The sequence below is a fragment of the Bradyrhizobium sp. WYCCWR 12699 genome (assembly GCF_032144035.1).
In the GTDB taxonomy this organism is placed as follows: Bacteria; Pseudomonadota; Alphaproteobacteria; order Rhizobiales; family Xanthobacteraceae; genus Bradyrhizobium.
Genome location: NZ_JAVTJN010000036.1, coordinates 998,467 through 1,180,364, shown reverse-complemented (window position 1 = coordinate 1,180,364; position 181,898 = coordinate 998,467). Strand labels below are relative to the sequence as shown.

General features: G+C 65.1%; 200 protein-coding genes, 2 pseudogenes and 1 riboswitch. Of the genes and pseudogenes, 109 read left to right on the top strand and 93 right to left on the bottom strand.

Annotation, left to right across the window (positions count from 1 at the left end; all coding sequences use genetic code 11):
- On the bottom strand, window positions 1-657 hold a 657-nt coding region (locus tag RPS27_RS30735), incomplete at its 3' end, for a flagellar biosynthetic protein FliO (RefSeq protein ID WP_313754900.1).
- Window positions 658-1,010: 353 nt separating this feature from the next.
- Here RPS27_RS30735 and flgB point away from each other — a divergent pair.
- From flgB to RPS27_RS30685, 10 genes and pseudogenes are all read left to right on the top strand, one after another.
- Window positions 1,011-1,415 (top strand): flagellar basal body rod protein FlgB, encoded by a 405-nt coding sequence (flgB, locus tag RPS27_RS30730; protein WP_194403226.1) that lies wholly within the window; start codon window positions 1,011-1,013, stop codon window positions 1,413-1,415.
- A gap of 41 nt (window positions 1,416-1,456) precedes the next feature.
- Window positions 1,457-1,882 (top strand): flagellar basal body rod protein FlgC, encoded by a 426-nt coding sequence (gene flgC, locus RPS27_RS30725; protein ID WP_194403225.1) that lies wholly within the window; start codon window positions 1,457-1,459, stop codon window positions 1,880-1,882.
- A 16-nt stretch (window positions 1,883-1,898) separates the two neighbouring features.
- Window positions 1,899-2,225, top strand: a complete 327-nt coding sequence (fliE, locus tag RPS27_RS30720; protein WP_313754899.1) for a flagellar hook-basal body complex protein FliE — start codon at window positions 1,899-1,901, stop codon at window positions 2,223-2,225.
- 114 nt (window positions 2,226-2,339) lie between these two features.
- Entirely contained in the window at window positions 2,340-2,603 is a 264-nt protein-coding gene (fliQ, locus tag RPS27_RS30715; protein WP_015684971.1) for a flagellar biosynthesis protein FliQ, read from the top strand.
- 17 nt (window positions 2,604-2,620) lie between these two features.
- Entirely contained in the window at window positions 2,621-3,391 is a 771-nt protein-coding gene (gene fliR / locus RPS27_RS30710) for a flagellar biosynthetic protein FliR (protein WP_194403223.1), read from the top strand.
- A gap of 10 nt (window positions 3,392-3,401) precedes the next feature.
- A complete protein-coding gene (flhB, locus tag RPS27_RS30705) occupies window positions 3,402-4,481 on the top strand; it encodes a flagellar biosynthesis protein FlhB (protein WP_211418883.1) in 1,080 nt (359 codons plus the stop codon).
- 154 nt (window positions 4,482-4,635) lie between these two features.
- Window positions 4,636-7,212, top strand: coding sequence for a cell cycle histidine kinase CckA (gene cckA / locus RPS27_RS30700; RefSeq protein ID WP_194403221.1), 2,577 nt, complete (start codon window positions 4,636-4,638; stop codon window positions 7,210-7,212).
- Between the two features lie 211 nt (window positions 7,213-7,423).
- A complete protein-coding gene (locus tag RPS27_RS30695) occupies window positions 7,424-8,446 on the top strand; it encodes a Tim44 domain-containing protein (protein ID WP_313754898.1) in 1,023 nt (340 codons plus the stop codon).
- Between the two features lie 145 nt (window positions 8,447-8,591).
- Window positions 8,592-9,271 (top strand): annotated as a pseudogene (locus RPS27_RS30690) (lectin).
- A 227-nt stretch (window positions 9,272-9,498) separates the two neighbouring features.
- Entirely contained in the window at window positions 9,499-10,206 is a 708-nt protein-coding gene (locus tag RPS27_RS30685; protein WP_313754897.1) for a glutathione S-transferase, read from the top strand.
- Window positions 10,207-10,492: 286 nt separating this feature from the next.
- On the opposite strand, the gene RPS27_RS30680 is transcribed toward RPS27_RS30685, so the two are convergent.
- Both RPS27_RS30680 and RPS27_RS30675 read right to left on the bottom strand, forming a co-directional pair.
- The gene (locus RPS27_RS30680) at window positions 10,493-11,167 is read right to left on the bottom strand and encodes an isoprenylcysteine carboxylmethyltransferase family protein (protein WP_313754896.1); all 675 of its coding nucleotides are present in this window, start codon (window positions 11,165-11,167) and stop codon (window positions 10,493-10,495) included.
- Window positions 11,168-11,186: 19 nt separating this feature from the next.
- Window positions 11,187-12,308: a LuxR C-terminal-related transcriptional regulator gene (locus RPS27_RS30675; protein WP_313754895.1), complete on the bottom strand. Its 1,122-nt coding sequence runs from the start codon at window positions 12,306-12,308 to the stop codon at window positions 11,187-11,189.
- A 38-nt stretch (window positions 12,309-12,346) separates the two neighbouring features.
- On the opposite strand from RPS27_RS30675, the gene RPS27_RS30670 reads away from it, so the two are divergent.
- Window positions 12,347-12,661: a hypothetical protein gene (locus RPS27_RS30670; RefSeq protein ID WP_313754894.1), complete on the top strand. Its 315-nt coding sequence runs from the start codon at window positions 12,347-12,349 to the stop codon at window positions 12,659-12,661.
- A 38-nt stretch (window positions 12,662-12,699) separates the two neighbouring features.
- On the opposite strand, the gene RPS27_RS30665 is transcribed toward RPS27_RS30670, so the two are convergent.
- Window positions 12,700-12,873 carry a hypothetical protein gene (locus RPS27_RS30665; protein ID WP_018321873.1) on the bottom strand — a complete coding sequence of 58 codons (174 nt, stop codon included), beginning with the start codon at window positions 12,871-12,873 and terminating at the stop codon, window positions 12,700-12,702.
- 294 nt (window positions 12,874-13,167) lie between these two features.
- Entirely contained in the window at window positions 13,168-13,641 is a 474-nt protein-coding gene (locus RPS27_RS30660; RefSeq protein ID WP_313754893.1) for a hypothetical protein, read from the bottom strand.
- Window positions 13,642-13,852: 211 nt separating this feature from the next.
- On the opposite strand from RPS27_RS30660, the gene RPS27_RS30655 reads away from it, so the two are divergent.
- Entirely contained in the window at window positions 13,853-15,508 is a 1,656-nt protein-coding gene (locus RPS27_RS30655) for a fumarate hydratase (RefSeq protein ID WP_194403214.1), read from the top strand.
- A 131-nt stretch (window positions 15,509-15,639) separates the two neighbouring features.
- Here RPS27_RS30655 and RPS27_RS30650 read toward each other — a convergent pair.
- From RPS27_RS30650 to RPS27_RS30625, 6 genes and pseudogenes are all read right to left on the bottom strand, one after another.
- Window positions 15,640-16,559, bottom strand: a pseudogene (locus RPS27_RS30650) (SH3 domain-containing protein).
- 19 nt (window positions 16,560-16,578) lie between these two features.
- Window positions 16,579-16,875, bottom strand: coding sequence for a hypothetical protein (locus RPS27_RS30645; protein ID WP_194403213.1), 297 nt, complete (start codon window positions 16,873-16,875; stop codon window positions 16,579-16,581).
- A gap of 105 nt (window positions 16,876-16,980) precedes the next feature.
- Window positions 16,981-17,535, bottom strand: coding sequence for an inner membrane-spanning protein YciB (locus tag RPS27_RS30640; RefSeq protein WP_194403212.1), 555 nt, complete (start codon window positions 17,533-17,535; stop codon window positions 16,981-16,983).
- A gap of 12 nt (window positions 17,536-17,547) precedes the next feature.
- A complete protein-coding gene (locus tag RPS27_RS30635; RefSeq protein WP_313754892.1) occupies window positions 17,548-18,123 on the bottom strand; it encodes a hypothetical protein in 576 nt (191 codons plus the stop codon).
- Window positions 18,124-18,198: 75 nt separating this feature from the next.
- The gene (locus tag RPS27_RS30630; RefSeq protein ID WP_194403210.1) at window positions 18,199-18,462 is read right to left on the bottom strand and encodes a hypothetical protein; all 264 of its coding nucleotides are present in this window, start codon (window positions 18,460-18,462) and stop codon (window positions 18,199-18,201) included.
- 71 nt (window positions 18,463-18,533) lie between these two features.
- A complete protein-coding gene (locus RPS27_RS30625; protein ID WP_313754891.1) occupies window positions 18,534-19,931 on the bottom strand; it encodes a carotenoid oxygenase family protein in 1,398 nt (465 codons plus the stop codon).
- Window positions 19,932-20,036: 105 nt separating this feature from the next.
- Here RPS27_RS30625 and RPS27_RS30620 point away from each other — a divergent pair, with 105 nt between their 5' ends.
- Both RPS27_RS30620 and RPS27_RS30615 read left to right on the top strand, forming a co-directional pair.
- Window positions 20,037-20,768, top strand: coding sequence for a WHG domain-containing protein (locus RPS27_RS30620; protein WP_313754890.1), 732 nt, complete (start codon window positions 20,037-20,039; stop codon window positions 20,766-20,768).
- A gap of 48 nt (window positions 20,769-20,816) precedes the next feature.
- Window positions 20,817-21,458 carry a DUF6321 domain-containing protein gene (locus RPS27_RS30615; RefSeq protein ID WP_313754889.1) on the top strand — a complete coding sequence of 214 codons (642 nt, stop codon included), beginning with the start codon at window positions 20,817-20,819 and terminating at the stop codon, window positions 21,456-21,458.
- On the opposite strand, the gene RPS27_RS30610 is transcribed toward RPS27_RS30615, so the two are convergent.
- Complete coding sequence (locus tag RPS27_RS30610; protein WP_313754913.1) at window positions 21,455-22,060, bottom strand: hypothetical protein; 606 nt, start codon at window positions 22,058-22,060, stop codon at window positions 21,455-21,457. The genes RPS27_RS30615 and RPS27_RS30610 overlap by 4 nt on opposite strands.
- A gap of 163 nt (window positions 22,061-22,223) precedes the next feature.
- Here RPS27_RS30610 and RPS27_RS30605 point away from each other — a divergent pair, with 163 nt between their 5' ends.
- Complete coding sequence (locus RPS27_RS30605; protein WP_211418897.1) at window positions 22,224-22,805, top strand: SET domain-containing protein; 582 nt, start codon at window positions 22,224-22,226, stop codon at window positions 22,803-22,805.
- 88 nt (window positions 22,806-22,893) lie between these two features.
- Here the strand turns inward: RPS27_RS30605 and RPS27_RS30600 are convergent, their stop codons facing one another.
- The 5 genes from RPS27_RS30600 to RPS27_RS30580 all read right to left on the bottom strand — a co-directional run bounded on the left by RPS27_RS30600 (window position 22,894) and on the right by RPS27_RS30580 (window position 25,609).
- On the bottom strand, window positions 22,894-23,292 hold the full coding sequence (locus tag RPS27_RS30600; RefSeq protein ID WP_194403205.1) for a hypothetical protein: 399 nt from the start codon (window positions 23,290-23,292) through the stop codon (window positions 22,894-22,896).
- 36 nt (window positions 23,293-23,328) lie between these two features.
- A complete protein-coding gene (locus RPS27_RS30595) occupies window positions 23,329-23,559 on the bottom strand; it encodes a hypothetical protein (RefSeq protein WP_194403204.1) in 231 nt (76 codons plus the stop codon).
- Window positions 23,560-23,698: 139 nt separating this feature from the next.
- Entirely contained in the window at window positions 23,699-24,778 is a 1,080-nt protein-coding gene (locus RPS27_RS30590; protein WP_313754888.1) for a YeeE/YedE family protein, read from the bottom strand.
- Between the two features lie 71 nt (window positions 24,779-24,849).
- A complete protein-coding gene (locus tag RPS27_RS30585; RefSeq protein WP_313754887.1) occupies window positions 24,850-25,200 on the bottom strand; it encodes a metalloregulator ArsR/SmtB family transcription factor in 351 nt (116 codons plus the stop codon).
- A gap of 37 nt (window positions 25,201-25,237) precedes the next feature.
- The gene (locus RPS27_RS30580) at window positions 25,238-25,609 is read right to left on the bottom strand and encodes a thioredoxin (RefSeq protein WP_194403202.1); all 372 of its coding nucleotides are present in this window, start codon (window positions 25,607-25,609) and stop codon (window positions 25,238-25,240) included.
- Between the two features lie 102 nt (window positions 25,610-25,711).
- Here RPS27_RS30580 and RPS27_RS30575 point away from each other — a divergent pair, with 102 nt between their 5' ends.
- Window positions 25,712-26,443 (top strand): cytochrome c biogenesis CcdA family protein, encoded by a 732-nt coding sequence (locus RPS27_RS30575; protein WP_313754886.1) that lies wholly within the window; start codon window positions 25,712-25,714, stop codon window positions 26,441-26,443.
- A gap of 2 nt (window positions 26,444-26,445) precedes the next feature.
- Here the strand turns inward: RPS27_RS30575 and RPS27_RS30570 are convergent, their stop codons facing one another.
- Window positions 26,446-27,144 (bottom strand): hypothetical protein, encoded by a 699-nt coding sequence (locus tag RPS27_RS30570; protein ID WP_246776311.1) that lies wholly within the window; start codon window positions 27,142-27,144, stop codon window positions 26,446-26,448.
- Window positions 27,145-27,200: 56 nt separating this feature from the next.
- Between RPS27_RS30570 and RPS27_RS30565 the strand changes: the two genes are divergently transcribed.
- The 14 genes from RPS27_RS30565 (at window position 27,201) to RPS27_RS30500 (ending at window position 38,504) form a co-directional block, all read left to right on the top strand.
- Window positions 27,201-27,821, top strand: coding sequence for a thioredoxin family protein (locus tag RPS27_RS30565; protein WP_313754885.1), 621 nt, complete (start codon window positions 27,201-27,203; stop codon window positions 27,819-27,821).
- 128 nt (window positions 27,822-27,949) lie between these two features.
- A complete protein-coding gene (gene soxX / locus RPS27_RS30560) occupies window positions 27,950-28,405 on the top strand; it encodes a sulfur oxidation c-type cytochrome SoxX (protein ID WP_313754884.1) in 456 nt (151 codons plus the stop codon).
- A gap of 18 nt (window positions 28,406-28,423) precedes the next feature.
- A complete protein-coding gene (soxY, locus tag RPS27_RS30555; RefSeq protein WP_285807028.1) occupies window positions 28,424-28,876 on the top strand; it encodes a thiosulfate oxidation carrier protein SoxY in 453 nt (150 codons plus the stop codon).
- 19 nt (window positions 28,877-28,895) lie between these two features.
- Window positions 28,896-29,222, top strand: a complete 327-nt coding sequence (soxZ, locus tag RPS27_RS30550) for a thiosulfate oxidation carrier complex protein SoxZ (protein WP_212068235.1) — start codon at window positions 28,896-28,898, stop codon at window positions 29,220-29,222.
- A 28-nt stretch (window positions 29,223-29,250) separates the two neighbouring features.
- The gene (soxA, locus tag RPS27_RS30545; protein ID WP_285807027.1) at window positions 29,251-30,072 is read left to right on the top strand and encodes a sulfur oxidation c-type cytochrome SoxA; all 822 of its coding nucleotides are present in this window, start codon (window positions 29,251-29,253) and stop codon (window positions 30,070-30,072) included.
- Between the two features lie 27 nt (window positions 30,073-30,099).
- Window positions 30,100-31,791, top strand: a complete 1,692-nt coding sequence (gene soxB / locus RPS27_RS30540; RefSeq protein ID WP_313754883.1) for a thiosulfohydrolase SoxB — start codon at window positions 30,100-30,102, stop codon at window positions 31,789-31,791.
- A gap of 6 nt (window positions 31,792-31,797) precedes the next feature.
- Window positions 31,798-33,069: a sulfite dehydrogenase gene (gene soxC / locus RPS27_RS30535; protein WP_313754882.1), complete on the top strand. Its 1,272-nt coding sequence runs from the start codon at window positions 31,798-31,800 to the stop codon at window positions 33,067-33,069.
- On the top strand, window positions 33,008-33,745 hold the full coding sequence (locus tag RPS27_RS30530) for a c-type cytochrome (protein WP_409517580.1): 738 nt from the start codon (window positions 33,008-33,010) through the stop codon (window positions 33,743-33,745). Before soxC ends, RPS27_RS30530 begins: the two co-directional genes overlap by 62 nt.
- Window positions 33,746-33,771: 26 nt before the next feature.
- On the top strand, window positions 33,772-34,206 hold the full coding sequence (locus tag RPS27_RS30525; protein WP_194408384.1) for a hypothetical protein: 435 nt from the start codon (window positions 33,772-33,774) through the stop codon (window positions 34,204-34,206).
- Window positions 34,207-34,221: 15 nt separating this feature from the next.
- Window positions 34,222-35,127: an alpha/beta hydrolase gene (locus RPS27_RS30520; protein ID WP_194403191.1), complete on the top strand. Its 906-nt coding sequence runs from the start codon at window positions 34,222-34,224 to the stop codon at window positions 35,125-35,127.
- Between the two features lie 10 nt (window positions 35,128-35,137).
- Complete coding sequence (locus RPS27_RS30515) at window positions 35,138-35,581, top strand: DsrE family protein (protein ID WP_313754880.1); 444 nt, start codon at window positions 35,138-35,140, stop codon at window positions 35,579-35,581.
- A 95-nt stretch (window positions 35,582-35,676) separates the two neighbouring features.
- Window positions 35,677-36,750: a YeeE/YedE family protein gene (locus RPS27_RS30510; protein ID WP_313754879.1), complete on the top strand. Its 1,074-nt coding sequence runs from the start codon at window positions 35,677-35,679 to the stop codon at window positions 36,748-36,750.
- A 66-nt stretch (window positions 36,751-36,816) separates the two neighbouring features.
- Complete coding sequence (locus RPS27_RS30505; RefSeq protein WP_313754878.1) at window positions 36,817-37,638, top strand: helix-turn-helix transcriptional regulator; 822 nt, start codon at window positions 36,817-36,819, stop codon at window positions 37,636-37,638.
- Window positions 37,639-37,703: 65 nt separating this feature from the next.
- Window positions 37,704-38,504 carry a helix-turn-helix transcriptional regulator gene (locus RPS27_RS30500; protein ID WP_313754877.1) on the top strand — a complete coding sequence of 267 codons (801 nt, stop codon included), beginning with the start codon at window positions 37,704-37,706 and terminating at the stop codon, window positions 38,502-38,504.
- On the opposite strand, the gene RPS27_RS30495 is transcribed toward RPS27_RS30500, so the two are convergent.
- Window positions 38,492-39,292 carry a thioesterase family protein gene (locus tag RPS27_RS30495; RefSeq protein ID WP_313754876.1) on the bottom strand — a complete coding sequence of 267 codons (801 nt, stop codon included), beginning with the start codon at window positions 39,290-39,292 and terminating at the stop codon, window positions 38,492-38,494. The genes RPS27_RS30500 and RPS27_RS30495 overlap by 13 nt on opposite strands.
- A 169-nt stretch (window positions 39,293-39,461) precedes the next feature.
- On the opposite strand from RPS27_RS30495, the gene RPS27_RS30490 reads away from it, so the two are divergent.
- Window positions 39,462-40,127, top strand: coding sequence for a DsbA family oxidoreductase (locus tag RPS27_RS30490; RefSeq protein ID WP_313754875.1), 666 nt, complete (start codon window positions 39,462-39,464; stop codon window positions 40,125-40,127).
- Between the two features lie 7 nt (window positions 40,128-40,134).
- Here the strand turns inward: RPS27_RS30490 and RPS27_RS30485 are convergent, their stop codons facing one another.
- From RPS27_RS30485 to RPS27_RS30465, 5 genes are all read right to left on the bottom strand, one after another.
- Entirely contained in the window at window positions 40,135-41,298 is a 1,164-nt protein-coding gene (locus RPS27_RS30485) for a GNAT family N-acetyltransferase (RefSeq protein WP_313754874.1), read from the bottom strand.
- 150 nt (window positions 41,299-41,448) lie between these two features.
- Entirely contained in the window at window positions 41,449-42,888 is a 1,440-nt protein-coding gene (gene ccoG, locus RPS27_RS30480; protein ID WP_211418917.1) for a cytochrome c oxidase accessory protein CcoG, read from the bottom strand.
- A 37-nt stretch (window positions 42,889-42,925) separates the two neighbouring features.
- Window positions 42,926-43,129 carry a DUF2892 domain-containing protein gene (locus RPS27_RS30475; protein WP_194403182.1) on the bottom strand — a complete coding sequence of 68 codons (204 nt, stop codon included), beginning with the start codon at window positions 43,127-43,129 and terminating at the stop codon, window positions 42,926-42,928.
- Window positions 43,130-43,142: 13 nt separating this feature from the next.
- Complete coding sequence (trxC, locus tag RPS27_RS30470) at window positions 43,143-43,586, bottom strand: thioredoxin TrxC (RefSeq protein ID WP_211418918.1); 444 nt, start codon at window positions 43,584-43,586, stop codon at window positions 43,143-43,145.
- Window positions 43,583-44,869, bottom strand: a complete 1,287-nt coding sequence (locus tag RPS27_RS30465) for an FAD/NAD(P)-binding oxidoreductase (protein WP_313754873.1) — start codon at window positions 44,867-44,869, stop codon at window positions 43,583-43,585. Before RPS27_RS30465 ends, trxC begins: the two co-directional genes overlap by 4 nt.
- Before the next feature lie 115 nt (window positions 44,870-44,984).
- Between RPS27_RS30465 and RPS27_RS30460 the strand changes: the two genes are divergently transcribed.
- From RPS27_RS30460 to RPS27_RS30445, 4 genes are all read left to right on the top strand, one after another.
- Entirely contained in the window at window positions 44,985-45,284 is a 300-nt protein-coding gene (locus RPS27_RS30460) for an ArsR/SmtB family transcription factor (protein ID WP_025037340.1), read from the top strand.
- Window positions 45,285-45,397: 113 nt separating this feature from the next.
- Window positions 45,398-46,408, top strand: coding sequence for an efflux RND transporter periplasmic adaptor subunit (locus RPS27_RS30455; protein ID WP_194408383.1), 1,011 nt, complete (start codon window positions 45,398-45,400; stop codon window positions 46,406-46,408).
- On the top strand, window positions 46,405-49,629 hold the full coding sequence (locus RPS27_RS30450; protein WP_194403179.1) for an efflux RND transporter permease subunit: 3,225 nt from the start codon (window positions 46,405-46,407) through the stop codon (window positions 49,627-49,629). The genes RPS27_RS30455 and RPS27_RS30450 overlap by 4 nt, the downstream gene beginning before the upstream one ends.
- Before the next feature lie 10 nt (window positions 49,630-49,639).
- Window positions 49,640-49,996 (top strand): carboxymuconolactone decarboxylase family protein, encoded by a 357-nt coding sequence (locus RPS27_RS30445; RefSeq protein WP_194403178.1) that lies wholly within the window; start codon window positions 49,640-49,642, stop codon window positions 49,994-49,996.
- A 76-nt stretch (window positions 49,997-50,072) separates the two neighbouring features.
- On the opposite strand, the gene RPS27_RS30440 is transcribed toward RPS27_RS30445, so the two are convergent.
- Together RPS27_RS30440 and RPS27_RS30435 are read right to left on the bottom strand one after the other, a co-directional pair.
- Window positions 50,073-50,405 carry a hypothetical protein gene (locus tag RPS27_RS30440; RefSeq protein ID WP_194403177.1) on the bottom strand — a complete coding sequence of 111 codons (333 nt, stop codon included), beginning with the start codon at window positions 50,403-50,405 and terminating at the stop codon, window positions 50,073-50,075.
- A 100-nt stretch (window positions 50,406-50,505) separates the two neighbouring features.
- A complete protein-coding gene (locus tag RPS27_RS30435; RefSeq protein ID WP_246776309.1) occupies window positions 50,506-50,892 on the bottom strand; it encodes a hypothetical protein in 387 nt (128 codons plus the stop codon).
- A gap of 186 nt (window positions 50,893-51,078) precedes the next feature.
- Here RPS27_RS30435 and RPS27_RS30430 point away from each other — a divergent pair, with 186 nt between their 5' ends.
- Complete coding sequence (locus RPS27_RS30430) at window positions 51,079-51,309, top strand: hypothetical protein (protein ID WP_194403176.1); 231 nt, start codon at window positions 51,079-51,081, stop codon at window positions 51,307-51,309.
- Between the two features lie 156 nt (window positions 51,310-51,465).
- Here the strand turns inward: RPS27_RS30430 and RPS27_RS30425 are convergent, their stop codons facing one another.
- Window positions 51,466-51,708 (bottom strand): PilZ domain-containing protein, encoded by a 243-nt coding sequence (locus tag RPS27_RS30425; RefSeq protein ID WP_194403175.1) that lies wholly within the window; start codon window positions 51,706-51,708, stop codon window positions 51,466-51,468.
- A 182-nt stretch (window positions 51,709-51,890) separates the two neighbouring features.
- On the opposite strand from RPS27_RS30425, the gene RPS27_RS30420 reads away from it, so the two are divergent.
- A complete protein-coding gene (locus tag RPS27_RS30420; protein ID WP_247552289.1) occupies window positions 51,891-52,184 on the top strand; it encodes an HdeA family protein in 294 nt (97 codons plus the stop codon).
- 95 nt (window positions 52,185-52,279) lie between these two features.
- Here RPS27_RS30420 and RPS27_RS30415 read toward each other — a convergent pair whose 3' ends face one another.
- A complete protein-coding gene (locus RPS27_RS30415; RefSeq protein ID WP_194403174.1) occupies window positions 52,280-52,744 on the bottom strand; it encodes a PaaI family thioesterase in 465 nt (154 codons plus the stop codon).
- 363 nt (window positions 52,745-53,107) lie between these two features.
- Between RPS27_RS30415 and RPS27_RS30410 the strand changes: the two genes are divergently transcribed.
- Both RPS27_RS30410 and RPS27_RS30405 read left to right on the top strand, forming a co-directional pair.
- On the top strand, window positions 53,108-53,401 hold the full coding sequence (locus tag RPS27_RS30410) for a hypothetical protein (protein ID WP_194403173.1): 294 nt from the start codon (window positions 53,108-53,110) through the stop codon (window positions 53,399-53,401).
- 107 nt (window positions 53,402-53,508) lie between these two features.
- A complete protein-coding gene (locus RPS27_RS30405; protein WP_194403172.1) occupies window positions 53,509-53,763 on the top strand; it encodes a hypothetical protein in 255 nt (84 codons plus the stop codon).
- A 24-nt stretch (window positions 53,764-53,787) separates the two neighbouring features.
- On the opposite strand, the gene RPS27_RS30400 is transcribed toward RPS27_RS30405, so the two are convergent.
- Both RPS27_RS30400 and RPS27_RS30395 read right to left on the bottom strand, forming a co-directional pair.
- The gene (locus tag RPS27_RS30400) at window positions 53,788-54,021 is read right to left on the bottom strand and encodes a DUF6894 family protein (RefSeq protein ID WP_194403171.1); all 234 of its coding nucleotides are present in this window, start codon (window positions 54,019-54,021) and stop codon (window positions 53,788-53,790) included.
- A 166-nt stretch (window positions 54,022-54,187) separates the two neighbouring features.
- On the bottom strand, window positions 54,188-54,388 hold the full coding sequence (locus RPS27_RS30395) for a hypothetical protein (RefSeq protein ID WP_194403170.1): 201 nt from the start codon (window positions 54,386-54,388) through the stop codon (window positions 54,188-54,190).
- Window positions 54,389-54,616: 228 nt separating this feature from the next.
- Here RPS27_RS30395 and RPS27_RS30390 point away from each other — a divergent pair, with 228 nt between their 5' ends.
- Complete coding sequence (locus RPS27_RS30390) at window positions 54,617-54,874, top strand: DUF2798 domain-containing protein (RefSeq protein WP_194408381.1); 258 nt, start codon at window positions 54,617-54,619, stop codon at window positions 54,872-54,874.
- 639 nt (window positions 54,875-55,513) lie between these two features.
- Here the strand turns inward: RPS27_RS30390 and RPS27_RS30385 are convergent.
- Together RPS27_RS30385 and RPS27_RS30380 are read right to left on the bottom strand one after the other, a co-directional pair.
- The gene (locus RPS27_RS30385; RefSeq protein ID WP_194403169.1) at window positions 55,514-55,681 is read right to left on the bottom strand and encodes a hypothetical protein; all 168 of its coding nucleotides are present in this window, start codon (window positions 55,679-55,681) and stop codon (window positions 55,514-55,516) included.
- Between the two features lie 153 nt (window positions 55,682-55,834).
- A complete protein-coding gene (locus RPS27_RS30380; RefSeq protein ID WP_194403168.1) occupies window positions 55,835-56,035 on the bottom strand; it encodes a hypothetical protein in 201 nt (66 codons plus the stop codon).
- Between the two features lie 775 nt (window positions 56,036-56,810).
- On the opposite strand from RPS27_RS30380, the gene recA reads away from it, so the two are divergent.
- Entirely contained in the window at window positions 56,811-57,899 is a 1,089-nt protein-coding gene (gene recA, locus RPS27_RS30375; RefSeq protein WP_126260835.1) for a recombinase RecA, read from the top strand.
- 316 nt (window positions 57,900-58,215) lie between these two features.
- Here recA and gcvP read toward each other — a convergent pair whose 3' ends face one another.
- The 3 genes from gcvP to gcvT are packed head-to-tail and all read right to left on the bottom strand — an operon-like array spanning window position 58,216 to window position 62,627.
- Window positions 58,216-61,083: an aminomethyl-transferring glycine dehydrogenase gene (gcvP, locus tag RPS27_RS30370; RefSeq protein ID WP_313754872.1), complete on the bottom strand. Its 2,868-nt coding sequence runs from the start codon at window positions 61,081-61,083 to the stop codon at window positions 58,216-58,218.
- A 17-nt stretch (window positions 61,084-61,100) separates the two neighbouring features.
- The gene (gcvH, locus tag RPS27_RS30365; protein WP_194403166.1) at window positions 61,101-61,469 is read right to left on the bottom strand and encodes a glycine cleavage system protein GcvH; all 369 of its coding nucleotides are present in this window, start codon (window positions 61,467-61,469) and stop codon (window positions 61,101-61,103) included.
- A gap of 9 nt (window positions 61,470-61,478) precedes the next feature.
- The gene (gene gcvT, locus RPS27_RS30360; protein ID WP_313754871.1) at window positions 61,479-62,627 is read right to left on the bottom strand and encodes a glycine cleavage system aminomethyltransferase GcvT; all 1,149 of its coding nucleotides are present in this window, start codon (window positions 62,625-62,627) and stop codon (window positions 61,479-61,481) included.
- A 163-nt stretch (window positions 62,628-62,790) separates the two neighbouring features.
- Window positions 62,791-62,881, bottom strand: a riboswitch (glycine riboswitch).
- Between the two features lie 234 nt (window positions 62,882-63,115).
- On the opposite strand from gcvT, the gene alaS reads away from it, so the two are divergent.
- Together alaS and RPS27_RS30350 are read left to right on the top strand one after the other, a co-directional pair.
- Window positions 63,116-65,794 (top strand): alanine--tRNA ligase, encoded by a 2,679-nt coding sequence (gene alaS, locus RPS27_RS30355; protein WP_313754870.1) that lies wholly within the window; start codon window positions 63,116-63,118, stop codon window positions 65,792-65,794.
- 4 nt (window positions 65,795-65,798) lie between these two features.
- Window positions 65,799-67,025: a cyclic nucleotide-gated ion channel gene (locus tag RPS27_RS30350; RefSeq protein ID WP_194403163.1), complete on the top strand. Its 1,227-nt coding sequence runs from the start codon at window positions 65,799-65,801 to the stop codon at window positions 67,023-67,025.
- Window positions 67,026-67,029: 4 nt separating this feature from the next.
- Here the strand turns inward: RPS27_RS30350 and RPS27_RS30345 are convergent, their stop codons facing one another.
- Window positions 67,030-67,524: a DUF3455 domain-containing protein gene (locus RPS27_RS30345; protein WP_212068211.1), complete on the bottom strand. Its 495-nt coding sequence runs from the start codon at window positions 67,522-67,524 to the stop codon at window positions 67,030-67,032.
- Window positions 67,525-67,621: 97 nt separating this feature from the next.
- Window positions 67,622-68,836 carry an NADP-dependent isocitrate dehydrogenase gene (locus RPS27_RS30340; RefSeq protein ID WP_194403161.1) on the bottom strand — a complete coding sequence of 405 codons (1,215 nt, stop codon included), beginning with the start codon at window positions 68,834-68,836 and terminating at the stop codon, window positions 67,622-67,624.
- A 338-nt stretch (window positions 68,837-69,174) separates the two neighbouring features.
- On the opposite strand from RPS27_RS30340, the gene RPS27_RS30335 reads away from it, so the two are divergent.
- Window positions 69,175-70,374: a TrmJ/YjtD family RNA methyltransferase gene (locus tag RPS27_RS30335; RefSeq protein ID WP_313754869.1), complete on the top strand. Its 1,200-nt coding sequence runs from the start codon at window positions 69,175-69,177 to the stop codon at window positions 70,372-70,374.
- Between the two features lie 241 nt (window positions 70,375-70,615).
- On the opposite strand, the gene RPS27_RS30330 is transcribed toward RPS27_RS30335, so the two are convergent.
- Genes RPS27_RS30330 through mddA form a run of 3 tightly spaced genes read right to left on the bottom strand, consistent with a single transcriptional unit; the run spans window position 70,616 to window position 73,111 of the window.
- Window positions 70,616-71,365, bottom strand: a complete 750-nt coding sequence (locus RPS27_RS30330; protein WP_194403159.1) for a hypothetical protein — start codon at window positions 71,363-71,365, stop codon at window positions 70,616-70,618.
- Window positions 71,366-71,399: 34 nt separating this feature from the next.
- Window positions 71,400-72,377, bottom strand: a complete 978-nt coding sequence (locus tag RPS27_RS30325) for an NADPH:quinone oxidoreductase family protein (RefSeq protein ID WP_194403158.1) — start codon at window positions 72,375-72,377, stop codon at window positions 71,400-71,402.
- Complete coding sequence (mddA, locus tag RPS27_RS30320) at window positions 72,374-73,111, bottom strand: methanethiol S-methyltransferase (protein WP_194403157.1); 738 nt, start codon at window positions 73,109-73,111, stop codon at window positions 72,374-72,376. Before mddA ends, RPS27_RS30325 begins: the two co-directional genes overlap by 4 nt.
- Before the next feature lie 147 nt (window positions 73,112-73,258).
- Between mddA and RPS27_RS30315 the strand changes: the two genes are divergently transcribed.
- Window positions 73,259-74,812, top strand: a complete 1,554-nt coding sequence (locus tag RPS27_RS30315; protein WP_194403156.1) for an alpha/beta fold hydrolase — start codon at window positions 73,259-73,261, stop codon at window positions 74,810-74,812.
- A 79-nt stretch (window positions 74,813-74,891) separates the two neighbouring features.
- On the opposite strand, the gene RPS27_RS30310 is transcribed toward RPS27_RS30315, so the two are convergent.
- Window positions 74,892-75,539 carry a TetR/AcrR family transcriptional regulator gene (locus RPS27_RS30310; RefSeq protein WP_313754868.1) on the bottom strand — a complete coding sequence of 216 codons (648 nt, stop codon included), beginning with the start codon at window positions 75,537-75,539 and terminating at the stop codon, window positions 74,892-74,894.
- Window positions 75,540-75,785: 246 nt separating this feature from the next.
- Here RPS27_RS30310 and RPS27_RS30305 point away from each other — a divergent pair, with 246 nt between their 5' ends.
- The 7 genes from RPS27_RS30305 (at window position 75,786) to cynS (ending at window position 82,316) form a co-directional block, all read left to right on the top strand.
- Entirely contained in the window at window positions 75,786-76,328 is a 543-nt protein-coding gene (locus tag RPS27_RS30305; protein WP_194403154.1) for an OsmC family protein, read from the top strand.
- A 36-nt stretch (window positions 76,329-76,364) separates the two neighbouring features.
- The gene (locus RPS27_RS30300) at window positions 76,365-77,477 is read left to right on the top strand and encodes an acyl-CoA dehydrogenase family protein (RefSeq protein ID WP_194403153.1); all 1,113 of its coding nucleotides are present in this window, start codon (window positions 76,365-76,367) and stop codon (window positions 77,475-77,477) included.
- Between the two features lie 50 nt (window positions 77,478-77,527).
- Window positions 77,528-78,406: a sulfurtransferase gene (locus RPS27_RS30295; RefSeq protein WP_194403152.1), complete on the top strand. Its 879-nt coding sequence runs from the start codon at window positions 77,528-77,530 to the stop codon at window positions 78,404-78,406.
- A 119-nt stretch (window positions 78,407-78,525) separates the two neighbouring features.
- Window positions 78,526-79,905, top strand: a complete 1,380-nt coding sequence (locus RPS27_RS30290) for a CmpA/NrtA family ABC transporter substrate-binding protein (RefSeq protein ID WP_194403151.1) — start codon at window positions 78,526-78,528, stop codon at window positions 79,903-79,905.
- Between the two features lie 148 nt (window positions 79,906-80,053).
- Entirely contained in the window at window positions 80,054-80,893 is an 840-nt protein-coding gene (ntrB, locus tag RPS27_RS30285) for a nitrate ABC transporter permease (protein WP_313754867.1), read from the top strand.
- Between the two features lie 2 nt (window positions 80,894-80,895).
- Window positions 80,896-81,819, top strand: coding sequence for an ABC transporter ATP-binding protein (locus RPS27_RS30280; protein WP_194403149.1), 924 nt, complete (start codon window positions 80,896-80,898; stop codon window positions 81,817-81,819).
- A 14-nt stretch (window positions 81,820-81,833) separates the two neighbouring features.
- Window positions 81,834-82,316 carry a cyanase gene (gene cynS, locus RPS27_RS30275; RefSeq protein WP_194403148.1) on the top strand — a complete coding sequence of 161 codons (483 nt, stop codon included), beginning with the start codon at window positions 81,834-81,836 and terminating at the stop codon, window positions 82,314-82,316.
- Here cynS and RPS27_RS30270 read toward each other — a convergent pair.
- On the bottom strand, window positions 82,303-83,130 hold the full coding sequence (locus tag RPS27_RS30270; protein ID WP_212068209.1) for an oxaloacetate decarboxylase: 828 nt from the start codon (window positions 83,128-83,130) through the stop codon (window positions 82,303-82,305). The genes cynS and RPS27_RS30270 overlap by 14 nt on opposite strands.
- A gap of 104 nt (window positions 83,131-83,234) precedes the next feature.
- Between RPS27_RS30270 and RPS27_RS30265 the strand changes: the two genes are divergently transcribed.
- The gene (locus RPS27_RS30265) at window positions 83,235-84,209 is read left to right on the top strand and encodes a LysR family transcriptional regulator (protein WP_194403146.1); all 975 of its coding nucleotides are present in this window, start codon (window positions 83,235-83,237) and stop codon (window positions 84,207-84,209) included.
- A gap of 5 nt (window positions 84,210-84,214) precedes the next feature.
- On the opposite strand, the gene RPS27_RS30260 is transcribed toward RPS27_RS30265, so the two are convergent.
- On the bottom strand, window positions 84,215-84,538 hold the full coding sequence (locus RPS27_RS30260) for a DUF1476 domain-containing protein (protein ID WP_194403145.1): 324 nt from the start codon (window positions 84,536-84,538) through the stop codon (window positions 84,215-84,217).
- Between the two features lie 321 nt (window positions 84,539-84,859).
- On the opposite strand from RPS27_RS30260, the gene purC reads away from it, so the two are divergent.
- Together purC and purS are read left to right on the top strand one after the other, a co-directional pair.
- Complete coding sequence (purC, locus tag RPS27_RS30255; protein ID WP_173015815.1) at window positions 84,860-85,627, top strand: phosphoribosylaminoimidazolesuccinocarboxamide synthase; 768 nt, start codon at window positions 84,860-84,862, stop codon at window positions 85,625-85,627.
- Window positions 85,628-85,640: 13 nt separating this feature from the next.
- Window positions 85,641-85,883 carry a phosphoribosylformylglycinamidine synthase subunit PurS gene (purS, locus tag RPS27_RS30250; RefSeq protein ID WP_007602264.1) on the top strand — a complete coding sequence of 81 codons (243 nt, stop codon included), beginning with the start codon at window positions 85,641-85,643 and terminating at the stop codon, window positions 85,881-85,883.
- Between the two features lie 10 nt (window positions 85,884-85,893).
- Here purS and RPS27_RS30245 read toward each other — a convergent pair whose 3' ends face one another.
- Window positions 85,894-86,910, bottom strand: a complete 1,017-nt coding sequence (locus RPS27_RS30245) for a magnesium and cobalt transport protein CorA (protein ID WP_194403144.1) — start codon at window positions 86,908-86,910, stop codon at window positions 85,894-85,896.
- Between the two features lie 167 nt (window positions 86,911-87,077).
- Here RPS27_RS30245 and purQ point away from each other — a divergent pair, with 167 nt between their 5' ends.
- Both purQ and RPS27_RS30235 read left to right on the top strand, forming a co-directional pair.
- Window positions 87,078-87,779, top strand: coding sequence for a phosphoribosylformylglycinamidine synthase subunit PurQ (purQ, locus tag RPS27_RS30240; protein WP_194403143.1), 702 nt, complete (start codon window positions 87,078-87,080; stop codon window positions 87,777-87,779).
- Window positions 87,776-88,747, top strand: a complete 972-nt coding sequence (locus tag RPS27_RS30235) for a tripartite tricarboxylate transporter substrate binding protein BugD (protein ID WP_194403142.1) — start codon at window positions 87,776-87,778, stop codon at window positions 88,745-88,747. Before purQ ends, RPS27_RS30235 begins: the two co-directional genes overlap by 4 nt.
- 3 nt (window positions 88,748-88,750) lie before the next feature.
- Here the strand turns inward: RPS27_RS30235 and RPS27_RS30230 are convergent, their stop codons facing one another.
- Window positions 88,751-89,713, bottom strand: coding sequence for a DMT family transporter (locus RPS27_RS30230; RefSeq protein WP_194403141.1), 963 nt, complete (start codon window positions 89,711-89,713; stop codon window positions 88,751-88,753).
- Window positions 89,714-89,789: 76 nt separating this feature from the next.
- The gene (locus RPS27_RS30225; protein WP_194403140.1) at window positions 89,790-90,269 is read right to left on the bottom strand and encodes a PaaI family thioesterase; all 480 of its coding nucleotides are present in this window, start codon (window positions 90,267-90,269) and stop codon (window positions 89,790-89,792) included.
- A gap of 185 nt (window positions 90,270-90,454) precedes the next feature.
- On the opposite strand from RPS27_RS30225, the gene purL reads away from it, so the two are divergent.
- Window positions 90,455-92,665 carry a phosphoribosylformylglycinamidine synthase subunit PurL gene (purL, locus tag RPS27_RS30220; RefSeq protein ID WP_194403139.1) on the top strand — a complete coding sequence of 737 codons (2,211 nt, stop codon included), beginning with the start codon at window positions 90,455-90,457 and terminating at the stop codon, window positions 92,663-92,665.
- A 159-nt stretch (window positions 92,666-92,824) separates the two neighbouring features.
- Here purL and RPS27_RS30215 read toward each other — a convergent pair whose 3' ends face one another.
- Window positions 92,825-94,003: an acyltransferase family protein gene (locus RPS27_RS30215; RefSeq protein WP_194408380.1), complete on the bottom strand. Its 1,179-nt coding sequence runs from the start codon at window positions 94,001-94,003 to the stop codon at window positions 92,825-92,827.
- Between the two features lie 175 nt (window positions 94,004-94,178).
- On the opposite strand from RPS27_RS30215, the gene RPS27_RS30210 reads away from it, so the two are divergent.
- A complete protein-coding gene (locus tag RPS27_RS30210) occupies window positions 94,179-94,352 on the top strand; it encodes a DUF1328 domain-containing protein (RefSeq protein ID WP_027548646.1) in 174 nt (57 codons plus the stop codon).
- A gap of 130 nt (window positions 94,353-94,482) precedes the next feature.
- Here the strand turns inward: RPS27_RS30210 and RPS27_RS30205 are convergent, their stop codons facing one another.
- Window positions 94,483-94,842, bottom strand: coding sequence for a DUF427 domain-containing protein (locus tag RPS27_RS30205; protein WP_194403138.1), 360 nt, complete (start codon window positions 94,840-94,842; stop codon window positions 94,483-94,485).
- Window positions 94,843-95,016: 174 nt separating this feature from the next.
- Here RPS27_RS30205 and RPS27_RS30200 point away from each other — a divergent pair, with 174 nt between their 5' ends.
- Both RPS27_RS30200 and RPS27_RS30195 read left to right on the top strand, forming a co-directional pair.
- Window positions 95,017-95,253: a BolA family protein gene (locus RPS27_RS30200; protein ID WP_018316584.1), complete on the top strand. Its 237-nt coding sequence runs from the start codon at window positions 95,017-95,019 to the stop codon at window positions 95,251-95,253.
- Window positions 95,254-95,296: 43 nt separating this feature from the next.
- Complete coding sequence (locus tag RPS27_RS30195) at window positions 95,297-96,478, top strand: low temperature requirement protein A (protein WP_313754912.1); 1,182 nt, start codon at window positions 95,297-95,299, stop codon at window positions 96,476-96,478.
- An 11-nt stretch (window positions 96,479-96,489) separates the two neighbouring features.
- Here the strand turns inward: RPS27_RS30195 and egtD are convergent, their stop codons facing one another.
- Both egtD and egtB read right to left on the bottom strand, forming a co-directional pair.
- A complete protein-coding gene (egtD, locus tag RPS27_RS30190) occupies window positions 96,490-97,461 on the bottom strand; it encodes an L-histidine N(alpha)-methyltransferase (protein WP_313754866.1) in 972 nt (323 codons plus the stop codon).
- Between the two features lie 50 nt (window positions 97,462-97,511).
- Window positions 97,512-98,807, bottom strand: a complete 1,296-nt coding sequence (egtB, locus tag RPS27_RS30185) for an ergothioneine biosynthesis protein EgtB (protein ID WP_313754865.1) — start codon at window positions 98,805-98,807, stop codon at window positions 97,512-97,514.
- 251 nt (window positions 98,808-99,058) lie between these two features.
- Between egtB and grxD the strand changes: the two genes are divergently transcribed.
- From grxD to RPS27_RS30165, 4 genes are read left to right on the top strand one after another with little or no spacing between them, the layout of a single operon-like run.
- Window positions 99,059-99,385, top strand: a complete 327-nt coding sequence (gene grxD, locus RPS27_RS30180) for a Grx4 family monothiol glutaredoxin (protein ID WP_181769420.1) — start codon at window positions 99,059-99,061, stop codon at window positions 99,383-99,385.
- Window positions 99,386-99,387: 2 nt separating this feature from the next.
- Entirely contained in the window at window positions 99,388-99,942 is a 555-nt protein-coding gene (locus RPS27_RS30175; RefSeq protein WP_313754864.1) for an O-acetyl-ADP-ribose deacetylase, read from the top strand.
- A gap of 43 nt (window positions 99,943-99,985) precedes the next feature.
- A complete protein-coding gene (locus RPS27_RS30170; protein WP_313754863.1) occupies window positions 99,986-101,272 on the top strand; it encodes a serine hydrolase domain-containing protein in 1,287 nt (428 codons plus the stop codon).
- A gap of 1 nt (window position 101,273) precedes the next feature.
- Window positions 101,274-102,536 (top strand): serine hydrolase domain-containing protein, encoded by a 1,263-nt coding sequence (locus RPS27_RS30165; RefSeq protein ID WP_313754862.1) that lies wholly within the window; start codon window positions 101,274-101,276, stop codon window positions 102,534-102,536.
- Between the two features lie 108 nt (window positions 102,537-102,644).
- Here RPS27_RS30165 and RPS27_RS30160 read toward each other — a convergent pair whose 3' ends face one another.
- The 6 genes from RPS27_RS30160 to murI all read right to left on the bottom strand — a co-directional run bounded on the left by RPS27_RS30160 (window position 102,645) and on the right by murI (window position 107,573).
- The gene (locus RPS27_RS30160; RefSeq protein WP_313754861.1) at window positions 102,645-103,712 is read right to left on the bottom strand and encodes a threonine aldolase family protein; all 1,068 of its coding nucleotides are present in this window, start codon (window positions 103,710-103,712) and stop codon (window positions 102,645-102,647) included.
- Between the two features lie 88 nt (window positions 103,713-103,800).
- Window positions 103,801-104,418, bottom strand: a complete 618-nt coding sequence (rpsD, locus tag RPS27_RS30155) for a 30S ribosomal protein S4 (RefSeq protein WP_027548656.1) — start codon at window positions 104,416-104,418, stop codon at window positions 103,801-103,803.
- 199 nt (window positions 104,419-104,617) lie between these two features.
- Window positions 104,618-105,385 (bottom strand): acyltransferase, encoded by a 768-nt coding sequence (locus RPS27_RS30150; RefSeq protein ID WP_313754860.1) that lies wholly within the window; start codon window positions 105,383-105,385, stop codon window positions 104,618-104,620.
- A gap of 105 nt (window positions 105,386-105,490) precedes the next feature.
- The gene (locus tag RPS27_RS30145) at window positions 105,491-105,859 is read right to left on the bottom strand and encodes a cupin domain-containing protein (protein WP_313754859.1); all 369 of its coding nucleotides are present in this window, start codon (window positions 105,857-105,859) and stop codon (window positions 105,491-105,493) included.
- An 81-nt stretch (window positions 105,860-105,940) separates the two neighbouring features.
- The gene (locus RPS27_RS30140; protein WP_259213782.1) at window positions 105,941-106,714 is read right to left on the bottom strand and encodes an HpcH/HpaI aldolase family protein; all 774 of its coding nucleotides are present in this window, start codon (window positions 106,712-106,714) and stop codon (window positions 105,941-105,943) included.
- Between the two features lie 61 nt (window positions 106,715-106,775).
- A complete protein-coding gene (murI, locus tag RPS27_RS30135) occupies window positions 106,776-107,573 on the bottom strand; it encodes a glutamate racemase (protein ID WP_211418963.1) in 798 nt (265 codons plus the stop codon).
- Window positions 107,574-107,779: 206 nt separating this feature from the next.
- Between murI and RPS27_RS30130 the strand changes: the two genes are divergently transcribed.
- The gene (locus tag RPS27_RS30130; protein ID WP_313754858.1) at window positions 107,780-108,421 is read left to right on the top strand and encodes a glutathione S-transferase; all 642 of its coding nucleotides are present in this window, start codon (window positions 107,780-107,782) and stop codon (window positions 108,419-108,421) included.
- 7 nt (window positions 108,422-108,428) lie between these two features.
- Here the strand turns inward: RPS27_RS30130 and RPS27_RS30125 are convergent, their stop codons facing one another.
- Window positions 108,429-109,235 (bottom strand): Crp/Fnr family transcriptional regulator, encoded by an 807-nt coding sequence (locus RPS27_RS30125; protein ID WP_211418965.1) that lies wholly within the window; start codon window positions 109,233-109,235, stop codon window positions 108,429-108,431.
- 242 nt (window positions 109,236-109,477) lie between these two features.
- Entirely contained in the window at window positions 109,478-110,557 is a 1,080-nt protein-coding gene (locus tag RPS27_RS30120) for a SecDF P1 head subdomain-containing protein (protein ID WP_313754857.1), read from the bottom strand.
- A gap of 249 nt (window positions 110,558-110,806) precedes the next feature.
- Between RPS27_RS30120 and RPS27_RS30115 the strand changes: the two genes are divergently transcribed.
- Window positions 110,807-112,714 carry an acyl-CoA synthetase gene (locus RPS27_RS30115; protein ID WP_313754856.1) on the top strand — a complete coding sequence of 636 codons (1,908 nt, stop codon included), beginning with the start codon at window positions 110,807-110,809 and terminating at the stop codon, window positions 112,712-112,714.
- A 106-nt stretch (window positions 112,715-112,820) separates the two neighbouring features.
- Here the strand turns inward: RPS27_RS30115 and RPS27_RS30110 are convergent, their stop codons facing one another.
- On the bottom strand, window positions 112,821-113,993 hold the full coding sequence (locus RPS27_RS30110) for a M20 aminoacylase family protein (protein ID WP_194403122.1): 1,173 nt from the start codon (window positions 113,991-113,993) through the stop codon (window positions 112,821-112,823).
- Between the two features lie 108 nt (window positions 113,994-114,101).
- The gene (gene purB / locus RPS27_RS30105; protein WP_194403121.1) at window positions 114,102-115,409 is read right to left on the bottom strand and encodes an adenylosuccinate lyase; all 1,308 of its coding nucleotides are present in this window, start codon (window positions 115,407-115,409) and stop codon (window positions 114,102-114,104) included.
- 559 nt (window positions 115,410-115,968) lie between these two features.
- Between purB and RPS27_RS30100 the strand changes: the two genes are divergently transcribed.
- A complete protein-coding gene (locus RPS27_RS30100; protein ID WP_194403120.1) occupies window positions 115,969-116,556 on the top strand; it encodes a TetR family transcriptional regulator in 588 nt (195 codons plus the stop codon).
- A gap of 32 nt (window positions 116,557-116,588) precedes the next feature.
- On the opposite strand, the gene RPS27_RS30095 is transcribed toward RPS27_RS30100, so the two are convergent.
- From RPS27_RS30095 to RPS27_RS30085, 3 genes are all read right to left on the bottom strand, one after another.
- Window positions 116,589-116,885: a hypothetical protein gene (locus RPS27_RS30095; protein WP_313754855.1), complete on the bottom strand. Its 297-nt coding sequence runs from the start codon at window positions 116,883-116,885 to the stop codon at window positions 116,589-116,591.
- A gap of 112 nt (window positions 116,886-116,997) precedes the next feature.
- On the bottom strand, window positions 116,998-117,648 hold the full coding sequence (locus RPS27_RS30090) for a response regulator transcription factor (protein ID WP_313754854.1): 651 nt from the start codon (window positions 117,646-117,648) through the stop codon (window positions 116,998-117,000).
- A 7-nt stretch (window positions 117,649-117,655) separates the two neighbouring features.
- Entirely contained in the window at window positions 117,656-119,026 is a 1,371-nt protein-coding gene (locus RPS27_RS30085; protein ID WP_313754853.1) for a sensor histidine kinase, read from the bottom strand.
- A 199-nt stretch (window positions 119,027-119,225) separates the two neighbouring features.
- On the opposite strand from RPS27_RS30085, the gene RPS27_RS30080 reads away from it, so the two are divergent.
- The 5 genes from RPS27_RS30080 (at window position 119,226) to RPS27_RS30060 (ending at window position 123,578) form a co-directional block, all read left to right on the top strand.
- A complete protein-coding gene (locus tag RPS27_RS30080; protein WP_313754852.1) occupies window positions 119,226-119,996 on the top strand; it encodes a MotA/TolQ/ExbB proton channel family protein in 771 nt (256 codons plus the stop codon).
- Window positions 119,993-120,679, top strand: a complete 687-nt coding sequence (locus tag RPS27_RS30075) for a hypothetical protein (RefSeq protein ID WP_259213697.1) — start codon at window positions 119,993-119,995, stop codon at window positions 120,677-120,679. The genes RPS27_RS30080 and RPS27_RS30075 overlap by 4 nt, the downstream gene beginning before the upstream one ends.
- Complete coding sequence (locus RPS27_RS30070; RefSeq protein ID WP_259213695.1) at window positions 120,672-121,277, top strand: hypothetical protein; 606 nt, start codon at window positions 120,672-120,674, stop codon at window positions 121,275-121,277. The genes RPS27_RS30075 and RPS27_RS30070 overlap by 8 nt, the downstream gene beginning before the upstream one ends.
- 114 nt (window positions 121,278-121,391) lie before the next feature.
- Window positions 121,392-122,132: a metallophosphoesterase family protein gene (locus tag RPS27_RS30065; RefSeq protein WP_313754851.1), complete on the top strand. Its 741-nt coding sequence runs from the start codon at window positions 121,392-121,394 to the stop codon at window positions 122,130-122,132.
- Between the two features lie 6 nt (window positions 122,133-122,138).
- Window positions 122,139-123,578, top strand: coding sequence for a bifunctional serine/threonine-protein kinase/universal stress protein (locus RPS27_RS30060; RefSeq protein WP_313754850.1), 1,440 nt, complete (start codon window positions 122,139-122,141; stop codon window positions 123,576-123,578).
- A gap of 21 nt (window positions 123,579-123,599) precedes the next feature.
- On the opposite strand, the gene RPS27_RS30055 is transcribed toward RPS27_RS30060, so the two are convergent.
- The 3 genes from RPS27_RS30055 to rpe all read right to left on the bottom strand — a co-directional run bounded on the left by RPS27_RS30055 (window position 123,600) and on the right by rpe (window position 125,012).
- A complete protein-coding gene (locus RPS27_RS30055; RefSeq protein WP_194403111.1) occupies window positions 123,600-123,791 on the bottom strand; it encodes a hypothetical protein in 192 nt (63 codons plus the stop codon).
- A 210-nt stretch (window positions 123,792-124,001) separates the two neighbouring features.
- Window positions 124,002-124,145, bottom strand: coding sequence for a hypothetical protein (locus RPS27_RS30050; protein WP_313754849.1), 144 nt, complete (start codon window positions 124,143-124,145; stop codon window positions 124,002-124,004).
- Window positions 124,146-124,310: 165 nt separating this feature from the next.
- A complete protein-coding gene (gene rpe, locus RPS27_RS30045; protein ID WP_211418980.1) occupies window positions 124,311-125,012 on the bottom strand; it encodes a ribulose-phosphate 3-epimerase in 702 nt (233 codons plus the stop codon).
- 254 nt (window positions 125,013-125,266) lie between these two features.
- On the opposite strand from rpe, the gene RPS27_RS30040 reads away from it, so the two are divergent.
- The gene (locus RPS27_RS30040; RefSeq protein WP_313754848.1) at window positions 125,267-126,064 is read left to right on the top strand and encodes an EF-hand domain-containing protein; all 798 of its coding nucleotides are present in this window, start codon (window positions 125,267-125,269) and stop codon (window positions 126,062-126,064) included.
- Window positions 126,065-126,078: 14 nt separating this feature from the next.
- Here RPS27_RS30040 and RPS27_RS30035 read toward each other — a convergent pair whose 3' ends face one another.
- Genes RPS27_RS30035 through RPS27_RS30025 form a run of 3 tightly spaced genes read right to left on the bottom strand, consistent with a single transcriptional unit; the run spans window position 126,079 to window position 130,202 of the window.
- A complete protein-coding gene (locus RPS27_RS30035; RefSeq protein ID WP_211418982.1) occupies window positions 126,079-126,291 on the bottom strand; it encodes a KTSC domain-containing protein in 213 nt (70 codons plus the stop codon).
- Between the two features lie 50 nt (window positions 126,292-126,341).
- Entirely contained in the window at window positions 126,342-127,337 is a 996-nt protein-coding gene (locus RPS27_RS30030) for a P1 family peptidase (RefSeq protein ID WP_211418983.1), read from the bottom strand.
- A gap of 57 nt (window positions 127,338-127,394) precedes the next feature.
- Window positions 127,395-130,202 (bottom strand): PAS domain S-box protein, encoded by a 2,808-nt coding sequence (locus RPS27_RS30025; RefSeq protein ID WP_313754847.1) that lies wholly within the window; start codon window positions 130,200-130,202, stop codon window positions 127,395-127,397.
- Between the two features lie 236 nt (window positions 130,203-130,438).
- Between RPS27_RS30025 and RPS27_RS30020 the strand changes: the two genes are divergently transcribed.
- On the top strand, window positions 130,439-130,825 hold the full coding sequence (locus RPS27_RS30020; RefSeq protein ID WP_313754846.1) for a response regulator: 387 nt from the start codon (window positions 130,439-130,441) through the stop codon (window positions 130,823-130,825).
- Between the two features lie 81 nt (window positions 130,826-130,906).
- On the opposite strand, the gene RPS27_RS30015 is transcribed toward RPS27_RS30020, so the two are convergent.
- The 5 genes from RPS27_RS30015 to RPS27_RS29995 all read right to left on the bottom strand — a co-directional run bounded on the left by RPS27_RS30015 (window position 130,907) and on the right by RPS27_RS29995 (window position 135,997).
- Complete coding sequence (locus RPS27_RS30015) at window positions 130,907-132,025, bottom strand: branched-chain amino acid ABC transporter substrate-binding protein (protein ID WP_194403102.1); 1,119 nt, start codon at window positions 132,023-132,025, stop codon at window positions 130,907-130,909.
- Window positions 132,026-132,186: 161 nt separating this feature from the next.
- Entirely contained in the window at window positions 132,187-132,930 is a 744-nt protein-coding gene (locus RPS27_RS30010) for an ABC transporter ATP-binding protein (protein WP_194403101.1), read from the bottom strand.
- A complete protein-coding gene (locus RPS27_RS30005; RefSeq protein WP_194403100.1) occupies window positions 132,927-133,760 on the bottom strand; it encodes an ABC transporter ATP-binding protein in 834 nt (277 codons plus the stop codon). Before RPS27_RS30005 ends, RPS27_RS30010 begins: the two co-directional genes overlap by 4 nt.
- Window positions 133,757-135,052: a high-affinity branched-chain amino acid ABC transporter permease LivM gene (gene livM / locus RPS27_RS30000; protein ID WP_313754845.1), complete on the bottom strand. Its 1,296-nt coding sequence runs from the start codon at window positions 135,050-135,052 to the stop codon at window positions 133,757-133,759. Before livM ends, RPS27_RS30005 begins: the two co-directional genes overlap by 4 nt.
- A 27-nt stretch (window positions 135,053-135,079) precedes the next feature.
- Entirely contained in the window at window positions 135,080-135,997 is a 918-nt protein-coding gene (locus RPS27_RS29995) for an ABC transporter permease subunit (protein ID WP_194403098.1), read from the bottom strand.
- A 289-nt stretch (window positions 135,998-136,286) separates the two neighbouring features.
- Here RPS27_RS29995 and RPS27_RS29990 point away from each other — a divergent pair, with 289 nt between their 5' ends.
- Window positions 136,287-136,460, top strand: coding sequence for a hypothetical protein (locus tag RPS27_RS29990; protein WP_181769418.1), 174 nt, complete (start codon window positions 136,287-136,289; stop codon window positions 136,458-136,460).
- 278 nt (window positions 136,461-136,738) lie between these two features.
- Window positions 136,739-137,287 carry a hypothetical protein gene (locus tag RPS27_RS29985; protein WP_313754844.1) on the top strand — a complete coding sequence of 183 codons (549 nt, stop codon included), beginning with the start codon at window positions 136,739-136,741 and terminating at the stop codon, window positions 137,285-137,287.
- Here the strand turns inward: RPS27_RS29985 and RPS27_RS29980 are convergent.
- From RPS27_RS29980 to RPS27_RS29970, 3 genes are read right to left on the bottom strand one after another with little or no spacing between them, the layout of a single operon-like run.
- Entirely contained in the window at window positions 137,249-137,641 is a 393-nt protein-coding gene (locus tag RPS27_RS29980; RefSeq protein WP_028179272.1) for a carboxymuconolactone decarboxylase family protein, read from the bottom strand. The two genes, RPS27_RS29985 and RPS27_RS29980, sit on opposite strands and share 39 nt — an antisense overlap.
- Window positions 137,642-137,670: 29 nt before the next feature.
- Window positions 137,671-138,453 carry a 3-oxoadipate enol-lactonase gene (gene pcaD, locus RPS27_RS29975; RefSeq protein ID WP_194403095.1) on the bottom strand — a complete coding sequence of 261 codons (783 nt, stop codon included), beginning with the start codon at window positions 138,451-138,453 and terminating at the stop codon, window positions 137,671-137,673.
- Window positions 138,454-138,481: 28 nt separating this feature from the next.
- The gene (locus RPS27_RS29970) at window positions 138,482-139,837 is read right to left on the bottom strand and encodes a 3-carboxy-cis,cis-muconate cycloisomerase (RefSeq protein ID WP_313754843.1); all 1,356 of its coding nucleotides are present in this window, start codon (window positions 139,835-139,837) and stop codon (window positions 138,482-138,484) included.
- A 172-nt stretch (window positions 139,838-140,009) separates the two neighbouring features.
- Here RPS27_RS29970 and RPS27_RS29965 point away from each other — a divergent pair, with 172 nt between their 5' ends.
- From RPS27_RS29965 to RPS27_RS29930, 8 genes are all read left to right on the top strand, one after another.
- The gene (locus tag RPS27_RS29965) at window positions 140,010-140,456 is read left to right on the top strand and encodes an SRPBCC family protein (RefSeq protein ID WP_194403093.1); all 447 of its coding nucleotides are present in this window, start codon (window positions 140,010-140,012) and stop codon (window positions 140,454-140,456) included.
- Window positions 140,457-140,590: 134 nt separating this feature from the next.
- Window positions 140,591-141,076, top strand: a complete 486-nt coding sequence (locus RPS27_RS29960; protein WP_014494194.1) for a (2Fe-2S)-binding protein — start codon at window positions 140,591-140,593, stop codon at window positions 141,074-141,076.
- Between the two features lie 27 nt (window positions 141,077-141,103).
- On the top strand, window positions 141,104-141,910 hold the full coding sequence (locus RPS27_RS29955) for an FAD binding domain-containing protein (RefSeq protein ID WP_194403092.1): 807 nt from the start codon (window positions 141,104-141,106) through the stop codon (window positions 141,908-141,910).
- Window positions 141,911-141,972: 62 nt separating this feature from the next.
- Window positions 141,973-142,911, top strand: coding sequence for an AAA family ATPase (locus RPS27_RS29950; RefSeq protein ID WP_211418991.1), 939 nt, complete (start codon window positions 141,973-141,975; stop codon window positions 142,909-142,911).
- A gap of 101 nt (window positions 142,912-143,012) precedes the next feature.
- On the top strand, window positions 143,013-144,215 hold the full coding sequence (locus RPS27_RS29945) for a VWA domain-containing protein (protein WP_313754842.1): 1,203 nt from the start codon (window positions 143,013-143,015) through the stop codon (window positions 144,213-144,215).
- Window positions 144,216-144,225: 10 nt separating this feature from the next.
- Window positions 144,226-144,549, top strand: a complete 324-nt coding sequence (locus RPS27_RS29940; RefSeq protein WP_097658284.1) for an XdhC family protein — start codon at window positions 144,226-144,228, stop codon at window positions 144,547-144,549.
- 2 nt (window positions 144,550-144,551) lie between these two features.
- Entirely contained in the window at window positions 144,552-145,253 is a 702-nt protein-coding gene (locus RPS27_RS29935; protein WP_259213612.1) for an XdhC family protein, read from the top strand.
- Window positions 145,250-146,854 (top strand): molybdopterin-binding/glycosyltransferase family 2 protein, encoded by a 1,605-nt coding sequence (locus tag RPS27_RS29930; RefSeq protein ID WP_313754841.1) that lies wholly within the window; start codon window positions 145,250-145,252, stop codon window positions 146,852-146,854. Before RPS27_RS29935 ends, RPS27_RS29930 begins: the two co-directional genes overlap by 4 nt.
- Window positions 146,855-146,954: 100 nt before the next feature.
- Here RPS27_RS29930 and RPS27_RS29925 read toward each other — a convergent pair whose 3' ends face one another.
- A complete protein-coding gene (locus tag RPS27_RS29925) occupies window positions 146,955-147,929 on the bottom strand; it encodes a hypothetical protein (RefSeq protein ID WP_313754840.1) in 975 nt (324 codons plus the stop codon).
- A gap of 12 nt (window positions 147,930-147,941) precedes the next feature.
- Window positions 147,942-148,085 (bottom strand): hypothetical protein, encoded by a 144-nt coding sequence (locus RPS27_RS29920; RefSeq protein WP_249157267.1) that lies wholly within the window; start codon window positions 148,083-148,085, stop codon window positions 147,942-147,944.
- Window positions 148,086-148,330: 245 nt separating this feature from the next.
- Between RPS27_RS29920 and RPS27_RS29915 the strand changes: the two genes are divergently transcribed.
- The 3 genes from RPS27_RS29915 to adhP all read left to right on the top strand — a co-directional run bounded on the left by RPS27_RS29915 (window position 148,331) and on the right by adhP (window position 150,444).
- Window positions 148,331-148,720 carry a DUF4189 domain-containing protein gene (locus RPS27_RS29915; RefSeq protein ID WP_259213606.1) on the top strand — a complete coding sequence of 130 codons (390 nt, stop codon included), beginning with the start codon at window positions 148,331-148,333 and terminating at the stop codon, window positions 148,718-148,720.
- A 150-nt stretch (window positions 148,721-148,870) separates the two neighbouring features.
- Window positions 148,871-149,281 carry a DUF2000 family protein gene (locus RPS27_RS29910; RefSeq protein WP_194408378.1) on the top strand — a complete coding sequence of 137 codons (411 nt, stop codon included), beginning with the start codon at window positions 148,871-148,873 and terminating at the stop codon, window positions 149,279-149,281.
- A 137-nt stretch (window positions 149,282-149,418) separates the two neighbouring features.
- Entirely contained in the window at window positions 149,419-150,444 is a 1,026-nt protein-coding gene (adhP, locus tag RPS27_RS29905) for an alcohol dehydrogenase AdhP (RefSeq protein ID WP_259213604.1), read from the top strand.
- A gap of 5 nt (window positions 150,445-150,449) precedes the next feature.
- On the opposite strand, the gene RPS27_RS29900 is transcribed toward adhP, so the two are convergent.
- From RPS27_RS29900 to RPS27_RS29890, 3 genes are read right to left on the bottom strand one after another with little or no spacing between them, the layout of a single operon-like run.
- Entirely contained in the window at window positions 150,450-150,863 is a 414-nt protein-coding gene (locus tag RPS27_RS29900; protein WP_259213597.1) for a GFA family protein, read from the bottom strand.
- A gap of 12 nt (window positions 150,864-150,875) precedes the next feature.
- On the bottom strand, window positions 150,876-151,340 hold the full coding sequence (locus tag RPS27_RS29895) for an SRPBCC domain-containing protein (RefSeq protein WP_259213595.1): 465 nt from the start codon (window positions 151,338-151,340) through the stop codon (window positions 150,876-150,878).
- Window positions 151,337-151,672 carry a helix-turn-helix transcriptional regulator gene (locus tag RPS27_RS29890; protein WP_254120966.1) on the bottom strand — a complete coding sequence of 112 codons (336 nt, stop codon included), beginning with the start codon at window positions 151,670-151,672 and terminating at the stop codon, window positions 151,337-151,339. The genes RPS27_RS29895 and RPS27_RS29890 overlap by 4 nt, the downstream gene beginning before the upstream one ends.
- A gap of 109 nt (window positions 151,673-151,781) precedes the next feature.
- Here RPS27_RS29890 and RPS27_RS29885 point away from each other — a divergent pair, with 109 nt between their 5' ends.
- The 7 genes from RPS27_RS29885 to RPS27_RS29855 all read left to right on the top strand — a co-directional run bounded on the left by RPS27_RS29885 (window position 151,782) and on the right by RPS27_RS29855 (window position 158,242).
- Window positions 151,782-152,477: a TetR/AcrR family transcriptional regulator gene (locus tag RPS27_RS29885; protein ID WP_313754839.1), complete on the top strand. Its 696-nt coding sequence runs from the start codon at window positions 151,782-151,784 to the stop codon at window positions 152,475-152,477.
- Window positions 152,474-153,262, top strand: a complete 789-nt coding sequence (locus RPS27_RS29880) for an HlyD family secretion protein (protein ID WP_211419001.1) — start codon at window positions 152,474-152,476, stop codon at window positions 153,260-153,262. The genes RPS27_RS29885 and RPS27_RS29880 overlap by 4 nt, the downstream gene beginning before the upstream one ends.
- Window positions 153,259-154,191: an ABC transporter ATP-binding protein gene (locus tag RPS27_RS29875; RefSeq protein ID WP_285806947.1), complete on the top strand. Its 933-nt coding sequence runs from the start codon at window positions 153,259-153,261 to the stop codon at window positions 154,189-154,191. Before RPS27_RS29880 ends, RPS27_RS29875 begins: the two co-directional genes overlap by 4 nt.
- On the top strand, window positions 154,188-155,351 hold the full coding sequence (locus RPS27_RS29870; protein ID WP_211419003.1) for an ABC transporter permease: 1,164 nt from the start codon (window positions 154,188-154,190) through the stop codon (window positions 155,349-155,351). The genes RPS27_RS29875 and RPS27_RS29870 overlap by 4 nt, the downstream gene beginning before the upstream one ends.
- Before the next feature lie 120 nt (window positions 155,352-155,471).
- Complete coding sequence (locus tag RPS27_RS29865; RefSeq protein ID WP_313754838.1) at window positions 155,472-156,779, top strand: adenylate/guanylate cyclase domain-containing protein; 1,308 nt, start codon at window positions 155,472-155,474, stop codon at window positions 156,777-156,779.
- Window positions 156,780-156,925: 146 nt separating this feature from the next.
- Window positions 156,926-157,135: a hypothetical protein gene (locus RPS27_RS29860; RefSeq protein WP_313754837.1), complete on the top strand. Its 210-nt coding sequence runs from the start codon at window positions 156,926-156,928 to the stop codon at window positions 157,133-157,135.
- Window positions 157,136-157,327: 192 nt separating this feature from the next.
- Window positions 157,328-158,242: a PhzF family phenazine biosynthesis protein gene (locus RPS27_RS29855; RefSeq protein ID WP_313754836.1), complete on the top strand. Its 915-nt coding sequence runs from the start codon at window positions 157,328-157,330 to the stop codon at window positions 158,240-158,242.
- Between the two features lie 51 nt (window positions 158,243-158,293).
- On the opposite strand, the gene RPS27_RS29850 is transcribed toward RPS27_RS29855, so the two are convergent.
- Window positions 158,294-158,755 (bottom strand): DUF488 domain-containing protein, encoded by a 462-nt coding sequence (locus RPS27_RS29850; protein ID WP_313754835.1) that lies wholly within the window; start codon window positions 158,753-158,755, stop codon window positions 158,294-158,296.
- Window positions 158,756-158,763: 8 nt separating this feature from the next.
- Entirely contained in the window at window positions 158,764-159,585 is an 822-nt protein-coding gene (locus RPS27_RS29845; protein ID WP_313754834.1) for a DUF72 domain-containing protein, read from the bottom strand.
- Between the two features lie 117 nt (window positions 159,586-159,702).
- On the opposite strand from RPS27_RS29845, the gene RPS27_RS29840 reads away from it, so the two are divergent.
- From RPS27_RS29840 to RPS27_RS29825, 4 genes are all read left to right on the top strand, one after another.
- Complete coding sequence (locus RPS27_RS29840; RefSeq protein WP_211419008.1) at window positions 159,703-160,083, top strand: hypothetical protein; 381 nt, start codon at window positions 159,703-159,705, stop codon at window positions 160,081-160,083.
- A gap of 70 nt (window positions 160,084-160,153) precedes the next feature.
- Window positions 160,154-160,357 carry a hypothetical protein gene (locus RPS27_RS29835; protein ID WP_128926573.1) on the top strand — a complete coding sequence of 68 codons (204 nt, stop codon included), beginning with the start codon at window positions 160,154-160,156 and terminating at the stop codon, window positions 160,355-160,357.
- 243 nt (window positions 160,358-160,600) lie between these two features.
- Window positions 160,601-161,734 (top strand): glycosyltransferase family 2 protein, encoded by a 1,134-nt coding sequence (locus tag RPS27_RS29830; RefSeq protein ID WP_313754833.1) that lies wholly within the window; start codon window positions 160,601-160,603, stop codon window positions 161,732-161,734.
- 6 nt (window positions 161,735-161,740) lie between these two features.
- A complete protein-coding gene (locus RPS27_RS29825) occupies window positions 161,741-163,240 on the top strand; it encodes a glycosyltransferase family 39 protein (protein ID WP_259213550.1) in 1,500 nt (499 codons plus the stop codon).
- Between the two features lie 5 nt (window positions 163,241-163,245).
- On the opposite strand, the gene RPS27_RS29820 is transcribed toward RPS27_RS29825, so the two are convergent.
- Both RPS27_RS29820 and RPS27_RS29815 read right to left on the bottom strand, forming a co-directional pair.
- The gene (locus RPS27_RS29820) at window positions 163,246-165,132 is read right to left on the bottom strand and encodes an adenylate/guanylate cyclase domain-containing protein (protein ID WP_313754832.1); all 1,887 of its coding nucleotides are present in this window, start codon (window positions 165,130-165,132) and stop codon (window positions 163,246-163,248) included.
- Between the two features lie 58 nt (window positions 165,133-165,190).
- Window positions 165,191-165,715 carry a FecR domain-containing protein gene (locus tag RPS27_RS29815; protein WP_313754831.1) on the bottom strand — a complete coding sequence of 175 codons (525 nt, stop codon included), beginning with the start codon at window positions 165,713-165,715 and terminating at the stop codon, window positions 165,191-165,193.
- A 609-nt stretch (window positions 165,716-166,324) separates the two neighbouring features.
- On the opposite strand from RPS27_RS29815, the gene RPS27_RS29810 reads away from it, so the two are divergent.
- Window positions 166,325-167,416 carry a DUF2778 domain-containing protein gene (locus RPS27_RS29810; protein WP_211419013.1) on the top strand — a complete coding sequence of 364 codons (1,092 nt, stop codon included), beginning with the start codon at window positions 166,325-166,327 and terminating at the stop codon, window positions 167,414-167,416.
- Window positions 167,417-167,487: 71 nt separating this feature from the next.
- Here RPS27_RS29810 and RPS27_RS29805 read toward each other — a convergent pair whose 3' ends face one another.
- On the bottom strand, window positions 167,488-168,309 hold the full coding sequence (locus RPS27_RS29805) for an SDR family NAD(P)-dependent oxidoreductase (protein WP_313754830.1): 822 nt from the start codon (window positions 168,307-168,309) through the stop codon (window positions 167,488-167,490).
- Between the two features lie 21 nt (window positions 168,310-168,330).
- The gene (locus RPS27_RS29800; protein WP_194403065.1) at window positions 168,331-169,164 is read right to left on the bottom strand and encodes a MurR/RpiR family transcriptional regulator; all 834 of its coding nucleotides are present in this window, start codon (window positions 169,162-169,164) and stop codon (window positions 168,331-168,333) included.
- A gap of 136 nt (window positions 169,165-169,300) precedes the next feature.
- Between RPS27_RS29800 and RPS27_RS29795 the strand changes: the two genes are divergently transcribed.
- The 7 genes from RPS27_RS29795 (at window position 169,301) to RPS27_RS29765 (ending at window position 176,184) form a co-directional block, all read left to right on the top strand.
- Entirely contained in the window at window positions 169,301-170,593 is a 1,293-nt protein-coding gene (locus RPS27_RS29795) for an ABC transporter substrate-binding protein (protein WP_313754829.1), read from the top strand.
- Window positions 170,594-170,679: 86 nt separating this feature from the next.
- A complete protein-coding gene (locus RPS27_RS29790; RefSeq protein ID WP_194403063.1) occupies window positions 170,680-171,600 on the top strand; it encodes a branched-chain amino acid ABC transporter permease in 921 nt (306 codons plus the stop codon).
- 5 nt (window positions 171,601-171,605) lie between these two features.
- On the top strand, window positions 171,606-172,649 hold the full coding sequence (locus tag RPS27_RS29785) for a branched-chain amino acid ABC transporter permease (RefSeq protein WP_194403062.1): 1,044 nt from the start codon (window positions 171,606-171,608) through the stop codon (window positions 172,647-172,649).
- Window positions 172,646-173,389: an ABC transporter ATP-binding protein gene (locus RPS27_RS29780; RefSeq protein ID WP_194403061.1), complete on the top strand. Its 744-nt coding sequence runs from the start codon at window positions 172,646-172,648 to the stop codon at window positions 173,387-173,389. The genes RPS27_RS29785 and RPS27_RS29780 overlap by 4 nt, the downstream gene beginning before the upstream one ends.
- Window positions 173,386-174,087, top strand: coding sequence for an ABC transporter ATP-binding protein (locus RPS27_RS29775; RefSeq protein ID WP_194403060.1), 702 nt, complete (start codon window positions 173,386-173,388; stop codon window positions 174,085-174,087). The genes RPS27_RS29780 and RPS27_RS29775 overlap by 4 nt, the downstream gene beginning before the upstream one ends.
- Window positions 174,088-174,735 carry an ATP-binding cassette domain-containing protein gene (locus tag RPS27_RS29770; protein ID WP_194403059.1) on the top strand — a complete coding sequence of 216 codons (648 nt, stop codon included), beginning with the start codon at window positions 174,088-174,090 and terminating at the stop codon, window positions 174,733-174,735. It abuts the gene before it with no gap.
- 12 nt (window positions 174,736-174,747) lie between these two features.
- Complete coding sequence (locus RPS27_RS29765) at window positions 174,748-176,184, top strand: NAD-dependent succinate-semialdehyde dehydrogenase (protein ID WP_194403058.1); 1,437 nt, start codon at window positions 174,748-174,750, stop codon at window positions 176,182-176,184.
- A gap of 6 nt (window positions 176,185-176,190) precedes the next feature.
- On the opposite strand, the gene RPS27_RS29760 is transcribed toward RPS27_RS29765, so the two are convergent.
- The 3 genes from RPS27_RS29760 to RPS27_RS29750 all read right to left on the bottom strand — a co-directional run bounded on the left by RPS27_RS29760 (window position 176,191) and on the right by RPS27_RS29750 (window position 178,901).
- Window positions 176,191-177,558, bottom strand: a complete 1,368-nt coding sequence (locus tag RPS27_RS29760; RefSeq protein ID WP_313754828.1) for a caspase family protein — start codon at window positions 177,556-177,558, stop codon at window positions 176,191-176,193.
- Window positions 177,559-177,668: 110 nt separating this feature from the next.
- Window positions 177,669-178,295 carry a glutathione binding-like protein gene (locus RPS27_RS29755; RefSeq protein ID WP_194403056.1) on the bottom strand — a complete coding sequence of 209 codons (627 nt, stop codon included), beginning with the start codon at window positions 178,293-178,295 and terminating at the stop codon, window positions 177,669-177,671.
- Between the two features lie 12 nt (window positions 178,296-178,307).
- Entirely contained in the window at window positions 178,308-178,901 is a 594-nt protein-coding gene (locus tag RPS27_RS29750) for an isochorismatase family protein (RefSeq protein ID WP_313754827.1), read from the bottom strand.
- Window positions 178,902-179,032: 131 nt separating this feature from the next.
- Here RPS27_RS29750 and RPS27_RS29745 point away from each other — a divergent pair, with 131 nt between their 5' ends.
- Window positions 179,033-179,866 (top strand): LysR family transcriptional regulator, encoded by an 834-nt coding sequence (locus RPS27_RS29745; protein ID WP_194403054.1) that lies wholly within the window; start codon window positions 179,033-179,035, stop codon window positions 179,864-179,866.
- A gap of 129 nt (window positions 179,867-179,995) precedes the next feature.
- The gene (lepB, locus tag RPS27_RS29740) at window positions 179,996-180,745 is read left to right on the top strand and encodes a signal peptidase I (RefSeq protein WP_194403053.1); all 750 of its coding nucleotides are present in this window, start codon (window positions 179,996-179,998) and stop codon (window positions 180,743-180,745) included.
- A gap of 76 nt (window positions 180,746-180,821) precedes the next feature.
- On the opposite strand, the gene RPS27_RS29735 is transcribed toward lepB, so the two are convergent.
- Both RPS27_RS29735 and RPS27_RS29730 read right to left on the bottom strand, forming a co-directional pair.
- Window positions 180,822-181,109 (bottom strand): GIY-YIG nuclease family protein, encoded by a 288-nt coding sequence (locus RPS27_RS29735; protein ID WP_212068203.1) that lies wholly within the window; start codon window positions 181,107-181,109, stop codon window positions 180,822-180,824.
- 149 nt (window positions 181,110-181,258) lie between these two features.
- Window positions 181,259-181,898: TCP-1/cpn60 chaperonin family protein (locus tag RPS27_RS29730; RefSeq protein ID WP_313754826.1), on the bottom strand; the 640-nt coding region annotated here is incomplete at its 5' end.

Sequence of the window (181,898 nt, the reverse complement as noted above, 5' to 3'; positions counted from 1 at the left end):
GGCGCGCTCGGCGCGCGGTGGCGGCATCTTGGCCGGCTCGCTCTGACGCGGCGGACGCGGCATCAGCGGCGGCTCGCTGCGCGGGACGCGCGGCGGCAGCGGCTCGGGGCGTGGTTCGCGCTCGGGACGGGGCGCGATCGGTTCGGGTGGAAAGCCGCCCATCGGCGGTTCGCTGCGGCGTTCGGCCGGCGCGGGAGCGGGCCGGCGCAGTTCGTCGGCGAAGGACGGGCGTGCGGGCCGCGGCGGCGGCTCCGGCATTTGCGGCTCGGGATGATCGAGCAGCTCGGGCCGCGGCGCTTCGTCGGCCCAGCCGCCGGCATCGGGCATCGGGGCAAGGCGCGGCGGCTCGGCGGCATTGGGACGCTGCGGCAGCTGATCGCGGCCATGCGCGGCGCGAACGATGTTGGGCTCGACGACGATGTCGGTGGGGCCGCCGATCATCAGGAGGTGCTCGACATTGTCACGCCGGACCAGCACCAGGCGGCGCCTTCCGTCGACCGCGGCGGCATCGATCACGGCAAGACGGGGCATCCTGCCGCGCTGGGTGTTGGCGCCGAGCCGGCTGGTGGCGAATCGGCGAACCAGCCAAGCAGCGACGCCGATCAACGCCAGGACGACGATGAACGCGACGATGAAGGTGATAGGGCTGCCTTGCATACTTGTCCCCGACAAATGGCGCTTCAGTCGTGCCCATGGTCGGATGCGCCAACCACCGGCCTACGATGCCCCAAACTGCGATTTCTTAACGTCCCACGGCAAGTTTTGCCGTCCCCAACTCTTAATAACCCATGAATCGCTCGATCCAAAACGACTTCTTGGCCCGTGCCGGCGCCGCCAAACGGTTGGGTTAATGCCACTTTTGGAGACGTAGAATCACGGGGGCGTAGATGACTGTCCCGCACGGGGACAGGTGTCGGGGATCCTCTTAACCAGCTGTTAACCATACACACGGCAAATTCTGCCTAGCTGCGGACCTCAGGGGTCCGTGAGAGGCGGAAGGAGCCGCGACGATGTCCATCAACGACCTCCCGGTACTGTCGGCGCTTCGCACCAAGATGCAGTGGCACCAGGAACGCCAGCGCGTCCTGTCCGAGAACGTCTCCAATTCCGATACGCCCAAATTCCGGCCGCGTGACCTGGTGGAGCCGAAACTCGACAAGTCCGGGGCCGTCACCGGCTCGATGGGACCCCTGGCGATGATGCGCACCAGCGGCTCTCACATGACCCCGTCGGGCGCTGCGTCCGGATTTGACCAGAACAAGAACGCGGGCTTCGAAACCCGCCCCGCGGGCAACGCCGTCAATCTCGAAGAGGAGATGATGAAGGCCGCCAGCAACCAGATGGACTACGCGGCAGCGACCTCGCTCTATTCGAAGAGCCTGCATCTGCTCAAGACCGCGATCGGCAAGGGCTAGCCGCATGATCGACGGAACAGAACGGCTAGGGGAGGCGCATCATGGCCAATGACAGCAGCGACTTTGCCCGCTCGATGGCGATCGCGACCTCCGGTCTGCGGGCGCAAGCCGGCCGCATGCGGGTGATCTCGGAAAACATCGCGAACGCGGATTCGACCGCGCAGACGTCAGGCGGCGATCCCTACCGGCGCAAGGTTCCGACCTTTTCCTCCGCGCTCGACCGCTCGCTCGACGCGCAGGTCGTCACCCTCGGCAAGATCAAGCCCGACCAGTCGAACTTCCGCGTCAAATACGAGCCGAACAATCCGGTCGCGGACGCCAGCGGCAACGTCAAATATCCCAACGTGAACTCGGTGGTCGAGATGACCGACATGCGCGATGCGCAGCGGTCCTACGAGGCCAACCTCAACATCATCAGTGCGACGCGCCGGATGATCCAGCGCACGCTCGACATCCTCAAGAGCTGAACAGGACAATTGAGCCATGGCATCACCGTCAGTCGCCGCCAATGCATATGCCAACCTCGCCCGCGTGCTGGACAACACCGGCGCCGGCGCCGGTGCCGGTGCCGGTAAGGGCACCGAGGCCGGCGGGCAGTCCTTTGCCTCGCTGCTGAAGGACGCCGTCGGCAGCGTCATGGAGTCCGGCCGCAAGTCCGATGCGCAGACGGTCGCGATGGCCTCCGGCAAGGCCAATGTGATGGACGTGGTGACCGCGGTCGCCGACACCGACGTCGCGGTGTCCACCCTGGTCTCGGTCCGCGACCGCATGATCGCGGCCTATGAAGACATCATGAAGATGCCGATCTGATTTGCACCGGTCATTCCGGGGCGGTGCGAAGCACCGAGCCCGGAACCTCGAGATTCCGGGCTCTCGCTTCGCGAGCCCCGGAATGACGGAAATACTTACAGTGAGAATTCCCAAATGACCGGACCCGAGACCCTCGACGTTGCGCGCGATGCGATCTGGACGATCGTGATCGTGTCCTCACCCCTGATGGTGGTGGGCCTCGTGGTCGGCGTCATCGTGTCGCTGTTCCAGGCGCTGACGCAGATCCAGGAACAGACGCTGATCTACGTGCCGAAGATCCTCGCCATCTTTGCCACGATGCTGCTGGCGCTGCCGTTCATGGCCGACGCGCTGCACTCCCACATGCTGCGGATCTCGTCGCGAATCATCGGCGGCTGAGGCAAGATGCGGCAATTATGCGCATCGACGTCTCGCTGCTGCCGGCGCTCGCCGCTTCCTTCATGCTCGTCTTCGCCCGGGTCGGCGCGATGGTGATGCTGTTGCCGGGGCTCGGCGAGACCAATATTCCGACCCGGATCAAGCTCTCGATCGCGCTGCTGCTGACGATGATCATCCTGCCGCTGCACCGCAACGCCTACCAGGTCGACATGGGCTCGCTGGCGCCGTTGCTGGTCCTGATGCTGCATGAGATCGCGATCGGCATCGTGCTGGGCGCGACCGCGCGCGTGACGCTGTCGGCGCTGCAGGTCGCGGGATCCGTGATCGCGCAGCAGATGGGGCTCGGTTTCGTCACCTCGGTCGATCCGACGCAGGGGCAGCAGGGCGTGCTGGTCGGCAACTTCCTGACCATGCTGGGCGTGACGCTGCTGTTCGCCACCGACAGCCATCATCTGGTGATCGCGGCGCTGAACGACAGCTATACGATCTTCTCGCCTGGCGAGACCGTGTCGAGCGGCGACGTCGCCGCGCTGGCAACGCGTGCCTTCGCCGCCGCGTTTCGCTTGGGCCTGCAACTCTCGGGGCCGTTCCTGGTGTTCGGCCTCGTCTTCAACATCGGCCTTGGCGTGCTGGCGCGGCTGATGCCGCAGATGCAGGTCTATTTCGTCGGCGTGCCGCTCTCGATCTTCGCGGGCTTTTTGGTGCTCGCCGTGGTGCTCACGGCGATGATGGGCACCTATCTGGATTACTTCATCGGTGTCATGCACCAGTTGATGCCGCTCAGGTAACGAGGGATCGATGGCGGAAGACAACGATCCAGAGAGTCAAACAGAAGACCCGACACAAAAGCGTCTGGACGATGCGCTCGAGCGCGGCGACGTTGCCAAGAGCCAGGAGATCAACACCTGGTTCATGATGGCGGGCGGCACGCTCGTGGTCTCGACCTTCTCGGGTTCGGTGGGCAGCGGGTTGCTGGCGCCGATGCGCAATCTGCTCGCCAATTCCTGGATGATCAAGACCGACGGCAAGGCGCTGCTGGCGCTGATGCAGCACATCGAATTCGCCATTCTCGCGGCGATCGGCGTGCCGCTGTTGATGCTGATGCTGGCGGCGGTCGCCGGCAACATGCTCCAGCACCGCCTGGTGTGGTCGACCGAATCCCTGACACCGAAGTTCAGCAAGATCTCGCCCGGCGCCGGCTTCAAGCGCATCTTCGGCAAGCAGGCGGCGGCCAATTTTCTCAAGGGCATCGGCAAGCTGGTGCTGCTCGGCGTGGTCATGACCATGATCCTGTGGCCGGAGCGGCATCGCATGGAGGCGATGGTCAGGCTCGATCCGGCCGCCATGCTCGGCGCCAGCACCAGCATGACCATTCATCTGCTCGGCGCTGTGGTCGCGGCGCTCGCGGTCGTCGCCATCGCCGATTATTTCTTCCAGTATCGCAGCTGGTTCCAGCGGCAGAAGATGTCGCTCCAGGAGATCAAGGAAGAGTTCAAGCAGTCCGAAGGCGATCCGCACATCAAGGGCAAGCTCAGGCAGTTGCGGCAGCAGCGCTCCAAGAAGCGCATGATGGCGGCGGTTCCCAAGGCCTCGGTGATCATCACCAACCCGACCCACTATTCGATCGCGCTGTCCTACGAGCGCGGCATGTCGGCGCCGATCTGCGTCGCCAAGGGCGTCGACAACCTCGCCTTCAAGATCCGGGAGATTGCGCGCGCGCACGACATCCCGATCGTGGAGAACGTGCCGCTGGCCCGCGCGCTCTACGCCACCGTCGAGATCGACCAGGAAATCCCGACCGAGCACTATCACGCGGTCGCCGAGGTGATCGGTTACGTCATGCGGCTGAAGCAGGGATTCCGTGCCGGACGCGGCTAAAACACCCGAAAAGGTCCGGAAATGGCTGTAATCTGGGAATCAGCTTACCTTTCGCTCCCGCTGCCCTTGCACCTCGGGGTCCGATTCAGGCAGGGAGGACCCCATGCGCCCCGTGGCGCGTTGATTCTCTGCCGACAGGCCGCGCCAGCTTGAGATGACCGCCGAGACCGACCACGACCTCACACGCGAGCCCGTTGCGGCGCACGAGCCGTCGCAGCGCTCGGGCAGCATTGCGCTGGTGCTGCTGGTGGCCGCCGGCCTCGTCGCCGTCGCCGTCGGGCTGATGACGCTCGGCCGCGCGCAGGCGCAGCCCTATATCCTCGGCATCCTCGCCGTGCTGGCGATGGTCGGCCTGTTCAACCTGTTCGCCTTCGCCGCCGGCATCATCCGCTTCGCCGACCGCAATCTCGATGATCCCGTGGTGGGGCGGATCGCCGATCATGGGTTCGACGGGTTGGCGGTCACCGATGCCCGTGGCCACGTGGTCTATTCCAATGCAGCCTATCTGACGCTGACCGGTGCCGCCGGGCCGCAGGACGTGCGCCCGGTGGAACGCGTCTTCATCGGCAATCCCGACGTTTCCGAAGCCGTATTCCGTTTGCTGAAAGCGGCCCGCGAAGGCAAGCGCCAGCAGGAGGAGGTGCGCATCTCCGGCCAGGACGGCAGCCAGGGCCGCTGGCTGCGCATGCGGGTGCGCCCGCTCGGCACCGGCAAGCGCGAGTCCAAATACGCGGTATGGTCGATCGCCGACATCACCCGCGATCGCGAGCGCCAGGAAGACGTGTTCCAGGAGCTGCAACACGCCATCGAATATCTCGATCATGCCCCGTGCGGCTTCTTCTCGGTCAATCCGGCCGGGGAGCTTGCTTATGTCAACGCGACGCTGGCGAACTGGCTCGACTACGACCTCGCCGAGATCGGCTCGGGCGGCCTGAAGCTGACCGACATCGTCTCCGGCGACGGCGCATCGCTGCTGACCTCGATCGTGGCCGTGCCGGGAGAGGTGAAGACGGAAGTCTTCGACATCGACCTGCGCATGCGCACCGGCAAGACCATGCCGGTGCGGCTCTATCACAAGCTCGCCTTCGGCGCCGACGGTGCGCCGGGCCCCTCGCGCACGCTGGTCATCAGCCGCGCCCGCGACGAGCGCAGCGATCCCGATCGTGCCGCCGAAGTGCGCTTCATGCGCTTCTTCGACCACACGCCGATGGCGATCGCGACCGTCGACCGCGGCGGCAACGTCGTGCGTGCCAATGCGCGCTACGCCAAGCTCGGCCAGGCGCTGGGGCTCGACAGCGCCTCTAAGTCGATCTTCCGCGCGGTCAATTCGCGCGACCGGCATCTCCTGATCGCCGCCATCAACCAGGCCGCCGAAGGCCAGGCCGACATCGCGCCGGTCGAGGTGGCGCTGGAAGGGACCAAGGAGCGCTGGGGCCAGTTCTTCGTCACGCCGGTCGATTCCGCCGAGAACGAGACGGAAGCCGCCATCGTGCACATGCTCGAGACCACCGAGCGGCGCGCGCTGGAGAACCAGATCAACCAGTCGCAGAAGATGGAGACGGTCGGCCAGCTCGCCGGCGGCATCGCCCACGACTTCAACAACGTGCTGTCCGCCATCATGATGGCGAACGACTTCCTGCTGAACGCACACAAACCGACCGACCCGTCGTTCCAGGACATCATGCAGATCAAGCAGAACGCGACGCGCGCCGCGACGCTGGTGCGGCAGCTGCTGGCGTTCTCGCGGCGGCAGACGCTGCGGCCGCAGGTGCTCGATCTCGGCGATGCGCTCTCCGATCTCACCATGCTGCTGCGCCGGCTGATCGGCGAGAAGGTCAAGCTCGACCTCGTCCACGGCCGCGATCTCTGGCCGGTGAAGGTCGACGTCTCCCAATTCGAGCAGGTGATCGTCAACCTCGCGGTGAACGCGCGCGACGCCATGCCCGACGGCGGCAAGCTGATCATCCGCACCGCCAACGTCACCACCGAGGACGCGGGCAAGCTCGCCTACAAGGGCATGCCGGCCGCGGATTATGTGCGGATCGAGGTCGCCGACACCGGCACCGGCATTCCCGCCGATATCCGCGACAAGATTTTCGAGCCGTTCTTCTCGACCAAGGAAGTGGGCAAAGGCACCGGCCTTGGCCTCTCGACGGTCTACGGCATCGTCAAGCAGACCGGCGGTTTCATCTACGTGGATTCCGAGCCGGGGCAGGGCACCTCGTTCCACATCTTCCTGCCGCGCCATCACGCCGAGCCGGAGGTGCAGGTCGAGCAGCCGGCCGTTGCCACCGCGACGAATGGCGCCGCGAAGGAAGCTGTGGCCGTCGAGGCCAAGCCGCGCACCGATCTCACGGGGCAGGGCACCATCCTGCTGGTCGAGGACGAAGAGGGCCTGCGCGCGCTGAACGCACGTGGCCTGCGCTCGCGCGGCTATACCGTGGTCGAGGCCGAGAACGGCGTCGAAGCCATGGAGATGCTGGAGGAGCAGAGCGGCGGGATCGATCTCGTCGTCTCCGACGTCGTCATGCCCGAGATGGACGGCCCGACGCTCCTGAAGGCGATGCGGGAAAAGAACCCCGACATCAAGTTCATCTTCGTCTCCGGCTATGCCGAGGACGCCTTCGAGAAGAGCCTGCCCGAGGGCCAGCAGTTCGACTTCCTGCCGAAACCGTTCACGCTCAGCCAGCTCGTGGCGGCGGTGAAGGAGACGATGACGAAGCAGGGGTGAGGTTTCGCGAGAAGCTCGCAATGAGGGGGGAAAGGGTGGAAATCTCCCCCCGAAACCGCCGGTAGCCGGTGACCACGGTTCCCCCGCCACCCGGCCAAGCCCCCGCCAAATATGGGCTTTTGCCACATCCCCGCGACTGAGGGCCGCAGCCGCAAGTTCCCAAACACACTTCACTTTTTGGGAAGTCTGCCCATCTTAGGGGCACGTCCCCATGCCGGGGATTTGGGAAACGCACATGAATTTCTCGCTACGCTCCCGCAATCTCTTCAAGACGCTCGCCGTCATGCTGGCGCTTGCGCTGCCGACAGCGCTCGTCATTTCGTCCGCCGACGCGCGCGTCGGCGGCGGCGGCTCGTCGGGCTCACGCGGCTCGCGCACCTTTTCGGCACCGCCCTCGACCTCCACGGCGCCGGGCTCGGCCTCGCAATTCAACCGCACCTACACCCAGCCGGGTGCAGGCATGAACTCGGCTGCGTCCGCGCCCGCGCGCGGCGGCCTGTTCGGCGGCCGCGCCGGCGGCTTCATGGGCGGCCTTGCGGCCGGCTTCCTGGGCGCCGGCCTGCTCGGCATGCTGTTCGGCGGCGGCCTGTTTGGCGGCCTCGGCGGCCTGTCCTCGATCCTCGGCCTGATCATCCAGATCGTGCTGGTGGTGCTGGTGGTGCGGTTGGCGATGTCCTGGTGGCAGCGCCGTCACACGCCGCAGGCGGCTTATGCCAATGCCGACGCAGGCGCAGCTTCCGGACCGCAGCCGAACCAGCGCAGCGGTCTCGGTGGCGGCCTTGGTGGTGGTCTCGGCGGCTTCGGCTTCGGCGCCAATGCCAACAACGCGCCGCTCGAGATCAAGCCGGACGATTACGAATCGTTCGAGCGCCTGCTCGGTGAGATCCAGACCGCCTGGTCGAACGAGGACGTGGCCAAGCTGCACACGCTCGCGACGCCGGAGATGGTCTCCTATTTCGAGCAGGACCTCGCCCAGAACCGCGCGCGCAACGTCGTCAACAAGGTGACCAACGTCAAGCTGCTGCAGGGCGACCTTGCCGAAGCCTGGCGCGAAGGCGAGACCGATTACGCCACGGTGGCGCTGCGCTTCGCGCTCACCGACAAGACGCTGGACCGCAACAGCGGCACGGTGGTCGCCGGCAGCGAACAGCCGGGCGAAGTCACCGAGGTCTGGACGTTCGCCCGCCGGCCCGGCAGCGGCTGGGAATTGTCGGCGATCCAGCAGACCAACTGATCGCAACGCGATCGAGACGAGAAGGGCGTCGTGCTTGCCGCACGGCGCCCTTTTTCTTTGGGCGCTTCACGCGGCATTGGAATAAGCGGATGCGACTTGGGTTGAAATTCAGACGGCCAACGACAAACACGATTGGGAGGACAAGATGATTCGTATCGAGAGATCCGTGACGATTTCAGGGCTCGCGCTGGTGCTGGCCTTGGCGGCGGCGCCAACTGCGCAGGCGCAATCGGCCGACATGACGTTCTTCGTGACCTCCAGCGGCCGGGCAAGGGCGCCGATCTCGGCGGCCTCGAGGGAGCCGACGCGCACTGTACGAGGCTCGCCCAGGCCTCCGGCGCAGCAGCCAAAACCTGGCGCGCTTATCTCTCGGCGCAGGCCGCCGACGGCAAGCCGGCCGTCAATGCCAAGGACCGCATCGGCAAGGGACCGTGGCAGAACGCGAAGGGCGCGGTGATCGCCAAGGACGTGGCCGAGCTGCACGGCCCCGCCAACAACCTCACCAAGCAGACCGCCCTCAGCGAGAAGGGCGAGGTCACTAACGGCCGCGGCGACACGCCGAACCGGCACGACATCCTGACGGGAACGCAGCCCGACGGCACCGCGTTCGCCGCCGGTGACGACAAGACCTGCAAGAACTGGACATCGAGCACGCAAGGTGCGGCGGTCGTCGGCCACGCCGATCGTCAAGGCTTGCGCGACGACGAACCGTCGAAATCCTGGAACAGCTCGCACCCCTCGCGCGGCCCCGACGGCGGCTGCTCGCAGGCCGATCTGAAGAGCACCGGCGGCGACGGGCTGCTGTATTGTTTCGCTGCGAATTGAAGGCTGGGCTCTCTCCACGCGTCATTGCGAGGAGCGAAGAGACGAAGCAATCCAGAATCTTGCCGCAGAGACACTCTGGATTGCTTCGTCTCTTCGCCAAGGCTTGGGCGGACAAGTCGCTGCGCTCGCAATGACGCGTGTTGAGAGAGGGTTCCGTCTCACCCTAACGGAACCCGAGGCCACATGTTACATTGGTCGAGTAGCATCCACGCTCACGGACCCCTCCCATGAAATACGAGCTCTATTACTGGCCCGAGATCCAGGGCCGCGGCGAATATGTGCGGCTGGCGCTGGAGGAGGCGGGTGCGGCTTACGTCGATGTCGCGCGGGGAGCGCGCGGCACGGCTGCGATGATGAAGATGATGGACGCGCAGAAGGGCACGCCGCCCTTTGCGCCGCCATTCCTGAAAGCGGGCAAGCTCGTCATCGGCCAGACCGCCAATATCCTGCTCTATCTCGGTAGCCGACACGGACTCGCACCGAAGACGGAGGCAGGAAAGCTCTGGGTGCATCAGCTCCAGCTCACCATCACCGACCTCGTGGTCGAGATTCACGACACCCATCATCCGCTCGGACCCTCGCTCTATTACGAGGACCAGAAGCCGCCGGCGAAGAAGCGCACGGCCGATTTCTGGGACGAGCGCGTGCCGAAATATCTCGGCTATTTCGAGCAGCTTCTCGCGGCCAATGGCGGCGCCTATGTCACCGGCCGGAGGCTGACCTATGTCGACCTCTCGCTGTTCCAGATCGTCGCGGGGCTGCGCTATGCCTTTCCCAAGCGCATGAAGGCGTTCGAGACAGACATTCCGGGCCTGCTCGGCCTGCACGATCGGATCGCCGCGCGGCCGAACATCAAGGCCTATCTCGCAAGCCCGCGCCGCATTCCCTTCAACGAGCAGGGCATCTTCCGCCGGTATCGCGAGCTGGATAATTAGCCGGTCCGGACGAAGACTGGCGGCAGCCTCCGTTCCGGACCGGCCGCTTCGGGCGCGATCAGTCGCCCGAACGCGTCGTGGCCGGGGAGCGTCCGTGAACGCTCCAGTCCGGATCGCTCGTCTGAATCATCGGGGACGGGAGAGAGGTCGTGCTCGTCGGGGCAGGGGGGCTTGCAGAACATCGTCGCGTCTCCGTCGCAAAGGTGCGGGTTCCCTTAGCGGGGCTCGCTGGCCGCGACGTCAGTCGATCGGAGGAGGGGGCACGATTTTCTGTGCAGTGGCGCCTTCACCAGACGCCCGGCACCAGGCGATAGCGCACCCGGGCCGCGTAGTCGGCATAGCCCGGCAGGCCGTCGCGCAGGATGCGTTCCTCGATGCCGATACGGACCGCGAACAAGGCGATGAAGAGCGGGACCATCGCGAGTCCCCACCACGAGCCCAGCAGCAGTGGCAACCCGGTGAAGAACAGCACCATGCCGCTATACATGGGATGACGCACATGGGCGTAGGGCCCGGTCGAGATCACGCGTTGTGCGCGCTCGGCTTGCAGCTTCACCACGGGGGCGGCGAACGAGTTCTCGCGAAAGACCCACAGCGTGAACAGCGTCGACAGCAGGAACAGCGCGACGCCGGCTGCCTGCAACGCGACCGGCATGTCGGACCCTTCAACGCGCCGGTCGATGCCGATCAGCACCAGCCAGGCCAGCATCGCAACAATGAGGGCGCCCATGAACACCTTGTCGGCGGCGGGCTGATCCTTTTGCAGAAGTGGTCGCAGACGCTCGGCGAGCAGCGCCGGATCGATCCGGTACAGCCACCAGCCGCAGAGCGGGCCGAGCAGGATGCATGCCGCGAGGAACGCCCAGGCTGCGGGCCAGCGCAAGGTCCCTGCGGATGCGAACAGCAGCGCGCCCATCGCGACGGTGGTGATCGTGTTCTGCAGCAGCAGTCTGGCGATCATGGTCGATCTCGTCCGGGTGTCAGACCTTGATCGGCGGTGTAAAGGCCGCGATGAGCCGAACCAGATCCGCCTGCCGTTTGGTTCCGGTCTTGACGAAGATCCGTGCAAGATGGGTCTTGATGGTCGTTTCGGCGATGCCCATGCTCCTGGCCACGTCCGGCACCCCGCCGATCTCGACGATGGACAGGAAGACCCGCAGTTCGGTCGGCGTCAGCTTGAACAGCTTGCGGATGAGGTCGGGCGCGACGATCGTATCGAGTGCTGCCTTGCTGACGAACAGCACGGCGCAGGCGTCGTAGCTGGCGCCGAATCTCTGCCGGCGGCCGGCGGTCAGCGGCAGGAGATGTCCGACATAATGCGAGCCGTCGCGGGCGGTCATATGCAGCGAGATGCTCGCGCTCGTTATCGCCCGGTCTCCGACCACCGTGCCCGCCAGCGCCTGCCGCAGCACGCGATCGGCATTCAGGTCGTTCGTCACCAGCCGGCCACGAACCGACCGAAGGATTTCGCCCTCGCCCAGGAAGTCGCGCGCGCTCGCATTGGCGTGCGTGATATGCCCCTCTGCATCGAGCAGCAGCACGGCGGTTCGCAGGGCGTCGAGGGTGCTGAGCGAATTCGTCTCCAGCTCATTCTGCTGCTGCAGCTTCTGCCTGACCAGCATGGCTCGCTGCACGTGCGGCGTGAGGTGGGAGATCACCTGGTACATCCTGCGGTCGACGGGACCGCCGGCCTTCATGATCGAGAGGCGGGATATTCCCTCGGCCGATTTGTCGAGCAGGATATTGGCGGCATCTTCGAGGCCCTGCGGCCGCGTCCATTCGTTGTAGAACATGGTGGTCCGGAATTCGTCGACGTCGATCCAGTCCCTGATGGTCTGGATCTGGCCGACCGGTGCGTGGAGCACGCCGCGCGACGGATCGAATGGCTCGTAGGTCTCGATGTAGGACTGAATATAGGCGGGGTCGACGCCGACGGCATGCGAGATCACGGCCTCGCCGGCAGCTCCGATCCGGACCAGCCCGCCGCTCTGGCCGCCCGCCAGGTCGACAATACTTGCAAGTGTCGTGGACCATCGCGAATCGTCAAGCGCGGCATCGTAGATGTCCGCCACTAGCGACAGCAGCTTTTCATTCAGTTCCATTGGCTTGTCCCACAGACGCTTGCCCACCAGACGTTGGGATGGACTCGATCGGCCTCGCAGATGAGCACGCCGAATGCGGAAACTTGATGAGCCGGATCACACTTGAAGGCGTGCGCCGATTCGAAAGGCGGCGGTTTGCGAGCCCATCGTGCGCCAAGGGGACATTGCCGCGGCGGGGAGTACCCCAGGGCCAGCGCAACTTTCGCGCGAACGCAAGCAGCCGCGCCGCCCTGGCGGCGAAGACCGTGTTCGGGCAGTTGCAGTGTTGCGATCATGCGCAGGTCCCGGGCTGGCCGCGCACGATATTGATCCCGCTATCCGGCAAAGATGCGGCTGGATGCGAACAGGTCTGATCGATCGGACCGGGCGAATCCGCCCGCGGGGGGATCGATCAGGCGAGCTGATCGATCCGCGTGCCCTGACCCGGCGGCAGCGGCGCGGGCGGCTGCGGCTTGTAGGTCGGGTCGGCGTCCTTGGTCTTGGTCTGGTCGTCCTGCTGCTTGGTCGTGTCGTAGCTCGGAACCACGATCGCGATCGGCGGCGGTGCTACGGTAGAAACCTTCATCCGCAAATCCTCACACATGGAAACAATTGAGCCTGCGCCGTGAGGAGCGAAAATTCCTTCAAGCCAATCGTTAAAATGCGAGGCAATTGGTGCGGGGAGGGCTGTGTCCCCGCGGTGCCAAGGCACACGAGGCGCCTCTCCCCGTCATTGCGAGGAGCTCTTGCGACGAAGCAATCCAGTGTCCCTCGGCGGAGAGATTTCTGGATTGCTTCGCTACGCTCGCAATGACGGAGTGTATGGCGAGCGGCGTCGCGATGCGTGTGCCGCCAGCATGCGGAACGAAGGGCCGTGCCCCTATTCGTCCTTGCCGCGCGTGATCGCGATCGACGCGTCTGTCTTGGTGCGCGTGCATTCCATGTTGAGGCGCCGGTAGCGCATGGTGACCTTGTCGCCGCGGAGCAGGCCCATCCGCTTCAGGCAGCGTGTCGCGCCCGTCGTGGTGTCGTCCTTGGTCACGGTGAAGACGATCGCGGCCATCGACCCCACCAGCGTATAGAACTCGGGCTTCGGCTTGCGATCGCCCTTGGCGTAGAGCTCGATCGAATATTTGTCGCCGCGACAGCCGACCGACAGCTCCTTGGCAGCCGGATGCGTGAGATAGACGACGTTGGCGGCCCGGAAATTCACCTTCAGGCGGTCGACCTGGTTCGCCAGTTCCTTGGCGCTGTCGTCGCAGCGATCGGCGCGCGCGGGCGAGGTGAGGGTCACAAGGCCGGTGATGGCGGCGGCGAGGAGGATCGCGCCGCGGACGTTCAAGTTCAATGTCATGATGAAAAGCCCCTTAGGGCGCGCATTCAAGCGTCGGCGGCCGCGAAGCGCAAGAGTGGGATCTGGGCTTTCCACGTGCTGCGCCAATGCTTTTCCGAGCCCTGGCGGCCCTGTCTCATGCACACCAGTCCCTTCCTTTTCCGTCCAAAATGGGCTTAGAACGCTTCTACGCGAGGGCCTGCGCGTGGCCCCAAACCCCCTGGATTCGCCCATGAACGCTCCCACCGCCTTCCCCGACCAGTCCAAGCCCGTCCCGCCCTACAAGCACACGCCGCTGTTTCCGCTGGGCAAGGACGAGACGCCCTACAAGAAGATCACGGCCGAGGGCGTCCGGGTCGAGAAGGTCCTGGGCAAGGACATGCTGGTGGTGTCGCGCGAGGCGCTGCGGGCGCTGTCTGAGGCGGCTTTCGGCGACATCAACCATTACCTGCGGCCCGGCCATCTGAAGCAGCTCCGCGCCATCCTGGAGGACGGCGAGGCGAGCCCCAACGACAAGTTCGTTGCGCTGGACTTCTTGAAGAACGCCAATATCGCGGCCGGCGGCGTGCTGCCGATGTGCCAGGACACCGGCACCGCGATCATCATGGGCAAGAAGGGGTGCAACGTCATCACCGACGGTGACGACGAGGCGGCGCTGTCGGAAGGCGCGCGCGATGCCTACCTCCGCCGCAATCTGCGCTACTCACAGGTCGCGCCGCTCTCGATGTATGAGGAGAAGAACACCGCCAACAACATGCCGGCGCAGTGCGAGATCTACGCCGAGGGCGATGATGCCTACAAGTTCATGTTCATGGCGAAGGGCGGCGGCTCCGCCAACAAGAGCTTCCTGTTCCAGGCCACGCCCTCGGTGCTGACCAAGGACCGGCTGCTCGCGTTCCTGAAGGAGAAGATCCTGACGCTGGGCACCGCGGCGTGCCCGCCCTATCACCTCGCGATCGTGATCGGCGGCACCTCGGCCGAGCTCTGCATGAAGACGGTGAAGCTGGCATCCGCCCGCTATCTCGATGCGCTGCCGACCCACGGCTCGCCCGACGGCAACGCCTTCCGCGACGTCGAGATGGAGCAGGAGATCCACAAGATGACGCAGTCGCTCGGCGTCGGTGCGCAGTTCGGCGGCAAGTATTTCTGCCACGACGTGCGCGTGATCCGCATGCCGCGCCATGGCGCATCACTTCCCATCGGGCTTGGCGTGTCCTGCTCGGCCGACCGCCAGGTGCTCGGCAAGATCACCAGGGACGGCGTCTATCTCGAAGAGCTCGAGCATAACCCAGCGCAATATCTGCCTGAGGTCGAGCAGTCGCTCGGCGGCGAGGTCGTCAAGATCGACCTCAACCAGCCGATGAAGGACATCCTGGCGACGTTCTCGAAGCACCCGATCAAGACGCGGGTCTCGATGACCGGCACCATGATCGTCGCGCGCGACAGCGCGCACGCCAAGCTGCGCGAGCGGCTGGAGAAGGGCGAGCCGCTGCCGGATTACTTCAAGAACCATCCGGTCTACTACGCCGGCCCCGCCAAGACGCCCGAGGGCTACGCCTCCGGCGCGTTCGGTCCGACCACCGCAGGCCGCATGGATTCCTTCGTCGACCAGTTCCAGGCCGCGGGCGGCTCGATGGTGATGGTCGCCAAGGGCAACCGCGCGCCCGCCGTGCGCGAGGCCTGCAAGAAATATGGCGGCTTCTATCTCGGCTCGATCGGCGGCGCCGCGGCGAACCTCGCCGAGCACTGCATCAAGAAGGTCGAGGTGCTCGAATATCCCGAGCTCGGCATGGAAGCGATCTGGCGCATCGAGGTCGTCGACTTCCCGGCGTTCATCATCATCGACGACAAGGGCAACGACTTCTTCAAGGAGTTGAATCTGGGTTGAGGTGACGTTCCCCGGACGCTGCGCAGCATGGAATGATGCGCTGCTGATCCGGGGTCCACATGGCGGCATGGGTCGGCTCTGCGACGCACCGCTTCGCGCTGCATCGCGTCCGGGACACGAGATTTACCCGCTCAGCTGCAAGTCGTGACCTGGTTGGAGCACAGCGCGCGCCACCAGCCGCGCACGCCGTCATAGCTCTCGACCAGGCCCCAGAAGCCGCTGCAAGCGAGCAGGCGCTTCGGCCCGCCGTCACCGTCGATCGGGCCGCCGAGCTCGCGCTGGGCCGGCATCCATTTGGCGTCGACGAAGGGCGCCTGAAACAGGCCGCCGGCGCGCGTGCCGCCATTGGCGTAGTTCGCGCCGACCTTGTTGGACGCGACCCAGCCGCGACCGGCATAGGGCTCGGTGCGCTGCGCGGATATCGCTTCTCGTCCTCGTAGTCCTTGCCCGGAGGCTTGGCACCTTCGATCAGGAACCAGCCGCTCTTGAAACCGATGATGCGGAATTCGGTGAGCCAGCCGCCATCGGGCGTGTTCTCGGCGCCACCGAGCTTCAGCATATAAGGCGGCGGCAACGTGCCGAGCACGCGCGCTTGCACCGATGGCTCGGCACGCACGTTGAGGCCGCTCGCATCCTTGTCGATGGACCAGGCGCCGAGACTGCAGGGCTCGGTGCCCTCGGGCAGTGTTGAGCGCTTTGCGGCGAGATCGGCATGCAGCTTGGCGAAATCGGTCTCGTCGTCGTCAGGGGCCGGCTCGGCGCGCGGCTTCAATTCGGCCGAGACCGCGCGCGTCGCATCTGGGGTCAGCGTGACGACGAGGGCCAGACGCGCGGCGAACACGCTGGCCGGTGTCTTCGGATCGTTCGATGTCGCGGGATAGACGGCGAGGTAACCGGTCGCACCTTCAGTACGATAGGCGTGGCCTGCGACGTAGCCCGCCGGCACCAGAGCGAGCGCGCTTGCGCGCCACGCCGGTTCGGTGTCGTCCGCACGCGCAGCTTGCGTCACGACGCACAGGATCGTTGCCGCGACGAAACGGAGCGCACGCATGGTCATTCAACGTGAGGCGTTAGGCGCGGGCGCCCGTGAACGGGAAGCTGCCCATCGGGCCGATCCCCATCTCGCCGTTGATGCTGTCGCCGGAGACGGTGCCGGTGAATTCGAGCGTGAGCGGCATGGGCTTGTCGATCGAGACCTTCCAGGAGACGTTGTCGCCAGAGACGGTGCCGTCGAAAATCTCGGTGGTATTACCTTCCGCACCCTGCGTGCCCGTGAGCGTGCCGCCCGCCGCCTTCAGGCTCAGCGTCGCCTGGCGCTCGCCCATCGGCGTCGTCATCGTCAGATTCCAGTTGCCGTCTACGGCCATTCCCGTCTCCCGAACAAATCCCGGCGGACCGCGACGATCCGCGGCCAGTCCCAAGCGAGCCTATAGCCCAACTCGCAGTTCCTGCCTAACCCTGGAATAGGGCATTTAGGCGCGGGCGGCAGCCCGCCGGCGGCTGGTGACGATGAGCCGGAGGACGACATATTGCACGGCAAAGGCGAGGATCTTGGCGCCGCCCGCGACCACCGTGAGGTAGAATGCCCACAGTTTCAGATCGCCGGTGGAGGCGACCACGATCATGCCGGCGCCGATCACGAACATCAGCACCGCCCAGGCATAGCCCGCAGCCGTCACATATTCCGGAACGGTTTCGACGACGAGCGGCGGCATGTAGCGCAGCATCCAGCCGCGCTTGAGCATGATCGCGCCGATCGCGAAATGCGCGATCGAGGGCTTTGCCATCATGAAGCGAGGATCGTTGGTCAGCAGCGTGATCGTGCCGAGGCCAACGACGAGCGCGAGGCTCGCATAGGTCATGTAATTGAGTTGTTGCCCCTTGATGCGGGCGTAGATCACCTGCGCGACCGCGCCGGCGACCGCCACCGAGGTTGCCAGGATGACGTTGTCGGTGACGAGATAGATGACCAGGAAGAGGATGGCGGAGAAGAGATCGGAGGCGAGGCGGGCGAATACGTCCTTCATCGTCAATCCTGTTCAGCGGGCGTTGGGCAATGCGCGGGCGGGCGTACCGTACTTGATCTGGCGATACTCGGGATACCACTTTGTGAAGTAGATCGCGCTGTTGCGGGCGGCGAAGGCGACGGCAAGGCTTGACCAGAGCGGCAGGCCAGGGACGTTGAGCAGCACCAGATTGGCGGCCGCCATCAACAGCGCGGCCGCCGTCCAGGCGCCGGTGATGACGTAATTGGCATAGAGAAAGCCGGGCATCGCCGCGGTCTCGGCCGGCACCGCTTCCAGCGCATATTGCAGCGTGAAGGGGCGGCGCATCAGCATCGAGCCGAGCGAGATGATGAAGATGCCGATATCAACCGACAGCTTGACGCCGAGCGTGCCGAGCTGCGGATCGAGCAGCGCGAGATAGAGCCCGATGGCGGCGAATACGACCGCCGACCCTGCGGCCAGGGTCTTCACCGAGCGGCCGCGTGCCACATCGATCGCGACGGTGGTGAGGCAGATCGCGGAGGCCGCGAACACGCTCACCGTGGCCGAGGTCACCAGCATCAGGAACGTGTAGGCGCCGTAGGGCGCGAGAATCAGGAAAATCGCCATGGCCACCTCGGTAAGGCCGATCTTTACGATGTAAAGATAAATAATTCAGGCGTGGAGCGGGGTCAAGCAAAATCTTTACAGTGTCAAAATGACGTAGGCGATGTGCAAAAGCTGAAGCGTTGCAATGGCTTGGTCGAATGCCTCGTCAGCCAATTCCGCCCAGGGCAGCCCCGACAAGAGAGGCAGCGCGCAGATGATCGCGAGGCCGAGGGCGAGCAGGATGCCGCCATTGAAAATGACCTGGCCGCTCCGCCGCAGATGGGCCACCTCGAGTGCGAGCGCGGCGCAGATCAGGGCGAGGACGGCGAGGAAGTCTGCGGTGATTGAGGGCATCTGCATACGACCTCTTCGTAACACGACTGTGCTGTGGCTCCGGGCGCGCCAAATGGCGCGCCGCGGCATGACGGGCGTTACTGCGCGCCCACCCAATTGCCGTGAAACCCGTCGGGCACGCGATGGCCGAGCTGCACCAGCGCGACGGGGCCCGCTTCGACATCGGTGGCGTTGAACACCGCGAGGTCGCTGCGGTTCTCGCGCGCGCGCCAGACCACCGCGAGCAGCCAGCCATCGCCCTCGCTCGCATCCTTCGAGCGCTCGACGAACACAGGCTCGGAGATGGTGTCGCCGGCGGGCAGCAGATAATGGCCGAGCCGCCTGCCGTTGTCGTCGACATGGACGACGCCGGCGAGGGCGCCGAACATCGGCAGTTTCGGATTGGCGCAGGCGTACCTGCCGTGACGATTCTTCAGCCCGGCGCGGCGGTCGTCGATGCGCGGGAATTCGCCGGTGAGATCGTCGAGATAGGTCTGCTGGAAGCGATCGGTATTGCCCGAGAGGTCGAAGGTCCAGCGGCAGTGTCGGGCGCGCGACTTCTCCGGATCGGTCGGCCGTCCGTCGGGATGCGGAAACAGCGGCGCTTCCTCGAACTGCATGACGTCGGCGACAATGCGGTTGTCGTCCTCCCACGCATTCATGACGTGGAAGACGTAGCAGGCTTCACCGCGGAACCAGACGATGTCCTTGGCCGTGCCGTTCCGCTTCATCACCCCGACATAGGCGCCCTTGTCCGGCTCCCAGGCGTAGGGCGGCCGTCCGCTCATGGCGCGCTCCATGCTGCCGGTGATCGGCAGGATCGGAAACAGCACATGGTTCGCGGTGACGATGAAGTCGTGCACCATGCTGGCATAGGGCGCCTCGAACCGTTCGAAGCGCGTCGCCTTGCCGGAGGCATCGATCGAGCCGTAGGAGAGGGCGGGCGTCAACGGACCCGCGGCGTTGTAGCCGAAGAACACGAGCTCGCCGGTGACGGGGTCGATCTTCGGATGCGCGGTGAAGCTGCCGGCGACACGGCCCTGATAATTGTGATAGCCGCGCGTCGCCAGCGTGCCCGGCTCGATCTCGGTCGGCAGATGCGCCTCTTCCAGCGCCAGCAGCTTGCCGGCATGGAAGACGATGTTGGTGTTGGCGACGCCGCCGTCGGTGAGATCCGCCGGGGCATCGGGCAGCTTGCGGCCGAAGCCGCCGAACAAAGCGCGGCCGGCATCGTGCTCGGCAAGCCATTTCGGCGTGCGGACCCAGCGGTTGCGGTAGCTGGCGCGGCCGTTCTCGAGGTGGAAGGCGTGCAGCATCCCGTCGCCGACGAACCAATGCGCGCCCGGCGAAGAGAACTGCGGATTGGGACCGTTGCGATAGAGCACCCCGTTCAGATCGCGCGGCAATTCGCCGATGACCGGCAAGAATGGTGCGTCCGCTTCGAACGGGATCGGCGCGATATTGTTGCGGCGCTCGGCGATGGCGTCGTGCTGCACGGCATATCCTCCCTATCTTTACAGCGTAAAGATCAGATAGCGCCACTTGCCATTCCGGTCAAGTGAAATCTTTACACTGTCAATATTGCGTCATATAGCTTGTAAATGACGAAGACCGACACCAAGAGCGAAACCGCGCGAAGCTCGCGTGCCCCCAAACGAACAACGTCGAGCGCGGCACCTCGCACCTCGCGTCGCACGGCGAGCGCGAAGGCCGAGACGCCTTATCATCACGGCGCCCTGCGCGATGCGCTGCTCCAGGCTGCCGAACGGGTGCTGGAACGCGACGGGCTCGCGGGCCTCACATTGCGTGCGGTGGCACGCGAGGCGGGCGTTTCACACGCCGCACCCACCCATCATTTCGGCGATCTCACTGGCCTGCTCAGCGAACTCGCGGCCGTCGGTTTCCGTCAGTTCAATGCCGCGATGGCCTCGTCCTCTGACGCTGCCAGCACGCCGCTCGAACGCGCCCTGGCGCGGCCGAAAGCCTATGTCGCCTATGCGCAGGCTCATCCCGGCATGTACGGCATCATGTTTCGCACCGAGCGGCTGGATTATTCCAGACCCTCGCTGCACGAGGCGGCTGAAGCCTCGTTTGCCGGCCTGGCGAATGCCATCGGCGCGATGCGGCAGGAGCAGATCAGCGAGGATGCGCTGACGCTGAACCAGGGCGCCGCGATCGCGCGCGCCTGGTCGATGGTGCACGGCTTCACCACGCTGCTGCTCGATGGGCGCCTCAAGGATATCCTGGAGCGGCTGCCCGAGGGAACGACGGCCGAACGCCTGCTCGAGGCGATGCTGACCGCGCCGATCGCCGCGAAGCCGCTCGGCTCCTGATCATCAGGTGCGAGCGCAACTCTTGCGGTGGTCAGGCGTTGACGCCACATGGCAAAATCAACGCGCGCTCCCTGGAAACGCTCAAATCCCCGCAAGCGGGCCGGCAAGGCCTCCAAGCATCTCAGTCCCGCGCAGAAATCAGCGGCGAAAGCCCGCGCCCGCCGCGCCGGCCGCCGCTATCCCAACCTCGTGGACAACATGCGCATGGCAGCAAAGAAAAAGAAGAAGTCCTCCAAGAAGAAGAGCTCGAAGAAAACGTCAAAGTCGAAGGCGTCAAAGGCAAAGTCGACGATATCCGCGAAGAAGACCCGCAAGCGCAACGCGAAGACGGCCAAGGCCCGGAAGCACCGCGCATCCGCGCGCGAAAAGGATCCGCGCGGCGGTCTGACCGCAGCGGGCCGCAAGGCGTTCGCCCGCAAGCAGGGCGCTCATTTGCGGCCGGGTGTCACCAAGCCAGAATCAGAGATGACGCCGCAGGAGATGCGACGCAAAGGCAGCTGGGCCGTTCGCTTCTATGGCCGCGCGAAACTGCCGCCGTTGGTCGATGGGAAGGGGCAGCCGACCCGGCACGCGCTGTCGGCCCATGCCTGGGGCGAGCCGGTTCCGAAGACGGTGGCGGCGGCACGGCGCATTGCCGCGAAGGGCGAGCGGCTGCTGGCGCGCTATCGGCGCGCCAAGGTGAGAGCCTAGCGCATCGTCGCAAGCTCGACCGCGCGGCCGCGCGTGCCGATGATCTTCACCTCGTCCTTGCCGCAAGTGAAGCTGCGGGCGAAATCGTCCGCGGCCTTGCGCGCCAGCTCGTTGGCGGTGGGATTGGCGATCGCATCGACATAGGCGACGTGGCAGACCGGGCCCGGCGGCAGCCGGGTCACGACCAGCATGGCCTTGGTGTTGGGCCGCCCCTGCTTGTCGGGATCCGTGTTGTCGGCGATGTGCCAGCGCTGGATGATCGCAAACGGCTTTGCGGCCATTGCGCGCCACTCGATCGTGGTCTCCGACGAATTGAACGGGGCGAACCAGACCTTGGCGGCAGGTTCCTCGGCCGCTTGCTTGCGATTGCGGCCGACCGAGACGATTTCGCGGAGATCGTCCTCGGCAATCAGCACCAGGAAGCCGTTCTTGCCCGGACAGAGGCGCGTCGTGCTGCCGTCGAGCTCGCTGGGCTTGCCGATCTGCCGGCAATCCTTCGGCGCGGTCGAGGTGTACGTGCTGCCCACCGATTGGGCGTCGGCGCTGCTCAGGCCGATGCAAATCATCAGGGCAGCGAGGCCAATGCGGGTGATGTGCTTCATCATGGGGTCTTGATGATACGGGAACTCCGTACCATCTGACGTCTTCATTGTGGGCAAGGTTCAAACAGGCCTGGGATATACCTGACAGCGGCGCGGAATCGTTCTAGAAGAGCGGCTTCGCCTGAGGCATCGTGCCTCGTTCGCGTCCTCATTTCTCTTGATCATGCCAGCCATCGCTTCCAGCAAATCCTATCGCGTCGGCCGTTCCAAAACCGGGCTCGGCCTCTTCGCCACCAAGCCAATCAAGAAGGGTACCCGGATCATCCGCTATTTCGGACCGATCCTGGATTCGCGGATTCCCGAGCAGGACGACATCGAGAACAAATACCTGTTCGAGCTCAACGGCCGCTGGACCATCGACGGCTCGGTGCGCAAGAATCTCGCCCGCTACATCAATCATTCCTGCCGGCCCAACGCCGAGTCCGACGTCAGGCCGCGCGAGCGCAAGGTGTTCATCCGCGCCATCAGGAACATCGAGCCGGGCGACGAGATCAACTACGATTACGGCACCGACTATTTCAAAGCCTATCTGAAGCCGATCGGCTGCAAATGCGAGTCCTGCGAGAAGAAGCGCAAGAAGCTGCGCGCCGAGGCACGGGCGGAAGCCGCCAAGGTGAAGGCGCGCAAGGCCAAGAAAGTGGTGGCCAAGAACGTGCTCGCGAAGGCTTCGAAGAGCAAGGCCGCCAAAAAGAAGAAGCTCAACGGTCATGCCGTTGTCAAGGCGAACGGTCGCGTGCGGGCGTAGCCTCTGCTCTCGTGCCCCGGACGCAGCGCCCCTTGGCGATGCGCCGCAACGCCGAAAGCGTTGCAGCGCGTCCAGGACACGAAAGGCCTCACGCCGCCGCTGCGCGCTCGCTCCTGCGCAATCCCACATATTGCAGCTCTGCGAACACGCCGGTCGCGATCGCCTGCGCGACGACCATGAGTTCGCCGGTGAGATTCGGCGACACCGCGCCTGAGAGCAGTAGCGCAATGCTGCCGACGGTCCAGGCCGCATTGCCGACCACGACCAGCAGTACCAGCGCCTTCGCCACCGAGGCGCGCGAGGCCAGCCAGCCGACCAGCGCGGCGTAGGCAATCAGGAACAGGCCGGTCTCGCGCAGCAGCGCTTCCGGCAGGTTGAATAGAGTTGCGAACGCGCTCGCGCCGAAGCTGAAGCCGAGCGCGGCGACGCCGCTGAAGATGCTATCTGCGAGCAGGGCGCGGCGCAGGAAGGTGGAAGCGTCGATCATCGTAGGTCTCCTTGCTTGGGGGGCTCGGGGTGAAACTCAGCGCCATCCGCGCCAGCGGGCGCGGAGCAGGCGGGCGAGGCGAAACGGACAGAGGCTCTTGCCGACGCCGTGCTCGAAGGCGATGACCTGTGCGACCACATAATCGCCGGTCGAATGCACCAGCGGCTCGGGCATGTTGAGGCTGCGCGCCAGCATGCGGGTCGCGAACGTCACGGCCCAGGGAACAAGGTGGTCTGCGACGGTCCGGTAGAGCAGCAGCGCGATCATGGTCATCTCCTGTTGCAACAGAAGATGCGCCGGCCCAGGGGCCAATTCGATTACCTCAGGGGTAAGGCAGATCGCTATTCAGGACAGTTTTGGGATTTTCAACGCGGTTTGCGATTCGCGAGGATCGCGGGCGTTTTGGCTACGTCGAGGCGCCGAACAGCCTGCGCAGCGCCGGCCACCACTCGCCGGTCATCGTGAACTCGAGCCCGAGCCGGGCTCCGCAGGCAATCGCCAGCAGGGTGATCGGTGCCGAGACGGCGAGCGTCGAGAACGCCGTCAATCCCTGGCCGATCGTGCACCCCATCGACATGACGCCCCCGATGCCCATCAGCAGCGCTCCGGTCATGTGACGCTTCAGTTCGCGCGCGTCGTCGCAGGCCTCCCAACGGAAGCCGCGCGCGAGCATCGCTGCGGCGAACGAGCCGGCCACGACGCCGGCGACGGAGCCGATGCCAAAATTCAGCCGCGCCCCGGAGAAGGTCGCGATGTAGAGGATGCTGTCGCCGAGCGGTGCGACGAAACTGAGCGACGAGACGCGGGCGGGATCGAATTCGTCATCGGCGAGCCATCCGGTCGCGAACCAGCCGAATGCGACCGCGCCGCCGACGGCAAGGCCGGAGGCCAGCAGCCGAGGCGATCGGACCAGCCTGCCGTCGGCAAGCGCCCAGAAGGCAAGCGCCGCGGCGATCGACACGACGAGGAGCGCGCGCAACCCACCTCCCGCACCCAGCAGCGAGGTCAGCGTCTGGTTATTGCCCTCGGAGAGCCGCAGCGACAACGGTTCGATCAGCGTCACGCGTAGCATGCCCGTGATCCCGCGCATGGTCGCGAGCGCCGAGAGGCCGAGCACGAGAAAGACCACGATGGCCCTGAGGTCTCCGCCGCCGACACGGACCAACGTGCCGAAGCCGCAGGTGCCGACCAGCGCCATGCCGATGCCGAACGTCAGCCCGCCCAGAATCGCACCGCCAAGTCCGATCGACGGCGTCAGGTAGATCGACCGCGACAGATCGACGATGCCGAACTCGGCGAGCGCCTGGGTCGCAAGCAGCGCCACGGCCGCAGCCAGCGCAAAGGATTTCAGCCGGCGCAGATCCGCTCCGAAGAACGCATCCTCGAGCATCGCCAGTGTGCAAAATCGTCCCGCGCGACCCGCGACACCGAGCATGGCGCCGGCCGCAAGCCCGCATGCGAACGCTATGGTCGAGGGGTTCAGCATTCCTCCCGGGGATGTTCATTCTTCCTTCCGGCAGTTTGTGCCGGAGGGTTGTGGAAATCCAGAGCGGACAATTACCTGCGCCGCCGGCGCACCGGCTCGCAGAATACGTCGTAGACGGCGGTCAGGATCTTGCGGACGTCCTCGCTGGCGAGGCTGTAGTAGATGGTCTTGCCGTCGCGGCGCGTGGTGACCAGACGGTCGAGCCTCAGCCGCGCGAGCTGCTGGGATACCGTCGATTGCCGCTCGCCGAGGAATTGCTCGAGCTCGGTCACGGACTTCTCGCCCTCGGCGAGGATGCAAAGCAGCAGCAAGCGGGATTCATGCGACACCGCCTTGAGCATGTCGCTGGCCTCGCGCGCCTTCTCGATCATCTGCTCGAGTTCGGCGGAGCCTTCAATCTCCTTCAGCTTCGGCAACGGCATCGCGTCAAGTTCCTCTCACCAAAATCCGCAAGACCAATCACGACCTCTCGGGTTCCGAACCCGCATTTGACAGGATTCGGTCCAAGAGGCCGAAGAAGAAGGCATCCCCCGGATAGCCGCGAATGCGTCCGATCTCGCGGCCCTCTTGTACCACGACGAAAGTCGGCGTGAAGGCACCCGGATCGATTCCGGCGAGATCGGCGGGAACGGGGCCGTTCAGGTTGACCCGGCGCAGCGGTGCGGTCCTGCCTTCCCAGGTCTTGCCGTAGATCGGCGCGATCTCGGCGTTGAAGCGCGCGCACCAGGCGCAACCGGCCCGTTCGAACATGACGAGCTCGGCGGCGCGCGAGGCGGTCGCCGGCAGCGCCAGTCCGAAGGCGAGGGCGAGCAAAACGATGATTCTTGTCATGCTGCGTGACCGGTCTTCTGGATTGCCTGACGGGCTTGCATTGCAAACGTGCCTGGCGCTTTATATCATTAAATTCGTATATGTGCTAGGGATGGGGCGGAAATGACCTTGGACGTCACGCTGGGTGCGGCCTTCGTCGCGGGCCTGTTGTCGTTTCTGTCGCCCTGCATCCTGCCGCTGGTCCCGCCCTTCCTGTGCTACATGGCCGGCGTCTCCGTCACGAATCTGTCCGGCGACAGGCCGGATCTGCGGCCCCGTATCCTGGTCTCCGCGCTGTCCTTCGTTGCAGGTTTCTCGCTGGTCTTCGTCGCGCTCGGCTCGACCGCCTCGATCGCGGGGCGCTTCGTCTCCGCGCATCTGTCGACGCTCGGCATCGTCGCGGGCGGGCTGATCATCGTCATGGGCCTGCATTTTCTCGGGCTGCTCAGGATTCCGCTGCTCTATCGCAGCGCGACCGTTCAGGTCGACAACCGTCCGGCCGGCGTAGCGGGGGCCTTCGTCATGGGCCTGGCATTTGCGTTCGGCTGGACGCCCTGCGCGGGCCCTATCCTCGCCGCGGTGCTGCTGATGGCGGGCTCGGAGGACACGACCGGGCGAGGGGCGCTGCTGCTGCTCGCTTATTCGGTCGGGACCGGCATTCCCTTCCTGATCGCAGCGGCCTTCACCGGCCGCTTCATCACAGCGCTGGGCCGTATGCGCCGGCATCTCGGCTTGATCGAGAAGACGATGGGCGTCTTCTTGGTCGCGACCGGCTTGATGTTCCTGACCGGGTTGATGCCTGCGGTCTCGGAATGGCTGCTCGAGCATTTCCCTGCTTTGACCAGCATCGGCTGAGGCTAGCCGTAGCGGAAGTCGAGCAACTGGGCGAAGGACTGCAACTCGATGAGGTAGCGATGCACAAGGGGGCCGTCGCCGGCCTTCGCGGCCTGGGCGATCTCGCCGCTGCTGGCGATGGCGCCATCGATCAGGCGGCGGAATTCGCCCTGAGCGGCGATCTCGCCATTTGCCTGTTCGTTGCAGCTTTGAAGCCGATCGCGGAACGCGCTTGCGGCCGCGACCGTCTCCTCGGCGTTCGCTGGCGCCGGCTGCTCGCCGAATCTGACGGCTGCGACCCGCAACCTCTCCATGGCGGGCGCGATCTCGAAGATGCAATCGCCGAGATCGTAGAGGCCAGCATCTTGCCTCAGCGCGTGAAGAGCCTGTCGAAGCCCCAGCAGCTCGCGGCCGGCGGCGACATTGTCGCCGCGGTCCAGCGCCCCCGTGATCGCCGTGAGTCGGTCGCGCCCCCGCGCGAGAAATCCCGCCAATTCGGCTGGCACGTCGGCGGGCAGGGAGCTGTCTTGCACGAACCGCCGCCACCGGGTGACTGCCTCGTCCGTCTCGATCTGCGCCAGCGCGACGTTGCCGGTGCGCGCATAGCTCGCGGCCGTGCGAAGATTGGCCATAACCGGCGCCATCGCCGATGCAAATTCGGCACGTCTGTCGGTCTCCGCGCCGAGCGCGAGCGTATTCGAGGCCAGCCACGCCAGCAGCACGATGGTGCAACGCAAGATCGGAACTCCTTGTCACATTCGTGTATTCGAATATCATAATGAAAATGAGCATTGCGCAAGATCTTCCGACGCACCAAGCCCCGCTATCGCTTCTGCCGACGCGGCGCGGCCTCCTTGCACTCGCTGTGGGCGCGGCCCTCGCCGGGCGCCGCGCTGCGGCCGCAGAGCCCACGGTCGGAGAAGACGGGCTCTATCACGAGCCCTGGTTCTTGCAGAGCTTCCTCGATCTGCGCGAGGACCTGGAGAGCGCGGCGGCGGGCGGCAAGCGCCTCGCCATCATGTGGGAGCTGCGCGGCTGCCCCTATTGCCGCGAGACGCATCTGGTGAACTTCGCCGATGCCGGCATCGCGAGCTATATCCGTGACAATTTCGAGGTGTTGCAGCTCAATTTGATCGGCTCGCGCAAGGTGACCGATTTCGACCGCGAGGAATTGGCGGAGAAGGACCTCGCCCGGAAATACGGCATCCGCTTCACGCCAACCTTCCAGTTCTTTCCGCCATCCGTCGATGGCCTCCAAGCGAAGGACGCGATGGCGCGCGAGGTGGCGCGGGCACCCGGCTATCTCAAGCCGCCGCACTTTCTAGCGATATTTCGCTTCGTGCGGGAGGGCGGCTATGAGCGCGGCTCGTTCCGGGATTTCCTGGCTGCGAACGGCTGAAGGGACGCGTCCAGCGAATTTCGCTTGACGCCGTCATTCACATGAACATATCTTGATAAGTGAATTTGATGGATCGTGAGTCCATCATGATCGGAAGCGGGCGTCACCCCGCGATAAGGGTAGGAAACATGCGGCGCTCGCTTGCGGCTGCGTTTGCACTTTGTCTGTCGGCTGGCGGCGTTGTCGCCCAGGAGCCCGTCAAGGAGCCGATCAAGCTCGACATCGTCGACGACGCCTTGCCGAAATCCCTGACCGGCGCGCCCGGCGATGCCGCCGCCGGCAAGAAGGTGTTCCTGACCCGCACGCTCGGCAATTGCCTGGCCTGCCACCAGGTCACCAGCCTGAAGTCCGAGGAATTCCACGGCGAGTTCGGTCCGTCGCTCGACGGCGTCGCCGGCCGCTACAGCGAGGCGCAACTCCGCCTCATCGTCGCAGACCCCAAGCGCATCTTCACCAACACGGTCATGCCGGCGTTCTTCAGGAACGACGGCCTCAGCCGGGTGCGACCGGAATTCGTCGGCAAGTCCATTTTGACGGCCGCGCAGGTCGAGGACGTCATCGCTTTTCTCAAGACGCTGAACTGACGGCGAGGAGGATCAGGAATGAAGGCGATCAATCGACGGCAGGCATTTGCGCTCGGGGGCGGCTTCGTCGTGCTGACGCTGATGCCGATGGCGGCCGATGCCGAAGTGACGAACGATGCGGCGAAGTGGATCGAGAAGTTCACCGGCGGCAAGCAGCCGGCCAAGGGCAAGATCTCGCTCGACCTGCCGGAGATCGCGGAGAACGGCAACACCGTTCCGCTGTCGATCAACATCGAGAGCCCGATGACCGCGGAGGCCTACGTCAAGGACGTCCTGATCATCGCGGACGGCAACCCGAATGCGGGCGTGGCGACGCTCTCGTTCACCCCCTTGTCTGGCAAGGCGGAAGCCTCGATCCGGATCCGGCTCGCGTCCACGCAGAACGTGGTGGCGATCGCGAAGATGAGCGACGGCTCGCTGTTCACCGAGCAGAAGACCGTCAAGGTCACCATCGGCGGCTGCGGCGGCTAAGGGCGTCAGGAGAAAACAGATGGCAGACAAACCGCGCATCAAGCTTCCCAAGGAAGCCGCCAAGGGCGAGGTCATCCAGATCAAGACCCTGGTCTCGCATGTCATGGAATCGGGCCAGCGCAAGGACGCGCAGGGCAAGGCCATTCCGCGCAAGATCATCAACAAGTTCGCGTGCGAGTTCAACGGCAAGCCGGTGTTCTCCTGCGCGCTGGAGCCGGCGATCTCGGCCAATCCTTACGTCCAGTTCGACGCCAGGATCGACGAGGCCGGCACGTTCAAGTTCTCCTGGACGGATGACGACGGCACGGTGATCACGGCCGAAGAGAAGATCGCGCTCAAGGCATGATGCGCATCGCGCATTGAGGGAGACTCGAATGGCGCCACGATATCTTGCTTTGGCCGCTGCGATCGTGGCCGCCGCATCGGTTGCGACGCTCGCCTACGCAGAGGAAACCGAGCGCAAGGGCATCGCGGCGCCGCCCGGCCACGTCTTCAAGACCATCATCTCCGGCTACGAGTTCCGCAGCAAGGAGACCCGCGCGCTGCAGGACGACGATCTCGAAAATCCGGGCTTCCTCGCCGTGGAACGCGCGGCGGATGCCTGGAAAAAGGCCGAGGGCAGCGAGGGCAAGTCCTGCATGAGCTGCCACGGCGAGGCCGAGACCAGCATGAAGGGCGTCGGCGCCGCCATGCCGAAATGGGACGACAAGTTGAAGAAGCCGGTCAATCTCGAGCAGCGCATCAACATCTGCCGGAGCGAGCAGATGAAGGCCGAGCCCTGGAAGTTCAAGTCCCGCGAGCTGACTGACATGACGACGTTCGTGCGCTATCAGTCGCACGGCATGAAGGTCTCGGTGAAGACCGACGGGCCGATGTCGCCCTGGTTCGAGCGCGGCAAGCAGATCTATTATACGCGCTACGGCCAGCTCGACCTCGCCTGCGAATCCTGCCACGAGCGCAACAACGGCAAGTTCATGCGCGCCGATTTCCTCAGCCAGGGCCAGACCAACGGCTTTCCGACCTACCGGCTGCGCGACCAGCGCCTGGTGCCGCTGCATGAGCGTTTCGAAGGCTGCATGTTCGACGTGCGCGCCGAGCCGTTCAAGCCGCTCTCGGACGAGTTTCTCGCGCTCGAGCTCTATGTGGCCTGGCGCGGCATCGGTCTGCCGGTCGAGACGCCGTCGGTGCGCAACTGAAACGATGAGCTTGTAGGAGCACTGCGCATGATCTCTCGCCGCGAGTTCATTCAGGTTGCCGCGGCAACGGCGGCCCTGTCGAGCGGCGTCGGCTCCGGCCTGACGCGTGCGGTCGCCCAGCAGCGCCTGACCGAAAAGGAATTGCTGGCCTTCGAGCCGCTCGGCAACGTCACGCTGGTGCATGTGACCGATATCCACGGTCAGCTGATGCCGCTGTATTTCCGCGAGCCCTCGACCAATCTCGGGGTGGGCGAGGCCAAGGGCCTTCCGCCGCACGTCACCGGCAAGGAGTTCTTGACGCGGTTCGGCATCGCGCCGGGCTCGTCGGCGGCCTACGCGCTGACCTCGGAGGATTTCGAGTCGCTCGCCAAGAGCTATGGCCGGATCGGCGGCCTCGATCGCGCCGCCACCGTGATCAAGGCAATCCGCGCCGAGCGCGGCGACAAGGTCGCGCTGCTCGACGGTGGCGACACCTGGCAGGGCTCGTGGTCGTCGCTGAAGACGCGCGGCCAGGACATGATCGACTGCATGGCGCTGCTGAAGCCCGACGCCATGACCGGACATTGGGAATTCACCTACGGCACCGAGCGGGTCAAGCAGGCGATCGAAGGCCTCGGCTTTCCGTTCCTCGGCCTCAACATCCGCGACACGGAGTGGAACGAGGCCGCGTTCGACGCCTCGACCATGATCGAGCGCGGCGGCGTCAAGATCGCGGTGCTCGGTCAGGCCTTCCCCTATACGCCGGTCGCCAATCCGCGCTGGATGATTCCGACCTGGTCGTTCGGCGTGCGTGAGGAGGACGTGCAGGCGCAGGTCGACAAGGCGCGCAAGGGCGGCGCGCAACTGGTCGTGCTGCTCTCCCACAACGGCTTCGACGTCGATCGCAAGCTCGCAAGCCGCGTCAAAGGCCTCGACGTCATCCTGACCGGACACACCCACGACGCATTGCCCGAAGCCGTCAAGGTCGGCAAGACGCTGCTGATCGCTTCGGGCTCGTCCGGCAAGTTCGTCTCGCGGCTCGATCTCGACGTCCGCGACGGCGAGATCAAGGCTTACAGGTACAAGCTCATTCCGCTGTTCTCCGACGTGATCGGCGCGGACGCCGAGATGGCCGCGAAGATCGCCGAGGTACGCAAGCCTTTCGCGTCCGATCTCGCCAAGGTGCTCGGCAAGACGGACTCGCTGCTGTACCGGCGCGGCAATTTCAACGGCACGTTCGACGATTTGATCTGTCAGGCACTGCTGCAGGAGCGCGACGCCGAGATCGCGCTCTCGCCCGGTTTCCGCTGGGGCACCAGCGTGCTGCCGGGGCAGGACATCACCTTCGAGGACGTCACCAACGCCACCGCGATTACCTATCCCGCCGTCTACCGCATGGGCATGACGGGCGCGCGACTGAAAGAGATCATCGAGGACGTCGCCGACAATCTCTTCAACATCGATCCCTACTACCAGCAGGGCGGCGACATGGTGCGCATCGGCGGGCTCGCTTACGCGATCGACGTCGCCAAGCCGCAGGGGCAGCGCATCTCGGACATGCAGATGGTCAAGACCGGCGCGCCGATCGATCCCGCCAGGGAATATCAGGTCGCGGGCTGGGCCAGCGTCAACGAAGGCACCGAAGGACCGCCGATCTGGGACGTCGTCGCGAACTATCTGGCGCGACAAAAGACCGTTCGGCTCGAACCCAACCGGGCCGTCAAAGTTACCGGAGCGTAAGAAGCGATGTCGAAGATGGACAATCCCCGGCAATCCCGACGCAGTTTCCTGGCCGCTGGCGCCGGCGTTGCGGCGTCCGTGCTCGCGAAGCCCGCCGCGGCCGGCGCCGGCAATCCCGCCAACCAGCCGCCCAACGTTCCCGAATGGACCAAATCGCTCGGCGAGGGCGTCGCTGTGCGCCCGTACGGCAAGCCGTCGAAATTCGAGAAGGACGTCGTGCGGCGCGACGTCGAATGGTTGACCGCCTCGCGCGAATCCTCAGTGAGCTTCACGCCGCTGCACGAGCTCGAGGGCATCATCACGCCGAACGGTCTCTGCTTCGAGCGGCATCACGGCGGCATTGCCGAGGTCGATCCCGCCGATCATCGCCTGATGATCCATGGCCTCGTCGAGCGTCCGCTCATCCTCACGCTGGAGGAGCTGAAGCGCTATCCGCGCGTCAACCGCATCCACTTCATGGAATGCGCGGCGAATTCGGGCATGGAATGGCGCGGCGCCCAGCTCAATGGCTGCCAGTTCACCCACGGCATGATCCACTGCGTGCAATATACCGGCGTCTCGCTGCGCACCCTCTTGGAGGAGGCCGGCGTCAAGACCAACGGCAAGTGGCTCTTGGTCGAGGGCGCCGATGCGGCCGCGATGGACCGCAGCCTGCCGATCGAGAAGGCGCTCGACGATTGCATCATCGCCTACAAGATGAACGGCGAGGCGCTCTATCCCGAGCAGGGCTATCCGATGCGGCTCGTGGTGCCGGGCTGGCAGGGCAATCTCTGGGTCAAGTGGCTGCGCCGCATCAAGGTCGGCGACCAGCCCTGGCACACCCGCGAGGAGACGTCGAAGTACACGGACCTCATGCCGAACGGCAAGGCACGCCGTTTCACCTGGTCAATGGATGCGAAATCCGTGATCACGAGTCCGAGCCCGCAGGCGCCGATCAGGCACGGCAAGGGCTTTACCGTCGTGTCAGGACTCGCCTGGAGCGGCAACGGCAAGGTCAAGCGCGTGGACGTTTCGCTCGACGGCGGCCGCAATTGGTGGCCGGCGCGCCTCGATGGTCCCGTTCTCGACAAGGCGCTGACGCGCTTCTACTATGAGTTCGACTGGAACGGCGAGCCGCTGCTGCTGCAATCGCGCGTGCAGGACGAGACCGGCTACGTGCAGCCGAGCAAGGCCGAGCTGCGCAAGATCCGCGGCGTCAACTCCATCTATCACAACAATGGCATCCAGACCTGGCATGTGCAGGCCAATGGTGAGGTCGAGAATGTCGAAGTCGCTTAAGCTCATTGCAGCCGCACTACTCGCCTCCACGCTGAGCGCGCCGGCGCTTGCGCAGCAGAAGGCGGATGCCAAGAGCGGTCCGCGCTACCACATAGGTCGCGCGCCGACCGCGGACGAGATCCGCGGCTGGGATATCGACGTGCGGCCGGACGGCCAGGGCCTGCCGGAAGGCAAGGGCACCGCCATGCAGGGCGAGAAGCTGTTCATGGACAATTGCGCGAGCTGCCACGGCGAATTCGGCGATGGCAACGGCCGCTGGCCGGTGCTGGCCGGCGGCAAGGGCTCGCTGACATCGGACAATCCGGTCAAGACCGTGGGCTCCTACTGGCCCTACGCCTCCACCGTGTTCGACTACGTCCGTCATGCCATGCCATACGGCAACACGGGCTCCCTGTCAGTCGATGAATATTATGCGCTGGTCGCCTACGTCCTGTATCTGAACGACGTCGTCACCGATCAGAACTTCGAGGTGAACAGGAAGACCCTCGCCACGATCAAGATGCCGAACGAGCAGGGCTTCGTGATGGACGACCGTGCCACCAGCGAGAAGTCGTTCTGGCAGAAGGATCCCTGCATGAAGGATTGCATCGCCCCGGTGAAGATCACCGGACGCGCTGCCGCCATCGACGTGACGCCGGAGGACGGCAAGGAAAAGAAGTCGCGGGGCGTGGAGTGAGACACGGCCGGGCGAGCCGCCGCACGCTGCTGCATGCGGTTCTCGCGGCCGGCCTGCTCGTCACGATCCATCCGGCCGTGGTCCAGGCGGCGGAGCCTCACAGGCTCGCGCTGCAGATCAGCGACGACGATCCGGTCAAGATGCGCGCCGTGCTCGATGTTGCCGCCAACGTCTCGCGGCATTATTCCGGGCAGGGCGAGGACGTCGAGATCGTGGTCATCGCCTTCAACGGCGGCCTCGACATGCTGCTCGACGACCGCTCGCCGGTGAGGGAGCGCCTGGTGAATTTCCTGAAATCGATGCCCAATGTGAGTTTCATTGCCTGCGGCAATACGCTGGAGACGCTGGCGGTGAAGGAGGGCAGGCGGCCCGCGCTGCTCGAAGGCATCGGCGTCACGCAGGTCGGGGTTGCCGCGCTGATAGATCTCGCCGAAAAGAACTGGACGATTGTCCGGCCGTAGGGGAGATAGCCGACGATGCGATGGTTGATGGGACTTGCTTTCGTGCTCGTGTTCGCTTGGCCCGCTTGTGCCGCCGAGCAGGAGCTCGAACTGTCGGTCGAGGGCCGCACGACGCTCGCAACACTGCGGACACCGGCGGCGATGACACCAGACACGCCGCTCGTCGTGATGACCCACGGCACGCTCGCGCACAAGGACATGGAGGTCATCCAGGGCGTTGCGAAGGCACTGGAGCAGCGCGGCATCGCCTCGCTCGCCCATACGCTGTCGCTGGGGCTCGATCGCCGCAAGGGCATGTACGATTGCGCCGTGCGGCATGATTATGTCGTTGAGGATGCGGTCGCCGAGATCGGCGCCTGGGTCTCGCGGGCGAGGGGCATGTCCCGGCTCGTCTTGGCGCTCGGTCATTCGCGCGGCGGCAACCAAGTCGCGCGGTATCTCGCAGCAAGCGAAACCCCGCCGGTGACGGGTGCGGTGCTGCTGGCGCCGGTGACCGCAAAAGCCGAGGCCGATGTGCGGGTTTCCTACGCCACGACCTATGGCAAGCCGCTCGAGCCGATTCTGGAGCTGGCAACGAAGGCGATTGCAGCCGGCCGCGGCGGGGAGTGGATGGACGTGCCCGGCTTCATCCATTGTCGCAATGCCGTGGTGACGGCACGGGCCTTTGCGTCATTTTACGCTGCCGATGCCGGCCAGGATACCGCCGCGCTCGTGGCGCGCACGAAGCCGCCGGTGCTGGTGCTTGCCGCGACCAAGGATAGCGTCGTGCCCGACGTCGCAGCCGCCTTCGGCTCGCTTGCTGGGTCGAGCGGCGGCAGGGTCCAGCTCGACACGATCGAAGATGCCGATCATTTCTTCCGCGACCTGTTCGCGGAAGACGTCGCCGACCGCATCGCCGAGTTCATCAAGCAGACACGATAGGAGGGGGACCATGCAGCGTCGATCCATGCTTCGCGCGAGCCTTGCCGGACTATTTAGTGCTTTCGCAGTGCGCCAGGCGTCCGCGGCGACGGAAACGCCCGCGCGGCAGCGCGTCGTCTATCATCTCGCCGATGCCGATCGCGTCGCCTTCGTTCTCGGCAATCTGCAGAACCATGTCGACGGCGTCGGCGGACCCGGCAAGGCCGACATCAGGCTGGTCGTGCACGGACCGGCGCTGCGGGCCTTCCACGCGCTCGCGGCCCAGGACCACACAATTGCGATGATGACGAAGCTGGTCGCTGCCGGCGTCGGCTTCGACGCCTGCGCCAACACGATGAAGGCCCAGGGCGTCAAGCTCGACGACCTCACGCCCGGCTTCGTCGTCGCCGAGAAGGGCGGCGTGGTGCGGCTCGCCGAGCTGCAACAGCAGGGATTTGCGTATTTGCGTCCCTGAACAGGCACACGGCTATGCGCCGGGATTGATCTCGCTCATACAGCACGGCCGCGCCGCGCGATAGATTGGCAAGTCCAGGGCATATTGAGGCGGCCGTGCTGACGACACTCATCGATTTCATGGGGGAAGACCGGCTGTCATGGCTGGGCGGCCTCCTGGTCGGCGGCCTCTTTGGATTCTTCGCCCAGCGCAGCCGCTTTTGCCTGCGCGCTGCCGCCGTCGAGTTCTCCCGCGGCGAGGGCGGGCCGCGCCTTGCGGTGTGGCTGTTGACCTTCGCCGCCGCGCTGGTGGGCACGCAAGGCCTGGTCGCGCTCGGCTGGCTCGACGTCTCCGAGGCGCGGCAGCTCGCGCAGCAAGGAAGTATCTCCGGTGCGCTGGCCGGTGGGGTGATGTTCGGCTGCGGCATGATCCTCGCTCGCGGCTGCGCCAGCCGGCTGCTCGTGCTCTCGGCCAACGGCAATCTCAGGGCGCTGCTGTCGGGCCTGGTGTTTGCTGTCACCGCTCAGGCCTCCTATCGCGGCTTGCTGTCGCCCGCGCGCGAGTGGGTCACCAATCTGTGGCTCGTCGACGGTGGGCCGTCGCGTGACATCATGGCGGTGTTCGGAGGCGGCACACAGGAGAAGCTCGCTTTTGGCACAGCGTGGCTGATCGCAGGACTCGCCTTTGCTTTTCGCAGCCATTTGCCGCGTCGGCTGCTTCTGGCCGCGCTCGCTGCAGGGGCGGCCGTCGTCGCCGGCTGGTTCTTCACCTACCAGCTGTCGCAGGCCTCCTTCGCGCCGGTGACACTGAAGAGCCTCACCTTCAGCGGACCGTCGGCCGAATTGCTGATGCTGGTCCTGAACAGCTCCCAGCTCCGGCTTGGCTTCGACCTCGGCATCATTCCGGGCGTGTTCCTCGGCTCGTTCGCCGCGGCGGCGCAGGCGGGTGAGCTGAAGCTGGAAGGATTTTCGGACGGGCTCGGCATGCGCCGTTATCTGCTCGGCGCGGTGCTGATGGGGTTCGGCGCGATGCTCGCCGGGGGCTGCGCGGTCGGCGCCGGCGTGACCGGCGCCTCGGTCTTCGCGCTCACCGCCTGGCTCGTGCTCGGCGGCATGTGGCTGGGAGCGGGCCTCACGGATTTGATCGTCGACCGCGGCGGCATGCCGCAAGCTCGACCGGCGACGGGCTAGGCAACGCGGAAACCATGACCTCTGAGGTAATGGAAGGGCCGAAACCTGCGTGATAGGTTTCCGGTCATGAACGCACATGCAGCCACGGCACGTACTGATCGAAGCCAACCGGTCCATATCGGCGACCATTTGCGCGAATGGCGGCAGCGCCGCCGCATGAGCCAGCTCGATCTTGCGGGCGAAGCCGAAATCTCGGCGCGTCACCTGAGCTTCGTCGAGACCGGCCGCGCCGCGCCCTCGCGGGACATGGTGCTCAGGCTCGCCGAACGTCTCGACGTGCCCTTGCGCGACCGCAACGTGCTGCTGGTCGCGGCCGGCTACGCGCCGGCCTTCCAGCAGCGCCCGCTGGAGGATCCCGCCTTGAAATCAGCCCGCCAGGCGATCGATCTCGTGCTCAAAGCCCATGAGCCCAACCCCGCGCTCGCGGTGGACCGGCACTGGAACCTGGTGTCGGCCAATCGCATGGTGGCGCCGCTGCTGGACGGCATTCCGCAGCATCTGCTCGGCCAGCCCTTCAACGTGCTGCGGCTCGCCTTCCATCCCGAGGCGTTGGCGCCGCGCACGGTCAATCTCGCGGAATGGTGCGGACATCTGTTGGAGCGGCTGCATCGGCAATGCGAGGCGACGGCCGATCCTGAATTGATCAAGCTCTATAACGACCTCAAGAGCTACCCGATTCCCGCGCGCGCAGGGCCGCTGTCGAGCGACAATGTCGCGATTCCCTTCAAGCTGCGCCATGGCGGGGAGATACTGAGTTTCTTCTCCACCACCATGGTGTTCGGCACGCCCGTCGACATCACCCTGTCGGAACTGGCGTTGGAGACATTCTTCCCGGCGGACGAGCGCACCGCCAAACGGTTGAAGCAGATGGCGGCCGGGCTGTCATAGCGGCGTTTACAGACAGCGGCGGCCCCCGCATAATCCTCGGGATGGATACACGCGCGTTCCGGCGAATGCGGCCGGCCAACCCCGTCGGCGATCTCCTGCGCGGCTGGCGCACGCGACGCAGCTTGAGCCAGGCGGAATTGGCGTTCGAGGCCGGCATCTCGATCAAGCATCTGAGCTATGTCGAGACCGGCAAGGCGGCAGCAAGCCGGGACATTCTGCTGCAGCTTGCATCCGCGCTCGATCTGTCGCTGCGCGACCGCAACGCGCTGCTCGAGGCCGGTGGCTTTGCCCGGCAATATGGCGAACGCGATCTCGCCGCGCCGGAGCTCGCCGACGCGCGGCGTGCCATCGATCTTCTGCTCCGGCGGCACGAGCCGTTTCCCGCAATCGTCACCGATCGGCGCTGGAACGTGAAGCAGGCCAATGGCGCTGCCTCACGCCTGATGACCATGTTGCTCGGCGCGGAGCGCATGCAGCGGCCGCTCAACCATATGCGCATGTTCCTCGCGCCGAACGAGCTCAAGCCGTTCGTCGAGAACTGGCCCGTAGTGGCCGCCGCGCTGCTGTCGCGTGCGCGCCACGAGGCGATGGCAGCGCCGCTCGACGAAGCCCTGCAATCGACCTGGCGTGAATTGATGCGGCTGCCGGAGCTTCCCGCATGTGGGGTCGAGGATCACGCCGTGCCGGGGCCGCTCTGCGAGGTGCGCCTCCGCAGGGACGATGTCGGCATCGGCCTGATTGGTGCGGTGCTGACGCTCGGCACGCCGCAGGATGTGACGCTGCAGGAGCTTCGCGTCGAGATGTTCATGCCGGCCGATGCCGCATCCGAAGCCGCCCTGGTCGCGCTTGCGGCTCAGGACGCCTGAGCTTGCGCGGCCTCGCGCCGCTCGAAGCTCATGGCCTGCATCACCTCCGCGAACGGACCCTTGCGGTCGCTCAATGTCGCCGTGGTGAGGCCCGCGCCGTTGGCGCCGACGCGCGTGGCCGCGCGGATCAGGATCCATTCGCCCTCCGGCGGACGGAAGAAGTAGAGGCTGATCTCGGGGTTGATGAAGGTCCAGTCGCGCATGTCGACGATCTGCGCAACGCCGCTGGAAAAGTCCGCGGCCTGCACCGCCTGCAGCAACGGCGTGTTCGGCTCGCCCTCGACCAGCGGCGCATCGAGCCGCATCCAGGCCGCCGCCGGGCCCGGCTTCTCCAGCGCGCCCTCGATCAGCCGCACCGAGACGTTCTGGAAATAGCGGCTCCATTTCTGCGCGAAGGCCGGCGGCGGGCTGCCTGCTTCGGGTGCCTCGTCGACGGCTGCGGGACCTGCGAAGGGATCGACGGGCGATTCTCCGCTCGGTGCCGTCAGCAGCGCCGTGCAACGGCCGATCTCGGTCTCGCCGTCCATCAGCCGCACCTGCAAGGTCTTTGCCTTGCGGCCGTCGCGCAGCAATTCGGCAATGGTGCCGAAGGCACGGAGGCCCGCCGGCCGCCACAGATCGAAGGTCAGGCGCCGCACCGCAAAGCCGGAGGCGGTGGCGAGGCGCTCGACCTCGCGAGCCATCAGCGCGGTGGTGGCGCTACCCTGCAACATCTCCGGCGACCATGGCCCGCCGGCATGCTCGGTGGCCCGGAATTGCTGGCCTTCCGGCCTGAAAATGGCGCTCATCGCGGTCTCCTTCGGCCTTGATCCTGGCCGCGAGTATCCCGGCGGGCCGGAGCCGTCACAATAACCGCAGAGGTGCAGTCGTGAGCCATGCAGGACGGGTGCCTTGCGCCGTCCCCGGTTCGGCTTATCTTCCGGCGAACCCGGTATCCGCCCGAAGGAGGCGCCTGACATGAGCACGCTGAAACCGCTCCAGATCGACGTCGTCTCCGACGTGGTGTGCCCCTGGTGCTATATCGGCAAGCACCGGATCGAGAGCGCGCTGGCGCTCGTTCCTGACGTTCCGGTCAAGCTCAGTTTCCGCCCCTTCTTCCTCAATCCCTGGGTGCCGCGCGAGGGCATCAGCCGCGAGGCCTACCTCACCCAGAAGTTCGGTTCGGTCGAGGCCTATAAGGGCATTGCGGGGCGCGTCGTTGCGGCTGCAAGCGAGGAGGGCCTCGTCTACAAGCCCGAGCTGGTCGCGCGCCAGCCCAACACCACCGACTGCCATCGCCTGATCCTGTGGGCGGAAGCGATCGGCAAGGCGCCCGAGATGAAGCAGCGCCTGATGGAGCTGTATTTCCGCGACGGCGGCGATCTCACCGACGTCAACGTGCTGGTGCAGGCGGCCGCAGATATCGGCCTCGATGCCGACGACGTGCGCAAGCGCCTTGCCACCGACGAGGACGTCGCACGCGTCTCGGCGGACGCGCAGGAGGCCGCCGAGAAGGGCATCTCCGGCGTGCCCACCTATGTCTTCGCGCAGAAATACGCCGTCTCCGGCGCGCAGGATGCGAACCTGCTCGCTCGCGCCATCCGTCAGGTCTCTGAGGAGATCAACACCGAGGCGGCGGAGTAGCGTTCGCTTATTTCCGGAGGCTGCGAACCAAGCGTCGCGCGGTCTCGTGCGCGGCGTTGAGCCCGACCAACGCGCCGTGAATGAGCGCGACGACCGGATCGTGCCGCCGCAGCGGGATCAGCACGTCGCCGATCGCGAAACGTTCCCGCCAGATCGGGTTGATCATGGGGTGGTCGGCGCTGGCGGTGGAATCCGCGCTGGCGATGGCGGGATCGGCGCAGAGGTGCCGCGTGAGCTCGAGCGTGAGCTGCACGCCCGGCGAATATTTTGCAAAGCGCTCGTCGATGCCGAGCTTGAAGAAGAAGGCGCGATCCTGATGGCGCAGCACGATGCCGGCGGCCACCGGTGTCGTCCCGGCGCGAAGCGTGACGATCTCGCACTGCGCGGTCTCCGCCAGGGCCGGTACGGCGCGGCGGATGAAGGTCGCATCACCGGCGTGCTGAACCAGCGCGGTGCCGCGCTTGCCTTTCCAGCCGCTGGCTTCAAGCTGCAGGAAGGTCTCGAGCGCGGGCCCGATCTCGTCCGGCCGGCCCGCGACGTCGAACGTGACGGGGCCGTGCTCGTCGAGTCGATGGCGCAGGCGACGCAGCTCCTTGAGCTTCTTGGCGCCGAGGGCCTCGCGCAATAGCGTTTCGTCATCCTGCGTCGCATCGAGGCTGGCGCGGAGATAGGAGGACAGGACGCGCGGCTTCAGGCCGTCGTGGTTCAAGACCTGCTTGAGCGCATTCATCGCAGCACCGTCGATCGCGACATCGTTCAGCACCAGCGCGTGTGCGCCGGACTCGCGGGCCTGCTGCAACAGCCGCGTGGCCGCATCGATCGGGGCGTCGCGGTCGATCAGCGGACTGCACAGCGTGCCGTAGGGATGCGCGCTCACCAGCGCGGGCAGGGGAATCTTCAAGGCTTGCCACAGCGAGATCACGGGCATCAGCCCGATCAGCCGCGTCGAAGCGCCGTCGAACGCGGGCAACGCCGAGGCCGAGGTGCGGCCGCGCGCGGATGCGCTGACGGCGAGCTCCCAGGCAGGCAGGTAATATCCGTTCGGCTCGATCGCCCGCTGCGCGAGAGCACGCCATTGTCCGGGGTCGATCGCATGGAGCGGGACGCGCGCGGCCATGGCATCCTTTGCGGATGCCGGATGGATCGCTGCCTGCTGCGCGATGTCGACCACGTCCCCTCGTCCCGTTCGCGCGGGCAAATGCCGCGTCACGGGGCCATGATTAGCGCAAAGATTGGAAAATACCGTTGGCGCGCCGTTTCAATTCGAACGGTAATGTTAACGTCTTATTGAGCATCCGGTGCCGGATGCTCGATTTGAACCTCACTTGTCGCCGGGCAGGAAGTGATCACGGGCGCTCGCTTGTCCACCGCTGGCCGTATCGGTGATCGTGACCTCGAGATCGCGCGAACTCTTCGGCAGATCGGCCGGCCCGACCTGCACCGACAGTCTGACCTCGCGGGTCTGGTCCTGCCCGACCTCGACGATCGGCTTGCCATCGGGAGCGGCTTCGATGCCGGCGACCCGAATGGTTGCACCGGGCAGTCCCGAAACGTCCAGCGTGAACGATCGCTGTGCGCCTTTGTTGAGAATACGCACGGTGTAATCGTTGCGCACGCCGCCGTCCGACAGTTGCACGAACAGCGGGTTGCGCTCGTGCAGCACGTTGACGTCCATGGTCGCGCGCGTGGCGAGGGTGTAGATCATGATCGTGCCGACGATGGCAATGGCGGCCGTATAGATCAGCGTGCGCGGGCGGATGATGCGATAGATCGGCGGCTTGCCCTCGCGCCGGCGCTGCATGTTGATGTCGGTGTCGTAGCCGATCAGGCCCTTGGGCCGTCCGATCTCCTGCATGACGTTGTCGCAGGCGTCGATGCAGAGGCCGCACTGGATGCAGCCGAGCTGGATGCCGTGGCGGATGTCGACGCCGGTCGGGCAGACGTTGATGCACTGGTGACAGTCGACGCAATCGCCGGCGAGATCGCCCTGGATGCGGGCGGCTTCCGCCTTCTTCACGGACATGCGGGGCTCGCCGCGGTCCCGGCGATAGGTGACGTTGAGTGCCCATTCGTCGGTCAGGGCCGCCTGGATGCGCGGCCACGGGCACATATAGATGCACATCTGCTCGCGGGCGTGGCCGGCAAAGACGTAGGTCGTTGCGGTCAGGATGCCGATCCAGAGATAGGCGATGAACGGAGCCTGGAAGGTCGCGAGCTCCTTCACCAGCGTCGGCGCATCGTCGAAATAGAGCACCCAGGCGCCGCCGGTCCACCAGGCGATCATGATCCAGAGAAAATGCTTCAGCGCGACCTTCCGGATGTGATCGAACGTCCAGTAGCGCTTGTCGCCCTGCATGCGCTCGCGGCGGTCGCCCTCGACCCAGCGCTCCACGGCGTAGAACAGGTCGGTCCACACCGTCTGCGGGCACAGATAGCCGCACCACAGCCGTCCCGCGACCGCGTTCATCAGAAACAGTGCCATCGCCGCGAGGATGAGCAGACCGGTGAAATAATAGACCTCTTGCGGCCACAGCTCGATGAAGAAGAAGTAGAAGCGGCGATGTGGCAAGTCGATCAGCACGGCCTGGTCGGGCAGACCGGGTCCGCGATTCCACCGCACGAACGGCAGGAGATAATAGATCCCGAGTGTGACGCAGAGGATCGCCCATTTGATGCGGCGGAACGGCCCATGGACCGACTGCGGATAGACCTTCCTGCGTTTTTCGTAGAGAGGCCCTTCAATGAAGGTGTCGTCGGTCATGGCAAATTCCCCCGCATCAATGGCTGGATTCGCGCGTTCAGGAGAACGCGCAGCCGCTGCTTAGGCCCAGCTTCCTGAATACGATCGCTGCCGGGCAGAAGCCGGTGATCGAGGCCTGCAACATGTTGAGCCCGGCAAAGGCCGTCAGCAGGTACCAATACGCGTTCACATAGGTGCCCAGTGCGAGACCGAGCAGGACAACGAACCCCGCAAAGGCGAGGACGGCTTTATCGACATTCATGGCAGGCTCCTTCTTAGGTCCGGGTCAGGTTGGCTTCGGTCCAGGTGACGATGCTGCGCGTATCCATCGCGCCGGATTGGCGGGCGATCTCGCGGCCGCCGCGCATCAAGAGCAGCGTCGGAATGCCGCTGATGTTGAGCCGCGACGACAAGGCGGGCGCGTTGTCCGAATTCAGCTTCAACAGCCGCACGCCGGGCTCGAGCTGTTGCGCCGCACGCTCGAACATCGGGGCCATGGCGCGGCAGGGTCCGCACCACGGCGCCCAGACGTCGATCAGCACGGGAATGTCGCTGCTGGCGACATGGCGGTCGAAGGCTTTCTCGTCCACCTCGATCGGATGGCCGGTGAACATCGGCTGATGACAGGCGCCGCAGCGCGCACCTTCCGGTGCGCGCTCGGCGGGCAGGCGGTTGATGCGCCCGCAATGTCCGCAGACGATCTGGCGTGTCGTGCTCATGTGCCGGTTCGGACCTCCTTGATCTTGGCGATGTTCAGCCTGTCGAGCAGGAAGCGCTCGTAGAACGGCTCACTCTCGCCGCGCCGCATCTTGCGCAGGAAGTATTTCTCGAAGGCGACCTTGGCGAAGTGTACCCATTCGCCTTTTGAGGACCAATTGACGTTGCGCGGCGGGATCTGCGGCTGCGCCAGGAAGGCGACGCCGGAATCGCCGAAATCGGCGAGGCAAATCGCGTTCCAGGTTGGCTGCGCCGTGGGCGCCTTGCCGCGGAGCAGGGCGCCGATGTTGATCGCGGTCGCCGTCACCATGGATTCGATCATGAAGCCGGTCTTGGGCACGCCCACCGGCACCGGCGTCGCGCCGACCGGCGCGATCGCCACGCAGACGCCGACTGCAAAGATATTGGGGAAGGTCGGGTTCTGCTGATGCTTGTCGACGATGACGAAGCCGCGCGGGTTGGTCAGCTTCTCGATGCCGCGAACCGCTTCGACGCCGCGAAAGGCGGGCAACATCATCGAATAGGCGAATGGCAGCTCATGGGCCTTGCGAGAGGTGCCGTTGTCGGACAACTCCTCGACCGTCATGAGGCCAGCGTCGATCTTGTCGACGCGGGCGTTGGTGATCCATTTGATGTGCTTCTCCCGCATCTCGCTTTCAAGCAGACCCTTGGTATCTCCGACGCCGTCGAGACCGAGATGGCCGATATAGGGCTCCGAGGTGACGAAGGTCATCGGCACCCGGTCGCGCAGCTTCTGCCGGCGCAGCTCCGTTTCCAGGATGAAAAGGAATTCGTAGGCCGGCCCGAAGCAGGAGGCGCCCTGAACGGCACCGATCACGACCGGACCGGGATTGGCCGCGAGCTTCTCGAAAGCTTCACGGGCGTGCGCGGCGTGATCGACATGACAGATCGATTGCGTATGACCCTGCGGCCCAAGACCGGGGATTTCGTCGAAGGCAAGTTCAGGACCGGTCGCGACGACCAGATAATCATAGTCGATCGACGTGCCGTCGCCGAGCTCGACACGGTTCTCCTCGGGGTGGACGCGCTTTGCCCCCTGCGTCAGCAGCCGCACGCCCTTGCGTTTCATGATGTCGGCGAGATCGATCTCGATCTCCTCGCGCTTGCGCCAGCCGACGGCTACCCACGGATTCGAGGGCACGAAATGATAGACCGCGCCTTGCGAGACGACGCTGAGGCGGTCGTCCTTTCGCAACTGGGGCAGCAATTCATAGGCCATCAGCGTTCCGCTCAGACCGGCTCCGACTACGACAACTTCCGCCATGGGTACCTCCGTTGGATCAGGCCGCATCACCGGTTCTGTGCCGGCTGTCGTGCAGCGCTTGACTATATATTCGTAATTACGTATATACGCAAGTATGAAAATAGATAGCGAAATCATGGAGCGGGCGGCGGATCAGGCGAGCGAGTTGCTCAAGGCACTCTCGAACCGCCACCGTCTTCTCATCATCTGCCAGTTGATCGACGGCGAGCGGTCGGTCGGCGAGCTGGCTGAGTTCCTCAGCCTGCGGGACTCTACGGTCTCTCAGCATCTTGCGCTCCTTCGCAAGGACGGCCTCGTTGCCGCCAGGCGTGATGCGCAGACGATCTTCTATTCGATCGCCAGCGAGCCGGCGCGCGAGATCCTGAAGACGCTTTATCAGGTGTTTTGCGCGCCGAAGTCCGCAAGGACAAAGTGAAGCCTAGGCAATGGCGGGCGGGTGCGCCTTGCGCGAGATCAACGCGCCTCCGCCCGATGTCGATGAAATGAGAGGACACCGCGGCGCGGTGCGATGAACCAATGAGGACACGGATGCGTCCCTTGCAATATCTGGCGCGCCTGGGGCTGTTGGCCGCGTGGGCGGCGATCGGGGTACCGCCGGCATCCCTTGCCGCCGCGGAGACGTTTGGCGTTGCGCAGCAGAAGGTCGCCGACGAGAAGGCGGTCTTCGCGACCGTCGAGAGCATCAGCGTGGTCCCGGCGCGTAGCCGCATCGGCGGCACCGTCGTTCAGCTCAAGGTGCGGGAAGGGGATCGCGTCGCCGCGGGTCAAATCATCGCAGCGATCGGGGACGAGAAGCTCGTCCTCCAGATGACATCGCTCGATGCGCAGATCGAGGCGCTGCAGGCCCAGGCCAAGCAGGCGCAGCTCGACTTCACCCGGACTGAAGGGCTGGTCGAGCGCGGCATCCTGCCGCGCGTCAAGCTCGACGAGCAGCGCACGGCGCTCAACGTCGCCGACAACGGCCTGCGCGCCAGGACCGCGGAGCGCGCCGTCATCAACGAGCAGCTCAACCAGGGACAAGTGCTGGCGCCGGCGGACGGACGCGTGTTGAAGCGACTGATCACCATGGGATCCGTCGTGCTTGCGGGCGATCCGATCGTCACGGTCGCCGAGCAGAACTTCAAGCTGCGGCTGCGCGTGCCGGAGCGCCACGCGCGCTTCCTCAAAGCCGGCGATAAGGTCCGCGTCGATGGTGCAGAGCTGGCAGGCGAAGCCTCTAAATGGGGTGTGGTCGACCTCGTCTATCCTCAGATCGAGGAGGGGCGGGTCATCGCGGACGCGACGGTCGAGGGGCTCGGCGAGTATTTCGTCGGCGATCGCTTGCGGGTCTGGATCGCCGGCGGCGTGCGGTCGGCCTTCGTCATTCCTTCCAGCTATGTGACGACCCGGTTCGGCGTCGACTACGTCCAGCTTCGGAAAGCGGATGGGACGATTGACGTGCCGGTGCAGCGCGGCCGCGAGATGCCGACCCCTTCGCTTCCTGACGGGCTCGAGATCCTGTCGGGCATCCGGGCCGGCGACGAATTGGTGCGGCCATGAATCTCGGTCTGTCAGGACGGTTGACCCGGTCGACCATCGCATCGCCGCTGACGCCGCTGTTCCTGCTCGGCGGGCTCGTCGTGGGGCTGATCGCCGTCGTCGTGATCCCGCGCGAGGAGGAGCCGCAGATCAGCGTTCCCATGGTGGACATCCGCGTCAATGCCGACGGCCTGCGCGCGCCCGACGCCGTGGAACTGGTGAGCAAGCCGCTGGAATCGATCGTCAAGGGTATCGACGGCGTCGAGCACGTCTACAGCCAGACCGAAGACGACCGCGTGATGGTCACCGCGCGCTTCCTGGTGGGCACCAAGTTCGAGGATGCTATCCTGCGGGTGCACGAGAAAATCCGCGCCAATCTCGACCGCGTTCCCGTCGGCATCCCCGAGCCGCTGATCGTGGGACGGGGCATCAATGACGTCGCGGTGTCGGTGTTGACGCTGTCGCCGAAGCCGGAGGCGGCCAGCCGCTGGACCGACAAGGACCTCTATGAGCTCGCCGACAAGCTGCGCGCGGAGCTGATGAAGGTCGACGACATCGGTCTCACCTACATTTCCGGCGGCGCGGCGCAACAGATTCGGGTCGAGCCCGATCTGGAGAAGCTGTCGTTGTTCGGCGTCACGCTGCAGCAGCTCGTGGCCAAGGTGAAGGACGCCAACCGCTCGTTCCTGGCCGGGCAGGTCCGCGATGCCGGCATCGTCCGAGGCGTTGCAGCGGGGCAGACGCTGTCAGGCGTTCCCGACATCGGATTGTTGCTGATCACGAGCCGCGACGGCCGGCCGGTCTATGTCAAGGACGTCGCCTCCGTCGTCGTCGGTCCGAGCACCATCGAGCATCGGGTCTGGACGGATTCGCGCGGGCCCGCCGGGCAGTGGACGCGCACGCCCGCCGTCAGCCTGGCGCTGGCGAAGCGGGCCGGCGCCAATGCTGTCGTCGTGTCCGAGAACATCGCCAAGCGCCTCGACGGATTGAAGTCGCGCCTGATCCCGGATGATATCCAGGTGACGGTGACGCGCGACTATGGTGAGACGGCCAACGAGAAGGCCAACGAGCTCTTGTTCCACCTCGGCCTCGCGACGGTTTCGATCGTCGTCCTGATCGCGGTCGCGATCGGTTGGCGCGAGGCGCTGGTGACCTTCGTCGTGATCCCCACGACGATTCTCCTCACGATGTTCGCGGCCAATTTGATGGGCTACACCATCAACCGCGTCAGCCTGTTCGCGCTGATCTTCTCCATCGGCATTCTGGTCGACGACGCCATCGTCGTGGTCGAGAACATCGCGCGGCACTGGGGCATGCGCGACGGCCGGCCGCGGCTGCAGGCGACCATCGAGGCGGTTGCGGAGGTCGGCAATCCCACCATCGTCGCAACGCTGACCGTGGTCGCCGCGCTGTTGCCGATGTTGTTCGTGTCGGGCCTGATGGGTCCCTATATGGCGCCGATCCCGGCCAATGCGTCGGCGGCGATGCTGTTCTCGTTCTTCGTCGCGATGGTGGTGGCGCCCTGGCTGATGCTGAAGCTCGCACCGAAGGGCGAGACGGCCTCCGCGCATGCGGAGCACGACGAAGGTCGGCTCGGCCGGCTTTACCGTCGCTTCGCCACGCCGATCGTGCGGAGCAAGCGGTCGGCCTGGATCTTCCTGCTCGGCGTCGGCATCGCGACCCTGCTGTCGATGACGCTGTTCGCGACCAAGTCGGTGACGGTCAAACTGCTGCCGTTCGACAACAAGTCCGAAATCGCCGTGGTCGTCGACCTGCCGGAAGGCGCGAGCCTGGAGGCGACCGAGCGCACGCTGTTCGGCGCGACCGAGATCGCGCGGCAACTGCCCGAGGTCACCTCGCTGCAATCCTATGCCGGCACGCCGGCTCCCTTCAATTTCAACGGCCTGGTACGTCACTATTATCTGCGGGAGAGGCCCGAACTCGGCGAAGTGCAGGTCAATCTGGCCGCGCGCGGCGAGCGCAAGCGCGCGAGCCACGAGATCGCGCTCGAGCTGCGCGAGAAGCTGAAGGCGCTTGATACGCCCGCGGGCACCAGCCTCAAGGTGGTCGAGGTGCCGCCGGGGCCGCCCGTGCTGTCGACGCTGCTCGCCGAGGTCTACGGTCCCGATGCGGCCACGCGCCGTGCGGTCACGGCCGAGCTCAAGAAGGTGTTCGCGGACGTGCCGTTCATCGTCGACATCGACGATTCCATCGGCGAGAAGCGGCCGCGGCTTCGGCTCTCGATCGACCAGGACCGGCTCGAATTCTTCGGCGTCGAGCAGCGCGACGTCTACGACACCATCCAGGCGCTGTTCGGCGGCATCTCGATCGGCTATTCGCATCGCGGCGAGGACCGCAATCCGATAGAGATCGCGGTGCATCTCGGAAAGCGCGATCTGGTCTGGGACGAGGCGCTGGCCTCGACACCGGTGCCGGCCAACACGTTGCCCGGCAGCAAGACGGTGGTCGAGCTTGGCCAGGTCGTGAAGGCGACTATGGAGGAGGGCTCGCCGACGATCTTCCGCCGCGACGGCCGCTTCGCCGACATGGTGATGGCCGAACTCGCCGGGCGCTTCGAGGCGCCGCTTTACGGCATGCTCGCGGTTGCCGATCGCGTCGAGACTCATGACTGGGGCCGGCTGCCGAAGCCCGCGATCAGCCTGCACGGCCAGCCCTCGGACGAGTCGCGGCCGACGCTGCTATGGGACGGCGAATGGGAGATCACCTGGGTGACCTTCCGCGACATGGGCGCCGCCTTCGGGGCAGCCATCCTCGGCATCTACGTGCTGGTCGTCGCCCAGTTCCGGAGCTTCCGTCTGCCACTCGTCATCCTGACGCCAATTCCGCTGACGTTGATCGGCATCCTGATCGGGCACTGGCTGCTGGGTGCGCCGTTCACCGCGACCTCGATGATTGGCTTCATCGCGCTTGCCGGCATCATCGTGCGCAACTCGATCCTGCTGGTCGACTTCATCCGGCACAGCAACGCAGACGGCAAGTCGCTGCGCGATGTGGTGCTGCAGGCGGGCGCTGTGCGTTTCAAGCCAATCCTGCTCACCGCGCTCGCCGCCATGATCGGGGCCGCAACCATCCTGCTCGATCCGATCTTTCAGGGGCTGGCGATCTCGCTCCTATTCGGGCTCGCCTCGTCGACGCTGCTCACCGTGCTGGTGATCCCCGCGATCTATATCGCCCTGCGCGCACCGCGCGAGGCGGCTCCGAGCGCATCCAAATCCAACTAACGAGGGTCCGATGGACAAGAACTACGTCGACATCACCAGGAACATCTCGGCCAATCTGAAGAAGCTTCGTAGCGACATTCCCGACACCATGAAGGGATTTTCCGCGCTCGCCCAGGCCGCCACGCGTGACGGCGCGCTGGACAAGAAGACCAAGGAGCTGATGGCGCTGGCGCTCGGCGTCGCCGCGCATTGCGACGGCTGCATCGGCTTCCACGCCGAGGCGCTCGTCAAGCTCGGCGCAACCCGCGAGGAGATCGAGGAGACGCTTGGCATGGCCGTCTACATGGGCGGCGGGCCGTCGCTGATGTACGCGGCCGATGCGATCGCGGCCTACGAGCAGTTTCAGCAGCAATCGTCCGCCGGCTGATCTTCGTCACCCGATGGCATGCGAACGGGACCGGGCGAGCTGTCTCGTCCGGTCCCGACTGTCATGCCGTCATCAATTACCAGCGGTCGCCGACACCGACGCCGACGCTGACGCCAGGCGCGCGGATGCCGACGCCGGCGCGCGGACCGTCATCCCAATCGCGATGATAGGTTCGGCGCTCGTAATAGCGTTCGCGCGGCATGTAGTTGTAGGAATCGCGCACGATCACGCGCGCGCCGCCACGCGTGCGATAGCAGCGGCCGGCGTCGTCGCAGACGAGCCGCACTTGCTGAACCAGATCCGGATTGGTGTACTCGCTGGTCGTGTAGATATCGGAAGCCTTCGCGCCCGAGGCGGCCGCCAGGGCACCCACGCCCGCCAGCAGCGCAATCGCAAATGTCTTCATCATGTCCTCCTCGAAACTGCCCTCGGCGGTAACAAGAAGGGGAGGCGGCTATCGTTCCCGGCCAAAATGCTGGTTTTTCCCGGAACTTTCTCTTTCAGCGCTCCTAGATCGGCTCGTAAGTCTCGGTCCCGCAGATGTCGTCGGCTTCGGCGCGCCGGCGGTCGACGACCTTTCCGCCATTGATCGTCACGATGTAGGTCTGGGCGCCAAGCGACGTGCCGGTCGCGGAGGTGAGCTGGGCGCGGACGCAGGCGGTCCAGCCCGGTCCTCGCACCTCGCGATGGGGCGGGGCGACGTGCACCTCGCGCGGATAGGAGGTGGTGAGGAAGACAACGTCGATCTGTTCGCGCACCACACGCTTGACGTCGGGGGGCGCTTCGGGCGCCGGTTGCTCGGTCTCCTTCATGCGCATGAACTCAGGCACCGGCGCGCGGCTGTCGGCAAAGCCGCAGGCGCCGAGCGCGAGCGCGCCGCGCCGCTTGAGCAACAATCCGTAACATCCGTGAAAGTCCCCTGCGGGCCAACAGATAGGCACGAATGCGGTCCGGCGAAGTCCTCGCCGATCAAGATTTGCTGAAGCCTCCACTAAGCCTTGAGATCAATCCTTGGAGCCCGCGGTATTTGCTATTCCGCGATTGCAGGCTAGCGTGCACCCCAGACGAAGGGGATTGCAGCAATGAGGACTTTGGTCATCGCGGCCGCCGCGCTGGCGCTGGCGCTGACGGCTGCCCCGGCGCAGGCACAGGGCCGGCGGCCGCCCCAGGACTCGGCCAAGCCCGGGGACAACAAGCCCAAGGTCGACGAGAAGGTCTACAAGGCTGCGCTCGAGCGCATTCCCGAGCCCAAGGACAAGTACGACCCATGGGGCGGCGCCCGCCCGAGCGAACCGGCCAAGAAGCCGAAATAGAGTAGCGGGTCTGATTCGGGCTTTTCGAATCATGTTCCGGCGGGATCGACGACGAGTACCCACAATCGCCTGCTTCGCGAGGCAGCGCTCTCGTCGTGTCGCGCAATCATCATCGTATTGTGGATGTGATGCGAACACTCGTTCACATCGCGCGCGCTATTGCACGAAGGCGAGGCCGACGCGCTTGTTACTGCGCCAAACTGTGCGACAATTCCGTACGAAGTCGTCGCGAGCGATCGAGAGCGTGAACGATTGCGGCAACGTGACGGGAGCGTCGAGGTCGATCGCCGCGCCGCCCGCCGACATGTTTCGCACCGTGCAAGCGATGCCGTTGTTTTCGAAGGTGATCGTTCCACCCTTGAAAACACGGTGACGCTGCGCTGTACGCCTCTCGATCATCCGAGTCGATCCATCATGATGATCAAGGAGTAGTGCATAGAAATTGCGTTGAACTAAATTCAATACTGGCGCTACTTACCTGGCGTTTCAGACTTCGTTTACGACGTTCGAGCGGAGAGGCTCTCCGCCGACTTTCCCGACAAGCCTTTCTTTTATGGCGTTACGCGCCGATGGAGATTCCGATGAAGACCACGCTTTCGCTTCTGTTCGCTGCAGCGTTCTCGCTGTCGTCGATGCCCGCCCACGCCGTCAAGTGGGACCTCTCGACCATGAGCTGCAAGCAGTTCCTCGAGAGCGGCGAAGACAACATCCAGGTGGTGCTGACCTGGATGGATGGCTGGTACAAGGGCGACGAGGACAACGCGATCATCGACACCGACGTGTTCATCGAGAACGCCAAGAAATTCGGTGCCTATTGCGGAAAGAACCCGACGGCCAGCATCGTCACCGCGGCCGACGAAGTGCTCGGCAAGTGATGTGACGCACGCGGGCCGAAGCGCGACTGCTTCGATGCGATCGTGATGGAGAGCCGCGGGTGCGCTTTGCGCTCACGCGGCTCTCGTTTTTTGGATCAGCCCGGCAACATCGCGAAGGCGCTGGACACCATCGCGACCGGCTTGTTGTCGGTCGCCGAGAGCAGCGTGACGCGGCCAAAGCTCATGGTGCGCCCGAGCCGCACCACGCGTGCGTCCGCCAGCACGTCCGAGGAGGACACCGCGCGCATGAAATGCGTGGTCTGGTCGACCGTGGTCATGGGGCGGTAGCCGCGATTGGCCGCGAGGTTCGCGATCACCATTGCGGTGTCGGCGAGCGCCATCAGGGCCTGGCCGCAGACCACGCCGCCGTTCCGGCACAACCGTTCCGAAAACGGCATGCGCAGGAGCGCGCCCGGTTGCCAGTCCGGGACATCCGCCGGCTGCGCGTGCTCGAGGCGCTCGATCGCGAGGTTGAGATCCTGGACCCAGGGCGCGAAAACCTCGCCGAGGATGCGTCTGGCGTCGGGGAGGCCGAATTCGGCGTCTGGCTGCCTTTGCATTGCTGTCGCACACTCCTGTATTGCCGGATGTTTCGCTCCCATTGTGCGCGCATCGGCGCGGCAAAGTCACCCGGTCGCGGCGGTCCCGCCGGCTTGAAAATGCCTGACTTGGCCCGGTATGATGCCTCGCTTGGGGTACGGGTGGATGATGTTGCGTCGGGGTGTCCTGGTTTTTTGTATGGTCGCGCTCGGCCTCGCGCTGAGTGGGTGCACCAGATGCGGCCCGATCTGGGACGATTGGCTGCATGGGCCCAAATCGTGCCGGTCGGATCGGCTCTAGCGGGGCTCCGAACGCGCCCGGGGGCGACACGGATGGCACGGCGCGGGCGATCCGTGCGTCATGGATTGATCAAGGAGTGGATGATGAAGCTTTTCCGTTTGGCCGCGGTGCTGGCCGTGCTGGCCGGCCCGGCCTACGCGCAAATGCCCCAGCTCAATTTGCTGCAGGACGCCCCGAGCAAGACCCCCGAAGAGAAGGCCGCGGAAGCCGAGCGCGACAAGGCCTATAAGGAAACGCTGAAGAAGATTCCGGACAACAAGGCGTCCAACGATCCCTGGGGCGGCATGCGCTCCGATCCGCCGAAACAGCCGGCGCCGAAGGCATCGGCTGCAACCAGCGCGCCGAAGAAGTCCAAGAGCGGCACGGCCGCCAACTGATTTTGGCCGCGTCGGGGACGGTCCGACGCCTTGCGAACGGGACTCCTCTTCAGCCGGCCCGCGCCCTACATTTGCCTCTGAGCGTAGCGCGTAGAGGAGGGCAGGATATGGCCGATCGTCCGCGGGATCTCGCCGAGCGGATGGCGCGCCGGCGCAAGGTGGCCGGCAAGCCCGGCCGAACAAGCGGCGACGGTTATCTGCGCGAGACCTTCACGCTGCCGCGCACCGCGGCGCGGGAACGGGCGCAGGCCTTCTTCGCCCGCTACCCCAAGGCCGGCTATATGAGCGCGGTCGAGACCTGGCGCGAACTGCCCGGCGGCGAGATCGAATTCACCATGCGGCGGCTGCCCAGCGCGGACTAGGCGGGCCTGCTCCGAGGGCTCATGCTATTCGAGGGTTTCGGCGACGATGCGGATCCGGAACACGGGCTCCTTGGCCTCGTCTAGGAGCTCCATGTGCCATTCGGAATTTTCCTGGAGCTTGCGGGCGATGCCGGCGGTCATGTCCGCGCAGACGCTGGTCATCTCTTTCCAGGCCGAATCGCGATCGGCGAATTCCGTCGCCTGGTCGGCGCAGCCGGAATAACGGCCATTCCGGATTCGAAAGAAATAGAGCGGCATGGGCAGCACCGGTCGCACGCGTGATGGCCTCGTCCCCACGGCCATGGGCGCGCGCAGTCCAATCCCAAACCGGCGTCAGATCAATTCCGGGCGGCTACGGATGATGCTGCAGCAGCGGGCCTGCCAGCCGTGGCGGGGCGCAAGGCGCCTCGCGATTGCCGACAATTCATCCGGCCGGTTCAGGCCGTTGTCCGGCCGATCGCTTCAGCTCCCGATCGATCCGCAACTGCACGCGGCGGATCGCGAGCAGATCAATTTTCGTCTCGGTCTTGCCGGTCTTGATCTGCTCGCCGATGCGGAACTGCCATTGCCAGATTCCGGGAATCGCCGTCTTGGCGACGGTGAACTCGATGCCCCTGTGATTCATGGCGACCTCCCACGATTCACCCTCATGACTGTTAACATGGTGGTCGTCATAATATTCCGGGCACAAGCAAAATCTGCAGATTGCCGGGCGAAGCCCGTGGTTCTCCGACCATGAACAGAGTTCCTGAACCGCAGGCTTAAGGTGTTCGCGCTGCAGTGGGTTCCGGTTCCCTGCCAGCGGCGGCATGTGCTTTGCTTGCTTGATGAGAGCAAGCATCATGGGCTCGACATGCTCGGCATTCCCCGGCGGTACAGTCATTTCGTCTTTGGAATCATCCAGTCCGGATTGACCTCGCTGATTGCAGCGTGGGTCGCCAGCTTTCCTGCCGGCGATGGCATGATCTTCTTTGAACATTGGATGGTGTCGTGGCTCATCGCCTGGGCCACCATGGTGCCGATCGTGCTGTTGGCTGCGCCCGCGATCCGCGCCTTCTCGCTGCGCCTGACGCGAGAGGAACGTGAGTCGGCGGCCGGCCGTCAGGCATGAAAAAGCCCCGCCTGGGGAGAGCCAAGCGGGGCAGAGAGTTGTTGGAGGCTGAGGTGCTGGGCTGCAACACCATAGCCGCATCATCCTAGCCGGCTCCGCTTACGGCAGCCTGACAGGCGGCAGCTTTCCGAGCCTGGCACAGGCCGCAGACTGGCCCCGCACCGGTCCCAATTTCGACATCCGTTCGCACAACTGCCGACACACAGGTCGGCAAGATTTCACACCGTTCGGCGCAGCCATGGGGGAAACGTGGCACGCCGGCAACGGGGTGGCATCATGGATAACGTAGAGCGGTCATTTGCCGCCGCGACCGCGGCTGGCTTCGTGGTGCTGGTGATCGGCCTCGTGCTGCTGGCGCTGCTGTAGGGGATCGTGCAGGCAGCGGCCGTACCCTGCGATGATCGCGGGCAACGGGCATGCCGCCAATCTCAAAACTGGAAAACAACCCCATGCACAGTAGGCCTCATGGGAAATTTGTTGTTCTTTCAATGGCTTATAGGTAGTGTTTAGATACCGTCATTGTGCGCGGCAGGCTGTATGAACTCGGCGCGTCATCCCGCCATGCGCACCCATGCCCGGCGGCTGAAGCTCCTCTGACAGCGCGTCGTCGTCGATTCCGAAGGCGAGTCTCGACAGGCTTCAGTGGACCTTGATTTCGTTCAGGGGAAGACGGAGCTCGCTGGCGCGCTCGTTGCGGTCCTTCTTGCGGAACTCGTTCTCCTTGCGCTCGAACTTCGTCATCTCCTCCTGCGCCGCCTGCAGCAGGGGTTTGCGCCTGGACGTTTCGCGGTGCTCGTTGTCCGTCATGACTGAGATCCCCAATAGTTGCGGTCTTGTCTTGGACAAGGCTGAGACCGCGAAAAGGTTCGGTGCCGCAGGATTGCGGAATTATGACGACGACAGGTCATAGGCCTTCGACGCACGTCAGCTTCGGTCGGGAGGAATGTCGTGGCCGCGCTGTTATTTCGGCGGTTGCAGCCCGGGGGATTTGACCCAGTCCTGCAGATGATTTGCCAACTCGGCCTGGCGCGCCTTCTTGAGCAGGGCATCCCGCTCTGGGCCGGGAGGCAGCCTGGCAGCGTCCTCCTTGACCTGCTTCACCCATGCGGAGAGCCGGTCTTGAAGGGTCAGTTGTTGCTTGAACCGTCGCCGCTTGAGCATGACCCGCCATTGTCCGTGCGAGGAAGGCGGGGAGCGCAATCGGCGTTCGCATCACCGTTAGCTGCCGCGGTCCCTCGCGGATGATGATGGATTAGGATCCAGAAACGGAACGGCGTCTGTTCAATTGTGCGCACAACGCGCAGGGGCGAGCCGGGATTGAAGCTCGAACTGTCGCCGCCGGGGCGCTTGGCGGGGGGTTAAATACGGACAGCACCCAAATCCGGTACTGGCCGAAATAGGCCACTCGCAAAATCAAATCAGGCCAGTGAAATTAATTCAGCCAACCGGTCCGGGGTTTGGCACGCCGTCATCGCTAAGCTGAGCCTGAACGTCTGGCCGCATAGTGGCGCGAAGAGCATCCCGATCTCGCGCTTGAAGATCGGCAGTTTCCATATGGTCGAGGGGAAGCGCTTGCAGGTGAATTCGTCCGCCGAACGTTACCAGCGGGAACTGGCATATCTGCTCACTATCCTTTGAATGAAAGAGGCCGCCCACTGAGGCGGCCTTACTTCTACGTGTTCCGCTTATAAATACACGCCAGCAGAACAAATTCGGACCTATTTATTTCGCGTCCGTTCTCGCCCGGAGAACTACGGATTTAGGACACGCCTAAAGTCAACTTAGGACACCCGGGGTCAAATACGGACAGTACCCCCAAATCCGCAAAGAACATATTGCGAACCTAGAACAAATGGGGTACGTTGCTTTTATCGCCGAGCCGCCCTCGCAACCGTTTGTCCCTCACGCGAATCCTCGCCATAAGGAGCACGACCCAATGTCCGCAACTGCCCTGCGTATCGTCGAAGGATCCTCCATGGACAAGAGTAAAGCTCTGGCCGCCGCGCTCTCTCAGATCGAGCGCCAGTTCGGTAAGGGCTCGGTGATGAAGCTGGGCAAGAACGATCGCTCCATGGACATCGAGGCGGTGTCTTCGGGGTCGCTCGGGCTGGACATCGCGCTGGGCATTGGCGGCCTGCCCAAGGGCCGCATCGTCGAGATCTACGGGCCGGAATCCTCAGGTAAAACCACCTTGGCGCTGCATACGGTGGCGGAAGCGCAGAAGAAGGGCGGCATCTGCGCCTTCATCGACGCCGAGCACGCGCTCGATCCGGTCTATGCCCGCAAGCTTGGCGTCAACATCGACGAGCTCTTGATCTCGCAGCCGGACACCGGCGAGCAGGCGCTGGAAATCTGCGACACGCTGGTGCGCTCCGGCGCGGTCGACGTGCTGGTGATCGATTCGGTCGCGGCGCTGGTGCCGAAGGCCGAGCTCGAGGGCGAGATGGGCGATGCGCTGCCGGGTCTGCAGGCGCGGCTGATGAGCCAGGCGCTGCGCAAGCTGACGGCCTCGATCAACAAGTCCAACACCATGGTGATCTTCATCAACCAGATCCGCATGAAGATCGGTGTGATGTACGGCTCGCCCGAAACCACCACCGGCGGCAATGCCCTGAAATTCTACGCCTCCGTCCGCCTCGACATTCGCCGCATCGGTGCGATCAAGGAGCGCGACGAGGTGGTCGGCAACACCACGCGCGTCAAAGTGGTCAAGAACAAGCTGGCACCGCCGTTCAAGCAGGTCGAGTTCGACATCATGTACGGCGAGGGCGTGTCCAAGATGGGCGAGATCCTCGATCTCGGCGTCAAGGCCGGCATCGTCGAAAAGTCCGGCGCCTGGTTCTCCTATGACAGCCAGCGCCTCGGCCAAGGCCGCGAGAATTCGAAAGCGTTCTTGAAGGCCAACCCCGACATCACCGCCAAGATCGAGACCGCGATCCGCCAGAACTCCGGCCTGATCGCCGAGCAGATCCTGGCCGGCACGCCCGAGCGCGATGCCGACGGCGAGGAGCCGACGGACGAGTAGTTTTCGAGTACAGAGTTATCGCGAGGAGCGGGCATTGAGGACGTTGAGTTGCCGACGTCTTCGGTGCCCGTTTCGTTATGATCAGCACAACTTTCTGGAGTTGCTGGAACGGCAAGCCGCAGCAATGAATGAACCAGATGACGAGAAAGAAGCCGGGCCGTCAGAGGACGAGCTCGGCGCAGAATGATGCTCAGAAACCGCCGTAGGGTTAGTCAAAGACGTAACCCACAACGTCCGTCTCCGCAGAAGTGAAGTGGTGGGCTACGCCGGCGGACAGCGCTTCGCGCCGCCGCCCGCTAACCCACCCTAAGAAGCCTCACTCCGCGGCTTGCGCGTAATCGCTCACCGGCGGGCAGGAGCACACGAGGTTGCGGTCGCCATAGACGTTGTCGACGCGCCCCACGGGGCTCCAGTATTTGTCGGTGCGCGAGGTGCCCGCGGGGAAGCAGCCTTCGCTGCGGGTGTAGGCGCGCGTCCAATCGTCATCCGCGATATCGTGCACGGTGTGCGGGGCGTTGCGCAGCGGCGAGGCCTCGATCTTGAAGCGGCCGGCCTCGACCTCGGCGATCTCCTTGCGGATCGCGATCATGGCGTCGCAGAAACGATCCAGCTCGGCCTTGGATTCCGACTCGGTCGGCTCGATCATCAGCGTGCCCGGCACCGGGAAGCTCATGGTCGGGGCGTGGAAGCCGTAGTCGATCAGGCGCTTGGCGATGTCGTCTACGGTGACGCCGGACGTAACCTTCAGCGGACGGGGATCGACGATGCACTCATGGGCGACGCGGCCCTTCTCGTTCTTGTAGAGCACCGGGAAGTGCGGATCGAGGCGCGCGGCGATGTAGTTGGCGTTGAGGATTGCGATCTCGGTGGCGCGCTTCAGGCCGTCGCCGCCCATCATCAGGATGTAGATGTAGGAGATGGTCAGGATCGACGCCGAGCCGAACGGCGCGGCCGAGACCGGACCGACCGGTGCATCGCCGTTCGTCGTGGGATGACCCGGCAGGAACGGCGCGAGATGCGCCTTCACACCGATCGGGCCCATGCCGGGACCGCCGCCGCCATGCGGGATGCAGAAGGTCTTGTGCAAATTGAGGTGGCTGACGTCAGCGCCGTAATCGCCGGGCCTGGAGAGGCCGACCTGCGCATTGAGGTTGGCACCGTCGAGATAGACCTGGCCGCCATGGCCGTGCACGATGTCGCAGATCTCGCGGATGTGCTCCTCGAACACGCCGTGGGTGGAGGGATAGGTGATCATGACCGCGGCGAGGTCGTTCGAATGCTTCTCGGCCTTGGCGCGGAGATCGTTGACGTCGACGTCGCCGTTCTTCTCGCAGGACACCACCACCACGTCCATGCCGACCATCGCGGCCGAAGCCGGATTGGTGCCGTGGGCGGAGGAGGGGATCAGGCAGATCTTGCGGTGGCTCTCGCCGCGCGCGGCATGGTAGCCGCGGATCGCGAGCAGCCCGGCATATTCGCCTTGCGCGCCGGAATTCGGCTGCAGCGAGATCGCGTCATAGCCGGTGATGTCGCACAGCCACTTTTCCAGCCGTGCGAACAGCGCGTGATAGCCGGCCGCCTGCTCGCGCGGGACGAACGGGTGCAGCGTCGCGAATTCCGGCCAGGTCAGGGGCATCATCTCGGTGGTTGCGTTCAGCTTCATCGTGCAGGATCCCAGCGGGATCATCGCACGGTCGAGCGCGAGGTCGCGATCTGAGAGCTTGCGCATGTAGCGCAGCATCTCGGTCTCCGAGCGATGCGCGTGGAACACCGGGTGGGTGAGGAAAGCCGTGGTGCGCTTCAGCGCCTCCGGCAGCGCCTCGCGCGTGGTCGCGTCGATCTCGGCGTAGGACAGCGTGCCGCCGAACGCGCGCCAGACCGCTTCGACGGTCGCGGGCGTCGTGGTCTCGTCGAGCGCAATGCGCAGGGCGGTGTCACCGACGCCGAGATTGAGCTTCTCAGCAGCCGCGCGCGCGACGATCTCGGCGCGCCTGGCGCCGGCATCGACGCTCAGCGTGTCGAAGAAGGCCTCCGACTGCGGCGCAAAGCCGAGCTTGCGCAGGCCGGCCGCGAGCACCGCGGCGCGGCGATGCAAATTGCGCGCGATCTGCGAGAGGCCCTCGGGGCCATGATAGACCGCATACATCGAGGCGATCACGGCGAGCAGCACCTGGGCGGTGCAGATGTTGGAGGTCGCCTTCTCGCGGCGGATGTGCTGCTCGCGGGTCTGCAGCGCGAGCCGATAGGCGGGTGCGCCGCGCGAATCCACGGAGAGGCCGACGATGCGGCCGGGCAGCGAGCGCTTGAGCGCATCGCGCACCGCCATATAGGCGGCGTGCGGTCCGCCATAGCCCATCGGCACGCCGAAACGCTGAGCGGAGCCGATCGCGATGTCGGCACCGAGCTCGCCCGGGGAGGCGAGCAGCGTCAGCGCGAGGAGATCGGCGGCGAGAATCGCGAGCGCGCCCTTGGCTTTCAACGCTGCTATCGCGGGCCTGAGGTCGCGCACGGCGCCGGAACAGCCCGGGTATTGCAGCAGCGCGCCGAGCACGTCGGCCTTGTCGAGATCGGTGAGGGGATCGCCGACGATCAGCTTCCAGCCGAGCGGCTCGGCGCGGGTGCGCATCACCGCCAGCGTCTGCGGATGCACGTCCTTGTCGACGAAGAAGGCTTGCGCCTTGACCTGCGAATGCCGCTCGGCGAGCGCCATGGCTTCGGCCGCCGCGGTGGCTTCATCGAGCAGCGAGGCGTTGGCGACGTCGAGCCCGGTGAGGTCGCAGATCATGGTCTGGAAGTTGAGCAGCGCTTCCAGCCGGCCCTGGCTGATCTCGGGCTGATAGGGCGTGTAGGCCGTGTACCAGGCCGGGTTCTCCAAAATGTTGCGCTGGATCACCGCGGGCAGGATCGTGCCGGAATAGCCTTGGCCGATCAGCGAGGTGAAGACCTGGTTCTGTCGCGCCAGCTCGGCCATGTGCGCGATCGCCTCGGTCTCGCTCAGCGGCTTGCCGAGATCGAGCGGCGCGGCCTGGCGGATCGAGGCCGGCAGCGTCTCCGCCATCAAGGCATCGACGCTCTTTGCGCTGACGGCCTCCAGCATGGCGGCCACATCGCGCGCCGAAGGGCCGATATGGCGGCGAACGAAACTGGCGGCGGTGTCGCCGTTGGTCTTGCGGTGCGCGGTCATCGCTTGCTCCATCGTCCCTAAGCCGTATGTGCCTTGTACGCAGCTTCATCCATGAGGCCGCCGAGCTCGTTCTTGTCGGCGATCTTGATCTTGAAGAACCAGGCCTTGCCTTGCGCATCCGAGTTCACCAGCGCCGGCTCGGCCGCGAGCTCGGCATTGGTCTCGAGCACCTCGCCGGTGACAGGCGCGTAGACGTCGGAGGCGGCCTTGACCGATTCCACCACGGCGGCGGCTTCCGCCTTCTTCAGCGTGCGGCCGACCTTGGGCAGCTCCACGAATACGACATCGCCGAGCTGCTGCTGGGCATAATCGGTGATGCCGACGGTCGCGACATCGCCGTCGATCGCCAGCCATTCGTGGTCGGAGGTGTACAGCGTCGTGGTCATTTCAAGTCCTCAGCGTTTGTAGGTGTTTTTCACGAAGGGCATGGCGGCGACGGTGAGCGGCAGCCGCTGGCCGCGCACCTCGGCAAAGAGTTTCGTATCGAGCGCGCTCATGGCCGTGGGCACGTAGCCCATCGCGACCGGCGCGTTCAGGGTCGGCCCAAAACCGCCCGAGGTGACCTTTCCGATCGGCTCGCCGGAGGCGGCGTCCGCAAACAGCAGCGCGCCTTCGCGCACCGGCGCGCGGCCCTCGGCACGCAGACCGACGCGGCGGCGGGATGCGCCGTTGTCGAAATGGGCGAGGATCTTCTCAGTGCCGGGAAAGCCACCGGCGCGCGCGCCGCCATTGCGGCGGCTCTTCTGCACCGACCATTCCAGCGCGGCCTCGACCGGCGTGGTCGCGGTGTCGATGTCGTGGCCGTAGAGGCAGAGGCCTGCTTCCAGCCGCAGGCTGTCGCGGGCACCAAGGCCGATCGGCATCACGTCGGGGTTTTCCAGCAGCGTCTTCGCGAGCCGCTCGGCATCGGCGGTCGGGACGGAAATCTCAAAGCCGTCCTCGCCGGTGTAGCCGGAGCGCGAGACGAAACACTTGATGCCGGCGACCTCGTGCGGGCCGGCATCCATGAACGTCATGGCGGGCGCCTCTGCACAGAATTTCGCCAGCGCCGCTTCCGCCTTCGGGCCCTGCAGCGCGATCAGCGCGCGGTCCTGGAGCGAATCGATGATGCAATCGTCCGAGAGATTCGCGCGCAGATGCGCCTCGTCCTCGGCCTTGCAGGCGGCGTTGACGACCAGGAACAGGTGGTCGCCGAAATTGGCGACCATGAGATCGTCGAGAATGCCGCCGTCCGGATTGGTGAACTGGGCGTAGCGCTGCCTGCCGGGCGCGATCGCCAGAATGTCCTGCGGCACCAGCCGCTCCAGCGCGCGGGCGGCGTCCTCCACCCTGCCGGATTTCGGCCGTAGCGCGAGCTGGCCCATATGGGAGACGTCGAACAGGCCGGCGGAGCTGCGGGTCTGGAGGTGCTCCTTGAGGACGCCCGCGGAGTATTGCACGGGCATGTCATAGCCCGCGAACGGCACCATCTTGCCGCCGAGCGACACATGCAGGTCGTAGAGGGGGGTACGTTTCAGGGAGTCTTTGTCGTCACGCGCCAGCATCACAGGGGCCCTCGGCGGTTCCCCGGGGACGATTCCCCGAGACAAACCAGTCGAAGCCCCATCTGTCGCTGTGCCTGAGAGTATTATCCCGTCGGCGGACGCTATTCGGGCCAACCTTCCTTAGAAGGTATTTGCCCGCCGGCGCCTCTTTCCAGATGTCGTCAAAGCCACGCGGTCCTTTTGCCTGAGAGTTTCCGGGGCGGTTGCTCCTTCGGCGCCGGCTGCCTAAAGCCGGTCTCTCCCGACGTGGCCGTACGATACAAATGGGTAAAGACCACAGGCTGGCCAAGCCTGTCAACGCGGCATCCGTGCCTTTCAACGGGATTGCAAGGGGGACTGAGCGCCTGCGGCAACCCTCTGATCTCTCTGCACAGTTTCTGGACAGCGAAGCTGGCCTTGTCTAAAAGCGCTTTGGCCCGCAGATATCAGCCCAAACGCGCGGTTTGGATGGCTGGGAAGCGGGTCCAAGCATACCCGATTGGATGAACATGAGCGGCGTCAACGAGATCAGGTCGACCTTTCTGAACTTCTTTGCCGAGAACGGCCACGAGATCGTGTCGTCCTCGCCCCTCGTGCCGCGCAACGATCCGACGTTGATGTTCACCAATGCCGGCATGGTGCAGTTCAAGAACGTCTTCACCGGCGTCGAGAAGCGGCCCTATCAGCGCGCCACCACGTCGCAGAAATGCGTGCGCGCCGGCGGCAAGCACAACGACCTCGACAATGTCGGCTACACCGCGCGCCATCTCACCTTCTTCGAGATGCTCGGCAACTTCTCGTTCGGCGACTATTTCAAGGAGCGCGCGATCGAGCTGGCCTGGAAGCTGATCACCAGGGATTTCGGGCTCAACAAGGACAAGCTGCTCGTCACCGTCTACCACACCGACGACGAGGCGCACGGGCTCTGGAAGAAGATCGCCGGCTTTTCCGACGATCGCATCATCCGCATTCCGACCTCGGACAATTTCTGGGCGATGGGCGACACCGGCCCGTGCGGCCCGTGCTCGGAGATCTTCATCGACCGCGGCGATCACATCTGGGGCGGGCCTCCCGGCTCGCCGGAAGAGGACGGCGACCGCTTCCTCGAATTCTGGAATCTCGTGTTCATGCAATACGAGCAGGTGACGAAGGAGGAGCGCGTCGACCTGCCGCGTCCCTCGATCGACACAGGCATGGGCCTCGAGCGCATGGCCTGCATCATGCAGGGCGTCGACAGCGTGTTCGAGACCGACCTGTTCCGTCATCTGATCGACGCGACCTCGTCCGCGCTCGGCAGCGGGCCGAACGAGCAGAACGTCGCCTCGTTCCGCGTCATCGCCGACCACTTGCGCTCCTCGGCCTTCCTGGTCGCGGACGGCGTGCTGCCCTCGAACGAGGGCCGCGGCTACGTGCTGCGCCGGATCATGCGCCGCGCGATGCGCCATGCGCAACTGCTCGGCGCCAAGGAACCGTTGATGCATCGCCTCGTCTGGGCGCTGGTGCGCGAGATGGGCCAGGCCTATCCGGATTTGATGCGCGCCGAAAATCTTATCGAGGAAACGCTGCGGCTGGAAGAGACCCGCTTCCGGAAGACGCTGGTCCGCGGCCTTGCCATCCTCGACGAGAAGAGCGCGTCGCTGAAGAAGGGCGACATGTTCGACGGCGACGTCGCCTTCACGCTGTACGACACCTATGGCTTCCCGCTGGATCTGACGCAGGACGCGCTGAAATCGCGCGGCATCGGCGTGGACCAGGCCGCGTTCACCGACGCGATGGAGCGGCAGAAGGCCAAGGCGCGCGAATCCTGGAAGGGCTCTGGCGAAGCTGCGTCCGAAGCGATCTGGTTCCCGCTGCGCGAGAAGCTGGGTGCGACCGAATTCCTGGGCTACGAGACCGAGAGCGCCGAGGGCGTGGTGTCCGCGCTGGTGAAAGATGGTGCGGAGGTCGCAAGCCTCAAGGCCGGCGAGACGGGCGCGATCGTGCTGAACCAGACGCCGTTCTATGCGGAATCCGGCGGCCAGGTCGGCGACACCGGCGTGCTCTCGGGCGAGGGCGGCATCAAGTTCCGCGTCACCGACACCCAGAAGAAGCTCGGCGATTTTTTCGTGCATGTCGGCACCGTCGAGAGCGGCGAGCTGAAAATCGGCACGGCGCTGCAGCTCGAAGTGGATCATTCGCGGCGCTCCTCGATCCGCGCGCATCACTCGGCGACGCATCTCATCCACGAGGCGCTGCGCCAGGTGCTCGGCGATCACATCGCCCAGCGCGGCTCGATGGTGGCGCCGGATCGCCTGCGCTTCGACTTCGTGCATCCGAAGCCGATCACGGCGGAGGAGCTCGCGCGCGTCGAGGACATCGCCAACGACGTGGTGCTGGAGAACGACGAGGTCACCACGCGCGTGATGGGCGTCGATGAAGCCCGCGAAGCCGGTGCCCGCGCCCTGTTCGGTGAGAAATACGGCGACGAGGTCCGCGTCGTCTCGATGGGCCGCACCGCGCGCGAGCGCGGCACCAACGCGCTCGGCTGGTCGGTCGAGCTCTGCGGCGGAACCCATGTCAAGCGCACCGGCGACATCGGCCTGATCACGCTGACGAGCGAGAGCGCGGTCGCCTCCGGCGTGCGCCGCATCGAGGCGCTGACCGGCAACTATGCGCGCCGGCACGCCAACGACACCATGGCGCTGGCGAAGACCGCGGCGAGCGAGCTGCGTACCTCGATCGACGATGTCCCGGCGCGCATCACCGCGCTGATGGAAGAGCGCAAGAAGCTCGAGCGCGAGCTCTCCGACGCCCGCAAGAAGCTGGCGATGGGCGGCGGCGCGTCGAGCGGCGATGGCGCCGCGGCCAGCGTGCGCGACGCCGGCGGCGTCAAGCTGATGGCGCGCGCGGTCGAGGGCATCGAGATGAAGGATCTCAAGAGCCTCGCCGACGAGGCGAAGAAGCAGATTGGCTCCGGCGTCGTCGCCATCGTCGGCGTCACCGAGGACGGCAAGGCCGGCGTCGTGGTCGGCGTCACCGCGGACCTGACCGCGCGCTTCAACGCCGTGAACCTGGTGCGCGTGGCCTCCGAGGCGCTCGGCGGCAAGGGCGGCGGCGGCCGGCCCGACATGGCGCAGGCCGGCGGCCCCGATGGAGCCAATGCGACCGACGCACTGGCGGCGATCGAAAAAGCGATGGGGGCTGCGTGAAGCCATGCGCCCCGGTCCGCGAGGGCGTGGGCTTCGCGATCCCGATGTGAGGGATCGCCTCTACGAATTGCTGGAGCACGACCCGCTGGCCTATTCGGCCGGGTCGCGCTTCATCCAGATCATCATCGGCGTCATCGTGCTCAACGTGGTCGCGATGATCCTCGCTTCGGTGCCGGAGCTGGACGCGCAGTTCGGCGCGCTGTTCGAAGCCATCACCATCATGTCCGTGATCGTGTTCGCGCTGGAATATCTGGCGCGGCTGTGGACCGTGGCGGGCCACACTCCCCGCAAGGCGTCCGCGCTGTCCGACCGGCTCGGCTATGCCCTGTCGGCGCTCGGCATCATCGACCTCATGGCATTCCTGCCTGCGGCCATCGTGCTCGCCACCGGCCGGCACGCGACGCTGGCAGCGCTCGGCGTGCTGCCGTTCTTCAAGCTGATACGGTACTCGCCGGCGATGCGCTCGCTGCTCGCCGCCGTGCATGCCGAACGGCGGGCGCTGATCGGCTGCATCGTCATCTTGATCGGCGCGGTCCTGACCTTCGCCTCGCTGCTCTACGCCATCGAGCGCGACGTGCAGCCGGACAAGCTCGGCACCATCCCGCAGGCGATGTGGTGGGCGATCGTGACGCTCGGCACCGTCGGCTATGGCGATGTGGTGCCGGTGACGCCGCTCGGCAAGCTCGTCTCCACCTTCGCCATCATCTCGGGCTTTGCGATGATCGCGCTGCCGGTCGCGATCATCTCGACCGCCTTTGCCGAGGAGGTGAAGCGGCGCGACTTCGTCGTCACCTGGGGCATGCTGGCGCGGGTGCCGCTGTTCTCGCATCTGTCGGCCGCCGAGATTGCCGACATCATGCGGCTGCTGCGCGCGCGCACGATCGAGCAGGGCGAGATCCTGGTGCGGCGGGGCGATGCAGCGTCCTCGATGTATTTCATCACGGCGGGCGAGGTCGAGATCGCGCTGCCGAGCCAGCATGTGCGGCTTGCCGACGGCACCTTCTTCGGTGAGATCGCGTTGCTGCACAAGACAAAACGCAGCGGCACGGTGACGGCGACGCGCAAGACGCGCCTGCTCGTGCTCGACGCCCAGGATTTTCACGCCTTGATCGCGCGCATGCCGACGCTCGCCGACCACGTCCACGAAACCGCCAAGGCGAGGCTCGCCGACACCGGCGACCTCGCGCTGGCGGAGCTGGCGCAGGCGGAGAAGGACGATACCGACCGCTGAGCGGTCAGCCCTTCTTCAGGAAAACATACTCGGCCGAGTAGGGCGCGCTTCTGAACTCGCCGGCCTTGTCGCAGACGCCGTCAAGCTTGCCGCCGTGCGTGTTGATGCGCTGGACCGTCGTGACCGGCGTCAGGGTGCCGCTGCCGCGGCGGGCGGTGACCTCCAGCTTCAGCCAGGGGATGTCGGCCGCCGTCGCGCCCGGCGCGTTGCCGGCGGCCTTGCCGACCACCGCACTGCCATCGGTGAGCTCCCAGTTCGGGCCGGCATAGTGTCGTCCGACCGTCTTGCCCTCGGACAGCAGCGTCGCGATCGGCTCGCGGAACGCCCAGCCGAGCTTGCCGTCGGCGCCAGCCTTGCACTCATAGACCTGCGCGCCCTCGGCGTGGACGCTGAGCACCATGCTCTCGCCCGGCGCGGCGATGGCGTCGGGAAGGGATTCTGCGGCCGCAGCAGATCCAGCGAGCAGCAACAGGCAGGGGACGGCAAGCTTGATCGACATGGTCGCATCTCCGCGCGGGGCCTCAAAAGAAACGGGCCGCGCTTGAAGGCGCGGCCCGCGATGATGTCTGGCCCAGTCGGGCGAAATTGCGGTCGGCTTACGCCGCCAGCTCCTTGGTGAGGTTCTCGGCGACCTTGTCGAGGAAGCCGGTGGTCGAGAGCCAGCGCTGGTCGGCGCCGACCAGCAGCGCGAGGTCCTTGGTCATGTAGCCGGCCTCGACGGTGTCGACGCAGACCTTCTCCAGCGTGTTGGCGAACTTGGCGAGCTCGGCATTGTTGTCGAGCTTGGCGCGGTGGGCGAGGCCTCTCGTCCAGGCGAAGATCGACGCGATCGAGTTGGTCGAGGTCTCCTTGCCCTTCTGGTGCTCGCGGTAGTGGCGGGTCACCGTGCCGTGGGCGGCTTCCGCCTCGACGGTCTTGCCGTCGGGGGTGAGCAGCACCGAGGTCATCAGGCCGAGCGAACCGTAGCCCTGCGCAACCGTATCGGACTGCACGTCGCCGTCGTAGTTCTTGCAGGCCCAGACATAGCCGCCGGACCATTTCAGCGCCGAGGCCACCATGTCGTCGATCAGGCGGTGCTCGTAGGTCAGACCCTTGGCGTCGAATTCCTTCTTGAACTCGCGGTCGAAGATGTCCTGGAAGATGTCCTTGAAGCGGCCGTCATAGACCTTCAGAATCGTGTTCTTGGTCGAGAGATAGACGGGGTAGTTGCGCAGCAGGCCGTAGTTGAAGGAGGCGCGGGCGAAGTCGATGATGGAGTCGTCGAGATTGTACATCTCCATGGCGACGCCGGCGCCGGGGGCCTTGAACACTTCCTTCTCGATCACGGTGCCGTCCTCGCCGACGAACTTCATCGAGAGGGTGCCCTTGCCCGGGAACTTGATGTCGGTGGCGCGGTACTGATCGCCATAGGCGTGGCGGCCGATGATGATCGGCTTGCTCCAGCCGGGAACCAGGCGCGGCACGTTCTTGCAGATGATCGGCTCGCGGAAGATGCAGCCGCCGAGGATGTTGCGGATGGTGCCGTTCGGCGACTTCCACATCTGCTTGAGGTTGAACTCCCTCACCCGCGCTTCATCGGGGGTGATGGTGGCGCACTTGACGCCGACGCCGACCTTCTTGATGGCCTCGGCCGCGTCGATCGTGACCTGATCGTTGGTGTGGTCGCGGTATTCCATGCCCAGGTCGAAATAGAGCAGCTCGACATCCAGGAACGGGTTGATCAGCTTGTCCTTGATGTACTGCCAGATGATCCGGGTCATCTCGTCGCCATCAAGTTCGACGACGGGATTGGATACCTTGATTTTTGCCATGATCGGGGAAGCCTCTTGGAACGGCGCTTTTGACGCGCCACGGGAATATCCGCCGCCTCTTAGCACCCAGACGCGGCGGGCGAAAGCCAAGGGATTATGCACTTTTAGCTCATCCAGCTTCCCCAGACGGGGGGCGGGGAGCCGCCCTGCCGCAGGGCCGAATCCGGGGGATCCCGCATCGATTCAAAAGTCGAATCCAACCCGTTATTTCCCTTGAGAATTTCGTCAGGACAGGCAAACGACAGACCGCGAGGGCAGGCCCCGATCCTGGGGCCGCCCTGAATCAATTCCTCAGGCGGCCTTGCCAAGGCCTTGAGACGAAGTGAAAGCGAAGCGAGATGTCGGGGACTGACAAGAGCAAAGCGGGCCTGTCCCTCGGCGGTCCCATCGTGATCCTGGTCGAGCCGCAGCTCGGTGAAAACATCGGCATGGCCGCACGGGCCATGGGCAATTTTGCGCTGTCCGCCCTTCGCATCGTCAACCCCCGGGACGGCTGGCCCAACATCGCTGCCCAGCGCGCCGCCGCCGGCGCCGACCACATTCTGGAAAAGGTCGAATTGTTTGGCACGGTGGAAGAGGCGGTCGCCGACCTCGACCTCCTGTTCGCCACCACCGCGCGCCCTCACGACCAGGCCAAGCCGGTGGTCGGGCCGGAGGCTGCGGCCAGCGAGATCGCCGGGCACGTCGCCGCAGGAGGCAAGGCCGGTATCCTGTTCGGCAGGGAGCGCTGGGGGCTGACCAATGAGGAGGTCGGGCTCTCCAACCGCATCATCACCTTCCCGGTCAATCCGGGCTTTGCCTCGCTCAACCTCGCCCAGGCCGTGCTGCTGGTCGGCTATGAATGGTTCAAGCGCGCGACCTCCGGCGAGCTGCCGCATACCATACCGGAGCGCTCCGAGCGCGCCTCGCAGCACCAGATGCAGGCCTTCTTCGACAACCTCGTGCGCGAGCTCGACAAGGTGGAATTTTTGCGGCCGGCCGAGAAGCGCGACACCATGCTGGTGAACCTGCGCAACATCTTCACGCGGATGGAGCCGACCAAGCAGGACATGCACACCCTCCACGGCGTGGTGATGGCGATTGCCGAGGGGCGCAAGGGACCGGCCAAGGGCGGCGTGCTCGACGGCGAGCAGGCGACGCGCCTGCGCGCCCTTCTGGCCGAACACGGGCAGGGCGGCGGCGTCTCAGACAGTGGCTCGACCGTGCGCGGGCTCGCCCGTCTGCTCCGGCGCAACCCGACCGACGCCGAGCGGCTGCTCTGGCAGGCGCTGACCCGCGACCGCCGCTTCGCCGGGCAGTTCAAGCGACAGACCCCGGTGGGGCGGCACATCCCGGACTTCGTCTCCTTCCCGCACCGGATCGCGATCGAGCTGGTCAACCCGGGCGAAGGCGAGGCGATCGCGGCCGACCGGGCGGGGCGGCGGAGCTGGCTGGAAGCGCGCGACTATCGGGTGCTGGACATTCGCGCCGCGGATGTGGAGCGGGATCTGGAGGCGGAGTTGGTGCGGCTTGCTGGGATGATGGAGCAGGCAACGTAGGTGCCGTCGCGGAAGGTCTCGCAGGGTCGGCAAAGCGACTTGTCCGCCGTAGCTCGAAGAGCGAAAGCGAAAATGTACCCATCCTCTCGATCAAGGGAGCTGAAACAGAAGTCGTGGGCACACCCCCGGGACCGCGCTTGTGGTTCGCAGGGCAGGTTGGCGTAGCGTAACCCGCCTCTTTGCGATCCGAACGGAAAGAGCCGTGCTGGATTATGCCTTCGGCTACACTACCCTCACGCATCTATCGCCCGAGCAGCACGTCGCGCTCCACTGCGATCCATGTTGTCCGCGCTACCGCCAGCAACCTGCCACCTTCATCATGCAGCGCCGCGTCCGCGGTCCGCTTGCGGCCGTCGCGGCCGGTGGGCCAGGCCGTGATGACGCAGGGTTCGCCGGGTCGCGGGCTGGCCTCGATCCGGGCCGCCATCCGTCCCAGGAGCAGCGGTGTCTTGTCGTAGGTGCCGCTCTGCGGGTTGCAATTGCTGGCGAAGCCGGTGGGGCAATCGAGCGCCGACCAGAGGAATTCCGGCGCGACCAGGCCATCCTCCTCGGCGAGGTTCGGATCCGGTGTCCACGTCGCCGCAAGAACGGCGTTCTCTGCACGACGGCGGAGCGGCCCGGCGAAGACGCGCAGCCCATCGCCTTGCGACCGCGCGGGACCGCAGACGAAACAGTTCGGTAGCGGATGCTCGTGCGGCTCGAACAGCGCCAGCAATCCGGCGGCGCGTGCTTCCTGCAAGCTGGCCGTTTCGAGCTGCGCGAGCTCGACATTCGCCGCTCGCCCCGTTGCAACGACCTTGTCGCCGTCACGAAGCTCCCACGTGCCATCGGCGGCCGCGGCCGCATCGAGCGGCGTGTCCAGCGGAGGCGGCGCGCGAAGCATCACCTCGGCGCTGCCGGGAATGTGCCGGGCCAGCCGACCGCAGACATAGCCGCCGTTGCCGGAGTTCGGAGGACCGCAAAAGCGCTTGGCGATGATGATTTCTGTCAATTCCGCTGTCCTCGTTTGCCTTCCCGGGTCCAGTCTATCTGATCTTCAGGACAATTCTGCCCTGAACCGTGCGGCCCGCGACGGCACGCATGGCGTTGCCGGCCTCCTCCAAAGGGAGGACGCGATCGATGTGCGGGCGGATTTTTCCGTCGGCCAGCCATTGCACCAGCGTGTGATTCATCCGCGCGGCTTCGTCTGGATATTTCTCCGCCCAGGCGCCGGCGAAGACGCCGATGATGGAATAGTTCTTCAACAGTGGCAGGTTCATCGGGATTGACGGAATCTCGCCGCAGGTAAAGCCGATCGGCATTAGCCGTCCGCCCCATGCCATCAGTCGGGCCATCTGCTCGAAGATCGCGCCGCCGACATTGTCGAAGCCAATGTCGATGCCTTCTCCCGATGTGATCGCCTTGATCCGCCCGCGCAGATCCTCGCTGCGATAGTTGATGACCTCGCTGGCACCGTAACCGCGGACCAGGGCCGCTTTGTCGTCGGCGCCGACGCCGGCGACGACGCGCAGGCCGAGATGCCGGCCGAGATCGATGGCGGCAAGGCCAACCCCGCCGGCCGCGCCGGTGATGAGCACGGTCTCGCCGGCTTGCGCCCGTGCCCGCTCGGCCAGCGCGTAACAGGCCGTGCCGTAATTGTGCAGGATCGTTGCCGCGGTCTCGAACGCAACGCCATCGGGCAGGCGCACGCTCTTCGATTCCTTCGCGATCATCCGTTCGGCGTAGCCGCCGGTCCAACTGCTGCACGCCACGCGATCGCCGGGCGCGAACGCCGTGACCCGCTCGCCGACCGCGACCACGACACCGGCTGCTTCCGTGCCAGGCACGAAGGGCGTCGGCGGCCGCATCTGGTAGAGGCCCGAGACCATCAACTGGTCCATGAAGCTGACCGAGGCCGCATGAACGTCGATCAGGATCTCGTCTGCGGCGGGCTTCGGCTCGTCGATCTCGTCGATTCGCAGATCTTGCGGTCCGGTGAACGAACGGCACACCACGGCTTTCATCGGGGCGCTCCGAACAGGCGCGGCAGCAGCATGGGAACGCGCCGGCGATAGTCCTGATACGTCGCCCCGAACACGGCGATCAGATCCCGCTCCTCGAACTGCAATGCGACCAGGATGTAGGCCGTGTTGGCGAGCGCGAACAGCAGATGGCCTGATGTCATCACGGGCGTGGCCCAGAACGCGAGCAGAAAGCCGAGCATGATCGGATGCCGCACGATCTTGTAGAGCAGCGGCGTCCGGAACGACTGGTTCGGCATCTCGGCCCCGCGCAGCGCGAAAAGAGCCTGGCGCAGGCCGAACAGATCGAAATGATCGATCATGTGGGTCGAGGCGAACGCGATCAGCCAGCCGAGCCAATGCACGGAGGTCAGCACCCCCGCCGCAATACCGCTCGCCTGCCAGACCGGTGCAGGGATCGGCCGCCATTGCCAGAACAGCAAGAGGAGGATCAGGCTCGAGAGCAACACATAGGTGCTGCGCTGGCAGGCCTCGGGAATGAATCCGGCCAGCCATCGCTTGAAGGCCGGACGCGCCATGACGCTGTGCTGGATGGCGAACAGGCTCATCAGTAGGAGGTCGACGACGACGGCCTCGCTTACATTCGAAGCGGGCCCGACATCGATGGACTTCGGCACGACATAATTGCCGACGAAACCGAGCGCGTAGAGAAATGAAACCGTGAAGACGGCATAGCTCACGAGGGCGTAGAGCAGGATTGCGAGGCGTGCGAACATGGGTTTTCCTATTGTGCCGATGGCGACGGTGCCGCATGCAGAGCCTGGGCGCTCGCCGGCGAGCAGGCTCGATCTGGCCCGACTGTATCCGCCGGACCGTCCCCTGCGCGTCCCCCGGAGAACGCAAGCCGGAAGAAGAGGATTTCCATGACGGCTTTTTCGCTGGAGACGTTCGGGTTCCCCGAGCTCTACGCCGACGGCCGCCCGATCAAGCTGGCCTTGCGCAAGGGGCTTGCGCTGCTGGTCTATCTCGGGGAGGCCAAGGGCGCCGTCGCGCGCGAAATCATGGCCACGCTGCTGTGGCCGGAGACGCCCCGGGAGACCGGCCTTGCGCGCTTGCGGCGGCTGCTTCACCGCGTCGAGCTCACGCTGGGCCAAGCGGTGTTCGAGACCGACCGCACCAGTCTGAGATGGTCGCCGGACCTCGAGCTGAAGCTCGACTCACGTCTGTTCGAGGATTCCTGCGATCGCGGCGCGTTCGAACAAGCGTGCCTGATCTACCGGGGCGACTTCCTGGCGGGCTTCGCGCCGGGAGACTGCCCCGAGTTCGACGACTGGGCGTTCTTCCGCCGCGAGGCGCTGCGGGGACGGCTGGTGCATGCGCTGGAGCGTCTCGTGCAGGACAAGAACGCGGCCGGAGATCATTTTGCCGCGACGGCACATGCGCAGCGCCTGGTCGAGCTCGATCCGCTCAGCGAAGTCTATGGCCGGCACTTGATCCGCAGCCTGCTGCTATCAGGCGACCGAAGCGCGGCAGAACGTTATCACGCGGCACTCACGCAGCGGCTGCGGGATGAGCTCGGGGTCGCACCGGAGGCCGAGACCGAGGCGCTCATGAGTCCGGCCGCAGCACCGCACGCCGCTCCGACGACGCGCTACGTGAAGGGCGTCGGCGTGCATCTGGCCTATCAGACCTATGGCAGCGGCCCGCTCGATATTCTGGTGATGCCGGGCTTCGTGTCGCATGTGGAGCGTGCCTGGGAGAGCCCTGCGAGCCGGACGTTCCTGGCGTCATTGATGAAGCTCGGGCGCCTCATCGTGTTCGATCGTCGTGGGATCGGGCTGTCCGACCGGGTCGGATCGGCGCCTGGTATCGACGTCACCGCGGAGGATATCGGCACCGTGCTGCGCGCGGTGGATTCCCGCCGCGTCGTACTGTTCGGCGCGTCCGAATGCGGGCCGGCTTGCGTCAAATTTGCGGTCGATCAGCCGCGCGTCGTGGCCGGGCTCATCCTGTTCGGCGCCTTGGCCAAGGGATGCTGGTCGGAGGATTACCCGCATGCCTTGCGCGCCAGTCAGTATGACGCCTGGAGCAGGCATCTGGTCGCGCAATGGGGCGGGCCGGTCGGGATCGAGACCTTCGCGCCGAGCCTTGCGGGCGATCCGAAGGCGCGCGCCTGGTGGGCCGGATTGCTGCGCGCGGCGTCCAGTCCCGGCGGCATCTCGGCCGTGCTCGAAGCCTTTCGCGACGCCGACGTGCGGCACCTTCTGCCTGAGATCAACGTGCCGACGCTGGTGCTGCACCGGCGCGGCGACCGGGCCGTGCGGATCGCCGCCGGGCGCGATATCGCGAGCCGGATCAAGGGTGCGCAGTTCGTCGAGCTCGATGGCGAGGATCACTGGTTCTTCGCAGGCGATCAGCAGCCGGTGCTGGCGGCGATCGGGCAGTTTGTGGAGACGTTGAATCGTCCTCCGCCGTAGCCCGGATGGAGCGGAGCGCAATCCGGGAGGGTGTTCCCGCATTCCGCTCCGCTCCATGCGGGCTACAAAGTGAGAGCGATCACACCGCCTCCAAATGCTCCGCCCCGCGCCTCTTCTTCGTCTTTGCCTGACCGAGCAGGGGGCCCGCAGCGAGCGCGGCCGTATCGGCGACGCCGGGATCGCGCGACACCATCGCGGCGACGATCGCGCCATCGATGAGGAGGCCGAGTTGATGCGCGAGCACGACCGGCTCGTTTGATCCGAGCTCGCCGGCGAGCTTCTCGATGTGGCCGAGCACGATCTTCTTGTGCTTCAGCGCGATGTTCCGGAACTGCTTGGCGTCCTTGTCGTGCTCGCCGACGGCGTTGATGAAGGGGCAGCCGTAGAAGCGCTCTTCGCCAAACCAGCTCTTCAGCGCCGGGAAGATGCGCGCCAGCTTGGCCTGCGCGTCGCCGCCGCCTTCCTCCATGGCGGCCATGAACCATTCGCGCCACTGCTTGCCTTCGCTCTCCAGCACTGCGTTGACGAGGTTGGTCTTGGAGCCGAACAGCTTGTAGAGCGTGGTCTTCGCGGTGCCGGCCTCCTCGATGATCGCATCGATACCGGTGGCATTGATTCCGTTCTTGCAGAACAGATGCGATGCGGCGCTGAGCAGGCGCCCGCGCGCGGATTCGTCGTCGCCGATGGCGGCGTGGGGCGAGGTCTTCTTCGATGACGTCTTGGCCATGGCGACGAACTTACCCGCAGCCGCGCGGTATCATCAAGCCGCATCTGTTTCGCGCCGAAAAGATTCGCATCGGCGCGCGCATCTGCATCGCCTTTGAGCAGAGCGCGGCTGATCAATCCGCGGGCAGCGACGCTTAAGCGGCTCCATCGCCTCGCATTTCGTTTTCCGCCCGCTTTGGCACGCCCTATGCAAGGAAACAGACCGTTCGGTATCCTGCCGTTTTTCACGGCTGCCAGGGAGAAAAAGATGACTGCCGTCGTTCAAAAGACAGTGCTGACGGGGTGCCTTGCGCCCATCGACAAGAATGGCCTCGAGCAACTGATCGCGAGCGGCAAGGCTAATCCGAAGGTCGTCAAGACCTTGAAGTGCAAGACGGTCGCGGAAGGCAAGTTCCGCCACGCCAACTATATCCGCAATCTGCCGCCCTACATCGTCGATGAGCCGCCGGGGCTCCTGGGCGACGACACCGCCCCCAATCCGTCGGAAGCCTCGCTCGCCGCGCTCGGCTCGTGCCTTGCAGTTGGCCTGCACGCCAATGCGGTGCACCGCGGCTGGATCGTCAACAAGCTCGAGCTCGAGCTCGAAGGCGACCTCAACATCACCGCGGTGTGGGGCACCGGCGACACCTCCGACAAGCCCGTCGGCTTCACCGACGTCCGCGTCAAGGTCGACATGGAATGCGAGGGCATCGCGCAGGACGAGATCGACGCGCTGGTCGCCCATGTCAAGAAATGGTCGCCGGTCGCCAACACCTTCACCCGTCCGGTCAATCTCGAGGTCGGCATCTAGCTGAATAGCAACCAGGACAAGGTGCGGGAGACGATCATGGGTTCACTGGCTTTATCGCGGGTCGAAGTTCTGGATCAGCCCGCACCTTCCATTGCAGGAGAAGTGGCGCGGATCGCACGGGAGCAACTCGCGCCGCTCGCGGCCGGCATCGACGACGGTTCGGTCTATCCAGCCGACGTGCTGCGCAAATTCGGCGAGGTCGGCGCCTGGGGAAGTCACGTCCCGCAAGAGGGTCCCGCCGACCTGCGCTGCGCGATCCAGGCCATTGAGGCGATCGGAGAGGTCTGCGGAGCCACGGCCTTCATGGCCTGGTGCCAGAACACCCTGGTCTGGTACGCCGCCAACTCGACTAACCTGAAGCTCGCCAAGCGCTTCGGCGATGCCTTCTCGACCGGCCGGGTGCTCGGCGGCACCGGGCTCTCCAATCCGATGAAGAGCTTCTTCGGCATCGAGAAGCTGAAATTGAAGGGGCGCAGGGTCGAGGGTGGCTATGTCGTGCGGGGGGCGCTGCCCTGGGTCTCCAACCTCGGTCCCGATCATTACTTCGGCACGATTTTCGAGCGCGAGGACGCGGAGGAAACGGTGATGTTCCTCGCCGATTGCGCCGATCCCGCGATCACGCTGACGCCGTGCAAGCCGTTCATGGCGATGGACGGCACCGGCACCTATGGCGTGCAGTTCCGCGACGTCTTCGTGCCGGACGAATTGATCCTCGCCGATCCCGCCGGCCCCTTCGTCAAGAAGATCCGCGCCGGCTTCATCCTGCTGCAGGCCGGCATGGCGCTCGGCCTCATCAAGGACTGCATCAACATCATGGATGAGGTGGACAATCCCCTCGGCCATATCAACCGCTATCTGCCGCAGCAGCCGGTGCATTTCCGCGATCTCGCCGCCGAGCTCGAGGCCGAGACCATGGCGCTGGCGCGCGATCCCTACAACGAGGAGGAAACCTACTGGCGCAAGGTGATCGCGCTCAGGCTTCGCGCCGGCGAGGCCAGCGTCGCGGCGGCGCATGCGGCGATGCTGCATTGTGGCGCGCGCGGCTACCTCAAGAGCCACCGCGCACAGCGGCGCCTGCGCGAGGCCTATTTCATTGCGATCGTCACGCCGGCTACCAAGCAGCTGCGCAAGATGCTCGCCGATTGCTGAGCTTCACGAGTCCACCCAGAAGACCCCCAACCTCAACGGAGAGGCCGCCAATGACGGACGTTCTGATTTCTGCCAGCGAACTTGCCGATCTCTTGAAGCTTGAACCCTGTGTCGTGATCGACACCCGCAATCCCGACGCTTATGCTGCCGGGCACCTGCCCAATGCCGTGAACGTGCACGAGATCTTCACGTTCCTTGCAACCTCGACGCCGGAGGGCATCAGCGAGCTGAAGACCAAATTCGCCGATGCTTTCGGCGCGGCCGGCCTCTCCGGCAAGGAAACGGCCGTGATCTACGAGCAGTCGATGAATTCCGGCTTCGGCCAGTCCTGCCGCGGCTACTACCTCCTCACCATGCTTGGCTATCCCAAGGTCAAGGTGTTGCATGGCGGCTTCGACGCGTGGGCAGCGGCGGGCTTCCCGGTGACGAAGGATGTCCCGGCGCCGGCGAAAGCCTCGTTCGCGATCGTACCCGAGGCCGGCGAGATCCTGATCGACGCCAAGACCATGCTCGCCGCGGTCGGCAAGCCCGGCATTGCCATTCTAGACGTGCGCGACGTCGACGAGTGGATTGGCGACAGCTCCTCGCCCTACGGCAAGGATTTCTGCCCGCGCAAGGGCCGTATCCCCGGCGCAGTGTGGCTGGAATGGTACCGCATGATGAAGCCGACCGCGGAAGGCCCGCGCTTCAAGTCCAAGGACGAGATTTTGGCGGAATGTGCCACCGTCGGCATCTCGCCGACCACACCTGTCTATCTCTACTGCTTCAAGGGAGCGCGGGCCTCGAACACGTTCCTGGCGCTGAAGAACGCCGGCGTGAAGGACGTGCGGATGTATTTCGGCTCCTGGAACGAATGGTCGCGCGATCCGTCGCTGCCGATTGAGCAGGGGCTGCCGGTGGCTGCCCAGGTAACAGGCAAGGCGGCATAGAACCTGCATGTTTCCCGTGGCCCGGCTGCGCAAGGGGGCAGCCGGGCCACGAAGGAATTTTGAGCCGACGCGGCGGACAACGGCGTCCGCCGCACGGTGTGACAAAGGGGCGCAGAAACATGTCCACGTTTAACGATCCGTTCGATGCCGACCGCAATCTTCAGTCCGGATGTGTGTGCGGCCAGCACGCTTCGGCGGGAGAGCACGAGGCCGCGTTGACCCTGCGATGCGAGCCCGTTGAGAGCGAGGAGAAGCGCTACGAGGGCGTGGTTGCGTCTGCCGTGATGCGCGCCATGTTTCCGCAGGATGGGGCGCGGCGCGCATTCCTGAAATCGGTCGGGGCCTCCACTGCGCTCGCCGCGCTGTCGCAGTTCTTCCCGCTCAAGACCGCGACCGAGGCGTTTGCGCAAGCCGGCGCGCCGGAGAAAAAGGACCTCAAGGTCGGCTTCATCCCGATCACCTGCGCCACGCCCATCATCATGGCGGCCCCGATGGGATTCTATTCCAAGCACGGTCTGAACGTCGAGGTGGTCAAGACCGCCGGCTGGGCCGTGGTTCGCGACAAGACCATCAACAAGGAATACGACGCCGCGCACATGCTGGCGCCGATGCCGATTGCGATCTCGCTCGGCCTGGGTGCCAACCCGGTTCCATTTGCCGTCCCTGCGATCGAGAACATCAACGGGCAGGGCATCACGCTTGCCATGAAGCACAAGGACAAGCGCGATCCGAAGGACTGGAAGGGGATGAAGTTCGCAATTCCCTTCGACTATTCGATGCACAATTATCTCTTGCGGTATTATCTCGCCGAGCACGGTCTCGACCCCGACACCGACGTGCAGCTGCGCTCGGTGCCGCCGCCGGAAATGGTCGCGAATCTGCGCGCCGACAACATCGACGGCTTCCTCGCTCCCGACAACATCTGCCAGCGCGCGATCTATGACGGCGTCGGCTTCATGCACATCCTGTCGAAGGAGATCTGGGACGGCCATCCCTGCTGCAGCTTCGCTGCCAGTCGCGAGTTCATCACGACGGCACCGAACAGCTTTGCAGCGCTGACGCGCGCCATCGTCGATGCCACCGCCTTTGCATCGAAAGCGGAGAACCGCAAGCAGATCGCAGAAGCGATTGCGCCGGCCAACTATATCAACGCGCCGGTGACGGTGCTCGAGCAGGTGCTGACCGGCACCTATGCCGACGGGCTCGGCGGAGTGAAGACCGACGCCAAGCGCGTCGATTTCGATCCGTTCCCCTGGCAGTCCTTCGCGGTGTGGATGCTGACGCAGATGAAGCGCTGGGGCCAGATCAAGGGCGACGTCGATTACAAGGCCGTCGCCGAGCAGGTGTATCTCGCCACCGACACCAAGAAGCTGATGACCGAAATGGGCCTGTCGCCGCCGGCGAGCGCCTACAAGTCTTTCGCGGTGATGGGCAAGACGTTCGATCCGGCCAAGCCGGAGGATTATGTGGCGAGCTTCAAGATCAGGAAGGCGTCGTGATGGGCTGGGCTCTCGTGTCCCGGGCACGGCGCAGCGCAAAGCGGTGCGACGCAGAACCGGGACCCAGCCGGCCCGGCTGGGCCCCGGCTCTGCGAAGCAGCATTGCGTGCTGCATCGCGTCCGGGACACATGGGGTGAGGTCGGCGCGATGAATTCCTCCCTCCGCCTCCGTGCGGGCCTCGTCTCCATCGTGCTGCTCGCTGCGTTTCTCGGCATCTGGCACCTGGCCACGCGCTCGACCGGTGCAACCACGACGATGAGCCCGGAATACGCCAAGCTGATGGGCCTCACCGCGACGCAGGGCAAATCAACGATGCCGGGACCGCTCGATGTCGGCGCCAAGCTGTTGGAGCATTTGAAACGGCCATTCTACGATAACGGCCCGAACGACAAGGGCCTCGGCATCCAGCTCGCTTATTCGATCGCACGCGTCGGCACCGGCTATCTGCTTGCGGTGCTGGTCGCGATCCCGCTCGGCTTCCTGATCGGCATGTCGCCGCTGCTCAGCAAGGCGCTCGATCCCTTCATTCAGGTGCTCAAGCCGATCTCGCCGCTGGCCTGGATGCCGCTCGCGCTCTACACCATCAAGGATTCCTCGGTCTCGGCGATCTTCGTCATCTTCATCTGCTCGATCTGGCCGATGCTGCTCAACACCGTGTTCGGTGTTGCCAGCGTGCGCAAGGAATGGATCAACGTGGCGCGCACGCTCGAAGTCGGCACCGTCAGGCGCGCCTTCACCGTGATCCTCCCCGCCGCGGCGCCGACGATCCTGACCGGAATGCGCATCTCGGTCGGCATCGCATGGCTCGTCATCGTCGCCGCCGAGATGCTCGTCGGCGGCACCGGCATCGGATATTTCGTCTGGAACGAGTGGAATAATCTGTCGATCACCAACGTCATCATCGCAATCCTGCTGATCGGAGTCATCGGCATGCTGCTCGACCAGATTCTGGCGCGCTTCACGCGCATGGTCACGTTTCCGGAGTAGACATGACCGATAAATTCATCTCCATCGAGGGCATCGCCAAGCGCTATCCCGGCGCGGGTGGCGCTACGACCACCATCTTCGAGAATCTCTGGCTGTCGATGGCGCGCGGCGAGTTTGCCTGCGTGATCGGCCATTCCGGCTGCGGCAAGACCACGGTGCTCAACATCCTCGCCGGCCTCGACGCGCCGAGCGAGGGCGCGGTCATCGTCGACGGACAGGCGATCTCCGGTACCAGCCTCGATCGTGCCGTGATCTTCCAGAGCCATGCGCTGTTGCCCTGGCGCACCGTGCTCGGCAACGTCAGCTACGCCGTGAGCTCGAAATGGCGAAGCTGGGACCGCGCCAAGGTGAGGGCGCACGCGCAGAACTTCATTGATCTCGTCGGCCTCGCCGGCTCCGAACACAAGCGGCCATCGGAACTATCGGGCGGCATGAAGCAGCGCGTCGGTATCGCGCGTGCCTTGTCGATCACGCCGAAGATGATGCTGATGGACGAGCCCTTCTCGGCGCTGGACGCGCTGACGCGGGGCACGCTGCAGGACGAGGTCCGGCGTATCTGCCTCGAGACCGGGCAGACCGCATTCATGATCACCCACGACGTCGACGAGGCGATGTATCTCGCCGACAAGATCTTCCTGATGACCAACGGGCCGGGTGCGGTGCTGGCCGAGGTCGTCGAAAATCCGCTGCCGCGGGATCGCGGCCGCATCGATCTTCACCGCCATCCGCTCTATTATGCGCTGCGCAACCACATCATCGATTTCCTGGTGACGCGCAGCAAGACCTTTGCCGCCGAAACGCTGGGCCACGATCCACGCAACGTGCCGACGGTACATATCGGCAAGCCCGGGCTGACGATCGCCTCGAACGTCGAGGAGCAAAGACAGACCTGGATACCCGGGCCCAGTCCCGGACTCACCGCCTGAGAGGAGACCCTGACATGAAACGCGAAGACCTCACCGAAAAGCTGCTCGACATCAAGCGCGAGAAGGGCTGGAGCTGGAAGCACATCTGCGACAAGATCGGCGGCTATTCCGAGGTGCTGATCACGGGCGCCATCCTCGGCCAGATGAAGCTGACGAAGCCGCAGGCGGCCAATGCAGGCGAGCTGTTCGGCCTGTCGAAGGCTGAAGTCGCCATGCTGAACGAGACGCCAATGCGCGGCATGCCGATGCCCCCGACCGATCCCCTGATCTATCGCTTCTACGAACTCGTGATGGTGAACGGGCCGGCCTGGAAGGCCTTGATCGAGGAGGAGTACGGCGACGGCATCATGTCGGCGATCGATTTCGACATGGTGATGGAACGACAGCCCAACCCGAAGGGCGACCGCGTCAAGATCACCATGAGCGGCAAATTCCTGCCGTACAAATATTACGGCGCCAGCGGCAACGTGCCGGAATACGGCTTCAAGGAGGAGTGACCGCGGCGAAGGCGGCGCGCAACGCGCCGACCTCTGCCATCTCGCGAATATAGGTGAAGGATCCCTTGTCCTTCATCTCGCGCGCGCAGGTCAGGAACGCGGCAAGCGCGTAGCGCGACATCGCCCCGCCGACGCTGATGCGCTTGACGCCGGCGTCCGACAATTGCTCGGCCGTCAGCGTCGGGTCGGCAAAGCCCATGACGTGGTTGAACGGCTTACCGAGCGAGGAGACGACGGTCCGGATCGTGCCGAGGTCGTACAGGCCGGGCGCATAGAGGACATCGGCGCCCGCGGCCTCGAAGGCCTGCAGGCGGCGAACCGTGTCGTCGATGTCCTTGCGGCCGTGCAGGAAGTTCTCGGCCCGCGCGGTCAGTGTGAACGGAAACGGCAGCGCACGCGCCGTTTCGACGGCGGCCTGGACGCGCTCGACCGCGTGGGAAAAGTCGTAAATGGGGCGATCGCGGTCGCCGCTGAAATCCTCGATCGATCCGCCGACGGCGCCGGCCTCGGCGGCGCGCTGTATCGCCTGGGCGGCACGCTTCGGCTCGTCCGCACCGCAATTCTCGAGGTCGACACTGACGGGCAGGTCGGTCGCCTCGACGATCGCGCGCGCGTTGGCGAGGATGACATCGAGGCTGACGCCGCTCCTGCCAAGCATGTTGGCGACCCCGAGGCTCGTCGTCGCCAGGGCCTCGAAGCCCATCGCCGCGAGCAACTTGGCGGTGCCGGCGTCCCATGGATTGGGAATGATGAAGGCGCCTCGGCGCGCGTGCAGGGCGCGGAACGCTGTCGCCTTGTCCAGCTGGCTCATCATGGCTCGTCTCCGTGTTGTCGGTCGAGGCAGGCTTAGGAGCATTTTCGCCATCCGACAAATTTGTTATTCTTACGGAAGACATCAGTTTTTTGCATGAGGTCGTAATGGACAGTGACGCCCTCAACACCTTCCTGACCGTTCATCGCAAGGGAGGGATTTCGAATGCCGCGAAATTCCTGCACCGCTCGCAGCCGGCGATCTCGCGCCGCATCGCGCTGCTGGAGCATGAGCTCGGCGTGCCCCTGTTCGAACGAGTGGCAGGCCGCACCCGGCTCAGCGATGCCGGACGCGTGCTGATTCCCTATGCCGAGCGCGCGGTTGCCGCGGCAGAGGACGCCGAACAGGCGATCCGCGCATTGACCAAGCAGAATGCAGGGCCGGTGTCGCTCGCGGTGACCGGAACGCTGGCCGATAGTCGCCTGTCGACCATCATGAAGCGGTTCGCAAAGGAGAATCCGGCCGTCACGCTGGCCTTGCAGACCGCGACCAGCGCGGAGGTCAGCGATCTCGTCCGGCGCGGCGAGGCGACGATCGGCCTGCGTTACAACACCGACCGCTCCGGCGACCTCACCTGCGAGCTGGTGCTGAGCGAGGCGTTGCAGGTGGTCTGTGCGCCCGACCATCCTCTGGCTGGAAAGCGCGTGAAGCGCCTCGCGGAGCTCAGCGGCGAGCGCTGGATCGCATTCCCGGCGACGCGCGGGCGCCGCGAGATCGCCGCGGCTCACGTGTTTGCGCTGTTTCTCACGCAAGGGCTCGGCGAAGTGGAGTGGACGGCCGTGGATAGCCTCACCGCCCAGAAGCGGCTCGTCGAGGCGGGCTTCGGTGTTGCGCTGCTGGCACGGAGCCACATGGCGGAGGAACTGCGTGCGGCCTCGCTCGCGACGATCGTGGTGGACGATCTTGCGGCGGATCAGGACATCGTTCTCGTCACGCGCCGCGGTGGTTTTCTGAGCGCTGCGGCCGAGCGCCTGCTCGAGACCATCCGGCGCAACTATGCCGGGCGGGACGTCCCGACCACGCGGGACACCGGAAAGCGATCGCCGGCGCGCAAGGGTATTGCGCGCCGGCGCCTTGCTTAACTCAATTATTTCCCGGCTTTGACCTCGGCGGCTGCGACCGCGAGCAGCTCGCTCATCTTGGCGCGAATCGCCTGCTCGGTGACGGCGACGTTCTTGGCGGCGAAATCAGCCGTCAGCTTGCGCACGACGTCGGCATCGCCGGCCTCCTCGAAGTCGGCCGCAACCACTTCCTTGGCATAGGCGGTGGCGGCATCGCCGGAGATGCCGAGCTTTTCGGCGGCCCACAGCCCGAGCAGCCGGTTGCGGCGGGCCTCCGCCTTGAATTTCTGCTCCTCGTCGAGGGCGTATTTCTTCTCGAAACCTTCCTGGCGCTTGTCGAACTCGCTCATGCCTTGTTCCAAATCCCTCTGATGGCGCGGGGGGCCTTCCGTTGCGACCGCCCGGCTGCGTGCCTACATAGATAGCACATATCGGCAAAACAACGGGCCGTTAAGCCGCAGGCAAGACGGTATAAGTTGGCGCCGGACGGCCGGATCGATTGTGCTCGGACAGCCAATCGGATAGGTTGCCTAAAGGCTTGGTTCCCGTTCTGTTTCCAAGGGTTTATAGATGGGTTCCGGGCTGTTCACGGCAGCTCCGCTGTGGGTCGTAAATCCTAGTAACCGGAGCACACCAAATACATGGATTTCAACAAAACACGGTACATCCCCATGAGCCGTCGGCGTCGTATTTATGAAGGCAAGGCAAAGGTTCTGTATGAAGGCCCGGAGCCCGGTACCCTGATCCAGCACTTCAAGGACGACGCCACCGCGTTCAATGCGAAAAAGCATCAGGTGATCGAGGGCAAGGGTGTCCTCAACAACCGGATCTCGGAGTACCTGTTTCAGCACCTCAACGACATCGGGGTGCCGACCCATTTCATCCGCCGCCTCAACATGCGCGAGCAGTTGATTCGCGAGGTCGAGATCGTGCCGCTCGAGGTGGTGGTGCGGAACGTCGCCGCCGGCTCGCTGTCGCAGCGCCTCGGCATCGAGGAGGGCACCCAGCTGCCCCGTTCGATCATCGAATTCTACTACAAGAACGACCAGCTCAACGATCCCATGGTGTCGGAAGAGCACATCACGGCCTTCGGCTGGGCGACGCCCCAGGAGATCGACGACATCATGGCGCTCGCCATCCGTGTCAACGACTTCCTCACCGGCCTCTTCCTCGGCATCGGCATCCGCCTCGTCGACTTCAAGATGGAGTGCGGGCGCCTGTTCGAGAACGAGATGATGCGCATCATCGTCGCCGACGAGATCTCGCCGGACAGCTGCCGTCTCTGGGACATCAAGTCGAACGAGAAGCTCGACAAGGATCGTTTCCGCAGGGATCTCGGCGGTCTGCTCGAGGCCTATACGGAAGTTGCAAAGCGTCTCGGCATCCTGATGGAGAACGAGCGTCCGCAGGGCTCCGGCCCGGTGCTGGTGAAGAGCTGAAGAGGATTTTGACGTGAAGGCACGTGTCACCGTTACCCTGAAGACGGGCATCCTCGATCCGCAAGGCAAGGCCATCGAAGGCGCGCTGAAGTCGCTCGGCGTCGACGGCGTCGCCAGCGTCCGCCAGGGCAAGGTGTTCGACATCGAGCTCGCCGGCGCCGACAAGGCCAAGGCGGAAGCCGCGCTGAAGGACGCCGCAGACAAGCTGCTCGCGAACACCGTGATCGAGAATTATCGGGTCGAGCTGATCGGGTGAGCAGGACGGCTCACAGCCATCCCGCGCGGCGAAACCGCCAGTACAGCGCGCCGCAGGCGGTCAGCATCACGCCGAGCAGCATGAAGTAGCCGTACTCCCATTCCAGCTCCGGCATGTGCTTGAAGTTCATGCCGTAGATGCCGGCGAGCGCGGTCGGGATCGCGATGATCGCAAGCCAGGAGGCGAGCTTCTTCGATACCGCCGTCTCCTGCGCCTGACCGACCAGAAGACTTGCCTCGAAGGCGAAGGCCAGCACCTCGCGCATGGAATCGATGCGCTCCTGGATGTTGCGGACGTGGTCGGTGACGTCGCGGAATAGCGGCTGCATGGCCTGCCGCACCATCGCCAGCTCGTCATGCTCCAGCCGGCGGCAGACCTCCACCAGCGGCCCGATCGCGTTGCGCAGCCGCAAGAGGTCGCGGCGCAGCATGTAGAGCCGCTCGATCTGCGCCTTGCTGATCGGCTTCGACAGCACGTCATCCTCGATGCCTTCGACCTCGTCGTGAATGCTCTCGAGCACGGGCGAGTAATTGTCGACGATGAAATCGAGGATGGCGTAGAGGATGTAATCCTCGCCGCGAGCCAGCGCTCGCGGGCAGCTCTCGCAACGCTCGCGCACCGGCTTGTAGGAGGTCGAAGCGCCGTGGCGCACCGAGACCAGATAGCCTTCGCCGACGAAGATGTGGGTCTCGCCGAAGGCGATGCGGCCCTCGATCAGTTGCGCGGTGCGCGCCACGATGAACAGGGCCTCGCCATATTGCTCGATCTTGGGACGCTGATGGGCGTGGTTGGCGTCCTCGATCGCGAGCTCGTGCAGGTCGAACTGCTTCTGCACCGCGCTGAGCAGCGCCATGTCGGGCTCATGCAAGCCGATCCAGACCACGTGGCCGGGCTTGGCGCGCCAGCTCGAGGCCTCGCTGATCGCGATATTGGCAACGCGCCGGCCGTCGACATAGGCACCGGCCGCGACGACGCCCTCGGCGGATACCGGCTCGGCGAGGGAGGTGGGCAGCGACGGGACGTTCATGGCTGCAATCCCGGGCAAGATCGTTGGGCAAAACTGCCGTGGCTATGGCCTGTGTACAAGGCCGCCCGGCGAGGCTAGCACTGGTAAAATCCCCGTCAAATGGCTATGTCTCCCAGCGAATTGGCCCCTTCGGCCAGCCCGATTCCCGTCACCGTCGGAACCCGAACATGAAAGCCGCCATCCTCGTCTTTCCCGGAATCAACCGCGAGCGCGACATGGCGCGTGCGCTGAGGCTGATCTCGGGCCACGAGCCGGCGATGGTCTGGCACGCCGAGACCTCGCTGCCTCCGGGGACCGACCTCGTGGTGGTGCCGGGCGGTTTCTCCTATGGCGATTATTTGCGCTGTGGCGCCATCGCGGCACGTGCGCCGGTGATGGACGCGGTGCGCGACTACGCGGCCAAGGGCGGCCTCGTGCTCGGCGTCTGCAACGGGTTTCAGATCCTCTGCGAGTCCGGCCTGCTGCCCGGCGTGCTGATGCGCAACGCGCGGCTGAAGTTCATCTGCCACGACGTGCATCTGCGCGTCGAGCGTTCCGACACGCCGTTCACCCGCGGCTACAATGCCGGGCAGGTGATCCGTGTGCCGGTCGCCCATGGCGAAGGCAATTACGAGGCGGACGAAGAAACCATCAAGCGGCTCGAAGGCGAGGGGCGGGTGCTCTATCGCTATTGCTCGGCCGAGGGTGTGGTGGACGATAACAGCAACATCAACGGCGCTGCGCACTCCATCGCCGGCATCGTCAACGACAAGGGCAACGTGCTCGGCATGATGCCGCATCCGGAAAACCACGTCGAAGACATCATGGGCTGCACGGACGGCCGCGGCCTGTTCGCCGGCCTCGCTCAGCATCTGGAAAAAGCCGCGTGATTTCGTTCGTGCTGAAGCGGCTGTCGATCGCGGTCGCCGCAATTGCTTTCGCGACGGCCGCGTTTGGCCAAGACTATCCCAAGCGTCCGATCACCATGATCGTGCCGTTCGCGGCCGGCGGCACCTCGGACGTGATCGCGCGTACGGTCGCCGAGCAGATGGGCATCGCGCTCGGCCAGACCATCGTGATCGAGAACGTTGCCGGTGCCGGCGGCTCGACCGCGCTGGCGCGCGCCTCCCGCGCCGAGCCCGACGGCTACACCATCGCGATCGGCAATGCCGGCACGAATGCGGCGACCTACACGATCTATCCGAAACTGCCGTTCACGCCTGAGTCCTTCGTGCCGATCGCCATGGTGGCGAAGACATTCGGCATCATCGCGCTGCGCAAGGACTTTCCGGCCAAGGACCTGAAAGAGTTCATCGCCTACGCCAAGGCCAATCCGGGCAAGATCAATCTCGGCCATGCCGGCGTCGGCTCGTCGAACTATCTGATCTGCAAGAGCTTCGTCACCGCTGCCGGCATCGACGCGACGCTGGTCGGCTACCGTGGTGCTGCGCCTGCGCTGACCGATGCGGTCGGCAGCCAGATCGACGGCGTCTGCGATGCGGCGGCCTCGGTCTCGCAGTCGATCAACGAGAAGCTGGTAAAGGGTCTCGTGGTCGGCTCGACCGTGCGGCTCGCCACGCTGCCGGACCTGCCGACCTCGGCTGAAGCGGGTTTGCCCGAATTCGAGGCGCAGGGCTGGAACGGCCTGTTCGCGCCCAAGGGCACGCCGCCGGCCGTGATCGCCAAGCTGAACGCCGCTGCGCGCACTGCGGTCGAGACCGATGCCGTGAAGAAGCGTTTTGCCGATCTTTCCACTGTCGCCCCTGATGCGGACGAGCACGCGCCCGAAGTGCTGCAGAAGCTCGTGACGCGCGACGTCGAAAAGTACCGGAAGATGCTGGCGGACGACGCCAAGTAGTCGTTAGCGTCGCTTCAGCCGCTCCGCCGGCACCGTCATCGCGGCGACGCCGGCCATTACCAGCAACAGCCCGAGCGCCAGGTTCGACGGCACGCTCTCGCCGAGCAGAGCCACGGACAGGCCGACGCCGATCGGGATGCGCAAATATCCTTGTGCGTTGGTGGTCAGCGTGCCGAGGCGGCCGAGGCAGACGTAGAACAGCATCAGCCCGAGCGCGCTCGAGACGATGCCCATGACGATGGTGGCAATGATCGCCGTCGGCGTCGGCTGCAGCGTCCAGGGCTGGTCGATGATCAGCGAGGGCGGCAGCAGGATGAGGCCGCCGAACAAGAGCGAGCCGGCAGCCACCACCATCGGATCGTAGTCGGACAGGCGCAGACCGAAGATCGTCGCGCAGGCAAAGGAGATGGTGGCAAGCAGGATCGCGATCTCGGCCACGATCTCGTTGCCGAAGCCGTGCAGCGCATCGAGGCCGACGATGAGAATCGTGCCCGCGAGGCCGAGCACCGCGCCCGCGAGCTTGAGCAGCGTCGCCGGCTCGTGACGCGTGATCAGCGAGGTGATCAGGAAGGCGAAAATCGGCGTCGTCGAGGCCAGCACCACCGTGCTCGATGCCGGCACGTATTGCTGCGACCAGGTGATGATCAGGAAGGGGAAGGTCGAGTTGATCAGCTGCTGGGTCGCGAACAGCTTCCAGGCCTTTGCGTCCGTCGGCACCTTGATGTCGCGCATCCACAGGATCGCGAACAGGAAGGCGGCCGCGACCAGCGAGCGTGCGGAGATGAAGGTGATGGGCGGGATGGTGGGAAGCGCCAGCTTGGCCAGCGGATAGGTCGAGCTCCAGCAGCAGGCGAGCGCGAGCAGCAGCGCATAGTCGCGCCAGTTGCGGGCGCCGGTGGCGATGGACGGCAACGGCGTTGATGCGGCCGCCGTCGCGCGACCCGCCTCCGATGTGCTCTGCGGCACCTTGTTCTTGCTCCCCGGCGCGACAGCGCTTGCCGGGAAGTCTGGGCGAGGGCGAGCGAAAAGGGAAGGCGCCGAGCTATGCGTTTGGCTGAGGGAGCGCCTTCCGCTTCATCCGCTTGATCGTGCCGGAAAAGGTCAGCAGAACCCGGTCGGCAGACATCATCTTGCCGCGCAGGAAGATCAGCGAGCCGCCGGCGCGGGTGACCTCGCCGGTGCACTCGATCAGCTCGCCCTCGCGTGCCGCGTCGAGGAATTCGCAGGCGAAGTTGGTCGTCACCGCCCGGCTGTCCAGGACATGGGTGGCGATCGCGAACAGGGAGTAGTCGGCGAAGGCCATGTAGCAGCCGCCATGGACGTTCCCGGAGCCGTTGAGGTGCTTTTTCTCGACCCGGAAGGCGCTGCGGACGCTGCCGTCCGCCTCGATCCGGTGCCAGAAGGGGCCGACATGGGCCTCGAAACTGTCGCGAATCCAGGTCCGCCAGCCCACAAATTCGCCCTCGGTGGCGACGTGGAGGTCGGGGCGGCGGGGTGGGGGCGCTTTGGTCAATTCGTGCAAGGAAATAGGCCTTCAATTGCGGGTCTCGAGCCCTTAAATCCGATCCGTCGGCGCCGTGCAATTCCTGTTCCCGCCGTCCCTGCCTGCAAAACGTGGGACAGCGGGAAAATGCGCCATAAAGGGCTTTTCGCGAGCCCCGGATGTTCCTAAGAACGGCCAAACCGCCGCCGAAAGCCCCTGAAGCCATGAAGAATGAACCCAAGATCACCCCCGAACTGGTTGCCGCCCATGGGCTTAAGCCCGACGAATATGAGCGCATCCTGAAGCTGATCGGGCGGGAGCCGACCTTCACCGAGCTCGGCATCTTCTCGGCGATGTGGAACGAGCACTGCTCGTACAAATCCTCCCGCATCCATCTGAAGGGCCTGCCGACCAAGGCGCCCTGGGTGATCCAGGGCCCGGGCGAGAACGCCGGCGTGATCGACATCGGCGACGGCCAGGCCGTGGTCTTCAAGATGGAGAGCCACAACCACCCGAGCTACATCGAGCCCTACCAGGGCGCGACCACCGGCGTCGGCGGCATCTTGCGCGACGTCTTCACCATGGGTGCGCGCCCGATCGCGTGTCTCAATGCGCTGAGCTTCGGCGCGCCCGAGCACGCCAAGACCCGGCACCTCGTCTCCGGCGTCGTTGCCGGCGTCGGCGGCTACGGCAATTCCTTCGGCGTGCCGACTGTCGGCGGCCAGGTGCGCTTCCACACCCGCTATGACGGCAACATCCTGGTCAACGCGATGGCGGTCGGCCTCGCCGATGCCGACAAGATCTTCTATGCGGCGGCCTCCGGCGTGAACATGCCGATCGTCTATTTGGGTTCCAAGACCGGCCGCGACGGCATCCACGGCGCCTCGATGGCCTCGGCCGAGTTCGACGACAAGTCCGAAGAGAAGCGCCCCACGGTGCAGGTCGGCGATCCCTTCGCCGAAAAGCTGTTGCTGGAGGCCTGCCTCGAGATCATGGAGAAGGGCTGCGTCATCGCGATCCAGGACATGGGCGCGGCGGGGCTGACCTGCTCGGCCGTCGAGATGGGCGCCAAGGGTGATCTCGGCGTCGACCTCGATCTCGACGCGGTGCCGACGCGCGAGACCGGCATGAGCGCCTACGAGATGATGCTCTCGGAAAGCCAGGAGCGCATGCTCATGGTGCTCAAGCCCGAGAAGGAAAAAGAAGCCGAGGCGATCTTCAAAAAGTGGGGCCTCGATTTCGCCGTCGTCGGCTACACCACGCCGAGCAAGCGCTTCGTGGTCAAGCATGGCGGCGACGTCATGGCCGACCTGCCGATCAAGGAGCTCGGCGACGAGGCACCGCTCTATGACCGCCCGCATGTCCCGTCCGTCGCGCTGCCGGTCGTGCATGCGCGCGAAGTGCCGGCGCCGATGGGTTTAGGCAGCGCGCTGGAGAAGCTGATCGGCACGCCCGACATGTGCTCTAAGCGCTGGGTCTGGGAGCAGTACGACCACGTCATCCTCGGCAACACCATGCAGCGTCCCGGCGGCGATGCCGCAGTGGTGCGCGTGCAGGACGGGCCGAAGGGCCTCGCGCTGACCGTCGACGTGACGCCGCGGTATTGCGAAGCCGATCCGTTCGAAGGCGGCAAGCAGGCCGTCGCCGAAGCCTGGCGCAACATCACCGCGGTCGGCGGCAAGCCGCTCGCGATCACCGACAACCTCAATTTCGGCAACCCTGAGCGGCCCGAGATCATGGGCCAGTTCGTCGGCTGCCTGAAGGGCATTTCGGAAGCCTGCCGCACGCTGGATTTCCCGGTCGTCTCCGGCAACGTCTCGCTCTACAACGAGACCAATGGCCGCGCGATCCTGCCGACGCCCTCGATCGGCGGCGTCGGCCTGCTCGACGATTTCACCAAGTCCGCCTCGCTTGCCTTCAAGGCCGAGGGCGAAGCGATCCTCCTGGTCGGTGAGACCCATGGCTGGCTCGGCCAGTCGGTGTATCTGCGCGACATCTGCGGCCGCGAGGAGGGCGCGCCACCGCCGGTCGATCTCGCCGCCGAGAAGCGCAATGGCGATTGCGTGCGCGGCATGATCCACGCGGGCACCGCCACAGCCGTGCACGACCTCTCCGACGGCGGCCTGCTGATCGCGCTCGCCGAGATGGCGATGGCGGGCGGCATCGGCGCCAGGCTGCTGGCGGCGCCGACCTCGCTGGTGTCGCAGGCCTATTGGTTCGGCGAGGACCAGGCGCGCTATCTCGTCACCGTGCCGGAAACGGAAGCCGGCCGCGTGCTCGCCAAGATGCGCGGCTGCGAGGTGCCCTGCGTCCGTATCGGTACCACCGGCGGCGACGCGATCGCCATTGCCGGCGAAGCGCCTGTCACGATCGACAGCTTGCGGATCTCGCACGAGCGCTGGCTGCCGGAATATATGGGCGGCAAGGCGGCGTAAGGCGCTTCCACAAACTCAGAGCCGTAGCCCGGATGGAGCGAAAGCGTAATCCGGGACCGCTATCGCGTGTGGCAACACTCCCGGATTGCGCTGCGCTCCATCCGGGCTACGATCCCGTCGTCGCAAGGGCTCCTTGACGAGCCGAGAGACCGCGCGCTCTCACAACACCGACGACGCCCCCGGTATCTTGCGCAAAGCCGCCGTCAGGCCCCAGCTCAGGATCACCGTGAGCACGAAGCCGATCGCGGCCTTCACGATCGCAGGCAGCTCGTAATCGAACAGCGCATACTGGATCCACAGTGCGATCGGGTAGTGCACCAGGAAGATGCCGTAGGCGTCGGCCTGCATGCGGTCGAGCAGGGTTGGCCCCGGCGCTTTCGAATGCAGGAAGAAGGCGAGGATCGTGAGCAGGATCGACGCCGAGAACAGCACCAGGAACGTGCCGTAGAACGCGTGGTACCAGTGCGGCAGCGGATCGGGATTGCCGAGGATTTCGCGCTTGATGTAGATCATGCCCCACATCAGGCAGTACGGCACCAGCGTGATGAACACCCACCGCCAGCGGTCGTTCGGCAGCTGACCGTCCGAGCTGAGGATGCCGCGATCGAAGTTCGCCGAGCCGACGCTGGCGCCGATGAAGAAGTAGCTGAAGTAGAGCAGGATGCGGCTCGCCTGCACCGAGAACGGTCCGAACTCGAACCATTTATTGGCGCCGAAATAGACCAGCGCCGGCACGTAGACGAGGATGCTGATCGCGGCGAGCACCAGCCAGAACGCGGCCGGCTGGTCGAATCCGCGCAACGAGACGCGGTTGATCGGGTCGACCAGATGCGCCGAGACCCGGTAGAGCAGGCTCGCGGTGAGATCGAAGGCGAGCAGCACCCACACGAACCAGATCGGGCCGCTCGGCCACGGCCCCGCCGTCACGGTCTTCCACCAGAATGCAGCGAAGGTCAACTCGGGCTCGGCCCGCAGCGCGATGGCGTAGTAGGCGAGCGGGATGACGGTGAGGGCCGCGATCGCGAACGGCAGCCCGAGCCGCAACAGGCGGTCGCGCAAAAAGACCGACGGTGCCTTGCGCGCGATGCCGGGCCAGGTGAACAGGCCCGACAGGAAGAAGAACATCGCCATGAAGAAGCTGTCGGTGGCGAGCACAATCATGTCGAAGCCGGCGAAGGAGGCCGGATCGGTGTGACCGAAATGCGTGTAGGGAATCACCGCGTGATGCAGCAGCACCACCAGCGTCAGGAAGGTACGGGCACGATCGAGCGAGAGATTGCGCGCCTTGCTCTTCGGCGCAGCCTGCGCCTCCGCGCCCATCGTCGCTGAATGTGACATCGTCATTATGGTCGCCCCGCGTCCCGTCCCGCCGGGACTGTGCCGCCGGGAACCGGATTCAGCAAGTGTCGTTTCGGCAGCGGCAACCGGAGGAACCAGTTCCGCGTAGCAAAGTTAGCATTCGCGAAAGGGCGTAGAGAGCCGCGGCAAGCGGCAACCGATTGCGGAGCTGGCGATGACGATCCTGAAATGGGCGCTGATCTTCCTGCTGATCTCGATTGTGGCCGGCGTGCTCGGCTTCACCGGAATCTCGGCTGCCTCCGCCGATATCGCCCGCTTCCTGTTCTACGTGTTTGTCGTGATCTTCCTGGTGCTGCTGATACTGGGGCTGACGATTTTCAGGGCATAGCCCGACCGGTAGCGGCACTCATCGTCATGCCCGGGCTCGTCCCGGGCATCCACGTGTTTCGGTATCTGCGATTATCCAAGAACGTGGATGGCCGGGATAACCCGGCCATGACGTGGCGCTACAGCAGGGCCTACCCCACTTCCTCGATCTTCACCTTGTCCGGATAGAAGGCGAGATGGCCGGAAATCTCCGTCATCGCGGGGAAGGGCGTCTCGTAAGTCCAGATCGCATTGTCGAGCGTCTTGCCGTCGGCCTTGACGCTGAAATAGTTGGCGTCACCCTTGTAGGGGCAATGGGTGGTGCGCTCGGTGCGCTCCAGCAGAGCCATATTGGTGTCCTCCCGCGGCACATATTGCACCGCCGGGTATTTCGCCTCTTTCAGGGTCAGCGCCTTGCTGGTCTCGGCGATCACGATGTCGCCCGCGGTGACCCGAACGCGCCGGGGATTTTGGGTGATGGTGATGGGGTGGTCGGGCCCTGGAAGCTTCATGATGTCACGCCTTTTCGATCGATCTGCCTTGCGCGGCACTTTGTCGTGCGTTTATCCCGATGGGATCAGGGATATAGTGCCGGAATGCGTGACGAAGAAGACTGTTCACGCTAAGTTTGACCCAGCCGGCAAGGGGACCCCGGCGCGATTCGACGAGACAGGAGCACGACCCGAATGCCCATGGACGCCCACGATATCGAGGCGATGATCAAGGCGGCGATCCCCGATGCCGAGGTGACCATCCGTGACCTCGCCGGGGACGGCGACCACTATGCCGCGACCGTGATCTCGGAATCCTTCCGCGGCAAGTCCCGCGTCCAGCAGCACCAGATCGTCTATCAGTCCCTGCGCGGCCAGATGGGCGGCGTGCTGCACGCGCTGGCGCTGCAAACCGGCGTGCCGGGCGCTTGATCTGACCGGCTGCCTGATCTGATCGCGCGACGGGGGAAGGATGATGGCTGCGGACAATCCTCGCGGCGCGATGTTTCGCGTCATCGTGCCGAACCAGCACAGCCGCGTCACCAATGTCGAGCTGTTCTTCGACCTCGTTTTCGTCTTCGCGGTCACTCAGGTTTCGCACACGCTGCTGCACCATTTCACGCCACTCGGCGCGGTGCATGTCACGGTGTTGTTTCTCGCGGTGTGGTGGGTCTGGGTCTACACCGCCTGGGTCACCAATTGGCTCAATCCCGAGCTGACGCCTGTCCGCGTCATGCTCTTCCTCATGATGTTGGGCGGCCTCGTGCTGTCGACGACGATCCCGACCGCGTTCGAGGGGCGGGGCCTGTGGTTTGCGATCGCCTATGCGACCATGCAGCTCGGACGCACCGCCTTTTGGCTGTTCGCAACGCCGCGGCATCGGACTGCGGTGCGCCACAACGCGATCCGCATCCTGACCTGGCTGTCGATCTCCGCGATGTTGTGGATCGCAGGCGGCCTATACGAGGGCGAGACGCGGCTATGGCTGTGGATTGCGGCCGTCACCTGGGAGTACGTCTCGCCGGCGGCGCGGTTCTGGGTGCCGAAGCTGGGCTTCTCGTCGGTTGAAGCCTGGGCTGTCGAAGGCGGCCACATGGCCGAGCGCTGCTCCCTCTTCGTGATCATCGCGCTGGGCGAGGCCGTCGTCGTCAACGGCGCGACCTTTGCCGAGCTGGAATGGACCGCAGCCAACATCCTTGCCTTCGTTTCCGCGCTGGTCGGCGCCATCGCCATGTGGTGGATCTATTTCCACAAGGGAGCGGAAGCCGGCGCCGAGCGGATCTCGAAGTCCGCCGAATCCGGCCGGCTGGCGCGGCTCGCCTATACCTATCTGCACATGCCGATCATCGCCGGCATCATTCTGACTGCGGTGTCGGATGAGCTGGTGCTGAAGCATCCGACCGGCCATTCCGACTTCAGGACCATCGTGAGCACGATCGGCGGTCCCTTGGTATTCCTGGTCGGCACCATCCTGTTCAAGCACGCGATCCGCGGCTTCCTCCAGCTCTCGCACGGCATCGGCATCATCCTGCTGCTGGTGCTATGGTGGTTCGCCGCCGATCTCTCGCCACTCTGGCTCTCGGTCGCCAGCAGCGCGATCATGATAGTCGTCGCGGTGTGGGAGTCGGTGTCGCTGGGGCCGGCAACCGAGGAGTAGGCGCGGGAAGCCTACTCCGCGACCTCCAGCGCGTGCACCGAGAACATCTTCGCCGCATCCGTCCAGCTTTCGCGCACTCGCCAGCCGGCGCCTTGCGCCAGCGCGGAAAAGCGCTCGAGGCTGTATTTGTAGCTGTTCTCGGTGTGGATGCTCTCGCCCGGGCGGAACGAGAAGCTGGTGCCGAGCAGGCGGACGGTCTGGCTCTTTTTGCTGATCAGATGCATCTCGATGCGGTGCCGCTCGCGGTTGTAGATTGCGCGATGGGTGAAGGCGGACAGATCGAAATTACCGCCGAGCTCGCGGTTGATGCGGACCAAGACATTGAGGTTGAAGCGCGCGGTGACGCCGGCAGCATCGTTGTAGGCGTCATGGAGCACGCGCTCGTCCTTCTCGAGGTCGGCGCCGATGATCATCTGCGCGCCGCGGCCGAGGATCTTGCGTGCGCTCTTCAGGAAGGCCTGCGCCTCCTGCGGCTCGAAATTGCCGATGGTCGAGCCGGGGAAGAAGCCGACCTTGGGCATGGACGCGACCGCCTTCGGCAGCTCGAACGGCGTGGTGAAATCGGCCGCGACCGGATAGATGCCGAGCGCAGGGAAATCCCGCTTCAGGCCATTCGCCTGCGCTTTCAGGAAGTCGCCGGAGATGTCGACGGGGACATAGGCCGCGAATTTGCAATGATCCAGAAGCAGGCGAACCTTGGTGGTCGCGCCGGCGCCGAACTCGACCAGCGCTGCGTGCTCCGGAATGATCTTCGCGATCTCGCGGCCGCGCTCGGTCAGGATCGCAAGCTCGGTGCGTGTCGGATAATACTCCGGCAGCTTCGTGATCGCCTCGAACAGCTCCGATCCTGTCGCGTCATAAAAGTATTTCGGCGACAGCTTTTTCGGCTGCTGCGAGAGGTCCTCGATCGCCTCGCGGGCGAAGGCGGTCGTCTGCTCGTCGGGAAGATGGGCTTCGGCCAAAGCGCTGGCGTGCACATTCATGATACTCTCCTGAACGCGCTGTCCGGCGCGCATTTGTCGTGGGATCGTTTCTACTCGTAGTCGGCGAGCCGCAGCCCGGTGAACTGCCAGCGGTGGTGCGGATAGAAGAAGTTCCGATAAGTGATACGACTATGGCCCTCCGGAGTTGCAAGCGAGGAGCCGCGCAGCACCAATTGGTTGACCATGAACTTGCCGTTGTACTCGCCGAGCGCCCCTTCGACGGCGCGATAGCCCGGATAGGGCGAATAGGAGCTGCGCGTCCATTGCCAGACGATGCCGAAGGCGTCGTTGAGTTGGCCCGCGCGGGCCGCGACCTCCCATTCCATCTCGGTCGGCAGATGTTTGCCGGCCCAGCGGGCATAGGCGTCGGCCTCGTAATAGCTGACATGGCAGACCGGTGCGTCCGGATCGACCGGCCTGAGGCCGGCGAGCGTCATCATCTGCCACCCGCCATCGGCCTCGCGCCAATGGCCGGGTGCCTGCCAGTCGTCCTTGCTGGCCGCGGCAAAGCCGTCCATCAGCCACAACGTCGCGGTCCGATAGCCGCCGTCGCGCATGAAGGCGAGCCACTCACCATTGGTGACGAGGTTGCGCGCGACCTTGACCGGCCCGACGAGAGCGCGATGAGCCGGCTTCTCGTTGTCGAAATGAAAGCTGTCCTCGACATGGCCGACGGTGTGGATGCCCTCGTTGAGGTGCAGCCAGTCATCACCGGTGCGGGTCGCAGCGGGAAAGCGCCAGTCCGGGTCGTAGGCCGGATAGACCGGGTTCTGCGCAAAAGCGTGCAGGATGTCGGTGAACATCAATTCCTGATGCTGCTGCTCGTGGTTCAGCCCGACCTCGACCAGCGGCGCGATCTCGCGAAGCTTGTCCGCGCCGGTCTCGCGGAAGAATTTGACGACGGCCGCATCGACATGTCTGCGATAGGCACCGACTTCGTCGGCGCTGGGACGGGTGATGTCGCCGCGATGATTGCGCGCATGACGCGGGCCGGCGCTGACGTAATAGGAATTGAACAGGAACGCGAAATCGGGGTGGAAGGACCGATAGCCCGCGGCGTGCTCGCCAAGCAGGAATTGCTCCCAGAACCAGGTGGTATGCGCCCGATGCCATTTCGTCGGGCTGGCATCCGGCATGGACTGGATCTGCTGGTCCTCCGGCGAAAGCGGCGCGGCCCGGCGTTCGGTCTCATTGCGGACGGCAAGAAATGCGTCGTGAAGCCTCTGGGCGAGGCCGCCCTGACCGGACAATGACGAAAGCGGGGCAGTGGCCGTAGCGGAGGCTTGTTTCGTCACGTTTTTCTCCAGACAGGACAAGAGAACGTTGTTGGCGTTGCCCGGTTCCAAAACCAGGGTTCGTCCTAGATAGGGGCTCCGTTACGGTATGAAAGTCCTCTCGGGCGATGATATTGATGTCATCAGCCTATGGACCGGGCTTGGGGCCCGCTGGGGTCAAGCCGGCCACCGGGGAGCTTGTCGCCGCCATTTTACTTTGGATGCACAACGGTTTGGGCTACATATATAGGCAGGTATCGGGTTAGATCGGCTGAGCCAGCCCGAAGCGATCGGTGAGGGCTTCGCCCCAAAAGGACATGGATATGAGCATCGAGGAATTCATCGCAAACGAAGTGAAGTCGAACGACGTGGTTCTGTTCATGAAGGGCACGCCGCAATTTCCGCAGTGCGGTTTCTCCGGCCAGGTCGTCCAGATCCTCGACCATATCGGCGTCGGCTATAAGGGCCTCAACGTTCTCGAATCCGCAGAACTGCGTAACGGCATCAAGACCTTCTCCAACTGGCCGACCATCCCGCAGCTCTATGTGAAGGGCGAGTTCGTCGGCGGCTGCGACATCGTCCGCGAGATGTTCCAGGCTGGCGAACTGCAGCAGCTGTTCTCCGAGAAGGGCGTCGTCGTCGCCGCCTGATCGTGACCGTGCCGACGCGCCGGATTGGCGGCGCGGTGCTCGAGGTCATTGTTGCCGACATCACCACACTGAGCGTTGACGCCATCGTCAACGCAGCCAACACGTCGCTCCTTGGCGGGGGCGGCGTGGATGGCGCGATCCATCGGGCAGCCGGCCCCGATCTGGTTGCCGAATGCCGCACACTCCACGGCTGCAAGACCGGCGATGCCAAGATCACCGGGGGCTACCGGCTCAAGGCTTCCCATGTGATCCACACGGTCGGGCCGGTCTGGAACGGCGGCACGATCGGCGAGGATGGCCTGCTCGCCTCCTGCTATCGCCGTTCGATGGAGCTGTGCGGGACGCACAGGCTGGCCTCGGTGGCATTCCCCGCGATTTCGACCGGCGTTTTCCGTTTTCCCGCCGACCGGGCTGCCGACATCGCCGTGCGCACGACGATCAAGGGCCTGGCGGCTGCGCCGTCCGTGACCCGGGTCGTGTTCTGCTGCTTCGCCGAGCCAGGCGCCAAACTCCATGCCGAGGCGCTTGCTCGCCACGCCGGCCCTTGTGCCGACTGAGGCGGTCGGTACACTCCGCCGGACCATGTTCCGGGGAGGGGATATGACTTCAAAGTCTGGACTGCGTGCGCTGGTTTGCGGCGCGCTGGTATCGCTCGGCGCGATGTCGCTGGCGCGGGCGGACGGCACTTACGAGATTCCGGCCGGCGCGCATTTCAACCAGGACAAGCTCGGCAGGATCAGCGAGTTCTTCAAGAACGAGGTCGCGACCGGCAAGATCGCCGGCGCAACCGTCCTGATCCGGCAGCACGGCAAGCCGGTCTATCACGAAGCCTTCGGCGTGCAGGATGTGGTCAGCAAGGCGCCGATCACCGACAAGACCATCTTCCGCCTGTTCTCGATGTCCAAGGCGATCACCTCGGTCGTAGCGATGCAATTGGTCGAAGATGGCAAGATCAAGCTCGATGATCCCGTCTCGAAATACATTCCATCCTTCGCCAATGTGAAGGTCGGCGTCGAGAAGAAGGCCGAGGACGGCACCAAGTCGCTGGAGCTGGTGCCGCCCAACCGGCCGATGACGGTGCACGATCTGATGACGCACACCTCGGGCATCACCTATGGCTTCTATGGCGACAGCCTGGTCCGCAAGGCGTATCGCGACGCCAACATCTATGCCGGCGATTTCGATCTTGCCGAGTTCGCCGAGCGCATCGCGAAACTGCCGTTGCACAACCAGCCGGGCGCGCTCTGGCAATATGGCCACTCCACCGACGTCCTGGCGCGCGTGATGGAGATCGCGGCCGGCAAGCCGCTGATCGACATCATGCGGGAGAAGCTGCTCGATCCGCTCGGCATGGTCGACACCGGCTTCTTCGTCACCGCCCCCGAGAAGCAGAAGCTGATGGCGCAGCCGGTGCCGAACGATGCTGATTTCCGGGTCGGCCGGATCAACGATCCGACCGTCGTCAAGAAGATCCAGTTCGCCAGCGGCGGCATGGTCACGACCATGGCCGACTATGAGCGCTTCGCGCAGATGCTGCTCAATGGCGGCAGCCTCGACGGCAAGACCATCCTCAAGCCCGCGACGTTCAAGCTGATGACCACCGACCAGATCGGCCCGGGCTCCGGCGTCGATCGCGATTATTTCTACTTCCCCGGCGACGGTTTCGGCTTCGGCCTCGGGCTCGCGGTCCGCACCGATCCCGGCAACGCCAAGCCGCCGCCGCCCGGCGACCTCGGTGAATTGAAGTGGGACGGCGCGTCCGGCTGCTATTTCGTGATCGATCCCAAGCAGGACATGTTCTTCGTGCTGCTGGAGCAGACCCCGACCGAGCGCCAGCGCGTGCAGCGGACCTTGAAGCAGCTGGTCTACGAAGCCATGGAGAAGTGACATGAGCAGGCGCCGCGCCTTTCTCGCGGCGCTCGTTCTTCTGGTCGGAGTGGCCGGTGCGAAGGCCGGCTCCGAGACGCGTGCTGCCCGCACGCTCTCGGCCCAAGGGCTGGCGAAGGTCTCCACCTACATCAGGAACGAGGTCGCGACCGGGAAGATCCCCGGCGCCATCCTGCTGCTGCAGCAGCACGGCAAGCCGGTCTATTGCGAGAATTTCGGTGTCCGCGACGTCGCCACCGCGATCCCGATGAGCGCGGATACGATCTTTCGCCTCTATTCGATGTCGAAGCCGATCACGTCGGTGATGGCGATGATGCTGGTCGAGGAGGGCAGGCTTGCGCTTGAGGATCCCGTCGCAAAGTACATTCCGGCTTTTGCCGAGATGAAGGTCGGCGTCGAGAGGAGGGGCACGGCGGACAAGGTTGCGCTCACGCTGGAGCCGCAACAGCGTCCCGTCACGATCAAGGATCTGCTGCGTCATACCGCGGGCCTGCCCTACGGAGCCACGGGCGGCAGCACGGTGCGCGAGCTCTACGCTGCGGCCAATCTCTTCAATAGCGATCTGTCCAACGCCGATTTCGTCGCGAAGCTCGCGACGCTGCCGCTCGCCGAGCAGCCGGGCACGGTGTGGGATTACGGCTTTGCCACCGACGTGCTCGGCCGCATTGTCGAAATCATCTCGGGCAAGACGCTGTTCCAGTTCGAAAAGGAAAGGCTGCTCGATCCGCTCGGCATGAGCGAAACCGCGTTTCATGTCGCCGATGCCGCCAAGTTTCCGCGTATCGCCGAGCCGATGCCGGAGGATCGCAACATCAGTCCGACGACGCAAATACGCGACGTCAGGCGGCCCGTGACCTGGGAATCGGGCGGCGCCGGCCTGGTCGGCACGGTCGGCGACTATGCGCGGTTCGCGCAGATGCTGCTGAATGGCGGCACGTATGAAGGCCGGCGCTATCTTAAGCCCGAGACCATTGCGCTGATGGCGTCGGATCACGTCGGCCCCGAAACCAACATCGGGCGCGACCAGAACTATTATCCGGGCGGCAGTTCCGGCTTCGGCCTCGGCTTCGCCGTGCGCACCTCGGTGCCGCCGGGGACGTCATGGCCACTGGGCGAATATCGCTGGGACGGCGTCGGCGGCACCTTCTTCTTCATCGATCCCGAAGACGATCTGTTCGGAATCTTCATGGTGCAGACGCCCTCGCAGCGCGGCCGGATTCAATTGGCGCTGAAGACGCTGATCTATCAGGCGATGGGGCGGTGAGCGCGGATGGCTTCGTAGCCCGGATGGAGCGCAGCGCAATCCGGGAGTCTTGCCGCCGAAAGATGACCCGGATTACGCTTGCACTCCATCCGGGCTACGGCAGCTCAATTACGCTCCGCGCACGATCTCGCGCACGTAGCCGATCGTCTCCTCGATCTGGCCCGCGTCGACGTCGAGATGAGTGCAGGCGCGGATGCGTCCGTCCATCATCGCGAGCGTGACGCCGCGCTGGCGCAGCGCCGCGACCATCTTGTCGCCGGCAATGCCGGCGCCGTCGGGCTTGAAGAACACGAGGTTGGTCTCGGGCTCCTGCACCTCGATCCCTGCGATCTGCGACAGCCCGCGGGCGAGGGCCCGTGCATTGGCATGGTCGTCGGCGAGGCGGTCGACGTGGTGGTCGAGCGCGTAGATGCAGGCGGCGGCGCAGATTCCGGCCTGGCGCATCGAGCCGCCGAGACGCTGCTTCCACTGCCAGACCGCGCCGATGAAGGTGCGCGAGCCTGCGAGCACGCCGCCGATCGGCGCGCCGAGGCCCTTGGAGAAATCGATCCAGGCCGAGTCCCAGCCGGCGGTCATGTCGCGCGGAGAGATACCACTGGCGACGGTGGCATTGAGCAGGCGCGCGCCGTCCATGTGAGTGACGAGGCCATGCTGCTTGGCAATCGCGACGATCTCGTCGAGCGCGGCCTTCTTCCAGATCGTGCCGCCGCCGATGTTGGCGGTCTGCTCGACGCTCACGACTGTCTGCGGCGGCTGGTAGCGCGTGCGCGGATGCAGCGCCTTGCGAAAGGTTTCCGGCGTGAACTGGCCGTCGGGGCCCTTGAGCTGCGTGACCTGGAAGCCGCCGATCGCGGCATGCGCGCCGCCTTCGCGGGCGATGATGTGCGCGGTCTCATGCGCGAGGATCTCGTCGCCGGGGCGGCAATGCACCAGCGTCGCGGTGACGTTGCACATCGTGCCCGAGGGCATGTAGACCGCGGCTTCCTTGCCGAGCAGATCCGCAACGCGCTCGCACAGCGCATTCACGGTCGGATCGTCGCCGACCTGCTCGTCGCCGACCTCGGCACGCGCCATGGCCTCGCGCATTCCCGCGGTCGGCTTGGTCTGCGTATCCGAGAGCAGATTGATGCGCACCGGCGGCGCCTTGGGATCGATGGGGGGAGGGGTGTAGAGCATACGACGGCTCCTAACGCGTTGCGGCCACTGAAGTGTGGCTCTTAAGCAAAAAGGCCCCGGCGAACCGGGGCCTTTCGATATTCAGATCTTAGCGCGAATAGAATTCGACGACCAGATGGGGCTCCATCTGCACCGGGAACGGCACGTCGGAGAGGCCGGGGATGCGGATGTACTTCGCAGTCATCTTGCCGTGGTCGACTTCGAGATAATCGGGCGTGTCGCGCTCGGGGAGCTGGCTGGCTTCGAGCACATGGGCGAGCTGCTTGGAGGCTTCCTTGACCTCGATCACGTCGCCGACCTTGAGCTGGTAGCTCGAGATGTTGACCTTGCGGCCGTTCACCTTGATGTGGCCGTGGTTGATGAACTGGCGGGCGGCAAAGATCGTCGAGACGAACTTGGCGCGGTACACGACCGCGTCGAGACGGCGCTCGAGCAGACCGATCAGGTTCTCGCCGGTGTCACCCTTGAGGCGGCTCGCCTCGACATAGATGCCGTGGAACTGGCGCTCGCTGATGTTGGCGTAGTAGCCCTTCAGCTTCTGCTTGGCGCGCAGCTGCACGCCGAAGTCGGAGAGCTTGCCCTTGCGGCGCTGGCCGTGCTGGCCGGGGCCGTACTCGCGGCGGTTCACGGGGCTCTTCGGGCGGCCCCAGATGTTCTGGCCCATACGGCGATCGATCTTGTACTTCGCCTCACTGCGCTTAGTCATCGCGTCCTCTTCGGTTGCATGGTTTGAGGAAACGCGCCCTCCTGTGTGACGGGATGGATCCCGGCACCGACAGGTCCGATCCCCAAAGCTTAAGGGAGTGGACCACGGGTCGCGAAACGCTTCGCGGGCCGAAATCGGCCCGCGAGCAGGCGGCTTTTAGGGGAGTTTGGGGTTCGCTGTCAATGCGAATGGCCCGGAATCACGTCCCGACTGCCCGGATGGGCTTTGCGCCGGCCGCTCGCAATTCGGCAGCGATTTCTGTGTTCAGGACCTGTTCCAGCCGGGTCAGGACCCGGGCAATGGGGGCGGCGTCGGTGACCCGGTGATCCCAGCGGATCACGACGTGGATGGTCTGGTCGGGCTCGACCAATCCGTAGCTGACGATGAAGGGGCCCGGCGTGACCGGATGGAGCTCGCCGCCGCCATAGGCGGCCACCGAGCTGACCGCAAAGCTGCCGAACCAGTTGCCGCGCTGCCGCCCGAAATTCAGGCCGATCGCCCAGGACAGGCGGCGCAGCGGCAGCGGCAGGCGGGTCGCCCGCATGATCTTGCGGAACATCGGGACGTCGTCGATCGGTGCCGTCTTGGCGCGCCGGATCTCCGCCTCGACCGCGGCCAGCGCCATGGCCTCGGGCGCCGCGATTCGCTGCGGCATCACGCATTCCTCGCCAGCCTCGACCCGGGCAATTGCCACCAGCGCCACGCTCCTGGGCAGCTCGTAGAGCGTGGGACGGGGCCATTTGGCGTAGACGGTGCGCAGGATCGGCTCGTCCCGGGCGACCAGGGCGAAGGCCTTGACGAACATCGCGGCCCAGCCGGCGGGCGCGGCTGCCCCGGCGCGGGCCTCCAGCAGGGGGCAGATCTGGAGCGAACGAGACAGCGACACGAACGGCACGTCCATCGACGCCCGCATGAGGTCGCAAATCAGGCGGCGCGGCAGCGAAATGGTCTTGGGCGTCCCGCGCATCGCTCGTTCAATTCCCGCAGATGAAAAAATGTGCAGCGAGCGGGTTCCCGCTCGCCGCCTGCTTTAGCACGAACCAACCCGCCTGGGGCCGGTCGGTTCGACGCATCAGGGCGCCGGCGAGGCCAGAGGCTTGGTCTTGTCGACGACGTAAACTCCCAGCACCTTCATGGCCTTATCGCCATGAGCCTTGGCGTCGTGCACGACACCTGCCGGGATCTGGTAGGAATCGCCGGCTTTCAGGGTTTTCTCGGGCTGCCCATCAATGAGGAGGTTCAGCTCGCCTTCCAGGACGTAGCCGGTCTCGATGCCGGGATGGGTATGACGCCCGGCGGTGCCCCCGGCCGGGATTTCCGCGATGGCGGTGACGGTATTATAGCCCTCCGGGAATTCGACCTTCTGAAGCGGGGTGCGCTTGATTCCGGGCTGCTGGGCGAAGGCGGCCACGGCAAGGCCGGCAAAGGTCAAAGCGAGCAAAGTCTTTTTAGCATGGTTGTTTTCCTCCCGGGCGCGACCCTAGCAGCGTCGCGGTTCCCGGCAAGGTGGCAATCAGCTGGCTCAGCGCTTGATGCCGTCGAACGCCGCCATGATGCCGCGCTGGAAAAGTGACCAGTCGAAGCCGAGCGCGATGGCGCGGTAGCCGCGATCGACAAGCGCGTTGGCCTGGTCGGCGGTGCGGGCGACGCCGCCGATCGGCACGCCGCTTCTGAGAATGCCGGCCTCCGCGCGCGCGACCAGCTCCAGCAATTCCGGATCGTCCATCTGGCCGCGCTTGTTGATGGACGTCGCGAGATCGCCGGGGCCGATCACCGCGACGTCGATGCCCGGCGTCGCCATGATCTCGTCGATGCGGTTGACGGCCTCGACATGCTCGATGGTGATCATGCAGATCATCTCGTCGTCGGCGCTGGCCATGTAGTCCGGCATCGACTGGCCCCAGCGGAAGGGGGCATGGAAGGGACCCCAGAGCCGATCGCCGCGCGGCGGATAGCGCACGCTGCGCACCGCCTTTTCGGCGTCCGCGCGGCTTGTGATCATCGGGAAGTTGATGCCGAAGGCACCGATGTCCATCGGCGCCTTGGCAAGCCACGGCTCGTTGGCCGCGATCCGCACCAGGGGCGTGCACGGCGTGCCCGTCGTCGCGGCGATCATCGCGTGCGCTTCGGTCAGCCCGATCGGTCCATGCTCGAGATCGACGATGATCCAGTCGAGCGAGCGCGCCATGATCTGCACCGTCTGCACGCTCGGGATGGTCGCGATCGCGCCGAAGGCGGGGCGCCCGTCGCGCCAGAGCTGGCGGAGACGGTTGAGTGGCGTGGACGGGATCGACATGGGAAGGCCTGCAGCTAGGTGACGACGGCGAAGCCTAACAGCGCAGCACCGAGGCGCAAAGTCAGGCCAGCGCGCGCCCGCCGAAGAACGGCGTCAGCGTGGCCGAAAGGCCGTGCGCGCGGTTCGAAGTGAAAATCATCTCGGCGCCGGCCTGCACGATGTCACCAGTGCGCGGGCCGAGTAGATCCGAGACGCGGCGGGCGATTGCCGGCGCCGGATCGATCCAGTCGACCGGCCAGGGTGCCAGCCGCTTCAGACGGTCCAGCAGTAGCGGATAATGGGTGCAGGCGAGCACGATTGTGTCGGTGCGTGCGCCGGCGTCCTCGGCATCGCCGACGAAGCAGGGGGCGAGCTCGGCAAGGACGTCGCCGTCGCTGATCGGGTGGCCGCCAAGCGCGGCTTCGGCGAGCGAGGCGAGCTCGGGTGAGCCGACCAGCGTCACCTCGCAGCCTTGCGCGAAATCGCGGATCAGGGCCTTGGTGTATTCGCGCTTCACCGTGCCCTTGGTGCCGAGCACCGAGACGCGGCGGGTCCTCGACTGCGCGCAGGCCGGCTTGATCGCCGGCACGGTGCCGACGAAGGGCACGGAATAGGCGGCGCGCAAGTGAGACAGGACCAGGGTGGACGCCGTGTTGCAGGCGATGACGACGATATCAGGGTCATGCGTGCCGATCAGCTCCCCCATCAGCGGCACGACGCGGGCGATGATCTCGTCCTCGCTGTGGTGGCCGTAGGGGAAGAAGGCGTCGTCGGCGACGTAGACAAAGTGCGCGTCGGCGCGCGCCGCCACGACCTCACGCAGCACCGTGAGCCCGCCAAGGCCGGAATCGAACATCAGGATCGTCGGAGAATTGGTCACGTCATTACCCTAGCCCACCATGGTTACCATTCGGTTTTTGGGGCGGTTTTGCGGCGGAGCACCCAGAACGCGTTGGCGAGGCTCATTTCGCGCGCCCGATCATATCCGCAAAATTCCGGGGGGAGAGGTAGGTACGACGCACACCTCTCCGAACGAGGGCGTAAGATACCTCGCGGCTGGTCCAATTTGCGCTTCCAGGAGGCGTCATGCTCACTGTCCATCATCTCGGCAAATCGCAGTCCGAGCGCATCGTCTGGCTCTGTGAGGAGCTGGGAATTCCTTACGAGCTGAAGCGCTACACACGCGATCCCGTCACCATGCTGGCGCCGCCCGACTACAAGGCGCTGCATCCGATCGGGGCGGCGCCGGTGATCACCGACGGCGATCTCGTGCTGGCCGAATCCGGCGCCATCGTCGACTACATCATGGCCAGATACGGCAATGGGCGCCTCGTGCTCCGGCCCGATGATCCGGATTTCGCCCAGTTCCTGTACTGGTTTCACTTCGCCAACGGCACGCTGCAGGCCGGCATGGGCCGCCTGATGATCCTGAGCCGGCTCAAGCTCGCCGACGACAATTCGATGCTGGTCGCCACCAAAGGGCGCGTCGGCCGTGCCTTCGATCTGGTCGATGCGCGCGTCCGCGATGCCGAATATCTGGCCGGCACCACCTTCACCACCGCCGACATCATGATCGGCTTCTCGCTCACCACGATGCGCTACTTCCAGCCTTATGACCTCCAGCGTTACCCGAACGTGGTCAAATATCTCGGCCGCATCGGCGGCCGTCCAGCCTATAGGCGCGCGATGGAGAAGGGCGATCCGGGCATGGCGCTGCTGCTGAGCTGAGTGGCGGTCACGCGATCCTGTTCGTGGTGGCGGCCCGTTCCGTCGCCAGCTGCTTCTGCAGGCGATCGATGTTCTGCAGGAGGCGCTGGCTGGTCAGCACCAGGAAATAATAGCCGAACTGCGGATCCTGGAAGTAGATCTCGAGCAGCCGGTCATAGGTGATCGTGAGCACCTGGCCGTCTTCGATGCATTCGATCGTTCCGGTGCGCCGGTTGTCGGGCGTCAGGAAGCCGAGCTCGCCCATCAGTGCGCCCGGCCCGATCTCGACGTTGATCTCCTTGACCAGGAACTTGCCGGTGACCGTGAGGAGCATTTCCTTCGCGGGATCGCCCAGCTTGAACAGCGTGTCGCCGCGGCGATATCTGCGCTCGGTCATGAAGGGCTTGAGCCATTCGATCGACATGTCGCCTTCCGCGGCATGGCGCGCCTTCTTGACCAGCTTGAGCATCTGCCGCAGGCGCAAGGCGTTGATCGGAAGCATCAGCAGATAGAGCAGGAACGTTGCGACGTTGGCGGACAGCGCGCCGAAGATCGCAAAGAACGCGCAGCCGATCATGTTGGCGACGCGCAGCGGCACCATCGTCCGCATCAAGAGGGTGGCGACGAAGAAGACCGCCCCGACCACGGCGAACATATTGGCCAGCGTGATGTTGCTGACGAAGATCTCCAGCAGCCGGTTGAAGATCGCGTCGTAGGTGACGTTGTTGGGATCGAGGCCCATCTGCACCAGGATCTTCGCGATCCTGAGGTTGTCCGTGGCCGCCTCGAGAATGCGGTCGAGGATCGAGGAAATGTCTGCGCTGCCGGACGGCATGGTACTAATCCCGCGTAAGGCCTTCAGTCCTGGTCGGTGTGCTCGACACGTATAGCCGAAATCGCATGACGGCCGCCTGAAATGAAGCCTTCAGCCGCCATGTCGCAAGAGACAAATTTTAGCCCGATCGGGCGTTTCGGCAATTGCCCGTTGGTTGTCCCGCTAGCCGCGGCGGCCGTGATTCGGGCAGGGACGGCGGCGCGGAGGGGGCTGCTGCCCCAGGGCGGGGGGCGATCTTCGGCTTATGGCTTGGCGGCGGGCTGCACGACCTGCTGCTCGATGAGGCCAAGATGTCCCGGCAGTGAGCCGGCGCGCAGCATCATGGCCACGCTGCTCGCTTCCTCCAGGGTGAAATTGCCGGAGATCTGCCCCGAGCCGCCGGTGATGGGTTCGCGGATCACGGGGGCGGAGATCACCCTGTCCTCGAGCACGATGGCGAAGGGCCTTCCGATATTCTCTGCGGTGATATGGGCGAAGCGGCGCGTGCCGCGGCCGTTGAAGCGGAACGAGGCGATCGGCTCCTTCGTGCCGCTCGCAAATCCCGGGCCCGCATGGCTGATATCGTCGCCCTCGAGCGCGCTGTCCCTGGCAACGAGATAGGGCTTGTTGTCCTTGAGGCCGAGCAGGACTTCCGTGCCCGCCGGAGGCGTGGCGGATTGTGCCTGCTCCGGCGCCATCGAGAGATCGATCAGGCGGAAGCTGACCTTGACCTTCCTGGCAAAGGTCGCGGTGATCCGTTCGGGCTCCATCATGCCGGGCAGGAAGATGCGAATGCGATCCGTCCCATCCGGCTGGACGCTGGCGAGCTTGATGCCGGCGTCCTTGAGGCGCTGCTCGATCATGGCAATGGAATCGTCGACGAGATCGTGCAGCCGCGCAGCCGACGCGGCATCGGTCGGCGCGAGCCTGACCAGCCCGTCGCCGCCATCCGTCACGGTGAGCGCGTGCGAAGGCAGTCCCTCCGCGTCTGATGCGAGCTTGCGAGCGAGTTGTTCGCGGCCCCTGGCGTCCGCGATCCTCAATTCGACGCCGCCGTCGCGGATCGCAAGGCCCGAAAAGGCGATCCTGCCTTCGCGCAGGGTCTTGTAGACGTCGTCGCGCAAATCCGTGACGACGCTCTCGCGCAAACCCTCGCTGTCCACCTTGTAGATGATGCGCGAGCCGCCCAGCTTCTCCATCTTGTCGGCGACGACGGTCGCGATCTTGGCGCGCATCTTGTCGAACTGGCTGTCGGCGAGCGCGGTGCAGGGCAGGGCGATGGCCGGGACGAGGACGAGCGCGACGATCAGCCGTGTGAAGCGGTCTCGCAGGGGCCCAATCATGATAACCTCGAGTCTTGCGGCAGGACGCTGGCAAGGAAGTCCAGTGCCGGTTTTTGGTCCCCGGATCGGGCGTGGAGGTTCAATGGCCGTCCAGGCCGAGCCTGATCGCCGCACTCGTTAGGGAATGGACGAACGCCAAATCATCCATCATTCTGTCCGCGCTCGACCGGTCACCGGTTCGGGCCTCGTCGACCCAAAATGTCAAAAGACAGGAGGCGGGGAAATGAACCTGAGGGAGGACGGAATTCCATGGCGGGCATCCACGCGCTCGATCGGCTCATCGGCAACGACTATCCTGATCTTCAGACCGACGCGGAGGTGCAGGCCTTCCAGCAGGTGCCCTACGCCGAGCGCATCGCAGCCGAGAGCACTTACGACGCCATCACGTTAGGCGCGGCGCGCAACCCCGACGGAGCGGCGCTCCAGTTTCTGCAGAACGCCGATCCCGCCGATACGCCGGTCGTGGTCACGTACCGCGATTTCATCGCGCGCGTCACGCAGGCCGCCAACATGTTTCACGCGCTCGGTGCGGAGAAGGGCGACGTCATCAGCTTCATGCTGCCGCTGGTGCCCGATGCCTTCGTGACACTGTTCGGCGCGGAGGCCGCCGGCATCGCCAATCCCGTCAATCCGCTGCTCGAACCGCACCAGATCGCGGAAATCCTGGAGGCTGCGAACACCAAGATCCTGGTCGCGCTCGGGCCGATGCCGGGCACCGACATCTGGCAGAAGGTCGAGCAGATCCGCCCGCAGCTCAAGCACCTCAAGGCGACCGTGCAGGTGTTCGGCGGCGGTGATCCGGACAAGGGCATCTTCGCCTTTGGCGACCTGATCAAGCAGCAGCCGTCGGATCGGCTCGTCAGCGGGCGCAAGATTCGCGGCAGTGACATCGCCGCCTATTTCCACACCGGCGGCACCACCGGCACGCCGAAGCTGGTGCGGCACACCCATACCAACCAGGTCTATCAGGCGTGGGCGCTCAATCTGCTGCTGAAGGGGAAGCCCGGCACCAATTTGCTGTTCGGCATGCCGCTGTTTCACGTCGGGGGATCGCTGACTCAGGTGCTGACGATGCTGTCGAGCGGCGGCTCGCTGGTCGTGCTGTCGCCGAGCGGCTGGCGCAATCCGAATGCGGTCAAGAACATCTGGGGACTGGTCGAGCGCTTCAAGCCCGAGGCGCTGTCGAGCGTGCCGACGGTGCTGGCCGCGACGCTCGCGGTGCCGCCGGGCAATGCCGATATCTCCAGCCTGAAATATGCCGCCGGCGGCGGTTCGGCGATCCCCGTCGCCGTCGGCTCTGCGATCCAGGAGAAGCTGAAGCTGCCGGTGGTCGAAGTCTACGGCATGACCGAGACGTCGAGCGTGCACACGCTGGCTTATCCGTCACGACCGATCCGGCTCGGCTCCGTCGGCTTGCCGATGCCTTATGCGCGCGTGCGCATCGTGCAGCTCGACGCCGACGGCCGCCTGATCCGCGACTGCAAGCCGGACGAGATCGGCGTCGTCATCATGGCCGGGCCGGGCGTGTTCAGCGGCTACCTCAACGACGAGCACAACAAGGGCGCCTTCATCGACGACGTCTGGGTCAATTCCGGCGATCTCGGCCGGCTCGATGCCGACGGCTATCTCTGGATCACCGGCCGCGCCAAGGACCTGGTGATCCGCGGCGGCCACAACATCGACCCGGCGCCGATCGAGGAGATCATGTTCCGCCATCCCGCGGTCGGCTTCGCTGCCGTGGTCGGCCAGCCCGACGCCTATGCCGGCGAATTGCCTGTGGGCTACGTGCAGTTGAAGCCGGGCGCCAAGGTCGAGCCCGGTGAACTGGAAACGTGGGTGCGTGAGCGCACGCCGGAGCGGGCCGCCGTCCCGGTGCAGGTCATCCCGATCGATCCGATGCCGGTGACCGGCGTCGGCAAGGTGTTCAAGCCGCAGCTGCGCTGGGACGCGGCCGAGCGCGTCTTTACCAAGGTGCTATCGCCACTGGTCGAGCGCGGCATCGATTGCAAGGTCAAGGTCGGTGCCCATGGCAGCCACGGGTCCATCGCGACCGTCACGCTTGCCGGGCTGCCGCCGGACCAGCGCGAAGCGGTTGCGGACGAAGTCCACACGCTGCTCGCGCCGTTCGTGATGCGGCATGAGGTGGTGCAGGCATAGGTGCTTGCGTTGGATTGTAGCCCGGATGAGCGGAGCGATATCCGGGGAAGCTACTGTCCCGGGTGTCGCTTTTGCTCACCCGAGCTACAGCAGCGTACGGGCGGCCTCAGCCCGCCGGCATTCGCGTCTCGACCAGACGCGCCCAGAATGACGCGCCGTGGCCCAGAATGTTGTCGTTGAAGACATAAGACGGATGGTGGCACTCGTTGCCGTCACCCATGCCGACCAGCACCATGGCGCCGGGGCGCGCCTCCAGCATGAACGAGAAGTCCTCCGCGCCCATCATGGGGATGAACTTGTCGTTGACGCGATCGGCGCCGACGATGTCGCGGGCGACGTCGGCGGCAAGGCCGGCCTCGCGGGCATGGTTCATCGTCACGGGATACATCCGCGTGTATTTGGTCTCGGCCGACCCGCCATAGGCGCGCGCGACGCTGTCGGCGACTTCGCCGATACGGCGCTCGACGAGATCGCGCACCTCGGGATCGAGCGTGCGCACGGTGCCGCCGAGCTCGGCGATCTCTGGGATGATGTTGAAGGCCGTGCCGGAGTGGAATTGCGTGATCGAGATGACCGCCGACTTCAGCGGATCGACGTTGCGCGCCACGATCGATTGCAGCGCATTGACGATCTGCGAGCCGATCAGCACGCTGTCGACGGATTTGTGCGGACCCGCGCCGGCGTGGCCGCCCTTGCCGTGCACCGTGATCTGGATGTTGTCGGAGGAGGCGAGCATCGCGCCGGGTGTGGTGGCGAAATGCCCTTCCGGCAGGTTCGGCATGTTGTGCATGCCGTAGACCTCCTGGATGTTCCAGCGCGTCATCAGCCCGTCCTCGACCATGGCCTTGCCGCCGCCACCGCCTTCCTCGGCGGGCTGGAAGATCAGGACCGCGGTGCCGTCGAAATTGCGCGTCTCGGTCAGGTACTTTGCGGCGCCGAGCAGCATCGCGGTGTGGCCGTCATGGCCGCAGGCATGCATCTTGCCGGGGACCTTTGAGGCGTAGGCGACGCCCGAGGTTTCCAGGATCGGCAGTGCGTCCATGTCGGCGCGCAGGCCGATGGTCTTTCCGGAAGCGGACTTTCGGCCGCGGACCACGCCGACCACGCCGGTGCGGCCGATACCCGTCACCACCTCGTCGCAGCCAAACTCGCGCAGCTTGTCGGCGACGATGCCGGCGGTGCGATGGACCTCGTAGAGCAGCTCCGGGTTCTCGTGGAAGTCATGGCGCCAGGCGGCCATTTCGTCTGAGAGGGCGGCAACGCGGTTGACGATGGGCATTGGGGGGATCCGTTTCTTGTTCGTAGGGCGGGTCAGCGTAGCGTAACCCGCCGCGATGCTGGGACGGAAGGCGGATTACGCTGCGCTCATCCGCCCTACGCGAAGTTGTCAGCTTTCCCCGAACACGCGCTTGAAGATCGTGTCGACGTGCTTGAGGTGATAGCCGAGGTCGAACTGCTCCTCGATCTCGGCGTCGGTGAGATATTTCTTCACCTCCGCGTCCTTCTTCAGGAGCTGGAGGAAGTCGCCTTCGCCGCGCCAGACCGGCATCGCATTGCGCTGCACGAGCTTGTAGGAATCCTCGCGGCTTGCGCCCTTCTGCGTCAGCGCCAGCAGCACGCGCTGCGAATGGACGAGGCCGCCGAGACGGTCGAGGTTCTTCTGCATGTTGGCGGGGTACACCAGCAGCTTCTCGATCAGGCCGGCGAGGCGCACCAGCGCGAAGTCGAGCGTCACGGTCGCATCGGGGCCCATCATGCGCTCGGCCGAGGAGTGCGAGATGTCGCGCTCGTGCCAGAGCACGACGTTCTCCAGCGCCGGCGTCACATAGGCCCGCACCATGCGCGACAGGCCGGTGAGATTCTCCGACAGCACCGGGTTGCGCTTGTGCGGCATCGCGGACGAACCCTTCTGCCCCTCGGAGAAGAACTCTTCGGCCTCCAGCACCTCGGTGCGCTGCATGTGGCGGATCTCCACCGCGATGCGCTCGACGGAAGAGGCGATCACGCCGAGCGTCGAGAAGTACATCGCGTGGCGGTCGCGCGGGATCACCTGGGTCGAGATCGGCTCGGGGACGAGGCCCATGGCTTTCGCGACGTGCTCTTCGACGCGCGGATCGATCTGCGCGAAGGTGCCGACCGCGCCCGAGATGGCGCAGGTCGCGACCTCCTTGCGCGCCGCGATCAGGCGCTCCTTGGCGCGCGTGAACTCGGCATAGGCATAAGCGAGCTTGAGGCCGAACGTCACCGGCTCGGCGTGGATGCCGTGGCTGCGGCCGATGGTCGGCGTCATCTTGTGCTCGAAGGCGCGCTTCTTCAGCGCGGCCAGCACCTTGTCGAGGTCGGCGAGCAAGAGGTCGGCGGCGCGAGTGAGCTGGACGTTGAGGCAGGTGTCGAGCACGTCCGAGGACGTCATGCCCTGGTGGACGAAGCGCGCCTCGGGGCCGACGATCTCGGCGAGGTGGGTGAGGAAGGCGATGACGTCGTGCTTGGTCTCGCGCTCGATCTCGTCGATGCGGGCGACGTCGAAAGTGGCGTTCTTGGCCTTGGCCCAGACCGTCTTGGCGGCCTCCTTGGGGATGGTCCCGAGTTCGGCGAGGGCGTCCGCCGCGTGCGCCTCGATCTCGAACCAGATCTTGAACCGGGTCTGCGGCTCCCAGATCGAGGCCATTTCGGGACGGGTATAGCGGGGGATCATGGGGCGGCTCCAGGAAGGTGGGCGGGCGGCCCAAGGAATGGTCCGAGGGGCAGGTCCGGCCGGAATGTTTTTTACGCCGTGATTTAACAGAGCAGGGAGGGCGAAACAAACGATCCGACCCCCGGAACGGGTTTGGGGAGGGCTAATCCACCGCTGGGGGCCGAGCTGGCCCGCCGGTGGTCAAAAATCTGCTGTCAATCACGGATCATTGACTGACAGATATTGAAATCTGTCAGCGAGACATGTATATCCGTTCTCGGACGCTCCGATTGGGCGTCCCGCGACAAGCCCGGAAAGCCCGACATCCAAAGCGGATCGGAGGGCAAATTGAAGAACGGGACCGCGGACGAATGGAGACTTAAGACGATGACGACCGAAATCCTCAATTTGACCGGCGTGATTGGGCATTGGCTCAATTTGCTGGTGGCGCGCCAGATCGCGGCGCAGGCTGCAAAACTGCCTCATTAAGGCATAGGCTTTCCGAGACGACCGGCCAGGGCGCTTCGGAAGCAGCCCTACTGCCGGGTAACTGAGCCCTGAACGGGAACATGGTGCTGGCATGAATGAAGCTGTTGTCTTGACGCCGGAGCGGATCCTCGAAGTGACCGAGGACGTGCTCAGGCGCTTTGGACTTGCCAAGGCCACCGTGGTCGACGTGGCCCGTGCGCTCGATGTAAGCCACGGCAGCGTCTATCGCCATTTCCCGAGCAAGGCCTCGCTGCGCGAGGCCGTTGCCAAACGCTGGCTGGACCGCATCGACGCGCCGTTGCGCCAGATCGCCGGGGAGCAGGGCCCGGCGCCGGCGAGGCTCGACCGCTGGCTGCGCACGCTGTTCGCCGCCAAGCGTTCGCGCGTGCTCGACGACCCCGAGATGTTCGAGACCTATCTGACGCTGGCGCGCGAGGCCTGCGCGGCCGTGAAGTGTCACAAGGACACCATGATCGACCAGATCGCGGCGATCCTGACCGACGGCGTGAAGCAGGGCGTGTTTGACGTGGCCGACACGAAGACCACAGCGCGTGCGATCTTCGATGCGACCGTCCGTTTCCATCATCCGGCCCATGCCGACGAGTGGAAGGACGCCGATCTCTCCGCGCGCGTCGATGCGACCCTGGCGCTGGTGCTGCGCGGATTGAAAGTCTGTTAGACCGCTGCTGCTGATCGTTACGCTGCGGCCGATCAACCTCTCGCCTTGTGAAGAAGTGCGCCGGTGCGAAGCGACGGCGAAGACGTTCGCGGGCTGAAAGCGCCGTCGGATGACGGTACGACCGGCGGGCTCTCCGGATAGGCATTGATGGCGATCTCGACGTCGTCCTTTGATCGCTTTCGGAGGCGCTCGAATGCCAGCTCCTGACCGAGCATGGGGCAGCGGAAATGGACGACAGCGGTATCCGGCAGGCGGCAGAGCTCGTCGATGAGCTCGCCCACCGTGATGATCGAGGGAGGGGCGACTGCTTTGTGATGACCCTTACTCATGACCTTTAACTCCTTCACTCTACTGCTAACCGGAACGGAATAGGCTCTGTTCCAATCAGCCCGGCAGATTGAGAAATTTCACGCCATTCGAAGGATTGCGGCAGTCCTGCTGCTAAATCCTCGTCAGCCCGCACGTCGCGGCGAGCCGCACCAGCTGCGCATCGGTGCGTGCGCCGGTCTTGGTCTTGATCAGGTAGTGATAGTTCTGCACCGTCTTTACACTGAGATTGAGATGCGTCGCGATCTGCTCGGTGGTGGCGCCGCCTGCGAACTGGCGCAAGATCTCGATCTCGCGTTCGCCCAGCTGATCCAGCACCGAACCCGACGACAGGCTGTCTTCAGCGAGGATATGCGCGATATCGTCGCTCATGGCGCGTTCGCCGCGCGCCACGCTGCGGATGGCGCCGACCACCGAGGACGGCTCGCTGCTCTTGGTGACGAAGCCGCTGGCGCCGGCGCCGAAGGCGGCTTTCACCAGCACGGCCTCGTTGTGCATGGTGAAGACCAGGATCCGCGCCCGCGGGCTGCGCGCGCGGATGTTGCGGATCGCCTCCAGCCCGCTCGCGCCCGGCATCGAGATGTCGAGCACGACGACGTCGGGGTCGTGCGCCTTGAACGCGCCATAGGCGTCCGCGGCATTGTCGGCTTCCGCCACGACGTGGAGGTCGTCCTGGCTCTCCAGCACGCGCCGGTAGCCCTGCCGGACGATCGGATGGTCGTCGACGAGCAGCACGGAGATGCCTGTTGCTGCCACCTCGCTCATGCCGGCCTCACGCAGCGAGCGGGATGGTGGCGGCAACGCTGAGGCCGCCGCGGGCCGGCAGGATCGAGAGCGTTCCCCCGGCCGCCGTGACGCGCTCGCGGATGCCGGTGAGGCCGAAGCCGGCCGATTGGGCGACGCGTTCCGCATCGCCACCGCCATCGTCCTCGACGCGGATCAGCAGCGCGTTGTCGTCGCCGGCCCGACGCTCGATGCGCAAGGTGATCTCGCGCGCCGCGCTGTGGCGCAACGCGTTGGTCAGGCATTCCTGGGCCACGCGATAGGCCGTGGTGGCGGCTGCTCCCCGCACGTTCGTCAGGTCGCCCCTGAGATCGAGCTGGATGGTTGGCCGCGCCGCGCTCTGCGAGCGCCAGCTGTCGACGAGATTGACGAGGCTCGCCTCGAGCCCGAGCTCCTCGGGCAGGGGATTGCGCAGGCGCTTCAGCGCATCGCGGAGCGAGGCCATCAAATGATGGGTGGCTTGCGAGATCATGCGCGCATCCTGTGCGATGCCGCTGTCGGTGTTTCCTTTCGCACTGGCCGTCTCGATCGTGTTGGCGAAGGCGAGGATAGCGGAGAGATTTTGCCCGAACTCGTCGTGCAGCTCGCGGGCGAGGGCGCGGCGCTCATCGTCGCGGATCTCGATCAGGCGCCGCGTCAGCGACGCGCGCTGCTCGGTGGCTTCCTCCAGGCGGGTGCCGAGCTCGCCGACGGCGTTGCCGATCATCGCCAGCTCCATCGAGCGGAAACGCGGCAGCCTGGTGCGATATTGGCCGCGCGCCATGCGCTGCAAGGCGGTCACGATCGCGCGCGCCGGGGCCAGCGCATGTGCGATCGCCAGCGATGCCAGCAGCGCGATCGCCGCGGCCATCAACAGCGCGACATCGATCACGTTGAGGATGTATTCCCAGGCGAGCGAGATCGCGGCCGCTGCGTCCGGCGTCGCGACCACGGTGCCGGCCGAAGCGGCGCGGGGACTGACCGGCCGAACCACCTCGGCGTGGCTGCCGAGGAAGAACGGCACGATCGATGCGAACCAGTGCGGCGGGGTCTTGCCGAGTCCCTCGCTCTGGCCGCAAAGCGGCTTTTCGAATGCGATGGCCGGCTGGAACTCGACGCAGACGCCCGGCGAAATCAGCTTCATCGTCTCCAATGTGCGCCATTCCGGAACTGGCAGAAGCTGCTCGCGCGTTCTGCTGCTGCGCAACAAGAACTCATGCCAGTACAAGGCCTGAAGGGCCTGCGCGACCCGCTGCGCGGAGGCCGCGGTCGCCCGGTCAACGCTGCGATAGGCGTCGATTGTGGCCCATACGGTCGCGGCTCCGAGGCAAAGCGCCACGATGAGCAGCAGACGGGCGACGAGCTGAAGCACGAGGCGCATGCGATCACCCTCAACGTTTGATAAGGTCAGCCTAACAACGCCGCCGCGCCTTGCCAATCGCAGGGTTCTGCACGATCGCAGTTCGGGCAAATTTCCCAAGCCGGATTGGGCATGGGTCTTTGGACCTGAGACGGCGGCTTTGATCTAATCGGGTGGAAATCTTGATGGGCCGATCGTTGCGGCCGAGGAGCGGTGCAGCATGAGTTCGATGACGATTGGACCGATCGCGCCTGTCACGACCGACCCATCCGAGCGCAGCGCGCTCCTGTTCTGGATGATTTTCACCGGGCTTTCGATCTTCGCCGTCGTGCTGCTGTGGCGGTTCGGCCTGATCCACCTGATGCTGACCTCGGACCGCACCTACATTTCGAGCGTCATCGCGGTGCTCTATATCCTGACCTGCGGCCACTGCTTCCTGCGCACGCGGGCGATCGCGCGGGAAGGCGCGGCGGCGCGGCGCTGCCGTGCGGCGCTCGCGGCGCCTGATGGCGGCAAGGTCCTCGATGCGCGTGCGACGGCGCTGCCGCGCGGGCTGGTGCGGGATCACATCGAAAGCCTGGTGACCAAGGCCGCCGCGCAGGATTATCGCCCGGTGGATCAGACGCTGCTGCTGCGAACGCTCGCCGATCGCCTGCGCGGCTCCAACGGATTCGGCGCCTTCGTTTCGGACACGCTGATGAAGCTCGGCCTGCTCGGCACCATCGTCGGTTTCATCATCATGCTGGCGCCGATCGCGGGGCTGGATGCCGCCGACAAGGTCGCGATGCGCTCCTCGATGGGACTAATGAGCGACGGCATGGCGGTCGCAATGTACACGACGCTTGCCGGTCTCGTCGGCTCGATCCTGGTCCGCATCCAGTATTACATGCTGGATGCCGCGACCCAGAAGGTGTTCTCCGACGCGGTGGTGCTGACCGAGACCTATGTGACGCCGGTGCTCGAGCGCAAAGGCGCCGGATCCCCGTCATGATGGATGATTTCGGTCTCTATCCGCGCGAGGAGCCGTTCGATCCGCTGGGCGTGATGCTGTTCAAGGCGCTCCAGGTGATCGCGTTTCTGTTCTTCCTGGCGCTGCTCGCGGTCTCTCCGGACGCCAAGGACGGCAAGATCGACTCCAAGGCGGAGTTCATCATCACGCTGGACTGGCCGGACAATCACCCCGACGATCTCGATCTGTTCGTGCAGGATCCCGCCGGCAACATCGCCTGGTACCGCCACCGCGAGGCCGGTTTCCTCACGCTCGACCGCGACGACCGCGGCGGGGCCAACGACTTCATCATGGTCGCCGGCAAGAAGATCGCCTCGCCGATCCGCGAGGAGATCGTGACGCTGCGCGGCATGATCCCCGGTGAATACACCGTCAACGTCTCGCATTTCGTCGCCACCACCGGCGAGCCCGTGACGGCGAATGTGAAGGTGCAGAAACTCAATCCGACAGCGCAGGTCGTGTTCGACAACAAGTTCACGCTCGACCACACCGGCGACGAGAAGACCGCGGTGCGATTCCGGCTCGACACGGAGGGCAAGGTCGTCGATGTGAGTCAGCGGCCGAAATCGCTGCTCGAGACGTTCCGCAGCAGCTGGCGCAACGGGGCCGATCTCGACCCGAGGACGGGTGTGAGCAGCAACGCCAAGAGGATACGCCGTGACTGATCTGCAAACGGTCATCCTCACGCTGTCGGTCGCCTACGCCGTGATCGGCGCGCTGCTGCTGGTCGTGCTGGTCTATGCGCGGCTGCACTGGTCGTTCAAGGCGGTCGCGGTGGTCGTGACCAGCGCCTTCTACGTCGTCAGCTTCACCGAGATGCGCGGCCTGCTCGGCTGGGCCAGTACCGACCGGCTGCCGACGACCTTCAAGCTGCTGAAGTCCCGCATCGTCGAGCCGCATTCGCTTCAGGGCGATCCCGGCTCGATCTATCTGTGGGTCGAGCAGCTCGACGAGGACAATCGTCCGAGCGGTATCCCGAGGGCCTTCCGCGTGCCCTACAACGATGGGCTCGCCGACAAGACCCATGCCGCGGAAAACGAAATCGCCCTGGGACATCCGCAAGGTGGTCGCGCCGCAGATTTCGGCGGCGGCGATGGCAGCCTCCTCGACATGGTCCGCGAATATGTGACGCCCAAGACGATCATGGAGACCACCGGCGGCGATTCCTCGACCGGCGAGTTCATCGCCCCGCCGGCCGGCGCACAAGGCGCCGTGTTCACCCCGCTGCCGCCGCCCCGAATGCCCCCGAAGGACGAGCAATAGGCTCTTCGCGATCGTCCGCGGGGGGCTGGTAATCGGCGCGGCGCTGGCGCATGTCTTGACCTCCCTCAATTTGGCCGTATCGGGCTTCAATAAGAATTGAAGGGTGGAGGGTGCGTGCTTCTTGCTGTCTTCTCGGATATCCACGGCAACAGGCAGGCCTTCGAGGCCTGCCTGAAGGTCGCGCGTGCGAAGGGCGCGGAGCGGTTCGTCCTGCTCGGCGATTTCGTCGGTTATGGCGCCGATCCCGAATGGGTGGTGGACACCGCGATGGAGCTCGTGGCCCAAGGTGCTATCGCGGTGCGCGGCAATCACGACCAGGCGGTCAACTCCTCGGCGGAGACTATGAATGCCGAGGCGCAGGTGGCAATCGAATGGACCCGCGGCCGGCTTGGCGCAGCGCAGCGCCGATTTCTGAGCGAGTTGCCGATGCTGGTCGAGGACAGCGACCGTCTGTTCGTGCATTCGGAAGCCTCTCACCCGCAGCGCTGGCACTATGTCCGCTCCACAGTGGACGCCGCCAAGAGCCTGATCGCGACACCCGCGCATGTCACGTTCTGCGGCCATATCCATCGCCCCGCGCTCTATTCGATGTCGGTGACGGCGAAGATGACGAGCTTCGTGCCGAAGACCGACGTCCCGGTGCAGCTTCTGCGCGGACGGCAATGGCTCGCCGTGCTCGGCTCGGTCGGCCAGCCCCGCGACAGCGATCCGTCGGCGGCCTTCGTCTTGTTCGACACCGAGTCCTGCCAGATCACCTATTGCCGCGCGCCCTACGACATCGCGACCGCGGCGAGCAGAATTCGCGACAACGGTCTGCCGCACTGGCTCGCCGACCGGCTGTCGCAGGGGCGCTAGAGGCCGATGCCGAAATCACTGGTCACAACAGGCGCGGTGATCGATGGCTACACCATCGGTGAATGCGTTCATGCCGGCGGGATGGCGACGCTGTGGACCGTCACCCATCCTGGCATCGACGTGCCGCTGCTGATGAAGATCCCGCGGGTCTCGGAGGGCGAGGACCCCGCCGCGATCGTCTCCTTCGAGATGGAGATGATGATCCTGCCGCGGCTCGCGGGTCCGCACGTCCCGACCTGCTTCGGCACCGGCGATTTCGCGCACCAGGCCTATGTCGTGATCGAGCGCATCGGCGGCACGACGCTCTACAAGCGGTTGCCTGAGCTCCCGCTGCCTTATGACGAGGCGCGGCAGCTCGTCGCCAGGATCGCAACCGCGCTGGCCGATCTGCACCGCCAGAACGTGATCCATCACGACATCAAGCCGAGCAGCATCATGTTCCGCGAGAGCGGCGAGGCGGTGCTGATCGACTACGGCCTGTCGCATCACAATCACTTGCCGGATCTGTTGCAGGAGGAGTTCCGCCTGCCTTACGGCACCGCGCCCTACATGGCGCCCGAGCGGCTGTCCGGGGTGCGCGACGATCCGCGCAGCGATCTGTTTTCGCTCGGCGTGCTGCTCTATTTCTTCACCACCGGCGAACGGCCGTTCGGCGAGGGCGAGACGCTGCGCGCGATGCGGCGCCGGCTGTGGCGCGATCCGCATCCGCCGCGAAGCTTGCGCGCCGACTATCCGCCCTGGCTGCAGGAGGTGGTGCTGCGGTGTCTCGAGATCGAGCCGGTGTGGCGCTATCCGACGGCGTCCCAGCTCGCCTTCGATCTCGCCCATCCCGATCAGGTCAAGCTCACAACGCGTGCGGAGCGGGTCAAGCGCGACCCGCTCAGCGTCGCCTGGCGTCGCCGCTTCAATCTGGGCGTCATGGCGCCGCGCGCGAAATCGGATGTCGCAGCGCAAATCGCATCGAGCCCGATCCTCGCTGTCGCGCTCGACACGGTGGAAGGCGCGCCGGAGCTCAACGAGGCGCTGCGCGTGACCACCGAGCGCATCCTCGCCACCTTGCCGTCAGCGCGCCTCGCTTGCGTCAACGTGCTCAAGCTGAACCGGATCGCGATCGACCGTACCCTGGACGAGCAGGGGTCCAACAAGCATATCGACCGTCTGGTCGCGCTGCGGCATTGGGCGACGCCGCTCAAATTGGATGAGAGCCGGCTGTCGGCTCATGTGCTGGAGGCGGTTGATCCCGCTGCGGCGATCCTGGAGTTCGCCGAGGTCAACCACGTCGACCACGTCATCATCGGCGCGCGGCAGGGCTCGTTCCGCCGCACGCTGCTCGGCAGCGTCTCGGCCAAGGTGGCCTCGGAAGCGGCCTGCACCGTCACGGTGGTGCGGCCGCCGCGGATGGCAGGGGATATCAGTGAGACCGACGCCGGCGAAGGGCCGGGATAGGCCCGCCGGCTTGAAGGGCGGTCAGGCCGCGTGGGCGGAATGAGCGACGCGCTTGCGGCGGATCGGCCAGGAGAATTGCGGGCCGGGCTCGCCGTGATCCGGGCTGCCGCCGAAATACTGGATGATCTCGCGGCAGGGCTCGCAATTGAACAGGTTACGCGACGCGGATGCCTTGGTCATTTCCTTCAGGCAGTTCGGGCAGTGCGGTTTCATGGAGTGGTCCGAAAAAAGGAAAGTCTCAGTGTCGGTGCTGCGAGGCAAACGAATGATCGGGGTCCGTCGTGTCGAGCGCGGCGTCGTCGTCCAGCCTGCTATCGGTGCTCTCGAGGCGGCCGAAGAAATAATCGAGGCCCGGATGTGGGCGCCGCGGGATCCGGCACCTGCGTTTCGGCTGACGCTTCACGAGTGCGATCTGCATGGCGCTCAGACCCGGCGACGGTGAAGGTGAATGATGCGGGCAGAAGCCTCGGCCTTCACCGGTCGCATCACGTAGAGGCTACGAGCCGCAATCGCTGCATTGAACGCCAACCACGACGCTACGCCAGTCCAAACCAGGGTCGTCGTCATGATGTCCTCCCGTCAAAAGCAGGCAGGACTCACTTGCGGTGATTTGCGCGAATCAGTGAAGTCCGGATGAGTACGGATCACCATTGCAATTTTAGATATTGGGCGCTGCAGCACCCGTAAAAGCCGCGGGATTTCGCCTCGTCCGCGTGCGCCGTTTGATCCGGCTCAAATCGCTTCGCCGCGGGCCCCGAGCGCCGCGTTGCGGATCGCGGCGATGTTGGTCCTGTAGGCCTCCTGCGTGCCGCCCCGGAATACGGATGTGCCGGCGACGAAGGCGTTGGCGCCGGCCGCGGCGAGCGCGCCGGCGACATCGGGGCCGACGCCGCCGTCGACCTCGATGTCGATCGGTCGTCCCGCCGTCATCGCGCGGATGTCGCGAATCTTTCCGATCGCGGAGGGAATGAAGGCCTGACCGCCGAAGCCGGGATTGACCGACATCACCAGCACGAGATCGACGAGATCGAGGACGTATTCGAGCGCGCTGACCGGCGTGCCCGGATTGAGCGAGACGCCGGCCTTCTTGCCGAGCGCGCGGATGGCCTGCAGCGAACGGTGCAAATGGGGACCAGCCTCCGCGTGCACGGTGATGTGGTCGCAGCCGGCCTTCGCAAAGGCCTCGAGATAGGGGTCGCAGGGCGAGATCATCAGATGCGCGTCGAACACCTTCTTGGTGTGGGGGCGCATCGCCTTGATGATGTCGGGGCCGTAGGAAATGTTCGGAACGAAATGGCCGTCCATCACGTCGAGATGGATCCAGTCGGCGCCGGCGGCATCCACGGCGCGCACCTCCTCGCCGAGCCTGGAGAAATCCGAAGCCAGAATCGAGGGTGCGATTGCCAGGGGGCGGGGGGCGAAGGCTTGGGTCATGGCGCGGTTTCCCGGAGGCGGGGGCGTGAAAGATGGCCTCGCCTAACATGGGCCTCCATGGCGGGCAATGCAGGGGAGACGTGCTTCCTGTGGGCGGAAAAATCTGCCGCGGCCGGCACGAATTGCCGGTGATCCCAGGCCGTCCAAAGCGCAACGGTCGCGGATATCATTGAGCTTTTTACGCTGGCACGACGCTTGCTGACGTCACCTGCAGAACATTGGCCGCGGCGTGCCGCATCGGTTGGAGTTGTGCAATGTTGTTTGCCCTTGGTGCCGTCGGTGCCGTGTCGAGCGCACTCGATGCGATTCAGACGCTGACGAACTCGAAATCGTCCGCCTCGACGCACAAGACGGGGTCAGCGCAGGGTGCAACCAATCCCTTCGCGATCGACAGCGGCAGCAGCAACACGACCAGCGGCGCGACCTCGTCGGTCAACTCGGGCAAATATCCGCAGATCGCGCCGGAGACGATGAACGCGTTGTTCGCCGCGCAAAGCCAGTCCTCGGACACCACCAGCACAGACAGCTCGACCTCGTCGACCTCCACGTCCTCGACGTCAACGAGCCGCGAGGCCGCGCTCAAGCACCTGTTCTCCCGGATCGACGGGGACGGCGACGGCAACATCACCAAGTCCGAGTTCGAGGACGCGCTGGGCGCCGGCGGAACCAACCTCGCGCAAGCCGACGACGTATTCTCCAAGCTGGACTCGAACGCGGACGGCAGCGTGAGCCTGGACGAGATGTCGAAGGCGCTGAAGAGCGGCCACCACGGCCACCATCACGCGCAAGGTGCCGACGGCTCGGGCGATGGATCGGATTCCTCGTCGAATTCCAAGGGCGGATCGACCTCCACGACGACGACCGCTGCCGACGGCTCGACCACGACGACCGTCACCTATGCCGACGGCTTCAAGATGTCGACGACGGTGCCGGGCGCCTCCAGCCCGCGCAATTCGGCTTACGATCTGTTCGCGCAGTTGATGCAGCAGCAAGGCGGCCAGGGGCAGGGCGCGTCGGCGGCTGCCGGTTCGTCGATGTCGATGAGCGTGTGAGCCGCCATCCGGGATCAGCCGGCATATTCGCGCGTGATGTCACGATAGGCATAGCGGTCACGGATTTCGTGGTTGAAGAACGCGCCCTTTGAGCGCGCGTCCCGGAACGCTGCGGCGACCTCGGGTGGAACGTCCTCGTAGACATAGGAGCGTCCGCTGACGAAGGTCACTTTCAGCTCCCGCGTGTCGGGGGCATAGCGAACGAAGCGGATTACGGATGACGGCATGGCGGTACACCTGAGGCCGCCAGGGTAATGCCGTCTCGGCCGTTTCGTTTCTAACCGAATCTGTCCTTCCACGCCGGCTGTGCCCCCGGGAACGGCAGCGCCGTCGCGCTGTACACGGCGCGGGCGATCGCGCGCGCGACCACGTTGGCGGCGACCGTACCGAGCTCGGTGAGGCCGACCAGCGGTTCGATCGGCTTCTCGCCGGTCGCCGCCGCAAACAGCACGTCGCCATCGGTCGGTGCGTGCACCGGATAGATGGCGCGGGCAAAGCCGGTGTGCGCGATCATCGCCAGACGCTTGGCCTGGGGTTTGGTCAGCACCGCGTCGGTGACGACGGCGCCGATGGTGGTGTTTTCGCGCGCGCTCGCCGCGGGACCGCCCTTGATGCGCATCCGGAGCATGTCGTCGGTGAATTTGTCGGGCAGGCCGCGCCCGCCGAACTCGCTGCCGACCTCGAACGGTGCCGCCCAGAACCACGGCCCGTTGCCGACGGTCACGCTGCCCACCGCGTTGACGGCGACGATCGCCGCGACCTTCACGCCGTCAGGTGTCGCCGCCGACGCCGAGCCGAGCCCGCCCTTGAACGTCGCGGTGGTGGCCCCCAAGCCGGCGCCGACGCTGCCGAGCGGGAAGTCGGTGCTGGCAGCGGCCGCGGCGGCGTAGCCAAGGTCGCGATAGGGCGAGAAGCGTCCCCAGGCCTTGTCGCCGCCGTTGAGCAGGTCGAACAGGATGGCCCCCGGCACGATCGGAATCAGCGCCTCGCGAACCCGATGGCCGCGCCCCTGCTCGGCGAGCCATGCCTGGATGCCGCCGCCGGCATCGAGACCGAAGGCCGAGCCGCCGGACAGGGCGATCGCGTCGACGCGCTCGACGGTGTTGGCGAGATCGAGCAGCGCATCCTCGCGCGTGCCGGGACCGCCGCCGCGCACGTCGATCGCCGCGACCGCGGGCTGGTCGAAGATGATTGCGGTCGTGCCGGTGGCGACTTTGGCATCCTCGGCATGGCCGACGCGGACCCCGGCAATGTCGGTGAGCAGATCCTTCAAGGTGGCCTCGCGCGCTGAAAGGAGTTCGCCTTGCGATAGCGCAGGGACGCCGCAGGCTCAACTCGCCAGCGCGGTCCTGAGCATCTTGGCGAGTTCGGACTTGCGGTAGGGCTTTGCCAGCAGCAGCACGCCGGAATCGAGCCGGCCGTGATGGACGATGGCATTCTCGGTGTAGCCCGAGGTGAACAACGTCTTCAGGTCGGGACGGCGGCGAGCGGCCTCGTCGGCGAGCTGACGGCCGTTCATGTTGCCGGGCATGATGATGTCGGTGAAGAGCAGGTCGATGGTCTTGTCGCTGTCGATGATGGTCAGGGCCTCCGCGCCGTTAGCGGCCTCGAGCGCGGTATAGCCGAGGCTCTTGACCTGGGTCACCACATATTGCCGCACCAGGGCGTCGTCCTCGACGATCAGGATCTTCTCGTTGCCGCCGGTGATGGGCGCGTTCTGCTGCGCCTCGAACTCGGTCTCCTGCACCCCGGTCGAGCGCGGCAGGTAGATCTTCACGCTCGTGCCGTGGCCTACCTCGCTGTAGATCTTGATGTGGCCGCCCGACTGCTTGACGAAACCGAACACCATGCTCAAGCCGAGACCGGTGCCCTTGCCGACCTCCTTGGTGGTGAAGAACGGGTCGAACACCCGGTCGATCAGGTCCGGCGGAATCCCGCTGCCGGTGTCGCTGACGGCAATCATCACGTAACTGCCGGCGACGACGTCGGGATTCATGCTGGCATAGCCGTCGTCGAGAAAGATGTTGCGGGTCTCCAGCACCAAGGTGCCGCCCTCGGGCATGGCGTCACGCGCGTTCAATGCGAGATTGAGGATCGCGGTGGATAGCTGGCCGGGATCGACCAGCGTCGGCCAGGCGTCCTCGGTGAGCTGCGGCATGATCGTGATCTGCTCGCCCAGCGTCGGATGCAGCAGCTTGGCGGCTTCGAGCGCCAGCGCGTTGACGTCGATCTCGCGGGGCTGGAGCGGCTGCTTGCGGGCGAAGGCCAGCAGATGCTTGGTTAGCTGGGCGCCGCGCTCGGCGGCGTCATCGATCAGCTTGGTGATTGCAGCCAGCTCTGGGCGGTCGGCAACCGCGTCGGCCAGGATGCCGATCGTGCCGGTGATGACGGTCAGCACGTTGTTGAAGTCGTGCGCGACGCCGCCGGTCAGCTGGCCGATGGAGTCCATCTTCTGGACCTGCCGGAACTGGGCTTCGGCGGCCTGCTTCTCCGTGAGGTCCCGGCCGATGAAGAAATGGCGCTTCACCGGCTCGGACCAGGTGCCCATCCAGTTCAGCGTGACCTCGTGACCGTCGTAATGATAGTAGCGCGCCTCGAAGCTGCGCTTGACCGCGCCGCGCCGTGCCGCCCGCATCTCGTCGCGCGTCCTCTCGAGGTCGTCAGGGTGGATGAACTCGGTCGCGCTGTGCCCGATCATGTCGTCCGGGCTGAAGCCGAGAATGTCCTTCACGCTCGGGCTGACCTGGATGAAATTGCCGAAACCATCGGTGACCAGGATCAGGTCCTGCGACGTCTCGAAGATGCGCTGGCGCTCCTCGGTCTCGCGGCGCAGCTTCTCGCGCGCCTGTTTCTCCTCCGTGATGTCATGGGCGATCTTGGAGGCCCCGATGATCTCTCCGTTGTCCGATCTCAAGGGTGATACGTTCAGGACGACGTCGAGCGCGCGGCCATCCTTTCGAATCCGCACCGTCTCGTGCTGGGCGATCGATTCATTGCCGGCGATCTGGTTGAGGATGCTCCTGACTTCGCCTTTTCGGTCCGGCGGCACGATGATGTCGATCGACCTGCCGACGGCCTCCGCGGCGGAATAGCCGAACAGATGCTCGGCGGCCTTATTCCAGCCGGTGATGATGCCGTCGAGCGTCTTCGTGATGATGGCATCGTTGGAGGATTCGACGACGGCGCCGTACAGGGCGAGGCGCTTGCCGTAATAGTCGCGTTCCGACGCCGATTGCTGGCGCAGCCTGCCGACGAGGCCGACGGTGTGCACCTGAAGGCGGACGTTCTCGATCAGCAGCACCGCGAGCACGAAGCTCGACGCGCAGAGGCCATAGAGGCGGCCGGCGTAGAAACCGAGATCGAAGCGCGCGACGTTGACGATCGCGGACAGCGCGATGTCGAACAGCCATGCGCACATCACGACCATGAGCCAGACGTCGATCACCGAATGCGGGCGGCGGAACCAGAGCGATACGAGCGCGGCGAAGCTCAGCGACCACACGAAGGAGACGACGCCGATCATGGTCGGTGTGTAACGGCCGTCGCGGAGCAGAACCGGCAACAAATCGTGCTGGGCGGTGACGATCCAGGCGAAGGCGCCCATGGTCGCGACGACGCCGAGCACGGTCGCGTAGATCGCGGTGCTGGTCGGGCCCTGGATCCTGGGGCCGCCGTCCTGTTCCTTCAGCCAGGCATAGCCCAGCACGAACAACGGGAAGACGCCGTGCCAGATCATATAGAGCCAGACCGTGGTCTGGCTGCCCGCGCCAAACAGCCCGGTCGGCGTGAACAGGCCGGGGAAGGTGAGGGCATGGACCAGCGCTGCCGCGGCGGTGAACAGGTAGCCGGTCGACAGCCACAGCAGGGCGCGGGTCCGCACCACCGAAAACTGCGACAGCAGCAGCACGGCCGTGATGATGTCGCTGACGGCCAGCGCCGATTGATAGCTCGCGACAAAGGCCGGGACCGGCGGCAGCGGGATACCTGCGAACGGAACGGCCAATGCGAACAGGATCGAGGAGATGCCGACGATCCACAAAGCCGCGGTCCGGTCGGTCGACGCGGCCGGCAGAGTCGAAAGAAATGTGCTTCGGTCGATCGCAGGCGCGTTCATCTCGTGCAGACCCGTTTTGAGCATCTCCGCAGTTCCAAGATCGGCAGTCCTGACCTCCTACGGTAGCCCGTTCCGGGCGCGTGTCGTGAACTGATACCGCGACGACTCAACCGAAGGTTACAGCTTACTTAATTTGAGGGGGAACGCGGAATGGGGACCAGGTAAGATGCGCTTTACTGGGTGGTGTCATAATGCCCTGCCACGGTGCCGGGTTCCAGGTTTGAATCATATCATTTGATCGATCTGCGGGAGTTGTTCCCATGCCTCGCGTTCTCATCATCGACGACCAGAAGGACGTCCGCGCGATGGTCGCGATCGTGCTTCGGGTCAACCATTACGAGGTTGCCGAGGCCGGAAGCGGTGCGGCCGGGCTGAAAACCTTCGCAGAAGGCCGCTTTGACGCGGTGATCGTCGATATTTTCCTCGGCGATATCAGCGGTGTCGACGTCATTGCGACCCTGCGCGAGCGCGCACCGGGGCTTCCCGTCGTTGCCGTGTCCGGAATGACGGCGCTGGATTTCATGGAGCAGTCGCCCCACCTGGCCAGCGTGATTTGCCTGCAGAAGCCGTTTCGTCCGAACGACCTCCTGCAGGCGCTTCGCAAGGCCCAGGCCGCGGCCGCCGGCGAGCTGCCCGCGGCCGTTTGATCCTGCCACAAAGAAAACGCCCCGGGGCAAGCCGGGGCGTGACGATGATCGCATGGCGGGATTTGAGTCCCGGAGCCGCGCTCAGGTGCCGTTGCCCTTGATCTCGGAGTAGCCGCCCTTGGCGTCCCATTTGTAGACGACGTAGTCGATCTGCTTGATGTCGCCCTTGGCGTCATACTCGATCGGGCCGATCACGGTGTCCCACTTGCCGGCCTTCATCGCCTCCATGACCTTCTTGGCGTCGGTGGTGCCGGCCTTCTTGGCCGCCTGCGACCAGACCTGCATCGCCGCATAGGTGTAGAGGGTGTAGCCCTCCGGATCGATGTTCTTGGCCTTGAAGGCGTCGACGATCTTCTTGGCGGTCGGCTTGTTGCGCGGATCGGGGCCGAAGGTGAACAGGGTGCCTTCGCCGGCGGGGCCGGTGATCGAGGCGTACTCCTTGTCGGCGAGCGCGTCGCCGGCCATCAGCACGGTCTTGAGGCCCTGGTCGCGCATCTGACGCAGGATCAGGCCGCTCTCCTGGTGGTAACCCCCGACATAGACGAGGTCGATGTTGTCGCGCTTCAGGCGCGAGACGATCGCGTTGAAGTCCTTGTCGCCCTTGTTGTAGGACTCGTACATCTTCTCGGTGACGCCCGCCTTGTTGAGCGCCTTCTTGGTCTCGTCGGCAAGACCCTTGCCGTAGGTGGTCTTGTCGTTGAGGATCGCGATGTTCTTGCCCTTGTAGTTCTTGGCGATGTACTGCGCCGCGATCAGGCCTTGCTGGTCGTCTCGGCCGCAGACGCGTGCCACGTTCCACAGCTTGCGCTCGGTGAAGAGCGGGTTGGTCGAGGCGGGGGTGATCTGCAGGACGTTGCCGTCCGCATAGGCCTCCGAGGCGGGGATCGACGACGAGGAGCAATAGTGCCCGGCGACGAAGGGCATCTTGGCGCCGGCGATCTTTTCGGCGATCGAGCGCGCCTGCTTCGGGTCGCACGCGTCGTCTTCGACGGACAGCGCGAGCTTCTTGCCGTTGACGCCGCCGGCGGCATTGATATCGGCCACGGCCATTTCGGCGCCGTTCTTCATCTGGCGGCCGAAGGCGGACTCGCCGCCGGTCATCGGGCCTGCGACTGCGACGGTGACATCCTGCGCGAATGCCGCGCTCGACAGCGCGATCGACACGCCGAATGCCAGACCGATGAGCTTCAGTGATTTCATGAGATACCTCGCGGGTGGTCGCCTGTGGACGTTGCCGGGCATGCCCGGTTCAAACCGGCGCCATTCTTGAATGAATCTCAGGAGAAGTCACCGGCAAAATACGGGCATTGGCGTAGATATCTCGCCGCATTCGGCCGCACGCCGGCTGGCTTGTGGTTCGGTCAGCCGTGCCGGCCGCCCTCCAGATAGGCGGCGCGAATCTCGGGGCGCTGCAACAATTCGGCGCCGGTGCCGGCCAGCGTGATCAGGCCATTGACCATGACATAGCCGCGATGGGCGAGCTTGAGGGCATGGTTGGCGTTCTGCTCGACGATCAGGACGGTGAGGCCGTCCTGGCGGTTCAGGGTACGGATCGCATCGAAGATCTGGCGCGCGATCAGCGGCGCGAGGCCCAGCGAGGGCTCGTCGAGCAGCAGCAGGCGAGGACGGCTCATCAAGGCGCGGCCGATCGCCAGCATCTGCTGCTCGCCGCCGGACAGGGTTCCGCCGCGCTGGGCGTAGCGTTCCTTCAGCCGCGGAAACAGCGTGAAGACACGCTGGAGCGTGGCCTCGCGTTCGGTCTCGGTGCATTCGGTGGCGTCCGCCCCCATCTGGAGGTTTTCCGCCACGCTCATGCGCGGGAAGATGCGGCGGCCCTCCGGGGATTGGGCGATGCGCAAATGCGCGATCGCGTGCGTGGGGACGTCGGTGATGTCGCGGCCTTCATACAGGATCTGGCCGGCGCGGGCGCGCGGCTTGCCGAAGATCGTCATCATCAGCGTCGACTTGCCGGCGCCGTTGGCGCCGATCAGGGCCACGATCTCGCCGGCATTGATCTCGACGTCGACGCCCTTCAGCGCCTCGATCTTGCCGTAGGCGGCGCGCAAGCCGCGGATCACGAGCAGAGGAGAGGGTGCCGGCGTCACGAGCCGCCCTCCATCACAGCAGCCGCCTCTTCCTCGTCGGCGCCGAGATAGGCGGCGATCACCTTGGGATCGTCGCGAATCTCGCGCGGCGTGCCTTCCGCGATCTTGACGCCATGGTCCATCACCACGATGTGGTCGGAGATCTCCATCACGACCGACATATCGTGCTCGATCAGGAGGATCGAGGTGCCGAGTTCATCGCGGATCGAGAGCAGGAGCTCGCTCAAGGCCGCGCTCTCGCGCGCGTTGAGGCCGGCGGCTGGCTCGTCCAGGCACAGAAGCGCGGGCTCGGTGCACATGGCGCGCGCGATCTCGAGCCGGCGCTGGTCGCCATAGGCGAAATTGCCGGCGGCATCGTCGGCACGGTCGAGCAGGTTGACCCTCTTGAGCCAGTCGATGGCGAGGTCGATGGCGCGTTTTTCGGCGTCACGGTAAGTAGGAACGCCGAGGAGACCGAGGAGAGTGAATCCGGAGGCGCGCATCAGCGCGTTATGCTGCGCCACCATCAGATTTTCCAGCGCAGTCATGCCGGGAAACAGCCTGATGTTCTGGAAGGTGCGGGCGACCTTGGCCTGCTTGGCAATGCGGAAATCATTCAGCCGCTCCAGCGCGACCGTCCTGCCGTCGTCATGGGTGAGGTGGATGGCGCCGCCGCTGGGCTTGTAGAAGCCGGTGATGCAGTTGAACACGGTGGTCTTGCCGGCGCCGTTCGGTCCGATCAGGGCAGTGATCTTCTTGCGCGCCGCCGAGAATGACAGGTCCTGCACGGCGACGATGCCGCCGAAGCGCATGGTGAGCCGGTCGACGTCGAGAATCTTGTCGTCGCTCATCCGTGACCTTCCTTGACGAGGTCGGAAGAGATCGCGTGCGCCTTGGTGAGATAGACGGTCGGGGCGCGATGGCCGACCAGGCCACGCGGCCGCCAGATCATGATCAGCACCATGGCCATGCCGAACACCAGCATGCGATAGGTTTCGAGGCTGCGGAACAGCTCGAAGCCGCCGATCATGGCGAGCGCGGACAGCGCGACGCCGAGCTGCGAGCCCATGCCGCCGAGCACGACGATGGCGAGCACCAGCGCCGATTCCTGGAAGGTGAAGGATTCCGGGCTGATGAAGCCCTGGCGAGTGGCGAAGAACGCGCCGGCAAAGCCGCCGAACATCGCACCCGTCGCGAACGCCGTGAGCTTGGTGGTCGTGGTGTTGATGCCGAGCGCGCGGCAGGCGACCTCGTCCTCGCGCAAGGCTTCCCAGGCGCGCCCGATCGGCAGGCGGCGCAGGCGGATCGTCGCCCAGTTGGTGAGCAGCGCAAGCGCCAGGATCAGATAGAACAGGAAGACGATGCGGTGCGTCGGCGAATATTCGATGCCGAGCTTGGCGGCGAGGCCGTCATCGCTGTTGTCGAGCGGGATGCCGAAGAAGGTGGGGCGGGGAATGCCGGAGACGCCGTTGGGGCCGCCGGTGAGATCCTGCCAGTTGATGATGACGAGGCGGATGATCTCGCCAAAGGCGAGCGTCACGATGGCGAGATAGTCGCCGCGCAGGCGCAGCACGGGGAAGCCGAGCAGGACGCCCCAGAACGCCGCGAGGATGCCGGCGAGCGGCAGGCAGATCCAGAACGACCAGCCGAAATTGGTCGCAAGCAGCCCGTAGGAATAGGCGCCGACCGCATAAAAGGCGACGTAGCCGAGATCGAGCAGGCCCGCGAGCCCGACCACGACGTTCAACCCCCAGCCCAGCATGACATAGGTGAGCACGAGGATCGCAAGGTCGAGGATGTAGCGCTGGTTATAGAAGATCACCGGCACCAGCAGCGTGAAGATCAAAAGCGCCGGAGCGAGGTAGCGGCCGATGAACGACATGCCGTTCGAGACCGCCGGTGGCACCAGTTTCTCGGCGCCGGTCGGGCCGATCCATTGCCGCAGCACCTCGATGACGATCGAGCCGCCGAACACCGCAGCGACGAGGGACGCGAGCTCGCCGAAGCGCGTCCAATAAGTGAGCTGGCCGGAGGTACCCGCCTCGGTGCGGATGCCGACCATCAACGAGAACAGCACCAGCGCGACCAGCGCGTTGACCAAAGCCGTCTTCAGGATGGCGGGGATGCCAGATTTGGCCTTCATGGGTGAGGAAGCTGCCACGCGCGACCGTCAGACTTTTTCGACTTCGGGACGACCGAGCAAGCCGGTCGGCATGAAGATCAGCACGACGATCAGGATCGAGAACGCCGCGACGTCCTTGTATTCGACCGAGAAATAGGCCGACCAGAACGTCTCGATCAGGCCGATCGCAAGGCCGCCGAGCATGGCGCCGGGCAGCGAGCCGATGCCGCCGAGCACGGCGGCGGTGAACGCCTTGATGCCCGCGACGAAGCCCATGAAGAAATCGACGAGGCCGTAATAGAGCAGGTACATCAGGCCCGCGACCGCGGCGAGCGCGGCACCGATCACGAAAGTCATGGAGATGGTGCGGTCGACGTCGACCCCGAGCAGCGCCGCCATGGTCTGGTCCTGCTCGCAGGCGCGCATGTCGCGCCCGAGCCGGGTGCGCGACACCAGCCAGGTGAAGAGGGCCAGCAGCACGATGGTGGTGACGACCACCATGATCTGGATGTTGGAGAGCTGGATCACGAAGCCGTCCGTGCTCTCGTGCAGGGTGTAGCCGCCGGTGATGAAGGGCGGGATCGGCTTGACGCGCGCGCCCTGCGCCACTTGCGAATAATTGGTCAGCACGAAGGACATTCCGATCGCCGACAGCATCGGGGCGAGGCGAAAGGAATGGCGCAGCGGCCGGTAGGCGATGCGCTCGATGGTCCAGCCATAAAGCGCGGTGATCGCCATCGAGACGAGCAGCACGACGAGCAGGATCAGCGGTATCGCGGTCAACCCGAGCGAGATCAGGATCAGGAAGGTGATCAAGGCAATGAAGCCGCCGATCATGAAGACGTCGCCATGGGCGAAGTTGATCATGCCGACGATGCCATAGACCATCGTATAGCCGATGGCGATCAGGCCGTAGATCGAGCCCAGGACGAGACCGTTGATGAGCTGCTGGGTGAAATAATCCATGGGCTGCCGTACCAAACCTGACGCGGGCTCAAGGTGAGCTCTGAGGAGAGTGGGTTGGAGTGTGGTTTGAGCGTGTTTTTATTGGGCCCCGGCAGCCCCTCAGCGTTCTTGCCGTTTTGTAACAGGAGGGAACTGACGGCTGCAACAACTCACGCGACGGCAGGAGATCTTGTACAGAGGTGATTTGGAGCTCGGGTTCCGCAGCTGCGAGGAACTGGGTTCCGCAGAGCAACCAATATGGCCGCCGGCCGTTGTCTCGGCTCTGACGTCCAACAAGGGAGTTCCCCGAATGACGAAGCAGCAGAACCAGAATCCGGGTCAGCAGAGTCAGAACCCCGGCCAGCAGCGCCCCGGGCAGCAGCAGGGCGGTGGTCAGAAACCCGGACAGCAGCAGCAGAACGACCCGATGCGCCAGGGCGATCGGCCCGGCCAGCAGCAGGGCGGCCAGCGCGACCAGGAATAGCGAGTTTGGGAGCCGAGGAGTAGAGAGGGCCCCGCCGGAAGGCGGGGCCTTTTTTTTTCGGGTCAAGCGCTTGTCCGCGTCCTTCCGGGACGGTGCGTTGGCGCCAGACCTGGAATCTCGAGATTCCGGGTTCGGTTTTGCGAGCCCGCCCCGGAATTACGATCGCGAGGGCAGTTAAGGTAAACAAAGGGTTTAAATTGCCGCCACAGTCTGATGCGAGTTAGCTCCCCGCAAAGCCTTCGGTCGAAGGCGAACGGCAGGCGAAGCGGGAAGCGGCTATGTTCGGGAATTGGCGGATCGGCTCGGTCAACGGCGCGCTGCTGGCGGCCTATTTCATCCCAGCCTGGGCGCTTGTCGCCTTCAACATCATCATCGCACCCGTGCATGGCCTCTACGAACGGCCGAGCGTCGCGGTTGCGCTGTACCTGAGCGACCATCTCCAGATGGCCGGCATGGACACGGTGCGCGCCGCGTGGCTGCTTGCGCTGGGCCGGCTGACGGTCGTGGCGTTCTTTGCGATCTATCTCGTGCTGCTCTGCATTCCTCGCATCCGCAGGAATGGCGGCAGCGACGAGGCGCTCGGCATTGCCCTGGCGATCGGCAGCCTGATCTCGTTCGCCAGCATGGTCATGGCCTCGAAGGTCGGCGAGATGGCCGCGCTCCGGCTGCATGCCACCGAGCTGCTGCTCCTGCTCGGCGCCGCCATCGTGGTGGTGATCGAACGGCCCGAGACCGCGCCCAAGACGGTCCACAAGGCGGTTCAAGAGACCGCCGCGATCGCAGCTCCCCTAGGCTTTGAGCAGGCCGAGCTCCTGCACAATCGCTGAGGCTTCCTTGACGGCGTGGTTCACTGCCGGCACGCCGCAATAGATCGCCTGCTGCAGCAGGATTTCCTTGATGTCGTCGGGCGTGAAGCCGCCTTCGGCGAGCGCCGCGCGCACGTGCAGGCGGAATTCGTCCCATTGGCCGAGCGCAACCATGGTGCCGATCACCAGCACCCGCCGCGTGCGCTCGTCGAAATGCGGCCGCGTCCAGATCTCGCCCCAGGCGTAGCGCGTGATCATGTCCTGGAAATCGGTGTTGAAGGCGTTGCGGTTCGCGATCGACTTGTCGACCCAGGCATTGCCCAGCACCTTGCGGCGAACGTTCATGCCGGCATCGCGGCGCTTCTGGTCGTCCATTCTGTCCTCCGGGATGACGAAGATGGTGGCTAGCGCTGCGTCAAGAATCCCACCACCGCATCCGTGAATGCGTGCGGCTGCTCGATGTTGGAAATATGTGCGGCGTCGATGATGGTCATGCTCGCGCCGGGGATCTTCGAGCGGATCAATTCACCTGCCGAGATCGGCGTCGCCATGTCGTGGCGGCCGGCGATCACCAGCGTCGGACTCTTGATCTTGGGAAGCAGCTCGCGCTGGTCCAGCGTCGACAGCGCTTCGCAGCAGGCGAGATAACCTTCGACCGGCGAGGCGAGCAGCATCGATTTCATCCTGGCGGTGATGTCGGGCTCGCGCTCGCGAAAATCCTGCGTCAGCCACCCCGCGATCACGGCATCGGCGACCGCGGCGATGCCGCCCTTCTTCACGGCGTCGATGCGTTCCAGCCATTTGGTCGGCTCGGCATAATAGCAGGAGGTGTTGGCGAGGATGAGCTTGCCGAAGCGCTCTGGCGCGTTCGCGCCCAGCCACTGCCCGACCATACCGCCCATCGACAGGCCGCACCAATGCACCTTCTCGATGTTGAGGTCGTCGAGGATCGCGAGCACGTCGCGGCCGAAGCGCTCCATCGTATAGGGGCCGGGCGGAACGTTGGACTTGCCATGGCCGCGGCGGTCATAGCGAATGACGCGGAACACCTGTGTCAGCGCCTTCATCTGCGGCTCCCACATCTGCAGCGTGCAGCCGAGCGAGTTGGAGAGCATCAAGGTCGGCCCGCCGTCGCGGCCCTCGACGGAGACGTTGAGCAGGCATCCGTCGGCATCGATCATGGGCATGCGGCGTCTCCGTCGTATCTTGCAGTTCTTATTCGCGGTCGAGGCTGTCGAGCAGCCGGTCGATCAGGGCTTGGGAGGCCCCTTGATAGGCCATCGGCTCGAACAATGCCGCAATTTTTTCCGGCGAAAGCTGCGCGGTGACTAGCGAATCGGCCAACAGCACCTCGCGCAGATGCTTCTTCTCGGCGACCGCGCGCTTGCTGGCGGCCTCGACGAGATGATGCGCATCGCTCTTGCCGATCGTCTCGGCCAGCGCAAAGGTGATCGCTTCCGCCATGATCAGCCCGTGCGTCGCATCGAGATTGCTGCGCATGCGCGCGGCATCGACGTCCAATCCCTCCGCGATGTCGACGATGGCGGCAAGCGCCCCGGAGGTGACCAGCATCAATTGCGGCAGCGTCGGCCACTCCGCGTGCCAGGGACCGGCGCTGCGCTCGTGGTCCTGCACTTGAGCCGCGAAGATCGTGGCGGCAAGCTGCGGAGCCATGGTGGCGGCGCCCAGCGCGCTTGCGGCGGCGACCGGGTTGCGCTTGTGCGGCATGGTCGAGGAGCCGCCGCGGCCTTCGCCGGCCGGTTCGAATGCTTCGGCGACATCGGTCTGCATCATCAGCGAGACGTCGCGCGCGATCTTGCCGCAGCTTCCCGCCAGAATGGCGAAGCAGGACGCGGCCTCCGCGATCCGGTCGCGATGGGTGTGCCAGGGCGCTTCCGGCAGCGGCAGGTCGAGCTCGTGCGCGAGGCGTTCCGCTACCGCAAGGCCCTTGTCGCCGAGGGCCGCGAGCGTGCCGGCCGCGCCGCCGAATTGCAGCGCGAGGCCCTCGCGGCGCAGCCGCCGCAGGCGGCAGCGGGCGCGGGCGAGGCTCGAAGCATATTCTGCGGCCTTCAGGCCGAACGGCATCGGCAGTGCGTGCTGGAGCCAGGTCCGTGCCACCATCGCGGTATTGCGATGGCTGCGCGCCAGGGCGGCAAAGCCCTTGATGGCGCGGCTGAGGTCGGCGTCCAGCGCATCGATGCCGGCGCGAAGCGTGAGCATGGTCGCGGTGTCGATGACATCCTGGCTGGTCGCACCCCAATGCACATAGCGCGCGGCCTCCTTGTCGGCCTTGCCGACATTGGCCGTCAGGGTCTTGACCAGGGGAATCGCGAGATTGCCCGATCGCGTCGCGGCCTCCGCCAGTGCGGCCATGTCAATGGAATCGGCCTTGCACGCGGCCTCGATCGGGCCGACGGCGGATGCCGGAATCACGTCCGTGGCGGCCTCGGCGCGGGCCAGGGCTGCCTCGAAATCAAGCATGTTCTGCAGGGTCGACCGGTCGTCGCAGACGGCGCGCATGGCGGCGCTCGACAGCATCGGTGCGAGCAGGGGGGAGAGGGATGTGCTCATATTGCGCGCGACCTAATCATCATGGCCCGGCTGTGCCAATCCCCCACCGCCCGCACACGTCTTTTTGCAGTTGCGAATATGCATTGCACGTGACCGGGCACCGGCCTTTCCTTTGCCGCGTCCCTGCGTTACTTGATCAGCACTATAGTTACGCGATCCGGGAGGCACCCTCATGGCCATGACGATGAACGGCGAAGTCCAGCTTGCGGCGTCGCGCGAGGCCGTGTGGGCCAAGCTCAACGATCCCGAGGTGCTGAAGGCCTGCATCCCCGGCTGCGAGGAGCTCGAGAAGACCGACGACGGCGGCTTTCGCGCAACGGCGAAAATGAAGGTCGGCCCGGTGTCGGCGCGTTTCAAGGGCAAGGTCACGCTGTCCGATCTCGACCCGCCGAACGGCTACAAGATTTCGGGTGAGGGCGAGGGCGGCGTTGCCGGCTTCGCCAAGGGTGGCGCGGTGGTCAAGCTGGCGGAGAAGGACGGCGGCACGCTGCTTTCCTACGAGGTCGAGGCACAGATCGGCGGCAAGTTGGCGCAGCTCGGCCAGCGCCTCATCAACGGCGCCGCCAAGAAGCTCGCCGACGAGTTTTTCGCGAACTTCGCCAAGGCCGTACAGAGCTGAAGGTCATCGCCTTCGGCATGGCGGCTTGCGCCCTGGGCGATGTTGCCCCGGGGCATAATGGCCCATATGATGGGTTGGAATAATTATAAGAACCGCTTCGATGGGACCCGTCGGGGCGCTGATAGAGAGTGCTTATGGCAAAAATCTCCCTCATCGTGAACGGCAATCCTGTTACGGCCAACGTCGATCCCCGCACCCTGTTGGTGCAGTTCCTGCGCGAAAATCTGCGCCTGACCGGCACCCATGTCGGCTGCGACACCTCGCAGTGCGGCGCCTGCGTCGTGCATCTCGACGGCAAGGCCGTGAAGTCCTGCACCACGCTCGCGGTGATGGCCGACGGCCACGAGGTCAAGACGATCGAGGGGCTGGCCGCCGACGGCGCGCCGCTGCATCCGATGCAGGAAGCCTTCCGCGAGCACCACGGCCTGCAATGCGGCTTCTGCACGCCGGGCATGATCATGACCGCGATCGACATCGTGCATCGCAAGGGCCACGAGCTCGACGACCATACGATCCGGGAAGAGCTGGAAGGCAATCTCTGCCGCTGCACCGGCTACCAGAACATCGTCGCCTCGATCTCCGCCGGCGCCAAGGCGATGGCCAAATCCGACCTCGCGTAACGCGCATCCCGCGATCAGGACATTCAGATGTACGAATTCAAATACCATCGCCCCGGGACCGTGCGGCAGGCCGCCAACCTCCTGGTGAAGAACGAAGACGCCAAGGTGATCGCCGGCGGCCACACGCTGATTCCCGTCATGAAGCAGCGCCTGGCGAGCCCGCCGCATCTGGTCGACCTCTCCCACATCGAGGGGCTCAACACGATCGAGATGAAGGGCCGTTCGCTGGTGATCGGCGCCACCGCCAGGCACGCCGAGGTCGCGACCTCCGCGATCGTCGGCGAGGCGATCCCGGCGCTGGCCAATCTCGCGAGCCAGATCGGCGACCCCGCCGTGCGCCACAAGGGCACGATCGGCGGCTCGCTCGCCAACAACGATCCGACCGCGGACTATCCGGCTGCCGTGCTCGCGCTGGGCGCGACCATCGTCACCAACAAGCGCCGCCTCAAGGCCGAAGAGTTTTTCCAGGGCCTGTTCACGACCGCGCTCGAAGCCGACGAGATCATCACCAAGGTGATGTTCCCGCTGCCGAAGAAGGCGGCCTACATCAAGTTCCGCAACCAGGCCTCGCGTTATGCGCTGGTCGGCGTGTTCGTGGCACGGCGTCCGTCGGACGTGCGGGTGGCCGTGACCGGCGCCGGGTCCGAAGGCGTGTTCCGCGTCGAGGCGTTTGAGGAAGCCCTCAAGAAGCGCTTCGCGTCGAAGGCGATTGAAGGCATCGCGGTGCCGGCGGAAGGTCTCAACAGCGACATCCACGGCAGTGCCGAATACCGCGCGCATCTCATCGGTGTGCTGACGCGGCGCGCGCTCGATGCCGCCAACGCCAAGGAGTGAGGTGATCTCACGCCTCGGCCCAAACTTGTCCCCGGTGAGGGCTTAGCGAGACTGGCTATTTCATGACTTCAGCGGCCAACACTTCCGGGGCCAATACTTCAGTTGTATTGCCGGCATCGGTCGATGCGATGCTCGAACTCCTGACCTCGCGCGGCTATCTCGCCGAGCGATCGCTGGCGACGGTGACGTACCTCTCGCTGCGCATGGGCCGGCCGCTGTTCCTGGAAGGCGAGGCCGGCGTCGGCAAGACGGAGATCGCCAAGGTGCTCTCGGCGGCGCTGGGGCGGAAACTGATCCGTCTGCAATGCTACGAAGGCCTCGACGTCTCCTCGGCGGTCTATGAGTGGAATAGCGCCGCGCAGATGATCGCGATCCGGATGGCGGAGGCCGCGGGCGACACCGACCGCGATCAGCTCTCGAGCGACATCTTCGCCGACCGCTACATGATCAAGCGGCCGCTGCTCCAGGCACTGGAGCCCGACGTCGCGGGCCCGCCGGTCCTCTTGATCGACGAGCTCGACCGGGCCGACGAGGCGTTCGAGGCTTACCTGCTCGAGATTCTCAGCGACTTCCAGGTGACGATCCCCGAATTCGGCACCGTGAAGGCGCCAAGCCCGCCGATCGTCATCATCACCTCCAACCGCACCCGCGAGATTCACGACGCGCTGAAGCGGCGCTGTCTCTATCACTGGGTCGATTATCCCGCCGCCGAGCGCGAGCTTGCGATCGTCAAGTCGCGCGTGCCCGGCATCTCCGCAAAGCTGTCGCAGCAGGTCGTGCGCTTCGTGCAAGCTTTGCGCGACCAGGACTTCTACAAGTCGCCGGGCGTCGCCGAGACCATCGACTGGGCCACTGCTTTGTCCGAGCTCGACGCCCGCTCGCTGACCCCGCAAGTGGTCGGCGACACGCTGGGCGCGTTGCTGAAGTATCAGGACGACATCACCCGCATGCAGGGCGACACCCTGCAGAAGGTGCTGAAGGACGCGACGAGCGAGAATTGATCGTCGTCGTTCCGGGGCGATGCGCGGCATCGCACCCGGAACCTCGAGATTCCGGGTTGGTCGCTGCGCGACGCCCCGGAATGACGGAGCGGGGATAGACCATGGCCATCAACCACCTTGCCCCGGAGCAGACCGAGCAGTTCGCCGACAACATCGTCGGCTTTGCCCGCGCGCTGCGTGCTGCGGGCATGCCGGTGGGGCCGGGTGCCGTCATCGACGCCATGAGCGCGCTCCAGGTCATCGACATCGGCAACCGCGCCGACGTCTTCACCACGCTGGAGGCGATCTTCGTCAAGCGCCATGAGCACGCGCTGATCTTCAAGCAAGCCTTCAACCTGTTCTTCCGCGCCTCCGAGGAGTGGAAGCACATGCTGGATTCGGTGCCGCTGCCGGACGAGGCCAAGAAGAAGCCGCAGGCCGGCTCCCGCCGCGTGCAGGAGGCGATGTCGCAGCCGCGCATGACGGAGACGCCGCAGCATCAGGAGCAGGATCTGCGCCTGTCGGTCTCCGACAGGGAAATCCTCCAGAAGAAGGATTTTGCCCAGATGAGTGCGGCCGAGATCACCGAGGCGCTGCGCGCCATCGAGCGGATGAGGTTGCCGCAGGCCGAGCTTTTGACGCGCCGCTACCTGCCCGATCCGCGCGGGCTTCGGCTCGACCTCCGCCGCACGCTGCGCGCGTCCTTGCGCACCGGCGGCGACATCATCGACATCCATCGCCTCGGGCGGATCGAGAAGCCGGCGCCGATCGTGGCGCTGCTCGACATCTCGGGCTCGATGAGCGAGTACACCCGCCTGTTCCTGCACTTCCTCCACGCCATCGGCGACGCCCGCAAGCGCGTTTTGGTATTCCTGTTCGGCACCCGCCTCACCAACGTCACCCGCGCGCTGCGCCAGCGCGATCCCGACGAGGCGCTGGCGAGCTGCTCGGCCTCGGTCGAGGACTGGGCCGGCGGTACCCGGATCTCGGCCTCGCTGCACAACTTCAACAAATTATGGGCGCGGCGCGTGCTGAGCCAGGGCGCCATCGTGCTCCTGATCTCGGACGGGCTGGAGCGGGAGGCTGATTCCAAGCTCGCCTTCGAGATGGACCGGCTGCATCGCTCCTGCCGCCGGCTGATCTGGCTCAACCCGCTCTTGCGGTTCGGCGGCTTCGAGGCCAAGGCGCAGGGCATCAAAATGATGCTCCCGCACGTTGACGAATTCCGCCCGGTACATAATTTGAGTTCGATCCAGGAGTTGATCACGACGCTCTCCCGGCCGCTGCCGCCGCATCACCGCAGCCTGATCCGTTCCGCAGCTTGAGAGGCCAGCCATGCTCGATCGCGACGAGGATATCCTGAAGGCGGCGGAGGACTGGCAGAAGGCCGGCCATGGTGTCGCGCTGGCGACGGTCGTCGAGACCTGGGGCTCGGCGCCGCGCCCGGCGGGCTCGAGCCTCGTCATCAACGACGAGGGCACGTTCCTGGGCTCGGTCTCCGGCGGCTGCGTCGAGGGCGCCGTGGTCACCGAGGCCATGGATGTGATCCAGAGCGGCAAACCCCGGATGCTGGAGTTCGGCGTCGCCGACGAGACGGCCTGGAATGTCGGGCTGTCCTGCGGCGGCACCATCCGCGTCTTCGTCGAGAAGGTCGGTTAGCCGTGAAGCTCGAGATCCTGCACGAACTCAATGCCGAGCGGGCCGCGCGCCGGCCGGCGATCCTGGTGACGGACACCGAGAGCGGCGAGCAGCGCCTGGTGAAGGCCAAGGACTTTGCCAAAGATCCGCTGCGGGCCGAGCTGGAGAAGCAGCTTCGCATGGGCAAGAGCGCCAGTGTCGAGGCCGGTGGCAAGAAGCTGTTCCTCAACGTCTACGCCCCGACCGCAAAGCTCGTCATCGTGGGCGCGGTGCATATCAGCCAGGCCTTGGCGCCGCTGGCGCGCTCGCTCGGTTACGACGTCACGGTGGTCGATCCGCGTACCGCCTTTGCGAGCCCTGAGCGCTTCCCCGATATTCCGCTGGTGGCCGAATGGCCTGATACCGCGCTGCCGCCGCTCAATGTCGATGCCTACACCGCCTTCGTCGCGGTGACGCACGATCCCAAGATCGACGATCCCGCGCTGTTGCATGCCTTCGAGCGCGGTTGTTTCTATATCGGCGCGCTCGGCTCGCGGAAAACGCACGCCAAGCGCGGCGAGCGGCTGCGGGCGCAGGGTGCGAAGGAGAGCGACATCGCGCGCATCCACGCGCCGATCGGGCTTGCAATCGGCGCGGTCTCTCCCTCCGAGATCGCGGTCGCGATCATGGCAGAGATCACGGCGGTGCTCCGCCTGCCTCCCAAGGAAAAAGAAGAGGCGGCATGAAATTCGGCCCAGCGAGTCCCAAGGATGCGATCGGCGGGGTGACCGTCCATACCCTGCGCCAGGGGCCGCTGGTGCTGAAGAAAGGCACGACGATCGGCCCCGCCGAGGTCGAGCAGCTCACGCGTGCGGGCATCAAGGACATCGTCGTGGTGCGCATGGAGAAGGGCGACGTCTCCGAGGACGTCGCGGCCGCCGGCATTGCGCTGGCCGTCGGCGGCGAGGGCATCCATGTCGAGCGCGCCTTCACCGGCCGCGCCAATCTGTTTGCCGCGCGCCCCGGCGTGCTGGTGATCGACCGCGCCGCGGTCGACCGCATCAACAATATCGACGAAGCCATCACCTTTGCGACGCTCTCCGCCTACAAGCCGGTGGTCGAGGGCGAGATGGTCGGCACCGTCAAGATCATCCCGTTCGGCGTCGAAGAAAGCTTGCGCGATGCCGCGGTAAAGGCGGCGGGCAAGGACGTGCTCAGAATCGCGCCTTACGTGATCCAGCGTGTCGGCGTGGTCTCGACCCTGCTGCCGGGCCTGTCCTCCAAGGTGATCGACAAGACGCTGCGCGTCACCGCCGAGCGGCTCGCGCCTGCGGGGGCCAGCATCATCGCCGAGCGGCGTGTCCAGCACGATGAACGCGAACTGTCAGCCGCGATCAAGGAATTGCTCGCGCTGGGGGCCGAGCTCGTCATCGTGTTCGGAGCGTCCGCCATCGCTGATCGCCGTGACGTCATCCCCGCGGCCGTCACCGGCATTGGCGGCGAGATCGAGCATTTCGGCATGCCGGTCGATCCCGGCAATCTCTTGCTGATCGCGCGCGCCGGCGGCGTGCCGGTGCTGGGCGCACCGGGCTGCGCCCGCTCACCTGTCGAGAACGGGTTCGACTGGGTCCTGATGCGGCTTCTTGCCGGCATCAAGGTGACGCGCGCCGAGCTGATGGGCATGGGCGTCGGCGGCCTCCTGATGGAGATCGTCACGCGCCCGCAGCCGCGCGCAAAGCCCGAGACCGAGGGCAACAGCCAGGTCGCGGCCATCGTGCTCGCGGCGGGCCGTTCGACCCGGATGGGCGGACCGAACAAGCTGCTCGCCGAACTCGACGGAAAAAAGCTGGTGCGCCTCGCGACCGAGCAGGCGCTGGCCTCGAAGGCGTCCGAGGTGATCGTGGTCGTCGGGCATCAGGCCGAGCTGGTCGAGCAGGCACTGCAGGGCCTGAAGGTGAAATTCGTCCGCAATCCGGATTTCGCCGGCGGCATTGCAAGCTCGGTCAAATCAGGCATCGCGGCCGTGCCGGAAACTTGCGACGGCGCGCTGATCTGTCTCGGCGACATGCCGCTTATCGATGCCGGCCTGATCGACCGCCTCATCGACGGCTTTGCGCCGGACCGCGGCAACCTCATCGTCGTGCCCGTCAGCGAAGGCCGCCGCGGCAATCCCGTGCTGTGGTCGCGCCGGTTCTTCAAGGAATTGATGACGCTCGACGGCGACGTCGGCGCGCGGCATCTGATCGCCAAGCATACCGAGGCGGTGGCCGACGTGCCGGTGGATGGCGAGAGCGCCTTCCTCGATATCGACACGCCTCAGGCGCTTGAAGCGGCCCGGCGGGGATGACGGTGCCGTAGGGTGGATTAACCGAAGGCGTAGTCCACCTGTCCGCGGCAACAGAAGGCGGTGGATTACGCTTCGCTAATCCGCCCTGTCGAAGCCACGCCTAAAGCCCGCCAACCACTTTGAGCACCAGTGCTGGAGCTGGCCCCGAGAGATCGTGGACCAGAGTTGCCATCATCGCGTCGCTTTCGCAGATGAAGGCGTGACTGAGAGCATAGGTTCGGTCGGACACCGTGAACGCCAGCTTGATGCCGCCGCAGAGGTGCTCCACGCTGTTCTTTTTCGATGAGCGGACCGGCTTGAACAGGTCGTGCAGGCCGCTTCCGCCGACCATCAGCGGTACGTTCTCGCAACCTTCGCATCCGGTCGGCAGTTGCTTTTGCAGCTCAGCCACGTCGCTGGCCGGACTGAGAAATGTCTCGGAGAGAAGAATCGCCGAAGACAGCCTGAGCAGGCGCGTCTGCAACAGGCGAATGTCGGGTTCGAGGTTGAGCTCCTGGGCCTTCTTGATGTGCCCGCCAATTCTTTCGACGATCTGTCGATCCTGAACGTTCTCTGGCTTGATTTCGTTGACGGCATTTGCCGCAGCCAGGACGGCGATGATGGGCGCGTTCTTCGGCGGCATCGTCGCAACCTTGAGCCGTGTGCTGGTGTCAATGCCGTTGCGGAATTCCTCGTTCTTGTTCGAGAACCGTTCCTTGACCTCGGCTGCGCTCTTCCAGCCCTTGGCGATCACGGTGACCTGCGCTCCCTTCGGAATTGTGCCGTAAACGCAGATGGAAGACCGCCCCCGATCCGGACAGGCGTAAGCGTCGCGAAACAACGCGCCTTGTTGCGCGGCGGAACAGGCGGACGTCGTCGACAAGACGGCGAGTATGATGAGCAAAAGGTACTTCATAGCGATCGAGCTTCCCGGGCTTGCGACGGCAAGCCTAAACAGGCGGGCGCGATCAGGCCAGAGGGTTTTGATTGGCAACGTCCGTTGGCGCGATGAGGTGCCGTCAAGAGGGGCCGCACTGACCGTCCCTTCGCGGAAACGAAAGAGGTGGATGGCGCGTCGCCAATCCACCTCGCGCACGTTCCTGGCTTGTTACTTCTTGGTGTTCGAGAGCTTCTCGACCCCGCCGGCTTTCAGCTCGACGCCTTGCTTCGTCAGCTGCGCCTTGTTGCCGCTGCTGAACGTGAATGTATCAGCCCCGGCGCTGATGCCGTTCCATGCGACGGCTTCGCGCATGCGCGGACGGAAGTCCGATCAGACAGGCTGATGTTATCATCCCAGCAGCATTGTTTTGTTTGGACGCATGGTCGCCTCCTTTGGCCCTGCTTGCCACCTGACGACCTTAAATAATACGATGGAAAAATACAACTATAAAGTGCGGCATCACTCGTCCGGCATCGCTTTTCAACCACCCGTTCACCAAGTGGAAACGACCGCCGCTTAGAGTTGCCTCCACCTGCCTTGGGGGGAGGGGTTTTTCCATGGCTTCGAACGTCGTCGCGCGCCGTTGCGCGATGTTTGTCTTTGTCTTTTCAGTTGCCGTTACGGGCGCACGCTACATCACCGAAGCCCATGCCGCCGGCGCGTTTGCGGTCGGCAAGTGTGGCGCTTATGGCCAGGCCTTCGATTATGGTCACGAGCACGACGCGCGCGCCGCGGCGCAGAAGCAGTGCAAGGGCGATTGCACCACCGTGACGATGAAGCGCGCCTGCGCGGCAATGTCGGTCGATCTCGCCAATCCCTGCGGCGCCTATGGCTACGCCGTCAAGCCGAAGATTTCCGCCTCGCTCAACGCCGCCACGCGTGAATGCTACAAATACGGCGGCAAGGAATGCGTGATCCGCGCCTGGGCCTGCGACGCCAAGGGTTGATTCCGTCCATCTATCTTGCTGTCATTTCGGGCGATGCGTAGCATCGCGCCCGGAATCCATGACCACCATCGTGAATATGGATTCTCGACGCGCAATTGCGCACCGTAGCTCGCGCCAATTGGCGCGCCTGGAATGACACTGAGGAACCATATGCAGTTCGACACCAAGATCGCCGTCGTGATCCGTACCGATCTCCAGGCCTGGCAGAAGCTCAACGTCGCGTCCTTTCTCACCAGCGGCATCGCCGCGGCTTTTCCCGAATGCATCGGCGAAGCCTATGAAGACGCCTCAGGCACGAAATATCATGCGCTGATCGGTCAGCCGATCCTGATCTATGGCGCCGACGGTCCGGCGTTGTCGCGCGCGCTGGACCGTGCGCTCACGCGCAACGTCAAGCCGGCGGTCTATACCGAGGAGATGTTCAGCACCACGCACGACGCCGCCAACCGCGAGGCGGTGAGGGCAGTAGCGCGCGACGATCTCAATCTCGTCGGCATCGCCATGCGCGCCGAGCGTAAGGTGATCGACAAGATCCTCGACGGTCTTAAGTTCCACAACTGACAATTCGACATTCGCGCAGCGTCATTGTGGTGTCATGATGGAGCTGGTCTTGCGCAAACTTTGTGCTGTTTGACCCCCGTCAAAGGAGCACCGCGGCGGCATCGTTAGTCTGCTTCCAAAGCGCAGAGGAGCAGCAGATGCCGACCATGAAAGCCGCAATCGTCAAGCAATTCGGCAAGCCACTGGTGATCGAGGACGTGCCGGTGCCGCAGCCCGGTCCCGGCGAGGTCCTGGTGAAGGTCAAGGCGTGCGGTGTCTGTCATACCGATCTGCACGCGGCCTCCGGCGACTGGCCGGTGAAGCCGGTGCCGCCCTTCATTCCCGGCCACGAGGCGGCCGGCATCGTCGCCGCGCTCGGGCCCGGCGTGAAAAATCTGAAGGTGGGAGATGCCGTGGGCGTCGCCTGGCTGCATGATGCCTGCATGTCCTGCGAATATTGCGAGACCGGCTGGGAGACCCTCTGCGAGCACCAGCACAACACCGGCTACAGCGTCAACGGCGGCTTTGCCGAATATGTCATCGCCTCGGCCGCCTTTGCCGCGAAGCTGCCGGCGACGGTCGACTTCGCCGCCATCGCGCCGATCCTGTGCGCCGGCGTCACCACCTACAAGGGATTGAAGGAGACCGAGGCCAGGCCCGGCGAGTGGGTGGTGATCTCGGGCGTCGGCGGGCTCGGCCATGTCGCAATCCAGTACGCCAAGGCGATGGGCCTCAAGGTTGCCGCCGTCGACATCGCCGAGGACAAGCTTGCGCTCGCGCGCGAGACCGGCGCCGATCTCGCGGTCAATGCGCTCACGGATGGCGCGGTCGACAAGGTTCTGGCGGCAACCGGTGGCGGAGCTCACGGTGTGCTGGTGACGGCGGTCTCGACCGCCGCGTTCGGCCAGGCTCTGAAGATGGTGCGCCGGAAGGGCACTGTCAGCCTCGTTGGCCTGCCGCCGGGCGAATTCCCGACGCCGATCTTCGACGTCGTCCTCAAGCGCATCACGGTGCGCGGCTCGATCGTCGGCACGCGGCGCGACCTCGACGAAGCCGTCGCATTCGCTGCGGACGGCAAGGTCAAGGCCGAGGTGACGAAGGTGCCGCTCGCGCAAATCAACGAGGTCTTCGACCGGATGAAAGCCGGCAAGATCGACGGCCGCATGGTGCTGGATTTCGGCTGAGCGCCTCAGCCTGTCGGCATGCCTGCAAACTTCGTCAGGCTGGGATCAATCTGATCCCAGTTGTGACCACGCGCGGCGAAGGTGACCACCTGCGGCTTGTAGCGGGCCGGCTCGTCGAGGCTTCCGGCGCGGATCGTGAAGACGCCGGGGTGCGCTGCGAAGGTCATGTACACAGGCACGCCGCATTGCGTGCAGAAGCCGCGCGTCTTCACGTTGCCGCTGTCGGCGACCATGTCCCAATGCTTGGCATCGCCGGTGAGCGTGACGCCGGCGCGCGCGAACGTCGCGTACGAGCCGTGCGCACCGCCGCTTTCGCGTTGGCAGTCCCGGCACTGGCAGTGATTGCTGAACAGGGGCTCGCCGGCAATCGAGTAGCGGATCGCGCCGCAGGCGCAGCCGCCGGTATAGGGCTTGTCCATCGCGAGGCTTCCTTATTTGTCTTCGCCCGAGATGGCATCGAGGCGCTGCAGCACCTTGACCCAGCCGTCGTTCATGTTGCGGTAAGCGGTATCGTTCTTCGGCATCACGAAGCCGGAATGCACCACGCGCACGCGCGTCCCTGCCTCGACCGGTGTGAGCGACCAGGTGACGACCGTATCCAGCGCCGAGCCGTAACCGGTATTACCCTCGTCGCCGCCCTTCCAGGCATAGGCAAAGCGCTGGTTCGGCACGACCTCCAGAACGCGGCAATGGATCGTGCCATCCCACGCGCCGGCCGGATTGGTCTTGAACGTGAAGGTGTTGCCTTCAACGGCCTCGAAACCGGTCGGCGGCATCAGCCAGCGCGCGATCAACTGGGCGCTGGTCAGCGCCTTCCAGATCGTCGCGACCGCGTGAGGGAAGACCTCGTCGATGACGATGTCTTGAGTCTGGACTTTGGAAGCAACTGCACTCACGGATCGATCTCCTTCAAGAGGTCACGCAGGTTCTGGAAGCGCTCGCGCCAGAACACGCCGTAATGGTCCATCCAGGTGACCAGGGGCTCGAGCCCTTGCGGCGCGGCGCGGTAATAGACGTTGCGGCCCTCGGCACGCTCGGCGACGAGGCCGGCCTGCTTGAGGGACTTCAGGTGCTGCGAGATCGCGCCCTGTGTCACGCCGCTGCCGCGCGTCAGCTCGGCGACGCTGATCTCCTTGCTCTCGAACACGCGCTCGAACACGGCGCGGCGAGTCGGATCGGCCAGAGCGCGCATCACGGTGGTGACGGAATTTGGAGCAGCTTCGATCATGGATTTCAATTAGCAATCGCTAATGAATTAGTCAAGGCTAATTCGTTCGTGGACGACAGGTCTGCGCTGTTGTCTTGACTATGACTGACCAGTCAGTCATAAATTTACAATGACTCAGAAGCCCTCCAAAGCCGCGTCGTCATCCGGAGCTCGTGCCGGCGCGAAAGGCGTTGCGCGCGCAGGCAGCGAGGGGATGCCCGCGTCGAACCGCGCTGCGCGCGCGCTGGAGCGGCGCGCGGCGATCGTGGAGGCCGCGATGGAGGAATTCATCGCCCGCGGCTTTGCCGCGACGCGGCTCGACGACATCGCCAAGCGTGCCGGTGTCGCCAAGGGCACGATCTACCTGCACTTCAAGGACAAGGAATCGATGTTCGAGGAGCTGGTGCGCATCGTGATCGTGCCGGTGGTGGAGCGGCTGACGAGGTTGCCGCCGCCGACGGGCTCGGTGCGCGACCTCGTCGAGGCCTTTGCCGGCAACTTCCTCAAAGAGGTCATCGGCACCAGGCGCGGCGATCTGGTGCGGCTGATCGTGGCGGAGGGGCCGCGCTTTCCGGCCGTCGCCGACTTCTATTATCGCGAGGTCGTCTCGCGCGGCGTCGCGGCGATGCGCGCCCTGATCGAGCTCGGCATTGCCCGCGGCGAGATCCGTCAGAAGGACCTCGCGCGCTATCCGCAGATCCTGGTCGCGCCGGCGATGATCGCGGTGATCTGGCAGAGCCTGTTTGCGCGGCATGCGCCGCTCGACGCGCAGGAGATGGTGCGCGTCCATCTCGATTTGATTTTTGGCGAACGGAGGACGACATGAGGTCGTCGCACGCACTTCTCAGTATTGCATTGGTTCTCGCGCTCGCGACCTCTCTGGCCGGCTGCAACGAGAAGCGCGATCCCGGCTTTCAGGGCTGGGTCGAGGCCGACATGATCTTCGTCAGCCCGGACGAAGCGGGGCGGGTGACCAAGCTCAATGTCCGCGAGGGCGATGAGGTCAAGGTCGGCGACGCCCTCTATTCCGTCGACGACGACCTCCAGCTTGCCGATCTCAATCAGCAAAAGGCGACGCTGGCGAATGCGCAGCAGACCTATGATCGCGCGGCCTCATTGAGCAAGACCGGCTCGGGCACGCAGGCCAATCTCGACTCCGCTGTTTCGGCATTGCGCGTCGCGGAGGCGCGGGTGGCGACGTCTGAAACACGGATGGCGCGGCGCAAGGGCTTTGCGCCGGTCGCCGGCACCATCCAGCAGATCTATTTCCGCGAGGGAGAGATGGTGGCGGCGCAGCGGCCGGTGCTGTCGATCATGCCGCCCGGCAACATGAAGCTGCGTTTCTTCGTGCCGGAGACCGCGCTGCCGAAGCTTTCGATCGGCGATACGGTGCGCGTCTCCTGCGACAATTGCGCGGCCGATCTCACCGCAAAGGTCTATTTCATCGCAACCTCGGCCGAATACACCCCGCCTGTCATCTACAGCCTCGAGGAGCGCAACAAGCTGGTCTATTTGATCCAGGCGCGGCCCTCGCGCCCTGATGCCCTGCGGGTCGGACAGCCGATCGACGTCTATCTCAATCCCAAGACCCCGGTGGCGGACAAGCGATGAACGGTGGCAACGGCATCGCGATCGACGTCAAGGGCCTGACGAAATCGTTCGGCGGCCGCGAGGTCGTGCACGATTTGTCGATGCAGGTGAAGCGCGGCTCGATCTACGGCTTCCTCGGTCCCAACGGTTCGGGCAAGACCACGACCATCCGCATCCTCTGCGGGTTGCTCACGCCCGATAGTGGCGAGGGCACCTGCCTTGGCTACGACATCCTGAAGGATGCCGAGAAGATCAAGCGTCAGGTCGGCTATATGACCCAGCGTTTCAGCCTCTACCAGGATCTCTCCGTGCGCGAGAACCTAGAATTCGTCGCGCGGCTCTATGGCCTCGCTGACGCGCGAGGCGCCGCGCGCGACATGATCAAGCGGCTCGGGCTCTCCGGGCGCGAGGAGCAGCTCGCGGGCGAGCTCTCGGGCGGCTGGAAGCAGCGGTTGGCGCTGGGGGCGTGCACGCTGCCCAATCCACAATTGCTGCTGCTGGACGAGCCCACCGCCGGCGTCGATCCCAAGGCGCGGCGCGATTTCTGGAACGAGATCCACGCGCTGGCCGCCGAGGGCCTCACCGTGCTGGTGTCGACCCATTACATGGACGAAGCCGAGCGCTGCCACGAGATCGCCTACATCGCCTACGGCCATCTGCTGACCCACGGTACGGTGGAGGAGGTGATCTCGAAATCCGCGCTGACGACTTACACGGTGACGGGCGAGGACCTCAACGCTCTCGCGGCCGAGCTCACAGGCAAATCCGGGATCGACATGGTAGCACCGTTCGGTACCTCGCTGCACGTTTCGGGGCGCGATGTCGCCGCGCTCGAAGCCAGCATCGGGCCGTGGCGGGAAAGAAGCGGCCTGCACTGGCACAAATCGTCGCCCTCGCTGGAAGACGTGTTCATCGAGCTGATGGGGCGCTCAAAGGATAATTTCCAATGAGCGCCGTCGAACATTCCGCGCCACGGCGCGACATCCGGGAGCGCTTCGGCTTCCTGCGGCGCTCCTATGCGATGCTGATCAAGGAGTTCATCCAGCTGAGGCGCGACCGCGTCTCGTTTGCGATGATCGTGATGCTGCCCGTGATGCAGTTGATGTTGTTCGGCTATGCCATCAACACCACGCCGCACCATCTGCCGAGCGCGGTCTTGCTCCAGGAGGATTCCGATCTCGCCCGCTCGATCCTGAAGGCGCTGGAGAACACGGCCTATTTCCGCTTCCTCTATGAGGTGCACGATGTCGAGGATTTCGACAACCTGCTGAAATCCGGCAAGGTGCTGTTCGGCGTCGAGATTCCGCGCGGCTTCGAGCGGGCGGTGCGGCGCGGCGACAGGCCGGCGCTGCTGGTTGCGGCCGATGCGACCGATCCGGTGGCGGCGAGCTCGGCGATCGGCTCGCTCGGCATGGTCGTGCAGACCGCGCTCAAGCACGATCTCTATATCGGCGATCCCCCCGAGATGCCGTTCGAGATCCGCGCGCATGCCCGCTACAATCCGGCAGCTAGCTCCAGCCTCAACATCGTGCCGGGTCTCGTCGGCACCATCCTCACCATGACCATGCTGATCTTCACCGCGCTGTCGGTGACGCGCGAGGTCGAGCGCGGCACCATGGAGAGCCTGTTGTCGATGCCGATCAAGCCGGTCGAGGTGATGTTCGGCAAGATCGTGCCTTACGTGCTGGTCGGCTTCGTCCAGGCCTTCCTCATCATCGGCATCGGCGTCGGCCTGTTCGGCGTCCCCGTGCTCGGCAATCTGTTCCTGCTGGCGCTGCTCTCGACATTGTTCATCACCACCAATCTGTCGATCGGCTACACGATCTCGACCGTGGTGCAGAACCAGCTCCAGGCCATGCAGATGTCGATGATGTTCTTCCTGCCGAGCATCCTGCTGTCCGGCTTCATGTTCCCGTTCGCGGGGATGCCGACCTGGGCGCAATATGTCGGCGAATGCCTGCCGCTGACCCATTATCTGCGAATCGTCCGGGCCATCATGCTGAAGGGCGCCACCATGCAGAATCTGCGCTTCGACACGCTGGCGCTGGCGGCCCTGATGCTGCTCGCCATGACCATCGCCGTGACGCGCTTCCGCCGCACGCTGGATTGAGGCAAACTGTCCCCGGGGCGATGCGCTGGCATCGAACTTTGGTGCGCAATTGCGCACCTGAGAATCTCGAGATTCCGGGGTTCACGGCTTCGCCGCGCCCCGGGATGACAAGGGGGCGGAATGGTCAGGTTTGCGAGCAGGAAGACACGGCACCACGCGGTGCTATCGGAGGATTTCGAGCGCGAGCTGACGCGGGAAGTGCTGCGCACCGAGTTGCTCCGGGTGCGCGCGCTGATCATGACGGGCTGCATCATGATGGTGTTGCTCACCGCGATCTATCTGATCGACCCCAGTGTGGTGAACCGGGTCTGGCGCGGAACGGAGGGGATCGTCGAGGTCTACGGCCTTCTGGTCGGATTCATCCTGTTCGAAGTCTGGGTCCACACCCAGATCAGGAAGAATCTCCGCCTCGATCGCGACCTGCCCGTATTCCGGCGTTACATCGGCACGCTGATCGAGACGTCGCTGCCTACGCTGATTCTCGTTCTGCAGATCCGGACCATGGGCGCGGCCCAGGCGCTCGGCTTCGCCGTGCCGCTGATGTACTTCATCTTCGTCATCCTCTCGACCCTGCGGCTCGACTTCTGGCTCTCCGCATTCACGGGTTTCGTGGCAGCGGCCGGGCTTCTCTCCGTCGCGCTGTATTTCAACTCGGCTGACGAGGCCGGCGACCCCCTGATCTATCTGCACGCCGTGCGCAGCGTCGTCATCCTGATCTGTGGCGTGCTGGCGGGCGCCGTCGGCGCCCAGCTGCGCCGGCAGTTCGCCGCGAGCATTGCGGCGGCGACGGCGCGCGACCGGGTGACGAACCTGTTCGGCCAGCACGTCTCTCCGCAGGTGGTGGAGCGGCTGATGGCGGCAGGAACCAGCTCGGGCGGTGACGTGCGCCGTGTTGCTGTGATGTTCGTCGATTTCCGCGGCTTCACCGCCGCTGCGCAGTCGCGCAGTCCGCAGGAGGTGGTCGACCGGCTCGACGGCGCCTTCGCGGTGCTGGTGGACATCCTCGACCGTCACGGCGGCATCGTGAACAAGTTCCTGGGTGATGGCTTTCTCGCGCTGTTCGGCGCGCCGCTGGAGGCTTCCGACGCCGCGCAGCGTGCGGTTGCCGCAGGCCGTGAGATGCTGAGCGCGATGGACCGCATCAACGCGCAGACGAGCTGGCCGCTGCGCATCGGCATCGGCATTCATTTCGGCGAGGTCGTCGCCGGCAATATCGGCTCGCCCAGGCGCAAGGAATATACCGTGATCGGCGACACCGTGAACTTCGCCTCGCGGCTGGAGGCGCTCAACAAGGAGTTCGGCTCGCAATTGCTGATCTCGGCGACCGTGCGCGAGACGCTGGGCGAGGACGGCAGCGACGCGGTCGCGCTCGGCGAGGTCGAGGTGCGCGGCTATGAGCAGAAGGTGCCGGTGTTTCAGCTGGGCTAACGCGCCTTTCACATGTGAGTCGCGGTTCGTTGAAGCGGGGTCGCGCTTCGGTGAAGGCGCGTGATGAAATATCTCGGTTAGCTTTCGCGTATTGCACTGTGGAAGCTGAAACGTCTCGGCTTCCCTTTGTGACACGGAGAAAGCCAATGACCCGATTGACCCTCGTTGCGGCCGCCTTGATTGCAGCTGCCGTCACCCCAACTCAGGCCGCAACGGTGCGCCATGCCGCGGCGCATCGCGCTGTTGTCACTCAGGCGGCGACCGACGCCTGCGTCAGGGCCCCGGCAGAGGGAGCGTATGTCTCTGCGCCGTACACGCAGCCGCCGTGCCTGCCGAACACGATGACGACGTACTGACGCATACACGGTGCCGGGCTGGCGCAAAGCTTGCCGGCCCGGCGTTGCGTATCTCTGTAGCGTCGTCTTCCAACGCGTCATTGCAATTGCTCCGATTGCTCCGAATTTTGGGGCATGACGCGTGATGTTTTCGGCTTGTAGACTGCCGGCGATGCGGCCGGTTGCGGCCGCCTTTTTCATGGGGAAGTGACGATGCAGCGCCGCTACATCACCGTCGACGTGTTCACCGATCGCGCCTTCGGCGGCAACCAGCTTGCCGTCGTGCTCGATGCCGGCGGGCTTTCCACGGCGCAGATGCAGGCGATCGCGACCGAGTTCAATTACTCCGAGACCACCTTCGTGCTGCCACCACGCGACAAGGCCAATGATGCGGAGGTGCGCATCTTTACCCCGGTAAGGGAGATGCCGTTCGCGGGGCATCCCAATGTCGGCACCTCCTTCGTGCTGGCGAGTCTCGCCAAGGAGCCGAAGCCGCGTCTGCTGTTCGAGGAGATAGCGGGCATCGTGCCGGTCGACATTTTTCGCGAGCAGGGCAGGGTCATCAGCACCGAGCTCACTGCCCCGCAGCCGCTGTCGCGGCTGGCGGAAGTTTCCGCCGCTGACGTTGCAGCCTGCCTCTCGTTGAGCGCCGATGACATCCGGACCGATCACCATGCGCCGCAAGTCGTCGGCGTCGGAACACCGTTCCTGGTGGCGGAGGTACATTCGCGCGATGCCCTCAAGCGAGCGAGGCCAGATGCGGCCGCGTTCGGCAGGTTCTTGCCGCGCGATGACGCCCGCTCGGTGTGGTTCTATACGCGCGACGTGCCCGCGTCGGAGGCGCCTACCGAACGCCAGGCGCGAATGTTCATGCGGGGCGCCGGCGGCCTCGCCGAGGACCCAGCAACCGGCAGCGCGACGGTCGCCGCGGCCGCGCTGTTTGCCGACCTCGACCCCGCTCGGGATGGCGAGCTCAAGCTCACCGTCGGCCAGGGTTTTGACATGGGCCGTCCGAGCATCCTGCTGACGCGCGTGCGCAAGCAGGACGGCAAGATCGTCTCCGCCCATGTCGGCGGCAGCTGCGTGCAGATGATGGAAGGGACGTTTCGGCTCGCGGGGGAGGCTTAACCGTCATTCCGGGTTCGCGCCAAGAGGCGCGCCCCGGAATGACGGCGGCAACTACACCTGCCGTCCCGCCAAATTCTTCACCGTCACCCCATCGCGCTCCTCGATGATCTCCGCGATCATCTGGCGGTGGCAATGGGTGTGGTCGCGCTCATAGCAGAGCAGGCACACTGGGCCGGCCTTCTTCACCAGTGCCGAGAGCTCGTCCATCGCTTCCTTGGCCTCGGGCGCCTTCAGGTGCTTCGAGAAGATCTTCTCGAGCACGTCGTACTGTCCGCTGCGCGCGGCGAGGCGGCCTTCCTTCGGCGTGCCGAGGGCGGCGAGGTGGACATAGGCGATGCCGCGTTCGTCGAGCCCGGCCGATAACTGCTTCTTGGAGAAGCCCGGACGACGCGACGACGTCACCGCGCGCACGTCGACCACGAGCTTGACGCCGGCGTCTTCCAGTTCGTCCAGCACCGCCTTGGGCGGCGTCTGCTCATAGCCGATGGTGAATAGCTTTTTCGCCTTTGCCATGGATCACCTCAACTCACCCGCGCGATCAGTTCCATGGCGCCGGCCGGCGCGCGCACCTTGCCCTCGTGGATGACGTAGGCGAACACGTCGCGCGGCTCCTTCTTCGGCTTGGCCTTGTCGACTTTCGGCAGGTCGTCCGGTTCACCGCCCGAAGCCCATGCTTGAAAGCGCGCGGCCCAGGCGTCGAGCTGCTTTGGCGGGTAGCAGGTCTTGATCTCGTCATTGCCTTTCTGAAGCCGGGCATAGACGAAATCGCCGGCAACGTCGGCAATCGCGGGATATTTGCCGTGCTCGGCGAATACGACGGGCGTCTCGAACTCGCGGATCAACGTCACGAAATCCGGCGTGCAGAAACTGTCGTGGCGGACCTCGACGACGTGGCGCAGTGCGCGCCCGTCGAGCTTGCGCGGCAACAGCTCGAGGAACTTGCCGAAATCGGCGCCGTCGAACTTCTTGGTGGGCGCGAACTGCCACAGCACCGGCCCGAGATGATCGCCGAGTTCCAGCACGCCGGAATCATAGAACCGCTTGATGGAATCGCCGGCCTCCGCCAGCACGCGGCGATTGGTGGCGAAGCGTGGTCCCTTCACAGAGAACACGAAACCGTCGGGCACCTCGCTCGCCCATTTGCGAAAGCTCTCCGGCTTCTGCGAGCCGTAATAGGTGCCGTTGATCTCGATCGAGGTCAGCTTCGAGGCCGCGTAAGACAGCTCCTTCGCCTGCGTGAGCTTCTCCGGATAGAACACGCCGCGCCAGGGCTCGAAGGTCCAGCCGCCGATGCCGATGAAGATGTTGCCGGATTTTTTGGACGCGGTTTTTGCTTTGGCCACGGAGGATCTCGCATCGACGGGGAGGGAAGACGTCATCCTAGTCAAACGAGATGTGATTGGCCAGTTCTCGCCTCCAGCCTAATCTCGGCAATGCGATCTGCGACAAAGGAGAACAAGATGCGGATGCCAATGCTGGGAGCGGCGCTCGTCATGATGACATCTGCTGCCATGATGTCCTCGGTCATGGCGGATGACGACGATGCCAAGGGCGCGCGGAAGCTCGCCCAGCAGGGCCGCGACGATTACTGGCATTGCCTGGCGCGGGAATATTCGCGTGACAGCAATCAAGGAATGACGGAACAGGATTTTGGCCGCTCGGTCGCGGGCGCCTGTCCGTCGGAGCGCCAATATTACCGGGTGGCGCTGCTCGACTACCTCACCACGCAGTATCCCGATATCGATGCCGGCGCCCATCTCGCCACCGCGAACAGGGCGGTGGAATCCGCGCAGAAGGACATCGTGACGGCCTTCGTCAAGCACAGGCCGCCGGCGAAGTAGGGCGTGGCCCTTCCGGCGCCGCGCGCATCCGTGGTATCACAGGACGCATCTGGAACAGGGATGGGTTTCCATGGCGTCTGAGTCGGTGGGAGGCATTTTGGGCGCGATCGTTGCCGCGATCGTGCTTGCAGTTGCCGTCGTGTTCGGGCCGATCGGCCAGTATGGCAAGCCGCCCAAACCGGCCAAGGTCGAGCCGGCTCCGGCTGCGGCACCCGCAGCCCCTGCCGCGCCGGCGCCGCGGGGCCCGATCATCCGGGAAGTGCCCAACCAATAAGGCACAAGGATTCCGGTTTCCGGCCCCTTGCGAAGCGGTCTTGTCGTTCCTATCTAGCTTTTAACGGCGACGTTGAGCGAAAACTCCGGCGCTGGGACGACCTTGGAATAGCTTGGGCTCGCGCCGGATGTACGCGCGGCCCGCCGTTCCGGGGTCGTTGGCATTTTAGGGCCCCTTTTTGGGGCGTTTCCCACAGACCTCCCGGCTTGGCAGCGCAGGATGCGGCAGATATACGCTGCCGTCATGAATGAAGCGATCAGACCGGGCTCCGACGTTCCGCAGCAGGCCCAAGAGGGCCCGGAACTGTCGGTTATCGTCCCGACCTTCAACGAGCGCGACAACGTCACGGTGCTGTATCGGCGCCTGGAGGCGACGCTCGTCAACGTCGCCTGGGAGGTCGTGTTCGTCGACGACAATTCGCCCGACGGCACCTGGGACGTCGTGCGCGCGCTGGCGCAGCAGGATAGCCGCGTGCGCTGTATTCGCCGCATCGGCCGCCGTGGCCTGTCGGGCGCCTGCATCGAGGGCATCCTCGCCTCCAGTGCGCCCTTTGTCGCCGTGATCGATGCCGACCTCCAGCACGACGAGACTCAGCTGCCGAAGATGCTGTTGCTGCTCGCGAGCGACCAGGCCGACCTCGTGGTCGGCAGCCGCTACATCGAGGGCTACAAGAGCGAAGGCTTCAACAAGCAGCGCGCCGGCGCCAGCGCGCTGGCGACCGAAGTCGCCAGGAAGATGCTCCGGGTCGAGATCGCCGATCCCATGAGCGGCTTCTTCATGATCCGCCGCGACCGGTTCGAGCAGCTCGCGCCGGAGCTGTCGGTGCACGGCTTCAAGATCCTGCTCGACGTCGTCGCGACCGCGCATGGCACCTTGCGGGCGGTCGAGATTCCCTACACGTTCGGCGCCCGCCAGCACGGCGAGAGCAAGCTCGATTCCATGGTCGCGCTCGATTTCCTCGGTCTCGTGCTCGCCAAGCTGAGCAACGACATCGTCTCGCTGCGCTTCATCCTGTTCGCGATGGTCGGCGGCATCGGCCTCGTGGTGCACCTCACCACGCTGTTCATCGGACTTCAGCTGTTCAAGGCGCCGTTCGCGGAGGCGCAGGCCGCCGGCGCCATCGTCGCCATGACCAGCAATTTCATCCTCAACAACTTCCTCACCTATCGCGACCAGCGGCTGAAGGGTTTTGCGCTGCTGCGCGGCCTGATCGCCTTCTACATCGTGTGCAGCGTCGGTCTGCTCGCCAATGTCGGCGTCGCCTTCTCGGTGTACGACCAGGAGCCGATCTGGTGGCTGGCCGGCATGGCCGGTGCGCTGATGGGCGTGGTGTGGAACTACGCGATGTCAGGCCTGTTCGTCTGGCGCAAGAAATAGCGCGAGATGGCCGACGCTGACGCGCGGATCGTCCGCAACACCGCGCTGCTGATTCTGGCGCTGGTCGGCTTACGGCTCGTCGCGGCCGCGTTCACGCCGATCACCTTCGACGAAGCCTATTACTGGATGTGGTCGAAGAACCTCGCGGGAGGTTATTACGATCACCCGCCGATGGTCGCCTACGTGATCCGCGCCGGCACCATGATCGCGGGCGATACCGAGCTCGGCGTCCGCCTCGTCTCGATCCTGCTCGCGCTGCCGATGAGCTATGCGATCTATCGCTCCGCGGCGATCCTGTTCGGCGGGGTGCGGATTGCTGCGACCAGCGCCGTCCTGCTCAATGTGACGCTGCTGGCTTCCGTCGGCACGTTGATCGTGACGCCCGATGCGCCGCTGCTGGTCGCCTCCAGCTTCGTGCTGTTTTTCCTCGCCAAGGTGCTGGAGACCGGCCGAGGCGTCTGGTGGCTCGCGGTCGGCGCGGCGGTCGGTGCGGCGCTGCTGTCGAAATACACCGCGATGTTCTTTGGCGCTGCGATCCTGATTTGGCTCGCTTGCGTGCCGGAACTCAGGCGCTGGTTTCTCTCGCCATGGCCCTATCTCGGCGGCCTCGTTGCGCTCGCGCTGTTCGCGCCCGTGATCCTCTGGAATGCGGACCATCAATGGGTCTCGTTCGCAAAGCAGCTCGGCCGCGCCAAGATCGAGGATTTCCGTCCGGTCTTCATTGCCGAGCTGATCCCGACCCAGATCGCGTTCGCAACCCCGCTGGTCTTCATCCTCGGCGCGATGGGATTGCACGCGCTGACCTGGCAGCGCGTCGGCGCGCTGGCCTCGCGCGTGCTGATCGCGGCGATGTTCTGGACCATCGTCGCCTATTTCGTCTGGCACTCGCTGCATGCCCGCGTCGAGGCCAACTGGTTCGCGCCGGTCTATCCGCCTTTCGTTGTCGCCGCGGCCGCCGCCAGCCTCGCGCCGTGGGGGCCGCGTGCGCGGCGCCTCGTCGATTTCTGCCTGCGCTGGGCTGCGCCCGCCGGCATCGTGATGTTTGCCGCGCTGATCGTGCAGGCCAACACCGGCTGGCTGTCCGGCTATCGCCGCGATGCCACCGTGCGCAGCGTCGGCGTCGGCTGGCGCGAGCTCGCTGCCGGGATCGAAGCCGAGCGCGCGCGCCATGGCGCGACCTGCGTGCTCGCGCAGGACTACGGCACCACGGGCTGGCTCGCGTTCTATTTGCCGCGTGGCACCTGCGTGCTGCAGCGGACCCAGCGCATCCGCTGGGTCAACATGGGCGAGCCCGATCCGAAGCTGCTTGCCGGCAAGCTGCTCTATGTCGACGAGCTGCGTGAGGGCGGTCACCCCGTCCTCAACGATCTCTTCGCGAAGGTCACGCAGGTCGCGCAATTGCAGCGCAAGCGCGGGCCGCTCGTGGTCGAGACCTACGGCATCGATCTGCTCGAAGGTGCCAAGGGCGACGTGCTCGACCGCTCGCCGCCGCCGGAAGCGAGGTAAGCACCTCAGTCGATCATCTCGGCCCTGGCCGCAGCCTGGCCCGGCCTGTCCTGATCACGCCAGAACCACACGGTCACGATGCCTGAGCGGCCCCGAACCTGCGCGAGCAGGGGGCCTGACAGAACGCCGTCGGGAGCCCCGTGGAAGTCGGCGGCATCCAGCAGCGTATCGCTCATCGCGAGCCGCGCGCCGTTCTGGACGGCCACCTCCATCAGCCGGCTCGCGACGTTGACGGTATCGCCTGTCGCGGTGATGTGCTGGTGACTTCCGCCGAGACGCGAGGCAATGATCTCGCCGAAATGCGCGCCGATCTTGAATCCGAGCCGGTCGCCGATGGCCGGCGGTAGCGAGCCGATCCAGCGCTCGACGCTGCGATGCAGGTCGATGGCACATTTCAGTGCACGCGCGGAATCATCGGGCATCGCGGCCGGAAGCCCGAACAGGATCATGGCGCCGTCACCGAGAAAGCCGGTGATCGTGCCGCCGCAATCGACCGCGGTCCTGTCGATCAGCGCGTGAAACGCCTTCAGGATCTCCTGGATCGCGTCCGGATCGGTCCGCTCGCTCAAGGCCGTGAAGCCGGAGAGATCGATGAAGACCACGGCTGCGTTCTGCCGGACGGGTTTTGACAGGAAATTGGGATCGCGGGCCAGCCATTCCTGCACCGCAGGTGCCTGGAACTGGGCGAGCGATCTGCTCTTGGCGGCAAGATATTGCGTGCGGCGGCCTCCGGCCCAAAGCTGCACGCCGGCAAAGATCGCAACCGGAGGCACGGCTGCGGCGAGCGTGGTTGCGGCATTCAGCCAGACGCCATGTGTGAACGCGACCGCGTTGAGGCCGGCCCAGGCGATCATCAAAGCGGCCGCCGCCACGATGCCGGGCGCGCTGCGCCGCCAGGCCAGCAGGCCGACCAGCAGCATCGGCAGCAGGATCGCCGCGAGCGCGTCGGCGATACGAACCCTGCGGTCGCGCACGATGCCGTCGCCGGCAACCAGATGCGTGATCGCAGTCGAGACCACCTCGACGCCGGGCATCAGGGAATCGAACGGCGTGGGATAGAAGTCGCCGCCGCCGGCGACCGAGGCACCGATCACGACGATCCGGTTCTCGATCGCCGCGCGATCGAGCGTGCCGTCGAAGATGCTCTGCGCGCTGACGGTGCGGATGGTGCGTCGCGGGCCGTAATAGGTGATCGGCAGCGCGAAATCGGTGTCGGTCGGCACCGCGCGCTCACCGAGCATGAGTTGGTCCGGCGCGATCGTCAGCGGCTTGTCGAGCGCGCGGCTGGCGACGCGCAGGGGGAACGACAGCTCGACCTTGTCGTGCGTCCGGAACAGCATCGGCACCGAAAGCGGCGAGCCTGACTGTCCCGTCGCGACATTGACGACGCCGACCTCGGCGTGGTCGGCGAACGCCGGCAGCGGCAGCAGGAAGCGTTCGGCCTGCGGCAGCACGGCGAGGGGGCCCTGGCTGCTCGGCTCCACGGTTTCGCTGTCGCTGGGAAAGATCGCGGCGGCGGCGAGCACCATGGGGCCGGTGGCAAGCGTGTTGGCCAGCGTGGCGTCGCCGATCGCGGCGCTGCGGTCGACGAGCAGGAGATCGATCGCAACGACCTTCGGCTTGAACGACACGATGGTGTCGATGACACGGGCGAGATCGGCACGCGGCAGTGGATAGCTGCCGCCGCGCTTCACCACGGTGTCGTCGATCGCAACGATGGTGACGAGATCGGGCGGACGCTGCACGCCGCGGACCTGGGTCCGCCAATCGGTCAGCGTTGCCTCGAGGCGGTCGAGAAAGCGCAGATGGCCGTAGGCGTGCGCGGCATAGATGCCCGCACCCCACAGCGCGGTGAGGGCAAGGGCCACCAGGATCTGAACGCGTCTCGTCACCACGTACTGCAATCTTCTTTGTTCTAAGTCCTATCGGCCAAATCTTGTTGATCAAGCCTTATCGGCCGAGCCGTCTCATCAGTGCGTCGACGCGCGGCTGGCCCCATGTCTTGACGGTCAACGGGCCGGCCGCTTCCACGTCGACGCCTTCGCCGGGGCCCAGAACGACGCCGCGTCCACGGCTCCTGCGGCTGACGCCGACATGGCCGTCAGCGACGAAGACGGAGGTCTTGGCATCGGCAACATCGACGGCCCATCGGGTGCCGCGCACCGCGGCGATCGCCTGCGGCGTCAGCACCTTGAAGGGATTGCCGCCGGGCTTTTTGGGCACTTCGACCAGCAGCGCTCTGCTGCTCAACTCGACGGAGTCTATATGTCCGTCGCGGTTGGCGTCCTTTAGTTCAAATCTGGCGCCGTTTTCCGCGACAATGGTGATGCCGTTGTCGCAGCGCCAAATTTGCGTGCCTGCGTTGGATGGCGATGCCGTGCAGCCCGCATTGGGAGCAGGCTGCGCATGTGCGGAGCCGATCAACAAAAACCACCCCGCCAGGGCGAAAAACCGGGCGCGCGCGAACCCACTCATGCCAGCCTCCCTTTGCGTGCTTGGCACAGTTCAAGGCGATGTTGATACGGTACCGTATCACACGCAGAGGCTGCTGAAAAGTGCCGGTCTCGCAGCTATTTCCTGGCCGCGGCATTTTCCAGCCCAGCGCGATCAACTTTCGGTCAGGGCTGCATCGCGTGACGCGGAGGGGGCGCCTCGCGCACCAGCCTCGCACAATGCTTCCCCGTTATCGTGCGGGGCATTGAAGCCACGAAAAGGACTCGGTTGGTGGGTCTAGAGAGGCGGCCGAAGAGGTCCGCTGAATGCGCCAAATCCGGCCGAGAGTTATGGTTAACAGACGCGCCTAAGTCCGTAATTCTGCGGGCTTTTTTCTCAGAATGAGACAGTTAACGAGCCGCCCTAGATCCGCCCGAACTTAATCCGCATTTAACTAAAAGTCGCCTTAATGACGCTCCGACCCTCTGCGAGATGCTGTTCCCGGATCGTGACCAGCGGCACTTTGAAGGGGGACTGAGTGACACCGTCCTGGACGCAAGGCGTATGAGTACGAGTATCGCTGCGCAGAGTAACGCGGCACGGAAGTCGAAAAATTTCTCGCAAGGCCACTCGCGGAAATCTTCCCGGAAAATGACCACGACCAACTGGCTTGGCGCCGCGGCGATCGGCTGCGTCGTGATGGGCGCCGGCTGGACCATCTACAACAACGTCCTGGGCGCGAGCGTCTATCCCACCGTCGGCAGCATCGGCTACGACGAGCCGGTGGTGAAGCGTGCGCCCAAGGTGGCGCTGCGCGAGGCCGGCGACGCCATCAAGGAAGCTTTTGCGCTGCTGCCCGACCGGTTGCAGGTCGCAGCCCCGATCTCGCGCGAGATGTTCAACGAGCGCTTTGCCGCAGCTGCGACGCAAGGCGTGGCCTCGAACGCGGCCAGCGCGGCGCCGGCGACACAGGTTGCGGTGGTGAAAGACCCGCCGAAGCAGAGCGTGATCGCCAAGGTGGCGGAAGCGCTGAAGCCGGCGGCCCCGGCCAAACTTGCTGAAAAGACGACCGACAAGACCGCGGACAAGGCCAAGCGTGCGCCGGATGCGCAGATCCAGCTCGCCTCGGCCGATCCGGCCCAGATCGTGCCGGCGCCCGAAGCCAAGAAGTCGATCGCCGAGCGCGCCAAAGCCGCGGTGATGTCGATCACCGGTCCGCGCCAGTCGATGGTCGACAAACTCTGGGGCAAGCGTGAGCCCTCCGGTGGGCTCCTGGCCTATGCCTCGGCCGACGCCAGCATCACGGCGGCGATCGCGCCGAAGGAGCAGAACCCGATGTTAGGCGGCGCGCCGCCCTATGAGCGCGATACCGCCGTCTACGACATCACCGCCAAGACGGTCTATCTGCCCGATGGCACCAAGCTCGAGGCGCATTCCGGCCTCGGCTCCAGTCTCGACGATCCGCGCTCGCAGCGCACCCGCATGCGCGGCGTGACGCCGCCGCACATCTACACTCTGAAGCCGCGCGAGGCGCTGTTCCACGGCGTGCCCGCACTGCGTCTGACCCCGATCGGCGGCGAAAGCGCGATCTACGGCCGCGACGGCTTGCTCGCGCACACCTACATGCTCGGACCGAACGGCGATTCCAACGGCTGCGTGTCGTTCAAGGACTATTACGCGTTCCTCGACGCCTACCGCAACAAGGGCATCCGCAAGCTCGCGGTGCTGGCGCGGGTGGAGTAATCCTGGTTCATTCGGATGTCCAAAGGGCCGCTCCTCAGCGGCCCTTTTTCTTTGCGGCTTGCCGGATGCACTCAGCCCGGCCAGCACTGTCCGCCGCCGTCGATCCTCAGCACCTGGCCTGAGACGAACGCTCCCATGGGACCTGCGAAGAACTCGACGACGCGCGCGACCTCGTCGACGGTCGCGATCCGGTCGAGCGTGCCGGTCTCGACCATCCTGTCAGGAGCCACCGCCCGTGTGCCGAGGAAGCGGCCGGTGCGGGTGTCGCCCGGCGCGATGCAGTTGACGGCGATGTCGTAAGGGCGGAGCTGGTCGGCCAAGCATCGTGTGTAATGCGTCACGCCGGCCTTCGCCACCGCGTAGATCGAGCCCTGGGTGCGTCCCTTGAAAGCGGCGACCGAGCCGAGCGTGACGATGCGGCCGCGCCGCCGCTCCATCATGCCTTTGGCGACCGCCTGGCAGGTCAGGATGGTCGAGAGCAAATTGCGCTCCAGCACCGCGCGGACATCGGCCTCCTTGATGTGGACCGCGTCGTTCGGGTCGGGCTTGCCGCCGGCGGCCGCGATGTCGCCCCCGGCGTTGTGCACGAGGATGTCGATCGGGCCGAGCGCGCTTTCCGTCTCGGCGATCACGCGCGCGATGTCCTCGCCCCTGGTGAGATCGCCAAGCACACGCGTGGTGCGAACGCTGAACTGCCGACCGATCTCTTCGGCGACGGCGGTGAGGGTGGTGCCCTCGCCATATTCGGCTGGGCCGTTCTCGCGCATGCCGTGGACGGCGATATCGGCGCCGAGGGCGGCGAGCTTCTCCGCGAAGGCGCGCCCGAGTCCGCGGCCCGCGCCGGTCACCAGCGCGACTTGGCCTGCCAATACTCTCGCGTCATGTGCAACCATGATCTTCTCCTGTTTTGAAACTTAGTCAGCCGCGAGGTCGAGGCCGATCGCCATCGCCTGCACGAGACACATCGGCGCGACCAGCGTGCGCAGCGCCGGCTCCGGCATGTCCTGGATTTCGAACACGACGCGCGCTCCCTCGACGATCGGGCTCAGCAGGCTGTCGGTGATGGAGATCGTGGGGACGCCGCGCGCGACCAGTTCGGGAAACAGCCGCGCCGTGTCGGGGTAATAATTCCGGAAGCTGATCGCGACCAGTGCGTCCTCCACGGTTGCGGCATGCGACTGCTCGTGGATGCTGCCACCGGTGCCATCGAGTAGGACGACGCGTCGTCCGAGCTTGCGCAGCACATAGGCGAGGTGGGTCGCAACCGGAAACGAGCCGCCGAGGCCGAGCAGATAGATGTCGCGCGCTTTCGCAAGGATCGCGGTCGCGGCGTCGAGCTCGCGCGCATGGACGGACTGGCTCAGCGTGACCAGCGACGATTGCGCTTCCGATACGAAGCGCGACAGCACCGCGGCCGGCTGGCGGCCGAGCACCGATTTCTCCTCGCTTTTCATACGGGCGAGCCGCGCCTTGTAGCTCGGCGCCACGCCGGCAACGAGGCGTGAGCGGAACACCTGCTGCATTTCGGTGAAGCCGCCGAAGCCCAGCGCATGGGCAAAGCGGACGATCGCCGACGGCGGCACGCCCGAACGCTGCGCCACCTCGGCGACCGTGCCCAGTGCGACATCCGTCGGGTGATCGAGCACGAACTCCGCGATCTGCTGCAGCCGGCCCGACAAAGCGCGGTGCCGCTGCGCAATGGCGCCGCGCAGCTCGTCGTAGCTCATGGCTCCCTGTGCCTTGTTCATCGTCTCGGGTCTCCGGATCGGTCGCATGTTTAACGGCATTTCACCGTCTGGACCAAATATTCTACTTTACATGGCAAATGGAATGAATATTCTAATCGCAGAAAAAAGCAAAAGACTTCGAAAACGGGAGGAAACGATGAGAGGGCGTCAGATCTCACGGCGAAGCGTTTTGAAGGGCAGCTTGATGGCGAGCGTCATCGGCGGCACCGGCAGCTTCTTTGGGCCGTGGAAGGAGAATCACGCGTGGGCGCAGGGCGCAAAGCCGATCAAGCTCGGCCTGACCTGCGATGCCAGCGGGCAATACGGCAACAGCGGACAGGATGATTTCCGCGGCATCAAGATGGCGATCGATGAGTTCAACGCCAAAGGCGGCGTGCTCGGGCGCCAAATCACCTTCATCACCGCGGATACCGAGACCACGCCGGCGACCGGCAGCCGTGTCGCCGAACGCTTCATCACGCGCGAGGACTGCACCATCCTGATCGGCGCGCTGCACTCCGGCGTCGCCAACGCCATCACCCAGGTCGCCAGCAAATATGGCGTGATCTACATGAACACCAATTCTTCCGCGCCGAGCGAGGCCGGGGAGAACTGCTCGCGCGTGAAATTCGTCTGGGACGGCAACGGCACCAATTTCTCCAAGGCATCGGTCAAGAACGCGGTCGACTCCATCGGCAAGACCTGGATGCTGCTGACCAACGACTATGTCTGGGGTCACACGACATCCGCCGCGACCAAGGCGCAGGTCGAGGCCGCCGGCGGCAAGATCGTCGACAATCTCCTGGTGCCGCAGAACACCCGCGACTTCACCGCCTATTTGCTCAAGATCCAGCAGGCAAAGCCCGACGTCGTCGCGACCGCGATCGGCGGCGACGACATCAAGGCGCTGCGCGAGCAGGTGGCGCAGCTCAAGCTCGACGGCAAGCCGGCCTGGATCAACAACCAGCAGGACTGGCCCGACGTTTGGGGCGCGCCCGACAGCCTGTTCGGCGTGTTCGGCACCACCTGGTATCACAAGCTGCAATTGCCTGGGGTCGCCGACTTCGTCAGGAAATGGCAGGCCGCCAACAAGGATGGCCCGATCCCGGTGCCGGGCAACGTCTCCTACAACGGCTACATGTCGACGCGCGAATTGCTCCGCGCGATCGAGCGGGCAGGGTCGACCAACAACGTCAAGATCATCAAGGAGCTCGAGAATCTCAAGGTCTCGGCGACCGACCGGATGCAGCACTTCGACGCCTACATGGATCCAATGACGCATCAGATGCAGCAGACGATCTACCTGGCGCGCCGCAACGCCAAACCGGCCGACAACACCGATCTCTATGAGATCATCAGCTGGACCGAGCCGAAATCCGCGGCCGATGACGCCGCACCCGGCAAATGCAAGCTCGCGCCCTACGAGCAAGTGCCGACCGTCGACTCCTGACGACGGTTCGCCCCATCGCGGTAACGGCGGCGCGCTCGTCGCGCCGTCAGCCTGCTCCTGGAATGCCAGTTTGCGAGACTTAAGCCTTGTTCGACATCCTTCCTCACCTTGTGAATGGCCTGACGCTTGGCTTGCTATTCGCGCTGATCGCGCTCGGCTTCATGCTCATCGTCGGGCTGATGGAGCAGATCAATCTGGCGCACGGGTCGTTGTTCGCGCTCGGGGCCTACGTCGCGATGCAACTCACCGGTCCGCGTCCGCCATTGCCGGCCGAGCTTGCAAAGCTGTGGCTCGCGCTGCCGCTCGGCTGGCGCTACGCCGCGACGCTGGTCATCGCGCCCGTCATCGTGAGCCTGGTCGGCATACTGATCGAGTTCTGCATGCGACGCACCTACGGCAAGGACCCGCTCTACGGACTGCTGCTGACCTTCGGCGCGGCGATGGTGATCGAAGAGCTGATCCGCCTGGTCTGGGGCACGCGCGACTATGTGCTGCAGGTGCCGTCAGCCGTCAATGGCGGCTTCCTGTTCGGCGACCTCATCTGGTCAACCTACCGCTTCTATGCAGCCGGCATCGCGGCCGGGATCATCGGCCTCGTCTGGCTCTTGATCGAGAAGACCTCGTTCGGTGCGACCGTGAAGGCCGGCGCCCATGATAGCGAGATCGTCCGCGCGCTCGGCATCAATCTGTCGCGGCTGCGGCTCCTGGTGTTCGTGTTCGGCACCATGCTGGCGGCCATCGCCGGCATCATCGTCGCACCGATCTGGGGCATCCGCCCGCATATGGGCGTCGATGCCGTCATCCCGGCATTCCTGGTGATCGTGCTCGGCGGCGTCGGAAGTTTCTGGGGCGCGGTCGTCGCCGGCCTGCTGGTCGGCCTGTGCGTCGGCCTCGCCGGAGCCTACGCGTCCGAATGGTCGCTGCTGTCCATGTACATCCTGCTCGTTGCCGTCGTGACGTTCCGCGCGCGCGGCCTCTGGGGCAAGAAGAGCGTGCTCGAGGTCTAGGGGATATGATCGTGGGTTCGACGACCTCATCCGACGCTTCGCGGCTTGTCACGCCGTCCATGCTGGTGCTCTGGCTGGTGCTTGCGACAGTGCCGCTCTGGATCACGCGGGTCGGGCTTTATCCCTATCTCGGAATCGAGATCCTGATCTGGTCGCTCTATGCGCTGGCCTTCAACCTGGTGCTCGGCACCGCCGGCCTGCCGTCGTTCGGCCACGGCGCCTATTTCGGCATTGGCGCCTATGCCTTCGGGCTGTGCCAGTTCGACATCGTCGCCAATCTCTGGATATGCCTTGCCCTGGCGACGCTCGCGGCCGGCCTCGCCGGCGCGCTGGTGGCACTCTTCATCTCGCACCGGCGCGGCATCTACTACGCCTTCATGACGATCGCGTTCGGCCAGATATTCTGGACGCTCGCGATCAAGTCGCACGGCATCACCGGCGGCGAGGATGGCCTGCTCAAGATCAGGCGGCTGCCTGCGGATTTCGGCCTGGTGTCGTTCGACCTCACCGACAATGTCGCGTTCTACTATTTCGTGCTCGCGGCGTTCGCAATTGGCGTCGCCGCCTTGTGGCGGCTGGTGCATTCGCCCTATGGCCGCGTCGTCGCCGCGATCAGGCAGAGCGAGATCCGTGCCGCCCATCTCGGCTACAATGTGTGGCTCTACAAGGTGTCGGTCTTCACCCTCTCGGCCGCGCTGTCAGGCTTTGCCGGCGGTCTGTTCGCGATGGCGCAGCTTGCCGCGTTTCCCGATGTGATGAGTCTGCACCAGTCCGGCTACGTCGTGATGATGACGCTGGTCGGCGGCGGGCTTGTCAGCTTCTGGGGCCCGGTGATCGGTGTGGTCCTCTTCCTCACTGCACGCGACGTGATCGGCGCGCTGACCAATGCCTGGATGCTCTATTTCGGTCTTCTCTTCATGGCGATCGTGCTGTTCCGTCCCGAGGGCATCGCCGGCGCGCTCTCAGCCCTGGTGCGGCAGCATTCTCTCGACGCCTTGAGGCGGCGCGGTACGTCCGCGATGCGGTTGTTGGTCGGGAGCGGGCGATGAGCATGGTCGAGGCCGCAGGTGTGCATGTCCGCTTCGGCGATCGTGTCGTATTGGAAAGCGTCGACCTCGCGGTCGGCGAGGGCGAGTTTCACGGCGTGATGGGCCCGAACGGTGCCGGGAAGACCACCTTCTTCAACGTCCTCACCGGCCGGGTGAAACCAAATCGTGGCAAGATCCGTCTCGGCGGCGAGGATGTCACCGGCTTGAGCCCGCACCGTATCGCCGCCAAGGGCATCGCCCGCTCGTTCCAGATCATGACGTTGTTCGACGAATTCTCCGCGCGCGACAACGTCATGATGGGCTTGCCCGCGTTTCGCGCGCGCGGTCTCGATTTCGCCCGCGCCGCGGCCGGTGATCGCAAGTTCGCCGAGCAGGCTTCCGAAGCGCTTGCGACAGTCGGGCTTGCGGAGAAGGGCGATGTTCGCGCCAAGGACCTGTCCTACGGCGACCGCCGCGCGCTGGAGATCGCCGTCGCGCTGGCGCAGGCGCCGCGGGTGCTGTGCCTGGACGAGCCGACATCCGGCCTCGGCTCCGACGGCGTGCAGCGGCTCGCAAGCCTGGTCGCTCGCCTCAAAGGCAAGCTCACCATCGTCGCCATCGAACACGACATGGAGTTCCTGTTCTCGCTCGCCGACCGCATCTCGGTCATTCATTGGGGCCAGGTGGTGGCGCGCGGCACGCCGCACGAATTGCAGCAGAACGAGTGGGTCCGGCGCTCCAATCTGGGGAAGTTCGCATGATCCTCGAAGTCGACGGGTTGGATACGTTCTACGGCGAGACCCAGGCGCTGTTCGCCGCCTCGCTCGCGATCGAGCAGGCGAAGGTCTTTGCACTGCTCGGGCCCAATGGCGCCGGCAAGACCACCATGCTCCGTTCGATCCTCGGGCTGACGAGGCCGCGGCGCGGCGCGGTGCGTTTCGACGGGCGCGACGTCACGCACGATCCGACCCATGAGGTCGCGCGTGCCGGTATCGGCTGGGTGCCAGATGACCGGCGGCTGTGCCCGACCCTGTCGGTGGCGCGTAATCTGTCGATCGCGCAGAAGGGCACGCGTTTCCGTCGATGGAGCGTCAAGGAGGCCTGCGCGATCTTCTCGCCGCTCGAATATTTGATGGAGCGGGATTGCGAAAATCTGTCGGGCGGCGAAATGCAGATGGTGGCCATTGCACGTGCGCTGGTCGGCTCGCCCGGGCTTGTGCTGTTCGACGAGCCTAGCCAGGGGCTGGCGCCAAAGATCGTCGGCGACGTGCTCGCGACGATTTTGCGGATGAAGGACGAGGGCATCGCCTCGCTGGTCGTCGAGCAGAATGCCGAGATCGCGCTGTCGGTCGCGGACCATGCCGCGGTCATCGACCGCGGCCGGATCGTCTGGACCGGGGAGGCCGCTGTGTTGCGCGATGATCGTTCCCTTCGGCAGCGCTTGCTGGGAGTACAATAAGTGGCCGCACCGCTGCTCGTGCTCGATGATGTCAGCAAGGTCTATACGACGGGCCGCATCGTTCGCCGTCCGACGTTCACGCTTCAGGCAAGCCTGGCGCTGGACGAGCCGGGTATCGTCGGCGTCGTCGGGCCGAACGGTGCCGGCAAGACGACCCTGTTCGAGATGATGACCGGCTCCAATGCGCCGACCTCGGGACGCGTGTTGGTCGCGGGCACGGATATCCATGGGGTCAAGTATCGCGAGCGCGATCGTCTCGCGATCCATTATCACCAATCCTACCAGGTCAGGCGCTTTCGCAAGCGGATTCCTTCGGCGTTCCTCGCGCCATCGCCGACCCGGACGCCGCTCGTGCACCTGTTCGACGAGCCGCAGTTCAACCTGCAGGACGGTTATATCGGCTTCATGCTGGATTTCTTCCGCAAGCTGCGCGACGAGGGCAGGCTGGTCATCCTCTGCATGCACCCGACGGCGAGCTGGCACCTCGATATCCTCGCCGAGATCGCCGAGCAATTCCTGTTCGTGGCCGGCGGCGGGGTGTCGCGGATGACGGACTTCCGCAGCCTCGCCGCCGAGCCGCGCTTTCGCGCCTATCTCGGACCGGAGATGACGCGCGCCGCGGACGCTATCTGCCGCAAATCGATGTAAAGGAGACTTCCCTTGGCTTATTCGAACACCCAGCTTTTCATTGGCGGCACATGGCGCCCGGCTCATTCGGGCAAGATGATCGAAGTCCTCAATCCCGCGACCGAGGAGGTGATCGGCACCGTCGCGCATGCCGGCAAGGCCGATCTCGACGAGGCGCTGGCCGCTGCCGCTGCGGGTTTCAAGACCTGGCGCAACGTCGCCCCGTTCGAGCGCTGCCGCATCATGCGCAAGGCCGCCGCCATCATGCGCGAGCGCAATGACGAGATCGCGCCGCTGCTGACCATGGAGCAAGGCAAGACGCTCGGCGAGGCGAAGATGGAGGCGATGGCCGCGGCCGACGTGATCGAGTGGTTCGCGGAGGAGGCCAAGCGCGCCTATGGCCGGCTGATCCCGGCGCGCGGGCCGGGCATCTACCAGCTCGCGATCAAGGAGCCGGTCGGCCCGGTCGCGGCGTTCACGCCCTGGAATTTTCCGATCAACCAGGTGGTCCGCAAGCTCTCCGCCGCGCTCGCGGCCGGCTGCTCGATCATCGTCAAGGCGCCGGAGGAGACGCCGGCTTCTCCCGCGCAGCTCATCCGCGCCTTTGCCGACGCGGGCGCGCCCGACGGCGTGATCAACCTCGTCTATGGCGTGCCGGCGGAGATCTCCGAATATCTCATCCCGCATCCGGTGATCCGCAAGATCTCCTTCACCGGCTCGACCAGTGTCGGCAAGCAGCTCAACGCGCTTGCGGGCCTGCACATGAAACGCGCCACCATGGAGCTCGGCGGCCACGCGCCCGCGATCGTGTTCAAGGACGCCGACGTCACCTCGGCTGCGAAAATCCTGGCGGCCGCCAAGTATCGCAACGCCGGCCAGGTCTGCATCTCGCCGACCCGCATGCTGGTCCAGGACGAGGTGTTCAGGGAGTTCGTCGACAAGTTCGTGGACGTTGCCAGGGCATTCAAGGTCGGCAACGGCCTCGATCCCGAGTCCAGGATGGGTTCGCTCGCCAATCCGCGCCGCGTCAGCGCCATCGAAGGCATGGTGCAGGATGCCGTCGGCAAGGGCGCCAAGCTCGAGACCGGGGGCAAGCGCATCGGCAACAAGGGCTATTTCTTCGAGCCGACCGTGGTCAGCGACGTGCCGAAGGATGCGCGCGCCATGAACGAGGAGCCATTCGGCCCACTTGCGCTGATCTCGCGCTTCCAGTCATTCGACGAGGTCGTCGAGGAAGCCAACCGTCTGCCCTTCGGTCTGGCCTCCTATGCCTTCACCAACTCGGCCAAGACTGCGGCCGCGGTGGGGGCGGCTGTCGAGGCCGGCATGATGTCGATCAACAGCTTTGGTCTCGCGCTGCCCGAGGTGCCGTTCGGCGGCATCAAGGATTCCGGCTACGGCTCGGAAGGCGGCACCGAGGCCATGGACGGCTATTTCAACACCAAATTCATCAGCCAGACGGGCGTATGACCGCCGCTATCGCTTGACGAAGACCAAGTTGCACGCGCGGGCCTCGTTGCGTTTGCCGGTGCCGCGGGTGCGATCGAATTGCGCGTCGACGGTAAAGGCGTAAGGCGAGCCCGGCGCGAGGTTGTTGAGCGTGTAGGCGCTTGCTCCCGTCGTGCCGCGCGCGCTCAGCGTCGTCTTGCCGTCCGCCGGAATCTGGCCGTCGATCTCCAGGCGGTTGCCTCCGTCCTTGCCCTGAACCTCTGCATGAAACACGCCGTTGGTCACGGTGCCGGCCAGCGGTCTGGTGAAACCCTGCGCCTTGCCGGTCGGCGGGCAGTGCAGGGTGACGTCCCAGCTGCCGTCGAAATCCATGCTGCCGGTGGTTCTGGCGCTGCCGCTCGGCGCGACCGCCACCTTCTGCTTCAGGCTGTCGATCCGCGCCTTGGCGAGACTGGCGAAGCTGCAGCTCGAAAATCGCGCCAGGTGATCCTCGAAGGCGCTGACGGTGCCGATGCCGTCCGCGGCCTTCCAATGGGCCTCCGCGGCCGCGCACGGGTCGGCCCGCGGCGCGGCCTGCGACGCCCCGGGAGCGACCGTGACCGTGACCGGGCCGTTCAGGTAGAACTTGCCGATGATCGACAGCGACAGCTCCGGCAGCTGGGTCTTGCCGCTGGAATCATAGACGTCGCTGCTGATGTCGCGAAAGACTTCGCCGATCTCCTGCGGCTCCTCGATGTGTTTCAGGAACGCCGTCGTGTAGGGGCTGTTGCGGCCAACGCCGTCGGCGGCGACCTGGCCGGACTGCGTCGAGAACGACACGATCGTGCCGCGCGGTGCCTCGACCTTCGACAGGCCGCGCCCGATCGAGGCGGCTCGCGTCGAGCCGGCGGAGCGTTTGAGGATTTCCGCCAGTGGATTGTCGCGGCAAGAATCCAGCACCAGGATGCGCAGGTTCTTGGCCTGCTGCAGGTCGTTCACGATGTCGTCGACCCGCACGAAACGCTTGAGGTCGGCTTCATCGGTCAGCGTGGCGTCGACGGGCATCAGATAGTTCACGCCGTTGTACTGCATCGCATGGCCGCTGTAGTAGAACAGGGCGACGTCGGCTCTGCTCGCTGCGCGCGCGAAGCGGATGGTCAGGTCCTGCATGTCGGCCTGGCGCAGGTCGACGCCCTGGATCACCTCGAAGCCGCTGCGCTTGAGCGAGGCTGCCACGTCTTCGGCATCGTGTGAGGGGTTGGGGAGTTGCGCCGTAGAGGCATAGGCGCCGTTGCCGATCACCAGTGCCACCCGCGTATCCGCCGACGCAGGTCCGACGCAGAGCGAGGCGAAGAGCGCCAGATACAAACCGGGCAGGCAAAATCCGGCGAAGCAGAATCTGGAAAGAGCACTCATGAATGCCTTCCGAGGAAATATCGAAAATATCTCTCCAGATTAGCGCATGCCACGCCGACTTCAATGCCCCTGCCGGGGAAACGCTCAGATTTCGCGGCCGTGACGTTCCGTCACGCTGCCATCGCCTTGCGCAGGGCCATTTCCGTCGCAATCGCGTCCCGCACGGCCGGTCGCATCTGCATGCGCGCGAGGTAGGCCGACAAGGACGGCCATTGCGCGACGTCGACGCCGGCGGGACGGAGCAGCAGCAAGGCCCAGGTGAGGTGCGCATCGGCCACCGTGAAGCTGTTGCCGACGAGGAATTCGCGCTCCGCCAGATGCGCAGACGGTATCGACAGAGTCTGGGCGATCCTTGCGCGCGGCTTGGCGAGCGAGCCGTCGTCCTTGTACCAGAAGGTCGGAAACAGGAACGCCTTGTGAATCTCCGTGCCGATGAAGCTCAGCCATTCCTGCAAGCGGTAGCGATCGATCTCGCCCGGACGCGGCGCGAGGCCGCTGGCGGGCTTCAGATCGGCGATGTATTGCAGCACCGCCGCGCTTTCCGTCAGGCGTTCGCCGTTCTCCAGCACCAGCACCGGAACCGCGCCCTTCGGGGCGACGCCGTGAAAATCACCGTCATCCGCGAGTTTCTTGGTCCAGAGATGCACCTGATGATAGGTCGCATCGAGACCTGCTTCCATCAGCGCGATGCGGCTCGAAAGCGAGCAGGCCATCGGCGAGAAGTAGAGTTGCAGCATCGTCTTGCTCCGTCACATCAGTGCATCGCCGCGCGCGATGATCGCGAAGCGGTCGGACAGTTCGGCGAGCGCAACCTCGTGAATGCTCCGGGCGTCCAGCGTGCCGCCGCGTCCGTCGGGCAGGTCGCGCGTGGCGCAGGCATCGGCATCGATCGTCGTGCGAAAGCCGAGGTCGAGCGCGGCCCGCGCGGTGGAGCTGACGCACATATGCGTCATGAAGCCGGCCAGCACGATGTTTTTCCTGTCGATCGCGTCAAGGCGCGCCTTCAGATCGGTGCCGGCAAACGAGTTGGGCAACTCCTTTTCGATCACGAGCTCGCCGGCATGCGGCGTCAGTTCGGCGACAATGGCGCCGCGGTCGGCGCTGCGATCGAACAGGCTGCCCGCCTTGCCGCGATGGGCGATATGAATGATCGCGGCATTGGCGGCGCGCGCCTTGGCCAGCAGGGCAGCCGCGCGCGCGATCGCGGGCCTGGCGTCGGGCAGGGCGACGGGACCTGCGAGATATTCGTTCTGAATGTCGATCAGCACCAGCGCAGCATCGGCAAGACGCGGCGGGGTTAGGTCGGCGCCGGCGAGCCGCAGCAGGGTCTTTGCGGTCGTCATGATCTCTGGAATCTCCGGAAAGCGAATGGCAGGTTCAACATAGTCCCTAGGGCGGCCTGCCGATATGCAGGGATATTGCAGCGGATGGCTGCGATATTGCAGGCTTGTCGCGGTCGATGTAGCCTCATCCCATGAACTGGGACGATCTCCGCATCATCGCCGCCGTCAGGGACGAGGGCACCTATGCCGGCGCCAGCGCACGCCTGCGCATCGACGAGACCACGGTCGGGCGGCGGTTGTCGCGCATCGAGCGTGCGTTGGGTTTGCGCCTGTTCGAGGCTGCCGACGGCGTTCGCAGGCCGACACGGCAATGCGAGGCGGTGCTGGCGCATGTCGAGGCGATGGCCGCGCATGCGGCCGAGATCGATCGCCTCAGCGAGGGCGTGGAGGGTCCCGTGGGACGCCTGCGCATCGCATCCACCAACACGGTCGCCGAGCAGGTGCTGTCGCCGCGTGCGAGCGATTTCCTGCGCGCCAATCCCGGTCTGATGCTGCAGTTCCTCACCTCGAGTGAGAACGTCAAGTTCTCGCGGTGGGAAGCCGATCTCGCGATCCGGCTGCGCAAGCCCGACAAGGGCGACTTTGCAATCTCGAGACTCGGCGACATCAAGCTTTACTATTTCGAACCTGTTGCGAGCGATGGCGAGCCGATGCTCTGCACCTATCCGGATGAGTTGGGTGCCATTCCCGAGATGCAGTTCCTGCGGACCAGGAAAATCCGCGTGCGCTGCGTCACCGACAACGTTCGCGTCATCCGCAATTTGATCCGCGCCCACCAAGCCGCCGGCGTGCTGCCCGAATATAGTTGTGGGGATCTGCTCGCCGACCGCGGCCTGCGTGTCACGCTGCTGCCGAAACGGCGCGATATCTGGCTGTTGGTGCAGAATCACCTGAAGCGCGACGCGGCGACGCGCGTGACGATCGACTGGGTCAGGCACTGCTTCAAGGACGTCCCGCAGGCCTGATCATCGGCGGCGTTCATGGCCTTCGCATTGAACGCAGTCCGCGCGATGTGCGACCAAAATCACGGAGCCGGGATTGCGCGCGCGCCAAGGTTGCGTAATCTCGTGACGAGACCTGACCGGGGCAAGCGCATGACCACTCTTTCCGAAACGATCCGGCCCTCGAGGGCGCAATCGCGGGAATGGAAGGCCATTCTCATCCTGATCCTGCTGGTCCCGGTGTTGTGGTCGCCGCTGATCCTGTTTCGCTTCGTCCTGTACCAGCCCTTCAGCATCCCCTCCAGCTCGATGGCGCCAACGCTGATGGTCGGCGACTACGTCTTCGCCGCGAAATATGCCTACGGCTACGGCCGCAATTCCATCCCGTTCGCGCCGTCCTGGATCTCGGGCCGCATCCTCGCCGCCGACCCCGAACACGGCGACATCGTCGTGTTCCGGACGGCGAAGGACGGTTCGGTCGACTACGTCAAGCGCGTGGTCGGTCTGCCCGGCGATCGCATCCAGATGCGGGGAGGGGCGCTCATCCTCAACGATCGCCCGGTGACGCGCGTCGGGCTCGCGGACGCGCTCGCCGACAACGCCTGCGGAGTGGATGGCGGCGTCAAGGTCCATCGCTGGCGCGAGACGCTGCCGAACGGCGCCTCGTACGTCACCAACGACTGCATCGACAACGGCTTCCTCGACAACACCAACGTTGTCACGGTGCCGCCGGGCCATGTCTTCGTGCTCGGCGACAACCGCGACAATTCCACCGACAGCCGCATGATGTCGAGCTTCGGCTTCGTGCCGATGAACAATCTGATCGGCAAGGTGACGCGGATCTTCTGGTCGCTCGACGAAGACGGCGAGCCGCACATGGAGCGGCTGGGCAAGGTGAGGTGAGGGCCCAAAGCCCTCTCCTTCGTCATTCCGGGGCGCGCCCACTTGGGCGCGAGCCCGGAATCCATAACCACAGGTCTTAGTTGGCTATCCCCGGATAGAGATCATCCCAGTTTGGGTTCTGCTCCTCGATTAGCCGGGTCTTCCAGTCGCGACGCCACTTCTTGAGTTCTTTCTCGCGGGTGATGGCGGTAACTGCATCGTCGTAGATCTCGAACAAGACGAGCTTCCCAACGTCGTACTTGGTCGTAAATCCGGGAACAGCTTTTGTCTTGTGCTCATACACACGGCGAACAAGATCGCTGGTCACGCCGATGTAGAGTGTGCCGTGCTTTTTGCTTGCGAGGATGTAGACATAGTAGGCCATTCCATCCGCCTGTGGTTATGGATTCCGGGCTCGGCGCTACGCGCCGCCCCGGAATGACGAACCCACGACCATCTTAGCGTGTATCTCCCCCCAAACAAAAACCCCGGCATCGCTGCCGGGGTTTCGTCGTTCTTGAGAGGTCGTTGGACTTAGAAGTCCATGCCGCCCATGCCGCCGCCGGGGGGCATTGCCGGGCCGGCGCCGCCCTTCTTGGGCAGCTCGGCGACCATGGCTTCCGTGGTGATCAGCAGGGCCGCAACCGAGGCTGCGTTCTGGATCGCGGTACGGACCACCTTGGTCGGGTCGATGATGCCCTTCTTGACGAGGTCGGCATATTCGCCGGTCTGGGAGTCGAAGCCGTAATTGTAGGTCTTGTTCTCCAGGATCTTGCCGACGATCACCGAGCCGTCTTCACCGGCGTTGATCGCGATCTGGCGAGCGGGAGCCGACAGCGCCTTGCGCACGATCTCGACGCCGGTCTTCTGGTCGTCGTTCTTGGTGCGCAGGCCCTTGAGCTGCTCGGAGGCACGGAGCAGGGCGACGCCGCCGCCCGGGACGATGCCTTCTTCCACAGCCGCGCGGGTCGCATGCATCGCGTCATCAACGCGATCCTTGCGCTCCTTGACCTCGACCTCGGTCGCGCCGCCGACGCGGATCACCGCGACGCCGCCGGCGAGCTTGGCCAGACGCTCCTGGAGCTTCTCACGGTCGTAGTCCGAGGTGGTTTCCTCGATCTGCGCCTTGATCTGGGCCACGCGCGCCTCGATGTCGGCCTTCTTGCCGGCGCCG

What these genes read in the sequence shown, in the direction of transcription:
- RPS27_RS30025 (WP_313754847.1), bottom strand. Translation starts at nt 130,202, where the DNA reads ATGCTCAAAACGGGTCTGCACGAGATGAACGCGCCTGCGATCGACCGA.
- RPS27_RS30635 (WP_313754892.1), bottom strand. Translation starts at nt 18,123, where the DNA reads ATGGCGATTTTCCTGATTCTCGCGCCCTACGGCGCCTACACGTTCCTG.
- RPS27_RS29810 (WP_211419013.1), top strand. Translation starts at nt 166,325, where the DNA reads ATGACCACGACCAACTGGCTTGGCGCCGCGGCGATCGGCTGCGTCGTG.
- RPS27_RS29990 (WP_181769418.1), top strand. Translation starts at nt 136,287, where the DNA reads ATGACGAAGCAGCAGAACCAGAATCCGGGTCAGCAGAGTCAGAACCCC.
- RPS27_RS30020 (WP_313754846.1), top strand. Translation starts at nt 130,439, where the DNA reads ATGCCTCGCGTTCTCATCATCGACGACCAGAAGGACGTCCGCGCGATG.
- RPS27_RS30215 (WP_194408380.1), bottom strand. Translation starts at nt 94,003, where the DNA reads ATGTCACATTCAGCGACGATGGGCGCGGAGGCGCAGGCTGCGCCGAAG.
- RPS27_RS30475 (WP_194403182.1), bottom strand. Translation starts at nt 43,129, where the DNA reads ATGAATGTCGATAAAGCCGTCCTCGCCTTTGCGGGGTTCGTTGTCCTG.
- RPS27_RS30340 (WP_194403161.1), bottom strand. Translation starts at nt 68,836, where the DNA reads ATGGCAAAAATCAAGGTATCCAATCCCGTCGTCGAACTTGATGGCGAC.
- RPS27_RS30150 (WP_313754860.1), bottom strand. Translation starts at nt 105,385, where the DNA reads ATGCGCGGGACGCCCAAGACCATTTCGCTGCCGCGCCGCCTGATTTGC.
- ntrB (WP_313754867.1), top strand. Translation starts at nt 80,054, where the DNA reads ATGAATTCCTCCCTCCGCCTCCGTGCGGGCCTCGTCTCCATCGTGCTG.
- soxX (WP_313754884.1), top strand. Translation starts at nt 27,950, where the DNA reads ATGCGGCGCTCGCTTGCGGCTGCGTTTGCACTTTGTCTGTCGGCTGGC.
- RPS27_RS30565 (WP_313754885.1), top strand. Translation starts at nt 27,201, where the DNA reads ATGAAAATGAGCATTGCGCAAGATCTTCCGACGCACCAAGCCCCGCTA.
- RPS27_RS30590 (WP_313754888.1), bottom strand. Translation starts at nt 24,778, where the DNA reads ATGCTGAACCCCTCGACCATAGCGTTCGCATGCGGGCTTGCGGCCGGC.
- flhB (WP_211418883.1), top strand. Translation starts at nt 3,402, where the DNA reads ATGGCGGAAGACAACGATCCAGAGAGTCAAACAGAAGACCCGACACAA.
- RPS27_RS30210 (WP_027548646.1), top strand. Translation starts at nt 94,179, where the DNA reads ATGACGATCCTGAAATGGGCGCTGATCTTCCTGCTGATCTCGATTGTG.
- RPS27_RS30505 (WP_313754878.1), top strand. Translation starts at nt 36,817, where the DNA reads ATGAACGCACATGCAGCCACGGCACGTACTGATCGAAGCCAACCGGTC.
- alaS (WP_313754870.1), top strand. Translation starts at nt 63,116, where the DNA reads ATGAGCGGCGTCAACGAGATCAGGTCGACCTTTCTGAACTTCTTTGCC.
- RPS27_RS30630 (WP_194403210.1), bottom strand. Translation starts at nt 18,462, where the DNA reads ATGCAGATGCCCTCAATCACCGCAGACTTCCTCGCCGTCCTCGCCCTG.
- RPS27_RS30695 (WP_313754898.1), top strand. Translation starts at nt 7,424, where the DNA reads ATGCCGGGGATTTGGGAAACGCACATGAATTTCTCGCTACGCTCCCGC.
- RPS27_RS30455 (WP_194408383.1), top strand. Translation starts at nt 45,398, where the DNA reads ATGCGTCCCTTGCAATATCTGGCGCGCCTGGGGCTGTTGGCCGCGTGG.
- RPS27_RS29815 (WP_313754831.1), bottom strand. Translation starts at nt 165,715, where the DNA reads ATGAGTGGGTTCGCGCGCGCCCGGTTTTTCGCCCTGGCGGGGTGGTTT.
- RPS27_RS30685 (WP_313754897.1), top strand. Translation starts at nt 9,499, where the DNA reads ATGAAATACGAGCTCTATTACTGGCCCGAGATCCAGGGCCGCGGCGAA.
- RPS27_RS30445 (WP_194403178.1), top strand. Translation starts at nt 49,640, where the DNA reads ATGGACAAGAACTACGTCGACATCACCAGGAACATCTCGGCCAATCTG.
- RPS27_RS29940 (WP_097658284.1), top strand. Translation starts at nt 144,226, where the DNA reads ATGCTCGATCGCGACGAGGATATCCTGAAGGCGGCGGAGGACTGGCAG.
- RPS27_RS29885 (WP_313754839.1), top strand. Translation starts at nt 151,782, where the DNA reads ATGACTCAGAAGCCCTCCAAAGCCGCGTCGTCATCCGGAGCTCGTGCC.
- RPS27_RS30450 (WP_194403179.1), top strand. Translation starts at nt 46,405, where the DNA reads ATGAATCTCGGTCTGTCAGGACGGTTGACCCGGTCGACCATCGCATCG.
- RPS27_RS30440 (WP_194403177.1), bottom strand. Translation starts at nt 50,405, where the DNA reads ATGATGAAGACATTTGCGATTGCGCTGCTGGCGGGCGTGGGTGCCCTG.
- RPS27_RS29880 (WP_211419001.1), top strand. Translation starts at nt 152,474, where the DNA reads ATGAGGTCGTCGCACGCACTTCTCAGTATTGCATTGGTTCTCGCGCTC.
- RPS27_RS29855 (WP_313754836.1), top strand. Translation starts at nt 157,328, where the DNA reads ATGCAGCGCCGCTACATCACCGTCGACGTGTTCACCGATCGCGCCTTC.
- RPS27_RS30530 (WP_409517580.1), top strand. Translation starts at nt 33,008, where the DNA reads ATGGCATCCAGACCTGGCATGTGCAGGCCAATGGTGAGGTCGAGAATG.
- RPS27_RS30265 (WP_194403146.1), top strand. Translation starts at nt 83,235, where the DNA reads ATGGACAGTGACGCCCTCAACACCTTCCTGACCGTTCATCGCAAGGGA.
- RPS27_RS29910 (WP_194408378.1), top strand. Translation starts at nt 148,871, where the DNA reads ATGCAGTTCGACACCAAGATCGCCGTCGTGATCCGTACCGATCTCCAG.
- pcaD (WP_194403095.1), bottom strand. Translation starts at nt 138,453, where the DNA reads ATGCCCATGATCGATGCCGACGGATGCCTGCTCAACGTCTCCGTCGAG.
- purC (WP_173015815.1), top strand. Translation starts at nt 84,860, where the DNA reads ATGAGCCGTCGGCGTCGTATTTATGAAGGCAAGGCAAAGGTTCTGTAT.
- RPS27_RS30305 (WP_194403154.1), top strand. Translation starts at nt 75,786, where the DNA reads ATGACTGCCGTCGTTCAAAAGACAGTGCTGACGGGGTGCCTTGCGCCC.
- rpe (WP_211418980.1), bottom strand. Translation starts at nt 125,012, where the DNA reads ATGACCCAAGCCTTCGCCCCCCGCCCCCTGGCAATCGCACCCTCGATT.
- RPS27_RS29915 (WP_259213606.1), top strand. Translation starts at nt 148,331, where the DNA reads ATGGCTTCGAACGTCGTCGCGCGCCGTTGCGCGATGTTTGTCTTTGTC.
- RPS27_RS30640 (WP_194403212.1), bottom strand. Translation starts at nt 17,535, where the DNA reads ATGAAGGACGTATTCGCCCGCCTCGCCTCCGATCTCTTCTCCGCCATC.
- RPS27_RS30095 (WP_313754855.1), bottom strand. Translation starts at nt 116,885, where the DNA reads ATGAGTAAGGGTCATCACAAAGCAGTCGCCCCTCCCTCGATCATCACG.
- soxY (WP_285807028.1), top strand. Translation starts at nt 28,424, where the DNA reads ATGAAGGCGATCAATCGACGGCAGGCATTTGCGCTCGGGGGCGGCTTC.
- RPS27_RS30600 (WP_194403205.1), bottom strand. Translation starts at nt 23,292, where the DNA reads ATGATCGACGCTTCCACCTTCCTGCGCCGCGCCCTGCTCGCAGATAGC.
- RPS27_RS29755 (WP_194403056.1), bottom strand. Translation starts at nt 178,295, where the DNA reads ATGCTGCAACTCTACTTCTCGCCGATGGCCTGCTCGCTTTCGAGCCGC.
- RPS27_RS30315 (WP_194403156.1), top strand. Translation starts at nt 73,259, where the DNA reads ATGACGGCTTTTTCGCTGGAGACGTTCGGGTTCCCCGAGCTCTACGCC.
- RPS27_RS30050 (WP_313754849.1), bottom strand. Translation starts at nt 124,145, where the DNA reads ATGACGACGACCCTGGTTTGGACTGGCGTAGCGTCGTGGTTGGCGTTC.
- RPS27_RS30270 (WP_212068209.1), bottom strand. Translation starts at nt 83,130, where the DNA reads ATGATGAGCCAGCTGGACAAGGCGACAGCGTTCCGCGCCCTGCACGCG.
- RPS27_RS30380 (WP_194403168.1), bottom strand. Translation starts at nt 56,035, where the DNA reads ATGCTCAAGCGGCGACGGTTCAAGCAACAACTGACCCTTCAAGACCGG.
- trxC (WP_211418918.1), bottom strand. Translation starts at nt 43,586, where the DNA reads ATGAGCACGACACGCCAGATCGTCTGCGGACATTGCGGGCGCATCAAC.
- RPS27_RS30170 (WP_313754863.1), top strand. Translation starts at nt 99,986, where the DNA reads ATGACTTCAAAGTCTGGACTGCGTGCGCTGGTTTGCGGCGCGCTGGTA.
- RPS27_RS30120 (WP_313754857.1), bottom strand. Translation starts at nt 110,557, where the DNA reads ATGATTGGGCCCCTGCGAGACCGCTTCACACGGCTGATCGTCGCGCTC.
- RPS27_RS30660 (WP_313754893.1), bottom strand. Translation starts at nt 13,641, where the DNA reads ATGACATTGAACTTGAACGTCCGCGGCGCGATCCTCCTCGCCGCCGCC.
- RPS27_RS29930 (WP_313754841.1), top strand. Translation starts at nt 145,250, where the DNA reads ATGAAATTCGGCCCAGCGAGTCCCAAGGATGCGATCGGCGGGGTGACC.
- cckA (WP_194403221.1), top strand. Translation starts at nt 4,636, where the DNA reads ATGACCGCCGAGACCGACCACGACCTCACACGCGAGCCCGTTGCGGCG.
- RPS27_RS29735 (WP_212068203.1), bottom strand. Translation starts at nt 181,109, where the DNA reads ATGGCCTACTATGTCTACATCCTCGCAAGCAAAAAGCACGGCACACTC.
- RPS27_RS30295 (WP_194403152.1), top strand. Translation starts at nt 77,528, where the DNA reads ATGACGGACGTTCTGATTTCTGCCAGCGAACTTGCCGATCTCTTGAAG.
- RPS27_RS30085 (WP_313754853.1), bottom strand. Translation starts at nt 119,026, where the DNA reads ATGCGCCTCGTGCTTCAGCTCGTCGCCCGTCTGCTGCTCATCGTGGCG.
- RPS27_RS30415 (WP_194403174.1), bottom strand. Translation starts at nt 52,744, where the DNA reads ATGCAAAGGCAGCCAGACGCCGAATTCGGCCTCCCCGACGCCAGACGC.
- soxB (WP_313754883.1), top strand. Translation starts at nt 30,100, where the DNA reads ATGATCTCTCGCCGCGAGTTCATTCAGGTTGCCGCGGCAACGGCGGCC.
- RPS27_RS30430 (WP_194403176.1), top strand. Translation starts at nt 51,079, where the DNA reads ATGAGGACTTTGGTCATCGCGGCCGCCGCGCTGGCGCTGGCGCTGACG.
- RPS27_RS29890 (WP_254120966.1), bottom strand. Translation starts at nt 151,672, where the DNA reads ATGATCGAAGCTGCTCCAAATTCCGTCACCACCGTGATGCGCGCTCTG.
- flgB (WP_194403226.1), top strand. Translation starts at nt 1,011, where the DNA reads ATGTCCATCAACGACCTCCCGGTACTGTCGGCGCTTCGCACCAAGATG.
- RPS27_RS30090 (WP_313754854.1), bottom strand. Translation starts at nt 117,648, where the DNA reads ATGAGCGAGGTGGCAGCAACAGGCATCTCCGTGCTGCTCGTCGACGAC.
- RPS27_RS29875 (WP_285806947.1), top strand. Translation starts at nt 153,259, where the DNA reads ATGAACGGTGGCAACGGCATCGCGATCGACGTCAAGGGCCTGACGAAA.
- RPS27_RS29785 (WP_194403062.1), top strand. Translation starts at nt 171,606, where the DNA reads ATGATCGTGGGTTCGACGACCTCATCCGACGCTTCGCGGCTTGTCACG.
- RPS27_RS30665 (WP_018321873.1), bottom strand. Translation starts at nt 12,873, where the DNA reads ATGAAGGTTTCTACCGTAGCACCGCCGCCGATCGCGATCGTGGTTCCG.
- RPS27_RS30495 (WP_313754876.1), bottom strand. Translation starts at nt 39,292, where the DNA reads ATGAGCGCCATTTTCAGGCCGGAAGGCCAGCAATTCCGGGCCACCGAG.
- purQ (WP_194403143.1), top strand. Translation starts at nt 87,078, where the DNA reads ATGAAAGCCGCCATCCTCGTCTTTCCCGGAATCAACCGCGAGCGCGAC.
- RPS27_RS30425 (WP_194403175.1), bottom strand. Translation starts at nt 51,708, where the DNA reads ATGATCGAGAGGCGTACAGCGCAGCGTCACCGTGTTTTCAAGGGTGGA.
- RPS27_RS30335 (WP_313754869.1), top strand. Translation starts at nt 69,175, where the DNA reads ATGTCGGGGACTGACAAGAGCAAAGCGGGCCTGTCCCTCGGCGGTCCC.
- RPS27_RS30605 (WP_211418897.1), top strand. Translation starts at nt 22,224, where the DNA reads ATGCCAGCCATCGCTTCCAGCAAATCCTATCGCGTCGGCCGTTCCAAA.
- soxC (WP_313754882.1), top strand. Translation starts at nt 31,798, where the DNA reads ATGTCGAAGATGGACAATCCCCGGCAATCCCGACGCAGTTTCCTGGCC.
- RPS27_RS30580 (WP_194403202.1), bottom strand. Translation starts at nt 25,609, where the DNA reads ATGACAAGAATCATCGTTTTGCTCGCCCTCGCCTTCGGACTGGCGCTG.
- fliE (WP_313754899.1), top strand. Translation starts at nt 1,899, where the DNA reads ATGGCATCACCGTCAGTCGCCGCCAATGCATATGCCAACCTCGCCCGC.
- gcvT (WP_313754871.1), bottom strand. Translation starts at nt 62,627, where the DNA reads ATGCTGGCGCGTGACGACAAAGACTCCCTGAAACGTACCCCCCTCTAC.
- RPS27_RS30325 (WP_194403158.1), bottom strand. Translation starts at nt 72,377, where the DNA reads ATGAAAGCCGTGGTGTGCCGTTCGTTCACCGGACCGCAAGATCTGCGA.
- RPS27_RS30100 (WP_194403120.1), top strand. Translation starts at nt 115,969, where the DNA reads ATGAATGAAGCTGTTGTCTTGACGCCGGAGCGGATCCTCGAAGTGACC.
- RPS27_RS30350 (WP_194403163.1), top strand. Translation starts at nt 65,799, where the DNA reads ATGCGCCCCGGTCCGCGAGGGCGTGGGCTTCGCGATCCCGATGTGAGG.
- RPS27_RS30115 (WP_313754856.1), top strand. Translation starts at nt 110,807, where the DNA reads ATGGCGGGCATCCACGCGCTCGATCGGCTCATCGGCAACGACTATCCT.
- RPS27_RS30420 (WP_247552289.1), top strand. Translation starts at nt 51,891, where the DNA reads ATGAAGACCACGCTTTCGCTTCTGTTCGCTGCAGCGTTCTCGCTGTCG.
- RPS27_RS30400 (WP_194403171.1), bottom strand. Translation starts at nt 54,021, where the DNA reads ATGCCGCTCTATTTCTTTCGAATCCGGAATGGCCGTTATTCCGGCTGC.
- RPS27_RS30490 (WP_313754875.1), top strand. Translation starts at nt 39,462, where the DNA reads ATGAGCACGCTGAAACCGCTCCAGATCGACGTCGTCTCCGACGTGGTG.
- soxZ (WP_212068235.1), top strand. Translation starts at nt 28,896, where the DNA reads ATGGCAGACAAACCGCGCATCAAGCTTCCCAAGGAAGCCGCCAAGGGC.
- RPS27_RS30410 (WP_194403173.1), top strand. Translation starts at nt 53,108, where the DNA reads ATGAAGCTTTTCCGTTTGGCCGCGGTGCTGGCCGTGCTGGCCGGCCCG.
- RPS27_RS29860 (WP_313754837.1), top strand. Translation starts at nt 156,926, where the DNA reads ATGACCCGATTGACCCTCGTTGCGGCCGCCTTGATTGCAGCTGCCGTC.
- fliR (WP_194403223.1), top strand. Translation starts at nt 2,621, where the DNA reads ATGCGCATCGACGTCTCGCTGCTGCCGGCGCTCGCCGCTTCCTTCATG.
- RPS27_RS29850 (WP_313754835.1), bottom strand. Translation starts at nt 158,755, where the DNA reads ATGGCAAAGGCGAAAAAGCTATTCACCATCGGCTATGAGCAGACGCCG.
- grxD (WP_181769420.1), top strand. Translation starts at nt 99,059, where the DNA reads ATGAGCATCGAGGAATTCATCGCAAACGAAGTGAAGTCGAACGACGTG.
- RPS27_RS30680 (WP_313754896.1), bottom strand. Translation starts at nt 11,167, where the DNA reads ATGATCGCCAGACTGCTGCTGCAGAACACGATCACCACCGTCGCGATG.
- RPS27_RS30520 (WP_194403191.1), top strand. Translation starts at nt 34,222, where the DNA reads ATGCGATGGTTGATGGGACTTGCTTTCGTGCTCGTGTTCGCTTGGCCC.
- soxA (WP_285807027.1), top strand. Translation starts at nt 29,251, where the DNA reads ATGGCGCCACGATATCTTGCTTTGGCCGCTGCGATCGTGGCCGCCGCA.
- RPS27_RS30205 (WP_194403138.1), bottom strand. Translation starts at nt 94,842, where the DNA reads ATGAAGCTTCCAGGGCCCGACCACCCCATCACCATCACCCAAAATCCC.
- RPS27_RS29985 (WP_313754844.1), top strand. Translation starts at nt 136,739, where the DNA reads ATGTTCGGGAATTGGCGGATCGGCTCGGTCAACGGCGCGCTGCTGGCG.
- ccoG (WP_211418917.1), bottom strand. Translation starts at nt 42,888, where the DNA reads ATGACCGACGACACCTTCATTGAAGGGCCTCTCTACGAAAAACGCAGG.
- purB (WP_194403121.1), bottom strand. Translation starts at nt 115,409, where the DNA reads ATGATCCCCCGCTATACCCGTCCCGAAATGGCCTCGATCTGGGAGCCG.
- RPS27_RS29805 (WP_313754830.1), bottom strand. Translation starts at nt 168,309, where the DNA reads ATGGTTGCACATGACGCGAGAGTATTGGCAGGCCAAGTCGCGCTGGTG.
- flgC (WP_194403225.1), top strand. Translation starts at nt 1,457, where the DNA reads ATGGCCAATGACAGCAGCGACTTTGCCCGCTCGATGGCGATCGCGACC.
- RPS27_RS29970 (WP_313754843.1), bottom strand. Translation starts at nt 139,837, where the DNA reads ATGAGCACATCCCTCTCCCCCCTGCTCGCACCGATGCTGTCGAGCGCC.
- RPS27_RS29825 (WP_259213550.1), top strand. Translation starts at nt 161,741, where the DNA reads ATGGCCGACGCTGACGCGCGGATCGTCCGCAACACCGCGCTGCTGATT.
- RPS27_RS29945 (WP_313754842.1), top strand. Translation starts at nt 143,013, where the DNA reads ATGGCCATCAACCACCTTGCCCCGGAGCAGACCGAGCAGTTCGCCGAC.
- RPS27_RS30460 (WP_025037340.1), top strand. Translation starts at nt 44,985, where the DNA reads ATGGAGCGGGCGGCGGATCAGGCGAGCGAGTTGCTCAAGGCACTCTCG.
- RPS27_RS29995 (WP_194403098.1), bottom strand. Translation starts at nt 135,997, where the DNA reads ATGGATTATTTCACCCAGCAGCTCATCAACGGTCTCGTCCTGGGCTCG.
- RPS27_RS30670 (WP_313754894.1), top strand. Translation starts at nt 12,347, where the DNA reads ATGGACTCGATCGGCCTCGCAGATGAGCACGCCGAATGCGGAAACTTG.
- RPS27_RS29865 (WP_313754838.1), top strand. Translation starts at nt 155,472, where the DNA reads ATGGTCAGGTTTGCGAGCAGGAAGACACGGCACCACGCGGTGCTATCG.
- RPS27_RS29920 (WP_249157267.1), bottom strand. Translation starts at nt 148,085, where the DNA reads ATGCGCGAAGCCGTCGCATGGAACGGCATCAGCGCCGGGGCTGATACA.
- RPS27_RS29780 (WP_194403061.1), top strand. Translation starts at nt 172,646, where the DNA reads ATGAGCATGGTCGAGGCCGCAGGTGTGCATGTCCGCTTCGGCGATCGT.
- RPS27_RS30595 (WP_194403204.1), bottom strand. Translation starts at nt 23,559, where the DNA reads ATGATCGCGCTGCTGCTCTACCGGACCGTCGCAGACCACCTTGTTCCC.
- RPS27_RS30200 (WP_018316584.1), top strand. Translation starts at nt 95,017, where the DNA reads ATGCCCATGGACGCCCACGATATCGAGGCGATGATCAAGGCGGCGATC.
- RPS27_RS30060 (WP_313754850.1), top strand. Translation starts at nt 122,139, where the DNA reads ATGCCGAAATCACTGGTCACAACAGGCGCGGTGATCGATGGCTACACC.
- RPS27_RS30165 (WP_313754862.1), top strand. Translation starts at nt 101,274, where the DNA reads ATGAGCAGGCGCCGCGCCTTTCTCGCGGCGCTCGTTCTTCTGGTCGGA.
- RPS27_RS29870 (WP_211419003.1), top strand. Translation starts at nt 154,188, where the DNA reads ATGAGCGCCGTCGAACATTCCGCGCCACGGCGCGACATCCGGGAGCGC.
- RPS27_RS30140 (WP_259213782.1), bottom strand. Translation starts at nt 106,714, where the DNA reads ATGTCGATCCCGTCCACGCCACTCAACCGTCTCCGCCAGCTCTGGCGC.
- cynS (WP_194403148.1), top strand. Translation starts at nt 81,834, where the DNA reads ATGAAACGCGAAGACCTCACCGAAAAGCTGCTCGACATCAAGCGCGAG.
- RPS27_RS30385 (WP_194403169.1), bottom strand. Translation starts at nt 55,681, where the DNA reads ATGACGGACAACGAGCACCGCGAAACGTCCAGGCGCAAACCCCTGCTG.
- RPS27_RS29800 (WP_194403065.1), bottom strand. Translation starts at nt 169,164, where the DNA reads ATGAACAAGGCACAGGGAGCCATGAGCTACGACGAGCTGCGCGGCGCC.
- RPS27_RS29840 (WP_211419008.1), top strand. Translation starts at nt 159,703, where the DNA reads ATGCGGATGCCAATGCTGGGAGCGGCGCTCGTCATGATGACATCTGCT.
- purL (WP_194403139.1), top strand. Translation starts at nt 90,455, where the DNA reads ATGAAGAATGAACCCAAGATCACCCCCGAACTGGTTGCCGCCCATGGG.
- RPS27_RS30515 (WP_313754880.1), top strand. Translation starts at nt 35,138, where the DNA reads ATGCAGCGTCGATCCATGCTTCGCGCGAGCCTTGCCGGACTATTTAGT.
- RPS27_RS29835 (WP_128926573.1), top strand. Translation starts at nt 160,154, where the DNA reads ATGGCGTCTGAGTCGGTGGGAGGCATTTTGGGCGCGATCGTTGCCGCG.
- RPS27_RS30575 (WP_313754886.1), top strand. Translation starts at nt 25,712, where the DNA reads ATGACCTTGGACGTCACGCTGGGTGCGGCCTTCGTCGCGGGCCTGTTG.
- recA (WP_126260835.1), top strand. Translation starts at nt 56,811, where the DNA reads ATGTCCGCAACTGCCCTGCGTATCGTCGAAGGATCCTCCATGGACAAG.
- RPS27_RS30195 (WP_313754912.1), top strand. Translation starts at nt 95,297, where the DNA reads ATGGCTGCGGACAATCCTCGCGGCGCGATGTTTCGCGTCATCGTGCCG.
- RPS27_RS30465 (WP_313754873.1), bottom strand. Translation starts at nt 44,869, where the DNA reads ATGGCGGAAGTTGTCGTAGTCGGAGCCGGTCTGAGCGGAACGCTGATG.
- RPS27_RS30345 (WP_212068211.1), bottom strand. Translation starts at nt 67,524, where the DNA reads ATGTCGATCAAGCTTGCCGTCCCCTGCCTGTTGCTGCTCGCTGGATCT.
- RPS27_RS30645 (WP_194403213.1), bottom strand. Translation starts at nt 16,875, where the DNA reads ATGGCCGTAGACGGCAACTGGAATCTGACGATGACGACGCCGATGGGC.
- RPS27_RS30395 (WP_194403170.1), bottom strand. Translation starts at nt 54,388, where the DNA reads ATGAATCACAGGGGCATCGAGTTCACCGTCGCCAAGACGGCGATTCCC.
- fliQ (WP_015684971.1), top strand. Translation starts at nt 2,340, where the DNA reads ATGACCGGACCCGAGACCCTCGACGTTGCGCGCGATGCGATCTGGACG.
- RPS27_RS30040 (WP_313754848.1), top strand. Translation starts at nt 125,267, where the DNA reads ATGTTGTTTGCCCTTGGTGCCGTCGGTGCCGTGTCGAGCGCACTCGAT.
- RPS27_RS30260 (WP_194403145.1), bottom strand. Translation starts at nt 84,538, where the DNA reads ATGAGCGAGTTCGACAAGCGCCAGGAAGGTTTCGAGAAGAAATACGCC.
- RPS27_RS30130 (WP_313754858.1), top strand. Translation starts at nt 107,780, where the DNA reads ATGCTCACTGTCCATCATCTCGGCAAATCGCAGTCCGAGCGCATCGTC.
- RPS27_RS29745 (WP_194403054.1), top strand. Translation starts at nt 179,033, where the DNA reads ATGAACTGGGACGATCTCCGCATCATCGCCGCCGTCAGGGACGAGGGC.
- RPS27_RS30585 (WP_313754887.1), bottom strand. Translation starts at nt 25,200, where the DNA reads ATGCCGTTGCCGAAGCTGAAGGAGATTGAAGGCTCCGCCGAACTCGAG.
- RPS27_RS29980 (WP_028179272.1), bottom strand. Translation starts at nt 137,641, where the DNA reads ATGGACGACCAGAAGCGCCGCGATGCCGGCATGAACGTTCGCCGCAAG.
- RPS27_RS30500 (WP_313754877.1), top strand. Translation starts at nt 37,704, where the DNA reads ATGCGGCCGGCCAACCCCGTCGGCGATCTCCTGCGCGGCTGGCGCACG.
- livM (WP_313754845.1), bottom strand. Translation starts at nt 135,052, where the DNA reads ATGAAGGCCAAATCTGGCATCCCCGCCATCCTGAAGACGGCTTTGGTC.
- RPS27_RS30620 (WP_313754890.1), top strand. Translation starts at nt 20,037, where the DNA reads ATGACGAAGACCGACACCAAGAGCGAAACCGCGCGAAGCTCGCGTGCC.
- RPS27_RS30655 (WP_194403214.1), top strand. Translation starts at nt 13,853, where the DNA reads ATGAACGCTCCCACCGCCTTCCCCGACCAGTCCAAGCCCGTCCCGCCC.
- RPS27_RS30290 (WP_194403151.1), top strand. Translation starts at nt 78,526, where the DNA reads ATGTCCACGTTTAACGATCCGTTCGATGCCGACCGCAATCTTCAGTCC.
- RPS27_RS30615 (WP_313754889.1), top strand. Translation starts at nt 20,817, where the DNA reads ATGGCAAAATCAACGCGCGCTCCCTGGAAACGCTCAAATCCCCGCAAG.
- RPS27_RS29760 (WP_313754828.1), bottom strand. Translation starts at nt 177,558, where the DNA reads ATGAGTGCTCTTTCCAGATTCTGCTTCGCCGGATTTTGCCTGCCCGGT.
- gcvP (WP_313754872.1), bottom strand. Translation starts at nt 61,083, where the DNA reads ATGACCGCGCACCGCAAGACCAACGGCGACACCGCCGCCAGTTTCGTT.
- RPS27_RS30015 (WP_194403102.1), bottom strand. Translation starts at nt 132,025, where the DNA reads ATGAAATCACTGAAGCTCATCGGTCTGGCATTCGGCGTGTCGATCGCG.
- RPS27_RS30110 (WP_194403122.1), bottom strand. Translation starts at nt 113,993, where the DNA reads ATGCCCATCGTCAACCGCGTTGCCGCCCTCTCAGACGAAATGGCCGCC.
- rpsD (WP_027548656.1), bottom strand. Translation starts at nt 104,418, where the DNA reads ATGACTAAGCGCAGTGAGGCGAAGTACAAGATCGATCGCCGTATGGGC.
- RPS27_RS30160 (WP_313754861.1), bottom strand. Translation starts at nt 103,712, where the DNA reads ATGCTCTACACCCCTCCCCCCATCGATCCCAAGGCGCCGCCGGTGCGC.
- RPS27_RS29830 (WP_313754833.1), top strand. Translation starts at nt 160,601, where the DNA reads ATGAATGAAGCGATCAGACCGGGCTCCGACGTTCCGCAGCAGGCCCAA.
- RPS27_RS30055 (WP_194403111.1), bottom strand. Translation starts at nt 123,791, where the DNA reads ATGAAACCGCACTGCCCGAACTGCCTGAAGGAAATGACCAAGGCATCC.
- adhP (WP_259213604.1), top strand. Translation starts at nt 149,419, where the DNA reads ATGCCGACCATGAAAGCCGCAATCGTCAAGCAATTCGGCAAGCCACTG.
- gcvH (WP_194403166.1), bottom strand. Translation starts at nt 61,469, where the DNA reads ATGACCACGACGCTGTACACCTCCGACCACGAATGGCTGGCGATCGAC.
- RPS27_RS30390 (WP_194408381.1), top strand. Translation starts at nt 54,617, where the DNA reads ATGCTCGGCATTCCCCGGCGGTACAGTCATTTCGTCTTTGGAATCATC.
- RPS27_RS30610 (WP_313754913.1), bottom strand. Translation starts at nt 22,060, where the DNA reads ATGAAGCACATCACCCGCATTGGCCTCGCTGCCCTGATGATTTGCATC.
- RPS27_RS29950 (WP_211418991.1), top strand. Translation starts at nt 141,973, where the DNA reads ATGACTTCAGCGGCCAACACTTCCGGGGCCAATACTTCAGTTGTATTG.
- RPS27_RS30675 (WP_313754895.1), bottom strand. Translation starts at nt 12,308, where the DNA reads ATGGAACTGAATGAAAAGCTGCTGTCGCTAGTGGCGGACATCTACGAT.
- RPS27_RS30280 (WP_194403149.1), top strand. Translation starts at nt 80,896, where the DNA reads ATGACCGATAAATTCATCTCCATCGAGGGCATCGCCAAGCGCTATCCC.
- RPS27_RS29900 (WP_259213597.1), bottom strand. Translation starts at nt 150,863, where the DNA reads ATGGACAAGCCCTATACCGGCGGCTGCGCCTGCGGCGCGATCCGCTAC.
- RPS27_RS30245 (WP_194403144.1), bottom strand. Translation starts at nt 86,910, where the DNA reads ATGAACGTCCCGTCGCTGCCCACCTCCCTCGCCGAGCCGGTATCCGCC.
- RPS27_RS30405 (WP_194403172.1), top strand. Translation starts at nt 53,509, where the DNA reads ATGGCCGATCGTCCGCGGGATCTCGCCGAGCGGATGGCGCGCCGGCGC.
- RPS27_RS30310 (WP_313754868.1), bottom strand. Translation starts at nt 75,539, where the DNA reads ATGGCCAAGACGTCATCGAAGAAGACCTCGCCCCACGCCGCCATCGGC.
- RPS27_RS30125 (WP_211418965.1), bottom strand. Translation starts at nt 109,235, where the DNA reads ATGCCGTCCGGCAGCGCAGACATTTCCTCGATCCTCGACCGCATTCTC.
- RPS27_RS29955 (WP_194403092.1), top strand. Translation starts at nt 141,104, where the DNA reads ATGTACGAATTCAAATACCATCGCCCCGGGACCGTGCGGCAGGCCGCC.
- RPS27_RS30075 (WP_259213697.1), top strand. Translation starts at nt 119,993, where the DNA reads ATGATGGATGATTTCGGTCTCTATCCGCGCGAGGAGCCGTTCGATCCG.
- RPS27_RS30300 (WP_194403153.1), top strand. Translation starts at nt 76,365, where the DNA reads ATGGGTTCACTGGCTTTATCGCGGGTCGAAGTTCTGGATCAGCCCGCA.
- mddA (WP_194403157.1), bottom strand. Translation starts at nt 73,111, where the DNA reads ATGTTCGCACGCCTCGCAATCCTGCTCTACGCCCTCGTGAGCTATGCC.
- RPS27_RS29795 (WP_313754829.1), top strand. Translation starts at nt 169,301, where the DNA reads ATGAGAGGGCGTCAGATCTCACGGCGAAGCGTTTTGAAGGGCAGCTTG.
- egtD (WP_313754866.1), bottom strand. Translation starts at nt 97,461, where the DNA reads ATGAATGTGCACGCCAGCGCTTTGGCCGAAGCCCATCTTCCCGACGAG.
- lepB (WP_194403053.1), top strand. Translation starts at nt 179,996, where the DNA reads ATGACCACTCTTTCCGAAACGATCCGGCCCTCGAGGGCGCAATCGCGG.
- RPS27_RS30080 (WP_313754852.1), top strand. Translation starts at nt 119,226, where the DNA reads ATGAGTTCGATGACGATTGGACCGATCGCGCCTGTCACGACCGACCCA.
- RPS27_RS29750 (WP_313754827.1), bottom strand. Translation starts at nt 178,901, where the DNA reads ATGACGACCGCAAAGACCCTGCTGCGGCTCGCCGGCGCCGACCTAACC.
- RPS27_RS30035 (WP_211418982.1), bottom strand. Translation starts at nt 126,291, where the DNA reads ATGCCGTCATCCGTAATCCGCTTCGTTCGCTATGCCCCCGACACGCGG.
- RPS27_RS29775 (WP_194403060.1), top strand. Translation starts at nt 173,386, where the DNA reads ATGATCCTCGAAGTCGACGGGTTGGATACGTTCTACGGCGAGACCCAG.
- RPS27_RS29960 (WP_014494194.1), top strand. Translation starts at nt 140,591, where the DNA reads ATGGCAAAAATCTCCCTCATCGTGAACGGCAATCCTGTTACGGCCAAC.
- RPS27_RS29965 (WP_194403093.1), top strand. Translation starts at nt 140,010, where the DNA reads ATGGCCATGACGATGAACGGCGAAGTCCAGCTTGCGGCGTCGCGCGAG.
- RPS27_RS30005 (WP_194403100.1), bottom strand. Translation starts at nt 133,760, where the DNA reads ATGAGCGACGACAAGATTCTCGACGTCGACCGGCTCACCATGCGCTTC.